This is a genomic window from Providencia sp. PROV040, assembly GCF_032706145.1.
GTDB classification, from domain to species: Bacteria; Pseudomonadota; Gammaproteobacteria; order Enterobacterales; family Enterobacteriaceae; genus Providencia; species Providencia hangzhouensis.
Window position 1 is genome coordinate 692,058 of record NZ_CP120530.1, and the last position, 230,686, is coordinate 922,743.

199 protein-coding genes, 3 tRNA genes, 1 other RNA gene, 1 pseudogene and 1 other annotated feature (2 of these 205 only partly in view) are annotated in these 230,686 nt (G+C 40.2%); of the genes and pseudogenes, 119 read left to right on the forward strand and 85 right to left on the reverse strand.

Annotated elements, in window-relative coordinates:
• Window positions 1-289, reverse strand: the beginning of a protein-coding gene (locus P3L40_RS02990) for a nucleoside hydrolase (protein ID WP_036958571.1). The gene continues 656 nt to the left of window position 1, outside the view; only the first 289 of its 945 coding nucleotides appear in the window; the start codon lies at window positions 287-289; the stop codon falls past the left edge of the window.
• A gap of 264 nt (window positions 290-553) precedes the next feature.
• On the opposite strand from P3L40_RS02990, the gene P3L40_RS02995 reads away from it, so the two are divergent.
• The 5 genes from P3L40_RS02995 to P3L40_RS03015 all read left to right on the forward strand — a co-directional run bounded on the left by P3L40_RS02995 (window position 554) and on the right by P3L40_RS03015 (window position 5,752).
• On the forward strand, window positions 554-1,297 hold the full coding sequence (locus tag P3L40_RS02995; RefSeq protein ID WP_004905785.1) for a helix-turn-helix transcriptional regulator: 744 nt from the start codon (window positions 554-556) through the stop codon (window positions 1,295-1,297).
• Window positions 1,298-1,635: 338 nt separating this feature from the next.
• Window positions 1,636-2,940, forward strand: a complete 1,305-nt coding sequence (locus tag P3L40_RS03000) for an NAD(P)/FAD-dependent oxidoreductase (RefSeq protein ID WP_004905784.1) — start codon at window positions 1,636-1,638, stop codon at window positions 2,938-2,940.
• A 50-nt stretch (window positions 2,941-2,990) separates the two neighbouring features.
• Window positions 2,991-3,359 (forward strand): cupin domain-containing protein, encoded by a 369-nt coding sequence (locus P3L40_RS03005; RefSeq protein ID WP_004905783.1) that lies wholly within the window; start codon window positions 2,991-2,993, stop codon window positions 3,357-3,359.
• A 28-nt stretch (window positions 3,360-3,387) separates the two neighbouring features.
• A complete protein-coding gene (locus P3L40_RS03010; protein WP_094962714.1) occupies window positions 3,388-4,881 on the forward strand; it encodes an aldehyde dehydrogenase family protein in 1,494 nt (497 codons plus the stop codon).
• Between the two features lie 127 nt (window positions 4,882-5,008).
• Window positions 5,009-5,752: an SDR family oxidoreductase gene (locus P3L40_RS03015; protein WP_136134487.1), complete on the forward strand. Its 744-nt coding sequence runs from the start codon at window positions 5,009-5,011 to the stop codon at window positions 5,750-5,752.
• Between the two features lie 8 nt (window positions 5,753-5,760).
• Here P3L40_RS03015 and P3L40_RS03020 read toward each other — a convergent pair whose 3' ends face one another.
• Complete coding sequence (locus P3L40_RS03020) at window positions 5,761-6,423, reverse strand: helix-turn-helix transcriptional regulator (protein ID WP_210853540.1); 663 nt, start codon at window positions 6,421-6,423, stop codon at window positions 5,761-5,763.
• Between the two features lie 397 nt (window positions 6,424-6,820).
• Between P3L40_RS03020 and P3L40_RS03025 the strand changes: the two genes are divergently transcribed.
• The 7 genes from P3L40_RS03025 (at window position 6,821) to P3L40_RS03055 (ending at window position 13,259) form a co-directional block, all read left to right on the forward strand.
• Window positions 6,821-8,311: an APC family permease gene (locus P3L40_RS03025; protein WP_094962716.1), complete on the forward strand. Its 1,491-nt coding sequence runs from the start codon at window positions 6,821-6,823 to the stop codon at window positions 8,309-8,311.
• Entirely contained in the window at window positions 8,286-8,900 is a 615-nt protein-coding gene (locus P3L40_RS03030; protein ID WP_228677488.1) for a DUF3156 family protein, read from the forward strand. The genes P3L40_RS03025 and P3L40_RS03030 overlap by 26 nt, the downstream gene beginning before the upstream one ends.
• Before the next feature lie 58 nt (window positions 8,901-8,958).
• A complete protein-coding gene (locus P3L40_RS03035) occupies window positions 8,959-10,527 on the forward strand; it encodes an alpha/beta hydrolase-fold protein (protein ID WP_272515461.1) in 1,569 nt (522 codons plus the stop codon).
• A 181-nt stretch (window positions 10,528-10,708) separates the two neighbouring features.
• The gene (gene phoA / locus P3L40_RS03040; RefSeq protein ID WP_272515460.1) at window positions 10,709-12,148 is read left to right on the forward strand and encodes an alkaline phosphatase; all 1,440 of its coding nucleotides are present in this window, start codon (window positions 10,709-10,711) and stop codon (window positions 12,146-12,148) included.
• A gap of 207 nt (window positions 12,149-12,355) precedes the next feature.
• Window positions 12,356-12,712: a GNAT family N-acetyltransferase gene (locus P3L40_RS03045; RefSeq protein WP_247605847.1), complete on the forward strand. Its 357-nt coding sequence runs from the start codon at window positions 12,356-12,358 to the stop codon at window positions 12,710-12,712.
• 9 nt (window positions 12,713-12,721) lie between these two features.
• Window positions 12,722-12,886 (forward strand): hypothetical protein, encoded by a 165-nt coding sequence (locus tag P3L40_RS03050; RefSeq protein WP_247605846.1) that lies wholly within the window; start codon window positions 12,722-12,724, stop codon window positions 12,884-12,886.
• A 118-nt stretch (window positions 12,887-13,004) separates the two neighbouring features.
• Window positions 13,005-13,259, forward strand: a complete 255-nt coding sequence (locus P3L40_RS03055; RefSeq protein ID WP_004905763.1) for a DUF1435 family protein — start codon at window positions 13,005-13,007, stop codon at window positions 13,257-13,259.
• Between the two features lie 193 nt (window positions 13,260-13,452).
• Here P3L40_RS03055 and P3L40_RS03060 read toward each other — a convergent pair.
• The 3 genes from P3L40_RS03060 to rsmC form a co-directional block, all read right to left on the reverse strand.
• Window positions 13,453-13,538, reverse strand: a tRNA-Leu gene (locus P3L40_RS03060).
• Between the two features lie 64 nt (window positions 13,539-13,602).
• Window positions 13,603-13,687 (reverse strand) — tRNA-Leu (locus P3L40_RS03065).
• 195 nt (window positions 13,688-13,882) lie between these two features.
• A complete protein-coding gene (gene rsmC / locus P3L40_RS03070) occupies window positions 13,883-14,896 on the reverse strand; it encodes a 16S rRNA (guanine(1207)-N(2))-methyltransferase RsmC (protein ID WP_196732389.1) in 1,014 nt (337 codons plus the stop codon).
• Between the two features lie 134 nt (window positions 14,897-15,030).
• Here rsmC and P3L40_RS03075 point away from each other — a divergent pair, with 134 nt between their 5' ends.
• On the forward strand, window positions 15,031-15,441 hold the full coding sequence (locus P3L40_RS03075) for a DNA polymerase III subunit psi (protein ID WP_036958569.1): 411 nt from the start codon (window positions 15,031-15,033) through the stop codon (window positions 15,439-15,441).
• Window positions 15,410-15,862, forward strand: a complete 453-nt coding sequence (gene rimI / locus P3L40_RS03080) for a ribosomal protein S18-alanine N-acetyltransferase (RefSeq protein ID WP_112307780.1) — start codon at window positions 15,410-15,412, stop codon at window positions 15,860-15,862. Before P3L40_RS03075 ends, rimI begins: the two co-directional genes overlap by 32 nt.
• Window positions 15,863-15,949: 87 nt before the next feature.
• Here rimI and P3L40_RS03085 read toward each other — a convergent pair whose 3' ends face one another.
• Window positions 15,950-17,509, reverse strand: a complete 1,560-nt coding sequence (locus tag P3L40_RS03085) for a BCCT family transporter (RefSeq protein ID WP_197739766.1) — start codon at window positions 17,507-17,509, stop codon at window positions 15,950-15,952.
• Between the two features lie 319 nt (window positions 17,510-17,828).
• Between P3L40_RS03085 and P3L40_RS03090 the strand changes: the two genes are divergently transcribed.
• From P3L40_RS03090 to P3L40_RS03100, 3 genes are read left to right on the forward strand one after another with little or no spacing between them, the layout of a single operon-like run.
• A complete protein-coding gene (locus tag P3L40_RS03090) occupies window positions 17,829-18,956 on the forward strand; it encodes an aromatic ring-hydroxylating oxygenase subunit alpha (protein WP_196732386.1) in 1,128 nt (375 codons plus the stop codon).
• Window positions 18,957-18,995: 39 nt separating this feature from the next.
• The gene (locus P3L40_RS03095; protein WP_136134492.1) at window positions 18,996-20,444 is read left to right on the forward strand and encodes an NAD-dependent succinate-semialdehyde dehydrogenase; all 1,449 of its coding nucleotides are present in this window, start codon (window positions 18,996-18,998) and stop codon (window positions 20,442-20,444) included.
• A 16-nt stretch (window positions 20,445-20,460) separates the two neighbouring features.
• Window positions 20,461-21,414, forward strand: coding sequence for a PDR/VanB family oxidoreductase (locus P3L40_RS03100; protein WP_036958568.1), 954 nt, complete (start codon window positions 20,461-20,463; stop codon window positions 21,412-21,414).
• Between the two features lie 45 nt (window positions 21,415-21,459).
• On the opposite strand, the gene P3L40_RS03105 is transcribed toward P3L40_RS03100, so the two are convergent.
• Both P3L40_RS03105 and P3L40_RS03110 read right to left on the reverse strand, forming a co-directional pair.
• Window positions 21,460-22,365, reverse strand: coding sequence for a helix-turn-helix domain-containing protein (locus tag P3L40_RS03105; protein WP_196732383.1), 906 nt, complete (start codon window positions 22,363-22,365; stop codon window positions 21,460-21,462).
• A 34-nt stretch (window positions 22,366-22,399) separates the two neighbouring features.
• The gene (locus tag P3L40_RS03110) at window positions 22,400-23,314 is read right to left on the reverse strand and encodes a LysR substrate-binding domain-containing protein (protein ID WP_210853536.1); all 915 of its coding nucleotides are present in this window, start codon (window positions 23,312-23,314) and stop codon (window positions 22,400-22,402) included.
• Between the two features lie 102 nt (window positions 23,315-23,416).
• Between P3L40_RS03110 and P3L40_RS03115 the strand changes: the two genes are divergently transcribed.
• The 10 genes from P3L40_RS03115 (at window position 23,417) to deoD (ending at window position 35,558) form a co-directional block, all read left to right on the forward strand.
• On the forward strand, window positions 23,417-24,481 hold the full coding sequence (locus tag P3L40_RS03115; protein ID WP_094962724.1) for a tartrate dehydrogenase: 1,065 nt from the start codon (window positions 23,417-23,419) through the stop codon (window positions 24,479-24,481).
• A 213-nt stretch (window positions 24,482-24,694) separates the two neighbouring features.
• The gene (gene prfC / locus P3L40_RS03120) at window positions 24,695-26,284 is read left to right on the forward strand and encodes a peptide chain release factor 3 (RefSeq protein WP_004905741.1); all 1,590 of its coding nucleotides are present in this window, start codon (window positions 24,695-24,697) and stop codon (window positions 26,282-26,284) included.
• A 191-nt stretch (window positions 26,285-26,475) separates the two neighbouring features.
• Window positions 26,476-26,886, forward strand: a complete 411-nt coding sequence (locus P3L40_RS03125) for a BON domain-containing protein (RefSeq protein ID WP_004905738.1) — start codon at window positions 26,476-26,478, stop codon at window positions 26,884-26,886.
• A 132-nt stretch (window positions 26,887-27,018) separates the two neighbouring features.
• Window positions 27,019-28,116, forward strand: coding sequence for a patatin family protein (locus P3L40_RS03130; protein WP_096864553.1), 1,098 nt, complete (start codon window positions 27,019-27,021; stop codon window positions 28,114-28,116).
• Window positions 28,109-28,894, forward strand: coding sequence for a TatD family hydrolase (locus P3L40_RS03135; RefSeq protein WP_228677485.1), 786 nt, complete (start codon window positions 28,109-28,111; stop codon window positions 28,892-28,894). The genes P3L40_RS03130 and P3L40_RS03135 overlap by 8 nt, the downstream gene beginning before the upstream one ends.
• A gap of 305 nt (window positions 28,895-29,199) precedes the next feature.
• Window positions 29,200-30,483, forward strand: coding sequence for a NupC/NupG family nucleoside CNT transporter (locus P3L40_RS03140; protein WP_172767538.1), 1,284 nt, complete (start codon window positions 29,200-29,202; stop codon window positions 30,481-30,483).
• A gap of 474 nt (window positions 30,484-30,957) precedes the next feature.
• Window positions 30,958-31,737 carry a deoxyribose-phosphate aldolase gene (gene deoC, locus P3L40_RS03145; protein ID WP_094962728.1) on the forward strand — a complete coding sequence of 260 codons (780 nt, stop codon included), beginning with the start codon at window positions 30,958-30,960 and terminating at the stop codon, window positions 31,735-31,737.
• Between the two features lie 48 nt (window positions 31,738-31,785).
• Window positions 31,786-33,108 (forward strand): thymidine phosphorylase, encoded by a 1,323-nt coding sequence (gene deoA / locus P3L40_RS03150; RefSeq protein ID WP_004905729.1) that lies wholly within the window; start codon window positions 31,786-31,788, stop codon window positions 33,106-33,108.
• Window positions 33,109-33,160: 52 nt separating this feature from the next.
• Window positions 33,161-34,384 carry a phosphopentomutase gene (gene deoB / locus P3L40_RS03155; protein WP_004905728.1) on the forward strand — a complete coding sequence of 408 codons (1,224 nt, stop codon included), beginning with the start codon at window positions 33,161-33,163 and terminating at the stop codon, window positions 34,382-34,384.
• A gap of 457 nt (window positions 34,385-34,841) precedes the next feature.
• Window positions 34,842-35,558 carry a purine-nucleoside phosphorylase gene (gene deoD, locus P3L40_RS03160; RefSeq protein ID WP_004914779.1) on the forward strand — a complete coding sequence of 239 codons (717 nt, stop codon included), beginning with the start codon at window positions 34,842-34,844 and terminating at the stop codon, window positions 35,556-35,558.
• A 59-nt stretch (window positions 35,559-35,617) separates the two neighbouring features.
• Here deoD and P3L40_RS03165 read toward each other — a convergent pair whose 3' ends face one another.
• Window positions 35,618-36,112 (reverse strand): GNAT family N-acetyltransferase, encoded by a 495-nt coding sequence (locus P3L40_RS03165; protein WP_196732378.1) that lies wholly within the window; start codon window positions 36,110-36,112, stop codon window positions 35,618-35,620.
• A 204-nt stretch (window positions 36,113-36,316) separates the two neighbouring features.
• Here P3L40_RS03165 and P3L40_RS03170 point away from each other — a divergent pair, with 204 nt between their 5' ends.
• Complete coding sequence (locus P3L40_RS03170) at window positions 36,317-37,456, forward strand: hypothetical protein (protein ID WP_196732376.1); 1,140 nt, start codon at window positions 36,317-36,319, stop codon at window positions 37,454-37,456.
• 93 nt (window positions 37,457-37,549) lie between these two features.
• On the opposite strand, the gene P3L40_RS03175 is transcribed toward P3L40_RS03170, so the two are convergent.
• The 5 genes from P3L40_RS03175 to P3L40_RS03195 form a co-directional block, all read right to left on the reverse strand.
• Window positions 37,550-40,339 carry a M16 family metallopeptidase gene (locus tag P3L40_RS03175; RefSeq protein WP_196732375.1) on the reverse strand — a complete coding sequence of 930 codons (2,790 nt, stop codon included), beginning with the start codon at window positions 40,337-40,339 and terminating at the stop codon, window positions 37,550-37,552.
• Window positions 40,329-42,035, reverse strand: a complete 1,707-nt coding sequence (locus P3L40_RS03180; RefSeq protein WP_136134500.1) for an ABC transporter ATP-binding protein/permease — start codon at window positions 42,033-42,035, stop codon at window positions 40,329-40,331. Before P3L40_RS03180 ends, P3L40_RS03175 begins: the two co-directional genes overlap by 11 nt.
• Before the next feature lie 62 nt (window positions 42,036-42,097).
• A complete protein-coding gene (locus P3L40_RS03185) occupies window positions 42,098-44,851 on the reverse strand; it encodes a secretin and TonB N-terminal domain-containing protein (protein ID WP_196725254.1) in 2,754 nt (917 codons plus the stop codon).
• 117 nt (window positions 44,852-44,968) lie between these two features.
• Complete coding sequence (locus P3L40_RS03190; protein ID WP_196732373.1) at window positions 44,969-45,955, reverse strand: FecR family protein; 987 nt, start codon at window positions 45,953-45,955, stop codon at window positions 44,969-44,971.
• Window positions 45,955-46,491 carry an RNA polymerase sigma factor gene (locus P3L40_RS03195; RefSeq protein WP_004905714.1) on the reverse strand — a complete coding sequence of 179 codons (537 nt, stop codon included), beginning with the start codon at window positions 46,489-46,491 and terminating at the stop codon, window positions 45,955-45,957. Before P3L40_RS03195 ends, P3L40_RS03190 begins: the two co-directional genes overlap by 1 nt.
• A gap of 179 nt (window positions 46,492-46,670) precedes the next feature.
• On the opposite strand from P3L40_RS03195, the gene P3L40_RS03200 reads away from it, so the two are divergent.
• The gene (locus P3L40_RS03200; protein ID WP_196732371.1) at window positions 46,671-47,453 is read left to right on the forward strand and encodes an energy transducer TonB; all 783 of its coding nucleotides are present in this window, start codon (window positions 46,671-46,673) and stop codon (window positions 47,451-47,453) included.
• A gap of 26 nt (window positions 47,454-47,479) precedes the next feature.
• Here the strand turns inward: P3L40_RS03200 and P3L40_RS03205 are convergent, their stop codons facing one another.
• Window positions 47,480-48,253: an AhpA/YtjB family protein gene (locus tag P3L40_RS03205; protein ID WP_136134503.1), complete on the reverse strand. Its 774-nt coding sequence runs from the start codon at window positions 48,251-48,253 to the stop codon at window positions 47,480-47,482.
• Between the two features lie 315 nt (window positions 48,254-48,568).
• Between P3L40_RS03205 and serB the strand changes: the two genes are divergently transcribed.
• The 3 genes from serB (at window position 48,569) to nadR (ending at window position 52,786) form a co-directional block, all read left to right on the forward strand.
• Window positions 48,569-49,546, forward strand: coding sequence for a phosphoserine phosphatase (gene serB, locus P3L40_RS03210; RefSeq protein WP_004914755.1), 978 nt, complete (start codon window positions 48,569-48,571; stop codon window positions 49,544-49,546).
• Between the two features lie 589 nt (window positions 49,547-50,135).
• A complete protein-coding gene (gene radA / locus P3L40_RS03215) occupies window positions 50,136-51,521 on the forward strand; it encodes a DNA repair protein RadA (protein WP_004905704.1) in 1,386 nt (461 codons plus the stop codon).
• 29 nt (window positions 51,522-51,550) lie between these two features.
• Entirely contained in the window at window positions 51,551-52,786 is a 1,236-nt protein-coding gene (nadR, locus tag P3L40_RS03220) for a multifunctional transcriptional regulator/nicotinamide-nucleotide adenylyltransferase/ribosylnicotinamide kinase NadR (RefSeq protein WP_094962742.1), read from the forward strand.
• A gap of 188 nt (window positions 52,787-52,974) precedes the next feature.
• Here nadR and ettA read toward each other — a convergent pair whose 3' ends face one another.
• Entirely contained in the window at window positions 52,975-54,642 is a 1,668-nt protein-coding gene (gene ettA, locus P3L40_RS03225; RefSeq protein ID WP_004914750.1) for an energy-dependent translational throttle protein EttA, read from the reverse strand.
• Window positions 54,643-54,865: 223 nt separating this feature from the next.
• On the opposite strand from ettA, the gene P3L40_RS03230 reads away from it, so the two are divergent.
• The 4 genes from P3L40_RS03230 to trpR all read left to right on the forward strand — a co-directional run bounded on the left by P3L40_RS03230 (window position 54,866) and on the right by trpR (window position 58,371).
• Window positions 54,866-55,147 (forward strand): type II toxin-antitoxin system RelE/ParE family toxin, encoded by a 282-nt coding sequence (locus P3L40_RS03230; protein ID WP_004905698.1) that lies wholly within the window; start codon window positions 54,866-54,868, stop codon window positions 55,145-55,147.
• A 14-nt stretch (window positions 55,148-55,161) separates the two neighbouring features.
• A complete protein-coding gene (locus P3L40_RS03235; protein ID WP_112308145.1) occupies window positions 55,162-55,467 on the forward strand; it encodes a HigA family addiction module antitoxin in 306 nt (101 codons plus the stop codon).
• Window positions 55,468-55,764: 297 nt separating this feature from the next.
• Window positions 55,765-57,678 (forward strand): murein transglycosylase, encoded by a 1,914-nt coding sequence (gene sltY, locus P3L40_RS03240; protein ID WP_036958563.1) that lies wholly within the window; start codon window positions 55,765-55,767, stop codon window positions 57,676-57,678.
• Window positions 57,679-58,053: 375 nt separating this feature from the next.
• Entirely contained in the window at window positions 58,054-58,371 is a 318-nt protein-coding gene (trpR, locus tag P3L40_RS03245) for a trp operon repressor (RefSeq protein ID WP_004905694.1), read from the forward strand.
• A 367-nt stretch (window positions 58,372-58,738) separates the two neighbouring features.
• Here the strand turns inward: trpR and yjjX are convergent, their stop codons facing one another.
• Entirely contained in the window at window positions 58,739-59,275 is a 537-nt protein-coding gene (gene yjjX, locus P3L40_RS03250) for an inosine/xanthosine triphosphatase (protein WP_004914743.1), read from the reverse strand.
• Between the two features lie 52 nt (window positions 59,276-59,327).
• On the opposite strand from yjjX, the gene gpmB reads away from it, so the two are divergent.
• Window positions 59,328-59,975: a 2,3-diphosphoglycerate-dependent phosphoglycerate mutase GpmB gene (gpmB, locus tag P3L40_RS03255; protein WP_004905690.1), complete on the forward strand. Its 648-nt coding sequence runs from the start codon at window positions 59,328-59,330 to the stop codon at window positions 59,973-59,975.
• 43 nt (window positions 59,976-60,018) lie between these two features.
• Here gpmB and robA read toward each other — a convergent pair whose 3' ends face one another.
• On the reverse strand, window positions 60,019-60,933 hold the full coding sequence (gene robA / locus P3L40_RS03260; protein ID WP_004905689.1) for an MDR efflux pump AcrAB transcriptional activator RobA: 915 nt from the start codon (window positions 60,931-60,933) through the stop codon (window positions 60,019-60,021).
• Between the two features lie 185 nt (window positions 60,934-61,118).
• Between robA and creA the strand changes: the two genes are divergently transcribed.
• Window positions 61,119-61,595, forward strand: a complete 477-nt coding sequence (gene creA, locus P3L40_RS03265; RefSeq protein WP_004905686.1) for a protein CreA — start codon at window positions 61,119-61,121, stop codon at window positions 61,593-61,595.
• Between the two features lie 81 nt (window positions 61,596-61,676).
• Here creA and P3L40_RS03270 read toward each other — a convergent pair whose 3' ends face one another.
• Both P3L40_RS03270 and arcA read right to left on the reverse strand, forming a co-directional pair.
• Window positions 61,677-62,633: an Abi family protein gene (locus P3L40_RS03270; protein WP_136134505.1), complete on the reverse strand. Its 957-nt coding sequence runs from the start codon at window positions 62,631-62,633 to the stop codon at window positions 61,677-61,679.
• Between the two features lie 265 nt (window positions 62,634-62,898).
• Window positions 62,899-63,615 carry a two-component system response regulator ArcA gene (arcA, locus tag P3L40_RS03275; protein WP_004905684.1) on the reverse strand — a complete coding sequence of 239 codons (717 nt, stop codon included), beginning with the start codon at window positions 63,613-63,615 and terminating at the stop codon, window positions 62,899-62,901.
• A 1,089-nt stretch (window positions 63,616-64,704) separates the two neighbouring features.
• Between arcA and thrL the strand changes: the two genes are divergently transcribed.
• The 4 genes from thrL (at window position 64,705) to thrC (ending at window position 69,549) form a co-directional block, all read left to right on the forward strand.
• A complete protein-coding gene (gene thrL, locus P3L40_RS25100) occupies window positions 64,705-64,773 on the forward strand; it encodes a thr operon leader peptide (RefSeq protein ID WP_071548816.1) in 69 nt (22 codons plus the stop codon).
• Window positions 64,712-64,833, forward strand: a sequence feature (Thr leader region). Its footprint overlaps the gene before it by 62 nt.
• A gap of 24 nt (window positions 64,834-64,857) precedes the next feature.
• Window positions 64,858-67,317, forward strand: a complete 2,460-nt coding sequence (gene thrA, locus P3L40_RS03280; protein ID WP_036958585.1) for a bifunctional aspartate kinase/homoserine dehydrogenase I — start codon at window positions 64,858-64,860, stop codon at window positions 67,315-67,317.
• A 3-nt stretch (window positions 67,318-67,320) separates the two neighbouring features.
• Window positions 67,321-68,250: a homoserine kinase gene (gene thrB / locus P3L40_RS03285; protein ID WP_004905678.1), complete on the forward strand. Its 930-nt coding sequence runs from the start codon at window positions 67,321-67,323 to the stop codon at window positions 68,248-68,250.
• Window positions 68,251-68,253: 3 nt separating this feature from the next.
• Window positions 68,254-69,549 (forward strand): threonine synthase, encoded by a 1,296-nt coding sequence (thrC, locus tag P3L40_RS03290; protein ID WP_004905677.1) that lies wholly within the window; start codon window positions 68,254-68,256, stop codon window positions 69,547-69,549.
• A gap of 126 nt (window positions 69,550-69,675) precedes the next feature.
• Here the strand turns inward: thrC and P3L40_RS03295 are convergent, their stop codons facing one another.
• The 6 genes from P3L40_RS03295 to P3L40_RS03320 form a co-directional block, all read right to left on the reverse strand.
• Window positions 69,676-70,335, reverse strand: coding sequence for a hypothetical protein (locus P3L40_RS03295; RefSeq protein WP_210853502.1), 660 nt, complete (start codon window positions 70,333-70,335; stop codon window positions 69,676-69,678).
• Between the two features lie 61 nt (window positions 70,336-70,396).
• On the reverse strand, window positions 70,397-70,627 hold the full coding sequence (locus P3L40_RS03300) for a hypothetical protein (RefSeq protein WP_036958562.1): 231 nt from the start codon (window positions 70,625-70,627) through the stop codon (window positions 70,397-70,399).
• A gap of 421 nt (window positions 70,628-71,048) precedes the next feature.
• Window positions 71,049-71,207 carry a hypothetical protein gene (locus P3L40_RS03305; protein ID WP_164564571.1) on the reverse strand — a complete coding sequence of 53 codons (159 nt, stop codon included), beginning with the start codon at window positions 71,205-71,207 and terminating at the stop codon, window positions 71,049-71,051.
• A 208-nt stretch (window positions 71,208-71,415) separates the two neighbouring features.
• A complete protein-coding gene (locus tag P3L40_RS03310) occupies window positions 71,416-71,880 on the reverse strand; it encodes a hypothetical protein (RefSeq protein ID WP_196725261.1) in 465 nt (154 codons plus the stop codon).
• 107 nt (window positions 71,881-71,987) lie between these two features.
• Entirely contained in the window at window positions 71,988-73,376 is a 1,389-nt protein-coding gene (locus P3L40_RS03315) for a Cu(+)/Ag(+) sensor histidine kinase (protein ID WP_094961923.1), read from the reverse strand.
• Complete coding sequence (locus P3L40_RS03320) at window positions 73,369-74,052, reverse strand: heavy metal response regulator transcription factor (RefSeq protein WP_004905666.1); 684 nt, start codon at window positions 74,050-74,052, stop codon at window positions 73,369-73,371. Before P3L40_RS03320 ends, P3L40_RS03315 begins: the two co-directional genes overlap by 8 nt.
• Window positions 74,053-74,206: 154 nt before the next feature.
• Here P3L40_RS03320 and P3L40_RS03325 point away from each other — a divergent pair, with 154 nt between their 5' ends.
• The 5 genes from P3L40_RS03325 to P3L40_RS03345 are packed head-to-tail and all read left to right on the forward strand — an operon-like array spanning window position 74,207 to window position 80,846.
• Window positions 74,207-75,601, forward strand: a complete 1,395-nt coding sequence (locus tag P3L40_RS03325; protein ID WP_210853499.1) for an efflux transporter outer membrane subunit — start codon at window positions 74,207-74,209, stop codon at window positions 75,599-75,601.
• Window positions 75,602-75,609: 8 nt separating this feature from the next.
• Window positions 75,610-75,951, forward strand: a complete 342-nt coding sequence (locus tag P3L40_RS03330; RefSeq protein WP_228677477.1) for a copper-binding protein — start codon at window positions 75,610-75,612, stop codon at window positions 75,949-75,951.
• Between the two features lie 17 nt (window positions 75,952-75,968).
• Window positions 75,969-77,237: an efflux RND transporter periplasmic adaptor subunit gene (locus P3L40_RS03335; RefSeq protein ID WP_210853497.1), complete on the forward strand. Its 1,269-nt coding sequence runs from the start codon at window positions 75,969-75,971 to the stop codon at window positions 77,235-77,237.
• A 3-nt stretch (window positions 77,238-77,240) separates the two neighbouring features.
• Window positions 77,241-80,378, forward strand: a complete 3,138-nt coding sequence (locus tag P3L40_RS03340; protein ID WP_210853494.1) for an efflux RND transporter permease subunit — start codon at window positions 77,241-77,243, stop codon at window positions 80,376-80,378.
• Between the two features lie 45 nt (window positions 80,379-80,423).
• Complete coding sequence (locus P3L40_RS03345) at window positions 80,424-80,846, forward strand: DUF411 domain-containing protein (protein WP_004905661.1); 423 nt, start codon at window positions 80,424-80,426, stop codon at window positions 80,844-80,846.
• Window positions 80,847-80,894: 48 nt separating this feature from the next.
• Here P3L40_RS03345 and P3L40_RS03350 read toward each other — a convergent pair whose 3' ends face one another.
• The gene (locus P3L40_RS03350; RefSeq protein WP_094961928.1) at window positions 80,895-81,887 is read right to left on the reverse strand and encodes an aldo/keto reductase; all 993 of its coding nucleotides are present in this window, start codon (window positions 81,885-81,887) and stop codon (window positions 80,895-80,897) included.
• A gap of 191 nt (window positions 81,888-82,078) precedes the next feature.
• Window positions 82,079-82,855 carry a peroxide stress protein YaaA gene (gene yaaA / locus P3L40_RS03355; protein WP_004905658.1) on the reverse strand — a complete coding sequence of 259 codons (777 nt, stop codon included), beginning with the start codon at window positions 82,853-82,855 and terminating at the stop codon, window positions 82,079-82,081.
• Between the two features lie 386 nt (window positions 82,856-83,241).
• Here yaaA and tal point away from each other — a divergent pair, with 386 nt between their 5' ends.
• Both tal and mog read left to right on the forward strand, forming a co-directional pair.
• Window positions 83,242-84,195: a transaldolase gene (tal, locus tag P3L40_RS03360; protein WP_036958561.1), complete on the forward strand. Its 954-nt coding sequence runs from the start codon at window positions 83,242-83,244 to the stop codon at window positions 84,193-84,195.
• 191 nt (window positions 84,196-84,386) lie between these two features.
• Window positions 84,387-84,968, forward strand: coding sequence for a molybdopterin adenylyltransferase (gene mog / locus P3L40_RS03365; RefSeq protein ID WP_004905653.1), 582 nt, complete (start codon window positions 84,387-84,389; stop codon window positions 84,966-84,968).
• Window positions 84,969-85,046: 78 nt separating this feature from the next.
• On the opposite strand, the gene satP is transcribed toward mog, so the two are convergent.
• On the reverse strand, window positions 85,047-85,613 hold the full coding sequence (gene satP, locus P3L40_RS03370; RefSeq protein WP_004905651.1) for an acetate uptake transporter: 567 nt from the start codon (window positions 85,611-85,613) through the stop codon (window positions 85,047-85,049).
• 335 nt (window positions 85,614-85,948) lie between these two features.
• Between satP and dnaK the strand changes: the two genes are divergently transcribed.
• Window positions 85,949-87,865 (forward strand): molecular chaperone DnaK, encoded by a 1,917-nt coding sequence (dnaK, locus tag P3L40_RS03375; RefSeq protein WP_136134514.1) that lies wholly within the window; start codon window positions 85,949-85,951, stop codon window positions 87,863-87,865.
• A gap of 111 nt (window positions 87,866-87,976) precedes the next feature.
• Entirely contained in the window at window positions 87,977-89,110 is a 1,134-nt protein-coding gene (gene dnaJ / locus P3L40_RS03380; protein WP_004905648.1) for a molecular chaperone DnaJ, read from the forward strand.
• A gap of 67 nt (window positions 89,111-89,177) precedes the next feature.
• On the opposite strand, the gene P3L40_RS03385 is transcribed toward dnaJ, so the two are convergent.
• On the reverse strand, window positions 89,178-90,578 hold the full coding sequence (locus P3L40_RS03385) for an amidohydrolase (RefSeq protein WP_196732357.1): 1,401 nt from the start codon (window positions 90,576-90,578) through the stop codon (window positions 89,178-89,180).
• A gap of 121 nt (window positions 90,579-90,699) precedes the next feature.
• Complete coding sequence (locus P3L40_RS03390) at window positions 90,700-91,548, reverse strand: EamA family transporter (protein WP_196732355.1); 849 nt, start codon at window positions 91,546-91,548, stop codon at window positions 90,700-90,702.
• A gap of 389 nt (window positions 91,549-91,937) precedes the next feature.
• Between P3L40_RS03390 and nhaA the strand changes: the two genes are divergently transcribed.
• Both nhaA and nhaR read left to right on the forward strand, forming a co-directional pair.
• Window positions 91,938-93,113, forward strand: a complete 1,176-nt coding sequence (gene nhaA, locus P3L40_RS03395; protein ID WP_004905642.1) for a Na+/H+ antiporter NhaA — start codon at window positions 91,938-91,940, stop codon at window positions 93,111-93,113.
• 189 nt (window positions 93,114-93,302) lie between these two features.
• A complete protein-coding gene (gene nhaR, locus P3L40_RS03400) occupies window positions 93,303-94,223 on the forward strand; it encodes a transcriptional activator NhaR (protein WP_004914690.1) in 921 nt (306 codons plus the stop codon).
• 55 nt (window positions 94,224-94,278) lie between these two features.
• Here nhaR and rpsT read toward each other — a convergent pair whose 3' ends face one another.
• On the reverse strand, window positions 94,279-94,539 hold the full coding sequence (gene rpsT / locus P3L40_RS03405; RefSeq protein WP_004914688.1) for a 30S ribosomal protein S20: 261 nt from the start codon (window positions 94,537-94,539) through the stop codon (window positions 94,279-94,281).
• Between the two features lie 588 nt (window positions 94,540-95,127).
• On the opposite strand from rpsT, the gene ribF reads away from it, so the two are divergent.
• The 9 genes from ribF to P3L40_RS03450 all read left to right on the forward strand — a co-directional run bounded on the left by ribF (window position 95,128) and on the right by P3L40_RS03450 (window position 108,082).
• Window positions 95,128-96,066 carry a bifunctional riboflavin kinase/FAD synthetase gene (ribF, locus tag P3L40_RS03410; RefSeq protein WP_210853492.1) on the forward strand — a complete coding sequence of 313 codons (939 nt, stop codon included), beginning with the start codon at window positions 95,128-95,130 and terminating at the stop codon, window positions 96,064-96,066.
• A gap of 28 nt (window positions 96,067-96,094) precedes the next feature.
• On the forward strand, window positions 96,095-98,905 hold the full coding sequence (gene ileS, locus P3L40_RS03415) for an isoleucine--tRNA ligase (protein WP_136134516.1): 2,811 nt from the start codon (window positions 96,095-96,097) through the stop codon (window positions 98,903-98,905).
• Window positions 98,905-99,408, forward strand: coding sequence for a signal peptidase II (lspA, locus tag P3L40_RS03420; RefSeq protein WP_210853490.1), 504 nt, complete (start codon window positions 98,905-98,907; stop codon window positions 99,406-99,408). Before ileS ends, lspA begins: the two co-directional genes overlap by 1 nt.
• Window positions 99,409-99,490: 82 nt before the next feature.
• A complete protein-coding gene (fkpB, locus tag P3L40_RS03425; RefSeq protein WP_004905629.1) occupies window positions 99,491-99,961 on the forward strand; it encodes an FKBP-type peptidyl-prolyl cis-trans isomerase in 471 nt (156 codons plus the stop codon).
• Window positions 99,942-100,895 carry a 4-hydroxy-3-methylbut-2-enyl diphosphate reductase gene (ispH, locus tag P3L40_RS03430; protein WP_004905626.1) on the forward strand — a complete coding sequence of 318 codons (954 nt, stop codon included), beginning with the start codon at window positions 99,942-99,944 and terminating at the stop codon, window positions 100,893-100,895. Before fkpB ends, ispH begins: the two co-directional genes overlap by 20 nt.
• A 290-nt stretch (window positions 100,896-101,185) precedes the next feature.
• The gene (dapB, locus tag P3L40_RS03435) at window positions 101,186-102,007 is read left to right on the forward strand and encodes a 4-hydroxy-tetrahydrodipicolinate reductase (RefSeq protein WP_094961936.1); all 822 of its coding nucleotides are present in this window, start codon (window positions 101,186-101,188) and stop codon (window positions 102,005-102,007) included.
• A 446-nt stretch (window positions 102,008-102,453) separates the two neighbouring features.
• Window positions 102,454-103,617 carry a glutamine-hydrolyzing carbamoyl-phosphate synthase small subunit gene (gene carA / locus P3L40_RS03440; RefSeq protein ID WP_153673989.1) on the forward strand — a complete coding sequence of 388 codons (1,164 nt, stop codon included), beginning with the start codon at window positions 102,454-102,456 and terminating at the stop codon, window positions 103,615-103,617.
• 14 nt (window positions 103,618-103,631) lie between these two features.
• Window positions 103,632-106,853, forward strand: a complete 3,222-nt coding sequence (carB, locus tag P3L40_RS03445; RefSeq protein WP_004905617.1) for a carbamoyl-phosphate synthase large subunit — start codon at window positions 103,632-103,634, stop codon at window positions 106,851-106,853.
• Window positions 106,854-107,056: 203 nt separating this feature from the next.
• On the forward strand, window positions 107,057-108,082 hold the full coding sequence (locus tag P3L40_RS03450; protein ID WP_004905612.1) for a MerR family transcriptional regulator: 1,026 nt from the start codon (window positions 107,057-107,059) through the stop codon (window positions 108,080-108,082).
• 39 nt (window positions 108,083-108,121) lie between these two features.
• On the opposite strand, the gene P3L40_RS03455 is transcribed toward P3L40_RS03450, so the two are convergent.
• Complete coding sequence (locus P3L40_RS03455) at window positions 108,122-108,799, reverse strand: DedA family protein (protein ID WP_004905610.1); 678 nt, start codon at window positions 108,797-108,799, stop codon at window positions 108,122-108,124.
• Between the two features lie 158 nt (window positions 108,800-108,957).
• Window positions 108,958-110,142: a cystathionine beta-lyase gene (metC, locus tag P3L40_RS03460; RefSeq protein WP_110592413.1), complete on the reverse strand. Its 1,185-nt coding sequence runs from the start codon at window positions 110,140-110,142 to the stop codon at window positions 108,958-108,960.
• Between the two features lie 413 nt (window positions 110,143-110,555).
• On the opposite strand from metC, the gene exbB reads away from it, so the two are divergent.
• The 4 genes from exbB to yedF all read left to right on the forward strand — a co-directional run bounded on the left by exbB (window position 110,556) and on the right by yedF (window position 114,915).
• Complete coding sequence (gene exbB / locus P3L40_RS03465; protein WP_136134518.1) at window positions 110,556-111,500, forward strand: tonB-system energizer ExbB; 945 nt, start codon at window positions 110,556-110,558, stop codon at window positions 111,498-111,500.
• A gap of 5 nt (window positions 111,501-111,505) precedes the next feature.
• Entirely contained in the window at window positions 111,506-111,934 is a 429-nt protein-coding gene (exbD, locus tag P3L40_RS03470; protein WP_094961939.1) for a TonB system transport protein ExbD, read from the forward strand.
• Window positions 111,935-113,464: 1,530 nt separating this feature from the next.
• A complete protein-coding gene (gene yedE / locus P3L40_RS03475) occupies window positions 113,465-114,679 on the forward strand; it encodes a selenium metabolism membrane protein YedE/FdhT (RefSeq protein WP_004905600.1) in 1,215 nt (404 codons plus the stop codon).
• Window positions 114,676-114,915, forward strand: coding sequence for a sulfurtransferase-like selenium metabolism protein YedF (yedF, locus tag P3L40_RS03480; RefSeq protein WP_004905598.1), 240 nt, complete (start codon window positions 114,676-114,678; stop codon window positions 114,913-114,915). The genes yedE and yedF overlap by 4 nt, the downstream gene beginning before the upstream one ends.
• 426 nt (window positions 114,916-115,341) lie before the next feature.
• On the opposite strand, the gene P3L40_RS03485 is transcribed toward yedF, so the two are convergent.
• Together P3L40_RS03485 and rdgC are read right to left on the reverse strand one after the other, a co-directional pair.
• The gene (locus P3L40_RS03485) at window positions 115,342-115,857 is read right to left on the reverse strand and encodes a GNAT family N-acetyltransferase (protein ID WP_004905596.1); all 516 of its coding nucleotides are present in this window, start codon (window positions 115,855-115,857) and stop codon (window positions 115,342-115,344) included.
• Between the two features lie 236 nt (window positions 115,858-116,093).
• Window positions 116,094-116,999, reverse strand: a complete 906-nt coding sequence (rdgC, locus tag P3L40_RS03490) for a recombination-associated protein RdgC (protein ID WP_004905595.1) — start codon at window positions 116,997-116,999, stop codon at window positions 116,094-116,096.
• Between the two features lie 203 nt (window positions 117,000-117,202).
• Between rdgC and mak the strand changes: the two genes are divergently transcribed.
• Together mak and P3L40_RS03500 are read left to right on the forward strand one after the other, a co-directional pair.
• Window positions 117,203-118,108, forward strand: coding sequence for a fructokinase (gene mak / locus P3L40_RS03495; RefSeq protein ID WP_196731750.1), 906 nt, complete (start codon window positions 117,203-117,205; stop codon window positions 118,106-118,108).
• 798 nt (window positions 118,109-118,906) lie between these two features.
• Window positions 118,907-120,856, forward strand: coding sequence for a bifunctional 2',3'-cyclic-nucleotide 2'-phosphodiesterase/3'-nucleotidase (locus P3L40_RS03500; protein WP_004905590.1), 1,950 nt, complete (start codon window positions 118,907-118,909; stop codon window positions 120,854-120,856).
• Window positions 120,857-121,022: 166 nt separating this feature from the next.
• On the opposite strand, the gene P3L40_RS03505 is transcribed toward P3L40_RS03500, so the two are convergent.
• Window positions 121,023-121,322, reverse strand: a complete 300-nt coding sequence (locus P3L40_RS03505) for a type 1 fimbrial protein (RefSeq protein WP_094961944.1) — start codon at window positions 121,320-121,322, stop codon at window positions 121,023-121,025.
• Between the two features lie 129 nt (window positions 121,323-121,451).
• Between P3L40_RS03505 and P3L40_RS03510 the strand changes: the two are divergent.
• Window positions 121,452-122,595: pseudogene (locus tag P3L40_RS03510) on the forward strand (IS3 family transposase).
• Window positions 122,596-122,979: 384 nt separating this feature from the next.
• On the opposite strand, the gene P3L40_RS03515 reads toward P3L40_RS03510, so the two are convergent.
• Complete coding sequence (locus tag P3L40_RS03515) at window positions 122,980-123,579, reverse strand: nitroreductase family protein (RefSeq protein WP_004905586.1); 600 nt, start codon at window positions 123,577-123,579, stop codon at window positions 122,980-122,982.
• A gap of 353 nt (window positions 123,580-123,932) precedes the next feature.
• Entirely contained in the window at window positions 123,933-124,793 is an 861-nt protein-coding gene (locus tag P3L40_RS03520; protein WP_172766810.1) for a MetQ/NlpA family ABC transporter substrate-binding protein, read from the reverse strand.
• Between the two features lie 240 nt (window positions 124,794-125,033).
• Between P3L40_RS03520 and P3L40_RS03525 the strand changes: the two genes are divergently transcribed.
• Together P3L40_RS03525 and P3L40_RS03530 are read left to right on the forward strand one after the other, a co-directional pair.
• Complete coding sequence (locus tag P3L40_RS03525) at window positions 125,034-126,068, forward strand: isopenicillin N synthase family dioxygenase (RefSeq protein WP_196731749.1); 1,035 nt, start codon at window positions 125,034-125,036, stop codon at window positions 126,066-126,068.
• A 48-nt stretch (window positions 126,069-126,116) separates the two neighbouring features.
• Window positions 126,117-127,400: a cystathionine gamma-synthase family protein gene (locus P3L40_RS03530; protein WP_196731748.1), complete on the forward strand. Its 1,284-nt coding sequence runs from the start codon at window positions 126,117-126,119 to the stop codon at window positions 127,398-127,400.
• A 45-nt stretch (window positions 127,401-127,445) separates the two neighbouring features.
• On the opposite strand, the gene P3L40_RS03535 is transcribed toward P3L40_RS03530, so the two are convergent.
• Both P3L40_RS03535 and sbcD read right to left on the reverse strand, forming a co-directional pair.
• Window positions 127,446-131,129 carry an AAA family ATPase gene (locus P3L40_RS03535; RefSeq protein ID WP_210852720.1) on the reverse strand — a complete coding sequence of 1,228 codons (3,684 nt, stop codon included), beginning with the start codon at window positions 131,127-131,129 and terminating at the stop codon, window positions 127,446-127,448.
• Window position 131,130: 1 nt separating this feature from the next.
• On the reverse strand, window positions 131,131-132,345 hold the full coding sequence (sbcD, locus tag P3L40_RS03540) for an exonuclease subunit SbcD (RefSeq protein WP_136134854.1): 1,215 nt from the start codon (window positions 132,343-132,345) through the stop codon (window positions 131,131-131,133).
• A gap of 250 nt (window positions 132,346-132,595) precedes the next feature.
• Here sbcD and phoB point away from each other — a divergent pair, with 250 nt between their 5' ends.
• From phoB to brnQ, 3 genes are all read left to right on the forward strand, one after another.
• Complete coding sequence (gene phoB / locus P3L40_RS03545) at window positions 132,596-133,285, forward strand: phosphate regulon transcriptional regulator PhoB (protein ID WP_036958559.1); 690 nt, start codon at window positions 132,596-132,598, stop codon at window positions 133,283-133,285.
• Window positions 133,286-133,308: 23 nt separating this feature from the next.
• Window positions 133,309-134,619, forward strand: coding sequence for a phosphate regulon sensor histidine kinase PhoR (gene phoR, locus P3L40_RS03550; protein ID WP_004905567.1), 1,311 nt, complete (start codon window positions 133,309-133,311; stop codon window positions 134,617-134,619).
• Between the two features lie 490 nt (window positions 134,620-135,109).
• Window positions 135,110-136,435 (forward strand): branched-chain amino acid transport system II carrier protein, encoded by a 1,326-nt coding sequence (brnQ, locus tag P3L40_RS03555; protein WP_004914636.1) that lies wholly within the window; start codon window positions 135,110-135,112, stop codon window positions 136,433-136,435.
• A 57-nt stretch (window positions 136,436-136,492) separates the two neighbouring features.
• On the opposite strand, the gene ggt is transcribed toward brnQ, so the two are convergent.
• The 3 genes from ggt to P3L40_RS03570 all read right to left on the reverse strand — a co-directional run bounded on the left by ggt (window position 136,493) and on the right by P3L40_RS03570 (window position 139,930).
• Window positions 136,493-138,259: a gamma-glutamyltransferase gene (ggt, locus tag P3L40_RS03560; RefSeq protein ID WP_004905560.1), complete on the reverse strand. Its 1,767-nt coding sequence runs from the start codon at window positions 138,257-138,259 to the stop codon at window positions 136,493-136,495.
• Window positions 138,260-138,498: 239 nt separating this feature from the next.
• The gene (locus tag P3L40_RS03565; RefSeq protein WP_004905550.1) at window positions 138,499-139,101 is read right to left on the reverse strand and encodes a peroxiredoxin C; all 603 of its coding nucleotides are present in this window, start codon (window positions 139,099-139,101) and stop codon (window positions 138,499-138,501) included.
• 217 nt (window positions 139,102-139,318) lie between these two features.
• On the reverse strand, window positions 139,319-139,930 hold the full coding sequence (locus P3L40_RS03570; protein WP_136134853.1) for an ACP phosphodiesterase: 612 nt from the start codon (window positions 139,928-139,930) through the stop codon (window positions 139,319-139,321).
• A 369-nt stretch (window positions 139,931-140,299) separates the two neighbouring features.
• Between P3L40_RS03570 and queA the strand changes: the two genes are divergently transcribed.
• The 11 genes from queA to pgpA all read left to right on the forward strand — a co-directional run bounded on the left by queA (window position 140,300) and on the right by pgpA (window position 150,484).
• Window positions 140,300-141,370, forward strand: coding sequence for a tRNA preQ1(34) S-adenosylmethionine ribosyltransferase-isomerase QueA (gene queA, locus P3L40_RS03575; RefSeq protein ID WP_004905546.1), 1,071 nt, complete (start codon window positions 140,300-140,302; stop codon window positions 141,368-141,370).
• A gap of 91 nt (window positions 141,371-141,461) precedes the next feature.
• Window positions 141,462-142,589, forward strand: a complete 1,128-nt coding sequence (gene tgt / locus P3L40_RS03580) for a tRNA guanosine(34) transglycosylase Tgt (RefSeq protein WP_004905543.1) — start codon at window positions 141,462-141,464, stop codon at window positions 142,587-142,589.
• A gap of 94 nt (window positions 142,590-142,683) precedes the next feature.
• The gene (gene yajC / locus P3L40_RS03585) at window positions 142,684-143,016 is read left to right on the forward strand and encodes a preprotein translocase subunit YajC (RefSeq protein ID WP_004905542.1); all 333 of its coding nucleotides are present in this window, start codon (window positions 142,684-142,686) and stop codon (window positions 143,014-143,016) included.
• A 26-nt stretch (window positions 143,017-143,042) separates the two neighbouring features.
• Entirely contained in the window at window positions 143,043-144,890 is a 1,848-nt protein-coding gene (gene secD, locus P3L40_RS03590) for a protein translocase subunit SecD (protein WP_071585895.1), read from the forward strand.
• A gap of 10 nt (window positions 144,891-144,900) precedes the next feature.
• Entirely contained in the window at window positions 144,901-145,869 is a 969-nt protein-coding gene (gene secF / locus P3L40_RS03595; protein WP_004905538.1) for a protein translocase subunit SecF, read from the forward strand.
• 213 nt (window positions 145,870-146,082) lie between these two features.
• On the forward strand, window positions 146,083-146,532 hold the full coding sequence (nrdR, locus tag P3L40_RS03600; RefSeq protein ID WP_004914623.1) for a transcriptional regulator NrdR: 450 nt from the start codon (window positions 146,083-146,085) through the stop codon (window positions 146,530-146,532).
• 5 nt (window positions 146,533-146,537) lie between these two features.
• The gene (gene ribD / locus P3L40_RS03605; RefSeq protein ID WP_004905533.1) at window positions 146,538-147,653 is read left to right on the forward strand and encodes a bifunctional diaminohydroxyphosphoribosylaminopyrimidine deaminase/5-amino-6-(5-phosphoribosylamino)uracil reductase RibD; all 1,116 of its coding nucleotides are present in this window, start codon (window positions 146,538-146,540) and stop codon (window positions 147,651-147,653) included.
• A gap of 90 nt (window positions 147,654-147,743) precedes the next feature.
• Complete coding sequence (ribE, locus tag P3L40_RS03610; protein ID WP_004905531.1) at window positions 147,744-148,217, forward strand: 6,7-dimethyl-8-ribityllumazine synthase; 474 nt, start codon at window positions 147,744-147,746, stop codon at window positions 148,215-148,217.
• A gap of 103 nt (window positions 148,218-148,320) precedes the next feature.
• Window positions 148,321-148,737 (forward strand): transcription antitermination factor NusB, encoded by a 417-nt coding sequence (nusB, locus tag P3L40_RS03615; protein ID WP_036958557.1) that lies wholly within the window; start codon window positions 148,321-148,323, stop codon window positions 148,735-148,737.
• Window positions 148,738-148,980: 243 nt separating this feature from the next.
• Complete coding sequence (gene thiL, locus P3L40_RS03620; protein ID WP_004905525.1) at window positions 148,981-149,964, forward strand: thiamine-phosphate kinase; 984 nt, start codon at window positions 148,981-148,983, stop codon at window positions 149,962-149,964.
• Window position 149,965: 1 nt separating this feature from the next.
• On the forward strand, window positions 149,966-150,484 hold the full coding sequence (gene pgpA, locus P3L40_RS03625; protein ID WP_004905523.1) for a phosphatidylglycerophosphatase A: 519 nt from the start codon (window positions 149,966-149,968) through the stop codon (window positions 150,482-150,484).
• Window positions 150,485-150,963: 479 nt separating this feature from the next.
• Here the strand turns inward: pgpA and P3L40_RS03630 are convergent, their stop codons facing one another.
• The 5 genes from P3L40_RS03630 to fixA form a co-directional block, all read right to left on the reverse strand.
• On the reverse strand, window positions 150,964-152,289 hold the full coding sequence (locus P3L40_RS03630; protein WP_004905520.1) for an MFS transporter: 1,326 nt from the start codon (window positions 152,287-152,289) through the stop codon (window positions 150,964-150,966).
• A gap of 77 nt (window positions 152,290-152,366) precedes the next feature.
• Entirely contained in the window at window positions 152,367-152,654 is a 288-nt protein-coding gene (gene fixX, locus P3L40_RS03635) for a ferredoxin-like protein FixX (RefSeq protein ID WP_096864512.1), read from the reverse strand.
• Complete coding sequence (gene fixC / locus P3L40_RS03640) at window positions 152,651-153,943, reverse strand: FAD-dependent oxidoreductase FixC (RefSeq protein ID WP_136134851.1); 1,293 nt, start codon at window positions 153,941-153,943, stop codon at window positions 152,651-152,653. The genes fixX and fixC overlap by 4 nt, the downstream gene beginning before the upstream one ends.
• Before the next feature lie 54 nt (window positions 153,944-153,997).
• On the reverse strand, window positions 153,998-154,939 hold the full coding sequence (locus tag P3L40_RS03645) for an FAD-binding protein (RefSeq protein ID WP_004905511.1): 942 nt from the start codon (window positions 154,937-154,939) through the stop codon (window positions 153,998-154,000).
• An 11-nt stretch (window positions 154,940-154,950) separates the two neighbouring features.
• Window positions 154,951-155,721 carry a putative electron transfer flavoprotein FixA gene (gene fixA / locus P3L40_RS03650; RefSeq protein ID WP_136134850.1) on the reverse strand — a complete coding sequence of 257 codons (771 nt, stop codon included), beginning with the start codon at window positions 155,719-155,721 and terminating at the stop codon, window positions 154,951-154,953.
• A gap of 533 nt (window positions 155,722-156,254) precedes the next feature.
• On the opposite strand from fixA, the gene caiT reads away from it, so the two are divergent.
• From caiT to caiE, 6 genes are all read left to right on the forward strand, one after another.
• Window positions 156,255-157,772 carry an L-carnitine/gamma-butyrobetaine antiporter gene (caiT, locus tag P3L40_RS03655; protein WP_136134849.1) on the forward strand — a complete coding sequence of 506 codons (1,518 nt, stop codon included), beginning with the start codon at window positions 156,255-156,257 and terminating at the stop codon, window positions 157,770-157,772.
• Between the two features lie 34 nt (window positions 157,773-157,806).
• Window positions 157,807-158,949, forward strand: coding sequence for a crotonobetainyl-CoA dehydrogenase (caiA, locus tag P3L40_RS03660; RefSeq protein WP_004905499.1), 1,143 nt, complete (start codon window positions 157,807-157,809; stop codon window positions 158,947-158,949).
• A gap of 63 nt (window positions 158,950-159,012) precedes the next feature.
• Entirely contained in the window at window positions 159,013-160,233 is a 1,221-nt protein-coding gene (caiB, locus tag P3L40_RS03665) for an L-carnitine CoA-transferase (protein ID WP_094961956.1), read from the forward strand.
• A gap of 71 nt (window positions 160,234-160,304) precedes the next feature.
• Window positions 160,305-161,864, forward strand: a complete 1,560-nt coding sequence (caiC, locus tag P3L40_RS03670; RefSeq protein WP_110592399.1) for a crotonobetaine/carnitine-CoA ligase — start codon at window positions 160,305-160,307, stop codon at window positions 161,862-161,864.
• 88 nt (window positions 161,865-161,952) lie between these two features.
• Window positions 161,953-162,738, forward strand: a complete 786-nt coding sequence (gene caiD, locus P3L40_RS03675; RefSeq protein WP_094961958.1) for a crotonobetainyl-CoA hydratase — start codon at window positions 161,953-161,955, stop codon at window positions 162,736-162,738.
• Window positions 162,739-162,760: 22 nt separating this feature from the next.
• Window positions 162,761-163,354, forward strand: a complete 594-nt coding sequence (gene caiE / locus P3L40_RS03680) for a carnitine operon protein CaiE (RefSeq protein ID WP_004905486.1) — start codon at window positions 162,761-162,763, stop codon at window positions 163,352-163,354.
• A 78-nt stretch (window positions 163,355-163,432) separates the two neighbouring features.
• On the opposite strand, the gene caiF is transcribed toward caiE, so the two are convergent.
• The 4 genes from caiF to xseB form a co-directional block, all read right to left on the reverse strand.
• On the reverse strand, window positions 163,433-163,825 hold the full coding sequence (gene caiF, locus P3L40_RS03685) for a carnitine metabolism transcriptional regulator CaiF (protein WP_004905481.1): 393 nt from the start codon (window positions 163,823-163,825) through the stop codon (window positions 163,433-163,435).
• A gap of 593 nt (window positions 163,826-164,418) precedes the next feature.
• Window positions 164,419-166,284 carry a 1-deoxy-D-xylulose-5-phosphate synthase gene (dxs, locus tag P3L40_RS03690; RefSeq protein ID WP_136134847.1) on the reverse strand — a complete coding sequence of 622 codons (1,866 nt, stop codon included), beginning with the start codon at window positions 166,282-166,284 and terminating at the stop codon, window positions 164,419-164,421.
• A 252-nt stretch (window positions 166,285-166,536) separates the two neighbouring features.
• Complete coding sequence (ispA, locus tag P3L40_RS03695; RefSeq protein ID WP_004905476.1) at window positions 166,537-167,454, reverse strand: (2E,6E)-farnesyl diphosphate synthase; 918 nt, start codon at window positions 167,452-167,454, stop codon at window positions 166,537-166,539.
• Window positions 167,455-167,457: 3 nt separating this feature from the next.
• Window positions 167,458-167,709: an exodeoxyribonuclease VII small subunit gene (gene xseB / locus P3L40_RS03700; RefSeq protein ID WP_004914571.1), complete on the reverse strand. Its 252-nt coding sequence runs from the start codon at window positions 167,707-167,709 to the stop codon at window positions 167,458-167,460.
• Window positions 167,710-167,929: 220 nt separating this feature from the next.
• Between xseB and thiI the strand changes: the two genes are divergently transcribed.
• Complete coding sequence (gene thiI / locus P3L40_RS03705; protein ID WP_136134846.1) at window positions 167,930-169,381, forward strand: tRNA uracil 4-sulfurtransferase ThiI; 1,452 nt, start codon at window positions 167,930-167,932, stop codon at window positions 169,379-169,381.
• A 70-nt stretch (window positions 169,382-169,451) separates the two neighbouring features.
• Here the strand turns inward: thiI and P3L40_RS03710 are convergent, their stop codons facing one another.
• The 4 genes from P3L40_RS03710 to panE all read right to left on the reverse strand — a co-directional run bounded on the left by P3L40_RS03710 (window position 169,452) and on the right by panE (window position 171,847).
• Window positions 169,452-169,595: a Hok/Gef family protein gene (locus tag P3L40_RS03710; protein WP_004905468.1), complete on the reverse strand. Its 144-nt coding sequence runs from the start codon at window positions 169,593-169,595 to the stop codon at window positions 169,452-169,454.
• Between the two features lie 384 nt (window positions 169,596-169,979).
• Entirely contained in the window at window positions 169,980-170,123 is a 144-nt protein-coding gene (locus P3L40_RS03715; RefSeq protein WP_004905468.1) for a Hok/Gef family protein, read from the reverse strand.
• A 256-nt stretch (window positions 170,124-170,379) separates the two neighbouring features.
• A complete protein-coding gene (gene yajL, locus P3L40_RS03720) occupies window positions 170,380-170,973 on the reverse strand; it encodes a protein deglycase YajL (protein ID WP_136134845.1) in 594 nt (197 codons plus the stop codon).
• Window positions 170,933-171,847, reverse strand: coding sequence for a 2-dehydropantoate 2-reductase (gene panE / locus P3L40_RS03725; RefSeq protein ID WP_136134844.1), 915 nt, complete (start codon window positions 171,845-171,847; stop codon window positions 170,933-170,935). Before panE ends, yajL begins: the two co-directional genes overlap by 41 nt.
• A gap of 187 nt (window positions 171,848-172,034) precedes the next feature.
• Between panE and P3L40_RS03730 the strand changes: the two genes are divergently transcribed.
• On the forward strand, window positions 172,035-172,526 hold the full coding sequence (locus P3L40_RS03730; protein ID WP_004905465.1) for a YajQ family cyclic di-GMP-binding protein: 492 nt from the start codon (window positions 172,035-172,037) through the stop codon (window positions 172,524-172,526).
• Window positions 172,527-172,572: 46 nt separating this feature from the next.
• Here P3L40_RS03730 and P3L40_RS03735 read toward each other — a convergent pair whose 3' ends face one another.
• The 9 genes from P3L40_RS03735 to P3L40_RS03775 form a co-directional block, all read right to left on the reverse strand.
• Window positions 172,573-173,934, reverse strand: coding sequence for an MFS transporter (locus tag P3L40_RS03735; RefSeq protein ID WP_136134843.1), 1,362 nt, complete (start codon window positions 173,932-173,934; stop codon window positions 172,573-172,575).
• 312 nt (window positions 173,935-174,246) lie between these two features.
• The gene (cyoE, locus tag P3L40_RS03740; protein WP_004905461.1) at window positions 174,247-175,134 is read right to left on the reverse strand and encodes a heme o synthase; all 888 of its coding nucleotides are present in this window, start codon (window positions 175,132-175,134) and stop codon (window positions 174,247-174,249) included.
• 12 nt (window positions 175,135-175,146) lie between these two features.
• Complete coding sequence (locus tag P3L40_RS03745) at window positions 175,147-175,479, reverse strand: cytochrome o ubiquinol oxidase subunit IV (protein ID WP_004905459.1); 333 nt, start codon at window positions 175,477-175,479, stop codon at window positions 175,147-175,149.
• Entirely contained in the window at window positions 175,480-176,094 is a 615-nt protein-coding gene (locus P3L40_RS03750) for a cytochrome o ubiquinol oxidase subunit III (protein WP_042846920.1), read from the reverse strand.
• Window positions 176,084-178,075 (reverse strand): cytochrome o ubiquinol oxidase subunit I, encoded by a 1,992-nt coding sequence (cyoB, locus tag P3L40_RS03755; protein ID WP_036958554.1) that lies wholly within the window; start codon window positions 178,073-178,075, stop codon window positions 176,084-176,086. Before cyoB ends, P3L40_RS03750 begins: the two co-directional genes overlap by 11 nt.
• Before the next feature lie 4 nt (window positions 178,076-178,079).
• Window positions 178,080-179,051: a cytochrome o ubiquinol oxidase subunit II gene (gene cyoA / locus P3L40_RS03760; RefSeq protein ID WP_004905454.1), complete on the reverse strand. Its 972-nt coding sequence runs from the start codon at window positions 179,049-179,051 to the stop codon at window positions 178,080-178,082.
• A gap of 428 nt (window positions 179,052-179,479) precedes the next feature.
• The gene (locus P3L40_RS03765; RefSeq protein WP_094962140.1) at window positions 179,480-180,250 is read right to left on the reverse strand and encodes an outer membrane protein OmpK; all 771 of its coding nucleotides are present in this window, start codon (window positions 180,248-180,250) and stop codon (window positions 179,480-179,482) included.
• Window positions 180,251-180,522: 272 nt separating this feature from the next.
• Complete coding sequence (gene ampG / locus P3L40_RS03770; protein WP_004905450.1) at window positions 180,523-182,025, reverse strand: muropeptide MFS transporter AmpG; 1,503 nt, start codon at window positions 182,023-182,025, stop codon at window positions 180,523-180,525.
• A 130-nt stretch (window positions 182,026-182,155) separates the two neighbouring features.
• Window positions 182,156-182,737, reverse strand: a complete 582-nt coding sequence (locus tag P3L40_RS03775; RefSeq protein WP_036958553.1) for a YajG family lipoprotein — start codon at window positions 182,735-182,737, stop codon at window positions 182,156-182,158.
• Between the two features lie 257 nt (window positions 182,738-182,994).
• On the opposite strand from P3L40_RS03775, the gene bolA reads away from it, so the two are divergent.
• The 9 genes from bolA (at window position 182,995) to P3L40_RS03820 (ending at window position 193,866) form a co-directional block, all read left to right on the forward strand.
• Window positions 182,995-183,333: a transcriptional regulator BolA gene (bolA, locus tag P3L40_RS03780; RefSeq protein WP_004905448.1), complete on the forward strand. Its 339-nt coding sequence runs from the start codon at window positions 182,995-182,997 to the stop codon at window positions 183,331-183,333.
• A gap of 352 nt (window positions 183,334-183,685) precedes the next feature.
• Window positions 183,686-184,990 carry a trigger factor gene (gene tig, locus P3L40_RS03785; RefSeq protein ID WP_004905445.1) on the forward strand — a complete coding sequence of 435 codons (1,305 nt, stop codon included), beginning with the start codon at window positions 183,686-183,688 and terminating at the stop codon, window positions 184,988-184,990.
• A 538-nt stretch (window positions 184,991-185,528) separates the two neighbouring features.
• Window positions 185,529-186,149 carry an ATP-dependent Clp endopeptidase proteolytic subunit ClpP gene (clpP, locus tag P3L40_RS03790; RefSeq protein ID WP_004905443.1) on the forward strand — a complete coding sequence of 207 codons (621 nt, stop codon included), beginning with the start codon at window positions 185,529-185,531 and terminating at the stop codon, window positions 186,147-186,149.
• A 114-nt stretch (window positions 186,150-186,263) separates the two neighbouring features.
• Window positions 186,264-187,541, forward strand: coding sequence for an ATP-dependent protease ATP-binding subunit ClpX (gene clpX / locus P3L40_RS03795; protein WP_004905441.1), 1,278 nt, complete (start codon window positions 186,264-186,266; stop codon window positions 187,539-187,541).
• 206 nt (window positions 187,542-187,747) lie between these two features.
• Window positions 187,748-190,186 carry an endopeptidase La gene (gene lon, locus P3L40_RS03800; RefSeq protein WP_004905440.1) on the forward strand — a complete coding sequence of 813 codons (2,439 nt, stop codon included), beginning with the start codon at window positions 187,748-187,750 and terminating at the stop codon, window positions 190,184-190,186.
• Between the two features lie 236 nt (window positions 190,187-190,422).
• A complete protein-coding gene (gene hupB, locus P3L40_RS03805) occupies window positions 190,423-190,698 on the forward strand; it encodes a nucleoid-associated protein HU-beta (protein WP_004914513.1) in 276 nt (91 codons plus the stop codon).
• Window positions 190,699-190,873: 175 nt separating this feature from the next.
• Window positions 190,874-192,745 (forward strand): peptidylprolyl isomerase, encoded by a 1,872-nt coding sequence (ppiD, locus tag P3L40_RS03810; RefSeq protein ID WP_136134841.1) that lies wholly within the window; start codon window positions 190,874-190,876, stop codon window positions 192,743-192,745.
• A gap of 144 nt (window positions 192,746-192,889) precedes the next feature.
• On the forward strand, window positions 192,890-193,261 hold the full coding sequence (locus P3L40_RS03815) for a ComEA family DNA-binding protein (protein WP_036958552.1): 372 nt from the start codon (window positions 192,890-192,892) through the stop codon (window positions 193,259-193,261).
• A 176-nt stretch (window positions 193,262-193,437) separates the two neighbouring features.
• Complete coding sequence (locus P3L40_RS03820) at window positions 193,438-193,866, forward strand: acyl-CoA thioesterase (protein ID WP_210852715.1); 429 nt, start codon at window positions 193,438-193,440, stop codon at window positions 193,864-193,866.
• A 60-nt stretch (window positions 193,867-193,926) separates the two neighbouring features.
• On the opposite strand, the gene queC is transcribed toward P3L40_RS03820, so the two are convergent.
• On the reverse strand, window positions 193,927-194,616 hold the full coding sequence (gene queC, locus P3L40_RS03825) for a 7-cyano-7-deazaguanine synthase QueC (protein ID WP_036958550.1): 690 nt from the start codon (window positions 194,614-194,616) through the stop codon (window positions 193,927-193,929).
• Between the two features lie 277 nt (window positions 194,617-194,893).
• On the opposite strand from queC, the gene P3L40_RS03830 reads away from it, so the two are divergent.
• From P3L40_RS03830 to amtB, 5 genes are all read left to right on the forward strand, one after another.
• Complete coding sequence (locus P3L40_RS03830; RefSeq protein WP_004905429.1) at window positions 194,894-195,355, forward strand: Lrp/AsnC family transcriptional regulator; 462 nt, start codon at window positions 194,894-194,896, stop codon at window positions 195,353-195,355.
• A 75-nt stretch (window positions 195,356-195,430) separates the two neighbouring features.
• Window positions 195,431-197,176: a SmdA family multidrug ABC transporter permease/ATP-binding protein gene (locus P3L40_RS03835; RefSeq protein ID WP_004905428.1), complete on the forward strand. Its 1,746-nt coding sequence runs from the start codon at window positions 195,431-195,433 to the stop codon at window positions 197,174-197,176.
• Window positions 197,173-198,957, forward strand: coding sequence for a SmdB family multidrug efflux ABC transporter permease/ATP-binding protein (locus tag P3L40_RS03840; protein WP_004905423.1), 1,785 nt, complete (start codon window positions 197,173-197,175; stop codon window positions 198,955-198,957). Before P3L40_RS03835 ends, P3L40_RS03840 begins: the two co-directional genes overlap by 4 nt.
• A 172-nt stretch (window positions 198,958-199,129) precedes the next feature.
• The gene (gene glnK / locus P3L40_RS03845) at window positions 199,130-199,468 is read left to right on the forward strand and encodes a P-II family nitrogen regulator (RefSeq protein ID WP_004905421.1); all 339 of its coding nucleotides are present in this window, start codon (window positions 199,130-199,132) and stop codon (window positions 199,466-199,468) included.
• A 10-nt stretch (window positions 199,469-199,478) separates the two neighbouring features.
• On the forward strand, window positions 199,479-200,765 hold the full coding sequence (gene amtB, locus P3L40_RS03850) for an ammonium transporter AmtB (RefSeq protein ID WP_196731736.1): 1,287 nt from the start codon (window positions 199,479-199,481) through the stop codon (window positions 200,763-200,765).
• Between the two features lie 138 nt (window positions 200,766-200,903).
• Here amtB and tesB read toward each other — a convergent pair whose 3' ends face one another.
• The gene (gene tesB / locus P3L40_RS03855) at window positions 200,904-201,773 is read right to left on the reverse strand and encodes an acyl-CoA thioesterase II (protein ID WP_036958583.1); all 870 of its coding nucleotides are present in this window, start codon (window positions 201,771-201,773) and stop codon (window positions 200,904-200,906) included.
• Between the two features lie 238 nt (window positions 201,774-202,011).
• Between tesB and P3L40_RS03860 the strand changes: the two genes are divergently transcribed.
• Window positions 202,012-202,470, forward strand: coding sequence for a YbaY family lipoprotein (locus P3L40_RS03860; RefSeq protein WP_004905418.1), 459 nt, complete (start codon window positions 202,012-202,014; stop codon window positions 202,468-202,470).
• Between the two features lie 141 nt (window positions 202,471-202,611).
• Window positions 202,612-202,708: signal recognition particle sRNA small type (gene ffs, locus P3L40_RS03865), an RNA gene on the forward strand.
• Between the two features lie 345 nt (window positions 202,709-203,053).
• Here the strand turns inward: ffs and P3L40_RS03870 are convergent.
• The 4 genes from P3L40_RS03870 to gloB form a co-directional block, all read right to left on the reverse strand.
• A complete protein-coding gene (locus P3L40_RS03870) occupies window positions 203,054-203,257 on the reverse strand; it encodes an HHA domain-containing protein (protein ID WP_004905417.1) in 204 nt (67 codons plus the stop codon).
• A gap of 74 nt (window positions 203,258-203,331) precedes the next feature.
• Window positions 203,332-203,700 (reverse strand): Hha toxicity modulator TomB, encoded by a 369-nt coding sequence (tomB, locus tag P3L40_RS03875; protein ID WP_004905413.1) that lies wholly within the window; start codon window positions 203,698-203,700, stop codon window positions 203,332-203,334.
• Window positions 203,701-204,223: 523 nt separating this feature from the next.
• Entirely contained in the window at window positions 204,224-205,594 is a 1,371-nt protein-coding gene (gene mltD, locus P3L40_RS03880) for a murein transglycosylase D (protein ID WP_272693284.1), read from the reverse strand.
• A gap of 81 nt (window positions 205,595-205,675) precedes the next feature.
• Window positions 205,676-206,431: a hydroxyacylglutathione hydrolase gene (gene gloB, locus P3L40_RS03885; protein WP_136135576.1), complete on the reverse strand. Its 756-nt coding sequence runs from the start codon at window positions 206,429-206,431 to the stop codon at window positions 205,676-205,678.
• Window positions 206,432-206,471: 40 nt separating this feature from the next.
• Here gloB and P3L40_RS03890 point away from each other — a divergent pair, with 40 nt between their 5' ends.
• Window positions 206,472-207,206, forward strand: a complete 735-nt coding sequence (locus tag P3L40_RS03890) for a class I SAM-dependent methyltransferase (RefSeq protein WP_136135577.1) — start codon at window positions 206,472-206,474, stop codon at window positions 207,204-207,206.
• On the opposite strand, the gene rnhA is transcribed toward P3L40_RS03890, so the two are convergent.
• Window positions 207,203-207,673, reverse strand: a complete 471-nt coding sequence (gene rnhA, locus P3L40_RS03895) for a ribonuclease HI (protein ID WP_004905405.1) — start codon at window positions 207,671-207,673, stop codon at window positions 207,203-207,205. The two genes, P3L40_RS03890 and rnhA, sit on opposite strands and share 4 nt — an antisense overlap.
• Before the next feature lie 54 nt (window positions 207,674-207,727).
• On the opposite strand from rnhA, the gene dnaQ reads away from it, so the two are divergent.
• Complete coding sequence (dnaQ, locus tag P3L40_RS03900; protein WP_094962150.1) at window positions 207,728-208,489, forward strand: DNA polymerase III subunit epsilon; 762 nt, start codon at window positions 207,728-207,730, stop codon at window positions 208,487-208,489.
• A gap of 153 nt (window positions 208,490-208,642) precedes the next feature.
• Window positions 208,643-208,719: transfer RNA gene (locus P3L40_RS03905), tRNA-Asp, on the forward strand.
• 273 nt (window positions 208,720-208,992) lie between these two features.
• Here the strand turns inward: P3L40_RS03905 and P3L40_RS03910 are convergent.
• From P3L40_RS03910 to P3L40_RS03950, 9 genes are all read right to left on the reverse strand, one after another.
• On the reverse strand, window positions 208,993-209,274 hold the full coding sequence (locus tag P3L40_RS03910) for a helix-turn-helix domain-containing protein (protein ID WP_004905402.1): 282 nt from the start codon (window positions 209,272-209,274) through the stop codon (window positions 208,993-208,995).
• A 561-nt stretch (window positions 209,275-209,835) separates the two neighbouring features.
• Window positions 209,836-210,330, reverse strand: coding sequence for a FidL-like protein (locus P3L40_RS03915; RefSeq protein ID WP_196731735.1), 495 nt, complete (start codon window positions 210,328-210,330; stop codon window positions 209,836-209,838).
• Window positions 210,323-211,048 (reverse strand): transcriptional regulator, encoded by a 726-nt coding sequence (locus P3L40_RS03920; RefSeq protein ID WP_168697698.1) that lies wholly within the window; start codon window positions 211,046-211,048, stop codon window positions 210,323-210,325. Before P3L40_RS03920 ends, P3L40_RS03915 begins: the two co-directional genes overlap by 8 nt.
• 524 nt (window positions 211,049-211,572) lie before the next feature.
• On the reverse strand, window positions 211,573-212,250 hold the full coding sequence (locus P3L40_RS03925; protein ID WP_136135582.1) for a fimbrial protein: 678 nt from the start codon (window positions 212,248-212,250) through the stop codon (window positions 211,573-211,575).
• Window positions 212,251-212,344: 94 nt separating this feature from the next.
• The gene (locus P3L40_RS03930) at window positions 212,345-213,961 is read right to left on the reverse strand and encodes a fimbrial protein (protein WP_096864796.1); all 1,617 of its coding nucleotides are present in this window, start codon (window positions 213,959-213,961) and stop codon (window positions 212,345-212,347) included.
• A gap of 25 nt (window positions 213,962-213,986) precedes the next feature.
• Window positions 213,987-216,482 (reverse strand): TcfC E-set like domain-containing protein, encoded by a 2,496-nt coding sequence (locus P3L40_RS03935; protein WP_136135581.1) that lies wholly within the window; start codon window positions 216,480-216,482, stop codon window positions 213,987-213,989.
• A 19-nt stretch (window positions 216,483-216,501) separates the two neighbouring features.
• Window positions 216,502-217,185, reverse strand: coding sequence for a hypothetical protein (locus P3L40_RS03940; RefSeq protein WP_136135580.1), 684 nt, complete (start codon window positions 217,183-217,185; stop codon window positions 216,502-216,504).
• Between the two features lie 94 nt (window positions 217,186-217,279).
• Window positions 217,280-217,888: a common pilus major fimbrillin subunit EcpA gene (locus P3L40_RS03945; RefSeq protein ID WP_004905392.1), complete on the reverse strand. Its 609-nt coding sequence runs from the start codon at window positions 217,886-217,888 to the stop codon at window positions 217,280-217,282.
• Window positions 217,889-217,985: 97 nt separating this feature from the next.
• Complete coding sequence (locus tag P3L40_RS03950; RefSeq protein ID WP_004905391.1) at window positions 217,986-218,291, reverse strand: helix-turn-helix domain-containing protein; 306 nt, start codon at window positions 218,289-218,291, stop codon at window positions 217,986-217,988.
• 1,717 nt (window positions 218,292-220,008) lie between these two features.
• Between P3L40_RS03950 and tkt the strand changes: the two genes are divergently transcribed.
• From tkt to fbaA, 4 genes are all read left to right on the forward strand, one after another.
• Window positions 220,009-222,003, forward strand: a complete 1,995-nt coding sequence (gene tkt, locus P3L40_RS03955) for a transketolase (RefSeq protein ID WP_094962156.1) — start codon at window positions 220,009-220,011, stop codon at window positions 222,001-222,003.
• A 312-nt stretch (window positions 222,004-222,315) separates the two neighbouring features.
• Entirely contained in the window at window positions 222,316-223,335 is a 1,020-nt protein-coding gene (gene epd, locus P3L40_RS03960) for an erythrose-4-phosphate dehydrogenase (protein ID WP_004905387.1), read from the forward strand.
• A 92-nt stretch (window positions 223,336-223,427) separates the two neighbouring features.
• Window positions 223,428-224,591, forward strand: a complete 1,164-nt coding sequence (pgk, locus tag P3L40_RS03965; RefSeq protein ID WP_004905385.1) for a phosphoglycerate kinase — start codon at window positions 223,428-223,430, stop codon at window positions 224,589-224,591.
• 59 nt (window positions 224,592-224,650) lie between these two features.
• Window positions 224,651-225,727: a class II fructose-bisphosphate aldolase gene (fbaA, locus tag P3L40_RS03970; protein WP_094962157.1), complete on the forward strand. Its 1,077-nt coding sequence runs from the start codon at window positions 224,651-224,653 to the stop codon at window positions 225,725-225,727.
• Window positions 225,728-225,792: 65 nt separating this feature from the next.
• On the opposite strand, the gene P3L40_RS03975 is transcribed toward fbaA, so the two are convergent.
• Entirely contained in the window at window positions 225,793-226,674 is an 882-nt protein-coding gene (locus P3L40_RS03975; RefSeq protein ID WP_210852713.1) for a LysR family transcriptional regulator, read from the reverse strand.
• Window positions 226,675-226,955: 281 nt separating this feature from the next.
• On the opposite strand from P3L40_RS03975, the gene P3L40_RS03980 reads away from it, so the two are divergent.
• Window positions 226,956-228,176: a sodium/glutamate symporter gene (locus P3L40_RS03980; RefSeq protein WP_136134789.1), complete on the forward strand. Its 1,221-nt coding sequence runs from the start codon at window positions 226,956-226,958 to the stop codon at window positions 228,174-228,176.
• Window positions 228,177-228,230: 54 nt separating this feature from the next.
• On the forward strand, window positions 228,231-229,196 hold the full coding sequence (locus P3L40_RS03985; protein ID WP_094962160.1) for an agmatinase: 966 nt from the start codon (window positions 228,231-228,233) through the stop codon (window positions 229,194-229,196).
• A 57-nt stretch (window positions 229,197-229,253) separates the two neighbouring features.
• On the opposite strand, the gene P3L40_RS03990 is transcribed toward P3L40_RS03985, so the two are convergent.
• The gene (locus P3L40_RS03990) at window positions 229,254-229,604 is read right to left on the reverse strand and encodes a DUF4440 domain-containing protein (protein ID WP_136134790.1); all 351 of its coding nucleotides are present in this window, start codon (window positions 229,602-229,604) and stop codon (window positions 229,254-229,256) included.
• A complete protein-coding gene (locus tag P3L40_RS03995) occupies window positions 229,604-230,461 on the reverse strand; it encodes a LysR substrate-binding domain-containing protein (protein ID WP_036958581.1) in 858 nt (285 codons plus the stop codon). The genes P3L40_RS03990 and P3L40_RS03995 overlap by 1 nt, the downstream gene beginning before the upstream one ends.
• 84 nt (window positions 230,462-230,545) lie before the next feature.
• Between P3L40_RS03995 and P3L40_RS04000 the strand changes: the two genes are divergently transcribed.
• On the forward strand, window positions 230,546-230,686 hold the start of the coding sequence (locus P3L40_RS04000; protein WP_004905375.1) for an ankyrin repeat domain-containing protein. 546 nt of this gene lie beyond the right edge of the window; 141 of the gene's 687 nt are visible here — the first part of the coding sequence; the start codon lies at window positions 230,546-230,548; its stop codon lies beyond the right edge, outside the window.

Genomic DNA, 230,686 nt, shown 5'->3' on the forward strand with positions numbered 1-230,686 from the left:
TGGGGTCGGGGAGATGAGTACCGTCAAGGCCTGTTGTACCATGAACTTCTGGCGCAGTCTGTATTGTTCTCACTAGTGGCCTAGAGCAACCTGCGGCGATAGGGATATCATTTGCACTAACGAATTCCATAATTGCGCGTGCGTTATGAGTAACTTTATCTAATGTTTGGTTTCCGACGACTGTAGTTACCGCAAGTAACTCTATATTTGAATTGCCTAATGCTAAGAAAATTGCCATTGCATCATCATGGCCGGGGTCACAATCGATAATAATTTTATTGTTAGACATTATTTCTCCATTTATTAGGTTATTTACGTTTAATTGACATAATATATGGATATATTTATTTTTATGTGATGTAAGTTCTATTTTTGTGAATACTAATGTAATGAAATTATTCATTAGGGTTACTAATGGAGAGTGATGTGATTAACATATTAATAACAATCGTGTTGAGTTTATAAAGATAATGTGTTCTTTATGTAGTTTTAAGCAATATAAATGAAACCGCCCAGATGGTTTTATTAACGACTTAATGATTGAGGAGGCAGAATGGAGAACTATCTAGAAAGATTACCTGATGTTATTGATTCTGTTGCAACTAATCAGTTTTATCCTAATTTATTATCATGGTTGTCTTCACTTATTGCATTCGATAATGCGATTGTTTACTCCTTTGAAAAAGGAGCTCCACCTCGATTTCTTTCCAAAGTAGAGCGCCGTAATAGCGATAGTATTAACAGAATCTATCAACGAGGTGCTTATTTAATGGACCCATTCTACCAAGAAATCCAAAAAGGCGGGGCTTCTAAAGTATTAACACTAAAAGAACTCGCACCTAAAGGATTTTATCATACGGACTATTATCTCAATTTTTATCGTAAAACAGGGTGGTGCGATGAGGCAGGGTTGCTGTTAGATATTTCAACTAATAGGCAGTTAGGTATTTTTTTTGGTAATGAAGATAGGCCTTTTTTCTCGGAAAAATATACGCAAGCGCCACTTAAAGATGCCTTCGATATCATTCGTAGCATGGTCAAACTTCATAAAGATGTTTCTCCTTCTTCGGTGTCGAATCACTACCAAAATACAGACATGCAAACACGATTTGGGTTAACACCGAGAGAGTGTGAAGTTGTCGAATTAATCTTAGCGGGCAAAGGTTCACCACAAATTGCACAGGCACTTTTCATTAGTTTAGGGACAGTGAAAAATCACCGTAAGAATATCTATCAAAAATTAAGTATTAATTCACAGGTTGAATTATTTAACTTATTAATGAATAGGTTAAGCTAAGTATAATGTGTTTTTATATTTATTTTAACCTAATGATTTAAAAGTGTTTTATGGCTATTATCTTTTTTATTGCTGCGTTATTTTTTTGTTTTTGTCTAGATGATCTTAATAAACTAAAATTCAATTAATAATCATCATTATTAATATGGTAATGGTTATATAACTAATTGTTTATAATCTTATATTTTTTGATTTTATAAATTTTATTATTATTTAAATATTCTACTTGCATCACAATTGTTAACTTTATGTTTCGAATATCCCTAAAGGGATATGTAATTGTTAATGTAAGGTTAAGATAATCAGGCTATCGAAAGATACTAAACAGGGTATCCATAATGAATAACCAAGTAGAATCATTGACTTACTATGCTGCGACTAAGAAATATGACTTACGTTTTCCTACATTAAAGGAAGATCTTGATGTTGACGTCGTGATTATTGGTGGCGGCTTTTCTGGGATCCATACCGCACTTGAGTTGTGTGAGAAAGGGATTACCAATATCGCTATTTTGGAAGGACGGCATCTTGGCTACGGTGGCTCAGGGCGTAATGGCGGCCAAGTGATGGCGGGTATTGGTCATGATATCGATGCAATTAAAAAATATGTCGGGCCAGAGGGTTTAGAAACAATTTTTAAACTCAGTAATATGGGCGCAGGGATCATGCGTGATCGCATCGCTAAATATGATATTGATGCAGACTTTTGCCGTGGTTATGCATACTTAGGAAGCAATAAGCGCCAAGAAAAGACTTTGCGTAGTTGGCTAAAAGATTTCAAGTCTGTCGATCCTGAGGAAGAAATTGAATTTTACAGTGGTTCAGAGCTAAAACAGATTATTGGTTCTGATGCTTATACCTGTGGTATCAAACACATGGGCGGTGGGCATGTACATTCATTGAACTTATTGTTAGGTGAAGCGAAAGCGGTTAGTGAAATATATGGCGCTAAAATATTTGAGAATAGCCAAGTATTAAATGTTGAGTATGGTAATACCATCAAGGTTAGAACTGCGATGGGAACGGTCAAAGCACAAAAAATGCTGTGGGCTTGTGATTCATTTTTAAATGGCCTTGAGCCGACGATTTACCCTAAGACCATTAATACTTATGCATATCAATTAATGACGGAAGAGCTGCCTGATGAATTGATCGAGCAAATTAGCCCAATCCGTGGTGCTTATAGTGATATTCGTCCAGTTATTGATTACTACCGAGTGACGAATGAAAATCGCCTCTTATTCGGCAGTTCAACGCATTTTCTTGAATACATTCCATCTGACCTTAAAGCATGGAATCGTAACCTAATGCTAAAAGTCTTTCCCTATCTCAAAGATGTCAAAATTGAATTAGCTTGGGGTGGACCAATGGCATGTAGTGCAAATTTATTTCCACAAATTGGTTCATTACCACAACATAAAAATGTGTTTTATGCGCAGGGCTATTCAGGTTTTGGTGTTACGCCTAGCCAGATTGTGTGCAAAGTTCTGGCTGAAGGGATGGTAGAAGGTTCTCATCGTTATGACTTAATGAGTTCTATCCCGCACGCCAATATTATTGGTAAAGATAGCATGCGTAATGTGATTGTTTCACTGGCAAAAATAATGCATCAAACATCCGGTTATTGGCAAGGTCGCCGTTAATTCGTTATCCGCCTAACTAGTTTATTTAAATCGATTAAAGGTAAAAAATTATGATTAGTCCATTACTGTTAAACAAACCACTGCCAGAACTATTAAATATTGGTAGCGTGACAAATTTAGGTTCTGTGGTTGTTGAAGGCGATCCTCAAGCGAGTGTTGCGATGATCCACGGTGAACCAACGGATAATCTAACCTGTGGTATTTTTGCTTGCACTAAAGGTAAGTTCAAAATGGTGTATCCATTTGATGAAATGGCGACAGTCCATGAAGGTTCGGTGAAGTTAACGGATGTGAAAACCGGTGTGACGGTTGAATACCATAAAGGTGATACATGGTTTGCTGCGAAAGGTACCGAAGTTTTATGGGAAATTGATGTACCACGCTTCGTAAAACATTACCTAGCTTGTGTAAATGCCTAATTAGTTTCTATTGAGTGGAGTGATAACAATGAGTGAGTTAACCCTATTACCAGAAGTCAGCGAGTTCTTGAAGCGTCAACACGGCCATTTTATCAACGGGTTACCGGTTTCTGGCAAGGGCGATACTTTTTTTGATGTTGTTAACCCTGCCACTGAACAGGTTATTGCTAAAGTAAAAGAAGGGACTTTAGCCGAAGTTGATGCCGCAATGGATGCGGCTCATACTGCATTTAAAGGGGTTTGGGCAAATACCACACCAATGGAAAGAGGGAATTGCTTAAACCGCCTTGCTGACCTACTTGAAAAACACCTTGAAGAATTAGCCCAGCTAGAGACGTTATGTTCAGGTAAAACCATTCAATTATCTCGTTTTCTTGAAGTGGGCTCATCTGCCCAGTTCTTGCGTTATTTTGCCGGTTGGGCGACAAAAATCAGTGGAGAGACATTGAATGTCTCATTGCCTTCTTTTAATGGTGAGAAATATTCTGCATTTACTCAGCGTGAACCCGTTGGCGTTGTCGCCGGTATCATTCCTTGGAATTTTTCGATCATGATTTCCATTTGGAAATTAGCTGCCGCTTTAACATGCGGTTGCACGATTGTGTTGAAACCAAGTGAATTTACCCCGCTAACTATGCTAAGGGTGGTGGAATTAGCAAAAGAGGCAGGGGTACCTGACGGTGTAATTAATATCGTGAATGGTGGTGGTCGTGAAGTTGGACCTGCACTGATTCATCATCCACTTTGTTCTAAAGTGACATTTACGGGTTCAGTACCAACAGGTCTGGCGGTAGGGCGCTCAGCGATGGAAGGTAAATTAACCCGAGTCACACTTGAACTTGGTGGGAAAAACGGCGCTGCATTCTTAGCTGACCTACCGGTTGAAAAAATTGTTAATGGGATTATTGAAGCGGGATATCTAAATCAAGGACAAATTTGTGCGGCTGCTGAGCGGTTCTATATTCCCTCTAAATTGATGGATGAAGTATTAGCGGAACTAAAAACACGTTTGTCTGCGATGAAAGTGGGTTCTCCATTAGATGAAACAACCGAAATGGGGCCGCTGGCAAATAAAGCGCACTATGAAAAAATCTTAGGTCTGTTTGAAAAAGCTCGCCAAGATGGCAGTGAAATTATTTATGGTGGTCAGCCCATTGCAGGTGCTGGGTATTTTGTGCCTCCAACCATTATTCGTGCTAATAGCCCAAATGATGTATTGATGAAAGAGGAAACATTTGGGCCAATAGGGACTTTCTTAAGCTACGATGATGAAGAAGAACTTATTGAGATGATGAATAGCACTCCATTTGGTTTAGCTGCGAGTTTATGGACAAATGATCTCAGTAAAGCGATGCGTATGATTTCGCGCATTGAAGCGGGAACCGTATGGGTGAATATGCATACCTTCCTTGACCCAGCAGTCCCATTTGGTGGTGTTAAATCATCGGGTATTGGCCGTGAATTTGGTAGTGCCTTTATTGAGTATTACACAGAGTTAAAATCTGTCATGGTGCGTTATTAGTGTTCGATTTATATTTAATTAATCAACATTTCCCGGCCATCGTGCCGGTTTTTTTTGTATTTTATAGCTATCGTTGCTTATTCGTGGTTATGATGAAAGCTCGTTATTATTCATTATGGGTAACAGTATGAAGAAAGTGTTGATTACAGGTGCTAGCCGAGGGATTGGTCGAGCTACAGCGATTAAATTGGGCAGCCTTGGTATGCATGTACTGATTAACTATAAAAATCACCAGCAAGCGGCTGATGAAGTTGTGCAAGAGATTCAATCTGCGGGGGGGATAGCAAATGCGCTGCAATGTGATATCAGTGATGAAAATGATGTTGTTAAATTATTTGCAACCATCAAAGAACAATATGGTGACTTAGATTACTTAGTGAATAATGCCGGAATTTTATTTCAGCAGTGTCATACAGAGATGCTGACTGCAGAGCGCATTAATCAGGTGTTAGCCACGAATGTCACCGGATTACTGATTTGTTGTCGGGAGTTTATTAAACACGCCTACCATTTTAATCAATTCAAAGATAAAGCCATTGTGAATGTTTCATCTGCAGCTGCGCGTTTAGGTGCAGCAGGGGAATATATTGATTATGCCGCTTCTAAAGGCGCAGTAGATTCAATTACAAAAGGGTTGTCACTTGAGCTCGCAGAAGTAGGAATACGTGTTAATGGCGTTCGACCCGGCTATATTTATACTCAAATGCACAAAGATGGCGGTGAGGAAGGTCGAGTTGACCGTGTTGCTTCGCAATTACCGATGAAAAGAGGGGGAGAACCACATGAGATTGCTGAAATCATCGTATGGCTGTTAAGTGGTGCATCTTCTTATGTTACAGGTTCAATTATTGATGCGGCGGGTGGCCGTTAGATTCATTGTCATTTCTCTTGGCGAATGATAAACCCTGATGATACAAGCTCGGTTCGGTTTGTCACATTCGCTTTAGTGAAGATATTGCGTAAGTGGGTCTTCACTGTTGATAGTGAAACTCCCAATAATAATGCAATTCGCTTATTACTTGCGCCTTCCCGTACTAAATGGATGATTTCTTGTTCTTTAGGGGTATAAGACACTAGCGAGTCGGGTAACACATCGAATGTCATTAGTTCAGCGACAGGCAAGATAGCATTTAATCGCATGATTTCTTGCTGGCTAAATGGGCTGTCTCGCAGCACCGAAATTCCCGCAATAATTTTATTTTTACGGCGAATAAATATTTCTGCCATATCAGCCATGTTATTTGGCTGCATAAAATCATGGAAAAAAGCCTGATTTTGCTGGCGTATTTCAGAATCCATTCTCACTAAGCGTAAGTCATCACTGCGAAAATGGTCAGGGTGAAAAGGGTCTAATTGGTGAAAATAAGTGAGATATTCTTCGTGCATTTTTGCTGAGATCCCATGAAGAACGTAGTTATCTGGCTGGCAATGATCATTCACGAGGTAATACACCAATGCGGAAACCGGAATAATATGAGCAATGGTATTTAGGCAGCAATCAATTAATGTTTGTTGATGAGGCTCGAATAATGGTGAAGTCATCATATTCCCTTGCGTATTAATCGAATTATTATCATGCCTCTTAATGCGGTTAACATAAAATAAACATATTAATAACGTGAAGTTGATAACAGTATTTAAAACTGATGAAAACCCCATAAATATTGATTTGGTGCTTTTTGGTATCTTTAGGGAGTTGTTTATTAATATATTAATGAGTAATTTATTTGCTATATATTGATATTACTTTGATTATTTTTTTTGCCCTTCAAAATATGGGTACTTTTCGCGAGTTGTATTTTATTTCCCCTCTCTCTAGGTATCGTTCTTTAGGACGATAGCAGCTTGTTTAGGCTTATTTCTATAGTGGATATGTAGTTACTTTGTTTTTACAAAAAATTCACATTTATGGCTGAGTAGAGAGTGAGAGGGATGTAAAATGAATTTATCCTCAAAATTGTCGACACATTTAGAAAAAGGGAAAGTTGGCTTTCCGACCACATTGGCGAGTTCTGCCGGCTTGATTATGGCTAGCCCCGTTATTTTAACCGTTACGAGTGGATTCGGTATTGGTGGTGATACATTCGCCCTAGCGGTGTTATTCAGCTTCATTATGATGCAAGCTCAGCTAACCACATTTTCGGAGGCTGCGGCTATTCTACCAACTTCAGGGTCGGTATATGACTATATATCGTGCGGAATGGGGCGTTTTTGGGCGATAACTGGCGCACTTTCGGCTTATTTGATTGTGCATGTGTTTGCAGGAACTGCCGAAACGATCCTTTCAGGAATTATGGCGCTCGTTAACTTTGAGCATCTTAATACTGTCCTAGAGACCAGTAATTCATCTTGGATGGTCGGCGTGGGATTAGTGGTCACGTTTGGGATTTTAAATGCATTTGGTATTGAGGCCTTTGGTAAGGTCGAGGTTGTACTGACATTTGCCATGTGGTCTACGTTAGTGATTTTTAGTGTGAGCGGTTTGATGTTGCCGTTTCATGTCGATATGGACGGTTGGTTTGGTCAGCCACTCAATACGGATCCAACTCTCATCCTTAGTTTTGTGGGGATGGCAATGTTCATGTTTGTTGGTTGTGAACTTGTTACTCCAATGGCGCCTGAAATTAAAAATTCTGCCAAGGTGATCCCTCGCGCGATGACCACGGGTTTATTCTGCGTCGCACTCTGTATGGTGTTATTCGGTGCAGCTCTAGCGAACCAAGTGGAAAATGTGGTCGTTGACCCACAAACAGGCACACGCTTACTTGAAACACCGATGGCAATCCCTGCATTCGCCGAAATTGTCATGGGTGAGTTTGGGAAGTATTGGATAGGTGTCGCATTATTATTGGCTGGTGGAGCAACCATTAATACGTTAATGGCAGCGGTTCCGCGTATTCTTTATGGAATGGCGCTTGATGGGGCATTACCACGCATTTTTGCTTATTTACACCCGCGTTTCAAAACCCCGGTATTCGGTATTTTAGTCGCTGTGATGATCCCATGTTTGCACGCTTTTGCTATTCAAGGTGACCTTGACCGTATCATTCCATTGGTACTGGCGGCAGTGTGTTCTTGGGGGACGGCTTACTTGTTGGTAACGATTTCAGTGGTGTTATTGCGCATTCGTCGACCTGACTTACATCGTGCCTATCGTTCGCCTTTTTTCCCTATACCGCAAATTATTTCGAGTGTCGGAATTATTTTAGCTATTGTGTATATCACTCCTCCTGGCATGAATAAGTCGGATGTCTATATTCCCTTTGCCATTATGTTAGGTTTAACAGCAGGATATGCATTAATTTGGACTGTTTTCGTACAGAAAGTTAACCCATTTAAACCTGTAGATGTTGAATCCGTTTTATCGAATTCCTTTGCTGATGAAGAAATGGAAGGAGGCCAACTTGAGCCATTACGTAACCTCGCCTAAACCATCTTTGTGGGAAAGAATCGGTAAGCTCACTCAGCAACGTTTGCCTGCCGGATATCAAACAGGATTGACACTTAACCGTGTTGAAAAGGACATGGCGCCTTATCCATGTGAGTGGGGAGCACCCGGAGTGCTCCTTGTACAGCCTCAGCCTGAGCTAACCATTGAGGTAACTGAGCGACCAAGAAAATTGTTTCTCGCTTTTATCGTATATAGCCGCTTTGCGGTATCTGGCCAGTGTACTAATGATATCAATGCAACAATTGAAGTAAAAACCCGTGGGAGTATAAAGAAAAAACATATCCATTTCGTATCGAAACAAATGGATGGTCATAAAGTTATCGAGTGGTTGAATGAATATCCCGTTATTCGGCAAACATTAGAAGAGCTGGAATTTAATCATTGCAAGATAGAGTTTAGCAGTGGCCGTTGGCGTTGTGAAATAGAGCCTTATACGGCATCAGAAATGGTGAGCCGCATCCCAGCGACTCGTCGTTATTTGAGATTAATACAAAAACAACGTTATTATTTATTGAGTGCGCTGCAGTTAATTAACCAACTGATGGAAAAACGTGCTGTGAGCCATTGAGTTTAAAAGAGTTTTTTGATAGTAATAATTATTATCAATTGACTTGCTGGAATTTGATGTGAAATCTTTGCCTCTTTTAGGTTGTATGTTGTTGTCATCTGCTGCAATGGCAACGCATTCTGACTGCATACGTTTATCTGAGTTTTCCTTTGCTGAAGGGGTGCATGATAGCGAAGGTCATAGTTGCTTATCTTTTGAAGTATCACAGCAAGATTTTATAAAACAACGTGGTGAAGGTCTTTCCAAGGTCCTGTTATTGGATTCCAATAAGCAGCCAGTGCGTGCATTGCAAGAGTATGGTTCAGTACAAGAGCCCCATAGCGCAGATTATGTAGTATCAGAAAATGGGGTTTATTATCTAGCGTTGAATGGTGAGCCGGGTAAACCTTGGCAATTAAAGTTTGACATCAGCCAGTATCAGCCTTTAGCCATTAAAAAAGATAATGAACCTATTAGCCCGATGCTACAAAGTTTGCTTGATGAACATTATCAAAATGGTGATACAAGCGCATTTTGGCAAGCTGTCACCGCCCAAGGAACACCACTAGTTGAGGCGTTTTCAAATCGACAAAAACGCGTGACATTTCTTTGGCGTGGCGCGAAAGCAAATGCCTATATTCTAGGGGCGCCGTCAGGTAATCACGAAAGAATGGCCCACTTGGCGGGAACGGATATTTGGTATCGTTCTTTTATCATTCCTAATGATACGTTATCACAATATAAAATTGCACCGGATATACCTTCTGTGCCTGAGGGCGGCTTTGCTCAACGTAAAGCGATTTTAGTCACAGCGCAGTCTGATCCTTATAATTCTCATGTTATTCCTTCGCAACGCGTCGATAAATATAACCGTTTTTCGTTGTTATCATTGGTACCGAACATACGCCAATGTCACTTCCCTGATGTAGAAAACAGGCAGATTAAAGGCCGTTTAGAGACATTTACGTTGACGAGCCAGGTATTAAAAAACGAAAGAAAAATAACGGTTTATCAGCCTAATATACCAATGAAAGCTCCGGCGCTATTGGTGTTATTAGATGGGCAAATTTACCTGAAAGACTATCAGATGGAGAAATTCTTTGATAAGTGGATAAATCAGGGGAATTTTCCTGCTATGAATATTGTGTTTGTGGATAGCATCAATTCAGCGCGTCGTGGTGATGAGCTTCCTCCTAATGATGCCTTTCCTAAGTTGCTGGCGGATGAACTTATGCCCCAACTCGCGGAAATGGGAATTCAAGCACCTGCAAGCCATACGATTATTGCGGGTTCCAGTTATGGAGGGCTTGGGGCGACATGGAATGCGTTACAGCATCCTGAAGTTTTCGGTAATGTCATTAGCATGTCAGGATCTTATTGGTGGGCTCCGAAGGATAAAGACCCTGAATGGTTGATTCGTGAAATCGAAATGATGCCAACACAACCGATCCGTTTTTTCCTTGAGGCTGGCCTTTTTGAACAACGTGGTAGTTGGGGGGGAATTATTCAAAACCACTACCGGTTATTCGATGTTCTAAAACATAAAGGTTATCAAGTTGATGCCATTGAACTCCCTAGCGGGCACGACTACGTTTCTTGGTGTGAAACGCTTTATGAGGGAACAAACCAACTTGCGTCACAATGGTAAATAGCCCTAATGCTCATTCACAAAAAGCAGCTTATATTTAGCTGCTTTTTCACATTTATGACTAACGTCTTCATTTCGCCATAAAAGCGTCATTCAACTGTCATCTAGCTCCTTTAGCATGCCTTTCATTATTTGAAATATACATCTTCTCTTTTCATTATTGATTGGCAAGGAAACAGTTATGACTGGTAATTTTATGAAATCCCTTTTAGCTTTCACGGTAAGTGCTTTAATTTTAGGGAGTACAGTCCCTGCCTACGCGGCTGATAAAAATGATGCGGTGTCAGAAAACCGTGCGGCTCAAGGTGATATTACCAAATTTGGTGGTGCGCGTCGTTTAGCGACAGAGCAAACTGATATCATGAAAGCCGCACTTCACAATGGCCAAGCCAAAAATGTGATTTTATTTATTGGTGATGGTATGGGTGACTCTGAGATTACTGTTGCTCGTAACTATGCAGAAGGCGCTTCAGGGTTCTTTAAAGGTATTGATGCCCTGCCAATCACTGGCCAATATACCCATTATGCGTTAGATAAAAAAACACAAAAACCCGACTATGTAACTGACTCTGCGGCGTCTGCCACCGCGTGGTCTTCCGGTGTGAAAACCTACAATGGTGCATTAGGGATTGATGTATTTGGTAATGACCATGAAACATTAATTGAGATAGCTAAACGTAATGGTAAAGCGACGGGTAACGTCACAACTTCCGAGATTCAAGATGCAACGCCTGCTGCGCAATTTTCGCATGTGAGTGCGCGTAAATGTTATGGCCCTGAGGAAACAACAGAAAAATGTGCGGCTAACGCGCTAGAAAATGGCGGTCGTGGTTCAATTTCAGAGCAACTATTGGTAACTCGTCCTGATGTCACGCTTGGTGGTGGCGCTAAGAGCTTCAAACAAGAAGCAAAGGCGGGTGACTACAAAGGTAAAACTCTGGAACAACAGGCTGTTGAGCGTGGGTACAATATCGTGCGTGATGCTAAATCATTAGACAGCATCAAAGTCGCAAATCAAGATAAACCCGTTCTGGGATTATTCCATGATGGTAACATGACCGTTGCATGGGAAGGCCCGAAAGCTGTTCACTACGGTAATATCAACAATGCGCCATTGGAATGTAAACCGAATGCGAAGTTAGACCCTAATGCACCAACATTGGCTCAAATGACGAAAAAAGCGATTGAGCTGTTAGAAGTCAATCCAAATGGTTTCTTCTTGCAGGTTGAAAGTGCCTCTATCGATAAGCAAGACCATAAAGCAAACCCATGTGGCCAAATTGGTGAAACTGTTGCTCTCGACCAAGCTGTACAAGTCGGCTTAGATTTCGCTAAAAAACATGGTGATACATTAGTTATCGTGACTGCTGACCATTCACATTCGAGCCAAATTATTCCAGAAGGAACAAAATCAACGGGCTTAACGCAAGCGTTGATTACTAAAGACGGCTCTGTGATGGTGGTAAATTACGGTAACTCTGAAGAAGATGATTCTCAAGAGCACACCGGTGCTCAGTTACGTGTGGCGGCTTATGGCCCACATGCGGCAAATGTAATGGGTCTAACTGACCAAACTGATTTGTTCTTTACCATGCGCGATGCAATGGGATTGAAGCAATAAACCAACCCTGTAGTGAAAATTCTCCGCAATAGGATGTTGCGGGGGATTTTTTTATTTTCTAGTATATTTTCTCCTTATTTTTCAACCGTTCCTCAATAAACTTACTAAATATTTGCACTTCTTTTTTTATCCGTTATCTTGAGAAATTGAATCATCTGATAACAATAAATGTGCTTCTTCATAGGCACAAATAATGAGAATGGCATAATGAGAGAAGTTCGCGAACTACAACGAGATGAAATCCCATCTGTTTGGTCTATCGACCGCACTGAATTAATTGAAAACCTTTATCTGTATCAAAATGGCGAATTGGTGCTATCCAAACAACGGTTTGATATGAAAGGTTGGCCAGAAGGTGAACCTGAAGCCTATACCCCTCATTTGTTGGAAAGTTATGACCAAGGGGCGATATTTCTTGGGGTTTTTGAGCAGGGCAAGCTAATTGCTGCCGCAAGTTTAGATAATGTGTGGCGCGGTGAGCAAAAAAATTTACTGCAATTATCTTTCCTGCATGTGAGCCACTCGTACCGTGACCAAGGTTTAGCAGGGATGTTATTCCAATAATGCGCTGAAATGGCGATGCAAAAAGGGGCAAAGGGCTTATATATTTCTGCGACGCCTTCAGAAAATACAGTGCATTTTTATCAACACCTAGGCTGCACCTTAATTGCACAGCCTGATCCTGAATTATTTGCATTAGAGCCCGAAGATATTCATTTTATTTATCTATTTTCGTAAGTTTTTATTTTGTAAAATAAGTGTTAATTTATAGGGAGTGGAATAAAAAAAGCATTGAAATTTACTAAAAACTAGATATTATTGATAATCATTATCATTTAAGAGTGTTGAGGTCACTATGCCAACTAGCATATCAAAAACCACAGGTTTAAAGCGTATAGGCGCTGGCCTTTGGGGAGTCTTTGCTGTGATATTGTTGAGCATTGCTTATGTACTCAATAATATGGGCTTAGATAATCTAAAAATCATTATGATTATCATGATGGTAGCAACTGCAGGGATGTTATTTAATCGCGGTTCTCGTCGTTTATTGATTATCCCAGCTGTGATTTCACTTGCATGTTTTATGATGGCCTTTGTACTACAACGGTAGCTCTATAATCTAATTAATAATTAAATAGAACAGAAGAAAGTGGTATCGAAAGATATTGATAATTGAATGGTATTCAATATAACGGTTTATTCAAATGATTTACTATTGTCTTATAGTAAAAGGCAAATAAGACAGCGTTAGCATTACAGAGAAGGTCAAAAGGGCAGGACGTTATAAAAAAATGACTGACCAGTGGTGCGAAAGGGGGGACTTGAACCCCCACGTCCGAAGGACACTAACACCTGAAGCTAGCGCGTCTACCAATTCCGCCACCCTCGCAATACTGTCACATCAATACTACTGTCACATCAATACTACATTAATGTGATTTATCCAAAGTTAGTGGTGCGAAAGGGGGACTTGAACCCCCACGTCCATAGGACACTAACACCTGAAGCTAGCGCGTCTACCAATTCCGCCACCCTCGCAATACCTAACTAAACTTTGATTCATCAATGCTTCTAGCCAGCAATAATGTGGTGCGGATTTTAGGCTAATTTCGACGAACGTCAATAATTTTTTTATGTAGTATTTTTGATTGATGAAAAAATGGCCGGTGAGGGTTCACCCGCCATTAAGTCGTATGAAAAATTGTGCTTTAGTTTAATTCATTCGCGAATAAACTAACGCTTAACCGCTTGGTAAACTTTGAATTTTCCCGTTTTGGCAAGCACTTCATGGCTTCCAAATGCTTTATCGAGTAAATCAGGATACGGTAAGAAAGCATTCGCGACGATCCGCAAACGGCCACCTTTTTTCAGGTATTTAGGGGCTTGGTAAATCATATTTTCAACCGCACGATAACTGGTGTTTAGGCCATCATGGAATGGAGGGTTAGAAATAATCCAATCAAATTTATCGTTAATATCTGAGTAAGCATCACTTGCGATGATTTCGCCGGCCAGTTTGTTTGCCTCAAGAGTGGATGCAGCGGAATCGAGCGCAGACGCACTCACATCACTTAAGGTGAGTTTTAGCTCTGGGTTTTGCGAACCGAGAACTGCGGCGATCACCCCATTACCACAAGCTAGATCAAGCAGATCGCCGCTCATTGGATCAGTTAGCGTTGATAACAATAGATCACTACCGATATCAAGCTCATTATGGCTAAATACCCCTGGTAGTGCGTTAATTCTAACATTATCAATCTGATAATGACGCCACCAGCGAGCAATATCAAAGGTTGTCGGTTGTTCTAATTCACCATAGTACAAGCCACAGCGGCGTGCTGAGTCAATTTTTTGTAAGCTAGCGATCCCTTCCATAATGGATTCGGCGCTTTTAACACCACTACGGTTTTCGCCAACGATAAAAATTTGGCTACCCGCAGCGAGGTGAGTACAGAGGTCATCGAGTTGGAAACAGGCTTCTTGCTTGTTTTTTTGCCAAAAATAAATGAGAGTATCGCAAGGCTGGATAAATTCCGCGGGTGTTGTGGCAGCGAATAACGCCATATCGCCCATTAACGGTTGTAAGCGTTGCCAGTGATGATACTGGTTGGTGATGACACGAACACTAGCTGCTTCTAAGGTTGCAGCGAGTTCATCCTGAATGTCACCAGCCAAAATGACATGACGATCTGTAAAATGTTCGAGATGGCGCTGAATAACTTCGCTGGCAGGTGTCAGTAATGACATATTCTGTCAATCTCCTAAAATAATAAAAAAACCGATGACCATCTTACCAAAGATAAGAGAAATAGCATTGCTCTGTTGGCGCTATTAATCCCCTTTGATAAGATGTGGTTGTAAAATTGCGACTGGAAAATCAAATGACACGACGTGACAGGCTTTTAGAACAAATGGGGATCACTCAATGGATGGTGAGAAATCCTGCCGTGTTACGTGGTGAGCGTGGTGTAAGGATCCCAGCGTCGACTAAGCTTATTATTATTACTGATGAGAACCTTGATTTAAATAGCCAATTGCTAAAAGATATTTTTCTTTCCATGAATATTGCACAGGACGATGTGGTTTGTGTCAATTCAGAGCAATTAGGTTTAATCCCAACACCAATAATAACACCATGTTGGGTATTAGGTGATGAAATCCAGCCTGAAGGTTCAAAAGTCATGTTTACTTCACCTGTTTTGTCTGAGCTAAGTACAAGCTATAGCGCTAAACGGGCACTATGGAAACAAATTTATCAATATGATGAAAATTTCAACACTAAAGCAATCTGATCTCGCAACCGCCTACTTAATTGAGAAGTTAAGCCATGATTTTCCATGGACTGAGCGAGTTTTTTATGGGAACCAAGGGGAAAAGTACCATAACATAAAAATATCCGTTAATAATCAGATTATTGGTTATGCAATAACACAGTGTGTTCTTGATGAAGCGACTTTGTTTAATATTGCCATACACCCTGATTACCAAGGGAAAGGCTATGGCCGTTTGTTGCTAGAACAGCTCATCGAAGAACTTGTAAAGAAAGGCATTCTCACGTTATGGCTAGAAGTGAGGGAATCAAATGCATCTGCTTTGCATCTATACGATAAGCTAGGTTTTCACCAAGTGACGGTACGTAAAGATTACTACCCTGCTAAAAAAGGCCGAGAAGATGCTTTAGTACTTGCTTTGACTCTATTTTCTGATGAATAAATTTAAGTAACGAATAATTTATTATTAATATAATTAAAACCCCAATATGTGTCATAACATATTGGGGTTTTGTGCTTTTATGGACGACTATTTTTCAATTTCAGGAAGAATAGGTTTATTAATTAGTTGGATATTATCTTTTAACTCTTTTTTTGCCGCAGCTTGTGCGTTAACTTCTTCATTGAGGCCTTTATAGGTGGAATAACACATAATTAGCATCATGATGGATAACGGTACAGCCATGGCGACCAGTGCAGATTGCAAACCGGATAATCCGCCGGTCATAATTAGTACGATCGCGATTGCTGCAATAATGACACCCCAAATGGTTTTAGTGACATGAGACGGATTTGGGTTCCCATTTTCACTGACCATTCCCAGTACAAATACCGCCGAGTTAGCTGATGTGATAAAGAAAATCAGTACCAAGGCAATAGCTAAGACACTAATAAATGTCGATGCAGGGAAATAATCTAAGAACTTAAACAGTGCAGATGTGACATCGGTTTTTACAGCATCTGCTAGTGCGGTTTGCCCTAAGTTTTGAATTAAATGGATGGCAGAACCGCCCATAACTGCAAACCATGCAAAAGCACTTAATACAGGAATAAATACTGCGCCAATCATAAATTCTTTGATTGTTCTTCCTTTCGAAATACGAGCCACAAAGCTGCCCACTAACGGTGCCCATGCTATCCACCAACCAAAGTAAAACAGTGTCCAGTTAGCAATCCAAGTACCGTCATTATAGGGTTCTGTGCGAAACGACATACTGACAAAATTTTGGACGTAGTCTCCAATACCTTGGAATAAAACTTTTAAGATAGTTTGGGTTGGGCCAGATAGAAAGATAAATGCCATTAATCCGAGAGCAAGTATGATATTTAAGTTTGATAGGTGTTTTATTGCCCCTTGTAATCCGGAAATCGTCGAAGCAATATAAACAACAGTAATAATAGCAATCAAACCAATTTGTACATAAATACTAATGGGCAATCCCCATAAGTAATTCATACCACTGTTAACTTGTAGTGTACCAAAGCCTAATGATGTGGCGATACCAATGACGACGGATAACATCACCAATATATTGATCCATTTCCCGACAGAGCCGTAGATCCGATCCCCAATCAATGGATAGAAAACAGAGCTGAGTGAAGATGGTAGTTTTTTTCTAAATTGGAAATAGCCTAAAGCTACACCGACAAGCGCATAACAGGCCCATGCAGAAACACCCCAATGCAGATAGACATATTGCATGGCTGCTTTAGCAGACTGTTCGGTTGAACCTTGGCCAATCGGCGGGCTGATATAATAGGAAACAGGCTCTGCTACCCCCCAGAACATCAAACTTATACCAATTGAGGCACTGAATAACATCGCAATCCAAGTGACTGTACGGTATTCCGGTTTGTCATTATCATCGCCAAGGCGTATGTGACCAAATTTGGAAAAACCAAGAAACATACAGAAGCTGAAAAAGATAAAAACGGAACCTAGAATAAACCAACCTAGATTGTTATAGATAAAACTTAAGGCGGAATTTGAAAAAGCTTCCAGCTTATCAGGAATAAATGCACCAAAACTGATTAACGCTAGGCTAAAAGCTAGCGACACGTAAAATACGGATTTTTTATGATTCATCATACCTCTTCTCCAGTTGCTCACTTATTTTTCTTTTATGAGAGTTGGCTTGCAGGGAATACTCGTTGTGTTTTAAGGATACTTTTTTGTTGGATGCTACTTTTGGTTTACAAAGAATAGCCATGCAAAGATTGTGCAGTCAACAAGAAATTAACTAATCATTAACAGGTGAGTTGTGGATGATTGTATTAACTGTTTGATATTGTTGATTTAAATATTTTTGGTTAAAAAATTATCAATATTTCATTTGATCATTAATGCGATCTGCATTAACATTCTCAAAAAAGATGTTAACTATAAGTTTACATAAGTGAGGGCAATTATGAGCAATGCAGCTAAAGTCATTTCGATTAATGATCACCTTGATATTGATAACGCATGGACAATCCCTGCGCGTTATTACACGTCTAATGATATTTTTGAGTATGAAAAAGAAAAAATATTTGCTAATTCATGGGTTTGTGTCGCTCATGTTAGTGAAGTAAAAGAAAAAAATTCCTATATCACTCGTGAGCTCATTGGCGAAAGCCTTGTGATTGTTCGTGGTCGTGATGATGTATTACGTGGTTTTTATAATGTATGTCCACACCGTGGACACCAGTTGATCAGCGGTGAAAGTGGCAAAGTCAAAAATGTGATTACTTGCCCTTACCACGCGTGGGCATTCAAGCTAGATGGCCAATTAGCACATGCGACTAATTGTGAAAATGTGAATAATTTTGAAGCCGATGCAATGTCATTAAGTAGCTTCCATGTTATTGAACATGCAGGGTTTATCTATGTAAATATGACTGTAGGTGATCCTCAGCCTATTGAAGAGCAACTTCCTGGCTTAGCCGAAAAAATGCAAGAAGCTTGTGGAGTCATTAGCGATTTAAAATTGGCAGCGCGTTTTGTTAGCCATACTCCTGCTAATTGGAAAACTATCGTTGATAACTATATTGAATGTTATCACTGCCCAACCAATCATGTGAGTTTCGCCAGTTCCGTGGATGTCAACGTATACGAACACCAATTATTGGATAATTGGACTGTTCAAATTGGCAAGGCAAAACCCTCTGAATCCTCCTATCAGTTTGATGAATCTGTTTTAGACCCACGTTTCTTTGGTTTTTGGATTTGGCCAAGCACCATGTTCAATATGCCTCCAGGCGGGGATTTCATGACGGTAATTTATGAGTTTCCAGTGAACGCAGGGGAAACCTTGCAGCACTATGATATTTATTTCCTCAATGAAGAACTGACTGAATATCAGAAAAACTTAGTGGAATGGTATCGCACCGTATTCCGCCCAGAAGATCTGCGCTTGGTAGAAAGCGTACAAAAAGGATTACGCTCACGGGGTTATCGTGGCCAAGGCCGCATTATGGCAGATAGGCAACGTAGCGGGATCAGCGAGCACGGCGTTGCCCATTTCCATAAAATCGTCGCTGGTGCGCACACTGAGTAATCACGTTATTTATTATAAAAATAAAAGGAGAAGTCACAAATGCATCATTTAACTCACCCTGCACTATTTCGTCAGTCATGTTACATCAATGGGCAATGGGTTGATTCAGATAAAAAAATCCCTGTGACTAATCCTTTTGACCAATCTGTGCTGGGAACGATCCCCAGCCTGTCTGCAACACAAGTGGATGAGGCGATTGAATATGCCCATTCTGCAATGGAAGGTTGGAGTAAGCTGACTGCTAAAGCGCGTTCTATCATTCTACGCCGCTGGTTTGAGCTGATTGAAGCCCATGTTGATGATCTTGGGCGTTTAATGACGCTCGAGCAAGGTAAGCCACTGAATGAGGCAAAAGGTGAAGTTCGCTACGCAGCTTCCTTTATTGAATGGTTTGCGGAAGAGGGGAAACGTGTTTATGGGGAAACCATCCCGCAAACAGTGGGAAGTAACCGCATTTCAACGATTAAACAACCGATCGGTGTGTGTAGTGCGATTACTCCGTGGAATTTCCCCGCAGCGATGATCACCCGTAAAGCAGCACCAGCACTGGCCGCAGGTTGTAGTATCATCATTAAGCCTGCAACAGAAACGCCTTTTACGGCGCTTGCCTTAGCACAGTTAGCAGATGAAGCGGGCATTCCTGCTGGAATATTTAACGTCATTACTGGGGACTCTCGCATTCTAGGCGAACGTCTAACTAAACATGAGCTTATCAGTAAATTTTCGTTCACCGGTTCAACGCAAGTTGGCCGAGTTCTATCTGAGCAGTGCGCATCGACGATTAAGAAAACATCACTCGAACTGGGAGGAAATGCGCCTTTTATTGTTTTTGATGATGCTGATATCGATAAAGCGGTAAAAAGTGCGGTTCAAGCCAAATTTCGCAATGGTGGGCAAACCTGTGTTTGTGTGAACCGTTTTTATATTCAAGATACTATTTTCGATGAATTTCAGACCAAGTTCATTGCAGAAGTCGTTAAATTGCAAGTCGGTAATGGCCTTAAAGCAGGAACTGATATTGGGCCTATGATAACGACACGTGCCATTGATGGTATGAATGAGTTGTTGCAGGATGCATTAGCGAGAGGTGCACGCCAATTAACCTTAGGTAATGAAGTAGCGGAGTATGGCAATTTCTTTAATCCAAAAGTCCTTGTTGATGTTGATGACTCAATGAAGATTGTTCATGAGGAAATTTTTGGTCCCATTGCAACATTGATTCGTTTTAGTGATGAAAATGAAGTGATTACTCGCGCCAATAATACGATTTATGGCTTAGCGGCTTATTTCTTTTCTCGTGATGTGAGTCGTGTATATCGTGTAGCTGAAAAACTACAAAGTGGCATGGTCGGTATCAATACAGGCTTAATTTCTAATGAAGTTGCTCCCTTTGGTGGAGTGAAACAATCAGGTTTAGGAAAAGAAGGCTCTCGATATGGTATTGAGGATTATTTAAGTACTAAGTATCTGTGTTTAGATATTGAATGATGAGAGGGGCACTGTGATGAACCAACAAAAAATTGCAGTCAATGTCAGTCGAATTGAGCAAATTAGCCCAAATATTAAAATGTTCGAGTTTGTTGCACAAGAGGGCGCGCTAATGCCTTTTAGCGCAGGCAGTCACATTACCGTTCATATGGGCGAGCAGGCTGGTTTGCAACGTGCATATTCGTTAATCAGCGACCCGCAGCAGTGTGGCAGTTATTGTATTTCTGTCTTGCGTGATGAAAACTCGAAAGGCGGTTCTGCATTTATGCATGAGCAGCTATCGCCAGGGGATAGCTTGTATTTGTCCCCAGCACAGAATTTTTTCTCGTTAGCACCGGATAACCAATGTAAGCATATTTTGATCGCCGGTGGGATTGGGATCACGCCTTTTCTCTCTTATCTCTATGAATTAGAAGAAAATGGAATGGATTTTGAACTTCATTACTGTTTTCGTGATAGTACAACGGCGGCATTTCTTGAACATTTACAACAGCGTATTGGCTCGCGTTTATTTCTTTATGACGGTAGCCAAGGGCAGCGAATGTCTGTCGAACAGTTAGTTAAAGCACAAGGAAGTAATAGCCATCTGTATGTATGTGGCCCTCAATCATTAATTAATGAGGTGATTGAAAAGGGTCATCAGCACTTGGGTGAATCACAGGTTCATTTTGAAAATTTTGGCGAAGTTGCCAGCGAAGGGGACTCATTTGAAGTCTATTTCCAACGCTCAGGCTTTAGTTTAGAAGTCGGTAAAGATGAGTCTATTTTGCAGGTAATCGAAGCAGATAAGCGCATTAACGTGGAATGTTTATGCCGTAATGGGGTTTGTGGAACTTGCGAAACGGCAATACTTGAGGGAGAAGCTGATCATCGTGACCACTACCTCGATGATGATGAAAAAGCTGAGCAGAAAACGATGATGTTGTGCGTTTCGCGAGCTAAATCTAAACGATTAGTCCTTGATTTATAATCAAAGTTGCCCCGCTTAGGCCATAAGTGGGGCAAAATACCTGTTTTAAATATCTTTTAATTCAAACATTAAAAAAGGCTGTTTTTCATCATTAAAGTATTGATAAGCCGTAATTTGTTTGTCTTGAAATACGATTTGACCACGCCCTGTACGAAATACTTCATCTAACCATGACTTATGGTTGATCACTAATTGATATAATAAACGTTGTAGCTCAAGGTAATCTATTTCAGTCGATTGATTGTGTAAGTTGCTGGCTAATATTTCGCCTGCTTTATCTGTAAATACGACTAAGTGATTGAAATGAGATAATAATACATCAAAATAGCATTTGATTTTACGTAGGCGTAGTTCGGTATTTTTACGTTCGGTGTTGTCTAAACTGATCCCAACCAGCTTTGTCACTTTGCCATTAGGGCCTCTGACTCCTGTTGCTCGGGATGTGATCCAACGGTAATCGCCTTCCCAGTTAATTTTAAAATCCATTTCATGGGCACCGCCTTCACGAATAATTTTGGAATATCCATTAACCAATTTTTCTTTGGAGTCATGGCTCATTAAAGCCCAGAAATCTTCATTACTGGTGATTTTGATACCATAAACGGCTTCAACGTTGTCCGAGTAGTTCAATTCCCCAGTTAATAAGTCCCACTCCCAGGTCACGATATCTGCGGATTCTTGAAGATGGACTTCGTTGATGTTGCGCATGACGCCTGAATTGCTAACAGTGACTTGGTTATTGGTATACTCACCGTATTTCAACCATATCTTGTCGACATCCAATAACGTGGCGAGCCTTTCAAGATTATCTTCATCAATCATGCCGCCTTTCGTCCATTTGTTAACCGCCGTTCGGGAAACACCAAGGGCTTCAGCGGCTTTTAATTGACTCATTTTTTTCTGTTTTAGCAATTTCAACAAACGTTCTTTGAATGTCTCTGTTTCTGTCATCAATTCATGTTTACCTTATAACTTATGGAGTTAACTAAAAACCATGTGATAAGTGAGTAGCAAGGTATTGCTCTAGATTTTCGATAAAGACTCTAAGATTAGCACTCGTTCGGAGACTTCTCGAATATACAGCATAAACATCTGCAGTTTGATGCCATTGCGGTAACACTCGTACTAATTGGCCTGACTGTAACTCAGGCTGCACACTCCATTGGGAGCGCAATAGGATCCCTTCACCACTTAAACACCATTGCTTGGCGACTTCACCATTATTGACGGTTAATTTGCTATTGGGAGTGACCGTCATACTTTCTTGCTGGTGTTCAAGCTTCCATACCGCGGGGGCTTGATTACGTTCTTTAATCGCAATACAAAAGTGCTTTTGTTCCAATTCTTGTGGGTATTTTGGGTAGCTGTGTGTTGCTAAGTAGGTTGGAGAAGCGCACAGAATACGTTGGTTCCGTGCAATTCGCCTAGCAATAAATTGCTCAGCTATCGTACCGCCAATACAGATATCAACGTCAATGTTTTCACTAATAATATCGACAGACTTATCGGTCAAAGTGAGATCAATGCCTAATAAAGGATGACTCCCCCGTAATGTGAGTATAAACGGGTTAATATAAGTACTGCCAAACCCTGTGCTACAACTGATACGTAGATTGCCGCGGATCTCTTCGCGACAGGCGTTGAGTTGTTGTTGCATCTGTTCCAGTTCAGCTAGCATCACTTCACTGCTACGTAAAATAATTTGCCCTTCGTGAGTCAGCTTAATTGAGCGAGCCGTTCTAAAAAATAAAGTTTGTCCTAAATTTTCTTCTAGCAACTTAATGCGTTTAGAAACATAAGCTGGGGATACCAACAGCTGTGATGCGGCTTGAGAGAAACTCATCAAACGGGCAACCGTGACAAAAACGCGGATATCCTCTAACGAAGGAAGCTTGTTCATAGTTTGTAAACCTAAGGATTACACTTCATATCTATACTTTATCACAGCAACCCCTAAACTGGAGAACAAACAGACATAATTCATTTATCAGAGGTTTTCACAATGTCACAATTTAACATAGCGGTTATTCCTGGTGATGGTATTGGTACCGAAGTGATCCCTGAAGGATTAAAAGTATTAGCTGCGGCAGCCAATAAACACAATGTAAAACTTAACTTTACCCATTTTGATTGGTCGTGTGAAACCTATCACCGTACAGGGCGTATGATGCCTGAAGATGGTTTAGAACAATTAAAGAAATTTGATGCGATTTTTCTCGGTGCGGTAGGGTTCCCTGGTGTTCCTGATCATATTTCGTTATGGGGGCTGTTATTACCTATCCGTCGTGCTTTCAACCAATATGTTAATTTGCGTCCTGTTCGTTTATTTGATGGCATTAAATGCCCATTAGCAGATAAAAAACCGGGAGATATTGATTTTTATGTCGTGCGTGAAAACGTTGAGGGGGAATATTCTGCGATTGGCGGTATTCAGTACGAAGGTACGGATGAAGAAATGGTACTGCAACAAAGCGTTTTTACCCGTAAAGGTACCGACCGTATCTTAAAATATGCTTTCGATTTAGCGCAGTCACGTGAGAAAAAACATTTAAGTTCAGCGACGAAATCCAATGGGCTATTTCATTCAATGCCTTATTGGGATAGTCGTGTAGCCGAAATGGCGAAGCAATACCCAGATATCAAAGTTGACCAATTTCATATTGATATCTTTGCTGCAAACTTAGTGAGAATGCCAGAATTCTACGATGTGATTGTAGGGTCAAATCTATTTGGCGATATTTTGTCTGATTTAGGGCCTGCTTGTACGGGAACTATTGCGATTGCACCCTCAGCCAATATTAACCCAGAAAAACAATTCCCATCGATGTTTGAGCCGGTTCACGGGTCAGCACCTGATATTGCTGGGCAAAATATTGCTAACCCGATTGGTACGATTTGGGCAGCCGCCATGATGATGCAGCATTTGGGATGCCCTGAAATGCATGATTCGATTATGTCCGCAGTAGAAACAGCGATTAAACAACGCCAACATTTGACTCGTGATATGGGCGGTGATGCCAGTACGCAGGCGTTAGGGGATGAAATAGCCCGTTTGGTTAGTGCTTAGTTGATGCATAAAGACGGTGTTTATTGAGTCAATTTAGTGAGCCATCGAGGGACTGTTTTGCCTGTTCCTCGATGCTTTGATTGTTAATACCCCCAAGATCTGCGAAAATATCCGCCAATTTTGATTAACAAGACGGATTTGCGACGCCAAGAGCCACATTGAGCCTCTTCGAATGCTTATACAAATCTGTATATAAACGAAAAGAACGGTTAAATGACAGATCAGAACTTTCTCCATGAAGTTAGCACACGCAGAACGTTTGCTATCATATCCCACCCCGATGCGGGTAAAACCACAATAACCGAAAAAGTGTTATTGTTTGGGCACGCTATTCAACGTGCTGGTACGGTAAAAGGCCGTGGCTCTAACCAACACGCTAAATCTGACTGGATGGAAATGGAAAAGCAGCGTGGTATTTCGATTACCACCTCTGTTATGCAGTTTCCTTATAATGATTGTCTTGTTAACTTATTGGATACCCCTGGTCACGAAGACTTCTCTGAAGATACTTATCGTACATTAACGGCAGTTGACTGCTGCTTGATGGTCATTGACTCGGGTAAAGGGGTTGAAGACCGGACACGTAAACTGATGGAAGTCACTCGTCTACGTGACACTCCAATCTTAACTTTCATGAATAAGTTGGATCGTGATATTCGTGACCCAATGGAATTAATGGATGAAGTGGAAAATGAGCTGAAAATTGCTTGTTGTCCAATCACATGGCCTATTGGTTGTGGTAAATTATTCAAGGGTGTTTATCATTTATTACGCGATGAAACAATCCTATACCAAACAGGCCAAGGTCACACTATTCAAGAAGTCCGTATAATTAAAGGGCTGAATAACCCAGATCTTGATACTGCCGTAGGTGATGAATTAGCGGCACAGTTACGTGATGAGCTGGAATTGGTTCAAGGGGCATCTCATGAATTTGACCATGACGCATTCTTGCAGGGTGAATTAACCCCTGTCTTTTTCGGAACAGCATTAGGTAACTTTGGTGTTGACCATATGCTAGATGGCCTAGTGGAATGGGCTCCTCAGCCACAACCGCGCCAAACAGATTTACGCCAAGTTAATGCGACAGAAGAAAAGTTCACCGGTTTCGTATTTAAAATCCAAGCAAATATGGACCCGAAACACCGTGACCGTGTTGCGTTTATGCGTATAGTTTCAGGTACTTATGAAAAAGGCATGAAACTACGCCAAGTGCGCATCAAAAAAGATGTGGTCATTTCTGATGCTTTAACCTTTATGGCGGGGGATCGCTCTCAGGTCGAAAACGCCTATGCAGGGGACATCATTGGGTTACATAACCATGGTACGATTCAAATCGGTGATACCTTCACACAAGGTGAAGAGCTCAAATTTACGGGTATTCCTAACTTTGCCCCTGAATTATTCCGCCGTATTCGCTTACGTGATCCGCTAAAACAAAAACAACTGTTAAAAGGCCTCGTTCAGTTATCTGAAGAGGGCGCAGTACAGGTGTTCCGCCCGTTAACTAACAATGATTTAATTGTTGGTGCGGTAGGTGTGCTGCAGTTTGACGTGGTGGTTTCGCGTTTGAAAAGCGAATATAACGTTGAAGCTATTTATGAAGCCGTTAACGTTTCTACTGCGCGTTGGGTTGAGTGTGATGATGCGAAGAAATTCGAAGAGTTTAAACGCAAAAATGAGCAAAACTTAGCCCTTGATGGTGGCGACAACTTGTCTTATATCGCACCGACTATGGTGAATTTGAACCTGACTAGTGAACGTTACCCTGACGTTAAATTCCGCAAAACACGCGAACACTAATTGTGTTTATGACCCACGACTAGCATAGTTAGTGGGTCATCTTATTTCGAACTTCATTTAAAGCAACTTTCCCTGTTTTTTTATGCTTATCATCAAGAATATTCTGTCTTTATCACCTTTCTCTTTATTTTTTATGTTTTTTTACTTAGGCTATATTATTCGTTGTCCATTGCAGTGAAAGGAAGGTTTTTATGAAAAAAGCAAAACTATTGAGTTTGTTAGGAGTTATTGGGTTGAGCTGGGCGCTCGCGGCTTGTAGCTCATCATCAGATAGCGCTTTGAAAAAACAAGCCTCAGAAACCTGGGACAGTGCATCTAAGACCGTTGAAATGGCAGGTAAAGATACTGGGAATGCCATTTCGAGTGGCGCTAAAAACACCGGTGACTACATTGATGACTCCGCGATTACGGCGGATGTAAAAGGAAAATTACTGGGTACGAAAGGTATTTCGAGTAACAGCGTATCAGTAAAAACAGTCAATGGTGTTGTTTACTTATCAGGCTTTGTTAAATCAGCCGATCAAATTGATAAAATTACCCAAGTGGCATCGCAAGTCAATGGGGTAAAATCAGTACAAAATGGTTTAGTCATCGCTAACTAATCAGTAAATAAATGTCTCAATAGCTCATATTGCTGAATATTTATTGTACAATGCGGATAGAATGGGCTTTCAAAGGGAAGCTCATTCTGTTTTTGAGCTATTTAAAGTGAACTTCTGTCATTCAGAGGCATTATGGGAAAACACGTTTCAGTTACACTCGGCACGATTGAGCCGCTTGCATTCTTTGATAATATCAACTCGGGAAAAACTGCCCTGATTTGTGAAGGTGGCGGTCAACGAGGAATTTTTACTGCGGGTGTACTGGATGAGTTTCTTATCTCTGATTTCAACCCTTTTGACCTGATGATAGGCACTTCAGCTGGGGCTCAAAATCTTTCTGCGTATATTTGTGGGCAAGCAGGTTATGCACGCCGTGTGATCACGCGTTATACGACTAATTCGGCATTTTTCAATCCACTGCGCTTTATCCGCGGCGGTCATCTGATTGATTTAGATTGGCTCGTCGACACCACAGCAAAAGAATTCCCATTACGTATACAAGCAGGGCTCGATTTATTAAATTCAGGCCGTGAATTCTATATGGGAGCAAGCCGCAGTGATGATTTTTCCGCTGCTTTTCTAAAGCCTGACGCAGACAACTGGCTCGATATTATTCGTGCATCCAGCGCTATTCCGGGCTTTTATCGTGAAGGTGTCGAATTTGATGGCACGCTTTACCAAGATGGTGGCATTAGTGCTGCTATCCCAGTTGAAGAGGCATACCGCCGCGGTGCAGAGACTATTGTGGTGATCCGTACCGTTCCTTCCCAAATGTATTTTACCCCTGAATGGGTGAAAAGAATGACTCGGTGGCTGGAAGGGGATAAAAATGGCCTACAACGTATGGCCGCGATGCTAAAAGTTCATCTGAAAAGCTACCGTAGAACACAAGAATTTATTGAAAACCCACCAAAAGATGTACAGGTCTTTGAGATTTATCCACCTGTTCCACTGAAAAGCAGTGCGCTGGGTAGTAAGGTATCTTCGCTTAATCAAGATTACCATACGGGGCGCCGGTGTGGTCGCTATTTTATTGCAGCGCTGGGTGATGCCTTTGACCACAACACAAATCGCTTTAGCCATACTTTGGCACAGAAAATTGAGTCTAACCCATTAGATATTCAGCTCGAGCCACAGATACCGAATGAGCTCATTCCAGAATTGGTGACAGAGCCTGCAACCTCAATGCCTTTAGCCGCAATATCCGCAAATGAAAATCGTGATGGCTAAACGTCAATTTATTGATACTCATTGTCATTTTGATTTCCCACCTTTTAGTGATTCCTTCACTGAAAGTTTGCAGCTTGCTCAACAAAGTGGGGTGAGTGATATTATCATTCCTACAGTGAGTATGGATAATTTTGCACGAGTTTGGCAACTGGCACAGCAGTACCCGCAGTTGCATGCCGCTATGGGGTTTCATCCGTTATATTTGAGTCAGTTTCAAGAGCAACATATTGATATATTGATTGATTATCTAGCTAAAAAGAATAAAAAGTGTGTGGCGATAGGGGAGATTGGGCTTGACCTCTATATGCAAAACCCGCAATTTGAGCGCCAGCAAGTGGTGTTGTCCGCACAATTAAAGTTAGCGAAACAGTTTGATTTACCAGTTATTTTACATTCACGTAAAAGCCATGACCCATTAGCTGCGATGCTACGTCGTTTTGATGTCCCAGCTCGTGGCGTTGTGCATGGTTTTGCCGGCAGTCTATCTCAAGCCCAAGCCTTTGTTAAACTTGGCTATTATATTGGTGTTGGTGGCACAATTACTTATGACAGAGCGAATAAAACTCGCCATGTGATGTCGCAACTCCCTTTGACTTCATTATTATTCGAAACGGATGCCCCTGATATGCCAGTTTCAGGTTTTCAAGGCGAACCAAATCGTCCTGAACGTATTGAGTGGGTTTTTCGTTCATTATGTGAGCTTCGCCACGAATCCCCTGCAGAAATAGCCCAACAACTTTACAACAATAGTTTGTCGTTATTTAATCTCACCAAGTAAAACTGCATACAGAATCATAAATAATATTTATATAATTTCACTAATTGGCTATTAAAATCTATTCGGTTTTTATTGTGCTTAATTGGGACTTTAGTGCCTTTCCAGATTAAACTGAATGGATTTTGTGACTTTTGTCACATTACGTGAATTTTTGTTGTTTATTGCAGTATGTATTTGTGATGAGTATTGCGGGTTATTGGTGATGACTAGGTATAATCATCAAATTAAGAGTCAAGGTGACTTACACGTTTCCTTATATATCAACCTAAAATAAAGTGAACAGGGATCCTTCCATGCAGCTCATTATGAGTATTATCGGAATGGCGGTACTTATCGCGATAGCTATTCTATTTTCCAGCAATCGCCGAGCAATTAGACTACGCACAGTTGGCGGCGCATTTTTAATTCAATTAGCCATTGGTGCATTTGTTCTTTATGTTCCAGCGGGGCGTAGTGTGCTCCAAGGGATGTCTGACGCGGTTTCTAAAGTTATTGGATATGGTCAAGATGGGATGAGCTTCATCTTTGGCGGCCTTGTTTCCGATAAAATGTTTGAACTGTTTGGTGGCGGTGGCTTTATTTTCGCTTTTCGCGTTTTACCAATTATTGTTTTCTTCTCATCGTTAATTGCTGTCCTTTATTATTTAGGGATCATGCAGTTAGTGATTAAAGTTCTTGGTGGTGGTCTGCAAAAAATATTGGGAACCTCAAGAACAGAATCGTTATCTGCAACAGCAAATATTTTTGTTGGGCAAACGGAAGCACCATTGGTTGTTCGCCCTTATATTGCAACAATGACGACATCAGAGCTGTTTGCCATTATGTGTGGTGGTTTAGCTTCTGTAGCGGGTTCAGTTTTGGCCGGCTACGCCCAAATGGGTGTACCAATGGAATACCTGATTGCTGCCTCCTTTATGGCCGCTCCAGGTGGTTTATTATTCGCCAAACTGATGGTTCCAGAAACAGAAGATGTAAAAGATAGGGTTGATGCGACAGATTTAGTCGCTGAAGATGAACGCCCTGCCAATATCATTGATGCGGCCGCTTCTGGGGCATCATCAGGGATGCAACTGGCGCTGAACGTAGGGGCAATGTTATTGGCCTTTATCGCTTTGATTGCATTGATCAATGGCATCTTAGGTGGTATTGGTGGCTGGTTTGATTATCCACAATTATCACTGGAATTATTATTAGGTTGGTTATTCGCTCCGATTGCCTTCTTAATTGGTGTGCCGTGGAGTGAAGCGACAATTGCCGGTTCTTTTATCGGCCAAAAAGTTGTTGTGAATGAGTTTGTCGCATTCATGAACTTCGGTGAATACATGAAAGCGGATGCTGAAGTGCTGGCGGCAGGCAAACAAGTGCTTTCCGACCATACTAAAGCAATTATTTCGTTTGCATTATGTGGTTTTGCTAACCTTTCATCCGTCGCTATCTTACTCGGTGGTTTAGGCGGAATGGCGCCAAATCGCCGTGGTGATGTCGCTCGTTTAGGTATGAAAGCGGTTATGGCTGGTACCCTGTCTAACTTAATGAGTGCAACCATTGCTGGCTTTTTCTTGACGTTAGGCGCAGCAGCCGTAATTTAATTTATATTTGCTATCAACTAATCCAATTAAACGGAAGGGGATTAATCCTTCCGTTTTCATTTTGATTCGTTATATTCTTTTATGACTTTTTATATCAATCGTAAATTTTCAACTATTCTTAACTTAGTCAATCAATGATAAAGAAAATATTGAAAAAGCCATTTGAGAGAAGAATTGATGGCGATAGATGGTATAATTTGATCTATATCACATTTTTTATTTTAATAATGTAACATTCAGTCGATTAATGTGATTTGTAGCACATAAAATGGCATCATTCCATGGTCAAATAGGCATTAGTAAGCTGCTATGGAACTGCTAGTTCTCAGAGTCTAGGACTCTAGGGCATGATGCGGTGAGAAGGATCTCAGCTGCTCAGTTCGGAAAGAATCCGACTAGCATCTTTAAGGAACCAAGCCCGCTCGCCAACAAAGAACGTGTCGTTCTGAAGAATTAACAACGTTGGAGAGTTATATGACTGATTTAAAAGCGGCCGCACAACGCGCGCTGTCACTTATGGATTTAACCACTTTAAATGATGACGATACTGATGCGAAAGTCATCGCACTGTGTCATCAGGCGAAAAGCCCAGCAGGCAATACCGCTGCAATCTGTATTTACCCTCGTTTTATTCCCATTGCACGTAAAACATTACGTGAGCAAGGCACTCCAGATGTGCGTATTGCAACGGTTACGAATTTCCCACACGGTAACGATGATATTGATATCGCATTAGCTGAAACCAAAGCAGCAATTGCTTACGGTGCGGATGAAGTTGATGTTGTTTTCCCTTATCGTGCGCTGATTGCGGGTAATGAACAAATTGGTTTTGATTTAGTGAAAGCCTGTAAAGACGCTTGTGCGGCTGCGAATGTGTTGCTGAAAGTAATCATTGAGACAGGTGAGTTAAAAGATGCAGCACTAATCCGTAAGGCTTCTGAAATTTCAATTAAAGCGGGCGCTGATTTTATTAAAACTTCGACAGGTAAAGTACCTGTTAATGCAACATTAGAAAGCGCGGAAATCATGATGCAAGTCATCCGTGATATGGGCGTTGAAAAAACAGTCGGCTTTAAACCTGCTGGTGGTGTACGTACCGCAGAAGAAGCAGCAGAATACTTAGCGTTAGCGGGACGAATTTTAGGTGACAATTGGGCAGATAGCCGCCACTTCCGTTTTGGTGCTTCTAGCCTATTAGCAAATTTATTAAATACGCTAGGTTTTGACGTTAAAAAATCAAGCAGCAGTTATTAATTTTCGCAATATTGTTAGCCGATAAATTCGACTTTAAAGGAGAATATTGTGTTTCTGGCACAAGAAATTATCCGTAAAAAACGTGATGGTAAGCCATTAAGCGAAGAAGAAATTCGTTTCTTTATCAATGGTGTTCGCGATAACTCAGTTTCAGAAGGTCAAATTGCTGCATTGGCAATGACTATCTATTTTAATGATATGACCATGCCTGAGCGCGTTGCATTAACGTTAGCAATGCGTGATTCAGGAACCGTTCTGAACTGGAAATCACTCAATCTCAATGGCCCATTAGTTGATAAACACTCAACTGGCGGCGTGGGGGATGTGACTTCACTGATGCTTGGCCCTATGGTCGCTGCTTGTGGCGGTTATGTACCGATGATCTCAGGCCGTGGTTTAGGCCACACTGGTGGAACACTAGACAAGCTTGAAGCGATCCCTAATTTCGATATCTTCCCGGATGACGTTCGTTTCCGCGACATTATCAAAGATGTCGGGGTGGCAATTATTGGGCAAACTAATTCATTAGCACCTGCCGATAAACGTTTCTATGCGACCCGTGATATTACAGCGACAGTGGATTCAATTCCGCTAATTACCGCTTCAATCTTAGGTAAAAAATTGGCTGAAGGCCTTGATGCTCTGGTGATGGACGTTAAAGTCGGCTCAGGCGCATTTATGCCAACTTATGAGAAGTCAGAAGAGTTGGCTGAGTCAATTGTGAAGGTCGCTAATGGGGCGGGTTGTAAAACTACGGCATTATTGACTGACATGAATGAAGTGCTAGCTTCCAGCGCAGGTAACGCAGTTGAAGTTCGTGAAGCGGTTCAATTCTTAACGGGTGAATACCGTAACCCACGTCTTTATGAAGTCACCATGGCGTTATGTGTAGAAATGCTGGTATCTGGTTCATTAGCAGCAAACCGCGAAGAAGCACGCCAAAAATTACAGGCAGTATTAGACAATGGTAAAGCGGCAGAAGTGTTTGGCCGTATGGTAGCAGCTCAAAAAGGGCCTGCTGATTTTGTTGAAAATTACAACAAATACCTGCCGACTGCGGTACTGAGCAAAGCCGTTTATGCACCAAAAGATGGCATTATCACGCAAATGGATACACGTGCGCTGGGAATGTCCGTAGTGACGTTAGGCGGTGGTCGCCGTAAAGCGACAGACCCAATTGATTATAGCGTTGGTTTGAGTGATATCGCTGCGTTAGGCGCCAAAGTGGATACCCAAACGCCACTGGCAATTATCCATGCAAATAGTGAAAAAGCGTGGGAAGAAGCGGCGAAAGAAGTGCGTGAAGCGATGGTGATTGGAGACAAATCTCCTGAAACAACACCAATGGTTTATCGCCAAATCAGCGAGTAATACAAATAGATTTTAGTGGTATATCGTTTTAAAAATACCGCAGGAGAAAAATATGAAACGCACATTTATTATGGTTTTGGATTCCTTTGGGATCGGTGCAGCACATGATGCACATAAATTTGGTGATGAAGGTTCCAATACATTGGGTCACATCGCAGATGCTTGCGCCCGTGGCGAAGCGGATATTGGTCGTAAAGGGCCTCTGCATTTACCTAATTTAACAAAATTAGGTTTAGGTAAAGCAGGAGAAGAATCAAGCGGTTCATTCCCTGCAGGTCTTGACCCTAATGCAGAAATTATTGGTGCGTATGGTTATGCGAGCGAAATTTCTTCAGGCAAAGATACGCCATCAGGCCACTGGGAAATCGCAGGTGTTCCTGTGTTATTCGATTGGGGATATTTTTCTGATGAAGAAAATAGTTTCCCTCAAGAGTTACTGGATACGTTAGTTGAGAAAGCGAATTTACCGGGTTACTTAGGTAACTGCCACTCATCAGGTACGGTTATTTTGGATCAACTGGGTGAAGAGCATATGAAAACCGGGAAACCGATTTTCTATACCTCAGCTGACTCCGTATTCCAAATCGCTTGTCACGAAGAAACTTATGGCTTAGACAAACTGTATGAGCTGTGTGAGATAGCGCGTGAAGAGTTAACCAAAGGCGGTTATAACATTGGCCGTGTTATCGCGCGTCCATTTGTTGGCGACAAAGCGGGTAACTTCACACGTACAGGTAACCGTCATGACTTAGCGGTAGAGCCACCAGCACCAACCGTATTGAAAAAATTAGTTGATGAAAAACAAGGTGAAGTTGTTTCTATCGGTAAAATTGCGGATATTTACGCTCATGTCGGTATCACCAAGAAAATTAAAGCCACTGGTATCGATGCGCTATTCGATGCAACGGTAGAAGAAATGAAACTAGCGGGCGACAACACCATCGTTTTCACTAACTTTGTGGACTTTGACTCTGCATACGGCCACCGCCGTGATGTGGCAGGTTATGCAGCAGCATTAGAGTTATTTGACCGTCGTTTACCAGAGCTGATGAAGTTGGTTAAAGAAGATGACATTCTGATCTTAACCGCTGACCACGGTTGTGACCCAACTTGGCCAGGTACAGACCATACCCGTGAGCACATCCCAGTGTTGATTTATGGTCCAAAAGTGAAACCAGGTTCATTAGGTCATCGCGAAACTTTCGCAGATATTGGCCAGACTGTCGCGAAATACTTTGATTTGTCGCCGATGGATTATGGTAAACCAATGCTCTAACACCCATTACCCGTCATACTTTGAGCTGTAGCGGTGTTGGCTGCATAAAATCCCCCTAATCACATACTGATGTATGCTCATAGGGATGATTTTCTTTGCCGCCTAGCTACAACTCAAATTATTTAGGGTAATGGCGGGGAATTAAAGGTAATGGGCAAAGCTTTGTCGTCATACTTTAAGTTGTAGAGTGGTGTTGGCTGCATAAAATCCCCCTAATCACATACTGATGTATGCTCATAGGGATGATTTTCTTTGCCGCCTAGCTACAACTCAAATTATTTAGGGTAATAGGTAAGTATGAAAGGTAGTGAGCGAGCTATTGAAGGGTAATAAGCTAGCTGTAGTTCGTTGGCTGCGATTCAAATTGCTTAGGCCAGTAAGATACAGATTATTAATAATAAGGTGGGAAGCCACCTTATTCATTTGAAAATATTTAATAGTTTAAAGGGAAATAATCATGGCAACTCCACATATTAATGCAGAAATGGGTGATTTCGCTGATGTCGTTCTGATGCCAGGCGACCCATTACGTGCAAAATACATCGCTGAAACCTTCCTTCAGGATGTTCGCCAAGTCAATAATGTGCGTGGCATGTTAGGTTTTACAGGGACTTATAAAGGTCGTAAAATTTCTGTTATGGGTCACGGTATGGGGATCCCTTCATGCTCCATTTACGCGAAAGAACTGATCACTGACTTTGGTGTAAAAGTGATTATTCGTGTGGGTTCATGTGGCGCAGTAATGGATGACGTCAAATTGCGTGATGTTGTGATTGGTATGGGCGCTTGTACTGATTCACGTGTTAACCGTCAACGTTTTAAAGAAAATGATTTTGCAGCGATTGCAGACTATGACTTAGTCCATAATGCGGTTGAAGCGGCAAAAGCAAGAAACGTGAATGTGCGTGTGGGTAACTTGTTCTCAGCAGACCTATTTTACTCACCAGATCCTGATATGTTCAAAGTGATGGAAAAATACGGCATCCTAGGTGTTGAAATGGAAGCTGCGGGTATTTATGGTGTTGCCGCTGAGTTTGGTGCACGTGCATTAACGATTTGTACCGTTTCTGACCACATCAAAACTGGCGAACAAACAACGTCAGAAGAACGTCAAACCACGTTTAATGAGATGATTGAAATTGCACTGGACTCCGTGCTGTTAGGCGACAAATAGTCGTTAGACGTTTTCATGATGCGCTAAAATGCCACCTATTGTGTGGCATTTTTTTATCGCTATTTTTTGATCCTACTCATCATCACCGCATCAACATATTGCCCATCACGAAATGCATAATCTTTCATGCGGCCTTCTAGTTCAAAACCAAACTTTTCATACAGCCCGACGCCACTGCCATTTGCGGCGAATACTTCTAGTTCTATGCGATGGACATTCAGCCAGTTGTCACAGTAATCCACCATCACTTGCATCAGTTGTGAGCCAATACCTTTGCCTTGGTGGGTTTCACTAACGGTAATCCCGAAGGTAGCCACATGGCGGCGGCGTATTTGGCTTGGTTGATGAATAACGAGTAACCCGACAACGACATCATCAATAGTGGCCACAAACTGTGTGACGAGTAGATCATTCGTGCCAATGCGCGCTTCCCATGTTTTTTCTGTTGGGTATGGCAGTTGTAAGGTGTTGGCATACGCCGAATAATCAGCGTGCATTTTAGTTATTGCAGGCACATCGTCCAATGTTGCTCTGCGGATGGTTACGTTATTCATATAGAATCTCTTTATCGTTATTTATTATATATAAGGGTATTAATTCCACTTAATTATCGTTGTGTCAATTAGATTATGCTAGATATCAATGTGTTATTTAAATATGCCACCTATGTATAGGAGTAGCGCTATCTGATATCGAATATTTATCTATTTATATATTATTTTTGAATGTAGTTATCTATTAAGAAAAGAGGAAAAATTATGGGGATTGCACTCAGAAAAAATGATACAAATATAGCCAGCGGTGACACATTGGCTATGATGATTCAAAAAAAAGGAAATAAAGATAATATTAGTAAAAAGTCAAAAAACTTAATTGTTAATGAAATAAAAAGGTTAATACAAGCTAATTCAGAAGAAAGTTTAAAGTTGCTGAATGAAGGAAGATTATCTTTAACAAGTATAGGTTCTGATAAAATTAAATGTAAACTTAGAAAATATTTTCCGAATGATATTCGTAAAGTAAATAATAATCCTATTACCATGGAGGCTAAATATATAGACGACAATATTAAAACATCACGAGTTGAAGTAGTGAAAAAATTAACACCTAGGACTATTGAAAAAAAATCAGAGGAAAAAGTTAATAACAATATTGAAGTGGTGGATAAAAAGTTAAACAATCAGGATATAGAAGAAACAGACCCAATCAATATAGATGTAGAGTTACAGTTGAAAATAGCCCTTGCAACTAATTCATCTATCAAAGAGGTGAAGCAGTATGTGAAGTTGTATTTATCAGAAAAAGAAGTAGAGGAAGATGAGACTCAAGAATGCTTAAAACACATTGATAAATTAAATAAAAATCAAGGGAGCTATATCGTTAAGGAAACGATTGAAAATGTGCTTAAAAACATCTCATCCAATGAAAAAGACCCTAAATGGATAAGTCGTGTTTTTATTGAACGACTAAAATGCGAACTTAATAGAACTGAGCACCATACTCATGATAAGGCTACATCAACGACCGATTTGAGAAATCTAGAGGTTGATAATATTCTAAATGAAATTCGCTTGAACGATGAAAGAAAATTAACAACTCCTATGGAATTAAAGAAAATCATTAATGAGGCTGTTGAGAGAAGATATTTATCTGAAATAAATTTAGTTGAAGTTAAATCTTTATTGCGAAAAATGAAAAGAGATGAAATCTCAGAAGTTTACTCATCGGCCATAGGTTATTTGAAGTATGGCATAAACTTTCCTGTTGGAAGTAATGATGAGAAAAAAATTAATAAGATCATTCATGAGATAGAAAATCCAAGTGTTAAGCACAGAATTTTAAATTTCTTTATTGATATGAAATTTAAAATTTTAAGGATATATAATAATTTATTTTAAATAGATTGGAATGAGAGAGTTATATTAAAAACGTCAATCTTAGAAAGAATGGCTAACAGCTGTTTGATAGCCATTCTTTTATTTATTAGAAAATTAAGGCGTCATCATAAACACTTTTGAATTCTGCCCTAAATATTGACGAGCTAAACGATTAATATCTTCAACTGTAAGTTGGTGAATAATATCTTTCTGTTGGTTTAAACGCTGATATTGCCCATCATCGCTGGCAATCTGCGCTAGAGCCTCAGTCCAATAGCTCGAGCTATCAGTGACTTGTGAATTTTCAGTGAGCCAAATATTTTTCGCTTCGGTTAGCTCTTTTTCACTCACACCTGTTTGACGAATTTGACCTATTGTTTTTTGGGCGATTTGCGTCATTTCTTCAGCACGTTCAGGTGAGGTGGTGAAATTCAAGCGCGCGAGGTAATACGGTTGCGGTTTCTTCGCGAGCATCTGTGAAAAGCCTAGCGCATAAATACCACTCGCTTTCTCACGTAGTTCACCACGTAAGCGTTGGCTCACAATGGTATCAATCAGTTGAATCGCTAAGCTGTCTTGCTGGTTCCAGACAGCAGGTGACGCGAACTGAATACTCACCATGCTCTTATCGCTGCTGCTGATAGGATAAGTTTTATTAAAACTCGCCATTTTTGGCATGATCCCTTGGTCGCGAGATACCAGTTTTTGGTTACTGTGTGGCAGTGAGGCAACCCATTGCTCTAACAGAGGTTTTAGATCACGGCTATTCATTGCACCTGTAATGACCAGTGTCATATCTGCTGTTGAGGTGAGTAATTGGCGGTTAGCTTGCTGCAACTGCTGAGCCGTAAATTGCTGCCAGCTGCCCTGTGGGTTAATCACTAAAAATTCACCGTGGGTATAGCTTTCCCGATTAATATTATCAAGGAAAGTGCGTTCTACGGGGGTTTTGGCTAAATTTAAAGCAAAGGATTGTTTTTGTTGTTCTAATTTTTCACCACTAAATTGCGGAGCGGTGAGTTTTAAATTGAGTAACTGTAGCGCCGTTTCGAGGTTATCGACAGGGGCTTTTCCGCGAAAACCATGTGTCAGCAATTCACTGTATGGGCGAACGCTAATTTGGTTTTGTTTTGCCAGCAGAGCCAGATCACGCGCACTGTAATTTCCATAACCGCTGCTTTCAGGAAGTTTCAACGCCCAATCCGTTAAACCTGCCGTTTGTTGTGTTTCTAACGAACGGCCACCCGGTAATTGCAAGTTAAATTGAATATCATCTTTCAGGTTTTTATCTGTTTTAACAATTACCTGAATGCCATTACTCAAAGTCCAATGTTCCGTTTTTTCAACGGGCAGCTTAGATTGATCAACAATACTGCCTTTTATGGATTGGGGTAATTGCAGTTGAATGGCTTTGGAGCGCAGCGTAAATGGCCCTGGTGTGCTTTGGCGTATTTTAAGCCATTGCTGATTAAATGCCGATTTATCAATAGTAGGGGCATCAGTATCAGGCCCAATTAATGCTAAACGCGGGGAAGCGGTTTGTAGGAATTTAGCGACATGCTGTTGTAAGTCCTGCGGCTTAACGGATTTCATTAACTGGTAGCTGTTATCTAACTGTTGGCGCTTATTCCACATTGGCATGTCGTATTCAAGCGCCGTCGTCAGTTGCCCTGCTAAATATTCATTACTATAACGTTGCTCTGAAGCGGCTTGCAGGCTGAATTTTTTCAACATCGCTTGCTTTGCAGAATCAAGTTCTTCTTGGGTAACCGGCTCAGTAGCAAGGCGTTGTAATTCTGTAAATAAAATCTCAGTTGCACCTTGGTAATCATTACCTTTCGGGTGGATGATCATCAACTGTTGTAAGCGCTGGTTATCTAACATTGCCCCTTGTTCATTGATGCTAATCGACGGCAAAATGCCGTTATCCACCATAACGGAGAAACGTTGGTTTAAAATGGCCAACCAGAGGTTATCCAGTAAATCTTCCGACTGCCCTAAACGGGTATTTAGCGGTGCGCTAACATCCTTTTGTAAGGCAAATTGCACATAACGCGCCCCTTGCTCTTTATCAAATACACCTTGCACTAACATATTGGTTGAATGGGCAAATTGTTTCCATTGCGGGTTATCTTCTGCCACTTTTTTGGGTTTAGGGAGCGCAAATAAATTATCAACCTGATTGCGTACTGATGAACTATTGAAATCACCAATAATTAATAGTGACATTCGCTGAGGCTGATACCATGTTTGATAATAGTCTTTCGCTTGCTCAATCGGAGCATTGCGTACCACATCTAATGAGCCAATTGGGTTGCGATCGACGTAACGGCTACCGTGGTAACGTAATTTTTCTAAGCTGTCATTGATGCGATAGCCCATTCCTTGGCGTAAGCGCCATTCTTCAACAATCACAGGGCGCTCTTTTTCAAAGGCTTCTTGGTCAAAGGTCATATTTGACGCCCAATCTGCCATCACTTGTAAGCCTGTGGCGACTTGTGCGGTCGTGGCTTCGGGGAGTGACAATTTATATAGTGTGGAATTTAAACTGGTGATCGCATTAACATGGCTACCGAGTTTAAGCCCTTGGTGTTCAAGCTGTTTGAACCCCGTGGTTCCCGGAAAATGTTTGGTGCCTTTAAACGCCATATGTTCAGTAAAGTGCGCGAGACCAAGTTGCTGTTCATTTTCTTGCAATGAACCGCTACTGACCAACAAACGCAGTTCAACTCCAGGTTGATTGCGTTGTAGAAGGTAAACTTGCAGTCCATTTTCGAGTTGATAGTGTTGCAGGTCACCGCGTACGGGCAACAGCGAGGTTGCATTTTGACTCACAGATGTGCTGCCTGCGCAGCCACCGAGCAGAATGCTTACCAGTGTGGCGAAGGTAATTTTACGAAGCATATTCAGGTGTTCCTGTATTTAAGGATTTTTCACTCGCAGGTTCAACGAGCAATATTTGTTGTTCCGCAAATTGATCAACGAAGCTTTGATGGCTAACCAAAACAATGGCGCTGTCATGTAACTCAGCTTTCAATAGAGCGAGGAGTTCTAATGCGCTGTTTTCATCAAGGGCGGAGGTGGTTTCATCCAATAAAAGCAGTTTTGGTCGGTTGAGCAATAAACGCGCAAACATAATGCGCTGCTGTTCTCCACCAGATAGGCGGTTGTTCCAATCGGTTTCGAGTGCTAATTGATGATGCAGTTTTTCCAAACCGACTAACATCAATGCATATTGAAAATCTTGCTGGCTAAATTGGGATGCCGCTTTGGGATAAGCTAATAAGCTATCAAGCCGACTAATTGGTAAATAGAGACGCTGTGGGATCCACATAACTTTTTCTGTTCGGCTGATAGTACCGTTGAAGAAAGGCCAATGCCCACTTAGCGTACGTAATAAGGTGGATTTTCCAATGCCAGAACGGCCACTAATCAAGGTTAATTCACCTTGTTTGGCGGTTATATTCACGGAATTAATTAAACAGCGGTTGTCTGCGGTAGAAATGGATAACTTAGCCACCAGAGGTGGCGATTTTTCGTCGATAGTAACCACCGCTTTGTTATCGTTTTCCAATAAAACCACAAAGTTGTATAAACGGGAGACCGTGGCTTGCCATGCGGCGATTTCTTTATAGGCAAAAATAAACCAACCGAGTGAAGTCGCAACACTGGTAAAGGCTTGGCGCAATTGCATTAAGCCACCTAACATGATTTCACCCGCAAGGAATTTAGGCAGTGCGAGTAATACAGGTGCTAAAGCGGTAACTTGTTGGTAACCCACTGTATAAAAAGATAAATTTCTTTCACAGCGAATAAGGCGGTTCCAGTTGCTGATAATTTCACCAAAGCGCCCCATCAGTTCTTTTCTATCTTGAGTTTCACCGCGTTGCCCTGCGATGGCATCACCGTGTTGGCGGCAATTAATTAGCGAGCTACGGTAATCCGCTTCGCGGCGCTGCTTATCCATATGCAAACGGCGTAGCGGAAAACCTATCCATTGGGTAAGTGCAATACCAATGAGGGTATAAATAATACAAGCCCAGAACATATACCCGGGGATGGTCCAGTCGCTATCGGCAAAATTAAACGACAGGCTACCGGAAAGCGTCCAAAGAATGGCGGCAAATGAAATCAGCGTTAGCATTGAGTGAAGGAATGTCACCACTAAATTTAATGTTGATTCAATCAGTAAACGGATATCTTCAGCGATACGTTGGTCTGGGTTATCGGGTTCTTGTGATGTCAGCCTTAACAGGTAATGTTTACTGTTGGGGGATAACCAACGGCCAAGTACTTGCTCAGTCATGCCTTTACGCCAACGGATAATCAGCATTTGTTTTAGGTAGTTACCCATGACGACGACAAAAATTAGCCCACTAACTAAGATCACAAAGTACTGTAACAGTCCATATAGGGCTTGGCCGTCGAGTTTTTGTAGGGCGTTATAAAAGTCGCCGTTCCACATGTTCATTTTGACGTTGAACCACACCGAGGACAAGGTGAGCCCGAGTGAGGCAAACAGCAGTATCCAGCACAAAAGGGCAGCACGCTGCCCCCAAAAAGGTTTTACTAAATAGAAAAATTGTTTCAGTGTCTTCATGACGTTTTATTCATTTGTTGTTTTAATTGTTTAACGAGTTTTATTGCTCACATTGCTGGGAATTACAGGTCGTAATTAACTTGTAACCAGAACTGACGGCCCGGGTCGTAAGAGTTAATAACTCGGTTATCGAACATAAATCGGTCAGTAATGTTTTTATTATTCAATACGTTATTTACTTCTACAGAGAAACCGAAACCGTAGGCGAAATCAGGCTTCCAGCCTAGGCGAGTATCCCACGTATATTTACTAGCAAATTTTTGTTTGCTGTATTTACGAATTTGTCCCACTTCAGGATCGGTATAATAGTCATTGTCATAACGAACGGCTTGGTCACGAGCACCCCACCATTGCAGACGGTTATACCAAGTGACATCGTAATCATCCCAAACACTGGTTAGCTCTAAATTAAGTTTAATGGGGGAGTTGAAACTAGTAGATGGTAGCTTGGATGCATCGATCACTTTGCCGTCATACCAAACTTTGTTGAGGTTAACTTTATTGGCTGGGTCGAATGAATTATAGCCTGAATCTTTTGGCGTATTACTTTCACTTTGCTGCCAAGTAAAGGAGGCATTCATCACGTGAGAGGCTTGTGCCCATTCCCACGGTTGACTATTTTTTACGGATAATGTCACTGTATCGTGAGAACTACGACCACCATTATCATACATACGAATGCTACGTTTATTGGCATCCGTTGAATTGTATTTAGTACGAGTTCTGACTTCGTCATAACCTTCACGGTGTACATATTGTAGACGCCATGTGGTTGACATTACTTCTTGTTGTAAGGCAAGCGTTAACTCATCGTTATAGGGGGTTTTAAGTGAATCAACACCCTCATAATCACGTTCATCAGTCCATTCATTGGTGTTAGGATCAATTCCACAGAACATATAACAGTTTTGCATTCCTGCATTTTGAGCACCATACAACGCATAGGTAAGCATTGAGCGGCCGTAGTAGCGGTTAGCCCCTGCAATTAGTAAGGTTTCATTATTACCAAAAACATCATAAGTCCCAGTGATACGAGGGGCGATATTGGTACGATTAACGAAATCATCACGGTCAAGGCGAATCCCTGGGCGTAGGTTTAATTTGCCATACTGTAAATTGTCATCTAAAAAAATTGCATAGCTGGTGTAATCAGCCGAGTGTGTACCAGATTGGAAGCGAGTGATATGATCGGCGGAACCAATCCATTGAATATTGTCTGCTGTGCCGATGAAACGATAGCGATAGTAATCTTTATCGCGCTTATAAGTCCCCTTGGTATAAGAAACCTCAGAACCTAATGTGGGTTGGTGTGTAATACCGAAACCATCTTCCATTGGGTTGAAACGCATTATGGCTTTAGCAGTATGAATATTTTGTTTTGTTGTTAAGTCACCTTGCCCGCCACTACGCAGTGATTGAGGATTTTTCCAATCGCTGTAGTCTAGAAGTTCAACATAATCTTGTTGGTCGTTTTTTCTATCATCTTCTAATGTTTGGGTGCTGGCAGTTAGCTCTAATTTACCGATGTCATAATCATGTTTGAATACACCCGTAAATCCAAGTCCATCATGGGTACTGTCATAGCCTGAATTTAAGACAGAGCTAGCAAATAAATAACTGTTATATTTAGCATAATTGATAGATAGATCTAATGAGCTATGCGGCGATAAATCCGCTGAATATTTTAGGAAAAAATTATCCGAATCTCTTTTTTGTTTACGAGTTCCTTCAGGCGAATAAATCTCTTCCAATTCCCCTGAACTATTCAATGTAACGCCTGTTCCTCCGGTCGCTGTCATCGGAATAGTCGAACTACGACGTGAAGCGGAGAAAACTAATCCTGAATTTTCACTCACTCCTAATTCAAACCAGCCACCAAAGTCATTTTTATCATAGCGGTTTTGGAAACGAGCAGGATTTGCCGTATCATTCTTAGTCGTATCAATCCCTTGCGATGAATCGTGAAACAAATTATTCCAACCAGAGCGGGTTAAGCGGTAATAGGCGTGAGCACTATTTTCCCCTTGCCAGCGGCGGCTGTTCACCTCAACGGTGCCCCCTGTAAATCCACCAAATTCGACAGGAATGTTATTGTCATACACTGTCATGCTGTCGATCAGACGGCTATCGATGTAGATCCCTTGGTCGCTACTGCTCAGACGGGTCGCTGTTTCACCGAGACCACTGTCTGCGGGGTCAAAATCATTATTAAAACTAACACCATCAAGGCGATAAGCATTTTGATAGCTGCTTGAACCGTGGATTGAGATGCGGGAAGGCTTGATTTCCCCTTGGTTCATCGAGTTACTGTCATTGTTAGCAAATTGGACAGCAGGGTTAGTTTTCATTAAATCGGTGATATTGCCATCACCGGTATTTTTCTGGCTAATCTCTTCAGACGTCACATATTGCGGTGCTGACATAACATCTGTTGCGGGGTGATTCTGAACAACGCCAGAGACTTGAGTTTCCGGTAATACCAATGTGCCTTGGCTTAAATTTTGCTGACGAATAACGAAAACACCATTTTCATTGACTAACTCTAAGCCGCTACCGATGAGTATTTTTTGTAATGCGGTTTGAGCGGAGTAGTTACCAGACAAGGCAGGTGCTCGTAAGCCATTTAACTGACCTTTATCATAAATCAATTGAATTTGGCCTTGGCGGCTAATTTCAGCCACTGAGGTCGCCAGTGATTGTTCTGGTAGTGAAAATGCGAGTTCTTGTGCTGATGCAGACTGACAAACAATGGCGCTACTCACCGCAATAGCAAGGGCGAGCGGCCTTAATCGGCTTTGAGTAAACTGAATAGACATGGTTATCCCTTATTCTTAAGCTGCACAAAAAGTGTGCGAAAATAGGTCAGCAAAATGATGACTAGTTAAGAAGAGGGTGAAATGAGAATTATCCTCACCTGCAAATGAAAATATTTTTTATTTATTTTTTTTATTTTGAATAATCAATACGTTATTTTTATCTCGATAGACGACTTGTACCGGAAGTAATGAAGGAAGGGCTTGAAAAAACTGTTCTGGCTGATGGGTATTGATGCGACCTGAGATTTTACTCTTCGCTAATTGAGCGGGAGAAAGCTCGATATTTATCGATGAATAGTTTTTAAGTTCATCGAGGACTTCTGAAAGTGGTTTATCGACAAAAATTAATTCACCAAAACGCCAACGAGCCACATCTAGCGGGTTGATGTGTTGGCGAGCGATTGGGCTGTTCGGCGATTGACTGACTGCACTGTCACCAGCAAGTAGGAAAACGGGTTGTTTGCTTGCGGCATCTTCAAAGCTGACAATGCCTTGGCTGACATTCACAGCAACTTGCTGAGCCACTTTGTTAACTTCAAATTCGGTTCCTACCACTTGAATACGCCGGTTATCAGCTTGAATTATAAAAGGCCGATAGGGGTTGGATTTGACTTTAAAATAAACATTTCCCTGTTCCAGATACAGGTTACGTACTGGAGTTTCATAGGCAACATGAATCCGGGTATTGCGGTTAAGAAACAGCTGGGAACCATCAGGTAAAGTAACTTCTTTAGGCGTATCCGTTGCCACTAAGGTCATATTATTGAGCAACATCGAAGGTAAGTGGCTGTATGGCAAAAACAAAATAGCCGCAATAAAAAATGCTGCTAAGGTATTGCCCAAAGGGCGCCATAAGCGAAAAAAAGGGCGTTTTCCCTTGGGAAGTATTGTGCTAGCAGGGCGCGGCATGTGATCAAAATCGCGCCATAGTCCAGCAATGGCATCATACGCTTTTGCATGTTCAGGTGATGCAGCAATCCATTGTTTGAATTGCTCTGTTTCAAGGGCGCTGATACGTTGGCTGTGCATGCGGGTAAACCACAGCGCGGCTTCTTCATCAATGCGGCTTTCATCATCTGATGTTTGCAAAGAGTCGTGTGTCATTACGAATTATTGCCCTGATTATCAAGGTGTTTTTTACAGTGAACAAGCGCCGCCGCAATATGTTTTTCCACCATACTGATTGAAATTTCCATTCGTTCAGCAATCTCACTTTGAGATAAGCCATCAAAACGATACAGCAAAAATGCTTCTCGTCGACGGGGTGGTAACGTTTCAAGCGCTTCGCTTAGCCGTTGGATGCGTTGCTGATGTTCCAAGATTTCACTGGGATCAACTTGGCTTTGTTCAAAATGCGGTTCATGAGTAACATCATCAATGGATGTTTCTGATTTAGTTTGGCGCTGGTTACGTCGCCAATGGTCAATCAAAACATGATTCGCAATTTTAAACAGATAAGCGCGGCTCTCTTTTACAGGCGTTTGTTCTTTACGGTTTAGCCATAGTGTAAACACATCCTGTGATAAATCATCAGCATCATTGCTGTTATCTAGCCGATTGCGGAAAAAGCGCACAAGTTGGCTATATGTTGACTGATACGCACCGCTAATTTTACGGGCAAGAGATTTATCAATAGTCATTTTACTGGTGTTAATGTCATAAAAGAGCACAATTGTGCTGATTAATAATCTGCTCAGATTACTTTATTATTTAAATCAATAAGTTGTTTTAATAATTATGTTTTTACTAATAATAATGAATATCATTTTTGTTTGTATTATGCCTATAATCTGCAAAAAATAAAGTCGTGAGGCAGAATATGAGCAGTATGACGGGCCAGTTAGAGCGCCCGATTTTCCGTCCACTAGGCGGTTTGGTTTTAAGTTGTCTTTTCCATGGAACACTGGCAATCATTTTTATCGGCTGGTTTACTTCTTCAATTCCGAAGACCGGAGTGCTACCACCAGCAATTTCGTTGCAGCTGGGTGTTTATCAGCTTGAACAACAGGCAGAGCCTGAAATTAATCATGCCCCTAAACAACACATGACGACGCGTGAAGAGTCATTGCCTGAAGTGGTTGAAAAGGTAGATAAATTGCCTGAAACTGCGATCGTTGATAATGGCACATTGACGAAAGTTAGTGAGAAAAAACGACCACCAAAAAAGAAAATTCCACAAGAGAAAAAAGTGATCGACGAAGCCCCTGTAACTACGCAGGAGTCGACGGTGACTTCTGCCCCTGCATCAGGGAGTGAATCCAGTAGCAGTGCGAATTTCTCCAGTAATGCATCCGCGGCAGTGAGTGGGCTCCAAGGCTGGCAAAGTGAGGTTCATCAGCGTATAGCCAAGACCAAACGCTATCCACGTGCAGCACTGCGTTACCGCTCAACTGGGGTCTCTCATATAAAAGTGGTTTTGGATAGCCGGGGTGAAGTGATTGCCGCCAGCTTATTGAATTCATCCGGTACGAAAATATTGGATAAAGAAGCGTTGGCGACAATTTCACGTGCTGCGCCTTTTCCTACCCCGCCAGAAACATTGTTGGTAGATGGCCGGGTCGAGTTTATTGCGCCAATCGTGTTCGATACAACGTCTATTTAAATTTAACTAAATAGCCCTTTTTAGGGCTATTTATCAGGTGAATTTGGTCTGTTTTTTGGGGTCGGTCGTTTAGGGCGATAAGGACGAGGTTCTTTTTTTCGTTTTAAACGCGCTGGCTTAGCGGTTGGTGTTCCTTTGCTCTCTTGCTTGCTATCTTCATTACTGTCGTCATCTCCATTATCATCTTGATTTTCCTCTGTATTAACGACGAGCGGAGGGGCTTGTTTGTGGCCTTTCTTTTTCTTTAAACGCAGTAATGTATTTGCTAAAACGAAGCCAATACATAAGGCAAGTAGAATAAAAATTCGTAATACATTGGTGCTGTTATCCGCTTGTTGAATTTCAGCGGCTAGGAGCTCCGTATCAATGGTTAAACGCAAATAGCCTTTTGGCTCTTTTGTGCCTTGGATGGGAACGACAAGCTGGTATTGAAAGTTTTGTAGTGAGGAGTTGTCATCGATGGCCAGCCGTTCTTTCACCGTTGTCGGCTCACCGACTTGAGTGACCAGTGTGCCACTGGCAGTATAGATACTGGCATCTAAAATATACCTATCTTTCACCACGTTATTTAAATTGGCATTAATTCGCTCTAAATTAAAATCTTTACTGCCGGGAACAATATAATCAGATAAGCTGAAAGCAACTTGCTCAGCAAGAACATAAGTCAATTGTTTAAATTGCTCAATTCTGCCTTGGTTTTGGCTATTTCCTAAATAAGAAATACCATGCATAAGTAAAGTTACCAACGCAACGCAGATAACGATAATGACTGTTTTGTGGAGCCTAAAGGTAAGTTTCATTGCTTTATTGGTGCTCTCGACTTATTTTGAGTATAAAGATGCCGTTATACTTTAGCTAATATGGGGTTATCTTCAGTTTTAACAGTAAATACATAAGGTCACAAAGCCTTAAAATTTAGTATAGTGGCTTCGTTCGGCTGCTCGCAACTTATCATTATAAAAAAGTTACACTCTAAATAATTCGAGTTGTATGTAGGTGACAAACGAAGATAGTCCGATGAGCATACATAAGTATGTGATTCGGCTAGCTGAGCGTAGTCAACAACCAGACAACTTGAAGTATGACGAGTATATCGATTACAGGAGCTAATTTTCATGTCAACGAGCTTGACCTATTGTTATCTACCCGACGAAATCCAAAAATGGCCAGGGTTGCCATTGTCATTAAGTGGTGAAGAAGTGATGCCATTGGATTATCGTGCTGGGGACAGTGGGTGGTTATTATATGGCCGCGGCTTAGATAAAGCGCGTATCAGTAATTTCCAACAGCGATTAGGGATCGCTATCGTAATTGTCTCTTCGTGGCGTATTGATGACTACCAAGTGGTCAGAATCGCTGGGAGTATTACACCTCGAATTAAAAAACTCGCTGACGAATGTTTATTAGATGTCGTGCCATTAGGGCAAATTCCACGTTTGCGTTCACCGGGCCTATTACTGATGGATATGGACTCGACAGCGATTCAAATTGAATGTATCGATGAAATTGCTCGCTTAGCAGGGGTAGGGGAGCAGGTTGCTGAAGTGACCGAGCGAGCCATGCTAGGGGAACTCGATTTTACGGAAAGTTTACGAGCACGCGTTAGCTTACTTGAAGGTGCCGACGCCGCTATTCTTGACCAAGTGATGGAAACATTGCCTTTAATGCCGGGCTTAACGAACCTTGTGCGTAAGTTACAAGCGATGAATTGGCACATTGCGATAGCATCCGGTGGTTTTACTTTCTTTGCTAATAACTTGCAACAGCGATTGAAACTTGTGGCGGCGGTTGCTAATCAACTTGAAGTCAAAAATGGTAAGTTAACAGGCAAAGTCAAAGGCCCAATTGTAGATGCTAAATATAAAGCGCAAACCTTGGTTAAATTGGCTGAAAAACTGGAAATTCCCATTGAGCAAACTGTTGCCATTGGTGACGGGGCAAATGACCTGAAAATGATCCGTAAAGCAGGGCTGGGTATTGCGTATCATGCGAAACCAAAGGTGTATGCAAGGGCGAAGGTTGCGATTCGTCATGCAGATCTGATGGGGGTGATGTGTGTGTTGAGTGGGGGCCTCAAACACGAAGAACGCTAAATATTCTTCATATTTCGTGCTGTGGCGGTGTTGGCTGCACTCGGCTGCTTGGGTCACATACTGGTGTATGCTCCCCAAGACATCCTCTTTTGCCGCCTAGCCACAACCCGAACTATTTTGAATATTGATATCGATATTTTATGGTTTGTGCTGTGGCGGTGTTGGCTGCACTCGGCTGCTTGGGTCACATACTGGTGTATGCTCCCCAAGACATCCTCTTTTGCCGCCTAGCCACAACCCGAACTATTTTGAATATTGATATTGATATTTTATGGTTTGTGCTGTGGCGGTGTTGGCTGCACTCGGCTGCTTGGGTCACATACTGGTGTATGCTCCCCAAGACATCCTCTTTTGCCGCCTAGCCACAACCCGAACTATTTTGAATATTGATATCGATATTTTATGGTTTGTGCTGTGGCGGTGTTGGCTGCACTCGGCTGCTTGGGTCACATACTTGTGTATGCTCCCCAAGACATCCTCCTTTGCCGCCTAGCCACAACGTGAACTATCTAGAGTATTACGGCTAAAGTGTTATGGATAATAAGAACTAAGAACTAAGAACAAAATTGAATTTTATGAGGGGTTTGCTGTGGCGAAAGGGGTTAAAAGGGCATTTGTCTGTAATGATTGCGGGGCGGATTATCCGCGTTGGCAAGGGCAGTGTAGTGCTTGTCATGCATGGAATACCATTACAGAAGTGCGTCTGGCCTCTGCAAGCTCTTCATCGCGTAATGACCGCTTAACGGGGTATGCAGGGAATGCGGCTGGGGTAAGTAAGGTTCAGAAGCTGTCTGAAATTAGCCTTGAAGAACTTCCTCGTTTTACTACAGGGTTTAAAGAGTTTGACCGCGTACTTGGCGGGGGAGTCGTACCGGGCAGTGCTATCCTAATTGGAGGTAACCCGGGAGCGGGTAAGAGTACCTTATTACTGCAAACTATGTGTTTGTTGTCCCGTGAAATGAAAACCTTATATGTGACAGGGGAAGAGTCACTTCAACAAGTTGCGATGCGAGCGCACCGTTTAGGGCTACCGACTGACTCACTCAATATGCTGTCAGAAACCAGTATTGAGCAAATTTGTTTAACAGCGGAGCAAGAACAGCCCAAACTGATGGTGATTGACTCCATCCAAGTGATGCATATGGCAGATATTCAATCCTCTCCGGGCAGTGTGGCACAAGTCAGGGAAACCGCGGCTTATCTTACCCGTTTTGCGAAAACCCGTGGCGTTGCCATTATTATGGTTGGTCACGTCACTAAAGATGGCTCATTAGCAGGACCTAAAGTCCTCGAACACTGTATTGACTGTTCTATCATGCTAGATGGTGATGCGGATAACCGCTTTCGTACCTTACGTAGCCATAAAAACCGCTTTGGGGCAGTCAATGAGTTAGGCGTATTTGCCATGACAGAACAAGGGCTTAAAGAGGTCAGTAATCCTTCTGCAATTTTCCTAAGTCGTGGTGACGAAATTACCTCGGGTAGCTCCGTGATGGTAGTATGGGAAGGGACAAGACCGCTGCTGGTGGAGATACAAGCGCTAGTAGACCATTCGATGATGTCTAACCCACGGCGTGTTGCGGTCGGGCTTGAACAAAACCGTTTGGCCATTTTATTGGCAGTATTACACCGTCATGGTGGCTTGCAAATGTCAGATCAAGACGTTTTTGTCAACGTCGTGGGTGGGGTAAAAGTAACTGAAACCAGTGCGGATTTAGCACTATTACTTTCTTTGGTTTCGAGTTTTCGCGACCGCCCATTACCTAGAGATCTGGTGGTCTTTGGTGAGGTGGGGCTTGCAGGGGAAATTCGTCCAGTTCCAAGTGGTCAGGAACGTATCTCTGAAGCAGCAAAACATGGTTTTAAGCGTGCTATTGTGCCCCATGCGAATATGCCAAAGAAATCACCGCCAGATATGAAAGTGTATGGCGTGAAAAAGTTAGCGGACGCATTAAGTATTTTGGATGAACTATAAGCTTTTAATCTAGGGTAAAAGGAAAATACATGGCTGAATTTGACTATCTTAAAAACGCAATCAAACGAGCGGGTTACACGCTCCAGCAAGTTGCGGATGCGACAGATATGACCAAAGGCTATCTCAGCCAGTTGATTAACGACAAAATTAAAAGCCCCAGCGCACAAAAAATCGCGGCATTGCATCGTTTTTTAGGCCTTGAATACCCTATTCAGCAAAAAACGATTGGCGTGGTGTTTGGCAAATTTTATCCATTACATACTGGGCATATTTATTTGATTCAACGGGCATGTAGCCAAGTCGATGAGCTCCACGTCATTCTCTGCCATGATGAACCCCGTGATAAGGACTTGTTTGTTAACAGTTCTATGTCTCAACAACCCACAGTAAGCGACCGTTTACGCTGGTTATTACAAACTTTTAAATATCAAAAGAATATTCATATTCACTCATTTGATGAAAATGGCATAGAGCCATATCCACACGGTTGGGAAGTGTGGAGTGATGGAATGAAAGGCTTTTTGAAAAAGCATAATATTAATCCAAGTTTTATCTATTCAGGGGAAGTGAATGACGTGCCGCGGTATAAAAAATACTTAGGTATCGAAACCATCTTGATTGACCCTGAGCGCACGTTTATGAATATTAGCGGTAACCAAATTCGTCAGGCGCCGTTTCGTTATTGGGAATATATTCCAACAGAAGTGAAACCCTTCTTTGTGCGTAAAGTCGCCATTCTTGGTGGTGAGTCAAGTGGTAAATCGACGTTAGTCAATAAGTTAGCCAATATTTTCAATACATCCAGTGCATGGGAATATGGCCGTGACTATGTGTTTAGCCACTTAGGTGGTGATGAGATGGCATTGCAATATTCTGACTACGACAAAATCGCCTTGGGACACGCTCAATATATTGATTTTGCAGTAAAATATGCTAATAAAGTCGCATTTATTGATACCGACTTTGTCACGACTCAAGCTTTTTGTTTGCGCTATGAAGGCAAAGAGCACCCATTTGTTCAGGCATTGATAGACGAATACCGATTCGATTTAGTCATAGTTTTAGAGAATAACACTCCTTGGGTCGCTGATGGTTTAAGAAGCTTGGGGAGTGATAAAGACCGGAAAGCGTTCCAAGGCTTACTCATTGAAATGCTTAAGAAAAACAATATTGAATTTGTGCGTGTAGAATCTTCAGATTATGACACACGCTTCTTGGAGTGCGTCACCCTTGTTCAGCAGTTACTGATGTTGGATGACTTATAAAGCCTCACAATAAAAAACGGCATCTAATGACGATGCCGTTTTGATTCTATCTATATGATATCGATCCCTTAAATAATTTGAATTATAGGTAGGCGGCAAGAGAGTGAGTCCCTAGGAGCATACACCAGTATGTGACTAGGGCTCACGAAAGCAGCCAACACCGCTATAATTCTAAATTATGACAGGGATTATTTGGTCATACGCTTATACTTCATACGATGTGGCTGCAACGCTTCCGCGCCTAACGTCCGTTTTTTGTAATCTTCATATTCAGAGAAGTTACCTTCGAAGAACGTAATATTACCTTCGTCTTGGTAATCAATAATATGGGTTGCAATACGGTCAAGGAACCAACGGTCATGGGAAATAACCATAGCACAGCCAGGGAACTCTAACAGGGCGTTTTCCAGCGCACGTAAAGTTTCAACGTCGAGGTCGTTGGTTGGTTCATCGAGTAACAGGACGTTACCGCCCACTTGCAGTAATTTGGCTAAGTGTAAACGGCCACGTTCACCACCAGATAACTCACCAACACGTTTACCTTGGTCAACGCCTTTAAAGTTAAAGCGACCCACATAAGCGCGACTTGGAATTTCAAAGTTACCAATACGCATGATGTCTTGGCCGTTAGAAATTTCTTCCCAGACAGTTTTGCTGTCGTCCATCGCATCTCGGAACTGGTCAACAGAGGCAATTTTCACGGTATCACCTAACGTGATTGAGCCAGAGTCCGGTTGCTCTTGGCCCGATATCATACGGAACAGAGTGGATTTACCCGCACCGTTAGGGCCGATAATTCCCACAATTGCCCCTTTCGGGATTGAGAAATTCAGGTTATCAATCAGAACGCGATCACCATAAGATTTACTTAGGTTTTCAACCTCGATAACTTTATCCCCTAAACGCGGCCCAGGTGGAATAAATAGCTCGCTGGTTTCATTACGTTTTTGATATTCAACGCTATTGAGCTCTTCAAAGCGAGCCAAACGCGCCTTACCTTTAGCCTGACGGCCTTTTGGATTTTGGCGGATCCACTCAAGCTCTTTCTCGATAGATTTACGACGAGCGGCTTCTGTGGAGGCTTCTTGCGCCAAACGTTCATCTTTTTGCTCAAGCCAAGAAGAGTAGTTACCTTCCCAAGGAATACCTTCACCACGGTCAAGTTCGAGGATCCAACCCGCGACGTTATCTAAGAAGTAACGGTCATGCGTGATAGCCACAACAGTACCTTCGTAGTCGTGTAAGAAACGCTCTAACCAGGCAACAGACTCGGCATCCAAGTGGTTGGTTGGCTCATCGAGCAGCAACATATCGGGTTTTTCGAGTAGTAAGCGGCAAATGGCGACACGACGACGTTCACCCCCAGAAAGGTTTTCAATTTTAGCATCCCAAGCTGGCAGGCGCAGTGCATCCGCAGCTCGCTCTAATTGGTTGTCTAAATTATGACCATCTTGTGCGGAGATAATGGCTTCTAACTCGCCTTGCTCTTTCGCGAGTTTATCGAAATCTGCCCCTTCTTCCGCGTAAGCTGCATAAACTTCGTCTAAGCGTGTTAATGCATTTTTCACTTCGCTAACCGCTTCTTCAACAGCTTCGCGTACGGTGTGCTCAAGGTTTAGCTTCGGTTCTTGCGGAAGATAGCCGATTTTCAGACCCGGTTGTGGACGTGCTTCACCTTCGATATCGGTATCAATACCCGCCATAATACGCAGTAACGTTGATTTACCGGCACCGTTAAGACCTAAAACACCGATCTTAGCCCCCGGAAAGAAGCTCAGAGAGATATTTTTTAAAATATGACGTTTCGGTGGAACAATTTTTCCAACCCGATACATACTGTAGACGTATTGAGCCAATTTATTTACCTTTTGATTTGTAAAGGGAATTTTAGTTTTTTAGTCTATTTTTGCTTTAACAAGCTTAGGCTGAAAAGCATTTAATAAACAGCTATATAATTTTCTAGAACTATACCTGAACATCAGAAGATCATCCATCCCTCTCAGTGATACAAGCTTGATGACTTTCTATTATCAATTTGTAGGTGTATAGTATGTCTATACGCTATACAAGGAGTTGGCCATGATAAAAAGTTTTAAACATAAAGGAATTGAACACTTTTTTAAAATGGGCATTACGTCTGGTATTCAATCGAAGCACATAACAAAGTTACGGGTACAACTGACTGCGCTCAATGTTGCTAAAAAACCACAAGATATGTCTGCACCAAGTTGGAATCTCCATCAATTAAAACGGGGAGATTTGCAGCATCATTGGGCAATATCAGTGAATGGAAACTGGCGACTCACATTTAAATTTGAGGGTGAAGATGCCATTCTCGTTGATTATCAAGATTATCATTAAGTAAGGTGAACATAATGAGCAAAATGCATAATCCAGTACATCCGGGTATCGTTTTACGTGAATATTTAGAGGGTATTTCAGTCACTGAAGCTGCAAAAGCATTGGAGGTAACACGTACAACTCTCTCGCGTATTCTCAACGGTAATAGCGGTATTTCGGCAGATATGGCGATACGATTAGAAATGGCACTCGGAACCAGTGCTGAAATGTGGGTTGAGATGCAAGCCCAGTATGAACTTTGGCAAGCTTCTTTGGAAAAACGCCCCGCCATTAAACCTTTATTTCCGCGGAGGGAAGGTTGTAAGTCATTCATGGACTGAATGGTACGTAAAAGACTGTAAAGTCGAAAAATTCAAGAACTCTCTGCTGTTACTAAATAAAAACTTTCGGTAGCATTAACATTATTGATATATGTTTAATATACCTATAATCCTTCAAGTCGCAGCGCTTTTCGTTGAGGTATAAGTGACTACGCTCAGCTAGCCGAGTCGCATAGTTTATCTATGCCCCTGTCTATCTTCGCTTGTCGCTTGCCTGCAACTCGAATTATTTGGGGTATATATAGGTTAAGGTCTTTCCTGTATTTTGACTTTAGTTTAGCGATGGAGCGAGTGAATATGAAAGGTTGGTTAGCGGCAGTACCTGTGACAATGTTGCTGGTTTCCAGCGCAGTATGGGCGGATTCCTTACAGGCACAACGGGAGCGTTATCAGGCAATTAAGGTTGCATGGGATGCCAATAAAATGGATGAAGTCGAGCGCTTGCTGCCGACCTTGCATGATTATCCACTTTACCCTTATCTCGCTTATCGTGAGTTAACTCAAGACTTAGATATTATCTCGCCACGACAAGTTCAGGAGTTTATTAATACCTACCCAACCTTGCCTGTCGCTAAAAATCTCAAAACACGCTTTGTCAACGAACTAGCTCGCCGCCAAGAGTGGAAATCGCTGCTTGAATTTAGCCCTGAGGCGCCAAAACCTGCCGAAGCCCAATGTAATTTTTATTTTGCTAATTGGGCTGTGGGAAATAAACAAGTTGCTTGGCAAGGGGCAGAAAAAGCTTGGTTAAATGGCCGTTCAATGCCGAGTGCTTGTGATAAATTATTTAACGAATGGGAAAAAGCGGGTTATTTAACCCCTGAGATGACCCTTGAACGTATTAATTTAGCCATAAAAGAGGGCAATACATCGATTGCTAGTTATTTAGCAAAACGCTTACCAACCAGTTATAAAACGATTGGTGATGCGCTAGTGAAATTACAAAATGACCCTGCTTCAGTCGTGACATTCGCTAAAACGATGACGCCAACGGATTTTACTCGCCAAGCCACCATCGCGGCCTTTAGCCGTTATGCGCGCCAATCTCCTGATGCGGCTCGTACAGTACTTAATAGCATAAGTTCTGCACAAAAAATGAATATGGCAGAAAAGCAGTTACTTAAAGACAGTATTGCTTGGCAATATATGGGTGATGTGACCCCTGAACAGGCCCAATGGCGTGATGAGACCATTCAAGAAAGTAATTCATCGTCATTGAAAGAGCGTCGTGTTCGTTTAGCGTTGGGAGCTGGTGATAAAACCGGTGTCGCGTCATGGTTAAAACGCTTGCCAGCGGAAGTTAAAAATAAAGAAGAGTGGCAATATTGGCAGGCTATCACGCTAATTGAAGCAGGAAAAAAAGCGGAAGGAGAGGCATTACTTCGCCAATTAACGGAAAAGCGTGGCTTCTACCCAATGGTCGCAGCACAAGTCTTAGAAATTGATTACCCTGTATATGTTAAATCGGCCGTTAAGCCAGACTCAAGCATTAATAAACTCCCAGAAGTTCAGCGGGTTAGAGAGTTAATGTATTGGGAACTAGACAACCTCGCTCGTTCTGAATGGGTGAGTTTAGTGGCATCGCTGCCAGCAAACCAGCAAGAGCAATTGGCTCGTTATGCGTTTGATAATAAATGGGCTGACCTCAGTGTTCAAGCGACTATCACAGCTAAACTTTGGGATCACCTAGAAGAACGTTTCCCATTAGCATGGGATAAAGAATTCAATTTATATACCAAGTCGAAAGATATTCAAAAAAGCTATGCAATGGCCATTGCTCGCCAAGAAAGTGCATGGAACCCACAAGCTCGCTCGCCCGTTGGTGCGACAGGTTTGATGCAGTTGATGCCAGCGACAGCAAAACATACCGCACAAAAGCAAGGTATTAATTATGTGAATGCGAGCCAGTTGACCAATCCTACGACCAATATTGAACTAGGGACGGCGTATCTGGAAGATGTTTATCAGCAATTTGGTAATAACCGTATTTTAGCCAGTGCGGCTTATAATGCAGGCCCATCCCGTGTGACTCGTTGGTTAGGTAACAGTGGTGGGCGTATTGATGCAGTCGCATTTGTTGAAAGCATCCCGTTCTCAGAAACCCGCGGTTATGTGAAAAATGTTCTATCGTATGATTTATTTTATCGACATTTTATGGGGCAGAAGAATAGTAAGGTGTTGCTTTCGAATGAATGGAATATGAAATACTAAAAATACTCTTCATATTTCGAATTGTAGGGGTGTTGGCTACGTTTGCTAACCCTAGTCACATACTTGTGTATGCTCCTAGGGCTTAGCATCACTTGCCGCCTACCTACAATCCGAACTATTTTGAGTATTCATATTTTTATATTTCGATTTATAGGGGCTTCGTATGTTAGCTTTAGTTGCATACAGGTGTATGCTCCCCGAGCTATCCTCGCTGGTCGCCTAGTCACAACTCAAACTATTTAGCGTATTAACGCAGTAACTAAATGAAATTTGGTTATTTTTTGTATTGTTGAAGCTTGAAAAGCGTTTGGTTGATGATTTCTAATAAGAGTGTGTTATTATTTGTACTAGTTAAATAGTATGGGTGGATAAACGATGACAGCAAATCAACAACATGACCCGGCGCTGACTGCCGATGAGAACGCTGACTGGCTGCGCTTTGTGAATTTATTACAATTGGCATTTGAACAAGATATTCATCTGCCAGTTCTTCAGTTATTACTCACGCCAGATGAGCGTACAGCGTTAGCGACTCGCGTTAAAATTGTACAAGAACTGATGCGCGGTGAAATGAGCCAAAGAGAACTGAAAAATGAGCTAGGAGTGGGAATAGCAACTATTACTCGGGGTTCGAATAGCTTAAAGTCAGCTCCTATTTCTGTGAAGGAGTGGTTAGAGCAGCAACTTCTCTAAAATATGCGTCATATTTTGCGCTGTGGCGTTGTTGGCTGCATTCGGTTACCCGAATCACATACTTGTGTATGCTCATCGGGATAACCTCACTTGCCGCCTAGCCACAACCCAAACTATTTAGCGTATTGGTATTTATTGTATTTCAAATTGTAGGGGTGTTGGCTTCACTCATTTGCCCTAGTCACATACTTGTGTATGCTCCCCGAGCTACCCTCGTTGGTCGCCTAGTCACAGTACGAATTATTTAGAAGACTAATACTCTTCATATTTTGAATGGATAGGCATAAAAAAAGTATGGTTTCCCATACTTTAGTGTGAAAAGAGTGGTGTTTAATCGCACATGCAATTTTAATTATTTTAAGTATAATTAATCTTCTACTTGGTTTAGCTCTTTATAAATTTCATGCTTAATGGGAACTAAAGCCAATATCAAGGCTTGTTGGTAAACACTAGTGCGAGTTAATACCCCATCAGTGAAAAAACCAATGGCACCACCTTGTTGTTTGATATTATCGATGCCTGTTAAAAAGGCCATTTCATCACCGAGTTCGCGGCCTTCACGAATACCCGCCAGAATTTTTTCTGGGATCATAATACTGGCAGAGCGAGATTCGCCGCGTATTTGCTTATGCTCAATCACTATCCAAGCAAATGTCATATCGTCTTCGATACCTGCTTCAATACCAACCCAAAAATCCGCTTCGGGGCGAACTTGCCTAGAGGCCATAACGCGCTGTCTAGCCCCAGTACGGGTTTCATTATTACCGATAGGTTGCTGTGGAACACTGCTATCGACATTAATATCTTCAATTTGATAACTGCCAGCCCCAAAAACAGCATCGAAAGCAAGATGAATCGCTTTAATTTTGGCAGGATTAGTCGTTGCAGCTATAACTTGGTACATTAATTATTTTCCTTTGAACACATACTTCGAAAAGTAATAACGGAACACATCTATGTTACAGGTTTATCTTGTTCGCCATGGCGAAACTGAATGGAATTTAGCTCGTCGCATCCAGGGACAATCCGATAGCCCTCTGACCGCCACTGGACGACTGCAAGCAAGGCAGGTGGCTGAGAGGATAAAGTCAGAAGGCATTACCCATATTATCACTAGTGATATGGGACGCACACTGGAAACTGCACAAATAATTGCAAGTGTATGCGAATGTGAAATTACCACAGAACCGCGTCTACGTGAACTAAATATGGGCGTTCTTGAACAAAGAGCAATAGAGTCGTTAACGCCAGAGGAAGAACAGTGGCGCAAAAGCTTAATTGATGGGACTCGTGGAGGACGAATTCCAGAGGGTGAATCAATGGAGGAGCTGTATACACGTATGTTTGCAGCACTAAATAGCTGTTTAGATTTGCCTGAAGGGAGCCGCCCACTGATTGTTAGCCATGGTATTGCGCTAAGTACGTTAATTAGCCGTATTATGGGGGTTCCTGCCTATTCAGAACGCCGTCTACGTTTACGTAACTGTTCGTTATCTCGTGTTGATTACCAAAATAGCCCATGGCTTGCGAATGGTTGGATAGTTGAAACAGCCGGTGAGGTTACACACTTATCGCAGCCAGCTCTCGATGAGCAACAAGGTTAACTATTTAGAAAAAGGAGTTTCAACAAACTGAAACTCCTCTGCTTTAAGGGGTTATGGTCGAACCTGTTTTGATTGGTACATAATAATCAAAGGTATCGATGTGTGTCTTGGGGTCATCATTTTCTGGGGTGATATGACGTAAATCGATGTTTTTTAATCGATAATGTTCGATATCATAACCTGGTCGACGCGTTAAATTCAGCTTAGGCAAATATACGCCATAAATTTGGTACAAAAACTCTTGTAATGCATCTCGAGTTGGCGTCCCATTGAACGAAAATTTAACATAATGGCCACTTGGTAACGTTAAACTCGTGTACTGGTCAGTGTTAAAACTCGCATCCTCAGGTTTTACCGCAGTGGTATAGAATACCGTTTGTTCATCTTCTTTTTCTGGATTATGAATGGCATGGTGCAAGCCAAAAACTTCAGACGCAATAGTCGTCGTATTATCCAAATAGTAGTGCCAAAATGTTTGGCGCATTTGGGAACAAGCGGTCGACCACTCTTCTAGTGCATAAGAGCAACTTTGTTCCAAGCCAACCAGCTCTTGTGCTGGCATTTGTAGGAATTCATGTTCAATATTGGTGTGATTATCTAAAATAATCGGTGGGCAAATACCTGCAGCGCACCATTCTTCACTCCGACGATAAAACGCTGGAGTTAGGTTAAATTGCTTTTTAAAGGCTCGAGTAAAAGTTTGTTGCGAATCAAATCGATACTGCAGAGCAATATCAAGAATTGGTCGGCTTGTTAGCCGCAATGCAACCGCTGCACGAGAAAGCCTTCTAGCTCGAATATAAGCCCCAATCGCTTGGTCTGTCACCTCTTTGAACATTCTTTGTAAATGCCACTTAGAGTAGCCCGCTTTTGCGGCAACATTATCTAGCGAGAGTGGTTTATCCAGATTGTCATCTATCCAGCGAAGCAAGTCGCGAATAATATTAGTTTGATCCATGTATATCCCCAGCCAATGCGACTTATAGAACAGATATAATCTATCAATGAATTGCTATTCTATATCAAGTTATCTTTTTCGTTTATAGTAAATGAGTTGTATTTGATAATTAGTTAAGAAAGTGAATAATAAATCTTGTGCCACTACGAGGTTTTATCGATTTTTAGTTGAATAGGAAATTCAGTATGCGTCGTTCCAGATTAAAAAATATCGTACTTGCAGCATTATTATCAGCGTTGCCGAGCATCACATTTGCTGAAGAAATCGGTTCAGTCGATACTGTTTTTAAAATTTTCGGCCCTGATCATAAAATTGTTGTTGAAGCATTTGATGACCCTGATGTTGACAATGTGACTTGTTATTTAAGTCGTTCAAAAACAGGGGGGATCAAAGGGGGTTTAGGTTTAGCAGAAGACACCTCTGATGCCGCCATTTCATGTCAGCAAGTTGGGCCAATTGAGCTAAATGACCGTGTCAAACGCAAACCGACGAAAGGGCAAGTTGTCTTTCAAAAACGAACGTCTTTAGTCTTCAAAAAATTACAAGTTGTACGCTTTTACGATCCAAAACGTAATGCATTAATTTATTTGACTTATTCAGATAAGATGATCGACGGCTCACCAAAAAATGCGTTAAGTGCAGTACCGATTATGCCTTGGTGATAGAAAATAGAATGCTAATATATTGAACATACTAGCATTCTATTTAATTGCTTATATCTAAATTTTCTGTTCTTTCGGTGGTTATGTCCAAAAGGGGTCGGTATGCCAGTTGGTAGGGAAACCCGCACTGCCTAAATAGTTTCGAACACAAAAATATTTCCCTATTAACAATGTAAGTTCATCAAATAAATTAATATCTTGTATGTCTAAAGTAACTAATATTTTATGCACCATAACTAAGGAACAATAGATTCGATTGCTATTTAATGGTGCTATGTTTAATAAGGGTATGATATTTAAAGGTGCGCGTAGATTCGCATTCCACAGTCGGCTATGGTGAGCGCAACGGTTTCTTATATCTCTCAGCGTTTTAATCCAAGAACAAAGTGTTTTAAAACTAGATGCTCCAAATTCAGCAGCCATTGAGTCCAACGGTGAACCTGGTGACTGGTTGATACTGATTACGTTAATATTATCGTATATTTTAGATATTGTTCCGATACTTAAAAATTCGCTTGCTATCCAAAACGGAGGTAAAAATTTATAGTTATCATGAGTATTATTATAATATTTTGATTTGTAATGAGTGGCATATTCTTCTTTTGTATTTGAAAATTCATTACTGATTCTATTACGGATAGAATCAATAACATAAGAATTATTGTTATTGATGCGAAACCATTGGTTGTCAAGGTACCAGAAAGGATTATTACTAAAAGATGACATGATGTGATCTAGGCGGCTTCTTAATTTTATTTCAATTCGAGCAATAGCTTTAAATAAAACAAATCTTATCTGCTCATCAAATCTATATAAATCAATGGCATCCTCAAAGTATTCACCAGCCTTGTAGTTTTTCTTTGTCGGACAGTTAGGATCTAATAAGGGATGAAGATAGATTTTAAAATGATAATAATTGATTTGTTTTAATATTTTTTCTGCGGCTGTTTCATCAATAAAACTAAGTTGCTTTAATTTTAAATCTGCAATTATATCCGTTGGTGTTTTATACGGTTTCACGTACGGGGTATAAGGCATGTTAGCGGTTCCATCGCAATTTTTATTGATAAAAAAAGCTCATTACATTCCTAGAAAAACGTATTCACGTTAGTAAAGGAGCATAATGAGCGTTGTTACCACTGATTATGCGGGTTTGTTTTTCTATGTCAAGACTAGATTTGGCTTCTAAAGGTTTCCTAATTAAAAAGTGCTTGGAGATACAGCTAATTAGCTCGTTACAATAAAAAATCCGTTGTCTTTTAGGCAACGGATTTTGATAATCAGTAAATAATTAGCTTGCTAATTATTCGTCTAAATCACCGCAAAAGCGATAGCCTTCACCGTGGATGGTTGCAATGATTTCTGGCGTATCAGGTGTTGATTCAAAATGTTTACGAATACGACGGATCGTTACGTCAACAGTTCTATCATGTGGTTTCAATTCACGGCCTGTCATTTTCTTCAGCAGGTCTGCGCGAGTCTGAATTTTTCCAGGGTTTTCACAGAAATGTAGCATCGCACGGAATTCACTACGTGGTAATTTGTAGTGTTCACCAGCAGGGCTGACTAATGAACGGCTGTTGATGTCTAATTCCCAACCATTAAACTTATAGCTTTCCACTAAACGACGTTCTTCCGTACCACCCGCTAAATTCATAGTACGAGACAGTAGGTTGCGCGCACGAATAGTCAGTTCACGTGGGTTAAATGGTTTAGTGATATAGTCATCAGCACCAATTTCAAGGCCAAGGATTTTATCGACTTCGTTATCACGTCCTGTTAAGAACATTAACGCAATGCTTTCTTGTTCACGAAGTTCGCGAGCAAGTAGTAAACCGTTTTTACCTGGTAAATTAATATCCATGATGACTAAATTGATGTCATGCTCAGAGAGAACATTATTCATCTCTTCGCCATCAGTTGCCTCATGAACCACATAGCCTTCCGCTTCAAATATGCTTTTAAGCGTATTGCGTGTGACAATTTCATCTTCAACAATCAAAATGTGTGGGGTCTGCATAGTTGCTACCTAAAGTATTAAAATAAAAATACTGAACTCACAAGCCGTTTCCAGTTAGGTGGTTATTGATATTTTTCTCTGGAAAAACACGTTTATGAGTATAAATTTGTTTTGAAATTCAATAGTGCCATTATGTTGCCATTTTGGGCAAAAGACTTTAACAACAAGCCAAAATATAAGCACTTTCCCAATATTGTACTGTTAACAGCAATATAACAGCTAATACTGCATTTACCACCTAAAAAACTAACTTTTGTTGATACATATCAAAATCAATTGTAGCACGTTAACAAAAATTGTTAGGTAGATAATTATATAAATTAATGCAGTGTTTAGGAATCAGATAGCGTCTAAAAAAGGGGAATAGTTGATACCCAAGGGGGCTTCGGCTGGGTATTAATGAATATAGTCTTCAATGGGTTAAATATACCATCATAAATAATGTTTAATTTGTGACTTACCTCCAATTTTGAAATGTTATTTTGCTACAAAAAAAGGTGAAAAATTTATCTTGTTAGAGATAACGGGATGTAAATATTTAGTCTGTAATTTTTTGTTTCATTTAATTAGGAAAAATACTTATTTTGTTTTGATGTGACTATTTTTTAACAATTTCACAATATCTGTTTGTAATTTAAACGAATGAAAAAATCATGAGGCTAAGTATTAATACGTACTTGTGTAATCTGTTGCTATTGGCGCTCATGTATTGATGAACATGGGGGTAAATGATAAGAAATATAGCTGCTGAATGCATCAATTAAGCTGGTCGTTGTTGCTCATCTTCTCATCTTGATTCTCTTCACAGGAAATTACTGAAGGTTATCTCTATTGCCTATTTAATAGTCATTTTGGTTTTTTATTGAGTAAAAAATTATTAATCTTTAAATCTTTGTTATCTTGGTTTTTAACACTGCATTTTATGTAATGAGTGTCTTTTTGTGAATGAGTTTTTCGTGCTGGCAGATAATTTATCGAATAAAAAAAGGGAGAAAAAAGGGATGTTTTGCAAATAAATTTGACAAAATATACCAATTGCTTTAACCGTATAGGGAGAAACTTAAAGAATCTAAGAGACAGACAGAATCTATGCGTAATATCAGCCTGACTATTATTATTACCACCACCACCGTAACCACAGGAAACGGGGCGGGCTGACGCATCCAAAAAATAAAAATGAAAAAGCCCGCATACTTAACCGATGCGGGCTTTTTTTTGGTGTTAATTCAGGAGAGGAATACCATGCGTGTGCTTAAATTTGGCGGTACTTCGGTTGCAAATGACGAACGAGTACTGAATGTTGCTGACATCGCTGAAAGTAAACTAGCAGATGGACAAGTGGCTTTGGTGCTATCTGCACCAGCAAAAATCACAAACCATCTGGTTGCTATGATTGAAAAAACGGTTGCAGGACAAGATGTCATCACGCATGTTAATGATGCTGAAATGATTTTTGCTAACCTTTTAAAAGGATTAAAAGAAAAACAACCTGGTTTTGAATATGATCGGTTAAAAAAACTGACAGAACAAGAATTTGCACAAATCAAACAAGTACTGCATGGTATTACTCTTCTCGGGCAATGTCCGGACAGCATTAACGCATCAATTATCTGCCGTGGTGAAAAGCTCTCTATCGCCATTATGGAATCAGTGCTAAAAGCACGCGGCCATAATGTGACGGTTATTAACCCAGTTGAGAGTTTACTTGCGAAAGGTCATTATCTTGAATCTACGGTTGATATAAATGAGTCAACTAAACGTATTGCCGATTTAAATATACCGAAAGATCATTTTGTCTTAATGGCAGGTTTCACAGCGGGTAATGAAAAAGGTGAATTAGTAGTATTAGGCCGTAATGGGTCTGATTATTCTGCTGCGGTTTTAGCGGCCTGCTTACGTGCTGATTGTTGTGAAATTTGGACTGATGTTGATGGGGTCTATACTTGTGACCCGCGTTTGGTGCCTGATGCGCGTTTGTTAAAAGGCATGTCATACCAAGAGGCCATGGAGTTATCCTACTTCGGAGCCAAAGTTCTTCACCCTCGTACCATCGCCCCAATTGCTCAATTCCAAATCCCTTGCCTGATAAAAAACACCACTAATTTAAGCGCTCCAGGTACTTTAATTGGTGATGGCCAAACCGATGAAAGCACGCCAGTGAAAGGGATCACCAATCTGAATAACATGGCGATGATCAACGTATCCGGCCCCGGAATGAAGGGGATGGTGGGGATGGCTGCTCGCATTTTCTCCGTCATGTCTCGCAAAGGGATCTCTGTCGTTCTGATCACACAGTCTTCATCGGAATACAGTATTAGTTTTTGTGTTCCGCAAAATGAGTTAGTGAGAGCTCGCGCTGCACTGGAAGAAGAATTTTACTTAGAGCTGAAAGATGGCGTACTTGATCCACTGGATGTGATGGAGCAGTTAGCGATTATTTCAGTTGTGGGGGATGGAATGCGCACTTTGAAGGGCATTTCGGCGCGTTTCTTCTCGGCTTTAACTCGCGGTAACATCAACATTGTCGCTATCGCACAGGGGTCTTCTGAACGTTCTATTTCTGCCGTTATTGCCAATGAGTCTGCCACAACAGCGGTACGCTTATGTCACCAAATGCTATTTAATGCAGAGCAAGTTATCGAAGCCTTTATCATCGGTGTGGGTGGTGTTGGTAATGCATTAATTGAACAAATTCACCGCCAGCAACAATGGTTAAAACAAAAGCATATTGATCTGCGTGTATGTGGTATTGCAAATTCACGCGCAATGTTAACGGATATGCAAGGGATTGATTTAGATAACTGGAAAGCGGAGCTAGCGGAAGCGAAAGAGCCATTTAGTTTAAGCCGTTTAATTCGCTTAGAACGTGAATACCATTTCTTGAACCCTGTCATTATTGATTGCACATCAAATCAGGAAATCGCAGAGCAGTATGTCAATTTCTTGAAAGACGGCTTTAATGTGGTTACACCGAATAAAAAAGCCAATACATTATCGATGGATTACTACCATCAATTACGTGCGGCAAGTGAAACCTCGAAACGTAAATTCCTCTATGACACTAACGTAGGTGCAGGGTTGCCAGTTATTGAAAACCTACAAAACTTACTGAATGCAGGGGATGAACTGGTTCACTTTAGCGGAATTTTATCAGGCTCTTTATCATTCATTTTTGGTAAATTAGACGAAGGTATGTCTTTATCAGAAGCCACAACACTTGCGAAAGAAAAAGGTTTCACAGAACCAGATCCTCGTGATGATTTATCAGGTATGGATGTTGCGCGTAAATTATTAATTTTAGCGCGTGAAGCGGGTTATCATTTAGAATTGCAAGATATTGAAATTGAACCTGTTTTACCTTCGGACTTTGATAGCAGTGGCCCTGTTTCTGAGTTTATGGCACGTTTGCCACAACTGGACGAGCAATTTACACAGCGTATAAAAGCCGCAGAAGCGGAAGAAAAAGTGTTACGCTATGTTGGGCTGATTGAAGAAGGGCGCTGCCAAGTGAAAATCGTCGCTGTTGATGGTAATGACCCACTCTTCAAGGTTAAAAATGGTGAAAATGCACTGGCTTTCTATACACGCTATTACCAACCAATTCCTTTAGTATTAAGAGGTTATGGCGCAGGTAATGATGTTACTGCTGCTGGTGTATTTGCGGATATGCTGCGTACCCTTTCATGGAAATTGGGAGTTTAATAAGTGATTAAAGTTTATGCACCGGCTTCAATTGGTAATGTGAGCGTCGGGTTTGATGTCCTTGGGGCAGCTGTTTCGCCTGCTGACGGTTCACTATTAGGTGATTGTGTAACAATTGAAGCTGCGGATACTTTTTCCCTGACGAATCAAGGAAAATTCGTTGCTAAGCTGCCGAAAAAAAATGAACACAATATTGTTTACCAGTGCTGGCAGTTGTTTTGTGAGCGCCTTGGTAGGCCATTAAATGTCGCGATGACGCTTGAAAAAAATATGCCAATTGGTTCAGGGCTCGGTTCTAGCGCCTGTTCTGTTGTCGCTGCACTGATGGCGCTTAACGAATTTGCAGAGAAACCATTCGATGATACTCAACTGCTTGGCATGATGGGGGAGCTCGAAGGGCGTATTTCAGGAAGTGTGCACTATGATAACGTCGCACCGTGTTTTTTAGGTGGTTTGCAGCTGATTATCGAACAAAATGGCATTATTTCTCAGCCTGTACCTGCATTTGAAAATTGGTATTGGGTTATGGCTTACCCTGGAATTAAGGTATCGACAGCAGAAGCGCGTGCGATCCTGCCTGATAGCTATCCACGCCACGATATAGTAAACCATGGCCGATACTTATCAGGGTTTATTCATGCATGCCATACAAACCAGCCGTTACTTGCCGCAACGATGATCCAAGATGTTGTCGCAGAACCTTATCGTACACAATTATTACCCGGTTTTGCGGCAGCACGTCAAAATGCAAAAGAAATCGGTGCATTGGCTTGTGGTATCTCTGGCTCAGGGCCAACATTGTTTGCTATTTGCGATGAGAAACATATCGCTGAAAAAATGGCGAGCTACTTGCAACAACATTATATTCAGAATGATGAAGGCTTTGTGCATATCTGCCGTTTGGATCTGGCCGGGGCAAGGACAATAGGGTAAATAATGAAACTGTATAATTTAAAAGATAACAATGAACAAGTAAGTTTTGCACAAGCGGTTAAGCAGGGGTTAGGTAAGCAACAAGGTTTATTTTTTCCTCAAGACTTACCTGAGTTTACAGCGGCTGAAATCGACGAATTATTAAAATTAGATTTCGTCACACGTAGCAGCCGAATTTTAAGTGCCTTTATTGGTGATGAAATTCCACAAGAAGAATTAGCTGCACGTGTTAAAACCGCGTTTGCTTTTCCTGCGCCAGTTTCTAAGGTTGAAGATGATGTAGCAACGTTGGAGTTATATCATGGGCCAACACTCGCATTTAAAGACTTCGGTGGCAGATTTATGGCTCAGGCATTGGGCCAAGTAGCTGGTGAGCAGCCGGTGACCATTTTGACTGCTACTTCTGGGGATACAGGAGCCGCGGTTGCACACGCATTCTATCGTCTTAAGAACGTGCAAGTTGTTATTCTCTATCCAGAAGGAAAAATTAGCCCGCTGCAAGAGAAACTCTTCTGCACGCTGGGTGAAAATATTCATACGGTTGCGATTAAAGATGACTTCGATGCATGCCAGGCATTAGTAAAACAATCATTTGATGATGAAGAGCTGAAAAAGGCGTTGTATTTAAACTCGGCGAACTCGATCAATATCAGTCGTTTGTTAGCTCAAATTTGTTATTACTTCGAAGCCGTCGCGCAGATCCCAGCAGAAAAACGTGATCAATTAGTGATCTCGGTTCCGAGTGGTAATTTTGGTGACCTTACGGCAGGTTTATTAGCTAAATCAATGGGCCTACCGGTTAAACGCTTTATTGCAGCAACTAACGTAAATGACACTGTGCCGCGTTACCTTGTTGATGGGCAATGGAAACCAAAGCAAACTGTGGCAACATTATCGAACGCCATGGATGTTAGCCAGCCAAACAACTGGCCTCGTATTGAAGAGTTATTCCGCCGTAAAGGTTGGTCCCTTGATGAATTAGGCCATGGAGCGGTGAGTGACGACGTGACTAAAGAGACAGTACGTGAATTAGATAAAAAAGGGTATTTATCTGAGCCACATGCTGCGGTTGCTTATCGTGTGCTTCGTGACCAGTTGCAAGAAGGTGAATACGGGCTGTTTTTAGGCACGGCACACCCAGCTAAGTTTAAAGAAAGTGTTGAAGAAATTCTTAATAAGGCAATACCTTTACCGAAAGAGTTAGCAGAGCGTGCGGAACTACCACTCCTCTCACACTTTTTACCATCTGACTTTGCACAATTACGCGCATTTTTAATGAAATTAGCACCTAAGCAATAAAAATTGCAAGTGTACGAAAAACGGAAGCGAAAGCTTCCGTTTTTATTGGTAATACCATCTTTTATAAAGATAATTATATGGTTTCATATTGCCACATCACTTATTCACTTCTAACGGATTTATTTGTCACATTGAGCTAATGCTAATACCATCGTGCCCATCTCTACCGCCATCAGGTCCACCGCGTCCTCCTTTTCCTCCTTGGCTACCATTGCCCCCATTTCCACCATTACCACTACCAGAGCCGTTGCCCCCATTACCTCCGTTACCGCCATTAGTTCCACCATGTCCCCCATTTCCCCCATTGCCATTTACAGTTCCATTCCCGCCGTTCCCACCACTACCACCACCATCTCCATCACCGCCATTTCCGCCATCACCTCCAGTTACACTGCCATTACCGCCATTTCCTCCATTGCCATTACTGCCTTTTTCTGCGTTTCCGCCATTGCTACCATTACCGTTATTTGATCCTGTTCCGCCATTCCCTCCATTTTGGCCATCACCACCGTGTCCACCATGACCACCGTTACCACCATGGCCACCTTGACTATCATTTCCAGCGTGACCCGAATTTCCGTTTTGTCCATAACTTACAAAGCTAAACATTTTAGAATAGTAATATTGGGCATGGAGTATCGAACATACTTTATTATTAATTTCATTTATATTGAGTTCATTTTTTAATAAACAATTAGATGGGGTATTAAATAAGGAGTGAGAGTATGCTGAAAATGAAATAGAACTAATTAATAAGACGCCAAGTGAAATGTAATTTTTATACATGATAAATTCCTCTGTTCCCCCCTCATCGAGTGAGGAGGGAAATATTTAGTGACGAGATATATTATCTACCGTTGCCGCCATTACCGCCGTTACCACCATGGCCGCCATTCCCTCCATTACCACCATTTCCTCCATTACCACCGTGACCGCCATTCCCTCCATTTCCTCCATGGTTTTGTTCATAAATAGTAGAATAAGTCGAAGTATTGTCAGAATGTTTTTCTTGGAAAGAAGTTGCAGATGCTAGAATTGGGAATAATAAAGATACTATGACAATAGATGCTTTATACATATAAAATCCTCGATTAAAAGTTTAAATTGAAGTGAACTGCAAGGAAATTGTAATTCATGATTTTGAATAAGTAATTAATATTTTCATCTAAGAGTGAAATTAAATTTAGTCCACTGTTAATATAAAATAACATTATTTATTTTTTTTTGCGCATATTTTAAATGATTTATTAATAATGAATTATTTGAGATAATTCATTATTAATTTGCTAGGCAATGTTTTGTTTTAAAATTAATTATCATAAGATTAGGGTTTTATGGGGTAGGATAGTAAAGTGGAATATATTAAAATACAATTCCACTTTACCATTGATTTTAACAGCATATAGGCCTGTGTTTCCTAATGTAGTATATTAAAAGGATATAAGGCTATATATTATGAAGGGAATTTACCTTAAGCTTTGTTTGATGTCTTCTGAATTTTATTTAATGTTCAGCCAAACATCATCATCATCTCCGTTATAGGCTACGTTTACGTCTATATCTAGGATAGGTGGTTCTGGTGGGAAAGGAAGAATAGGAGTAGCGAAAGAGAGAGTTGGAAATAATAAAAATGCAAATATGATTGATTTTTTAAACATATAATCACCTTTTAAAGTTAGTATTGAAATGAACTGCCTAGAAATAATAACTTATTTTTCTTGATGTTCAATAAATATTCAATCAATTTAGTAATAAAAAATGAAATTGGTCAAATAAAATCTATTTGTTGTGTCTATAACTAAATTTTATTTTTTTAATTTAAAACCATATTAATATTTATTTAATAATATGGTTTTAAAGTTCTAATTAATTATTTTTTGAATATCCTATTATTTTACTTTGTATAGAAGCAGATGAACTATTTTTATGAAAGTTTAACATGGTGACGGCTTTTTCATTTTCATTCATATCGGAAAATGGTTTTGCAACTTTTACCATCGATTTTTTATAGTTAGGTGATTGGCTTTGGTGGCTACTGATCATATTCTGCATTGCTGGGGAGGTACTATTTTGAGTAAAATTCAATGCGGTAGCAGCTTGAGTATGTCTATCTAATTGAAGAAATGATTGGGTTGAGTTGATATTATCGTTGACTGAAATACCTGCCTTACTCAAGTGGTCATTAATCGATTTTTGATTAGAATACGATGTATTGTTCTCAGTGAAATTTAATGCATTCGCTGCATTATAATGTATTTCTTTTTCTGTTTGAGCGGTTGCTACATGTGTTGTTACAGTCACAAGTGTTAAAGCAAAAATAATTTTTTTCATTACAAATCCTTATTAAGTTAGATAATTTATCTTGTAACTATAATAAGGCTTTATTTCTGTCTGAATACTGACAACAAGATGACAAAATTGCCATTTATGGTAGATATTTAATTTGGTTCCTTAGGTAAAAATACAGTAAAACGTGTTGAAAAATCATCTGATGTTACAGTGATTCTTCCCTTATGCGCTAATATGATTGATTTGACGATAGCCAACCCAATTCCGCTCCCTTCATTTTTTCTTTGTCTTGATTTATCTACTCGATAAAATCTGTCAAAGAGTTTTGCTAAATGTTCTTCTGGTATTTTCATGCCGGGATTGCTGATAATTAATTCAATACCATTTTTTACATTCGAAATATTAATACTGACAGAATCCCCCTTTGGGGTATAGCGGATAGCATTTGATATTAAGTTAGTAATTGCTCTTCTTAACATATCTTTATCGGCCATAATAGGGTCTGTATCACCAATCAGTTTAAGCTTTATTTCATTCTCTTCCGCGAGATATTCAAAATAATCAAATATGAGCTCTATTTCAGTTTTAATATTAATAACTTTTTTTTCAGGGATAAGCCTATTATCATCTGCTTGAGCAAGAAAAAGCATATCAGAGATCATTCGTGATAGACGGTTATATTCTTCTAAATTAGAATATAACACTTCAACGAGTTCTTCTTTACTGCGATTTTTACTCAAAGATATTTGGGTTTCAGTCATTAAATTAGTGATAGGTGTACGCATTTCATGAGCTATATCTGCTGAGAAATTCGTTTGTCTTACGAAAACATCTTCAATTTTGACTAACATCTGATTAAATGATTTTGTTAATTGTTTTAATTCATTAGGTACAGAATCAGGGTCTAAACGCACACTTAAGTTTTCGGAAGTGACATTTTTGATTTCATCGCTCACATCTTTAAGGGGTTTTAATCCTTTAATTACAAGGAAATAAACGACAAGAATAGTAAATAAGCACAATATAATAGCGCTGACAATTAAATTATTTATTAATGAACTCAGATAATCATGATGAAAATTTAATGATAATGCAGTAACCAACCGATATTGTTTAGACTCTGAAGGGGAATCTACCTGAATAATAATTTCAGATAGGCGATAATTTTTAAGCTCTTCTTGGTTATTTTTATGAGGATCATAATTTTTTAAGTACGTAATGAGCTTATCTGTTGCATTGGGAGATATTAATTCATTTCCTTTTTTATCAATGAGATAAATAGTAATGTCTTGGTGCTCATTAATAATGGTTTTAATACGTGCATATTGTTCACTTTGTGAGTCTGTATTGTTATTTAACAAGCTACGGATCGTTAGGTTCAACTGGTTAAGTGTGTATTCATCTTGCTGTTTAAAATGCAACATAACCGAATTGATCATGATCGAGCTAAATAGTAACAAGGCGAGAGAGAGAGTAATACTGATCAAAACAATAAGACGAATTGAAATTGAGACAGGAGATCGAAAAAATTTAATCATTTTCAGGGATCTCAAGTAAATAGCCCATTCCCCTAATGGTATGGATCAATTTAGGCTCATAGCCTTGATCTATCTTAGCTCTTAATCTTTTCACTGCTACATCAATCACATTGGTATCACTATCAAAATTCATATCCCACACTTTTGAAGCGATAAGAGAACGAGAAAGTACTTCACCTTGGTGAAGAATAAAAAATTCCAATAAAGAAAACTCTTTACTGGTGAGTATAATTTTATCATTTTCACGGGTAACGCGTCGCTTAATCAGGTCAACATGCAAGTTAGCAATGGTAAACTGTGTTTTTTGGATGCTGCTGTTGCCTCTGCGTAATAAAGTTCTTACTCGAGCGAGTAACTCCGAAAAATCAAATGGTTTAACGAGATAATCATCAGCACCTAACTCTAGTCCTTTGACTCGATGCTCAACATTACCTAATGCAGTGAGCATCAGTATTGGTGTATTTTTTCCTGAATTGCGTAAGCTCTTTGCAATTTCCCAGCCGTTAATATCAGGTAACATCACATCAAGAATAATTAAATCATAGTCTTCAGTTGTGGCCATATGCAGGCCTGTAATACCATTTTCGATTGCATCAACAATAAACCCGGACTCACTTAAGCCTTTAGACAAGTATTCTCTCGTTTTATGTTCATCTTCAACAATAAGTAATTTCATCTCAGACCTATCAGCTGGGTAAATAATGCAGCCATTCTAAGCACTACAGCAACGAAATGTAAAATGACAAATTTGTCATTTTCATGTCATCAATCTAACAGGAGGTCTTTTTTACTATAGCTCCAATTTTAATTACTAGAGGCATGGCTATACCATGTATTCCCCAAAAATATTCATAATAGCTTATGCCTTAACTTTGACGGGCTGTGTTTCGCTCGCTCCTGAATATCAACGCCCTAACCTTAATTTACCTCATCAATTCAATAGTCATTTTTCTGATGCAGCAAAGCAGGCTCAAACTGAATTATTGATCCCTAGTTGGGAACAGTTTATTCAAGACCCTCAAATGAAAAACGTGATAGAAATTGCACTAGAGAAAAACAGCGATTTATACCTTGCTGCGTTAGATGTAGAGGAAGCTCGTGTACGTTTTGGGCTCGCGGGGGCAGAAAAATATCCTCAAGTTAATTCATCGATGAGTGGTGATTATAGTCAGTCGTTAGAGAGCGGGTCATCCTTTAATAAGAAATACAGCGTAGGCATTGATATCAGCTATGAGCTGGATTTTTTTGGGCGTATCAAAAATTTATCTGATGCAGACAAAGCAAAGTTTATTGCTTCTCAAGAGATGAGCCGTGCGACACAAATCATCACGATTAAAACGGTAGCAGAAGCGTACTTAGATGTGCTGTATAACCAAAAGCTATTATTAATTGCACAAGAGACGAAACAAAGTTATCTCAATAGTCAATCGATTGTAATGCAAAAAGTGGCGGCAGGAAAAGCCGCACTATCAGACCTAGAACAAGCTAAAGGGCAAGTACAGTCTATTTCTATTAATATCAAAAAAATTGAAAGTGAAATTGCAAAAAATGAAAATTTACTGAATTTTTTGACAAATGACTATGCAACAAAAATAAACTTAGATCTAGGACGCTACGAGCCAAACTATCCTTTAATTACGACACCTCCAGATATTCCTTCTGAAATATTGCTAAAGCGGCCAGATATTATGGCTGCGGAGCAAAATATTATTTCTGAGAATGCCAATATAGGTGTAGCAAGAGCCGCTTTCTTTCCTTCTATTTCCTTTAATACAGGAATTGAAAACAGTAATGATTCTTTAACAAGGTTATTTGACTCTTCAAATGGTATTTGGAATTTTATTCCTAAAATTACGCTACCTATTTTTACTGGGGGGACGAATAGCCGAAACTTAGAGTTAGCAAATATTAGAAAAAATAAAGCGATTGCTAATTACGAAAAAAGTATTCAAGTAGCATTTCGAGAAGTGAAAGATGCCTTAGTGATCAAATCGAGTTTAGAAAAACAACTCATCTCCCAAGTGCAATATGTTAACACGCTGCAAAACGTCTTAACACAGAAACAAGCAAGTTATCGATATGGTGGTTTGAGTTATCTCGACGTTCTCGAAGCACAGCGTAGCTTATTTACAGAACAGCAAAACTTATTGATGTTGAAAATAGAACAGCAGAAGAATGAAATAAATTTATTCTCTGCATTAGGTGGCGGATTAATCAAATCATGAGGGTAAAAATGAAAAAACTAAATACGGTATTTTTTGCAATTTCAATAGCGATGTTAACAGCAACCAGCTATGCAAATGCTGCTGAACATAATCACTCTATTTATCCAGAAAAAGTGGCGGAACCAACAATTAACACTGAAGGAAAGCTAATCTCGATTGACAAAGATAATAAAAAATTAACGATAAATCATAAAGAAATAGAAAGCATTGGCTGGCCACCAATGACGATGCGTTTTACATATGAAGATGAAAATATGATCAACGGTTTACAAGAAAATGATGAATTGAAATTTTCATTTGTACAACAAGGTAATCTTTCAATGTTGAAATCCGTCGAAAAAATAAACTAAATAGGTAGAGAGATGTTATGTCATTAGTTAACCTGACCAAATTGCTATTGGTAATTATTTTATCGAGCGTTATTTCAATTTTATTTTACCGTTATTTTTTCGTTGTAGAAAATAATAGCCAATCAGTTGAAAAACAAGAACGCACCGTATTGTATTGGTATGATCCCATGTATCCCAATACCAAGTTTGATCAATCAGGGAAATCCCCTTTTATGGACATGGATCTTGTTCCTAAATATGCGGATGAAAACTTGGCTTCAGCGAATAGCAAAGGGGTAACAATTAACCCAACACAGACACAAAATTTAGGGCTTAAAACGGTGGATGTGAAGTGGGGGAAATTAAACTATGACTTAACATTTCCAGCCGAAATTGCGTTTAATGACCATCAATTTGCTATTGTACAAGCACGCGAAAATGGTTTTGTTGAAAAAGTTTATCCATTCACAGTAGGTGAGAGGATCCAAAAAGGCGTTCCTATTGCTGAGCTAACGATCCCTGCATGGGTTGAAGCACAAAGCGAATATCTTGCGCTTAAGCAAATGAATGCGAGCCAACAAGATCTTAATAGTGTCATTGAGCGTTTACGTTTAAATGGCATGCCAGAAGGCGCGCTTTCTCAGTTTATTAAAACAGGAAAAGTGCAAACACGTTTTACTATTCAAGCTCCTATTTCTGGGGTAATTACTGCACTTAATCTACGTTTAGGGATGAATGTATCCAAAGAAGTCGTTATCGCACAAATACAAGGAACAGATCCATTATGGATTAATGCATCTGTTCCTCAGTCAGTTGCTGAATTACTTAATCAACAAACACAATTTACAGTTTCTATTCCTGCCTATCCTTCGCAGTTATTTACTGTAAAAAACTGGTTGATATTACCCAGTGCAGATCAAGCAAGTCGTACAATTAATATTCGTACAGAAATTGCTGATCCTAACCATTTATTAAAACCAGGTATGACAGCATATTTAAATTTAGTTGCAGAAGGTAATGAAAGTTTATTGATCCCTTCACAAGCCATTGTGGACTCTGGGAAAGAACAGCATGTTATTGCTGTTGGTGAGAATGGTGAATTTATTCCCAAAAGAGTACGAGTGCTGAGTGAATCTCAACAAATGACAGCAATATCTGAAGGCTTACAAGTGGGTGAGCATATAGTGACTCAGGGTATTTTTTTGATTGATTCTGAAGCGAATATTGCTGGTGCATTAGCCAAGATGGAAGCGCTTCCTGAAGTATCAGCGTCATCTAATCATTCATCACATAAATCTCAGGAGTAGAGTATGTTGGAATGGATTATAAGACGCTCGGTTGCTAACCGATTTCTAGTGTTAATGGGAGTCGTGTTTTTAGTCATTGCGGGTATTTGGAGCATTCGCAGTACACCAGTTGATGCATTACCTGACTTATCTGATGTACAAGTGATCATCAAAACCACTTATCCAGGGCAAGCTCCGCAACTGGTCGAAAACCAAGTTACCTACCCGATAACGACGACGATGCTATCTGTGCCAGGAGCAAAAACGGTACGGGGGTTTTCTGCATTTGGTGACTCATATGTTTATGTTATTTTTGAAGATAATACAGATTTATACTGGGCTCGTTCACGAGTTTTAGAATATTTAAATCAAGTCCAAAACCAATTACCCAAAGGTGCAGTAGCCTCCATTGGCCCTGATGCGACAGGTGTTGGTTGGATTTTTGAATATGCTTTAGTGGATAAAACTGGAAAACATAATCTAGCAGAACTACGTTCATTACAAGATTGGTTTTTGAAATATGAATTGAAGGCTTTGCCTAATGTTTCAGAAGTGGCAACCGTTGGCGGTGTGGTTAAATCTTACCAAATCTTAGTTGACCCACTCAAGCTCAGCCAATTTTCAGTGACATTACCTGAAATAAAACAGGCCGTTGAAATGGCTAACCAAGAAGCCGGTGGTTCATCGATTGAAATTGCTGAAGCTGAATATATGGTTAGAGCAAGTGGTTATCTTCAATCTATTGATGACTTCAATAAAATCTACCTAAAAACGCCAGAAAATGGTGTACCTATTTACCTACAAGATGTTGCTCGAATACAGGAAGGCCCCGAAATGCGTCGTGGGGTTGCTGAGCTAAATGGAGAAGGTGAGGTCGTTGGGGGAATTATTCTGCTTCGCTCTGGTGAAAATGCACGTAATGTGATTCAGGATGTAAAACAGAAACTTGAAGATTTAAGTGCTAGCTTGCCGGAAGGCATCGAAATTATCACGACTTATGATAGAAGCATTCTTATTGATAACGCGATTGATAATTTAAGTTATAAGTTACTAGAAGAATTTATTGTTGTCGCATTAGTGTGTGCCGTTTTTTTATGGCATTTCCGTTCTGCTCTCGTGGCAATTATTTCTTTGCCCCTTGGATTATTTATTGCCTTTATCGTCATGCGCTACCAAGGAATAAATGCAAATATTATGTCGTTAGGGGGCATTGCAATTGCGATCGGAGCCATGGTGGATGCCGCCATTGTTATGATCGAAAATGCACATAAAAAATTAGAAAAATGGCAACATGAAAATGAAGATAAAGTCATTGATAATGCCCAGCGTTGGAAAGTTATTACGGATTCCGCTGTTGAAGTTGGGCCTGCATTATTTATCAGTTTATTAATTATCACATTGTCTTTTATTCCTATCTTTACGTTGGAAGGGCAAGAAGGCCGTTTATTTGGTCCACTTGCATTCACAAAAACCTATGCCATGGCGGGTGCTGCGGCTTTAGCGCTGATTGTTATTCCAATTCTAATGGGATATTGGATCCGCGGTAATATTCCAAATGAAAATAAAAACCCACTGAATCGTTGGTTGATCTCACTCTATAGCCCTATTTTAATTAAGGTATTAGCGTGGCCGAAAACCACCTTATTAATTGGTTTCTTATCTTTATTTACGGTGATATGGCCATTAAAACATTTAGGTGGTGAATTTCTTCCTGCAATTAATGAAGGTGACTTACTTTATATGCCTTCAACATTACCGGGTGTTTCGCCTGCACAAGCGGCATTTTTACTACAAAATACGGATAAGTTAATCAAAACTATTCCAGAGGTGGATACGGTATTTGGAAAAGTTGGTAAAGCTGAAACAGCAACGGATTCAGCCCCGATGGAAATGATTGAAACAACGATACGTTTGAAGCCGCAAGCACAGTGGCGAGAAGGAATGACACTCGAAAAAATTATTGATGAGCTCGATGAAACTGTACGTTTACCTGGGGTTGCAAACTTATGGGTTCCACCTATTCGTAACCGTATTGATATGTTATCTACGGGAGTCAAAAGCCCTATAGGTATTAAAGTATCAGGCAGGGATCTTGAAGAAATCGATGCATTAGCCCAAGAAATTGAAAAAGTCACAAAATCGGTACCGGGGGTGGTTTCAGTTTTGGCTGAGAGGTTGGTAGGCGGACGCTATATTGATGTCAAAATTGATAGAGAAAAAGCGGCTCGTTTTGGTATGAGTGTCAGCGACGTACAAGTGTATATTTCAATGGCCACTGGTGGGGAAATGATTGGGGAAACAGTTGAAGGGATTGAGCGTTACCCAATTAGCATAAGATATCCTCAAGATTACCGAAATAGTGTATCTGCGATGAAGTTATTACCAATTTTAACGCCAAACAAACAGCAAATAGTACTTAGTGATGTTGCAGATGTCTCCGTGAATATGGGCGCTCCCATGTTGAAAACAGAGAACGCCAGACCGACTAGTTGGATTTATATTGATGCACGTGATCGTGATATGGTTTCTGTTATTAAAGATATTGATACAGCAATAAAAGATAATATTCAAATGAGGCCGGGTCTTAGCTATTCCTTTACGGGGCAATTTGAATTACTCGAAAGGGCTAACCAAAAATTAATGTTAATGGTTCCCGCGACCATCATGATTATTTTTGTACTGCTTTATTTAGCCTTTAGACGATTTAGTGAAGCTTTACTGATTTTATTAAGTTTACCTTTTGCTTTAGTGGGCGCGATTTGGTTCCTTTATTGGATGAACTTTAATTTGTCAGTTGCAACAGGAACTGGATTTATTGCATTGGCAGGTGTCGCGGCTGAATTTGGCGTAGTTATGTTGATTTATTTACGCCATGCAATCGAAGATAAAGAAAAACAGCAAGGAATAAGCAAGCTATCAAACCAAGATTTAGACCGTGCATTATATGAAGGCGCAGTTTTACGTGTTCGCCCTAAAGCCATGACAGTTGCCGTAATTTTAGCCGGTTTATTGCCAATATTACTTGGAACAGGAGTCGGTTCAGAAGTGATGAGCCGTATTGCTGCACCGATGATTGGTGGAATGATAACTGCACCGTTATTATCCCTATTTATCATTCCTGCGGCTTATAAATTAATCTGTCAGTTACGCCATAAAAAATAGACACTTTTTAAGTACTAGTCATTATTATTGATAAGGTAAATAGCAATGAAGAAGATAATTTTAGGTGGAATGTTTTTACTGTCATTTTCTGCATTTTCTCAAAACCAGAGCGTGCAATTGTATAAAGATGCAAACTGTGGTTGCTGCCAATTATGGGGAGAAGGAGTTAAAAAAGCAGGGTATGACGTTGTGGTCAATGAAATCAGTTATGATGAGTTGAACAAACTGAATGATGAGCTGAATGTGCCTTATAACTTACGCAGCTGTCATATCGCTAAATACAAAGGTAAAGTGATTGTTGGCCATGTTCCTGTCAGCAGTCTTGATGCGATTGATGCCTTACCAGCGGATGTGGTAGGGATTTCTGTTCCGGGTATGCCAATTGGTAGCCTAGGGATGGAGCAGCCAGATGGCCGTACTCAGCCTTATTCTGTGGTGCAGTTTAAAGCAAATGGGGAATATCGTTAATTGAGATAAAATTTATTAAGTTGCAGGATATCCTGCAACTTGTGTGTTTTATTCGCCTTCTAATATTAATTCGATGGCTTTGAGTTCTTCTTGCGTAAAATTACGATTTTTTAGTATCCCCATTGCATCATCAATTTGGCTGATACGGCTTGCGCCAATGAGAACGGAAGTGATCCTGTCGTGTCTCAGTAGCCATGCTAATGCCATTTGGTTTAGCTTTTGTCCTCTTTTTGTTGCCAGTTCATTCAGTTGTTTAACCTTTGATAAAATGTTTGACGTGAGTCTTTCTGGGGGCAAAGAAGGATTACCTGCAGCACGTGAATCAGCAGGGATGCCATTAAGGTAGCGATCGGTTAATATCCCACCAGCCAATGGAGAGTATGCGATAGAGCCAACGCCTTCTTCTTCCAGTAAATCGAGTAAATCTTCTTCGGGAGTACGTTCTAGCATGGAATATCTAGGTTGGTGAATCAGGCAAGGGGTTCCTAATTCATTGAGAATATTAATGGCTTCTTTGGCTAAATTGGTTGGGTAATTAGAAATCCCCACATACAGGGCTTTTCCTTGGCGAACTATGAGATCCAGCGCTCCCATGGTTTCTTCTAATGGAGTATTGGGATCAGGTCGATGATGATAAAATATATCTACATAATCTAATCCCATTCGCTTTAAACTTTGGTTTAGGCTTGCAACTAAGTATTTTTTACTTCCCCAGTCGCCATAAGGGCCATCCCACATAGTGAAACCCGCTTTTGATGAAATAACCATTTCATCGCGATAAGGCAGAAAATCCCGCTGCATAATTTTGCCAAATGTACTTTCGGCAGAGCCTGGTGGTGGCCCATAATTATTAGCAAGATCAAAATGGGTGATCCCAAGGTCAAAAGCATGGCGAAGCATGGCTTGGCAATTATCAAAGGGTTTGTTATCGCCAAAGTTGTGCCATAACCCTAATGAAATCAGTGGTAAGCGTAATCCGCTACGGCCACATAAACGATATTCCATTTCAGTATAGCGCTTTGATGATGCAACATAAGGCATACTTCACCTCCAAAATAGTGGGTAAAACTCAATTTATACTGTCATAAAGCTAAAAAGTAGGCTGAGGAATCAATGCTAATTTGTTCTTGACTAGAAGGTTTATGAGTAAATTGTGATAGAGCCCGAAAAAAGAGTGAAGTATTTTGGCATTCGTGGGTATCGGCTGCGTACCAATCCCCACGTTTTGTATATTAGGCTTGCTCTGAGCGGGTAAATACCAGCTCGTTACCTTTAGATTGGCTTTCATCAAATTGATAGCCTTCTAAATTAAAATCAGCCAGTTGGTCTGTTTTCGTTAATTTATTTTGGATGATAAAGCGGCTCATTAAACCCCGCGCTTTTTTTGCATAAAAACTGATAACTTTATATTTACCATTTTTTTCATCAAGGAAAATAGGCTTGATAATTTGCCCGTCCAATTTCTTTGTATTCACCGATTTAAAATATTCATCTGAGGCAAGGTTGACTAATATTTGATCTTTTTGCTCCGCTAATGCGTGATTTAATTGCTTGGTGATGATGTCTCCCCAAAACTCATATAAATCTTTTCCACGGGTGTTTTTTAATCGAATTCCCATTTCTAAGCGGTAAGGTTGCATTAAATCTAGCGGTCTTAAGATACCGTAAAGACCTGATAATATGCGTAAATGAGATTGAGCAAACGCAAAATCGTCTTGAGAAAAGGTTTCTGCTTGCATACCAGTATACACATCCCCTTTGAAGGCAAGGATCGCTTGGCGTGCATTTTCTGGGGTAAAGTCCGCATGCCATTCTGCAAAACGGGCAGCATTGAGCCCCGCAAGCTTGTCACTAATTTTCATTAAACTGGCAATATCTGCAGGGGTTAATTTACGACAGACATTAATTAATTTTTGTGACTCAGTAAGTAATTCAGGCTGAGTAAACTGCTGTGTCGCAAGTGGGCTTTCGTAGTCTAATGTTTTTGCAGGTGAAATTGTAATAAGCATGACTTGACCCTTTATAAAGAATGATACTGCTTACTTTAGCAAAAATTCTTCCTAATTGGCTAATTGATACGATAAGCCAAACCAATATTATTCTTTAATTACAATGATAGCACAATATAACTAGCTAAAAGGATTCAGTTTCTAATTGGCTAGCGAAACCGATTGCCAATCAAATAGTTGCTTTTGACTAGATTTACTTGCTTGCAGCAATATGGATGCATGATATTATCTGTAGACGGTGCGGCGATAGCCACAATTCCTTTATAATACGCAAAGTAATTCAAGTTGCAGTTTGTTAGCCTACACCACAAGAGTCGCAAGAATTGTAGGTAGCTAACCACCGCTACAACTTGGAATATGACGGGTATAACAACGAGATTAAAGAAATGACCGATAAACTAACCTCATTACGTAGTCTGACAACTGTTGTTGCTGATACTGGCGACATCGAAGCGATGAAGCTTTACAAACCACAAGACGCGACCACAAATCCCTCGCTGATCTTAAATGCTGCACAAATTCCTGAGTACCGTAAATTAATTGATGAAGCGGTAGAATGGGCTCGTAAGCAAAGCAATAATCGCGAGCAACAAATTGTTGATGCTTGTGACAAGCTGGCTGTTAATATCGGTCTGGAAATTCTGAAATTAGTTCCAGGTCGTATTTCTACTGAAGTTGATGCGCGCCTGTCTTATGATGAAGAAGCTTGTATTGCTAAAGCGCGTCACTTAATCAAAATGTATAACGATGCAGGTATTAGCAATGACCGTATTCTGATCAAACTGGCTTCAACTTGGCAGGGTATCCGTGCTGCAGAGAAACTGGAAAAAGAAGGCATTAACTGTAACCTGACTTTATTATTCTCTTTTGCTCAAGCTCGTGCTTGTGCGGAAGCGGGTGTATACCTGATTTCTCCATTTGTGGGCCGTATTCTTGACTGGTACAAAGCGAATACAGATAAGAAAGAATTCGCACCACATGAAGACCCAGGTGTGGTTTCTGTTACTGAAATCTACAACTACTACAAAGCTCACGGTTATAAAACTGTGGTTATGGGCGCAAGCTTCCGTAACGTGGGTGAAATCATTGAACTAGCAGGTTGTGACCGTTTAACTATCTCTCCAGGCTTATTAAAAGAGCTGTCTGAATCACAAGGTGAATTAGTACGTAAACTGACTGATACAGGTAAAACTAAAGAGCCAGGCGCTAAGTTGACTGAAGCAGAGTTCTATTGGCAGCACAACCAAGACCCAATGGCGGTTGATAAACTGTCTGACGGTATCCGTAAGTTTGCAGTAGACCAAGAAAAACTGGAAAAAATGATTGCAGATTTACTGTAATTTGTTTCGTTTTTTCTTTCAAACCCAGCCAGTTGGTTGGGTTTTTTTATACCTATTTTTCATTGAGTTAGTTCTCAATTTCAAGATATAAAATCAAGGGCGCTTTATGCAATCGTTCATCATGGTATGATATTGCCCCTGTTTATTATTAAGTGAACAGTTTTTGATTGAATAATTTCTTTGAGGTTTGTATGGATGAATTGCGCATAGGTCTGGTTTCTGTTTCTGATCGTGCTTCGAGTGGTATTTATGAAGACAAAGGCATTCCCGCATTAGAAGAGTGGTTAGCGAAAACGTTGACAACCCCTTTTCGTATCGAAACTCGCCTGATCCCTGATGAGCAAATCATGATAGAGCAAACATTATGTGAGCTGGTGGATGAATTTGCTTGCCATTTAGTCCTAACCACAGGTGGCACAGGACCTGCTCGTCGTGATGTCACACCTGATGCAACCCTTGCGATTGCAGACCGTGAAATGCCAGGCTTCGGCGAACAAATGCGCCAAATTAGCCTAAAGTTCGTCCCTACTGCGATACTGTCACGCCAAGTGGGGGTCATACGCAATCAGGCTCTGATTTTAAATTTACCTGGGCAGCCTAAAGCGATCGCGGAAACTCTGGAAGGTTTAAAAGACAAAGAAGGGAATGTAGTAGTTTCTGGTATTTTTGCCAGTGTTCCTTATTGTATTCAATTGCTTGATGGCCCATATGTAGAAACAGACCCTACGGTTGTGAAGGCATTTAGGCCTAAATCCGCAATTCGTCCTGAATAGTTTGCGATGTAATCAGGTGAGACTTAGCTCACCTGATTAATAATATTTAATGCATAAAATCACATACGTTAGTTAAATTTAACCACGTTGGCCAATCGGTAATACCGTTTTGCCATATTGCTCATTTAATATTTCTGCGACCGCTAAATAAAATGCGCTAGCGCCACAGATAATTCCTTCAAAACCAGCAAATTTTAGTAATGCTGCATTTCCCGTAATATTGCCAATCGCTAATAAAGCGAATAATACAGTTAAGCTACCAAAGACAAATTGCAAAACAAAATTAGCTTTGAAGGTTCCTAAAAACATGAAAAAGGTAAAAATTCCCCAAATAGCGAGGAAAACACCTAAAAACTCAGGTGAAGTTGCTTCGGCTAATCCCATTGAAGGCAAAAATAATAACCCCACTAATGCAATCCAAAACATACCGTAAGAGGTAAATGCAGTTGCACCGAATGTATTGCCTTTTTTGTATTCAATCAGACCTGCAATAAATTGAGCAATACCACCATAAAAAATGCCCATACTTAAAATAACGGATGAAAGAGGGAAAAAACCTGCATTATGAATATTCAGCAGGATGGTTGTCATACCAAAGCCTAGTAAACCAAGTGGGCCTGGATTTGCAAGAGAGCTAGACTGCATATAACCTCTGGTAAAATATAAAAAATTCAAATAGATAAAAACAAAAAGGTTTTGCCAAAGTGACAGCGGCGGCGCATCATACGCAGTTTTAATTGTTTAAACCATGATCACAAGACAGGTTTTTTTGCAATAAATGCAAATTTTTTTGATTCTCCCCCTTGATGAATGAATTTGTGACCCCATCTTAAAAGCATCAACTGATATCAATCCAAATTATTGCGTATTGAAAAATAATTTAGGCTCAGAGTGAAAACTCCCTTGAAAATGAAATATTGAGCCTCATATAGATTGATATCGAAATCATAGTGAAAAGAATTCCTTTGGAGGCGTTTTAGATGGGTAAAATTATTGGTATCGACTTGGGTACAACTAACTCATGCGTTGCAATTATGGATGGTACTACAGCTCGTGTTCTGGAGAACAGCGAAGGTGATAGAACTACTCCTTCCATCATTGCGTACACTCAAGATGGTGAAATTTTAGTTGGTCAGCCAGCGAAACGTCAGGCAGTGACTAACCCAGAAAATACTTTATTTGCAATTAAACGTTTGATTGGTCGTCGTTTCCAAGACGAAGAAGTTCAGCGCGACGTTTCTATCATGCCATATAAAATCATTGCGGCTGATAACGGCGATGCTTGGTTAGATGTGAAAGGCCAAAAAATGGCTCCACCACAAGTTTCAGCTGAAGTTCTGAAAAAAATGAAGAAAACAGCAGAAGACTATTTAGGTGAGCCAGTAACAGAAGCAGTTATTACTGTACCTGCTTACTTTAACGATGCTCAGCGTCAAGCGACTAAAGATGCTGGCCGTATTGCTGGTTTAGAAGTAAAACGTATCATTAACGAACCAACAGCAGCTGCATTAGCATATGGCTTAGACAGAGAAGTTGGTAACCGTACTATCGCGGTTTATGACTTAGGTGGTGGTACATTCGACTTATCAATCATCGAAATCGATGAAGTTGATGGCGAAAAAACGTATGAAGTTCTGGCTACCAATGGTGACACACACTTAGGTGGTGAAGACTTTGATACACGTTTAATCAACTACTTAGTTGAAGAATTTAAGAAAGAACAAGGTGTTGACCTGCGTAACGACCCGTTAGCAATGCAACGTCTGAAAGAAGCTGCAGAAAAAGCGAAAATTGAGCTGTCTTCTGCACAACAAACAGATGTTAACCTGCCGTATATTACAGCAGATGCAACAGGTCCTAAACACATGAATATTAAAGTGACTCGTGCGAAATTAGAGTCACTGGTAGAAGATTTAGTTAAGCGTTCTATGGAGCCAGTTAAAGTTGCTCTGCAAGACGCAGGCTTAAGCGTGAGCGAAATCAACGATGTTATCTTAGTTGGTGGTCAAACACGTATGCCAATGGTTCAAAAAGTTGTTGCTGATTTCTTTGGTAAAGAACCACGTAAAGACGTTAACCCAGATGAAGCAGTTGCAATGGGTGCGGCAGTTCAAGGTGGTGTTTTAGCGGGTGATGTTAAAGACGTTCTGTTACTTGACGTAACTCCTCTGTCTTTAGGTATCGAAACCATGGGTGGCGTGATGACTTCGTTAATTGCGAAGAATACCACTATCCCAACTAAACATAGCCAAGTGTTCTCAACAGCTGAAGATAACCAAGCAGCGGTAACTATCCATGTTCTGCAAGGTGAGCGTAAACGCGCAAGTGACAATAAATCACTGGGGCAGTTTAACTTAGATGGTATTCAACCTGCACCACGTGGTATGCCACAAATCGAAGTGACTTTTGATATCGATGCGGATGGTATCTTGCATGTTTCTGCTAAAGATAAAAATAGTGGACGTGAGCAAAACATCACCATTAAGGCTTCTTCAGGTCTGAATGATGAGGAAATCGAAAAAATGGTACGTGACGCAGAAGCAAACGCTGAAGCTGACCGTAAATTTGAAGAGCTAGTTCAGGTTCGTAACCAAGCTGACCAATTAGTTCACGGTACTCGTAAACAAATCGAAGAAGCTGGTGATAAATTACCAGCTGAAGATAAAGCGAGTATCGAAAAAGCAACTTCTGAATTAGAAGCAGCAGCAAAAGGTGAAGACAAAGCGGATATTGAAGCGAAAATCCAAGCTTTAGTCACGGCATCTGCAAAACTTCTGGAAATCGCACAGCAACAAGCTCAAGCGGGCGGTGCAGCTGGCGCTGGCGCAGAAGCGAAAAAAGATGATGATGTTGTTGATGCTGAATTCGAAGAAGTTAACGACAAAGACAAAAAATAATGCCCTTAGCGGGCGCAGTAGCTATAGCAAATGATAGTTAATGGTTACTGATACCGGATACGGGCGTCGAGGCAACTCTACGCCCGTTCCGCATGTTAAGGGTAAAATTAAATGGCAAAAAGAGATTTTTATGAGGTATTAGGCCTCGAAAGAAATGCATCGGATAAAGATATTAAGCGTGCTTATAAGCGCTTAGCGATGAAGCATCACCCTGACCGTAATCAGGGTGATAAAGGTTCAGAAGATAAATTTAAAGAGATCAAAGAAGCTTACGAAGTTCTTTCTGACGAGCAAAAACGTGCGGCTTATGACCAGTATGGTCATGCTGCGTTTGAGCAAGGTGGAATGGGCGGAGGCGGTGGCTTCGGTGGTGCGGACTTTAGTGATATCTTTGGTGACGTCTTCGGTGATATTTTTGGAGGCGGCCGCAGACAGCAGCGCCCAAGCCGTGGTTCTGACCTACAGTACAACATGGAACTGACTCTCGAAGAGGCTGTCCGTGGAGTGACCAAAGAAATCCGTATTCCAACCTTGGAAACCTGTGACGTTTGTCATGGTAATGGTGCGAAACCAGGAACTAGTGCGGATACGTGCTCAACCTGTCACGGTATGGGCCAAGTCCATATGCGCCAAGGCTTTTTCTCTGTACAACAGCCTTGTCCAACGTGTCATGGTCGCGGTAAAGTTATCAAAGATCCATGCAACAAATGTCATGGCCATGGCCGTGTTGAAAGATATAAAACACTGTCAGTTAAAATTCCAGCAGGTGTAGATACAGGTGACCGTGTTCGCTTGTCAGGAGAAGGTGAGGCCGGAGAAAACGGGGCACCAGCAGGAGATTTATTCGTTCAGGTTCATGTATTGCCTCATAATATTTTTGAGCGTGATGGTAATAACCTGCACTGTGAGGTTCCAATTAACTTTGCTGATGCAGCACTGGGTGGCGAAATTGAAGTACCAACCCTTGATGGCCGTGTAAAACTGAAAATCCCAGCAGAAACCCAAACCGGTAAAATTTTCCGTATGAAAGGAAAAGGTGTGAAATCGGTACGTGGTGGTCTGCAAGGTGATTTAATGTGCCACATTGTTGTTGAAACCCCAGTTAAACTCAATGAGAAACAAAAAGAGTTGCTCAAAGAGTTTGGTGAATCACTAGGTGGAAAGAGTGGTGAGAAGAACAGCCCGCGCTCTAAAAGCTTTTTAGATGGCGTTAAGAAATTCTTTGATGATTTAACTAATAAATAATTAGTTAATTATTGGAAAAGCTAGAATGGCTGACTGAGCATATTGCCAAGTCAGCCATTTTTTTATCTTATTTTACGACTTCACCACTAGCAACCACAGTTTCGCGGACTTTACTGGCAAAATCTTGAGCTTCTTTGATAATTGTATTTTCATCAGCAGTCAGTATTTTACGGTCTTGCATTAATACTTTGCCATCAACAATAGTATGGCGAACATTGGCTCCATTTGCGCCATAGACTAATGCGGCATAGGGGCTATACATAGGAACCATATTTGGTGATTTGGTATCAATAACAATGATATCAGCTAATTTCCCTGCTTCGAGAGAGCCGAGTTTGTCTTCCATATGTAATACCCGCGCAGAGCCCATGGTCGCCATCTCAACAACGGTGACTGGTGGCATCGCTGCTCTATCTTTATTGGCTAGTTTGTGAATTTTACCGACTAAATTTAGCTCATTTAACGTCGTTAGCGTATTACTCGACATTGGTCCATCCGTTCCCAAACCAACGCGGATCCCTTTTTCCAGCATGGTTGTCACAGGGGCAACACCTTTAGCAGACTTAGTATTCGCACTGATATTATGCGCAACGCCGACATCATACTGCTTGAGTAGATCCATATCCTTTTCATCAACCATAATGGCGTGCGCTGCAATAACTTTATTATTCAGTGCGCCAATGTCAGCCATATATTGTACAGGGCTTTTCCCTCCTGTACGTTTGGCTATTTCTTCTTGTTCACGGTCAGTTTCCGCCAGATGGATCATTACTGGAACATTAAGTTCTTGAGATAATTTTGCTATTTTCTGTAAATGCTCTGTTGTATTGGTATAAGGCGCATGAGGCGCAAAAGCAGGGGTGATACGTGGGTGATCTTTGTATTGATTGATAAAGTTGACTGCATAATCGATACCTTCATCTGCATTTTTTGCATCAGCGACGGGAAATTGAATCACTGATTCCCCAAGAACCGCTCTTAGTCCAATTTTATCAACGGTTTTAGCCACTTCATCTTCAAAGTAATACATATCAACGTAAGTTGTGACGCCACCTTTAATCATTTCAATATTCGCAAGGTTGGCCCCAACTCGTACCATTTCACGGGAAACCATTTTATTTTCTAATGGGAAAATATAACGGTGTAAACGGTCTGGCACATCATCGGCTAAGGAACGAAACACGGTCATAGATGCATGTGTGTGAGTGTTAATTAGCCCTGGCATGACAATATCGCCATTAACATTCAGGACATTAGGTGCTTGATAATTTTGAGCAAGTTCAGGGCCACCAACCGCAATAATTTTATTGCCTTTGATGACAACCGTGCCATGGTCAATAACCTGTTTTTTAGCATCCATTGTTAAGATGGTTCCATCTACGATTATGGTGTCCGCGGGGATAGCTGAAAAACTAGGAAAAGAAGCACTAATAATGGAAATAGCCAGTAAAGATTTTAAAAGCGACATTTTGGCCTCATATCTGGTGAGAAAATATAACAATTATGGGTAAATAAAAAGCAATAATACGATTTTGAATAAAGCTAAATTAGTTGCTTGATAACCAAACATTCAAATAATAACAATTTTATTAATGACTTAATTTTGCTAATAAAACACCAAAAACAATAACAACACAGGCAATGACTCGCATGACGTTGAATTTTTCTTTAAGAAAAGCAATGGATAAAAACATGGCAAAGAGTACGCTAGTTTCTCTAACTGCGGCGACCATGACAATCGGTGCTTGGCTCATCGCCCATATGGCAATGCCATAGCTAATGAGTTGCATTAACCCACCTAGCAACCCTGAACGCCAGTATTGTTGAATTCCAACAAGTAAGGTACCACGATATTTGATAAGGCCAGGTACAGCTAACACAAGTCCATTTAAAAGAAACAACCAAAGTGTGTACACGACAGGGTCTTCACTTGCTCTGGCACCATAGCCATCGGATAGGGTATAGCAAGCCGTAAAGAAGGCGGTTGATAAGGCAAAAACTAGTGCTTTTCCTTTAATATTCAATGTGAATTTTTTACCCGCAAAAGCAATGAGCACTACGCCACTAATAATGCACAAAACACCAATAAGACCCATTAGTGGAATTAGCTCATTAAATAGCAAAGCACCTAGTACTGCTGTCATTAATGGCGCAGAACCACGTGATATTGGGTAAATTTGGCTTAAATCGCCATGTGTATAAGCCTGACTTAAAAAATAGGTATAGCCAATATGAAACAGTACCGATAACGCTAACCAATGGATAGCTTCTGGTGATGGTAGGCCTAACCAAAGTATTGCTGGTATCGCTAAGGCGCCAGAAAAAACAGAAATCATGACTAGGCCGAAAAAACGGTCATTACCAAATTTAACTATAGCGTTCCAGCTTGCATGGCAAAAAGCTGCAAACAGCACAGAAAGTAATACGTAAGTTGTCATCGTTAAATTGTAATCATTAGTATTTTATTAGCAATCTAAACACATTGTTTTGCGAAACGTTTGGCAAATATTTTGTAAATAGTCTTCCATATTTATCGTTTTTACAAAAGGTATCGAAGAAAGAAACAGGCAAGTTTTTCTTGTGCAAATAAAAGGGATAAATTTTGATGTACTAGAAAAGTTGAATTTATAAAGTCTGTTTATCACAAAATTTATTATTTGTTTTTATAAAAGTTGTCTATAGTAAAATTAACGTTTTTTTCTCATTTGCCGTGATCTCTAACCCAAATAAATCGGTAATTCCGAGTGTTAAGCGATAAATAAACGATTTTTTACGAATTAATAATTAGCATAGTATTAACATTCAAAAAAACATTGGGGTTAACTATATGACAGCAATTATTCGTAAATTTTTAAGGTTAGAAGCAGCAGGGGGCTTACTTCTGATTATTGCTGCCATAGTCGCTTTAATAATGGCTAACTCACCATTACAAGGGGCTTATCAGCAATTTTTAGATATTCCTGTATCCATTAAAATATCAGAGTTTGGTTTAGATAAGCCACTGATATTATGGATTAATGATTTCCTAATGGCGATTTTCTTTTTGGTGGTCGGCCTTGAAGTAAAGCGTGAATTATTAGAAGGATCCCTTGCAGGACGTGATAAAGCGATATTTCCAGCAATCGCAGCTTTAGGAGGGATGATTGCCCCAGCATTAATTTACTTATTATTTAATGGTGGAGATGCAGTTACCCAGCAAGGTTGGGCAATACCTGCCGCTACAGACATTGCTTTCGCGCTAGGTGTGATGGCCTTATTAGGTAAGCGAGTACCAACAGAACTTAAGGTGTTCTTATTAGCATTAGCTATTATTGATGACCTTGGTGTTATCGTGATTATTGCCTTTTTCTATACAAGTTCTGTTTCCTTGGTTGCATTGGGGTTGTCAGCACTGTGCATTGCCATTCTCTGTATGATGAATTGGCGTAGAGTAGAGAATACAGCGGCTTACTTAGTTATTGGGTTAATATTATGGGTGTGCATTTTGAAATCTGGAGTGCATGCCACATTAGCAGGGGTCATTGTTGGCTTCTTGATCCCTTTACATGGTACTAACCAGACCAAGCCTTCAGAAGAATTGGAACACGTTTTACATCCATGGGTTGTTTACTTAATTCTACCTATTTTTGCGTTTGCTAATTCGGGTGTGCAACTTCAAGGTGTGACTTTTGAAGGTTTGTTGAGCCCACTGCCATTAGGAGTCGCTGCGGGGCTAATTTTGGGTAAGCCAATTGGGATTTTTCTGTTTAGTTGGATTTCGGTAAAACTTGGGTTTGCAAAATTGCCAGAGTCGATTAATTTAAAACAAGTTTTTGCCGTTTCTGTACTGTGTGGGATCGGTTTTACTATGTCTATTTTTATAACCGGCCTCGCATTTGATGGGTTGGATGAGGTGTATAGTACCTATTCACGTCTAGGAATCTTGATTGGTTCTACGTTAGCTGCATTTTTAGGTTACTTTATGTTAAGAGTAGTGTTACCGAAACAAAAAGAACTAACCTAGTACAAGTTTATTGTGTAATTTTGCAAATTATTAGTAAGAATTTCCGAACTAATAATCTATGATATACCGTAGTGTGTTTTTTAATACACTACGGTATTCATTTTAAAGGCTCTGAAAAGTATGAGCTGCGGGTAAATGTGTATGGTCAATAGCGGTTACATAGCTAGTGACGGTACCGAAGGAATCGATATGCGGGTTTCACATCTTAATTTTAACCATCTTTACTACTTCTGGCATGTATGTAAAGAAGGCTCTGTCGTCGGAGCAGCAGAAGCGCTTTACCTGACTCCTCAGACAATTACAGGGCAAATAAAAGCATTGGAAGAGCGATTAGGTGGAAAGTTATTTAAAAGGCAGGGGCGAGGTTTGGTGCCATCTGAGCTTGGGCAATTAATTTTTCGCTATGCAGATAAAATGTTCATGCTTAGCCAAGAAATGCTAGATATCGTCAATTACAGCCGTGAATCTAATTTATTGTTTGATGTTGGGGTCGCAGACACGCTCTCAAAACAGCTAGTTAGTAAAATATTAGAGACTACGGTTGTTGAGCATGAACAAATTCATTTACGTTGTTTTGAATCAACGCATGAATTACTATTAGAACAGCTTAGCCAACATAAATTAGATATGATTTTGTCTGACTGCCCTGTGGACTCATCACAACAAGAAGGCTTGTTCTCGGTGAAGTTGGGTGAGTGCAATATGAGTTTCTTTTGTCGTCAGCCGATCCCTAAAAAGCCATTTCCTGAATGTTTAGAGGAACGTCGCTTATTGATTCCAGGGCGGCGATATTTGTTAGGTAGGCATATCTTAGCTTGGATACGAAATAAAAACCTGCAAGTAGAAGTGTTAGGTGAGTTTGATGATGCAGCGCTTATGAAAGCATTTGGCATGCATTATAACGCGATTTTTGTTGCTCCATCGCAGTATACACCTGACCTTTTAGGTGGCGAAGATATTGTAGAGTTAGGCCGTTTAGAAAGCGTAAAAGAAGAGTACTACGTTATTTTTGCAGAAAGAATGATCCAGCACCCAGCCGTGCAGCGAGTGTGTAATAAAGATTTCTCAGATTTATTTTCAGTTCCTCTTGATAGCTTAGATAAAAAATAGTAACAAATAAAAAACCGGCATAAGCCGGTTTTTTTAAGCTAATCAAGAAGCAAAATTACATTGCTTTGATTTGAGCAACTAAGTTAGCTTTATGACGTGCTGCTTTATTTTTGTGGATCAGGCCTTTAGTAGCATGGCGATCAACAATAGGTTGCATGTCATTGAATGCTTTCTGAGCAGCTTCTTTATCGCCTGCAGCGATAGCAAGGTAAACTTTCTTGATAAAAGTACGTACCATAGAGCGACGGCTAGCGTTATGCTGGCGACGTTTCTCTGACTGAACGGCACGTTTCTTAGCTGATTTGATATTAGCCAAGGTCCAACTCCCAAATGTATTCTATTGAGGACAATTCAAAGGTCGAGGAATATGCCCTTTCGCCCTTCATTTGTCAATGGATTTGTGCAAATAAACATCGTGTACTTCGATGCTCATGCGTTGTGAATGGTGCAAGATTCTATCAGCAAATATAAGAAGAATACAGATCTTAGCGTGAAAAAATGCATAATTGATGGCAGAAATTTAAAAAGAACTAAGGGTAAAAATATTTTTTAGTCTGTCAATCAGTGGGTAGTATGAAAATTAAACATGTTGTGGTTGTTTTTTGTTCTTTTTAATCGTTTGGTTATAACCATTGAAGTGTAAAACATAAAAATATAATATTTTTAGAGACCTTGGAACAAATTTGTTGTATTGATAATCCATTGGTTACCCCAAAGTTTTTGATATTCGAATCCAATAGCTCTGCTTGGGAGCGTAATAACCCACTAATTGCATAAAAATAGTGCGGAAAAAATCGTGTAGAGATCAAAAAAATAGGGTTTAATGAAACCTTTTGCGAACTAAGGTTAACCTTATGCGTCGTACAAGGTATAATCCTGCAATTTCCTCGGTATTGAGCCTGTTATGGAGCTAATTCGCGGTATACAGAATATCCGGGCGTGCCACCATGGTTGCGTGCTGACTATCGGTAATTTTGATGGTGTTCATCGTGGGCATCAGGTTTTACTTCAAAATTTGAAACTTAAGGGTGCGCAGTTAGGGTTGCCAACTGTCGTGATGATATTTGAGCCACAGCCCCTTGAATTTTTTATTGGTGACAAAGCGCCAGCGCGTTTGACGCGTTTGCGAGACAAAGTTAAATACCTTGCAGATAGTGGTATTGATTACCTCTTATGTGTTGAATTTAACCAGTACTTTGCGTCATTAACACCTGCTGAGTTTGTTTCTGACTTACTTGTCAGTAAGCTTGGTGTAAAGTACCTCGCTATAGGTGATGATTTCCGCTTTGGGAAAAATCGCATGGGGGACTTTGCTTTTTTACAACAAGCGGGTAGTGAATTTGGTTTTGAAGTTGCAGATACAGAAAGCTTTTGTGATTCAGGGCTCCGTATCAGCAGTACAGCGATACGAAGAGCCATTCAAGAAAATAATCTTGAATTAGCAGAAAGCCTATTAGGGCACTCTTATCGTATTAGCGGGCGAGTGGTTCATGGTAACCAACTTGGTAGAACAATAGGTTTTCCAACGGCAAACCTACCGTTAAAACGTTTAGTCACACCAGTAACTGGTGTATATGCTGTAGAAGTTTACGGTTTAGGTGATAAGCCTTTACCGGGTGTGGCAAATATTGGCACACGTCCGACTGTATCTGGAAAAGGAACACAGTTAGAAGTTCATCTGATTGATGCAAATATGGATTTATATGGGCGTCATATCGATGTAGTGTTACGTAAGAAATTACGTGATGAGCAGCGGTTTGCTTCGTTGGAAGCGCTTAAGGAGCAAATTGCTAATGATGTAATTGCAGCGAGAGAGTATCTTACTGCAATAGGAATCAGATAATTTAGCGGAAAATTGGAACTGAGAATCGATGAGTGACTATAAAAATACCCTGAATCTACCGGAAACAGGGTTCCCAATGCGTGGCGATCTCGCTAAACGCGAACCACAGATGTTAGAGCGCTGGTACAAAGAAGGTTTGTATCAGGCAATCCGTAAAGCAAAATCGGGCAAGAAAACCTTTATTCTGCACGATGGTCCTCCGTATGCTAACGGCAGTATTCATATTGGTCACTCAGTTAACAAAATTCTCAAAGATATTATTATTAAGTCCAAAGGGTTGGCGGGCTATGATTCCCCATACATCCCAGGTTGGGACTGCCATGGATTACCGATTGAACATAAAGTTGAACAAATCGTCGGTAAGCCAGGGGAAAAAGTTTCCGCTGCTGAATTTCGTGCACAATGCCGTCAATACGCTAAAGAGCAAATTGAAGGCCAAAAAGCTGATTTCATGCGTCTTGGTGTTTTAGGTGAGTGGGATAAACCTTATCTAACAATGGATTTTAAAACCGAAGCTCATATTATCCGAGCATTGGCTAAAACCATTGCAAATGGCCATTTAGTGAAGGGGGCAAAACCTGTTCACTGGTGTACTGCTTGCGGTTCTTCATTAGCGGAAGCTGAAGTTGAATATTATGATAAAACCTCGCCATCTATCTATGTTCGCTTCCCAGCCGTAGATGGCAAAGCTGTGTGCGAAAAATTTGGCATTGTTAGCGAAAAAACACCTTCGTTAGTCATCTGGACAACAACGCCTTGGACTTTGCCAGCTAACCGTGCGATTTCTTTAAACCCTGAGTTTAAATATGATTTAATCGAAGCAAATGGTGAGTTACTCATTTTAGCTGCTGACCTTGTCGAAGAGGTAATGAAAACGATAGGGGTTGAAGCGTGGGCAGTTCTAGGGGAGTGTGAGGGTTCTGCACTTGAACTTTTACGTTTCAATCATCCATTTATGGGCTTTGATGTGCCTGCAATTTTGGGTGACCATGTGACATTAGACGCGGGTACTGGTGCTGTTCATACTGCACCAGGCCACGGTCCTGAAGACTATGTGGTCGGTCAGAAATATGGCTTAGAAACAGCGAACCCTGTAGGGCCAGATGGTTGCTTCTTACCAAATACTTACCCAACATTAGATGGCGTGTTTATTTTTAAAGCTAATGACCTTATCGTTGAATTATTGAGCGAAAAAGGCGCATTACTATACAAACAAGCGATTCAACACAGCTATCCATGCTGCTGGCGCCATAAGACTCCAGTTATCTTCCGTGCTACGCCACAGTGGTTTATCGGTATGGATAAAAACGGTTTACGTGAACAATCGCTGAAAGAAATTGATATTGTTCAATGGATCCCGGGTTGGGGGCGCGCACGTATTGAATCAATGGTTGAAAACCGCCCAGACTGGTGTATTTCTCGTCAACGTACTTGGGGTACCCCAATGTCGTTGTTTGTTCATAAAGACACTGAAGAGTTACACCCTCGTACATTAGAATTAATGGAAGAAGTGGCTAAGCGTGTTGAAGTGGATGGCATCCAAGCATGGTGGGATCTTGACCCAGCAGAGCTGTTGGGTGATGAAGCCGAAACATATCGTAAAGTACCTGATACCTTAGACGTATGGTTTGACTCAGGTTCAACGCACTTTGCGGTTGTGGACGCACGTCCTGAATTCCATGGTAATTCAGCGGATATGTACCTTGAAGGGTCAGATCAACACCGCGGCTGGTTTATGTCATCATTGATGTTATCAACCGCAATGAAAGGTAAAGCACCTTATCGCCAAGTATTGACACATGGCTTCACTGTTGATGGCCAAGGCCGCAAAATGTCTAAATCTTTAGGCAACACAGTGAGCCCTCAAGATGTCATGAATAAACTGGGTGCAGATATCTTACGTTTATGGGTTGCATCAACGGATTACACTGGCGAAATCGCGGTTTCAGATGAAATTTTAAAACGCGCGGCTGACTCATACCGCCGTATTCGTAATACTGCACGTTTCTTACTGGCTAACTTAAATGGTTTTAATCCTGAAACCGACATGGTGAAACCAGAAGATATGGTGGTTTTAGACCGCTGGGCGGTGAGCCGTGCTTTAGAAGCTCAGCAAGAGATAGCCAAAGCTTATGATGAGTACGATTTCTTATCTGTTATCCAAAGATTAATGCATTTCTGCTCCATTGAAATGGGGTCATTTTATCTGGATATCATCAAAGACCGTCAATACACCGCGAAAAGTGATAGCTTAGCGCGCCGTAGCTGCCAAACTGCGTTATTCCACATTGTTGAAGCATTAGTGCGTTGGATGGCTCCGGTTCTGTCGTTTACTTCTGATGAAATTTGGAATGAGTTATCAGGAAAACGCGCTCAATTTGTTCTTACCGAAGAGTGGTATGACGGCTTATTTGGTTTAGATGAAACAAATGAAATGAACAACAGCTTCTGGGCTGAGTTGTTAGCGGTTCGTGGTGAAGTGAATAAGGTGTTAGAACAAGCGCGTACTGATAAGCTTATCGGGGGCTCATTAGAAGCCGCTGTGACTTTGTATGCGGATAAAGCTCTGGCTGAAAAACTACAAAGCCTTGGTGATGAATTACGCTTTGTTTTACTGACATCACAAGCCCATGTCGCTGATATTGCAACGGCTCCAGCAGATGCGCAAGAAAGCGAATTGAAAGGCCTAAAAATTGCTTTCAGTAAAGCGGCGGGTGAAAAATGCCCTCGTTGCTGGCATTATGCAAGTGATATCGGTTCTTCGAGCGAGCAACCAGAAATTTGTGGTCGCTGTGTCACTAACGTAGCCGGTAACGGCGAAACGCGTAAGTTTGCTTAATGAAGATGCCAGTTTGTTCTACCGGTTTGCGTTGGTTATGGTTGACCATTGTGATCATCGTTGCGGATTTAGGCATTAAGCAATTAGTGCTTAGTGATCTAAATCTGTACGAGCCACACCCGATAATGCCATTTTTCAACATAATGTACGCACAAAATTTCGGAGCGGCATTCAGTTTCTTGGCTGATGAAGGTGGTTGGCAACGTTGGTTCTTTGCAGGTATTGCAATTGGGATATCTGTAATTTTGATGGTTATGATGTATCGCCAAAGTGCACAAAAACGCCTATCAAATATTGCTTATGCATTGATTATTGGCGGTGCTATCGGTAATTTAAGTGACCGTTTAGTCCATGGCTTCGTTATCGATTACCTTGATTTTTACGTTGGTAATTGGCATTGGCCGACATTTAACCTAGCGGATATGGCGATATGTATTGGTGCGGCACTTGTCATTTTTGAGGGTTTTTTACCTGATAAATCAAAGCAAGAAAAAGCCAAATAAGATGGCAGCGTACTAGGTTAGAATGTAATAACTCACAGCCCAGATTTTCTGGGCTGAATTTTATGATAAATAGGTTTGGTTTATGTCTACTCAAATACAGGCACAGAGCTCTGTTTTACTGCATTTCACATTGAAATTGGAAGATGGCTCTACGGCTGACTCCTCGCACGCACAAGGAAAGCCTGCGTTATTTGTTTTAGGGAATGACTCCTTATCGCCAGAACTTGAAGCCCAATTGATTGGACTTAATGAAGGTGAAAAGAAAAGTTTTTCACTGCCCGGAGATACTGTTTTCGGGAAACATAACCCTGACTTAGTTCAATATTTTTCATTGCGTGATTTTATAGAAACAGGCATTCCTGAAATTGGTACGATAATGCTATTTACGGCGATGAATGGCAGTGAAATGCCAGGTGTAGTAAAATCAATTGAAGGTGAGTCGATTACTATTGATTTTAATCACCCTCTCGCAGAGCAGCAGATTAGTTTTGATATCGAAGTGCTTGAAGTAGACCCGCAATTGGAGAATCACAATGCAAATATTAATGGCTAACCCTCGTGGGTTTTGTGCAGGCGTAGACCGCGCAATTAGCATCGTAGAAAGGGCGTTAGAAATATATGGTGCTCCGATTTACGTTCGTCACGAAGTGGTTCATAACCGTTATGTTGTTGATGATTTACGTCAACGTGGTGCTATCTTTATTGAGGAAATCTCAGAAGTACCAGATGGGTCTATTTTGATTTTTTCTGCGCATGGCGTTTCCCAAGCTATTCGTCAAGAAGCTCGCTCTCGCGATCTCACCATGTTATTTGATGCGACTTGTCCTTTGGTTACGAAAGTTCATATGGAAGTTGCACGCGCTAGCCGTAAAGGCAAAGAGGCTATTTTAATTGGCCACGCTGGGCATCCAGAGGTCGAAGGTACGATGGGGCAATATAGCAACCCTGAAGGTGGGATGTATCTTGTTGAAAGCCCAGAAGATGTTTGGAAACTGAAAGTGAAAGATGAAAATAATCTCTCTTTCATGACACAAACAACGCTTTCTGTTGATGATACTTCTGATGTCATTGATGCGCTGACATCTCGCTTTCCAAGTATCGTTGGGCCCCGTAAAGACGATATTTGTTATGCAACGACTAACCGCCAAGAAGCAGCGAGAGAGCTTGCAGAACGCGCTGACGTTGTTTTAGTCGTCGGTTCTAAAAACTCATCAAACTCAAATCGTCTTGCGGAGTTAGCTTCGCGTATGCAAAAACCTGCCTATTTAATTGATGGTGCGGAAGATATTAAAACGGAATGGTTAGCGGATAAAAATATTATCGGCTTAACAGCAGGGGCATCTGCTCCAGATATTCTAGTTAGGCAAGTTATTGATAGACTTAAAGAATTAGGGGCTGATTCTGTTGTTGAATTGCAAGGGCGTGAAGAAAATATCGTCTTTGAGGTCCCTAAGGAATTAAGGGTTGAGGTTAAAGAGATTAATTAATCATTTGATTTCAATTATAGGAACAGCCGCTTTATGATTTATTCCTTAGCGGCTGTTGTAACCTATCAGTTCATATAGTCCCTTTCATCGTTTCTTTCCATTAAAACTTTTACTGATAATCCTCGTGTTCTCTACGCTTTTGTTAATAACGATGCATTTTTGCTAGCAGAATGGGGGCAGGATAGTTAATCTGTATCACAATCATTTCTTAACTATGGGTAAAAATAGTTTTTTTATCCTAAACAACAGTTCAAATTTATCGATTTGCATTAATTAAAAAAGGATAAGCCATGGCAAATTCAATGGTACGAGTCGCAATAGTTGGTGCCGGTGGGCGTATGGGGCGCCAGCTAATTCAAGCCGCGCAACAACAAGATGGAATTCAATTAGGTGCCGCGATTGAGCGCGAGGGCTCATCACTTATCGGGACTGATGCAGGGGAGCTCGCAGGTATCGGTAAGCTAGGTATTGCCATTGTTGATTCACTTAATCAGGTTGTTAATGATTTTGATGTTGTCATTGATTTCACGCGCCCAGAAGGGACTTTACACTATCTTGCATTTTGTAAAGCAAACCAAAAAGCCATGGTAATTGGAACGACAGGGTTTGATGAGCAAGGTAAGCAAGCCATTGCCGAAGCTGCGAAATCTATTCCTATTGTCTTTGCGGCAAATTTCAGTGTTGGTGTCAATGTGGTGCTGAAATTACTGGAAAAAGCAGCAAAAGTGATGGGAAATTACACTGATATTGAAATTGTTGAAGCACATCACCGCCATAAAGTGGATGCGCCATCAGGTACGGCTTTGGCTATGGGAGAGTCTATTGCTAGTGCACTTGGGAAAGACTTAAAAGAGTGTGCGGTATATACCCGTGAAGGTTACACCGGGGAACGAGAACCTGGAACTATTGGCTTTGCAACTATCCGTGCTGGGGATATTGTGGGTGAACATACCGCAATGTTTGCAGATATTGGGGAGCGAGTTGAAATTAGCCATAAAGCCTCTAGCCGTATGACCTTTGCAAATGGTGCAATAAAAGCTTCAGGGTGGGTTTGTGCTAAAAATAATGGGTTATATGATATGAAAGATGTGCTAAATCTGGATGATTTGTAGTTTTTATCTTTTATTTTTTTCTTTAAAATTATACGATTAAAATTAGTTTCTTATTATTATAATATCGATCTGAATTATTTTTATTCAGATTGATATTAATTGATATCTTAATGGTTTTTATCTTCTGTTTTGCTCGTTAATTATCCTTTCTTCCTTCTTTTAGCTGGGTTATTATCAATAAACTAGTTATCTTGCTTTGCAACCGTTTACTTATTCATATTTACTGCTATTTATACTACTCATCCAACTAAAAGTGAGGTAGTTAAGTAAAAAAGTAAGATAAAAGTGAAAAAAATGCATTTTTTTCTAGACAAGACCCTATCTCATCATTAGAATGCGCGCAATTTGCCAAAAATTTGCTTAAAAACTCATTTTGGCATTGATTTAGATCGCAAAATCTGAATTAATATGCAAAAAACGTGATTTATTATTCTCCGGAGGGTGTTTTGATTAAGTCAGCTATATTGGTTCTGGAAGACGGAACCCAATTCCACGGGCGTGCTATCGGTGCAGAAGGCGCTGCAGTTGGAGAAGTCGTTTTCAACACGTCGATGACCGGATATCAAGAAATAATTACAGACCCTTCCTATTCCCGCCAAATTGTTACTCTCACTTATCCCCATATTGGTAATGTCGGCACTAATGCTGATGACGAAGAATCCCCAAATGTTCATGCACAAGGCTTAATCATTCGTGACTTACCATTGGTTTACAGTAACTTCCGCGGGCAAGAAGGGTTATCCGAATATCTAAAACGCCATAATGTCGTGGCGATTGCGGATATCGATACACGTAAATTAACACGTTTACTGAGAGAAAAAGGCGCTCAAAACGGTTGTATCATTGCGGGTGATAACCCTGATGTTGCACTCGCATTGGAAAAAGCGCGTAGTTTTTCAGGTTTGAATGGGTTGGACTTGGCAAAAGAAGTCTGCACTAAAGAGATTTATAACTGGTCCCAAGGTTCATGGACGCTGGAAAATGGCCAGCAAGGCGCGAAAACGGCGGAAGAACTCCCTCTACATGTTGTTGCTTATGACTTCGGTGCAAAGCGTAATATCTTACGTATGTTAGTTGACCGTGGTTGCCGTTTAACGGTGGTGCCAGCAACTACACCAGCAGAAACCGTATTGGCGATGAACCCCGATGGTATTTTCTTATCGAATGGCCCTGGTGACCCGGCTCCTTGTGATTATGCAATCAAGGCAATTGAAACATTCTTAACCACAGAAATCCCAGTATTTGGTATTTGTTTAGGGCACCAATTACTCGCTTTGGCCAGCGGTGCTAATACCATGAAAATGAAGTTTGGCCATCATGGTGCTAACCATCCAGTTAAAGATTTAGACAAAGATGTGGTGATGATCACGGCGCAAAACCATGGTTTTGCGGTTGATGAATCGACACTTCCCGACACACTGCGCGTGACTCACAAGTCACTGTTTGATGGAACATTGCAAGGTATTCACCGTACGGATAAACCAGCATTTAGTTTTCAAGGCCACCCAGAAGCAAGCTCAGGGCCACATGATGCGGCAAATTTATTCGACCATTTCATTGAATTAATTAATGAATACCGTCAAAACACACCTCGTCAAAACGCACAATAATCGGGAGCAAAAAAATGGCAAAACGTACTGATATAAAAAGCATTCTGATTTTAGGTGCCGGCCCAATTGTGATTGGCCAAGCATGTGAATTTGACTATTCAGGTGCCCAAGCGTGTAAAGCACTGCGTGAAGAAGGTTACCGCGTAATCTTAGTTAACTCGAACCCAGCGACTATTATGACAGACCCAGAAATGGCGGATGCAACTTACATCGAGCCGATTCACTGGGAAGTTGTGCGTAAAATTATTGAAAAAGAGCGCCCAGATGCAGTATTACCGACCATGGGGGGGCAAACCGCATTGAACTGTGCGCTTGAATTAGAGCGTAAAGGCGTTTTAGCCGAGTTCGGTGTCACCATGATTGGGGCGACTGCTGATGCAATAGATAAAGCAGAAGATCGCCAACGTTTTGATAAAGCAATGAAAAAAATCGGCTTGGGCACTGCACGCTCAGGTATCGCACATAATATGGAAGAAGCATTTGCTGTTGCCGATGCGGTAGGCTTTCCCTGTATTATTCGCCCATCATTTACGATGGGAGGTACCGGTGGCGGTATCGCCTATAATCGCGAAGAGTTTGAAGAAATTTGTACTCGCGGTTTAGATTTATCCCCGACTAACGAATTATTGATAGATGAATCGCTGATTGGTTGGAAAGAATACGAAATGGAAGTTGTCCGCGATAAAAAAGACAACTGTATTATCGTTTGTTCCATTGAAAACTTCGATGCCATGGGGATCCACACAGGTGACTCTATCACCGTAGCACCCGCTCAAACACTGACTGATAAAGAATACCAAATCATGCGTGACGCATCGATGGCAGTATTGCGTGAAATCGGCGTTGAAACAGGTGGCTCTAACGTTCAATTTGCGGTAAACCCTAAAGATGGGCGCTTAATTGTTATTGAAATGAACCCGCGGGTTTCGCGTTCATCAGCGCTTGCCTCTAAAGCAACCGGCTTCCCAATTGCAAAGATTGCGGCAAAATTAGCCGTGGGCTATACCCTTGATGAGTTAATGAATGATATCACTGGTGGCCGTACTCCTGCATCATTTGAACCTTCCATTGACTATGTTGTGACAAAAATTCCGCGCTTTAACTTTGAAAAATTTGCGGGCACGAATGACCGACTCACAACGCAAATGAAATCGGTTGGCGAAGTGATGGCTATCGGTCGCACATTCCAAGAATCAATGCAAAAAGCGTTACGTGGGTTAGAAGTGGGCGCAACAGGCTTTGACCCGAAAGTAGCCCAAGAGGACCCTGAAGCTCTGACTCGTATCCGTCGTGAATTAAAAGATGCTGGTGGAGAGCGTATTTGGTTTATTGCGGATGCATTCCGTGCGGGGCTTTCTGTTGATGGTGTTTTCAATTTAACCAATATTGACCGCTGGTTCTTAGTGCAAATCGAAGAACTGGTACGTTTAGAAGAAGAAGTGGCTGAATTAGGTATCAATGGCCTGACCAAAGACTTCTTACGTGTACTCAAACGAAAAGGTTTTGCAGATGCCCGTTTAGCTAGTCTAGTCGGGGTTTCTGAAGCAGAACTGCGTAAATTACGTCAAGGCTATGATTTACATCCTGTATATAAACGTGTTGATACCTGTGCGGCAGAATTTGCAACAGATACGGCTTATATGTATTCCACTTATGAAGATGAGTGCGAGTCAAACCCAAATAATGCTAAACCGAAGGTGATGGTATTAGGCGGTGGGCCAAACCGGATTGGGCAAGGGATTGAATTTGACTATTGCTGCGTGCATGCATCTTTAGCGTTACGCGAAGACGGCTATGAAACCATTATGGTCAACTGTAATCCTGAAACCGTTTCAACTGACTATGACACGTCAGATCGTCTCTATTTCGAACCTGTCACCCTTGAAGACGTACTTGAAATTGTACGTATCGAGCAGCCAAAAGGCGTGATTGTGCAATATGGTGGTCAAACACCATTGAAATTAGCGAGAGCGTTGGAGGCTGCCGGTGTTCCTGTTATTGGTACGAGCCCAGATGCCATCGACCGCGCAGAAGATCGTGAACGTTTCCAGCAGGCCGTTAATCGCTTGAACTTGAAGCAACCACAGAACGCAACTGTCACAGCGATTGAGCAAGCCGTTGAAAAAGCAGCTGTTATTGGCTACCCACTGGTTGTTCGTCCATCCTATGTGCTAGGTGGCCGAGCAATGGAAATTGTATATGACGAAATCGATTTACGTCGCTATTTCCAAACCGCGGTAAGTGTCTCTAACGATGCGCCAGTGCTACTTGACCGTTTCCTAGACGATGCGGTTGAAGTTGACGTAGATGCGATTTGTGACGGTGAGATGGTACTGATCGGCGGTATCATGGAACACATTGAGCAAGCAGGTGTGCACTCTGGTGACTCCGCATGTTCTCTACCTGCTTATACGCTTAGCCAAGAAATCCAAGATGTAATGCGTGAACAAGTTCGTAACCTTGCCTTTGAGTTACGTGTGCGTGGCTTGATGAACGTGCAGTTTGCAGTCAAAAATAATGAAGTTTACTTAATTGAAGTCAATCCACGTGCGGCAAGGACTGTGCCTTTTGTCTCTAAAGCAACGGGTGTGCCATTAGCGAAAGTTGCAGCGCGTGTGATGGTAGGGCAAACCTTGGCACAGCAAGGGGTGACGGAAGAGGTTATTCCACCATATTACTCTGTGAAAGAGGTGGTATTGCCATTCAATAAATTCCCTGGTGTTGACCCAATTCTTGGGCCTGAAATGCGTTCAACAGGCGAAGTAATGGGCGTCGGCCGGACATTTGCTGAAGCTTTTGCTAAAGCGATGTTAGGCAGTAGCTCGACGATGAAAAAATCAGGCCGTGCACTGTTATCTGTTCGTGAGGGAGATAAAACTCGCGTGGTTGATTTAGCTGCTAAGCTGTTAAAACACGGCTTTGAGCTGGATGCTACTCACGGCACTGCGATTGTGTTAGGAGAGGCTGGTATTAACCCACGCCTCGTCAATAAAGTTCATGAAGGTCGTCCACACATTCAAGATAGAATTAAGAATGGTGAATATGATTACATTGTGAATACCACCGCAGGGCGTCAAGCCATTGAAGACTCAAAATTAATTCGTCGCAGTGCATTGCGTTATAAAGTCCACTATGACACGACGTTGAATGGTGGGTTTGCCACTACGATGTCGCTCAGTGCAGACCCAACCGATACGGTAATCTCTGTACAAGAAATGCATGCATTAATTAAGTAATAATTTAACGTTATCTATATAAGCCTCAGTATTCAATCTACTGGGGCTTTTTTATTGCTATTCTATAAAGCCATCTCCTGACGAGAGAGAAATTGTCTGCTGATATAATGGATAAGATGGAATTTTAATAAAAAGTACAAAGTGGTGATTGACTCTCACGTAACGTGAGGCACTAACCTTAGTCGCAATTACAGGAGGAACATATGCTATTTCAAGTTGGAGAGATCGCGGAAAAAACAGGATTAACCATCCGTACACTTCATCATTATGAAGAAATTGGCTTATTGGTACCAACTGCAAGAACCGATGCAGGTTATCGGCTTTACAACATGCAATGCATAGAGCGTTTAACGCAAATTCAATTGTTACGGCAAGTTGGAGTCAAACTGAAAAACATCGGTGAATTACTGGATGGCCAGAGTGGAGATATGACGAGTTTGCTGCAAGAGCGAATTGCATTATTAACGGAACAAATGGAGCAAATGGCGACATTACGTAATCGATTAGAGCAATTACACAGGCAAATGCAAACGGGGAATACTTTAACTCAGGCTGATTGGTTTTCTGTATTGGAGATGATGTCGATGTTTGATAAATATTTTACCCCTCAAGAATTGGAACAATTGCCATTATATACGGCTCATACGCTGAAAAACCAAGAGTGGCAACAGCGAGTAGCAACGGTAAGCAAGCTGATGGAACAAGGTGCAACACCTCAATCTACAGAGGTGCAACAAATTGCACATGAATGGATGACAGCGTTAGAAAGAGATACCGGAGGAAACCCTGATTTCTTTGCGCGACTGAATCAAATTCATTTATCGGATAACACGTTAGCTTATTCATCAGGCATTTCTGTCGCAATGATCCAATTTGTTGCAGAGGGTTTTAGTGAATACCAATTATCACTGTTTAAACCCCATTTAACCGCGGAGCAATTTGCTTTTGTTCAGCAACATTATTTTGCTTCAGGGCAGGTGTGGCCTGAGTTAATTGCGGGTTTATATAATGCATTAAAAGCCCAAAAATCCCCAGATTCACCTGAAGTACAACAATTAGCACAAACATGGTTAACGATGTTCAACCAGTTTACGGGGGGAGATCCTGAGCTACAAGAGAGAATTCGGGCTATTTATCGTGAAGATCCCAAAATTTCTCAAGGGACATGGATGACTGCAGAAATTGGTCAGTACTTATTTTCTGCTATTAGTAGTTTGATGACTGAATAAACTAAATGGCCGCTGACTAGCGGCCATTTCTCGGTCATATTATGATTTCTCTTTGCTACTCGAGAGTGCTTTGCGGTGTTTCCAGTACATTACAATTGAGCCAATTAGGCCACTAATCAGTAGGATAACTGGGATAATCATCAGCGCACTAATCACAATTTGCTCGTGTTCTTTCACAAAAGGAATTTGGTTTAGGGCATACCCTAAGGTGACAATCAAGCCAACCCATAACAAACCACTTAACCAGTTAAAAAACTGGAAACGGCGGTGGCTTAACTCAGATAACCCAGCAAGCAAAGGTAATATCGTTCTGACAAATGCAAGAAAGCGCCCTATAAGTAGCGCGTATAAACCTTGCTTATTAAACATATTGTTTGCTTTGGTGTGATATTCCTCAGGGATTTGTGCTAACCAGCGCTTCACAACCTTAGTTTCACTTAACCATCGGCCTTGCAGAAAGCCCAGCCAGCAACCTAAACTGGCTGCGGTTGTTAGCAATAATATCGTGGGTATAAAGTGCAAAACCCCTTTGGCAATTAATGCACCAGAAAGGATCAACAAGGTATCACCGGGTAAGAAAGCGGCGGGAAGGACGCCATTTTCTAAAACAATGACAACAAAAAGTACGGTATAAATAACCCAAAGCACTTCAGGGTTGGAGAGTTTAAGGAAATCGTGGTGCCAAAGTGCCAGTACGATTTCGCGTAGGACTTCCATAATCATTCCTGTATCTGCGTAAAAGCGAATTTCTTTATTATCTATATTACAGGAAAAAAAGGGTTCAAGTTTGATTTGTTTGAAGAATTAATCATTTAGTGAAAAAATTGCAGGAAACATTTAACGCAGCTCCTGCAATTAATATATTGATTTTTAATTTAAATTCTTTCGAAAGCTAATTGTAAGTCGTGAATTAAATCATCGGTGTGCTCTAGGCCTATATGCACTCGGAAGAAGGTTCCTTCTTTTGGTGAAAAATCATACTGCCGCATATTGAGTAAATCTTCTTTTTGGTATCCCAAAATTAGCGACTCAAAACCACCCCATGAATAACCCATTTTAAAATGATTAAAATTATCAAGAAAAGCGGTAAATTGCTCAGTGGTTAAGCGTGATTTTAGTTGGAAAGAGAAAAGGCCATTAGCACCTGTAAAATCACGGATAAAGAATTCATGGCCAGGTGAATTCTCTAGTGCAGGGTGAAATACCTGTTCAACTTCAGGGCGTTGTTGTAACCAGTTAGCGACTTGTAAGCTATTAATTTGATGCTGCTTTAAGCGAGTCGGCAATGTATGTAGTCCTCGATTAGCCATATAAACGGTGTCTGGATCAGCCGTTTGGCCTAAGAGATATGAATTTTCGCGCAATGTTTCAATACAGCGTTGGTTTGCCACAGCAAGGCCGAGCATACCGTCGGAATGGCCATTGATATATTTAGTTGCTGATTGGATTGATACGTCAACATCAAATAATAAAGGTTTAAGTAAAACACCAGCAGCCCAAGTGTTATCAATCATAATCACAATTTCAGGGGATTTCGCACGTATTGTCTTTACGATTGTCGGTAAATCATGAACTTCCATGGTGATAGAACCGGGGGACTCTAAGAATACAATACGCGTATTAGGCTGAATTAAATCAGCGATACCCGTTCCGATGAGTGGATCAAAATACGTGGTTTGGATATTTAACTTAGTGAGAATATTGTCGCAAAAATTTTGAGTTGGGTCATAAGCTGAGCCTGTAACAAGGATATGTTCGCCAGCAGAAATAAACGACAAAATGGCATTTGTGATAGCTGCTGCGCCTGATGGGTAAAGGACGCATCCAGCACCTGATTCTAATTCTGTCATGGCCTCTTGAAAAGCGAAATGAGTTTGCGTACCACGACGCCCATAAAATAATACGCTATTTGCACGATGGCGAGTTGCATGACGTTTCTCTTCGAGCGTATCAAAAATAATAGATGATGCTCTCTGAATTACGGGATTTACCCCTTTTTGTGTGTACTTAGGGTTCCGACCAATATGGACTAATTGTGTTTCAGGTTTTATTTCTGCCATGATTTTTCCCTACACAGAGTGTGAACTGGCTAAATTCAAAGGTGATTTATACTAAGACGTTAAATGATCCTGATAGAAATGTAACTTGAGTATTCTTCAACTTTCAAATCGTAGGTGAGTTTTATTTTGTAAAGTTAAGTACGAACACTTAATTGAGCTGTGAATTATTAAGAAAAATAACCGCATAATAGAAAAGGGCATGTTTGTCTAAACGCAAAAAAATATAAAAAAATCGCGAATACTAATGATAATTACTATCAATTCGCGCTGTGTTTGATATCATCAGCACCGTCTTTTTGAAAAGAGACGGACAGCGCGAGTCAAATTTCGCTTTTAAAGGTTAGTCGATGAATGGCACAATCATCGATATGAATTTTATTATACAACACTAAAAAGAGAGTAAAGGCCAACTGATGCGTAAACTAACAGCTTCTATTCTATTGGCGTTCGGCTTGATGGGTACTGCAGTCGCTGAAACCACACCTGCAACAACACCAGCTGCGTCTCAAAACACACCATCAACACAACCGGCAGTAAATTCAGCCGAACCAACAACAACGACACCAAGTGCTGAAGTTGCATCAGTACCTGCTGAGCCTGCGCAAGGCGAAGCCGTGAACACAACAGTTGTTAATGAAAATATTGAAATTGCAACAGAAGCACCGACAGGGGGTTTTGATCAAGACTTATCTGTTTGGGGAATGTACCAAAATGCAGATAACGTGGTTAAAACCGTTATGATTGGCTTGGTGATTGCTTCTGTCATTACATGGGCTCTATTTTTCTCAAAAGGTTTGGAAATATTAGTCGCTCGTCGCCGCTTAAAAGCAGAAGCAAAAGCGATTGCTGAGGTGAAGTCACTTGATGAGGCGGTCAGTATCGCAGAAGGCTTCAAAGCAAATAGCATTACACGTATGTTATTAAATGAAGCTGTTACTGAGCGGGCTTTATCAGCCAATAGCTCTGATTTATCAGGCACAAAAGAGCGCACATCATTCCGTTTAGAAAGAGCTGTTGCTGCGATTAGCCGTTATATGGGGCGTGGTAATGGCTATTTGGCGACTATTGGTGCGATTTCTCCATTTGTCGGTCTATTTGGGACGGTCTGGGGGATCATGAACAGTTTTATCGGGATTGCCCACTCGCAAACGACTAACCTCGCTGTTGTTGCCCCTGGTATTGCAGAAGCATTATTAGCGACAGCAATTGGTCTTATTGCCGCTATCCCTGCGGTTGTGATTTATAATATTTTTGCCCGTATGATCAACAACTATCGTGGTCAAGTAGGGGATGTCGCTGCTCAGTCCGCATTGTTACTGGGGCGTGATCTTGATCTGGCAAATAGCAAAGCAAGGTAATTATTATGGCAATGCGTTTAGGTGACGAACAAGACGATAGCGGTGAAATGCATGAAATTAACGTAACACCTTTTATCGATGTTATGTTGGTTTTATTGATTATCTTTATGGTTGCGGCACCATTGGCAACAGTTGATATTAAAGTCGACTTACCCGCCTCGACAGCGAAGCCGCAGCCGCGTCCTGAAAAACCTGTATTTCTAACGGTTAAATCGGATAGCCAGCTTTTTATTGGTGACCAAGCTGTGACAAAGGAACAGCTTGCTTCTACACTTGACCAAGCAACGAGTTCCAATAAGGAAACAACAATCTTTTTCCAAGCGGACAAGAGTGTTGATTATGAAACTATGATGGATGTAATGAATGCATTGCGTCAATCAGGGTACTTGAAGATTGGTTTAGTGGGAATGGAAGCGACATCATCCTCAAAATAAGCTGATTAAGCCATATAAACGCGTTTTATCATTAAGGGTAAAACGCGTTTTTTTATGATCTAACCATACCCCTAAGATAAGTTCGTGTCTTACTAACCTCCCTTAGGTGCTATTTGTGAAAATCCAAGCGCATTTATTTATCTAATTAATTTTTTTTTAAAGAATTTTATTCTTATTTGACGCTTTTTATTCGCAATTTGATAAGGTAGCTTGACCATTGTTCCCATTTTTTTACTCTATTTTGGATGTTTTCGCTTGTATTCCCGATAAGTAATAAATATTTTCATTAATTTTTATAATGAATTATTATGTGTTTTTCCTTTCTTATCATAGTAATTTCTATTGATATTACCTTTTTTTCTACCTACTCATTAGTCATATTGATTCATTTTCTTAGTTTTTTAATTTATAAATACGAGTTAAATGACCTATTAATTCTGGTTATTTTATCAATGACAATGCAATAATGATGTAAAACTTTATTAAAAATAAACCATGTTACCAATAAGGATTTATATAAGTATTATTTTTAATCTATTTTTGTATATTCCCTTATTAATAGGGAGGTTATTTAATAAAAGAGAGATTGGTCAAAAAATGATTGTTTATCATAGGTCTGGTTGTTTTTATTTTTAATTTTTAGGTTGATGAATCTTAATTACGTAAATACTACTAATAAATTATAATGAAAAATATGTTAATTTTTTTAATGTTCAAAAATCTTTATTATTCCAGGGAATATATTTTTAAAGCTAATTTATATATTTAATTAATATTAAATTTATTTTTAAATTTGAAATGAATTCTTTTTTATAAAAAATGTAAATTGTTTGTAATATCTTAACTATAGGTTAAATATTTTGCCTCATTCTTATGTTTTTGCTGTATCCTTTTGATTTGAATTGATTTTGTGTTTTCTTCTGTATCTTATCATGAAAATGAAAAAACACTTGCGCAACAAAAGTGTTGCGCTATAATGCAATCAATAACATTTAGAAACACTTTTAAATACTTTATTATACTGAGTTATCTATTTTTATAATTTACTTATGCTAGGGAATTAATAAGGCCAACACTAATTTGGGAATCATACAAAGTTAGTGAATATTTAGGTCTTAACATTAAAAATAGATATAATTACTTAACAGTTAGCTCAGCTAAGTAAATGTATTTAGACCGTGATATAAGTGTTATTACTGGAGTCAAATGGGCTGACTACAGACTACGCATAGCAAGCGTCGCCGTAATACGGCAATTTCATATTATACTCTTCTATAGATAAAATAAGACTACACTTCCAGCGTTATCATTGAGATAGCGCTTTTTTTTTATTCCTAACTATCTCTTTAAATCTGGCTGTGCTCGAGATCAATTTGCCTCTCGTTTTATGATGAAATAACTTCACGAAAAAATTTATCGGAGTATGATGTTGCCACTTCGCTGTGGGGATCGATATAAATACTTATAACGATAATTATACAACGGCGAGTTTCTCTGCCAAGGTCTGGCGTGAATGAATTGGAAGTAACAATGACTTGGTCTGATTTTAAATCTCGCTATCTCATCGGTTTTTGGAAACCATTACCTGCAGTTATTGCCGCAGGTATCTTATCAACCTATTATTTTGGCTTGACTGGCACGTTTTGGGCAGTTACGGGTGAGTTTACGCGTTGGGGCGGGCACATCATGCAATTATTTGGCGCTGAACCAGAGACATGGGGCTATTTCAAAGTTATTGGTTTTGAAGGTACACCATTGGATCGCATTGATGGTGTGATGATTATTGGTATGTTTGCTGGGTGTTTTGCCGCTGCGTTATGGGCAAATAATATTAAATTACGAATGCCTCAGCACCGTATCCGTATTTTTCAAGCTATTTTGGGTGGTATTATCGCTGGATTTGGTGCTCGTTTGGCAATGGGGTGTAATTTAGCCGCATTCTTTACTGGGATCCCTCAATTCTCATTACACGCGTGGTACTTTGCTGTTGCTACTGCGGCAGGGTCATATTTTGGTGCGAAATTTACACTAATGCCAATGTTTCGCATCCCTGTGAAACTGAAAAAAGTCAGCACCGCATCGCCGTTAACACAAAATCATAATGTGGCGAAAAGACGCTTTAAACTAGGAATGGTGATTTTCACATTAGCACTAGCTTGGGGTTTTTATACTTTATTAGACTCCCCTGTGATGGGTTTTGCTATCTTATGTGGTATTGGCTTCGGGCTACTGATTGAAAGAGCGCAAATTTGTTTTACCTCCGCATTCCGTGATCTGTGGATCACCGGACGCACACATATGGCCAAAGCTATCATTATTGGTATGGCAGTCAGTGCAATTGGTATCTTCAGCTATGTACAGTTAGGCGCAACGCCAAAAATTTTATGGGCTGGGCCGAATGCAGTGATTGGTGGATTACTGTTTGGCTTCGGTATTGTGCTTGCTGGTGGTTGTGAAACGGGCTGGATGTACCGCGCGGTCGAGGGCCAAGTCCATTATTGGTGGGTAGGTTTTGGTAATATCATTGGTGCTACGGTGCTGGCTTATTACTGGGATGATTTAGGTCCTTGGTTGGCGACTGATTTTGACAAAGTTAATTTACTTGAAACCTTTGGACCAGAAGGTGGATTGCTAGTCACTTATGGATTATTAGCGGTAGCATTTGTGTTGATGTTGGTCTGGGAAAAACATTTTTTCCGTAAACGTTCTCAAAAAGCATCTAATGTATCCGTGGAGGTAATATGAGTAATAAAGACATTATCCCTGATTATCGTTTAGATATGGTCGGAGAACCTTGCCCATATCCAGCAGTAGCAACACTAGAAGCAATGCCATCGTTGAAAAAAGGCGAAATATTAGAAGTGGTAAGTGACTGCCCGCAGTCGATTAATAATATTCCTCTAGATGCGAAAAACTACGGTTATACGGTGTTGGATATTCAGCAAGATGGGCCGACTATTCGTTATCTTATCCAAAAATAACGAATACGCGTCATATTTTGCACTGTCGCGGTGTTGGCTTCATGCGTTAGCCCTAGTCACATACTTGTGTATGCTCCTAGGTTCTAACGCATTTGCCGCCTTGCGACAGCACAAACTATTTAGCGTATTGGTATTGGTCATACTTCGCACTGTCGCGGTGTTGGCTTCATGCGTTAGCCCTAGTCACATACTTGTGTATGCTCCTAGGTTCTAACGCATTTGCCGCCTTGCGACAGCACAAACTATTTAGCGTATTGGTATTGGTCATACTTCGCACTGTCGCGGTGTTGGCTTCATGCGTTAGCCCTAGTCACATACTTGTGTATGCCCCTAGGGTCTAACGCATTTGCCGTCTTGCGACACCACAAACTATTTAGCGTATTGGTCATACTTCGTGCTGTAGCGTTGTTGACTGCACTTATAGGCTTACTCTTCTTGTTCTTGCCAATTAGTAATATCTAGGACCAGCTCGCATTCATCATCCATATAAGCGCCTGTTGGTACAAAACCAAGTTTTTTGTAGAACTCAAATGGGCTTTCTTCCCCTTCACCACAGCTATTATAAAGGCGTGGGTATCCTTTTCTTTTTAAATAATGGATGACTTGAACTAGGGCTTCACGGCCGAATCCCAGCTTTTGGTAGGGTTCAGCAATCATAAAACGCCAAAGCATAATACCGTTATATTCTAATTCATCATCATCTAACCCAGAATGCAGCATGATGAAACCGACAGGGACATCATCGGCGTAAATGCCTCGATACCATGCGCAATCAGAAAACTGGGCTTCCACCATGGAATAGGCATTGTCAGCCACCATATTACGTTGTGCTTCACTAAGTGTATGACTTAGCAAGCAAATTTCAGAAAAATTATCGGCGGTGACTTTTTGTAGGGTAACCAGTGAATTTTCATCTAATTCAGGTTCGATGAGCTCTTTCATAACATTTCCTTCGACAGAATATTGACCATAATCATCAGTGATGGGCTATTTTTATTATTGTTGTTGAACATAATTAAATATTATAAATTTGCGATATGGATATAAATCAATCAACCAGAGATTTCACTACCAGTCAATGACTTAATTGTGGCTATGTAAGCGGGATCTAAAAAGTGATGGCAACTTACTTAAGTGTGAGTTGCCATTGTGAGGGCGATAGAGGGGATAGAAACAAATTAGTGCTCGGCTTCGCCACCTAATACATCAATCAAGCGAGCGATTAATGCACTAAGTTCACCTGTCATTAATACGTAATCAGCATCAAATTTTTGCGCGTAGTCTTCTTTAGCGATGTCGTCATTTTGGTCTTTTAATGTATCGCTAAATTTGAGGCGCTTCAGGGAACCATCATCAGATAACATGAACTGGATACGCTCTTCCCAATCCAAGGCCAGTTTGGTAACGAGTTTACCGGCTTCAATGTGGGTGGCGATTTCATCAGAAATGAGTTCTTGCTTCTTACAGCGGATAATACCACCTTCTTCTAAGATAGCTTTTAGCTCCGCTTCATCCATGACGGCAAAACCTTGTGGTAATGAGCCCGAACGGATCCATTCAGTGAGTGTTAGCTCTATTGGGTCTTTAAAAGTCAGAGGGACGACAGGTAAGGAACCTAAGCTTTTGCGGAGTAAGGCTAAATTGTCTTCAGCGCGTTTTGCACTTGCGGCATCAACAATAATTAATTGATTTACTGTATCAATCCAAATGTAGGTTTTACTGAATTTACTGAATGCACGAGGAAGGAGTGAGTGAACAACTTCATCTTTTAGTGAATCTTTTTCTGTTTTCTTCAGCTTACGGCCTTGGTCAGCTTCCAATTTTTCGATTTTATCCTGCAATTCTTGCTTAATTACAGGAGATGGCAGCATTTTTTCTTCTTTTTTAGCACAGATAAGAATTTGGTTACCCGCTGCATGTGTCAATGCATCACCACCATTCATAGGGGAAACCCAGCCAGTTTGCATCATATCTTGGCTACCACAAGGGTGATAGGCGAGGGCGGCAAGCTGTTTCTCTAAATCATCTGCGGAGAGTGCCAAATCCCGATTCAGGCGATAGACCAATATATTCTTGAACCACATGAAAAACCTACCTTTGTTAATAAATAGCCAGTTAGAGCAGGGGGCTATGATAGCGAATTGTCTGTTATTAAGCGAAAAAAAATGCGCTGTCGTTGAGGGCTGCTATCATTTCATTAGTTAGCTATTGATAATCCCCTTCAAAGCAAGCCATGATAGCTATAGAAGCCCTGACATAAAAACTTTAAATAGTAGAGAACATCATAATGAGAATAGGTATTGACCTTGGTGGAACCAAAATTGAAGTTATTGCATTAGATGACAGTGGCAATACTTTGTTTCGTAAACGTATTCCAACACCTCGTGGTGATTATGATGCGACACTTAAAGCGATAGCAAGTTTGGTGGCAGATGCAGAAACGGCGACTGGGTTGTCAGGTAGTGTTGGTGTAGGGATCCCTGGAACTTTGTCTCCTGTGACTGGTAAAGTTAAAAATGCCAATTCCACATGGCTTAATGGTAAACCGTTTGATGCCGATTTAAGTCATCTATTAAACCGTGAAGTAAAAATGGCGAATGACGCTAATTGCCTAGCTGTTTCAGAATCGGTTGATGGTGCAGGAGCGGGTGAGAAGGTCGTGTTTGCTGTTATTATCGGAACCGGTTGTGGTGCAGGAATTGCGATAAATGGGCAAGTGCATTCGGGGGGAAATGGCGTTGCAGGGGAATGGGGGCATAACCCTTTACCATGGCAAGATGAGCAAGATAGGCAGTTTCTAGTATCGGAAAGCTGTTATTGCGGGCTGACGGGCTGCACCGAATTGTTTGTTTCAGGTACAGGGTTTATGGCGGACTACACGAAACTGTCAGGTTGCAAAAAAACGGGAATGGAAATCGTTGAATTAGCACAAATAGGGGATGAACATGCTGTCATCGCACTCGAAAACTACCTTAATCGCCTCGCAAAAGCTCTCGGGCAAGCCATTAATATGTTAGACCCAGATGTGATAGTGCTAGGGGGCGGAATGAGTAATGTTGATTACTTATATGAGGCGCTGCCTGAAAGGATCCGTCAATGGGTGTTTGGTGGGGAGTGTGATACACCAATTCGTAAAGCGGTGCATGGCGATTCGAGTGGGGTTCGCGGAGCTGCTTGGTTGTTTTCGTCCTAATTTACGCTGTCGCGGTGTTGGCTTCATTCGGTTACTCGGGTCACATACTTGTGTATGCTCCCCGAGATACCCTCTTTTGCCGCCTAGCGACAACGTAAATTAGTTAGAAAATAGAGCCTGTGAGATGGTCGCGGTGTTGGCTTCATTCGGCTACTCGGGTCACATACTTGTGTATGCTTCCCTAGATACCCTCTTTTGCCGCCTTGCCACAACTCGAATTATTTAGAAAAAATACTTAATTTCTAATCAAATGAAAGTTCTTTAGGAAAAATACTTAATTTCTAATCAAATGAAAAATATGTATAAAACTAATGATTAAATAATCATCTTTTATTTCTTAAATTAAATTTAGATTAATTTAAAAAAAATTTGATGGATATATTTATAGAATAAAAAGGATAAGTAAAAATAAATATGCTTTCTTGGCTAAATAAAGCACAGAAATTTAAGATAAATAAGTTTCTTTAATACTCAGTGATATAAATCACAGTTCTTTTTTTCCTACGAAAAATATTCACAACTCCTCAATGGAATAAGTTGAGTTAATTAAGGTGAATTTGTCATCATTAATTCATTTTTGTGAGCTATATAAAAATCAAGCCCAATAAAAAGATGAAAATCGTGATTTAGTCACAAAAAATGGTTACTGTTTGCAGTGTATTATCATTAAAAATTGACGTCATGCACATAGTGTAAAATTTTAACGCTAACTTTGTTGTTTATTTGTTCAATTTTACAGGGTAGGTACTCAGATTTGAGAGGCAATTTTCTCTCAATAATGGCAACTAAGGGGATTACATGAATAAAGTATTAAAACTTTCAACACTTGCTATGTTAGTCGCATTTAATGCGAACGCAGCAACAGTTGATTTACGCGTAATGGAAACATCGGATGTTCACAGCAACCTCATTGATTTTGACTATTATAGAGACAAGCCGACAGAGCAATTTGGTTACGTTCGTACCGCGACATTAATTAAAGCCGCTAAACAAGAAGCGACAAACTCAGTATTAGTGGACAACGGAGATTTAATCCAAGGTAGCCCATTAGCAGACTATATAGTAGGTGAAGGTTTAAAAGACGGTGAATCTCACCCTGCACATAAACTTTTAAATACTATGGGTTACACCGTAGGTAACTTCGGTAACCATGAGTTTAACTTTGGATTAGAATTCTTACATAAAGCTATTGATGGCGCAAAATTCCCATACATTAACGCTAATATTATTGATGCGAAAACGGGTAAAAACTACTTTAACCCATACATTATTGTAGATACACCGGTTAAAGATAGAGACGGTAAAACGCACACTATCAAGATTGGTTACATTGGTTTTGTTCCCCCACAAATTCTTATTTGGGATAAACCAAATTTAGAAGGCAAAGTTTTAGTTAATGACATTACTGAAACTGCGAAAAAATTTGTACCACAAATGAAAAAAGAAGGTGCGGATTTAGTTGTTGCTATTCCTCACTCTGGTTTTTCTCAAGAGCCATATAAAGCAATGGCTGAAAACTCAGTTTATTACCTCAGTGAAGTCCCAGGTATCGACGCTATCATGTTTGGCCACTCACACGGCGTGTTCCCTAGCAAAGATTTCAGCGATATCAAAGGTGTTGATATTGCAAAAGGAACAGTTAATGGTGTACCTGCGGTTATGCCAGGACAGTGGGGTGATCATTTAGGTGTGGTTGATTTAGTGGTCAATAATGATGATGGCGCGTGGAAAGTGGTTGATGCAACCGCTCATGCACGTCCTGTCTATGACAAACCAAATAAGAAAGCCTTGGTTGAGCGCGATGGCGACCTAGCAAAAATTATTGAACAAGAACACCAAGATACTCGTAAGTTTGTCGGAAAACATATCGGTAAAGCATCCGAAAATATGTACAGCTACTTAGCATTGGTTCAAAGCGACCCAACTGTACAAATCGTGAATGATGCTCAAATCGATTACACCAAAAACTTTATTCAAGGTGATCCTGACCTCGCAGATTTACCAGTTCTTGCAGCCGCAGCGCCATTTAAAGCGGGTGGACGTAAAAATTCACCGACTGAATTTATTGAAGTCGAAAAAGGTGATTTAACTTTCCGTAATGCTGCTGACTTATATTTATATCCAAATACATTAGTTGTAGTTAAAGCCACAGGTGCGGATGTCGTCGAGTGGTTAGAATGTTCAGCCGGGATGTTCAATCAAATCAACCCACAATCAACAGCACCACAAAGCTTATTGAATTGGAATGGTTTCAGAACTTATAATTTCGATACAATTAGTGGTGTAAATTACCAAATCGACCTGACTCAGCCAGCGAAATACGATGTTGATTGCCAAACAGTCAACAAAGATGCTAACCGAATCAAAAACGTAACCTACCAAGGTAAACCGATTGATCCAAAAGCAACTTTCTTAGTGGCAACGAATAACTACCGTGGCTACGGCGGTAAATTTGCTGGAACAGGTGATAATAATGTTGCATTTGCATCACCGGATGAAAACCGTTCTATTTTAGCGGCTTATATTGCTAAAGAGTCTAAAGATAAAGGACAAATTGCGACTAAAGCGGCTAATAATTGGTCATTCACTCCAATTAAAACAGACAAAAAACTGGATATTCGCTTTGAAACTGCACCAAGTGAAAAAGCAGCAAAATTCATCAAAGAGAATGCGCAGTATCCGATGAAACAAGTCGGTACTGATGATATTGGTTTCGCTATTTATCAAATAGATTTAACCGAGAAGTAATCTGAACACATTGATATCATTCAAGCCTACCTACGGGTGGGCTTTTTAGTGGCTAAATAATGTGTTTAAGAGGTACTTTTTAGAGGGGAAAATAGTGCTCGGAATATTAAGACAATTTTTACATTAAATATTCCGAGCAGTTATGATTAAGGTAACCATTATGGAGCTACTCATAAAAGACATTTAACATAGGTAACTTAGTGTGTTTATCATACTCAACTTTCACATATTCAGATTCTACCTTTTGGCCATTTTTTAAAGAACCAGTTATTGAAACATCTTTACCTTTTCGGTAACACGTAATATTCACTCGCTCTTTATGTTCAACCTTAACTGAACATTGTGGCTCATAGATATAACCTGTAAATGTAATTGTACCTCCTGATGAATTATTACTTGCATAGGTGAAAGAACAACTTGAAATGATTATAGCAACAACAGATGTTAGTAAAGATAAACCTTTCATAGTCCACCCCCTTAATAACACTTACACGATGGAACGTGTTTTTGTGCTCTCACTTTTAGTGTAGTTTGAATCGCCACGGGTTTAACAGACACCTCAGAGTCATTTAAGATGGCTTAAAGAGAGGTGCCCATGAGCGGTAAGCGTTATCCCGAAGAGTTTAAAATTGAAGCAGTCAAACAGGTTGTTGATCGCGGTTATTCTGTTGCCAGCGTTGCAACACGTCTCGATATCACCACCCACAGCCTTTACGCCTGGATAAAGAAGTACGGTCCGGATTCTTCCACTAATAAAGAACAGTCAGATGCTCAGGCCGAGATCCGCCGTCTCCAGAAAGAGCTGAAGCGGGTTACCGACGAACGGGACATATTAAAAAAAGCCGCGGCGTACTTCGCAAAGCTGTCCGACTGAGGTACGCCTTTATCCGTGACAACACCTGTTGCTGGCCTGTTCGCCTGCTCTGTCGGGTGCTGGATGTTCATCCCTGTTTTTTTACGCCTGGCTTCAGCAGCCGCATTCACAACGCCATCAGGCAGACCTAAGACTTACAGGACAGATTAAACAGTTCTGGCTGGAATCGGGATGCATCTATGGTTATCGCAAAATCCATCTGGATCTGCGGGACAGCGGGCAACAGTGCGGAGTGAACAGAGTCTGGCGACTGATGAAACGTGTCGGGATAAAGGCTCAGGTTGGATACCGGAGCCCGAGACGTAAAGGCGAAGCCAGTATCGTGTCGCCCAACAGGCTCCAGCGACAGTTCAATCCGGATGCTCCGGATGAGCGTTGGGTAACGGACATAACCTACATCAGGACCCACGAAGGCTGGCTGTATCTTGCCGTGGTTGTTGATCTGTTCTCACGCAAAATTATCGGCTGGTCCATGCAATCCCGGATGACAAAGGACATTGTCCTGAACGCACTGCTGATGGCTGTATGGCGGCGTAATCCCCAAAAACAGGTGCTGGTTCATTCGGATCAGGGCAGTCAATACACAAGCCATGAGTGGCAGTCGTTCCTGAAATCACACGGCCTGGAGGGCAGCATGAGCCGTCGCGGTAACTGCCATGATAATGCGGTTGCAGAAAGCTTTTTCCAGTTGTTGAAACGCGAACGGATAAAGAAAAAGCTCTACGGAACGCGGGAAGAAGCCCGCAGCGATATTTTTGATTACATCGAAATGTTTTATAACAGTAAGCGTCGGCATGGTTCTAGCGATCAGATGTCACCGACAGAATATGAAAACCAGTATTATCAACGGCTCGGAAGTGTCTAGATTATCCGTGGCGATTCAGTTCAAATATCTATAATGCAAAACTAAAAATGAAAATATACTTAGAGTTTAGTAGGGTGATTGGCTAATGAATTGATAAATATCAACTTATGTAGTTGTCAAATTTCGCATGTTCAATTAATAGTCAGACGGTAACACGAGTGTAATAATAATAGTATAATTGTAAATATTTCTTTTTATTTCGATAAACTATTTTGAATAAATATGTTTTATTGAGGGTGCGGATTAATTTAGAATAAGTTATAAGTTAAAACTATGATCATCATTGGTGATGACATTGAATTATTCACCTTGATTATATCAAATAAATAAAATCCTCTCGTAAATATATTACGAGAGGATTATTTAAATTCTTAGTATTCTAGTTTATTTGAAAACTTTGAAACGAACATCGTCGTCCATAAAGTCTTTATCACCAGCGGGTGCATTAATCGAACCAAATACCATTTGAGCGCGTAATATCCAGTTAGCTGGTACATTCCATGTTGTTTGAACGTCATTATCAATCAGTGGATTGTAATGTTGCAAAGATGCACCGATATTTTCTTGTGATAATGCTGTCCAGACTGCAAATTGTGCGATACCACTGGCTTGTTCAGACCAAATTGGGAAATTATCCGCATATAAAGGGAATTGTTCTTGTAAACCTTTTACGATGTTTTCGTCTTCAAAAAACAGAATAGAACCAGCCCCTGCAGCAAAGCTATCAATTTTTTGTTCTGTTGAAGCGAAGGCTTGCTCAGGAACAATTTTACGCAGTGCTTCTTTAGTCATATTCCACAATTTTTTGTGTTCAGCACCAAATAAAATTACCACACGAGACGTTTGCGAGTTAAATGATGATGGTGAATGTTTAACTGCTTCTTTAATTAGTTTCGTGACGTGTTCTTCTGATACTGGTAAAGCATCGCCGAGGTTATAAATAGTACGACGATTTTTAATCATTTCGATAAATGCGTTAGACATTTTAGTCTCCTAGCTTTTCATTAGCGCACGGCATTTTATTGAATAAATCTTAGAAGCCGTAGTGTGTTTCAATGGTTATCACTATAACTTGGCGAATGAAAAATCATAGAAAAAAAATTTAACGATAAGGTTCAAATTTTTGCACTAAGTTAAGCTTTGCTTTTAATTTGTTTAAAATCAATGCATTAAATATGTTTCTGGTGAGGTTTTATGATGGGAGATGACATTAATAGGCACAAATGAATAATATACATATAAAATAATTGAGCATAGAAAAAGAGAGAATAGATGGGTCATCAAAGAGCCTAGCAAGAGGCGTAATCCTGCTAGGCAAGAATGATAACTAGTTTTACTTAATTGAGTTCACTAACATTTTTGGTTATTTCGATTTTAGTTCCACCAAAATTATCAATGATGTACTTTCTTACCGCTTCAGTGTGGTACAGTTCTGCTAATTTGGCAAATTTAGGGTTATCCTTGTTATCTGTTTTAACAACTAATAAATTGATATTATTAATAATAGTCTCATCATTCTCTTCCCTAAATAACGAGTCAGTTAAAACGTTTAACCCGCCTTCTTGTGCAGCGGTATTACCTATGACTGCAATATCAACATCAGGCAATGCTCTTGGGCCATGAGCATATTTTATTTGCCTAAAAACTAAGTCCTTAGGGTTCGAGACAATATCATTAGTAGACCCTGTGGCTTGGTTAAAATTAGGTTTTAATGCAATTAACCCCGACTTTTCAAGTAATTTAAGTGCACGTATATGGTTGGCGGCATCATTGGGAATGGCAACGATAGATTGCTTAGGTAAATCAGCTAATTTTTTATGTTTTACCGAATATATGCCCATTGGCTCAAAGTAGGTGGTTGAGATCGCCGTTAATTGGTTATTATGATTTTTATTAAAATCTTTTAAAAACCCCCAAGATTGAAATGCATTAACATCAACATCTCCGTCAATGGTAGCGACGTTGAGTGTTATTCCATCGTCAATAATTTTGACATCAATATCGAGGTTGGCTTGTTTAGCTTCCGGTGATTGGGCAATAAATTTCCATATATCCGCATCACTACCGTGGCTGCCAATAATAATTTTTTGTGAAGTTGCTTTTTGTGGTGCTGTAATTTCATTGGTGTCTTCTTCTTGGGAGCAAGCCACTAAGGCTGATAACGACAAGGACAATAACACTGCAGGTAGTTTTTTCATTTGATGATCTCTAATTGGTTTTGTTCTCGGTATCTAACCAAATAAAAATAACGCTTTATAAATAATATTTTTTTCGTATTTCTTATTTTCAGTTATATAAGATGTGAACTGTTACAAAAAGTTATATCGATATAGTTTAAAATTATTTTTAGTAATATCAGATGTGGTATTTAATCGAGTGATAAATATATCTTGAATTTTATTCATTATTTAAATAAATATTTTAGAAGGTCGATTAATATGTCTATAACACAATTACCTATTATTGATTTACAAGAACTCGAAAACCCTGAAACACGAGAGAATTTCTACAAAAAATTACGGTTTATTGCTAGAGAAATTGGTTTTTTTTATCTCGTTGGGCACAATATTCCTGTTGGTACACGTGAGGAACTATTAGCCACAACTAAACAATTTTTTGCCTTACCTCAAAGCGAAAAAGAAAGCATTTCGATGGAGCACTCAAAGCATTTTCGTGGGTATACAGCATCCACGGAAGAGAGCACTCGTAGCCAGCCAGATTACCGTGAACAGATTGATATTGGTGAAGAATTACCTGCATTGCAACTTAATCAAGATGACCCTATCTGGTTTAATTTACACGGGCCAAACCAATGGCCGCAATCTTTACCTGAACTTAAATCTCAGGCACTTGCGTGGCAAAGTGAAATGCGAACCATTGCAGTAAAATTAATTAAAGCGTTTTTAGTTGCACTAGAATTACCTGAAAATAGTTTTGATAAAATTATTGCCGAGCCGGCACAACATTTATTAAAACTTATTCATTACCCGGCAAGAGAAAATAATAATGAAGGAGAGCAAGGCGTTGGCGCACATAAAGATGCGGGGATTTTAACCTTATTATGGCAGGACAATAGTGGAGGCCTACAAGTTGAAACAGATGCAGGCTGGATAGATGTTGAACCTTTGGAAAATGCATTTGTGGTAAATATTGGAGAAGTATTTGAATTAGCCACTAATGGCTATTTACGTGCGAATGTTCATCAAGTTGTTAGGCGTAAAAATAGTCATTCTCGTTATTCCATTGCTTATTTTATTACGCCAAATATTTTTGCAGAAGAAGTCCCATTATTAAATTTACCCCATTATTTAGCGCAACAAGCGTTAGGGCCTGATAGCGATCCATTGAACCCATTATTTACCAGCCTCGGAAAAAATGTCATTAAAGGGCGCTTGCGCTCCCATTTAACGGTCACACGTCGCTTTTATCCTAAGGAATATGAGCAAATAATAAGTAATAATAATATTATCTGAGCAGTCGAGTCGTTAGAGATATGATGATAAACCATATTGGAGCTAAAAATGTCAGAACAGAGTTATAAAAAGGACTTACAAGGTAAAGAATTATCTCCAGAAACCTTAATGATGAGTTATGGCTATGAACCTAAGCTTTCAGAAGGGTCAATTAAGCCACCTGTTTTTCTGACATCCACATTTGTATTTAAAACCGCTCAGGAAGGGAAAGATTTTTTTAACTTAGTTAGTGGGCGCACACAAACGAGCGAAAACCATAAACAAGGATTGGTGTATTCACGTTTTAACCACCCAAATAGTGAGATTGTCGAAGACAGACTCGCCCTGTATGAGGGGGCAGAAAGCGCAGCGCTATTTTCTTCTGGTATGTCGGCAATTACAACGTGCTTAATGGCAGTATTGCAACCGGGTGATGTGTTACTCCATTCTCAGCCACTTTATGGTGGAACTGAAACCTTATTTTTAAACACGTTAGCCCGTTTTGGAATAACTTCGGTTCCTTTTCAAAATGGTTATGAGCAAGAATCTATTTTAGACGTTGCTAAACGTATCGAAAAAGGTAAAAAAGTCGCGGCTATCTATATTGAAACGCCGTCTAATCCATTGAATACACTTGTTGATATTGAATTAATTAGCCAAGTGGCAAAGCAGATATCGACGAACCAAAATGGACAAATTCCATTAGTCATTTGCGATAATACGTTGCTAGGGCCTGTATTTCAAAAGCCGTTGTCATTAGGCGCAGACTTAAGTGTGTACTCACTAACTAAATATGTGGGAGGGCATTCAGACCTAGTTGCGGGTGCTGTGGTTGGAAGTCAGGAGTTAGTCAAGAAAGTGAAGGCGCAACGTAATGCCATCGGTACACAGCTTGACCCCCATTCTAGCTGGATGTTAGGGCGGTCATTAGAAACATTACAGTTACGTATGGAAAGGGCAAATGAGAGTGCAAAAATATTGGTTGAATATCTCCATCAGCACCCTAAAGTCAGCAAAGTGCATTTTCCTGCTTTTTTTCCGGAAGGGAGTGTGGAACATCAAGTTTATCAAAAACAATGCACTGGTGCAGGCTCAACCTTCTCTATCAATGTGGGGAGTAATGAAGCGGATGCATTTCGTTTTCTAGACAACTTAGCTATCTTTAAATTAGCAGTTAGCCTAGGAGGGACTGAGTCGCTCGCCAGCCATCCGGCGTCCACAACCCATTCAGGTGTTGCTCAAAAGGTCCGGGAACATATTGGTATTAGTGATAATTTAGTGCGCTTATCAATTGGTATTGAAAATGTGAATGACCTTAAATATGCATTGGAACTAGCATTAGAGGCGATTTAATCATCAGGGTGGGGCTTTCCCACCCTGAATAATCACAAAATTGCGTTAACTGATGCGGTATTGTGCGGGAAGTTCGCTAAAACCAAGTCCATTGCCTTTTTTCACTGCAATTTGTACGGGGATGCGCTCTTTCATTGCTTCCACATGGCTAATCACGCCAATAGTTTTGCCGGATGCATTCAAACTTTCTAATGCATCTAGGGCAATATCTAACGTTTCTGCATCTAAAGTCCCAAAACCTTCGTCTAAAAAGAGCGATTCCAATTGTGTACGGTGGCTCACCATATCGGATAGCGCTAGGGCCAATGCTAAACTCACTAAAAAGCTTTCCCCGCCAGAAAGCGTTTTAATATCTCTAATGCTATCTGCTTGCCAGCCATCAATAACTTGTAACTCAAGGTTTGCTTGGTGGCTACGCTGTAATAAATAACGACCATGAAGTTTTTCAAGTTGTTGATTGGCTAAAGAAACTAAACAATCCAAAGTTAGGCCTTGTGCATAACGTCGGAATTTATCCCCTTCAGCGGAGCCGATAAGTAAACTGAGATAGCTCCAATCGTCATAACTTAATTGGCTTTTCTCTATTTCTTGCAGTAAATCTTGTTGCTGATGGCGCAGTTGCTTATCTGCACTGAGTTGGTTAATTATCTGGCCTTGCTTTTGGTTTATTTGCTTAATTTCTTCATCAAGTTGAGTGACTACTGTTTGTAATTGTGTTTCAGTAAGCGCCGAAAAATCAGCAATGCGTTGTTGATTCAGTGCTTCAATCGCCTGTAGCCCCTCTTTATAACGTGTTTCACACTGAATACGAGCTTGGTTTATGCGCTGTTTTAGCTCTTCTAATTGTTGCTTTTCTTCGTGGCTTATTAACGCATCAAGAAAGGCTTGTTGATGGCTAAATGGGCTATCTGTAAGTGATTGAGTGAACAGAATATTAGCTTGTTTTTGTGCCAGTTTTGTTTTTTCACTGGCGTCAATGAGCTCTTGATAGCTTCCATTCATTGAGGCGATAGCTTTATCAATCTCATTGAGTTGTTTACTTAATTGTTCCTGAGTTTGGAAAAGCATGGTTTGTTTATCATTCAATTTCTGAATGAATTGGCTGATAGCTAAACCAGAAAGCAGTGCTTTCCGTTGCGCTATTTTTTGCTCTAAATCTAACTCAATTTGTTTAAGACGATTTCTTTCTTGTTCAATTTGTTGAGTGAGAATACGGAGTTGTGCTGACTCAACTTTTAATGTGGCAGTATTGACTTCAATTTGTTGGCTAAGTGTTTGCGCCGCCATTTTTTGGTTATTAAAGCGCTCACTTCGCTGAGTAACTTCGCGAAACCATTCATCAAACTTATCTTTATCTGGCGCGCTTAAGTTAAATGGATTTAGGGTGGATTGCCATTGCTCTATTTGTATCTGTTTACGCTGTTGGAGCTGATTATGTTCTTTTTGGAGCTCATCAAGTTGTTGCGTTTGGTTTTTTAAACGCTCTTCGACTAATAACAGTTCTGATTGCAGCTGTGTAAAGCTAGCTTGTTGTTCATGTAAATGATGTTTGGCTTGCTGATATTCACGTTCTAGAGCCGCCATATCCGCCACTATTCTCTGTTGCGTAGCTAATTGATCCGTTAATTGATTAACTAAGAGGGTGACGGCTTGCTCATTTTGGGCTAACTCAGGAGTGAGTGCTTGCTCACATGTCTTTTGCCACTGTTGGTTAAAAGCATCGAATTGTTCATTGGTTTGCTGTTGTTGCTGTAAGTTTTCGTTCTGACGTTGTTTTTGTGTGTGAAGTTGTGATTCTAACTGAGCTTGTTGCTGTTTTAATTGGTCGAGTTTATCTGTTAGTTCAATGAGTTGTTGCTGCGTTTCACTGAGATGGATTGATTGATAATCGTTAACTGCAGGGTGCTCTGTTGCACCACATAATGGGCAGGGGTTACCTGCTATGAGTTGCTGGCGCTCATGCTCTAGGCTGACAATTTTTTGTTCTAATTGTAATTTATCATTGGTTAGTTTGACGCGTGGGGCTAACTCATTAATACGTGTCAGGGCAATGCTCAACTCTTTTTGCGTTGCAGTGATACTTTGTGCTAATTCAGCATCTTTTTGAATTTCTTTCTGTTTTTGTGTTTGAGTATTAAGGCATTGAGATAATATTAGGGGTAATAACTTGGCATGCTGTAATCGAGCTTGTAGCTGTTCAATGTGTTGATTGATGGTGTTAACATTATGTTTTTCTTGATTTTGTTTGTGGGTTTCTTCTTGTTTTTTGAATGCGACGGTGCTGCGCTCTAACTCGAGACGTTTTTGGGCTAATTTTTCAGTTTGCAGCTGTTGTTGCCGTTGTAACTGTGCGACGCCATTTGAAAGTATTTGTTGTTTATTGTGTAAACTTGCCAGTTTGTCGGCTAATTCGAAAATAAAATGACCTTGTTGTTGCCAACTACCTATTTGGGAACTCAGTTCAGCGTCTTTTGGGTGCGCTTCTAGGAATAGGTTGTGTTTCTTTAACTCAATGTGAGCATTTTGGATCTGACTCTGTGTCTCATTAACTAAGTGTTGTTTTTGCTGAAGAGTTGTGTGTTGTTGTTCAATTTGCTGCGTAATTTCAGACTGTTGCTGTTTCAATTGTGCAATTTGGTTATCCAGAGGCCTGACAGTTTCATCAATCAATTGATGTTGTTGTTTGGCAAAATCAAGGTGTTGTTGATACTCGGATTGTGATTTCAACAACTTCTCTTGCAGTGGGTCTCGTTCAGCTTGCTGAGTTTGCAAGCTAAGTTGCAAACGTTGTTGTTTATTCGTGTATTCAGTGAGTTGTAGTTGCAGGCGTTCAACTTCCTGCCACAACGGACGAAGGGATTCTGCCGGAGCGCTGTCCGCTAACCGTTTCAACTGAGGCTGAGCGGCTTGGAACTCAAGCTCGTTTTTTTTAAGCTCATCATCAAGTGATTGCATGCGCTGGGTGAGTTGGTGATATTGTTGCCACCAATTAACCCCTTGTTGGTGGCGAGCCCGCTGTTGCTTGGTTTGAGTCTCTTGTTCAAGTAAATGGTTTTGTTGTGCCAATAACTCTTGATGTTCTGCTTCAGTGAGTAAATTAATGCTTTGCGCTTTCGCTTTTAGCAAATCTAAGTCAATTTTAGCTTGCTTGTGTTGATTAAAAACATAAATTGAAATTTGGCTATAAATTTCTGTGCCTGTAATTTCTTCAAGTAAATCAGCGCGCTCTTTCTCTGAAGCATTTAAAAAAGCAGCGAAATCACCTTGAGAGAGTAAAATTGATTTGGTAAAACGCTCATAATCAAGCCCAGTTATTTGCGCTACTAATTCCTTTATCTCTGTAATTTTTACGGTCAATATTTTCCCATCAGTAACCGTTGCAAGTTCCGCCTTAGGCTGTTGTAAATTGCCGTCAGGTTTTCCTCCTGCTCGTCTTTGGCTCCAAAAGGCACGATAAGCTTTGCCTTTGACCTCAAACTCCACCTCCGCAAGGCATTCCCCAGTGTGGCGAGTCATCAGTTCATTTTGTGCGTTAGAAATGGTTTTTAAACGCGGTGTTCGGTGATAAAGCGCGAGGCAAATTGCATCCAATAAAGTGGTTTTCCCTGCACCTGTGGCACCTGTAATGGCAAATAGCCCATTGCTAGCAAATGGCTCTTCAGTGAAATCAATTTTCCATTCACCTCTAAGGGAGTTAATATTTTTTAAACGTAAACTTAAAATCTTCATATTAACTTTCCTTGCTCATTTGTAATGCGTCATAAGATTGTTGAAATAACTGCACTAGGCGCTGTTCACGCTCAGGATCTTCTAATGACTCTTGGGCAAGGCGACGTAAAAAAACGTCTTCTACGGTGAGTTCACTCAATGTTTCATTGGCCAAGGTTTGGTTTTGTCCCTGTATTTGCTTGCGTGTGCGGCGTAGTATCACGATTTCGACAGGGAGGTCTTGTGTCAACGCTTCAATACGTTGTTGGATATCAGCGAGGTAATCTTGTGAAGCGACTTCAATATCAAGCCAAACCGGTTTATCACCTTGGTAATCTTTCCATATCTCTAATTGCTGTTCTATTTGGCTTAAGGATCCTTTAATGCTTTGTAATGGCTGAATAATGGGGATTTCCAAGGGGGTAATTTGAGTTAATTCACTTCCAGTGAATTCAATAAGGCAGACACTTTTTTGTTGCGCTGTTTCGTCAAAACTTAATGCAATAGGTGAACCGCAGTAGCGAATATTTTCTTGTCCTCCAATCACTTGGGGGCGATGAATATGGCCAAGGGCAATATAGTCAGCAGGGGGAAAGGCCCCAGAAGGAAATGCATCTAACGTACCAATATAAATGTCTCTCACAGAGTCAGTTAAGGCTGCGCCGACAACGGTTAAATGGCCAGTTGCAATAATTGGGATATCCAACCCTAAAGCGGCTCGTTGTTCTAGTGCGAGTTGGTAGCTGGCTTGGTAATGATCATGAATAGCGCTTTGTAGTGAGCGTTGTTTCTCTTCAATATCTTGCCCTGCGATACTCAGTTGAATATCCCGAGGACGTAAAAAAGGAATGGCACAAACTAAGCCGATAGGTTGCGCTTGTTTATTCACTAATGTAATAACATGCGGCTCACTTCCAGATGTAATGACTTGTGTATTCAAGTAACGAAGTAGAGCACTTGACTCATTGAGTACAGAAACAGAGTCGTGATTACCGCTTAAAATAACCAGTTGGCAACCTGTTTTTTGTAAGTCGACAATAAATTTGTTGTACAGCTCACGTGCATAGCTCGGTGGTGAACCTGTATCAAATATATCACCTGCAACGATGACGGCATCAACATGGTGTAGTTCTACTTGCTCAACTAGCCAATTTAAGAAATGTTGGTGCTCAGGCGCACGGCTTTTGGTAAAAAAATACTGACCAAGGTGCCAGTCTGAGGTATGAATAATGCGCATGAGTTATCAATTCCTATCATCAATAATGAGCATGAACGTTCGATAATGAGAGTATACCTGATCCATATAATGGGTGAGGGGTGTTTGTGACTTTATTACCATGTTGCGGAAATATTTCACTTAAATGACATTTAACCGTTAAAATAAAGATTAATATGCGTTTTACCCATTGATATTCATAATTCTGTCATAAAAGTGACGCATAATGCTTTCACATTTTAAATGTCTTCTTAATTTTACAGGAACAATCATGGCAAGACGCATTCTAGTTGTTGAAGATGAAGCGCCCATCCGAGAAATGGTTTGTTTTGTATTAGAACAGAATGGTTTTCAGCCTATTGAAGCTGATGATTATGACAGTGCGATTGCACAACTCGTTGACCCGCTACCCGACCTCGTCCTACTGGACTGGATGATCCCAGGGGGCTCCGGTATTCAAGTAATTAAGCATATGAAGCGTGATAGCGCAACACGTGACGTTCCTGTCATGATGTTAACTGCACGAGGAGAAGAAGAAGACCGCGTAAAAGGTTTGGAAGTTGGCGCGGATGACTATCTTATCAAGCCATTTTCACCGAAGGAATTAATTGCTCGGGTAAAGGCAATTTTACGTCGTATTTCACCAATGGCGACGGAAGATATTATTGAAATGAATGGGTTAACATTAGACCCTACCTCTCATCGTGTGACCAGCAATGACATCCCTATTGATATGGGGCCAACTGAATATAAATTACTACATTTTTTCATGACTCACCCTGAACGCGTATATAGTAGAGAACAGCTACTAAATTATGTCTGGGGAGCCAATGTGTATGTTGAGGATAGAACCGTTGACGTGCATATTCGGCGGTTAAGAAAGGCACTAGAGACGGAAGGTCATGATAAAATGGTACAAACTGTACGTGGTACAGGTTATCGTTTTTCTATCCGTTATTAAAACCCACAAAGGGAGAGGCATGCGTGCTTGAACGTTTATCGATTAAGCAGCTGATTTGGGGGCTGTTTTTATTTATCTTACCCGCCCTTATTTTATCGGTTTTTATTGGCCACCTAGCGTGGCTATTAGTGATATCGCTACTTGCTGCACTGATATGGCATGGGTATAACCTGCTCAAGCTTTCTTACTGGTTATGGCTAGATAAAAGTATGTTGCCCCCTGAAGGGCGAGGTGGGTGGGAACCCATTTTTTATGGTATCTACCAGATGCAGCAACGTAATCGAAAACGCCGCCGTGAATTAGGCCAGTTAATTAAACGGTTTCGTAGTGGTGCAGAATCACTACCTGATGCAGTGGTAATGATGACAACCGAAGGGAATATCTTCTGGTGTAATCGCCATGCGCAGGCTTTACTCGGCTTTCGTTGGCCTGAAGATAATGGTCAACATATTTTTAATTTATTACGTTATCCTGATTTTAGCCGTTATTTCACCATCAAACGTTATGACCAAGCGCTGACTATCGAGCTCAATAGTGGTGAAATCGTTGAGTTTCGTATCTTGCCATATACCGAAGGGCAGTTATTGATGGTTGCGCGAGATGTGACAGAAAAACGTCGTTTGGAAAAGGCGCGTAGGGACTTTTTTGCGAATGTGAGCCATGAATTACGGACTCCCCTCACTGTCATTCAAGGTTACCTAGAGGTTATGGATGACCAAGAAAACGTGACTGCGGTCAATAAAAAAGCACTGCATGTTATGCAAGAGCAAACGCACCGCATGGATAACTTAGTTAAGCAGCTTTTGCAGCTATCACGCATCGAAATTGCCCCTCAAATTAACCTTGATGAGCAAGTGAATATCCCTGTCATTCTCAAAATGATTGAGCAAGAAGCGCTTAGTTTAAGCCAAGGGCGTCATCAATTTGAATTTCATGTCGATGAAAAATTGCGTGTTCATGGTAATGAAGAGCAATTACGTAGTGCAGTGGCGAACTTAGTCTATAACGCGATCAGCCATACGCCTGAAGGCACCAAAATTTGGGTTGATTGGCAGAGAAGCGGGCAAGGGGCGCGTTTTAGTGTGAGAGATAACGGGCAAGGGATACCCGCAGAGCATATCCCTCGTTTAACCGAACGTTTTTATCGAGTAGATAAAGCACGTTCCCGCCAAGGCGGTGGAGGTACTGGCCTTGGGTTAGCTATTGTTAAACATGCATTACAACATCATAGTAGTCAGTTGGTGGTGACGAGCCAGTTAGGTAAAGGGAGTGAGTTTTCATTTACGTTACCAACAGTACTAATTGTTGATGATAAAAAACTTAAAAATGGGTAAATAATTCCACTTTATTAATATGTTCAAAATATTAATAAAGTGGATTATTTCTATTCACCAGTCCATATAGGTATTCAATTCAATATTCATATATTTAATGCTGATAATTGTCGTCACGTTAATTATATATTCTGTTAAATAATCAATTATAATCACTAGAAAAAGATGAGCTGTTCATTTTTCGAACAAATCATATAACGAGTATTGGGATTTTACTGAAAGTAATCACTAGTTCTGAAAATTAGTTTAGTTATTTATTCTTGTTTTTAGGTTTGCTATTGCCTTTTTGCCCTATAAAAGTTCTACTTGTTGTCAGTTATTGGCGAATTTTTCTGTTTTTTGACTTTTCATTTCGTGTGATACAAGCAAATATACTTTTTTATATTGTTAACAGTATGTTTATCAGAATTCTATCTCGCTATATATATTTCAAAGGGTTGCTAAGTGTAAACCCATAATTTTCTATTTTGTCACTTAAAAATAACATAATATGGCTCATCGTTTATCATCAAGAGATATCATCGCATTAGGCTTTATGACTTTTGCGTTATTCGTCGGGGCAGGAAACATTATCTTTCCCCCTATGGTTGGTTTGCAGGCAGGGGAACAAGTTTGGACTGCGGCACTAGGGTTTTTGGTTACTGGTGTGGGTTTACCTGTTTTGACGGTTATTGCGCTGGCTAAAGTGGGTGGGGGTATTGAAGCGCTCAGTACGCCTGTCGGCAAAACTGCAGGGCTACTATTGGCGGTTGTTGCTTATTTGTCGGTAGGGCCTCTATTCGCAACGCCAAGAACGGCAACTGTATCTTATAAAGTCGGTATCGCACCATTATTCGGTGGTGAGTCCGATATGCTATTACTGATCTACAGCGTGGTTTACTTCGTTCTAGTTATTGGTATTTCATTATACCCAGGAAAACTGCTCGATAGCGTTGGGCACATTTTAGCGCCTGTAAAAATGCTAGCTTTGGCTATTTTGGGTATTGCGGCTGTCATGTGGCCTGCGGGTGACCCGATTCCGTCAACAATAGAATATCGTGAGATGGCTTTCTCGAACGGCTTTATCAATGGTTATCTGACAATGGATACCCTCGGTGCGATGGTATTTGGTATCGTTATTGTTAATGCGGCGCGTTCAAGGGGTATCGAAAACTCTTCATTATTAACTCGTTATACTATGTGGGCAGGGTTAATTGCAGGGGTATTATTGACGCTGGTCTATTTGTCATTGTTTAAGCTTGGTGAGAATAGTGGTTCGTTAATTCCAAACCCTGCTGATGGCGCTGACATTTTACATACCTATGTCCAATATACTTTTGGTAATTACGGTAGCTTCTTCCTCGCGGTATTAATATTTGTTGCTTGTATGGTAACTGCCGTCGGCTTAACTTGTGCTTGTGCAGAGTTCTTCAGCCGGTATGTACCGATTTCTTACCGTAAACTGGTATTGATCCTAGGTGTGTTCTCCATGGTGATCTCAAACTTAGGTTTGAGTAAGTTAATCGCCTTCTCATTACCCGTGCTAGTTTCAATTTATCCACCTTGTATTGTCTTAATTTTATTAAGCTTTACATTGAAGTGGTGGAAAAACCCAACGATAGTGATTGCGCCGACAATGTTAGTCAGCTTTGTGGTCGGTCTAATTGGCGCCGTAAAAGCGTCAGATCATCTGAAAGGTTATATTCCTGAATGGATGACTGCAATGCCACTGTATAAGCAAGATTTAGTCTGGGTATTACCAACTGTTGTTGTGATGGTCGTGGCAATTTTATGCGATAAGTTTGTGTCACCTGCTGCACAGCATAAACAAGTGTAATTAATTGAAATTACAAAAAAGGAGCTAAATAGCTCCTTTTTCTATTTTATTGGGCCATTAATCAACACCGACAGCACTGCCTGCCGGGCGCCTTACGTCATTCGAGCCATAGATAAAGCCTTCGCGTACTTTTCCTGAAACAGCGGAATCATTACCCGAAGATTTGGCACTAACACCAGCGCCTTCAGGGATCGCGACCATAATCAACTCGGCAGCTCCCCATGGCGTTTGTTCAACCATCTGGTAACCCATTTTATCGAGGAGCGCTAAGGTGTCTTTAGAAACCCCTCTTTGCTCATAATAAACCTCATCAGGGAGCCACTGGTGGTGAATACGCGGTGCATTAACGGCTTCTTGTGGCGGCATACCATGGTCGATAATATTTAAAGCGGTTTGCAGCGTAATTGAAATAATCCGTGAGCCTCCCGGTGAACCGAGAACTAAAAATACCTTGCCATTTTTCGTCACGATAGTCGGGCTCATGGATGATAATGGGCGTTTACCCGGTGCAATAGCGTTGCGTTCTCCTTGTACTAAGCCATATAAATTCTTCTCGCCGACTTTCGTGGTGAAATCATCCATTTCATCGTTTAAGAAGAACCCTGTCCCCGGAGGGATAACAACAGAACCGAATCGGCCATTAATCGTATAAGTCGTTGAAACCGCATTTCCTTTTTCATCTACTACAGAGTAATGTGTTGTCTCTGGTTTTTCGTGTGGCCCTATTCCCGGTTGAACTTGGGTTGATGGCGTTGCTTGGTTGGGTTTGATTTCTTTGCGTAACTCTTCTGCATAAGCTTTACTGAGTAATTTTTCGGTTGGATTATCGACAAATTCAGGGTCACCAAGGAAGGTGTTTCTATCCATGTAGGCATGGCGCATTGCTTCTGTAAGAGTATGAATATAGTCCGCAGAGTTAAAGCCCATTTCCTTGAGGTCATACCCTTCTAAGATATTAAGCGTTTGGCAGATAGTTACCCCGCCTGAACTAGGTGGTGGAGCAGAGATAAATTGATACCCTCTATAGGTACAACTGACAGGCGCTGTATCTGTAATTGTAAAATCCGCAAAATCTTTTGCTGTTAAGATACCACCATTTTTTTTCGATGCTTCTTCAACAATTTTGGGGATTTCACCTTCATAAAAAGCGGATGGGCCATTCTGGGCAATTTTTTCTAAGGTATTGGCTAAATCTGTTTGGACTAGTAAGTCTCCCGGTTGGAAGGCACTACCATCAGGCTTTAAGAAGATACGAGCCACTTCAGGGTCTTGTTTAAAACGTTCTGTCGTGGTGTCGAGAACATCGGTATCTGCACGGGTTAGAGTAAAGCCTTCTCTGGCTAATTTTATGGCAGGAGCCATCACCTGTTGGCGGCTCATTGTCCCGTATTTTTCTAAGGCATAGTCTAGGCCTTTAACGGTACCGGGTACACCTGACGCAAGATAGCCATAGAGGCTGGCATCTTTAATCAATTTACCGTCTTTATCTAAATACATATCTGCGCTAGCGGCAGCAGGGGCAGTTTCTCGAAAGTTAATGAATAAGTCTTTCCCATCGGCTAGGTGAATAGTCATAAAGCCGCCGCCGCCAATATTACCGCAGCAAGGGTTAACCACGGCTTGTGCATACCCTACCGCAACAGCTGCATCAATGGCATTACCGCCTGATTTTAGAATATCAGCCCCAATTTGTGATGCTAAATGTTGGGAAGAAACGACCATGCCTTTTTTCGCTTCAACCGCAGGTTCGGAGGCGGCATATAGTTGACTGGAAACAAGTAAGGAAAGAAGTAGAACCGCAGGGCGTAATGATGTTTTTATCATTCGTATCTCCCAGTTAAGGTTAGGTGAGGTGTCCTATAGCACAAATATTCAATATGAATAATTTGTTAATTATTTGTGTTTTTAATGTATAGCACACAATAATACAAAACATTGAGTATTTGAGTTAAGAATTGTTAACTGAGTGGAATAATTGCTAGTAGGAAGCGAAAAGATAGACTTGGTTCACAAAAAGTAAAAAGCGGGCTTGATGCCCGCTTTTCTAAAACTCGCGTAACGAATTACAGTTTTGCAGAGTTTTTAGTCAGGTAGTCAGCAACGCCTTTTGGAGAAGCATTCATACCTTCTTGGCCTTTTTCCCACTGAGCTGGGCAAACATCACCGTGCTCTTCGTGGAATTGCAGTGCGTCAACCATACGCAACATTTCGTCAATGTTACGGCCTAATGGCAGGTCATTAACGACTTGGTGACGGACAACGCCGTTTTTGTCAACGAGGAAAGAACCACGCAGTGCAACGCCTGCATCTGGGTGTTCAATACCGTAAGCTTTGATGATTTCGCGTTTGATATCAGCAACCATTGGGTATTTAACTTCACCAATACCGCCGTTATCTACTGGTGTTTTACGCCATGCGTTATGAACAAACTCAGAGTCAAAAGAAACACCTACAACTTCTACGCCACGTTTTTTGAATTCTTCGTAGCGGTGGTCGAATGCGATCAGCTCTGAAGGACAAACGAAAGTAAAGTCCATTGGCCAGAAAAAGATCACAGCTGGACGGCCGTTCAGGTGGGTTTTCAGGTTGAAGTTATCAACGATTTCACCATTACCTAAAACAGCTGCAGCAGTAAAGTCAGGGGCTTGACGTGTTACCAGAACCATAATTTACTCCTATGAGTTTGAATTAAAGTTTTTTGTCCTGTCTATTTAATCACTGATAAATAGTGTGGACATAGACTGCCAAAAGAATAGAAAAATATCTTTTGATAATAAAGACATTTAAACCGATTATTGTGATAGGTTTTGGCTATCAATCATACTGGTTTATTAAATTAATATCAATAAGATAGTTTTATTCCATTAAAGTGCAAGCTTTAATTTATTCCTTTGTGTTAATTGTGACATTTTGTACAAAAAAATGTTGCAGCGCATTAGCCATCATTTCTGGATAAAATTGAAAGAAAATATTTTCTAACGCATCATACTGAAATAAAAAGTCGTTAAATGAACCACTTAGCGCTCCAAGCTTGGGGCGCCTTCTCGCCATACCATTCAGTGATTTACCAATATAATTTTTATCCGCATAGCGTATCAGCCACTGCTGAGGCCAAAGGAATTCATTTAACTCCTGAAATTTTTCAGGAGTATGACAAAGTTGTGGCTCAATTATTGTTCGGCAGTCGCGTACAAAGCCCGCTAGCGATATTGATGGCTCAATAGTCGACCAGTGCAGCGACAAAAAATGATCCCAGACTAAATCCAAGGTTATGGGCGCAACACGGCGATATTCATCACGAAACAACAACTTAGCTTCTTTGACTAAAGGGTGGGTATCCGTGGTTCTGTCCACAGCTCTGTGCATAAAAATACCCGCAACAATCTCGGGGGAGTAAAGACCCGTAGGATTGCCACGCACGTAGTCAGCCATGATGTTGCCGAGCAAGGAGCTGTCAGCGAGGTGGGCCAGGTGGAGGTGCGCTAGGTAATTCATCCTCCTATGATATACCCGATGCCTTTCAAATTATAGCTGTGTTAGCTGCACAAATCGACCCTAGTCACATACTGATGTATGCTCCTAGGGATCAATTTGCTTGCTGCCTTGCTCTAATTCGAAATTCATGGGGTATATTTATTTAGTAGAAAAAGAAAAAGAAAAAAGACGGAAGTTAATGTGTCATAAAAGTTGAGTAAAATTGAAATAATTCATTCTTTGAATGGATAAATAGCGTACAGAATTTTTTACTAACAAAATATTTGTTAAATAATGGTGTTTTTCTGTACTATTTTACGCTTATTTCTTGCGCCAAAGTCAGCGCGGCACTAGACTAGTCGCCTGTTTTTTTAGATTGATGTCAATACAATGCGTGTTTCTGATTTTACTTTTGAATTACCTGAAGAACTGATTGCCCACTATCCGCAGGCTGAACGTAGCGCTTGCCGCTTATTAAGCCTCGATGGCGGTTCAGGGCAGCTCACGCATGGTGTTTTTACCGATATTCTAGAAAAATTGGAGCACGGTGACTTGCTAGTGTTCAATAACACTCGCGTGATCCCTGCACGGTTATTTGGGCGCAAAGTTAGCGGTGGTAAAATTGAAGTTCTGATTGAGCGTATGCTGGATGAACACCGCGTATTAGCCCATGTTAGGGCATCAAAAGCGCCAAAAGAAGGGGCTGAATTACTGTTAGGTGAAGATGAAAGCGTGAAGGCGACCATGGTCGCGCGTCATGGTGCATTGTTTGAACTGCGCTTTGATGATGAACGTGATGTATTAAGCATTCTAAACCAAATTGGTCATATGCCTCTGCCGCCTTATATTGATCGCCCTGATGAAGAGTCAGATAAAGAACTTTATCAAACCGTGTATAGTGAAAAACCGGGGGCTGTCGCAGCACCAACGGCAGGTTTACACTTTGATGAGCCGTTACTTGAAGCATTGCGCCAAAAAGGCGTAGAAATGGCGTTTGTGACATTGCATGTGGGAGCCGGTACCTTTCAACCAGTACGTGTTGATACTATCGAAGATCACATTATGCATTCTGAATATGCGGAAGTGCCACAAGAGGTCGTGGATGCCGTTTTAGCCTGTAAAGCTCGAGGTAATCGCGTTATCGCCGTTGGAACGACGTCTGTTCGGTCACTAGAAAGTGCCGCAAAAGCAAGCCAAGACGCTTTAATTGCTCCATTTTTTGATGATACCCAAATCTTTATTTACCCTGGGTATGAATATCAGGTGATAGATGCACTAATCACCAACTTCCACTTACCTGAATCTACATTAATTATGTTGGTTTCTGCGTTTGCTGGATATAAAAACACCATGAATGCATACGAAGAAGCCGTTAAACAAAAATACCGTTTCTTTAGTTATGGTGATGCTATGTTTATTACCCCCAATACAAACGCTCGATTTGAGAAAATTGGTGAGTAATCAGTTTTATAAGCGGTGGCATCGGCTGCTTGCTTAGCAAATTAATATTATCGATAGCAACAGACTGTTTTTCTGCTGCTAGGAGGCAAATGTGAAATATGAATTACAAACGACTGACGGCAATGCACGCCGTGGTCGCTTAGTCTTTGAGCGCGGCGTGGTGGAAACCCCTGCATTTATGCCAGTAGGAACCTACGGTACAGTTAAGGGGATGACCCCTGAAGAAGTCAAAGAAACTGGCGCTCAAATCTTATTAGGGAATACTTTCCACCTGTGGTTACGCCCGGGTCAAGAAATCATGAAGTTACATGGTGATCTCCATGACTTTATGCAATGGCAAGGGCCAATTTTAACCGATTCAGGTGGCTTTCAGGTCTTTAGTCTTGGTGCGATGCGCAAAATTAAAGAAGAAGGTGTGCATTTTCGCAACCCTATCAACGGTGAAAAAGTTTTCCTAAGTCCTGAAAAGTCGATGGAAATTCAGTATGACCTCGGCTCAGACATTGTCATGATTTTTGACGAGTGTACGCCGTATCCAGCAGATTGGGACTATGCAAAGACATCAATGGAAATGTCGTTGCGTTGGGCTGCACGTAGCCGCCAACGCTTTGACGAACTAAACAATAAAAATGCTTTGTTCGGTATTATTCAAGGTAGTGTTTACGAAGATTTACGTGATATTTCAGTTAAGGGACTGGTGGAAATCGGCTTTGATGGGTACGCTGTAGGCGGCTTAGCCGTAGGCGAACCGAAAGAAGATATGCACCGAATTTTAGAACATGTCTGCCCGCAAATTCCAGCTGACAAACCTCGTTATTTAATGGGAGTTGGCAAACCTGAAGATTTAGTTGAAGGGGTTCGCCGTGGTATCGATATGTTCGATTGTGTGATGCCAACACGAAATGCACGAAATGGGCATTTATTTGTGACAAATGGCGTGGTAAAAATTCGTAATGCTAAGTATAAATCAGACACATCAACACTGGATGCTGATTGTGACTGCTATACTTGTCGTCATTATAGCCGTGCTTATCTGCATCACCTTGATAGATGTAATGAAATCCTTGGTGCAAGGCTCAATACCATCCATAATTTACGTTATTACCAGCGTTTGATGGCAGGTATTCGCCAAGCCATTGAAAATGGGAATTTTGAAGAGTTTGCTAAAGATTTTTACCAAAAGATTGGTAAACCCGAACCTTCATTAAATATCGAGTGAATTTAAGTGCGAAATGCCACTAATCTGTGTAGCATATCAAACTTAGCTTTTTTGTATGTAAAATTGCTTTCAATAAAACAATGAGGAAAGTTGAATGAGTTTTTTTATTTCTGAAGCAGCGGCGTCAGCAGGTGCACCAGCGCAAGGTAGTCCATACACCATGGTTATCATGCTTGTTGTTTTCGCGCTGATCTTCTATTTCATGATTTTGCGTCCACAGCAAAAACGTGCGAAAGAACACCGTAAATTGATGGAATCTATCACTAAAGGTGATGAAGTTTTAACAACTGGCGGTTTAATCGGGCGTGTAACTAAAGTGTCTGAAACCGGTTATGTGGTTCTTGAGTTGAGTGAGAACACAGAAGTAACCATCAAACGTGATTTCGTTGCTGCTGTTTTACCTAAAGGCACAATGAAAGCAATTTAATTCTGATTCTCCCGAAGGGAACTGCCGTGCTAAACCGTTATCCTTTGTGGAAGTATCTGATGTTGATCTTTGCGATCCTCATCGGTTTGCTTTATGCACTTCCAAACCTATATGGTGAGGATCCGGCTGTTCAGATCACTGGCGTGCGGGGAACCGCCGCCAATGAACAAACGCTGATCCAAGTCCAAAAATCGTTAAAAGACGATAAAATTGAGAGTAAATCTATCTCTCTAGAAAATGGGGCAATTTTAGCCCGATTCAACAACTCTGATGTTCAGTTACGTGCGCGTGAAGTGATCATGAATGCACTGGGTGACCAGTATGTTGTTGCATTAAACCTTGCACCTGCAACGCCTAAGTGGCTCGAAGCGATCGGTGGTGAACCGATGAAGCTTGGTCTTGATCTGCGTGGTGGGGTTCACTTCCTAATGGAAGTTGATATGGACACTGCATTAGGTAAATTGCAGGAACAAAACATGGATGGTTTGCGTAATGACCTGCGTCAAGAAGGCATTGCGTACTCTTCTATTCGTAAAGGCAATGATTACAGCGTGGAAGTTCGCTTCCGTAACGCGGACGATCGTAGCCAAGCTGAAAAAGCATTGTCTCGTAAATACCCAGACTTAGTCTTTAGTGATGGCAGCGATAACACCATGATTGCTGTTATGACCGACGAGCGTTTACGTGAAGCACGTAACTATGCAGTTTCTCAGAACATTACTATTATTCGCAACCGTGTAAACCAATTAGGTGTTGCGGAGCCACTCGTTCAACGCCAAGGTGCTGACCGAATTGTGGTTGAATTACCCGGTATCCAAGATACTGCTCGCGCAAAAGAAATTTTAGGTGCGACTGCGACATTAGAATTCCGTTTGGTGAATACTTCAGTCGATTCTTCCGCAGCAGAAAGTGGCCGTGTACCAGGTGATTCAGAAGTTAAATATGACCGTGAAGGCATGCCTTACGTTTTATATAAGCGTGTGATCTTAACGGGTGACCATATTACGGATTCAACCTCTGAAGCGGATGAAAATGGCCAACCACAAGTGAGTATCAGTCTTGATAGTGCTGGTGGTTCTATCATGTCTGACTTTACACGTGATAACCAAGACAAGCTGATGGCAACGCTGTTTGTTGAATACAAAGACAGTGGCAAAAAAGATGCAACTGGCCGTTCAATTTTGGTGAAAGATGAAAAGGTCATCAATGCGGCACGTATTTCTGCGCGTTTTGGTAGCAAATTCCGTATTACGGGTATTACTAACGGCACTGAAGCTCGCCAGCTTTCATTACTGTTACGTGCTGGTGCGTTGATTGCGCCAATCCAGATTGTTGAAGAACGTACCATTGGTCCAACACTGGGTATGCAAAATATCGAGCAAGGGCTAAAAGCCTGTATCGCAGGTCTGTTAGCTTCTATCCTGTTTATGATTATTTATTATCGTAAATTTGGTCTGATTGCGAGTAGTGCGCTGTTAGCAAACTTGGTGTTAATTGTTGGTGTGATGTCCTTATTACCGGGAGCAACACTGACCATGCCAGGTATTGCAGGGATTGTATTAACCCTTGCAGTTGCAGTCGATGCTAACGTTCTTATTAACGAACGGATTAAAGAAGAGCTCAAGAACGGTCGATCTGTTCAGCAAGCGATTCATGAAGGGTATAAAGGCGCCTTCTCAAGTATTACAGACGCAAACTTAACGACACTTATCACCGCGATTATTCTATATGCAGTGGGTACTGGGTCTATTAAAGGCTTTGCGATTACGACAGCGATTGGTGTCGCAACCTCTATGTTTACAGCTATCGTCGGTACACGTGCTATCGTGAACCTGCTTTACGGCGGTAAACGTATTAACAAGCTGTCAATTTAAGGAGCACGTTGTGGCACAGGATTATACTGTTGAACAATTGAACTATGGTCGTAAAGTTTATGACTTTATGCGCTGGGACAACGTTGCCTTTAGCATTTCTATCGTATTACTGATTGCTTCTTTTGTGATTATCGGCGTCAAGGGTTTTAACTGGGGCTTAGATTTCACAGGTGGTACGGTAATTGAAATCAACTTAAGTCAGCCAGCTGATTTGGATAAAATTCGTGATAGCTTGTCTAACTCGAACCATAAAGATCCACTAATCCAAAACTTTGGTAGCAGCCGCGACATCATGATCCGTATCCCGCCAATTGAAGGCACTGCGGGCCAAGAAGTCGGCAAAGAAATTATCACGATTATCAACCAAAGTGTGGATGATAAAGCAACCGTAAAACGCATTGAATTCGTGGGGCCAAGTGTTGGGGCTGAATTGGCGCAAACAGGGGCTTTGGCTCTGTTAACTGCGTTGATTTGTATCCTAATCTATGTTGGGTTCCGTTTTGAATGGCGCTTGGCTGCGGGTGCCGTGCTATCTCTTGCGCATGACGTGGTGATTACTTTAGGTATTCTGTCTTTGTTCCATATTGAGATAGATATGACTATCGTGGCGTCATTGATGTCGGTTATCGGTTACTCGCTGAATGACAGTATCGTTGTATCAGACCGTATCCGTGAAAACTTCCGTAAAATTCGTCGTGGGACACCGTACGAAATCATGAACGTCTCTTTGACGCAAACACTGAGCCGTACCATTATGACATCAGCCACCACATTATTAGTGGTTCTGATGCTATACCTGTTCGGTGGCGCAATGTTGGAAGGCTTCTCATTGGTTATGTTAATCGGTGTAACTATCGGTACTATCTCATCTATTTACGTGGCTTCTGCATTAGCACTGAAGATGGGTATGAAGCGTGAACACTTGATGCAAGCGAAAGTCGAAAAAGAAGGCGCAGACCAAGAGTCGTTACTGCCTTAGTTCTTAAAATAGTTCGTGTGTGAGTAGGCAGCAAGTGAACGACATCCCTAGGAACCATAGTAAACTATGTGACTAGGGTATCGGAGTGCAGCTAATACTCTCACAACGCGAGATATGAACAGCAACGAGAACACCCTAGGAGGCATCTTCTAGGGTGTTTTTTCTCGCATAGTAGGGTAAACTATCTCCCCCTAAATAGATTCAGGAAACGCTATGCACTGCCCATTCTGCTCAGCTGTAGATACGAAAGTTATTGACTCGCGTCTGGTCGGTGAAGGGTCCCAAGTCCGTAGACGCCGCCAATGCTTACTGTGCCATGAACGCTTCACAACCTTTGAAGTGGCTGAACTTGTCATGCCTAGAGTCATTAAAAGCGACGATATTCGTGAACCTTTTGATGAAGAAAAGCTTAATCGTGGTATGCAAAAGGCGTTAGAAAAACGGCCTGTAAGTTCTGATGATATTGAACAAGCTATTATTTCTATTAAATCCCAGCTTAGGGCTACCGGGGAACGTGAAGTCCCGTCGAAATTAATTGGCAGTTTGGTTATGGATGAGCTGAAAAAGCTCGATAAAGTTGCCTATATCCGTTTTGCTTCTGTTTACCGCAGCTTTGAAGATGTGCGTGAATTTGGCGAAGAAATCGCTAAATTACAGGATTAACGCCAATGATTGAACAAGACAACATGTATATGGCTCGTGCTTTTGAGTTGGCACGAAAAGGGCGTTTTACCACATCACCTAATCCAAATGTCGGGTGTGTGATTGTGCGTGATGGTACTATTGTCGGTGAAGGGTATCATCAAAAAGCGGGGGAACCCCACGCAGAAGTCCATGCACTAAGGATGGCAGGAGATAAAGCGCAAGGGGCAACGGCTTATGTCACCCTTGAGCCTTGCAGTCATCACGGTCGTACCCCACCTTGTGCAGAGGCGCTGATCAAAGCGGGTGTAAGCCGCGTTGTTGCTGCCATGCAAGACCCAAACCCTCAAGTTGCGGGCCGTGGCCTGTATATGTTGTCGCAAGCAGGGATTGAAACGCGCAGTAATGTTTTATTAAACGATGCTGAAGCGGCAAACCGCGGCTTTTTAAAACGTATGCGTACCGGGTTTCCTTATATCCAGTTGAAACTTGCCGCTTCACTCGATGGCAAAACCGCCCTTGAATCAGGGGAAAGTAAATGGATTACCAGCTCGGCAGCTCGCAAAGATGTACAAGCTCTTCGAGCCGAGGCTAGCGCTATCTTAAGTACGAGCAGCACGGTTGTTGCTGATGACCCTTCTTTAACGGTACGTTGGAACGAGCTCCCATCAGACATCCAACAAGTTTATCCAGAAAACCAAGTGCGCCAGCCCATTCGTATTGTGTTGGATAACCACAATCGTGTGACTTCTGGTCATAAAGTCACTCAATTAGATGGTGAATGCTGGTTAGTGCGTTCAAACCCAGATGAAAATGCAGTATGGCAAGGGCAAGTTGAGCAACTCGCTGTTCCTGCTGATGAAAACGGCACCGATCTCGTTATTTTGATGATGCAATTGGCTAAACGTAATGTGAATAGCATTTGGGTTGAAGCAGGGGCAAAACTTGCAGGCTCATTGCTTAAGTTAGGTTTAGTGGATGAGCTGATTGTCTATATTGCGCCTAAATTATTAGGAAATAGCGCTCGAGGTCTGGTGGACTTCCCACCGCTTAATGCCCTTATTGATGCGCCAAAATTTGAATTTACAGAAGTGAAGCAAGTCGGGCCAGACCTACGCGTCAGGCTTCGTCCCGTATGGTAAGTGGTTTTTTTGAAAATCATACGTACGATACACGAAAGAATGTGATAAAATCCGCGCCCCGCGGGTTATAATTAATATTAGAGGAAGGCTATGAACGTAATTAAAGGTGTTGTTGCTGCTCCACAAGCGCGTGTTGCTATCGCTATCGCTCGTTTTAACAACTTTATTAATGATAGTCTGCTGGAAGGTGCTGTTGATGCGTTAGAGCGCATTGGTCAGGTTTCAAATGACAACATCACAATTGTGTGGGTTCCAGGCGCTTATGAGCTACCGTTGACCACAAAAGCATTAGTTGAAACTAATAAATATGATGCAGTAATTGCATTAGGTACCGTTATTCGTGGTGGTACAGCTCACTTTGAATATGTTGCAGGTGAATGTAGTTCCGGCCTATCTCATGTCGCGATGAACAGTGAAGTGCCAGTGACTTTTGGTGTGTTAACCACTGAAAATATCGAACAAGCCATTGAACGTGCGGGTACTAAAGCAGGTAATAAAGGTGCTGAAGCTGCACTGACAGCACTTGAAATGATTAATGTAATTAAGGCCATCAAAGGCAAATAATACACAATTAGCTCTTTGTTGCCGTTTTTTCGCCACAATGGTGTAGATAACGCAATGCAACAAGTGTTTTTTGTGTACAGTTTTTAAATTTAAGGGGAATCTTGTGAAACCTGCTGCTCGTCGCCGCGCTCGTGAGTGTGCTGTACAGGCCATTTATTCATGGCAATTATCTGGCAATCCAATTGCTGAAGTGGAATATGAGTTTATTGCTGAACAGGACATGTCAGACGTTGACGTAAACTATTTTCGTGAACTGTTATCAGGTGTTGCGACCAACGCGACAAAACTTGATCAACTGATGGCGCCTTATTTATCTCGTCAGCTAGAAGAGTTAGGGCAGGTAGAAAAAGCGATTTTACGTGTCTCTATGTTTGAATTAAGTTTCCGTGAAGACGTACCTTATAAAGTTGCAATCAACGAAGGTATTGAATTAGCGAAAGTTTTTGGCGCAGAAGATAGCCATAAATTTGTTAACGGTGTATTAGACAAAGCGGCACCTGCAGTTCGTCGTAAAAAATAATAATATCAGGGTTCCCTCCTGTAGCACTACGGTAATAAATAGGTAGGCTGGGTTCCAGTCTACCTTTGTGTTTATATGCTCGCGATATTTCAATGACAGGTGAGCGAAGAATAATTGTAGCCAATTAGATACGCTGTTTAGGTTAGCAATTGTGTGCTATTTACCTATTATTGAATTATTAGGGTGTAAATTATTTGCTTCGTCTCAAACGAAAATAGATATAGCGAAAACGGAAAATCTACCATGTCATATGGCGAATTTGACCTCATCGCGCGTTATTTTAACCGTCAAACCACTAACCGACGTGATGTTAATATCGGTATTGGCGATGATTGTGCGTTGATGACCATTCCAGAAAAACAGCAACTTGCAGTAAGTACTGACACTCTCGTTTCTGGTATCCATTTCCTACCTACCATTTCACCGGCTGATCTTGCTTATAAATCATTAGCATCTAATTTAAGTGACCTTGCAGCGATGGGCGCAGACCCTGCATGGGTTTCCTTAGCCATTACATTGCCTTGTGTTGATTGCGATTGGTTGCAATCTTTCAGTGATAGCTTGTTTGAACAGCTTAATTATTATGGAATGCAATTGATTGGTGGTGACACAACTCGTGGGCCAATGAGTTTAACGTATACGGTTCATGGTTTAGTACCAAATGGTAAGGCGATGTCTCGCGCAGGAGCGCGTAATGGCGATTGGATTTATGTCACTGGTACTCTCGGTGATAGCGCGGCAGGCTTAGCTATTTTGCAAGACAAACTGAATGTTGAAAATGTAGAGCATCAAGAATGGCTAATTGCGCGCCATTTACGTCCGCAGCCACGGATTTTACAAGGCCAAGCGTTGAGAAACCTGGCTTCTTCTGCAATTGATATTTCGGATGGTTTAGTTTCCGATCTTAACCATATCTTGAAAGCGAGTGGTTGTGGTGCACGGATTAATTTAGATGCATTGCCTCAATCAGAAGCGTTGAAACAAAGTTGTAGTATTGAGCAAGGGCGTTTATGGTCTTTGAGTGGTGGTGAAGATTACGAACTCTGTTTTACTGTTCCTGAAATTAATCGTGGAGCGTTAGAGATGGCATTAGCGCATACGGGGTCAGGCTTTACGTGTATCGGGCAAATTAAGCCGCAGTCTGAAGGAATTAGCTACTTTTGCAATAACCAAGAAGTTGATGTAAACCTAAAAGGTTTCGATCATTTTGTTTCGGAAGGTGCATAGAATGGCAAGTCGCCAAGAAAAAGCAGAAGCAAAAAAACGGCTGAATATGCGTAACCCTTGGCACTTATTGGCCACAGGATTTGGGAGTGGCCTTTCGCCTATTGTGCCTGGCACAATGGGCTCTCTTGCTGCGATACCTTTCTGGTTATTAATGGCAAACATGCCAATTTGGAGTGTGTGGGTACTCATTATCGTGGGTTTTTGGATTGGTTGCCTAATTTGCCAACGCACTTCCGACGACATGAAAATTCATGACCATGGCAGTATTGTTTGGGATGAATTTATTGGGATGTGGATTACGCTAATGGCGATCCCAGTTGTTGATTATGAGTGGGTCATTACCGCCTTCTTTATTTTCCGTATTTACGACATGTGGAAGCCATGGCCAATACGGTTTTTTGACCGAAAAGTCAGCGGCGGTTTTGGTATTATGATTGACGATATCATTGCGGCGATTTTTTCTTATGTCACTATTTGGTTGTTGGTTTGGTATGACATTATGCCATTCTCAACCAACTAAATACGCGTCATATTTTGCGCTGTGGCGTTGTTGGCTGCGTTCGGTTACCCGAATCACATACTTGTGTATGCTCATCGGGATAACCTCGATTGCCGCCTAGCCACAACCCAAACTATTTAGCGTATTGGTATTTATCGTATTTCAAACTAAATACGCGTCATATTTCAAATTGTAGGGGTGTTGGCTTCACTTATCCGCTCTAGTCACATACTTGTTTATGCTCCTAGGGTCTTATTCGCTTGCCGCCTACCTACAATCTGAACTATTTAGCGTATAAATACGTGTCATATTTCAAATTATAGGGGGGCTTCGCTTATTCGCTCTAGTCACATACTTGTTTATGCTCCTAGGGTCTTATTCGCTTGCCGCCTACCTACAATCTGAACCATTTAGCGTATAAATACGTGTATATTTGATGTGATTGCATATCGTGGTGACTTCTTTTACTTCTTTTACTTCTTTTACTTCTTTTACTTCTTTTACTTCTTTTTGCGCCGAATACCCATCACTGAGGTTTGTGCTAAGGTTAAACCTTTGGTTTCTGGTGCAAATAGAATCGAAACAATTAGCCCGAGCAAAGAAACACCTGCCCCCATTAACACCACCGAACTGACCCCATATTTAGTGATAAACAGCGGTAATGCCCACGTTGAAAAAATGGTTCCAATACGGCTGATGGACATTATTACCCCAACGGCAGAGGCACGAATATCTGTTGGAAACAGTTCATTAGGGTAGAGCCATTGTAAAATACCCGGCCCGCCGGAGAAGAAAGCGTAAATGCCAAACATAATAATCACAAGGCAAATACCGAGGTTTGAGAATAGCCCAAGTATGGCAAGTGCAAGGGTCATAATCGCAAAGCTACCAATCAATAGTGGTCGTCGGCCCATTTTATTTAACCAATACATCGCGGGTAAGCAGCCTAACATAAAGAATAAGCTGATAACCACGTTACCCAGTGCAGCATTTTTTCCTTGATCCCACCCGAGCTGACCAACAATTTGTGGGCCAAAGGTGTAAATTGCAAACATCGGGATCACTTGGCAGGTCCAAATAATGGCAGTGAATAGAACAAAAGAAAAATGGCGCTTAGTGAATAATTGGATGAAATGTGTTTTTTGTTGTTCTTCGGCTTCGAATACCACAGGCTGACCAAATAGCTTTTCCATCATTTTTTCGCATTCTTTAACGCGCCCTTTGCGGATCAGCCAAAGAGGTGATTCAGGTAAATCAAAACGACCAATCAAAATGATAATACAAGGGATCACTGAGCTACCAAGCATCCAGCGCCAGCCATCTTCCACGTCATACAACATATAACCGACGAGATTGGCACAGGTTGCACCCACATACCACATTGCCGCAATAAACCCGACAGCAAATGCGCGCTGTTTAGTATTGGAAAACTCAGTGATCATTGACGTTGCAATTGGGTAGTCCGCACCTATTACTATCCCGATTAAGAACCGCATGATAAGCAGCTCCATCGGTGTTGAGACAAACATGGTCGCCACTGAAATAGCACCAATGGCAACAATATCAATTAAAAACATTTTACGACGACCGACTTGGTCGCAAATATAGCCGAATAGAGAAGTACCGATGAATAGGCCCGCTAATGTTGCAGCGCCTAATAAGCCAATCCATTCACTACTTAAGCTTAATACGGGTGTGAGTTGTTCTAAGGCAACGCCGATCAGGACTAATACATAACCATCCAGAAAAGGCCCTCCACTGCCCCAAAGCATAATCCGCCGATGAACGGAGGAAAATTGGATATCATCAAAACTTTTTGGTTTCATTATGCATCCCAGTGTCAGCGTAAATAAACGCTTGAAAACTCTCGAAGTTATTAGCTCCGAGAGTTATGCTAAATAAATCAGCCGTAACGAAATTCAATACCGAAAGTGCCGCGTGGGTATTCCCATTTTTCTAATGCACTATCTAAGCCAAGAATGCGGCAGGTTCCACATTCAAGACAACCGGCATAATCGAAACGTACTGAGCCGTCCTCTTGTTTTTTATATAATCCCGCTGGGCAAGCTTTAGTTAATGTTTCGAGCACATTCATATCTGGATGCTCTTTTATCACAATATGCGGGTTTTCTTCATCGACATTAAATTTATTAATGCCGAGTTTGACATCAACGTTGACTGGATTACTCATATTGCTCTGACTCCTTTAATTCCATCTTTGAGCAAATTCATAAAGCCCACTTTCTTCGCGTGTTGTAACATGGTCTTACGTAAAGGCACAGGCGCTTCATCTGAGATAGTGAAGAGTTTTTTGGCAATACCAACTGCCATTTCTGGATAAGCAGAAAACATGCGAGGGTTATCCAAAAACTCAGGCATTTTTTGGTACATTTTCATGTCCCGCAGTGGGCCTTCGTTGAGCAGTGTGAGGTATTGATTTAAATTTTGTTTGCTGAAATCGTCGGTTTTCATTGCGCTAAGTACGGCTTTTGCTGCCGCTTCACCGGAGGCAACAGCTAAGTCCATACCACGAATAGTAAAACCTAAATTCATACACATACCAGCCGCATCACCAGCAATTAATACCCCATCACGTACTAATTCTGACTGCATTTTTAAACCTGCTTCAGGAACAACGTGAGCGGCATATTCGACCATTTTTCCGCCTTCAATCAACGGCGCAACGGCGGGGTGCTGTTTAAAGTCTTCAAGCATTTGCGGAACAGATTTCTTAGCGTCTTTGATGTGGTGTAAGCCACAGACTAAACCTAAAGAAATAGTATCTTCATTGGTATAAAGGAAGCCTCCGCCCATCAAGCCATCGGTCGGTGAGCCTGCAAATAGCCAAGCAACGCCCTCGTTCTCATTTAAATTAAAGCGGTTGCACAACACATCTTTTGGTAGTTCAATTAATTCTTTAACCCCAACGGCAACATGTTCTGCATTGACGCGTTTTGTCATACCAAGTTGTTCTGCCAATAGTGAATTGACACCATCTGCTAAAATGACCACTTTAGCTTCAAGTACATCACCATCAGCTTCCACACCGACGACCTTGCCATCGCTTTCAACTAACTTATCAACTCGAATCCCTGTAATACACTGCGCACCTGCATTTTCGGCTTGTTCAACCAGCCATGGGTCCAGTTTTCCCCTAAGTACAGACCAAGAGGTTTCATCTGGGTTTTGTGCTGCAGCTGCAGCATTTTGAAAATCAACAGTGACAGCACCGGTTTCGGTCATAAATGACAATTTTTCGCGTGTGATCATGCGCTCAATAGGCGCTTCTTGGGTAAAGCCAGGAATAATTCGTTCTAAGCTATGGGCATACATTCGCCCACCTGTTACGTTTTTACCGCCCGCGTAGTTTCCTCTTTCGATTAGGAGAACTTGCGCACCTTCACGGGCAAGCACCAATGCAGCCACAGAGCCGGCTAGGCCTGCACCTACAATGATTGCATCAAAAATATCATCGGACATAGTTTCTCCAAAGGTCACTAAAACAGTGAGGAAAATGCCTCACTGTTATTGAGTTTATTTCGCCAGTTGTTGCGTTAAAGCAGGTAAGATTTTGAACAGATCGCCTACTATCCCGTAGTCAGCAAATTGGAAAATAGGGGCATTTTTATCTTTGTTGATAGCGACGATAGTTTGTGCGCCATTCGCACCGACCATATGTTGAATTTGCCCTGAAATGCCGACAGCGAGGTAAAGCTCTGGTTTGAGCATTAAGTTGGAAATACCCACATAGCGCTCATGTTCCATCCATTTTTCATTTTCTGCGACTGGGCGGGAACAAGCGATTTCAGCACCTATTGTGTCGGCAAGCGTTTTAGCAATAGCGATGTTTTCTTGACTACCAATACCCCGTCCTACACTGACAACTAAGCGTGCTTTATCTAGTTCAACTGAGCTACCTGCTTTTTTCTGAATCGAGGTACGTACAATAGATTGTTTTGGTTCGACCCATTGTGTAGCTTGAGCCGTGCCGTTACGTGATGCATCACTTGGGGCTGCTTCAAATGTACCAGAGGTAAGTGTTGCAATTGAAAATGCGCTATCTAGAGTCTCTTGACCGAAGGCGAGACCACCGTAAACCATATGTTTAATTGCAGGTTTTCCAGATTCGATTGTAACTGCTGTTGCATCGTTAGAGACGACTGCTTGTAGTCTAGCCCCTAAGCGTGCTGCTAGTAATTTACCTCTACGGGTATTCGGTAACAGTAATAAACCTTTATCACCATGCTGTTTGATGGTTGAAACGATAGTGTCTGCATAATCTTCAATAATACGGTCGTCGGGTTTACCTGCTAATTGAAAAACTTGGGTCGCACCAAGTTGAAAAGCTTGTGAGCTTTGCGCTTCATCTAGGGCGAAAACATTGACTTGCTCACCCAGGGTGAGAGCACCGCCGATAAGTTCAGGCAAACGGGAAGTCATGTCACTAAATACCCAAACGGTTGATAATTTGCTCATAACTCCTCCGATTAAATGATTTTTCTTAAATGTTCTGCAAATTGCGCAATTTGATCATCTCCATCACCTTCAATAATGATCCGCTGGCGAACTTTCTGTTTTGGTGCGGCGATAGATTGAGACGATAATGCGGCAACGTTATCTAAGCCAATATCTGCCATCGTCCAAGCTTGGACGGGTTTTTTAGCGGCACCTAAGATGGCTTTCATGGATGGAATAACGGGAACGTTAATATCGGAGGTAACAGCGATAATGGCTGGTAATGAAAGGGATAACGTTTCAATTTCGTCTTCCAGTTCACGCTCTACAATCACCTTATCGGCTGTGATAGAAACAATGTTTTTCACACCATTGATAGCAGGAACTTGCAGGGTTTCACCTAATAAAATACTCACTTGTTGTGCATTGAGATCTGCGGAACCATCACCGCAAATAATTAAATCAAAGCCCACTTTCTGTGCCGCGGCACCAAGGGTAATCGCAGTTTGATGGGGCAGTGCATGCTCAAGTTGGTCATCAATAACAACAACCAGCTCATCTGGGCCACGTGATAGCACATCTTTACGTGCTTTCATATTAGTTAGTGCTTTACCACCAATACTTAACGCAATTACTTTGCTGTCTGCTTGCTGCGCTTTTATTTGGTTGGCAGTTTCAATTGCATTTAAATCATATTGACTGATTTTGGTATCGGCACGTGAAAAATCTAAAGAACCATCTGAGCTATTTACAATAATATCTTGTTCATCAGGAACAGATTTATAGCATGTAATAATATTCATTACATCTCCTAAAATAATATTAATAAATATGATCCGTTTCGGTTTCGGATTATATAATTATCATGATCTGGATATTTAAAAATAAAACCTAAGTCACCAATATTGAAAACGTTAAATTAAAGAGGATTTAAATGCTCATACTGATACCCTACTCACCAATATTATAAAAATCACCTAGTTATCAATGAAATGTTCAATATTGCTACCTGAATCACCAATACTGAAGGTATTTAATAACATTAACGTTACACAATATTTTATCTCTATGTATTTATTGATGTTTAAAGTTATTTTAAATGAAAAAAACAATAACAATTATTTATCACGAATAATATTGTGACCTTAATAACAGAATTGTTAATGGGGACTAGACATGATTTGGATAGGATTTGAATTAATACTTAATTAGGTTTATTGGGATTTAATAATAAATATAAGTTTTAAATAAATGTAAGTATGAGGTTATGTATTAGGTATTGAGAATAATATCTATTTTAAAACTTATGTATTAAATAATAAATTGGGATCGAACTATGAGCAAAGAAAATAAAAAAGGTGGGATAGAACCGAAGGTTTTTTTTCCACCGTTGATCATTGTTGGACTATTGTGTTGGTTAACTGTCCGTGACCTTGATGCTTCAAATGAAGTTATCAACCAAGTTTTCAGCTATGTCACCAATGTGTGGGGCTGGGCATTTGAGTGGTATATGGTCGTGATGTTTGGTGGCTGGTTTTGGTTGATTTTAGGACCATATGCTAAGAAACGCCTAGGAGAAGAGAAGCCTGAGTTTAGCCGAGCAAGCTGGATTTTTATGATGTTCGCATCTTGTACTTCGGCCGCCGTGCTGTTTTGGGGTTCGATTGAAATCTATTATTACGTTTCTGCACCGCCTTTTGGCTTTGAACCTTATTCAAATGAGGCCAAAAATATTGGGCTCGCATACAGCCTGTTTCACTGGGGACCACTTCCATGGGCGACCTATAGCTTCTTATCTGTCGCATTCGGTTATTTCTTCTTTGTTCGCAAAATGGATGTTATTCGTCCAAGTAGTACGCTAGTTCCTCTGGTAGGGGAAAAACGGGTAAACGGGTGGTTTGGTACGCTTGTTGATAACTTCTATCTCGTTGCGTTGATATTAGCAATGGGAACTAGTCTAGGATTAGCAACACCGTTAGTTACTGAATGTATTCAATATTTATTTGGTATTCCTCATACCTTACAACTTGATGCCATCATCATTTTCTGTTGGATCATCCTAAATGCAATTTGTGTGGCTTTCGGTCTGCAAAAAGGGGTGAAAGTTGCCAGTGACGTCCGTAGCTACCTGAGTTTCTTAATGTTGGGATGGGTATTTATTGTTGGTGGCGCTAGCTTCATTGTGAACTATTTCACCGATTCTATCGGTGTCCTAATGATGTATATGCCTCGCATGCTGTTTTATACCGATGCGGTAGGTAAAAGTGGCTTCCCACAAGGCTGGACAGTGTTTTACTGGGCATGGTGGGTTATCTATGCCATTCAAATGTGTATCTTCCTCGCGCGTATTTCTAAAGGCCGTACCGTCCGTGAGTTGTGTATCGGGATGGTGGCAGGCTTAACGGCGGGAACAACGTTAATTTGGACTATTTTAGGGAGTAACACACTCCAACTTGTTGACCAAAATATTATTAATGTTCCCAAACTAATTGAAGAATTCGGCGTTGCGCGCGCCATCATTGAAACATGGGCTGCCTTACCTTTGAGCACTGTAACAATTTGGGGCTTCTTCATCCTCTGCTTTATCGCCACTGTGACACTCATTAATGCCTGTTCCTACACCCTCGCTATGTCGACTTGTCGCGCAGTGAAAGATGGTGATGAACCGCCATTGTTAGTGCGCATCGGTTGGTCTGTCTTAGTCGGTGTTATCGGCATTGTTTTGCTGGCGTTAGGCGGATTAAAACCCATTCAAACAGCGATAATTGCCGGAGGATGCCCACTTTTTTTCGTCAACATCATGGTAACGCTCTCCTTTATTAAAGATGCCAAAGTGCATTGGAAAAATGACTAATTTACTCAGAAACAACATTTAAGAGGTTATTGATATGGATTTTAGATTGAATGATGAGCAGGAGCTGTTTGTCGCAGGGATCCGTGAACTGATGGCCAGTGAAAACTGGGAAAGCTATTTCGCTGAATGTGACCGCGACAGTAAGTATCCTGAACGCTTTGTAAAAGCGTTAGCGGATATGGAAATCGATAACCTGCTGATCCCAGAAGAACATGGCGGCTTAGATGCAGGGTTTATCACCGTTGCTGCGGTATGGATGGAGCTGGGTCGCCTGGGAGCACCAACCTATGTGCTGTACCAACTACCGGGCGGTTTTAATACAGTGCTAAGAGAAGGAACTCAAGAGCAGATTGATAAAATCATGGCGTTCCGCGGTACGGGTAAACAAATGTGGAACTCGGCGATCACTGAACCGGGGGCTGGCTCTGACGTAGGTAGCCTACAAACCACTTACCAACGCCGTAATGGCAAAGTGTATTTGAACGGTAGTAAATGTTTTATCACCAGTAGTGCTTACACCCCATACATTGTGGTGATGAGCCGTGATGCGGATTCACCAGACAAACCTGTTTTCACCGAATGGTTCTTAGATATGAGCAAACCAGGTATCAAGGTGAACAAACTTGAAAAACTGGGTTTACGCATGGATAGCTGTTGTGAAATCACTTTTGATAATGTCGAACTTGATGAAAAGGACATGTTTGGCCGCGAAGGTAATGGTTTTAACCGTGTAAAAGAAGAGTTCGACCATGAACGTTTCTTAGTGGCCTTAACTAACTATGGCACTGCGATGTGCGCGTTCGAAGATGCGGCTCGTTATGCTAACCAGCGTGTTCAATTTGGTGAAGCCATTGGCCGTTTTCAGTTAATTCAAGAAAAATTTGCACATATGGCGATCAAGCTCAATTCAATGCGCAACATGTTATATGAAACTGCATGGAAGAGTGACAATGGATTGATCACCTCTGGAGATGCAGCAATGTGTAAATACTTCTGTGCAAATGCGGCATTTGAAGTCGTGGACTCTGCGATGCAAGTACTCGGTGGTGTAGGAATTGCAGGTGAGCACCGGATCGCCCGTTTCTGGCGTGATCTGCGTGTGGATCGCGTATCAGGCGGTTCAGATGAAATGCAAATACTGACATTAGGCCGTAGCGTACTAAAACAATACCGCTAATAACTGAACGTAATGGGATGGCTTTCACGAGAGGGCCAACCCTGCTTCACAGGAGATAACAACATGGCAGAGCATCTACCTATGCCAGAATTTGGCCCTCTAGCTGGGGTTAGAGTGGTATTTTCAGGAATTGAAATTGCTGGCCCATTCGCGGGGCAAATGTTTGCAGAATGGGGTGCTGAAGTGATCTGGATAGAAAATGTCGCTTGGGCAGACACTATTCGCGTTCAACCCAACTACCCTCAGCTGTCACGACGTAATTTACGTGCATTATCATTGAATATTTTCAAGGATGAAGGGCGTGACGCATTTTTAAAACTGATGGAAACCACGGATATATTCATTGAAGCGAGTAAAGGCCCCGCATTTGCTCGCCGTGGTATCACGGATGAAGTACTTTGGGAACATAACCCTAAACTGGTCATTGCACACTTATCCGGTTTCGGGCAGTACGGTGACCCGCAATATACCAACCTCGCAGCTTATAACACTATTGCTCAAGCTTTCAGTGGCTATCTGATTCAAAACGGTGATAAAGACCAGCCAATGCCTGCTTTCCCGTATACCGCAGATTATTTTTCTGGCATGACTGCCACAACGGCGGCACTGGCGGCACTGTATAAAGCACGTGAAACCGGAAAAGGTGAAAGCATTGACGTTGCCATGTATGAAGTGATGTTGCGTATGGGGCAATACTTCATGATGGACTACTTTAATGGCGGCGAAATCTGTCCACGTATGACAAAAGGAAAAGACCCCTATTACGCAGGTTGTGGTCTCTATAGCTGTAAAGATGGTTATATCGTGATGGAAATTGTCGGCATCACGCAAATTCAGGAAATTTTCAAAGATATTGGGTTAGCGCATCTGTTAGGTACACCAGAAATACCGGAAGGCACACAGCTAATTCACCGTGTGGAATGCCCTTATGGGCCTTTAGTGGAAGAAAAACTCGATGAATGGCTAGGTTCACGTTCGATTGATGAAGTGCTAGCAAGACTCGCGGAATTGAATATTGCTAGCGCCAAAGTCCTTACGATTCCTGAGCTAGAAACCAATCCTCAATACATTGCGCGCGAATCTATTACCAGTTGGCAAACAATGGAAGGAAAAACCTGCCGTGGTCCTAATGTCATGCCTAAATTCAAAAATAACCCCGGACAAATCTGGCGAGGCATGCCATCACACGGTATGGACACGACAGATATCTTAAAAAATATTGGATACAGCGAAACTGATATTCGGGGGTTAGTCGATAAAGGGCTAGCCAAAATAGTTGATTAATTGAATGGGTACTCAGGGCAATGATGACTATTGAACTGAGTATTCATCAGGGAAATGATGGGTAACAATTAATGGATGTAATCGGTAAACAAAATTTGCGTCAAATGTGGGATGACTTAGCAGTCACCCACGGTAACAGTCAGGCGCTTATCTTTGAATCCTGCGATGGAAAGGTTAGCGAGTTCAGTTACTTAGAAATGAACCAGCAAATTAATCGCACCGCCAATCTCTTTTTAGCTTATGGCATTCAAAAAGGCGATAAAGTGGCTTTACATTTAGATAATTGCCCTGAATTTTTCTTTTGCTGGTTTGGCTTGGCTAAAATTGGGGCGATTATGGTCCCAATTAATGCGCGTTATAAATACAGTGAAAGTGCCTGGATCATGCAGAACTGCCAACCCAAAATGGTGGTAACTTGCTCCTCTTTCTTAGATATTTATCAACAAGTATTCGCTGATGAAGCGACCAGCTTAGAACATATTTTTTTGATTACAGAAACGCAAATTGAACCCGTAGAGCATATTTCTGACTTTTGGCTTGAGCAGTCACAACAACATACTCAGTTGACTCAGGTGGTTGAATTGCATGTCGAGGATACGGCCGAAATTTTATTTACTTCTGGGACCACCTCGAAACCTAAAGGGGTGATTATTACTCACTATAACCTCCGCTTTGCGGGTTATTACTCTTCTTGGCAAAACAGCTTACGCTCCGATGATATTTATTTAACGGTCATGCCTGCTTTTCATATTGATTGCCAATGTACGGCTTCTATGGCTGCATTTTCTGCCGGTGCTACGTTTGTTTTATTAGAGAAATACAGCGCACGCCGTTTTTGGCAACAAGTGGTGAAATACAAAGCGACTGTCGTCGAACTTATCCCAATGATGATCCGCACATTATTAAGCCAGCCGCTGGCGGATAACGAAAAAGATCATTGTTTACGAGAAGCCATGTTTTACCTCAATTTAAGTGAAGAAGAACGCGACCAGTTTATGGCCCGTTTTGGGGTGAAGCGGTTTTTAACTTCGTATGGTATGACGGAGACGATAGTTGGTTTGATTGGTGATAGGCCTGGCGATATGCGTCGTTGGCCATCTATTGGTCGCCCTGGTTTTTGTTATCAAGCTCAAATTCGGGATAGAAATAACCAACCTGTCGGAACAGGGGTTATTGGTGAGCTTTGTGTAAAAGGTGAACGTGGTAAAACCCTCTTTAAAGAGTATTACAACAGCCCTGAAGCGACAGCAAAAACCTTTGACGAAGCGGGATGGATGCATACGGGTGACTTTGCTTACCAAGACAAAGACGGCTTTTTCTATTTTGTCGATAGAAGCAGCAATATGATCAAACGCGGTGGAGAAAATGTCTCTTGCAGTGAAATCGAAAATATTATCGCCTCACATCCTGCCATTGTCGATGTTGCGGTGATTGGTATTGTGGATGATATCCGAGATGAAGCGATTAAAGCTTTTATTGTGCTTGAAGAAGGGGAAACCTTAACTCAGGAAGAATTTTTTGCTTTTTGTGAAAAACAAATGGCGAAATTTAAGGTGCCAACGTGTGTTGAGGTACGTAAAGATTTACCGCGTAACTGTTCTGGAAAAGTATTGAAAAAATATCTGCAATAATCGACAAACTTGATTAATTTTGCATACATTTTCGGGCTGCACATGTGCAACCTGAAGCGTCACTGCACGACGAAGAAAGGATTATATTATGAGCGAATCATTAAAAATCACTCGAAATGGCGCTATTTTAGAAATCATACTCGATAGACCTAAAGCAAATGCAATAGATGCAAAAACTAGTTTCAAAATGGGAGAAGTTTTCCTTAATTTTCGCGATGACCCTTCGCTGCGTGTCGCCATTATTACCGGGGCAGGAGAGAGATTTTTCTCTGCGGGTTGGGATTTAAAATCTGCGGCGGAAGGTGAAGCACCTGATGCTGATTTTGGTCCAGGAGGCTTTGCCGGTTTGACTGAAATTTTTAATTTAAACAAACCTGTTATTGCTGCGGTGAATGGATATGCGTTTGGCGGTGGTTTTGAACTAGCTTTAGCGGCAGATATGATTATTTGTTCTGAAAATGCCAGTTTCGCATTACCTGAAGCCCAACTCGGGATTGTTCCGGATAGCGGTGGTGTTTTACGTTTACCTAAAATTTTACCTGCGCCAATCGTGAATGAAATGGTGATGACCGGCAGACGAATGGATGCGCAGGAAGCATTACGTTGGGGAATTGCTAACGATGTGGTTCCTATTGAGAGCCTGATGGATAAAGCCCGTGAACTTGCAGAACAAATCACCCAAAGTGCGCCACTTGCTGTCGCTGCACTGAAAGAAATTTTCCGCGCTACAGGTGAACTTACAGTTGAAGAGGGGTATAAACTTATGCGTAGCGGCGTGCTGAAAAACTACCCTGCGGTTTTACACTCAGAAGATGCAACAGAAGGCCCGCTGGCGTTTTCCGAAAAACGTTCACCGAGTTGGAAAGGGCGCTAGTACGCTAGCAGTGAGGTGAATCTTGAGTTTTTACGCTTTTGAAGGGGTGATCCCAGTTGTTCATCCCACCGCATATGTACATCCATCAGCGGTAGTGATTGGTGATGTGATTATCGGTGAAGGAGTGTTTGTCGGGCCTAACGCCTCTTTGCGTGGGGACTATGGTCGTTTGATCATAGAAAAAGGTGCGAATATTCAGGACTGTTGCATTATGCATGGCTATAGTGATGTTGAAACGATTGTCCATGAGTGCGGACACATAGGTCACGGTGCTATTTTGCACGGATGTATTATTGGTCGTGATGCTTTAGTCGGTATGAATAGTGTGATCATGGACGGTGCTGTCATTGGCGAACAAAGCATTGTTGCTGCGATGAGTTTTGTTAAAGCTGGGTTTCAAGGAGAATACCGTCAGATGTTAGTCGGAAGTCCAGCCCGTTTTTTACGCTTAGTGACTGATGAAGAACTGCATTGGAAGCAGTTAAATACTAAGGAATATCAAGACCTAGCGTGCCGGTATCAGCAACACTTACAGGAAACCCAGCCACTAATAGAGCTTGAAGCTAATCGACCCCAATTATTTGGTACAACGGATGTAAAACCTAAGGGGCAATGATTCACAAAAAGGCCGTAAAATAAAAAACGCAGATAGTGAAGTCTGCGTTTTTTATTGATGTGAAGCTAAGAAATAGGTTTAACGACGTTGTGCTTTTGATAGCATCCATTGCCATTTTTGCTCTCGATTTAATTCACTTGGTGGCATAGAGGCTGCTTTTATAGGAGAATCGATAGTGACTTTTTCAGCTTGATGACTTCTTAAACGTGCATAAAGCTGGTTATCAATTTTCTTAACTTTAATAAGCCGCTGGCATTGGCAGCCTCGTCCCGATAATTTATTTGGGATCATTTTTACTTCACACTGAATTTCAGCAACATCAGATAAAATATAAGAAACAATATTGACTGCATTAGGATGCGGGATATCAAAGTTGTTAGATATCTCTCTAGCTGTAGTCCAGCGCCCTTGTTTCATTACCCAGTTTGCAATAGATAAATACAAGGGTTCATTAATATATTGTCCACACATAAGCGCTCCCAAATCTATTTATTAAAATCGACTAAATAAAAATAAACTATATGAAAATTGTAGTTGGAATAGCGTTTATTTGTTTCCTGGTTTGTTAATTAAGAAAACAAAATAATTACTTATTAATTTCTGGTTAAAATTGTTAAAATAATATATTCGTTATAAAAATAAATTATCATTTCTTACATATAAAAAATAATATTTCATAATAATATGTGACGAATATAATTCAGAGACTAAATTACACTGTCATACAGTGACAAAGTTCATATTAATAGATTTTAAAATAATTTGCATGCCTTTATTGTGAAAATTTACATTCAAGATAAAAGCTTTGTTTGTATTCTTATTTCAGGTAAATAGCTGAATATCTTTGTAGATAAACTGATTATATTTGGTTTTATATTTTATTTTAATGATCTTGAAATATAATAAAAATGTGACATAGGTGATTTTTTTAAATGAACATTAGTGAGTCAGTAATAATAGGGAGCTAAACACTTTTTTAGCGTATTAAGAAAAGGAATAAGAGTGATTGGCTTTGTGATTGAATAGGGCATTGTATTGTTAATGCAATGCCCTGAAGATAAAAACTATTTGGCTAAATAGTTATTAATAGAATTAACAATACCTGTGGAATCTAAGCCCAATTCAGCAATAAGTTCCTCTTGGGTACCCTGAGAAATAAAATAGTCAGGTAAACCAAGGTTTAAGATTGGAATGATTTTTTTCTCATGCATTAGGAACTCATTCACACCGCTACCAGCACCACCCATGATGGCATTTTCTTCGAGAGTGACCAGTACATCATGGGTATTGGCCATTTCAAGTAGCAGAGCTTCGTCTAAAGGCTTCACAAAACGCATATCTACAACAGTTGCATTGAGTTGTTCAGCAGCAACTAATGCGTGGCTTAATAATGTGCCAAAACATAAGATAGCGACTTTTTCACCTTGGCGACGAATAATACCTTTACCAATAGGCAGTGGCGATAACGGCTGTAATTCAGCGCCTGTTCCTGTACCTCGAGGGTAACGAACCGCACATGGGCCATCTTGGTAATGGTAGCCAGTATGCAGCATTTGGCGGCACTCATTTTCATCACTTGGAGCCATAATAACCATGGTTGGTATACAGCGCAGGAATGAAATATCAAAAGAACCTTGGTGAGTTTGTCCATCAGCCCCAACAATGCCTGCCCGGTCAATTGCAAACATGACAGGTACCTTTTGGATAGCCACATCATGAATGACTTGGTCATAACCGCGTTGCAAGAAAGTGGAATAGATAGCAACGATAGGCTTATAGCCACCAATGGCGAGGCCTGCCGCAAAGGTGACAGCATGTTGCTCCGCGATCGCGACATCGAAGTATTGCTCTGGGAATTCTTTAGAAAACCGAACCATACCAGACCCTTCACGCATCGCAGGGGTGATAGCCATCAGCTTGCTATCGTCTTTGGCCTCTTCACACAGCCAATCCCCAAAGATTTTAGAGAATGTTGGCCCCGTCTCTTTGCTTTTAGGTAAAGTGAAGGTACTTGGGTCAAATTTAGGAACAGCATGCCAGCTAATAGGGTCTTTTTCTGCTGGCTCATAACCCCGGCCTTTCTTGGTCATGATATGTAAAAATTGCGGGCCTTTTAAATCACGCATATTTTTTAACGTTTGAACTAAGGCAACAACATCATGGCCGTCAACAGGGCCAATATAGTTAAAACCTAATTCTTCAAACATGGTCCCCGGTACGACCATGCCTTTAATGTGTTCTTCTGTCTTTTTCAGTAGCTCTTTAATAGGCGGCATGTTAGAAAAAACTTTTTTTCCACCTTCACGCAATGTTGTGTAGAGCTTTCCAGAAAGCAAGTGAGCTAAGTGGTTGTTTAGTGCGCCAACATTTTCTGAAATAGACATTTCGTTATCATTTAAGATAACCAACATGTCAGGTGCAGCATCGCCAGCATGATTCATCGCCTCAAATGCCATTCCTGCGGTAATGGCGCCATCACCAATCACACAAACCGTTTTACGGTTTTGTTTTTCTTTTTCTGCGGCAATGGCCATGCCTAAACCGGCACTAATGGATGTTGAGGAATGGCCAACGCTTAAAATGTCATATTCACTTTCTTCACGCCATGGAAAGGGATGTAAACCATTTTTTTGACGAATGGTATCAATACGGTCACGGCGCCCCGTTAATATTTTATGTGGGTAGGCTTGGTGGCCGACATCCCACACAAGGTTATCAAACGGCGTTTTATAGACATAATGTAGTGCGACGGTGAGCTCAACAGCGCCAAGACCAGAAGCAAAGTGACCGCTAGAGCGACCTACGCTACTCAGTAAAAATTGTCTGAGTTCATCACAAAGCTTGGGCAAACTCTCTTTAGGCAACAGACGAAGCTCATCTGGTGTCTCTGCCAAGGCTAGCGTTGGATATTTAGCGATATCAATACTCATTAGTTGCTCACTTATAATTAATAAAAAACCCAACTTACTTAGCCATAACAAAATGACTATTTTCAGTATTTAGCTGCATAAAGCCTCTATGTGCTGTTGGGTTGCCTTCGTTTATCGTCTGCCTATAACTCTCGAGTGATTAAGAAGTCATCCATCTATTTTGTTGTGTTATAGGAATGATTCGAAGATACATTAGGGTAATAAATTGCCGTAATTATCGATCTTCTTGTAGCCAAAAGGCAAAGCATATTGTCAGCTTTTACGTTCAATAATGAAATTAGCTAAAGCGCTTAACATTTCTATATTATATCCATGGGACTGGAGTGTCTCTAAAGCATCTATTGCATCATGATATAGCTCACGTGCTTTTTTCTGCGCCGCTTCAAGCCCTAATAGCGATGGATAGGTACTTTTTTCATGTTCGGCATCAGTTCCTTGGCGTTTACCCGTGACTTCACTATCACCGATAACATCTAGGATATCGTCCTGTACTTGAAAGGCAAGACCGATGGATTGTGCATATTTATCTAAAACAGGTAACAATTGTTGACCTTTTTCACCTGCCGCAAAAGCACCAAGACGGATTGCAGCACGAATCAATGCCCCTGTTTTATGTTGATGAATGCGCTCGAGAGATTCAAGGTCAACTTGCTTCCCTTCTGCATCTAAATCAAGTGCTTGTCCGCCACACATACCTGCTAAGCCACTTGCGTATGATAACTCTGCAATCATCGCTATGCGGTCTTTGTCTGTTACATCTGGCATTGGTGCAGATGACAGCAATTGGAAAGCCAATGTTTGCAATGCATCTCCAGCAAGCACCGCATTGCCTTCACCGTATTTAATATGGCAAGTCGGTTGGCCACGACGTAAATCATCATCATCCATTGCAGGTAAATCATCATGGATTAATGAATAAGCATGAATACATTCGACTGCAGCAGCAGGGGCATCAAGGTTTTCTTGGCTAACACCAAACATCGAGCCGATGGCATAAGTTAAAAATGGACGTAAGCGTTTTCCACCTAATAATGTGCCATAGCGCATAGCTTGCGCTAGAGGGAGGTTTGCAAACGGCAGCGCATTTAATGCATCTAATAGGTATTGATTGACTCTGTCGTAAGCTTGCTTTTGTTGCTGCGTAAAGCTATCTAAATGTTGTTCAGACATAATTTATTCTGTATCAGGTGAAAAATCGGCTAGAGGTTTATTTTCGTCATCGCTTAGCAAAATTTGTACACGTTGCTCTGCTTGCTGTAATACTTTTTGACCTTGTTTAGCAATTTGAACACCACGTTCAAACTCATTAAGGGCATCTTCTAAGGGAAGTTCACCGGATTCTAGGCGAGCGACGATCTGTTCTAGCTCTTGAAGTGAGTTTTCAAAACTAACAGTCGGAACTTGCTGAGTTTTTTCTTTAGCCATAGTCTTTAGCCACTAATGTGAAATCAGTTAATTCGAGGGATTTTAAATATTCAGCAGACTAACGCAGTCTTGCTACGGTTACAATTTATTATTGGGGTTTTTAGATTCAACCCGCAAGATAGTGTTATAATACGCCTCTTTATTGACAATTGGTAACGTGTCATGTGTCTCTGTTAAGGCACATTCGTTTGCCACCAACCACCATGAACATGCAGCTATTATGAAGTTTATCATTAAGTTATTCCCAGAAATTACCATTAAAAGCCAAACTGTTAGGCTACGTTTTATTAAAATTTTGACCAGTAATATCCGTAACGTGCTTAAACCACTTGGCGAAGAGATTTCGGTTGTCCGTAATTGGGATAACATTGAAGTGCGTGTGAAGGGGGAAACAAAACACGATGAAATTTGTGACATGCTAGGGCGTATCCCAGGTATTCACCATATTCTCGAAGTGGAAGAAAAACCGTTTACTAGTCTGCATCATATTTACGAAATGACACACGAAGCCTATGGCGAGTCATTAGAAAATAAAACATTCTGTGTGCGGGTGAAGCGTCGTGGTAAACATGAGTTTTCATCCATCGATGCTGAACGCTATATCGGTGGTGGGTTAAACCAGCACATTGCATCTGCAAAAGTTAAGCTTAAAGACCCTGACACCACGATTCACTTAGAAATCGAAGATGATAAACTTATCTTAGTTAAAGCACGTATTGAAGGCATTGGTGGTTTCCCTATAGGGACCCAAGAGGATGTGTTGTCACTCATTTCCGGTGGTTTTGATTCAGGTGTCTCGAGCTATATGCTGATGCGTCGTGGCTGTCGTGTTCACTATTGCTTCTTTAATTTAGGCGGAGCTGCACATGAAATTGGTGTGAAGCAAATCGCACATTATTTGTGGAACCGTTTTGGTAGTTCCCATAAAGTCCGTTTTATTGCTGTAAATTTTGAGCCAGTTGTGGCTGAAATTTTAGAAAAAGTGGATGATGGCCAAATGGGCGTTGTGCTCAAACGTATGATGGTAAGAGCGGCATCTAAAGTTGCTGAGCGTTATGGCGTGCAGGCGATTGTCACAGGTGAAGCGTTAGGGCAGGTATCAAGCCAGACTTTAACAAACTTGCGTTTAATTGATAATGCTTCTGATACTCTCGTATTAAGGCCGCTAATTTCCCATGATAAAGAACATATTATTAAGTTAGCTCGCCAAATTGGTACTGAAGATTTCGCAAAAACCATGCCTGAATATTGTGGTGTAATCTCAAAAAGCCCAACAGTTAAAGCGGTGAAAGCGCGGATTGAAGCGGAAGAGGCCAATTTTGATTTTAGTATTTTAGAGTCTGTTGTTGAGCAAGCTCAAAATATAGATATTCGACAAATTGCACAAGAAAGTCTTGAAAAAGTTCCTGAAATTGAAATGGTGAGTGAGCTTTCAATTGAAAATGAAGTGATTTTAGATATTCGTTCAATTGATGAATTCGAAGACAAACCACTGAATGTAGATGGAATGGAAATTAAGCACATTCCATTCTATAAGTTGAGTACGCTATTTGGTGACTTACCAAAAGATAAAACCTATTTATTATATTGTGACCGTGGGGTAATGAGCCGCTTGCAAGCGCTATACCTAAAAGAACAAGGTTATGAAAATATAAAGGTTTATCGCCCATAACTTAAAACAGGGTGCTTGTATCACCAACTCACAATCAGAGAGAAATGTGGGGGAAATTTCCCCCACAAGACTAGTTATCGCAGGATAACGTAGCTTGAACCAGCGTGTTTCCGCTGCTGATACTGAAAGAGCATAGCCTTTCTTGCATCAATAATGAAAAACACAATACCGTCAGACACACGGTAACTAGCCCCAGAAGGGCAATTTTGGCCATTCCTCTTGACTCCTTTTCTAAAAGGAGACAGAATCCAATTGTGTGAGTTGGAGACTGCCTCGGATTAAGATTAACATCTAAATTCGGGGCTTTCGTCTTTTTGGCTCTCACAAATGCTTGAACCAAATGATCCAAGCACCCGCGGCAATCATAGCAAAAAATCACTCTAAACAAATGTTTTTATCGTTCATTATTGAAAATAAAATATTTAAATTCAGTTGGTTATAATAGTTTCGATATCATTGATATTAATATGATTACTGATGTAACTGAAATAGAAATGACAAAGTGAGCTGAATAAAAATAAGTAGAGAATAAAAACGGGGTGCTTGTATCATCAACTCACAATCAGAGAGAAATGTGGGGGAAATTTCCCCCACAAGACTAGTTATCGCAGGATAACGTAGCTTGAACCAGCGTGTTTCCGCTGCTGATACTGAAAGAGCACAGTCTTTCTTGCATCAATAATGAAAAACACAATACCGTCAGACACACGGTAACTAGCCCCAGAAGGGCAATTTTGGCCATTCCTCTTGACTCCTTTTCTAAAAGGAGACAGAATCCAATTGTTGAGAGTTGGAGACTGCCTCGGATTAAGATTAACATCTAAATTCGGGGCTTTCGTCTTTTTGGCTCTCACAAATGCTTGAACCAAATGATCCAAGCACCCGCGGCAATCATAGCAAAAAATCACTCTAAACACAGATTTTTTTTGCTATTTAATTTTTATTATTCAATAAGTTAAGTTATATTTCTAATTCGTTTTTTATAATGAGTTTTATATTTAATCTTCTAAATAATCGTTAATCCCATTTGGTAAAACGAGTTGAGTGGCAACTTGGGCTGCAGTCTTTCGGCCTACCAATAATTCAATTAACTTTAATGCAAAGTCAAAAGAAGTGGCGGGTCCTTGGCTAGTTAATAGATTGACACGTTCATCAAAGTAAACTCGGCGATCGACCCATTTATGAGCTGGAATTTTATCTTTCATTGATGGAAAACAGGTCATATTACCTAGTGGAAACAATTGGTGATATTCAAGTACAAGCGCTGGTGCTGCACAAATAGCTGCTACAATTTTACCATCAAGATGCATACGGCGAACTTTTTCAACAACCAGTGGGCTATCGCGGAACGTTTCTGCGCCCGCTATACCACCGGGTAGCACAATGGCATCAAAAGGCTCATCAGCGACTTTAATCAATGGGGTATCGGCAATAATTTTTAGGCCTCGTGAAGCGGTAATGGTTAAAGAACCGTCTTCCGTCACACTCGCTAAAGACACATTAATGCCTGCTCTAACTAATAAATCAGCAGTAATGGTAAACTCAATTTCTTCACTCCCATGAGCGATGCAAACTAGAGCGGAAGTCGTCATATTGTTGTTCTCTATTTTTGACTAAATGATAAAGGCGATCGTTTTCAGGTGTACTGATCCCATGAGCTCGTGCTTGTTTGATTAAAAAGCCAGTGATGTAATCAATCTCTGTACGGCGATTATTTCGCATATCTTGTAACATAGAGGAATAGTTATCAGCGGTATTATTGATAATGCCGTAAATATACTCAGTCAGTTCTGCTTTATCCGTATGCAGCCCTTCTGCCGCCATAACATGACATATTTCATCAATGATCCGAGATATCTGTGTGGAATGTTGGATTAATTCACCATTTTTACAGTTATGTTCGACGGTAAGGGGGTTAATGACACAGTTTACAATCAATTTACGCCAGCAAGTGGTTAAAATATTATTATGCCAAGCCACATCAGGTAAGGCTTCATGCAAGATATCTGCTATTGGGTAGTAAGCTTGTGCTTGGGAATTGATAGCGCCGATATGTGTGATGCCATTTGCGACATGAAATACTTGGTTATTTTCTTGCCAAGCTGCATGGGTTGTGACGCCCGCTAAGATAGGATGACGTAAAGGCGCCAGCTCTTCAATCGTTCCCATGCCATTATGCAGTAATAGAATAGGCGTATTTTCTGGGATAGTATTAATCAAAGGTAATAAAGCGTCAGAAACTTGCCATGCTTTTAAACAAACAATGATCAACTCACTGGTTTGCAAGTGGTTAATATTATTACAAGGAATCAGCTCTCGGAAACTACGCCCATCAGGTTCATTAACATCGACGAATAAATCAGACTGTGCAACACGTAGCCAACCTTGTATGTCATGCCCTTGTATTGCAAGTGAAGCAAGCCACAGTTTACCTATCGCACCACAACCAATTAGAGTTATTTTCATTGTTTCCCCTTTGAAAATGGGACTTTAACGTCTTATAAGGTAAGGCGGAAGTGATCTCTTATCATTATAACCTTTTACGATACGAAGTTGTAGTTAACGAAGTATCACAGACCCTGATAACTTGAAGTGATGTGAATAAAAACGTTATCATGCGCACAGTCTAAAAATTATCAGTGAGGTTCTAGCTATGCCATCATTTGACATTGTATCTGAAGTGGAAATGAATGAAGTACGTAATGCGGTGGAAAATGCGCAGCGTGAGTTAACCAGCCGTTGGGATTTTAAAAATGTCGAAGCTAGTTTTGAGCTAAATGACAAAAATGAATCAGTTAAAATCACTAGTGAGTCTGATTTCCAAGTACTCCAGTTAGTTGATATCTTAAGAGAAAAAATGGCAAAACGCGGTATTGATGGTGCTGTATTGAATGTGCCAGAAGATATTGTTCATAGTGGAAAAACCTATAGCGTTGAGGTTACGTTTAAGCAAGGTATTGATGCTGCAACTGCTAAAAAAATCGTTAAATTAATTAAAGACAGTAAACTGAAAGTCCAAGCACAAGTTCAAGGTGACCAAGTACGTGTGACGGGCAAAGCCCGTGATGATTTACAATCGGTTATGGCATTAGTACGTGGCGGGAACTTAGGCCAACCTTTTCAATTTAATAACTTCCGCGATTAGTTATTTTTCAAGCATTCATTTAAAGCCCGCGATAGCGGGCTAATTTTTACTGATTTATTAATGCTTCAAGTTGTTCTCGATTGATGATTTTTCTATCAACTTTAACATAAGCACTAAATTCCTCGTCAACGACAAGCGCTTCCATCACCCCTTCTTGAGCTTGTAATTTTTTCTCAAGGGCTCTTGTATCTCCAATATGGTTGGGTAATTCAATACGAATACTGCTGACATAAGGAGGCTGCTGCATTGTCAGGCTAATGATAAACCAGATAATGGTCAAAATTAAACCACCAATAAAAACGGTACTAGCTCCTTCAAAACTGTATAACCACCCACCAACAATACCCCCGATGGCAACGCCTAAAAACTGGCTAGTGGAGTAAACGCCCATGGCAGTTCCTTTATAGCCCGCAGGTGCCTCTTTGCTTATGAGTGACGGTAAAATGGCTTCCATGATATTGAAAGCGATAAAAAACAGTTGAATACCTAAGAAAATCACCCATAAGTGATTGCCAGAAAACCATAAGGTAATTTCGGCCAATGCTAAAACGGCAATACAGAATAAGAAGACTTGTTTCATTTTGCGGTATTTTTCCGCATAAATAATGAAGGGAAGTACGGTGACAAAAGCGATTAACATTGTGACTAAATAGGCTTTCCAATGGTCTTTTGCTAAAAAGCCGGAGTCAGTCATGATAAGAGGCAGAGCAACAAAACTGGACATCAGTAGGGTGTGTAAGCTGAGGATCCCTATATTTAATTTGAGTAATTGAGGGTGCATTAAAACCACTTTTAAATTACCTTGTACAAATGCAGACTCACGATTTAAGACATGAGTATTAGTATTAGGAACAACAAAAACAGTCACTGCAATAGCACCAACTGCAAGTAGCGCTATCCCCCAAAATAAGCCACTTAAACCAACCCAATTAGCGATAATTGGGCCAAGTACGAGGGCGATAGCAAAAGTTAAACCGAAACTAATACCTAAAAATGCCATGGCTTTAGTGCGATTTTGCTCTCGAGTTAGGTCAGAAAGTAATGCCATGACGGCAGCAGAAATTGCTCCGGCGCCTTGTAAAGCCCGACCAATAATAATTCCCCAAATAGAATCGCTTAGTGCTGCAACGATACTTCCGATAATAAAAATAACTAACCCAATAATAATTAAAGGTTTCCTACCAATCTTATCTGACATTAAACCAAAAGGGATTTGAAAAACGGCTTGGCTAAGGCCATAGATACCAATAGCGACACCCACTAAGAACTCGCTAGCACCTTGTAAATGCATCCCATAGCTGGTCAAAATAGGTAATACCATAAACATTCCAAGCATTCGCAAGGAGAAAACGGAGCCTAATCCCCAAGTGGATCTAAGCTCTGTGGATGTCATTTTGTTATCATTCATTTTTATTCTTCATATTTCGTGCTGTAGCGGTGTTGACTTCTCTCAGCTAGTTAGGTCACACATTAATAAATACAACAAGTTGAATAAATACGTATATGTTGTGGCAATATGTTTTTAATCTCAACCTATTAGCATTTTTAATAGTGCATTTGATATCTAGCTTATCAATAGCAAGCGGCTATTTAACCATAAAATAGATTCATAAGGATAGGCAGAATAAGTAAAAGTGAGTTGTAAAAGCAGTTAGAGACAAATAAAAACGGCGGGGAAGGCCCGCCGTTTAGACATCGTTATCATCAGTAAACAGATAAGTTATCTGACGAGAGCTATAACAGTATCGCTTGAAACGATAGGGTCAACTGACATCATTACGCTCAATGAAGTAATCGCTACGATTGAGAAAATGAACAGTTTTCTTGCCCAGACCCGGTCGTCATTTTCGGTTTTGAAGCCCGAAATTGCCATACCTAGCCACCATAAGCTGACTGCTGCACCTACGATAAGGTACTTATAGCCCGCGTATCCACTGATAGCTAACATTAATGTTGCGACCATAAACGCTAGGATATACAGGAAGATGTGCGTTTTCGCGACGGAAATTCCTTTAATAACCGGTAACACAGGAATGTTTGCGGCTTTGTAATCCTTAAAGCGGAAGATAGCAATGGCATAAGAATGAGGCATTTGCCACAAACTGAATATCAATAATAGGATAAGTGCACCCATATCGAATTCATTTGTAACAGCGCAGTAACCGATAACTGGTGGTGCCGCGCCTGAAAGACTGCCAATCAGTGTGCCATAAACGGATTTACGTTTCATATATAGGCTATAAATACCTACATAAACAATGAAACCGATAACTGCAAGCAGCATTGCCAGAGCATTGGCTGCTACAAGTAGCAGCACCATACCAGCAATACCTAATGCAGCAGCGTAAATCAGGCTAACTTTCGGATCAATTAACCCTTTAACTAAAGGGCGATTCTTCGTTCTTTCCATGATACGGTCGATATCACGGTCGATGTAGTTGTTAAAAACACAACCAGAAGCCACGACCAGTGATACACCCAGCAAAGTCGCAACGAACAGTGGGTAATCAATTGACCCTTTTGAAGCCAATAAAAAACCACCGATCACAGAAATCAAGTTTCCGAATATAATTCCTGGTTTGGTCACTTGCAGGTATTGCTTAAACATATCGGCAACTCTTTAGTCGAGCATCATATTGATGTTCAGGTTGTACATAATCCACAGTGAGCCAATGACCACAATGCCAACAATAAGCATGGTGAACAGGAAGGCAACTAAATTCCAACGCTCATCTGATGATGTATTCATATGTAAGAAACAAACCAAATGAACCAGAATTTGCACAACCGCCATGCCTACAACAGTCCAAAGGATTGCTGAAGTTGACGCTGTACCTTCCATCACCATCCAGAAAGGGATCACTGTCAGGATAACTGATAGGATAAAGCCAATCAGGTATGTTTTAACGCTACCGTGGCTTGCTCCAGTGTGAGCATCTTTTGCATGACTCATTTAAATAGCCCCCAGAAGATAAACAACGGTAAATACACAAATCCACACAACGTCTAAGAAGTGCCAGAACAAACTTAGGCAGTTTAAACGTGTTTTGTTGACATCAGTCAGGCCACGGCGAGTGACTTGGATCATCATGATAATAATCCAGATCAGGCCCGCAGTTACGTGTAGACCGTGAGTCGCAACGAGTGCGAAGAAGCCAGATAAGAAACCGCTACGGTCAGGACCAAAGCCCTCTGCAATCAGTTCATGGAACTCATAGACTTCCATGATAACGAAGCCTAGGCCTAACAGGAATGTCGCAAATAGCCATAAGTTAACAGCAGCAATCTTACCTTTATGCATCGCAATCATCGCGAAGCCGTAAGTAATACTACTCACTAACAGTAAGAAGGTTTCGCCTAATACGAACTTCAGACTGAAGATATCTTTACCAGCAGGTCCGCCAGCAGTTCCATCGGCCAAAACAACATAGGTAGCAAACAAACAAGCAAACAGAATCAAGTCGCTCATGATATAGAGCCAGAAACCGAATACTTTTGTTCCACCTGCATCGTGGTGCCCATGCTCAGCATGGGCGATATTTTGGTTAGTCATTGTATTAGTTGACATCGTTCACACCTGCCTTACGCAATTCTTCAAAGTGCTTATTCTCGATTTCTTCGATTTCAGCCACAGGTACGTAGTAATCAACATCTTCGTCGAAGCTTTTTGCAATCCAAGTTACGATCATTCCACCGAAACCAATGATTGCGAGCCACCAGATGTGCCAGATCATTGCGAAACCTAAAACTAAGCTAAATGCAGCGATAATAACGCCTGCGCCTGTGTTTTTCGGCATATGAATTTCTTCATATGAAGTTGGTTTCTTATGAGCAAGGCCTTTCTCTTTCAGATCCCACCATGCATCGCGGGTTTGAACGTGTGGTTCAATCGCAAAGTTATAGAAAGGTGGTGGAGAAGATGTCGCCCACTCAAGTGTACGTCCACCCCATGGGTCACCGGTTAAATCACGGTTTTCATGACGGTCACGGATACTCACAATGATTTGGATAACTTGGCATGCAATACCGATTGCGATTAACGCAGCACCGCCTGCAGCAACAACTAACATTGTGTGGTAAGTCGGGTCAATATTCTGACTTAAACGACGGGTCATACCCATAAAGCCAAGAATGTACAGTGGCATAAAGGCTAAGAAGAAACCGATGATCCAGAACCAGAAGGCACGAACACCCCATTTCTCATTTAGCGTGAAGCCATACGCTTTCGGGAACCAGTAAGTCATACCCGCGAAGCACCCGAATACAACACCACCAATGATAACGTTATGGAAGTGAGCAATCAGGAATAGACTGTTATGCAGAACGAAGTTTGCACCTGGAACAGCAAGCAGAACACCAGTCATACCACCAACAGAGAAGGTGATGATGAAACCGATAGTCCACAGCATAGGTGATTTAAACTCGATACGGCCTTGGTACATGGTAAACAACCAGTTGAAGATCTTAACCCCTGTAGGGATTGCGATAATCATTGTGGCGATACCGAAGAAGGCGTTAACGTTCGCTCCTGAACCCATCGTAAAGAAGTGGTGCAACCAAACGATGAAGGACATAACGGTAATAACGATTGTCGCCCAAACTAATGAGGTATAACCGAATAAACGTTTTTTCGAGAAGGTTGCTGCAACTTCAGAGAATACACCGAACACTGGCAGAACAAGGATATACACCTCAGGGTGACCCCATGCCCAAATCAGGTTGATGTACATCATCATGTTGCCGCCCATATCATTAGTGAAGAAATGGGTACCTAAATAACGGTCTAACGTCAGAAGCGTTAATGTAACAGTTAAGATAGGGAAAGCAGCAACAATCAATACGTTAGTACATAACGCAGCCCAGCTGAATACAGGCATTTTCATCATCGACATACCCGGCGTACGCATACGGATAATAGTCGCGATAAAGTTAACCCCTGTTAATAGTGTACCAATACCGGATATCTGGAGACTCCAGAGCCAGTAATCGACCCCGACCCCAGGGTTGTACTCCAAGCCGGATAATGGCGGATAAGCCAACCAACCAGTTTGTGCGAATTCACCTACCCCTAGAGAGATGTTGATTAACACAACACCAACAACAAAGAACCAGAAGCTCAATGAGTTAAGGAATGGGAACGCAACATCACGTGCACCAATTTGCAGAGGCACAACTAAGTTCATCAGACCAACAACGAATGGAGTTGCCATGAAGAAAATCATGATAACGCCGTGTGCGGTGAAGATTTGGTCATAGTGATGAGGATTCAAGAAACCCTCTTGGCCAGCAGAAGCAAGAACTTGCTGCCCACGCATCATGATAGCATCCGCGAAACCACGGAATAACATAACCATTGCGACAATGATGTACATGACACCAATTTTCTTATGGTCAACAGAGGTTAACCATTCTTTCCACAACCACTTCCATTTACCAAAGTAAGAAATCACACCTACTAAGCCAAGTCCACCTAGGACAATAGCAATCAGGGTGACAACGATAATCGGCTCATGGAGCGGAATTGCATCTAGTGTTAATTTTCCGAACATGCCCTTATTCCTCAGCGCCAGCAGCATGAGCACTATGGCTCATTTGCATTGAATTGCCTGTAGCATCGTTATGGTCAGTCATTGAATGACTTTGATTTTCTACAGGAGCGTGACCTTTATGGTGCTCATGACCAAACTTCAGAACGATATCTTCATAAAGTTTAGGCTTCACGCTAGAGAAGTAGGTAACAGGAACGTTCATGCTTGGCTTAGCGACTTCGTCGAATGCCTGCATGGTATCCATTGTTTTAGGAGAAGCTTTTACCTTTTGTACCCACTCATCAAAACCTTGACGGTCTGGAGTTGCAATAGCATTGAACTTCATGTCAGAGAAACCGTGGCCACTGTAGCTTGCTGAGAAGCCTTTGTAGGTACCTGGTTCATTAGCGATTAAATGAAGTTTAGTTTGCATACCTGCCATCGCGTAGATTTGGCCACCTAAAGATGGAATGAAGAATGAGTTCATCACCGAATCTGACGTGATTTTGAAGTTAACTGGCACACCTGTAGGGAATGCGATTTCATTAACTGTTGCAATGCCTTGCTCTGGATAAATAAATATCCATTTCCAGTCAGCAGAAATAACTTCAATAGTGACAGGTTCCTGATCACTCACTAATGGCTGATACGGGTCCAGCTCATGTGTCGTCTTCCAAGTGATAGCACCTAGAATAATGATAATGATGATAGGAACGGTCCAGCAGACTAACTCAATTTTATTTGAGTGAGCCCAATTAGGACGGTAGGTTGCTGACGTGTTGGATTCACGGTATTTTCTTGCGAAGATAATCGTCATGAAAATAACAGGAATAACAACAAGTAGCATTAAGCCAATTGCAATAAGAATTAGCTCTTTTTGTTTAACGCCAACGGCGCCTTTTGGATCCATCAACACCATATCGCAACCACCTAGTAGTAAGGCAGCTACAACGAGTGAGATTGCTCCGATGCTTTTTTTGTAGTTCATAAGTCTCATCCACGACCCCAAATGACAAAGATTCTAATTGTCGTTTCATCAGTGCGGGCATTTTACGGTAAGGTTATGCGAGTGTAAATGATTGTAAGGCAAAGAAACTGAATTGTTAGCTCTTTATGTTAATATGATCACATGTAAAGAACTTATAAACAAAAAGTTAAAATTGATACGGATTATAAGTATGTATTGATAAAACTCTATTAATACTAAATTATCTTGGTAATTTTTCAAAGAAAAATATATACAAAAGAAATGAAAAAATAGTGAAACTGATATAAATGATTAGCAATTTGCTAAGGGAAATTACAGTTTTTATTGCCGATAAAGCTATTTTGGTTGCTTTATCGGCTAAATCATAAAGAAAAATTCTTATTTTACTGATAAAAATAAGAAAATAGTTAACTTCTGATGCAATGTTCTATAGTGCGCTAAAAGGTATACTTTAATGTATAAATGATTGCATCTTGATAGAAAGTATCTCCTAATTTATTATCAGCATAGCGGTATTGTACCCCTGCAGAAACATGGTTTGTTGCATTCCACCAAAAAGCGAGGGCGCCATTTATGCCATTACGCTTATCCCCGTTATAGCGTTTATTCCTCGCGAATTCCATTTCATGCCAGTTTGTTATCATGAAATTTTCTTCGAATACGCTGAAATTATAGCCAGCCACCCAACCTGCTACATATCCATTATTACCTGAATAGAATGTCTGGTCGGTGTAATTAAGAGCAATAAAAGGTTTAAACCATAAATCACCGAATGCAGTGTTATAACCAATACCATATAAAGTATTCACATCGTGGAAATTACCACCATACTTGGCTCCAGGTAATGACCAAGTGCCATAAACGTGCCCGTATAGGTTGAAACCAGTATCACCTAAATAAAAGCGGCCTGTTGTTTTAATGGTATAGCGTTTATTTCGTCCTGAATCGGTGTGTTGGCTATGGAATGGGTTTTCGAGATCAAAAAAGCCATATAACTCACCCCAATTAAAATTGGCACCGCCTTCAAGCTCAATATAGGCAAAATCTTTCTTACGTGTCGTGTTTTCTGTTTTGGTTTCAGTACGATGTGACCAATCTAAATAGTTTACATTGACATCAGCAAAGCCATTTTTATAGCCAATAATATTGTCAGAATATGCCGTACCTGCTAGAGAAATTAAGGCGGTCATGTAAATGATTTTTTTCATATATAGATTATTTTCACTTATTGATTAATGGAATTTAGTAGTGCGTTAGTTATTAACACTTTAGCTAACCAATTTGTAACTTGTGATATATTAGACTTGAAAATTGTAATTAAGAAATATTTTACACGTATGAAGTGATCGCAATCACGATATTTAGATGTTATTGCTTTGTTTTGCTATTTAGATTTAATTTATACAAAAGATCAAATTCCCTAAACAAATAAGCTTTGCTTAGGGAATTATGAAAAGAATGAGAAAGAGTATTGGGAGGGTTATTGCTGTACTGTTTTGCGAACGGCGAGGAAATCTAAACTACCACCAATAACTAAGCTGATAGCACCAATGCTAATACCAGTATTAAAAATAAGGTTTTGGTAGTGGGGTAAACTCAGCCAAAATTCAATGTGTGTCGTAAACAGATAAACTTTCATATCACTAAATGAAAATATAAGTAATGAAAGTAGCCAAATAGCAAGGAAGCTAACGGCAGTAATAAGAGCATAAACGGCAATGCGATACCCTTTCGCATACAGCTGACGCCGTTGAAACAACCCTGTTGTTTGTGTGTAGATTAAGGATGTCCGACAAGCTAATAAAAGCAAAACACCAGGGACTGCAACTGCGATCGAAATAAGGTAGAACAGTGGCCAGCCATAATTACTGACAAAAATACTTGCGACTGGGCCAATATAAACACGACCAACGGCGGAAAGAGCAGAAAGAAGTGCAAACTGCGTTGCGGATAGCGACTTATTACATAGTGTCATTAATAGGGCGACAAAAGCGGCGGTTCCCATACCAGAGAAGATATTTTCTAGAAAGATAATCGACCCCATGGTTAAGATATGGGGCGGTGTTATCGCTAAGAACCAATAGCCTATATTAGAGCCGCCTTGTAGAAGCCCAAAAATAAATAGAGCTTTAAATAAGCTCATATTTTTCATGAGGTAACCACCAAGTAACGCTCCAACAATAGTTGCAGCCATACCAACAGTTTTATTGACGGTACCCACTTCGCTTAAACTAAAACCAAGAGCATTTAATAGAAAGTTGGTATTAAGCGCCATGACAAAGGCATCACCGAGCTTGTAAAAAACTAACAGTAGTAAGATTAGCCAAGCATTGTTTCGGCTAAAGAATTCAGCGAGTGGTTCGTATATTGCTTTTTTTAGTGATGTTGGTGCAGCGCAGCTTTCTTCGGGTTCTTTCGCGAGTAATGTTGCGATAACGCCGATAATCATCAGCCCTGCCATGACTAAATATAGTTGTTTCCACGTTAAAAACTTATCCGCTAACCAAAGAGCAAGGCCGCCTGAAACTAACATGCTGATCCGGTAACCCATAACTGAGGTTGCAGCACCAATCCCGCGTTCTTCCGCACTCAGTAAATCAGTTTTATAGGCATCAAAAACAATGTCTTGTGAGGCTGAACAAAATGCAACAGTAACCGCTAGCGCAGCAAGGTACCACAAATGCTCTGAGGGGTTCATAAAGCCCATAGCGGCAATGCTGATAATCAACAGAATTTGCGTGGTTAATAGCCATCCTCTTCGACGACCAAGAAAGGGCGGAGTATAGCGGTCCATCATTGGGGACCAAAGAAATTTCAACACATAAGCCTGTCCGACTAATGAAAAGAAACCAATAGTTTTAATATCGACATTTTCAACAGTTAGCCAAGCTTGTAATGTACCTGCAGTTAAAGCTAAAGGTAGACCAGAAACAAAGCCTAAAAGGATTAAAGTGATGTTATTTGGTAGAGTAAAACGAGGCATTATTTCCCTCTAAGCCAGTGTGATATTGCTGCAATACATTGCGCTGCAGAGGTATTGGCTGCGCTATGCTACCCAAGCTCAATCAGTGAGAGCTTAGGTAGCTTAATACTTAATGATAATGATTGCTCAGTTAATAGCGTGAATTTTGTCTGATAAAATCGGTGATTTCCTGGTCTGTTGCCATATCTGCAATTAAATCAGTGAGTGCGCTATTGATAGCTGTTGCTATCTTGTCATTATTGGCTGCTAATAACTCTTGTGTATTAAAATTGCGGGTAAATGAACGTGTTTTTGTCGAACCATTTGGGGCTGTTGCAATAATACTCACACTGGAGTTTACGGTAATATTATGGCGCAAGCTGCCTTCACTGACTTTGGTATCGAGTTTATTCAATTGAACGACTAGATTCACATTTGCCGGTGATGTCACCATAAAGCCACGTGCAGCCATTTGTTTTTCGACGGCTTCTTGCATCAGATAACGAGGATCGCGTGAAGGGTTCAGTACGACTAAACTGCCATTGCGGTTGACTTCCGCTAAGGATTTATTCGTACGATTGTCTACACTGCTAACACTGATTGAAGTTGCATTCAGTGTGGGGTTTTTTGCAGGTAAAGCTATCTTAGGCTCAAGTGATAATGTATTGCTGCTGGTTGCACAGCCCGCAAGAAGAAATAACCCTAAAAGTGGAAAACACAGTTTTCTTAACATAATTTTTTCCAGTTCATCTTTCCTAATTGAAAATGTTTCGTTATGGTGCGGGTAGCCGTCGTTCAATATAAAGCTTAGCGGCTTATTTATCCTGAACTATTAGACAACAATTTTTGAAAAAATTCGCATCAATGTGCCGCTATCATAACATTGGCAAGTTATTATCGGATATTTCTATAATAAGAAGATAGCAATAATCAACACGTACAATAAAAGATAATTGCCTCTGAGCATAATTTTTAATTAAGGAGCATTTTATGGTCGCTAATGCAGCTCAAAGTATGCAATCTCTTGTGAGCCAAAAATTACAAGCTGCTTTCGAACCTACACATTTGGAGGTAATTAATGAAAGCCACCAACACAATGTGTTACCGGGCTCTGAAAGCCATTTCAAAGTTATTTTAGTGAGTGATAAATTTGAAAATAAACGAATGCTTGCCCGCCACCGCGAAATTTATGCTATTTTAGCCAGCGAATTATCGGGAGGGATCCATGCCCTTGCTTTGCATACATATACGCAACAAGAGTGGAATGAGCTTGCTGACACTGCGTTAAAATCACCTGCTTGTCGTGGTGTCGGCGGTGTTAATCGGTAATTTTTCGTTTCAGTTAATACACTGAGACTATGCTGTACTTAATCAGCCATGCTCGATGATGAGCTTGGTGAATGTTTTTTCTTCAAATTAGGTGAAAAAACAAAAAATTTAGTCAGAAAAGTCACAAATAATGAGGAAAAAACGCTTCTTTTCTCAGCTTTTCTCGACTCAGGGCGCATGCATCGGTATAATGCTGCGTCTAATTTTCAGTAAGGTTTCGGGACGCTTCTGATATCAGGGATTGACCGTTACGAAAGTAACGCCCCCGGTTCTGGAAGGGAGACAGCCGTTATGATTTAATGGCATAACTCTGGAGTAGACCGATCACTAAGATTTATTTTGAGGTAAGAAGATGCAAGTTTCTGTTGAAACGACTCAAGGCCTTGGGCGTCGTGTAACAATCACCGTTCCTGCCACTGATATTGAAAAAGCAGTTAATAGCGAATTAGTTAGTGTTGCTAAAAAAGTACGTGTTGATGGTTTCCGTAAAGGGAAAGTACCAATGAACATCGTTAAACAGCGTTACGGCGCGTCTGTTATGCAAGACGTTCTGGGCGATGTAATGCAACGTAACTTCATCAACGCAATTATTGAACAAAAAATCAATCCAGCGGGTGCGCCTAGCTACAAACCTGAGCAACTCGAAGACGGTAAAGATTTTGTTTATTCAGTTGAATTCGAAGTTTACCCAGAAATCGAATTAACAGGTTTAGAAACGATTGAAGTTGAAAAACCAGCTGTATCTGTAAAAGATGAAGATCTGGAAAACATGTTAGAAACTCTGCGTAAGCAACAAGCGCAGTGGAAAGAAGTTGAAGCGGCAGCAGAAGCTGACTCTCGCATCACTATCAACTTTACCGGTTCTATCGATGGTGAAGAATTCGAAGGCGGAAAAGCAGAAGATTTCGCGCTCGTTATGGGCGAAGGTCGTATGATCCCAGGCTTCGAAGAAGGTGTTGTTGGTCATAAAGCGGGTGAAGAATTCGATATCGAAGTTAACTTCCCAGAAGACTACCATGCTGAAAACCTGAAAGGTAAAGCGGCGAAATTTGCTATTGTTCTGAAGAAAGTAGAACAACGTGAACTGCCTGAATTCACTGAAGAATTCATCAAGCGTTTTGGTATCGCTGATGGTTCTTTAGATGGCCTGCGTGCAGAAGTACGTAAAAACATGGAGCGTGAGCTGAAAAATGCCGTGCGTAACCGTGTTAAAGCACAAGTTCTTGATGGCTTAATCAAAGCTAACGACATCGAAGTTCCAGCAGCAGTTGTTGATGGTGAAATTGATGTTCTGCGTCGTCAAGCGGCACAGCGTTTTGGTGGCGACGAAAAACAAGCGATGGAATTACCTCGTGAACTGTTTGAAGAACAAGCAAAACGTCGCGTAGTGATCGGTCTGCTGTTAGGCGAAGTGATCAACAAAAACGAACTGAAAGCTGACGAAGATCGCGTTAAAGCGCTGATCGAGGAAATGGCTTCTGCGTATGAAGATCCAGCTGAAGTTATCGAATACTACAGCAAAAACGAAGAGCTGATGAATAGCGTTCGTAACTTAGCTTTAGAAGAACAAGCTGTTGAAACTGTATTGGCTGTTGCTAAAGTGACAGAAAAAGAAACTAACTTCACTGAACTGATGAACCAAGTTCAAGCAGGTTAATTCTTTCTTGCTGTACAAAATAATGAAACCCGTGGTGTAATACTACGGGTTTTTTGTCAATTAAAGCCTTTAAATTATCACTTTAGCGAATTTAATTAGGATACCCTTGAAAAACACATTTAAACCCTAATTATATTATCTATACTTCAAGTAGTCTAAGTGGGGCTTTAATTGCAATTTGAACTATTTTGAATAGCTTAATATTGTAGAAATAGTGATATTAACCAATCGAGTTATTTCGTCATTTTTGAAAATCAAGTATGGTTTTCTAATGGTATAATTCCGTGTAACCCAATAGACTTGTGTTAAACTCTTTTACAGAGCGTCTTGTTTACTGCAGCATACTTAGCTGCATTTTCTTCTTATTTCGCCAGTTGCTTGGTTAAATATTAGCTAAACTAGAAAATAAGAGAATTGAAAGAGCCTGCAGACACAGGAATTTTTTAAAACCGTTGTTTGTGGCATGATCTCTGCTCAAAATAGCAGGCAGACAGCAAATTAGGCGCAAGCACCGGAACGTTTTTAATAGGAGATTTCGATGTCACATTTTGGCAGTCAGGAACAATTAGCATCTCAAATGGCCCTTGTGCCTATGGTCATAGAGCAAACTTCTCGTGGTGAGCGCTCGTATGATATTTACTCACGTCTATTAAAAGAACGTATTATCTTCCTGACTGGTCAAGTGGAAGACCATATGGCGAATTTAATCGTCGCTCAGATGTTATTCCTTGAAGCAGAAAACCCTGAAAAAGATATTCATTTGTATATTAATTCACCGGGTGGCGTTATTACCGCAGGAATGTCAATTTATGATACGATGCAGTTTATCAAGCCTGATGTAAGTACTATTTGTATGGGACAAGCTTGTTCCATGGGGGCTTTTTTATTGACGGCGGGTACCAAAGGTAAACGTTTCTGCTTACCAAATTCACGCGTGATGATCCACCAACCATTAGGGGGTTATCAAGGTCAAGCGTCAGATATCGAAATTCATGCTCAAGAAATTCTTAAAGTGAAATCTCGAATGAACGAGCTAATGGCTCTACATACTGGTAAATCCATTGAAGAAATTACTCGAGACACAGAGCGTGACCGCTTCTTATCTGCAAATGAAGCAAAAGAGTATGGTTTAGTCGACCAAATTTATAGTAGCCGTTAATGGGTTAACTTTTGGTATAATTAGTTCATACCATAAACTATTTTAAAGAAAATCGTTGTTTTGTTTTTTAATTGAATGAAAACAAAACAATATGGATAAAAGTGAGGTCAACTGATGACAGATAAACGCAAAGAGGGGACAGGAAAACTGCTTTACTGCTCTTTCTGCGGAAAAAGTCAGCATGAAGTTCGTAAGCTGATTGCCGGTCCGTCAGTCTATATTTGTGATGAATGCGTAGATTTATGTCTCGATATCATCCGTGAAGAAATAAAAGAACTTACGCCGCATCGCGAGCGTAGTGAGCTGCCTACGCCACATGAAATCCGACAGCATCTTGACGACTATGTCATCGGCCAAGAAAAAGCGAAGAAAGTCTTAGCGGTTGCGGTATATAACCATTACAAGCGCTTGCGTAATGGTGATAAAACCAGTGATGGTGTTGAATTAGGCAAAAGTAATATTTTGCTAATTGGCCCAACCGGTAGTGGTAAAACGCTTTTAGCTGAAACTTTAGCACGTTATTTGGATGTACCATTTACAATGGCTGATGCAACGACATTAACTGAAGCTGGTTATGTCGGTGAAGACGTTGAAAATATTATTCAAAAATTACTACAAAAGTGCGATTACGATGTTGAAAAAGCTCAGCGTGGTATCGTATATATTGATGAAATTGATAAAATTTCACGTAAATCAGATAACCCATCAATTACCCGTGACGTTTCTGGTGAAGGTGTGCAACAAGCCCTTCTGAAACTAATCGAGGGAACGATTGCAGCAGTACCGCCACAAGGGGGACGTAAACACCCTCAGCAAGAGTTCTTGCAGGTTGATACCTCAAAGATTCTCTTTATCTGTGGTGGGGCATTTGCAGGGCTCGACAAAGTAATTGGCCAGCGTTTAAATACCCGTTCAGGTATCGGTTTTGCTGCCGAAGTGAAAGGTGAATCAGATAAAGCAACGGAAGGTGAGTTATTAACTCAGGCAGAGCCAGAAGATTTAATTAAATTTGGTTTAATTCCTGAATTTATTGGCCGTTTGCCTGTTGTTGCAACATTAACTGAATTAAGTGAAGAAGCATTAATTCAGATTCTGCAAGAGCCTAAAAACGCTTTAACTAAACAATATCAAGCCTTATTTAGCCTTGAAAATACTGAACTCGAATTCCGTGAAGAAGCACTAAAAGCAATAGCTAAGAAAGCTATGGCACGTAAAACCGGAGCTCGTGGTTTACGCTCTATTGTTGAAGCTGCATTGTTAAATACGATGTATGACCTTCCTTCAATGAGTGATGTTGAAAAAGTTGTCGTTGATGAAAACGTCATTAACGAACAATCAGAACCGCTATTGATATATAGCAAACCTGATGCTCAAGCTTCTGGCGATAACTAATCCCATATAAAACGTTCAATAGTTAATCAAACGAAATGAGGGGTTTCCCTCATTTTGTTTTTTATGTTCAACTAGCCATTGAATGCTAAAATCTTGTCCCCATATAGTTTATATTCTGAGGTGTGGTTTCCTTGTTCTAGAAAGTAATTTTAAAACAAGAGATAGAAACCCTTAAACTAGCGTGAGCTAAACGAAGAGAGAGCTTTATGAATCCTGAGCGTTCCGAACGCATTGAAATACCAGTATTGCCTCTGCGTGATGTAGTGGTATACCCACATATGGTGATCCCACTGTTTGTTGGACGTGAAAAATCCATTCACAGTCTGGAAGCAGCGATGGATCATGACAAGCAGGTAATGCTGGTTGCGCAAAAAGAAGCCTCGACTGATGAGCCAGGGGTGAATGATTTATTTGCTGTCGGTACAGTCGCATCCGTTATTCAGATGCTAAAACTGCCTGATGGCACCGTTAAAGTCCTCGTTGAAGGTCTACGACGCGCACGTATTACCAGTTTGACAGATAATGGCGAATATTTCTTAGCGCAAGCAGAATATTTAGCTGCAGAGCAAAATAATGAATCTGAACACGCAGCGTATGATGAAGCGACAGCGGGTTCTCAATCATCAGACGCACTTGATGAAAAAGAAAACGAAGTGTTGTACCGCACTATCGTTAGTCAGTTCGAAAGTTATATAAAACTGAATAAAAAGATTCCACCTGAAGTATTAACCGCGTTACATGCGATTGAACAAGATCAGCTAGACAAACTGGCTGATACCATTGCCTCTCACATGCCACTAAAATTAGCGGATAAACAACGCGTTTTAGAAATGGCAAATATCGCAGAGCGTGTAGAGTTTTTGATGGCCATGATGGAGTCAGAAACTGAGCTGCTGCAAGTGGAAAAACGTATCCGCAATCGTGTTAAAAAACAGATGGAAAAAAGCCAGCGTGAGTATTATCTGAATGAGCAAATGAAAGCCATTCAGAAAGAGCTGGGTGAAATGGACGATGCGCCAGACGAATATGAATCGCTAAAACGTAAAATCGAAGAAGCGAAAATGCCAAAAGAGGCACAAGAGAAAGCAGAAGCAGAATTGCAGAAGCTGAAAATGATGTCGCCAATGTCAGCAGAAGCTACTGTTGTCCGTAGCTATATTGATTGGATGGTGCAGGTACCATGGCATAAACGTAGTAAAGTCAAAAAAGACTTAGTTAAAGCTCAAGAAGTGTTAGATACCGATCACTACGGTTTAGAGCGTGTGAAAGACCGTATTTTAGAGTATCTGGCAGTGCAAAGCCGCGTCAGTAAAATTAAAGGGCCAATCCTTTGTCTGGTTGGGCCTCCGGGCGTGGGTAAAACCTCTTTGGGGCAATCTATTGCCAAGGCTACTGGTCGTCAATACACTCGTATGGCATTAGGTGGGGTGCGTGATGAAGCTGAAATTCGCGGTCACCGTCGTACCTATATCGGTTCAATGCCAGGTAAGCTGATTCAAAAGATGGCAAAAGTAGGGGTCAAAAACCCACTATTTTTATTGGATGAAATTGACAAAATGTCATCTGATATGCGTGGTGACCCAGCCTCTGCATTATTAGAGGTGCTTGATCCAGAACAAAATATTGCCTTTAACGATCACTACTTGGAAGTGGATTACGATTTGTCTGATGTGATGTTTGTTGCAACATCCAACTCGATGAATATTCCAGCACCATTGTTAGATCGTATGGAAGTCATCCGTCTTTCTGGCTATACAGAAGATGAAAAACTGAATATTGCGAAAAAACATTTGCTGTCTAAGCAGATTGAACGTAACGCATTGAAAAAGAATGAGTTAACTATCGATGATAGTGCTTTAATGAGCATTATTCGTTATTACACTCGTGAAGCTGGAGTTCGTGGTTTAGAGCGTGAAATCTCTAAATTGTGTCGTAAAGCGGTTAAAGCGCTGCTCATGGACAAAAAGCTTAAGCACATTGAAATCAACGCTGATAACCTGAAAGATTATCTGGGTGTTCGCCGTTTTGATTATGGCCAAGCAGACACAGAAAACCGTGTTGGGCAAGTTACAGGCCTTGCTTGGACTGAAGTTGGTGGTGACTTACTGACTATTGAAACTGCATGTGTGCCAGGCAAAGGCAAACTAACTTATACCGGTTCTTTAGGTGAAGTCATGCAGGAGTCTATCCAAACGGCATTAACGGTTGTTAGAGCTCGAGCAGAAAAACTGGGTATAAATAGTGATTTCTATGAAAAACGTGATATTCATGTTCACGTACCAGAAGGCGCTACACCAAAAGATGGTCCGAGTGCGGGTATTGCGATGTCAACCGCTTTAGTCTCTTGCTTAACGGGTAACCCAGTTAGAGCTGACGTAGCAATGACAGGTGAAATTACTTTAAGAGGTTTAGTTTTCCCGATAGGCGGCCTGAAAGAAAAATTATTGGCTGCACACCGCGGAGGGATTAAAACCGTATTAATCCCTAAAGAAAACGAACGTGATTTAGAGGAAATTCCTCAAAATGTGATCGCGGATCTCGAAATTCATCCGGTGAAAACAATTGAAGAAGTTCTTTCTTTAGCTTTAGTTAACCCTCCTTTTGGGGCAGAAGTAGTTAAAAAGAAAGCTAAAAGAGTGAGCTGAATCAAGAAGTTTGTATAAAATTAAGACTGACAGCTAATTTAGGGCTTGTCAGTCTTTTTTTTCATCGCTAATTTAACGATGATTCTGATAATTGTTTGTATGCAATCTGTTCTCTTGCCATTGGTAATCAGGATTGATATAACGGCTGCATCATTAATTAACTATACTAATAACTGCTATAGTTAATTATAGTTAATTAAGAGATTTATAGTCCAACTAATATGGGGATGATAAGAGTGAATAAAGCTCAACTGATTGATCAAATCGCTTCTGATGCGAATATTTCTAAAGCTGCAGCAGGTCGTGTTGTTGACGCGTTCGTTGCTACTGTAACAGGTTCTCTGAGTAAAGGGGATGATGTTGCTCTAGTTGGCTTTGGGACTTTCTCTGTTCGTGAGCGTGCAGCACGTACAGGCCGTAACCCTCAAACGGGTAAAGAAATTAAAATCGCTGCGGCGAAAGTTCCTGCTTTCCGTCCAGGCAAGGGTCTTAAAGACGCTGTAAATAGCTAATTAGGTATTTAAGTTTGTCTTTCTCGTAATTTTGCGAAAACTCAAACTGACGGAATGTCTTTAATCAGCTAATATATAAGCGCACCATTGAAATGGTGCGCTTTTTTTTCTTTCTGAGTTAAGATTAGCGTATTATCAGGAAATTGAATTCAACAAAGCGGAGTTAAGCCTTTTTATGATGGAAAATTTACGCACAAAGGCGAATAGTCCTTTGCTCAAAATAATACTGGCGCTGATTATCCTTTCATTCGTGTTGGGTGGCGTTATGATGGGGGGCCTCGGTGGCAACAGTGCAAATAATGCAGCTGAAGTTAACGGGCAATCAATAAGCCGCGAACAGCTACAGCAGGCTTTTCAACAAGAACGACAATCATTACAAGAGTACCTAGGGGATAAATTCTCAGAAGTCGCTAGTAATGAAGAAAGTATGAATTTACTGCGTCGTCAAGCTCTTGATAACTTGATTAACAATGAACTGATTAATCAGTATGCTAATGAATTACAGCTCTCAGCAAGTGACCAGCAAATTGAGCAATATATTTTCTCAATGCCTGTTTTCCAGACAGATGGCCGGTTTGATAGCGAAAAATATCGTGAGATCTTAAGTCGTAACAACATTAATGCGGATAGCCTTGCGGCTCAAATTCGCCAAGACCTTACACGAGCTCAGTTAGGAAAAACCTTTACTGGAACGGATTTCGCTTTACCATCAGAAGTTAAAGCATATGCTGAATTATTTATGCAAGAACGTGAAATTCGTACTGCAATCTTAGATTTAGCAGAGGTTCAAGCAAAACAAACAGCTTCTGAAGAAGAATTAAAAGCCTACTATGATGCCAACCAAAATAGCTTTATCTCACCTGAGAAAGTACAAGTAAGCTATGTTGAAATGGATGCAGCATCAATGCCGCCAGCGACAGTGTCAGCTGAGGAAGTAAAAGCGTATTATGATCAAAACCTGAAAAATTATACTCAGGCAGAGCAAAAACAGTACAGCATGATTCAGGTAGCTTCAGAAAAAGAAGCAAATGATATTCTGAATGAATTAAAACAAGGTGCGGACTTTGCAACACTGGCAACTGAAAAATCAACGGATAAATTCAGTGCAGGGCAAAAAGGCTTGATTGGTTGGATGGAAGCGGCATCAACGCCAAGCGAAATTGTGGACGCAAAATTAACAGAAAAAGGGCAACTTTCGGCACCTGTTAAATCACAAAATAGTTATGTTATCTTTCGCTTAGATGATATTAAACCTGAATCTATTAAACCGTTTGAGCAAGTTGAAGAAAGTATTAAAACTAGCTTACTTCAAGATAAAAACATTAAACAATTCTATGACTTACAGCAGAAGGTTAGTGAGGCTGCCACGAGTGATATGGAATCATTAGTTTCGGTTGAATCTGTATCTGGTTTGAAAGCTGTGACAACGGATTGGTTTGATAGAACAAATCCACCTGCCGCACTTAATTTCCCTAAAGTGGTCAGTGAAGTATTTAGCGACCGTTTAGTGGATAAAAATGGTTCTAAAGGGATCAACTCAGATGTTATTAACGTTGAAGGGGACCGTGCATTTGTTGTGCGTGTAACAGAGTACAAACCTGAAAGCGTTGAACCTTTTGATAAGGTTAAGTCCGAAATTGAAACTCTGGTTAAGCGCCAAAAAGCGGATGCAGAGTTGAAAGCTACGAGTGATAAACTTCTTGCTGAGTTAAATGCGGGTAAAGGAACAGAAGCTCTAAATGCGGCGGGGGTTAAATTTTCCGATACTCAAACTGTTTCTCGTTTAATGCCACAAACAGCGGTTATTAATGCAACGATGGAAATGCCGCAACCTGCTGATGGTAAACCAAGTTATGCACTTGCGCGTGATGAGTCCGATAACTATGTGCTTATTCAACTAGATAAAGTTACGCTAGGCCAACCGACGGATGATGAGTTAAAGCAACTGACTCGTGAATACCAAGGTGCTATGAGTTCTGCGGTCAATGAAGCTCTGATGCTTAATTTGCGTGAGAATGCAAAAATTGAAGTGCTGAATATTGAGTAATTGCGAGCAGCTTCGCAAGTAAAATTGTAACTTCATGAATAGAAGGCCACCTTTGGGTGGCCTTTCGTATTTTCAGTATTATTGAAAAGTGTTCCGTATTTTTCTATGGCATCGTTGTGTCTCAACATACACAGGAGAACAAATATGTTATGGAATTCAGTCAATAAATGCAGATTAGGTATTGTTCTGCTCCTTTCTTTATTATGCTCATTCTCTTCTTTTTCTTTGGCTAAGAAAATTGAGCGAGAAAAAGCCACAGAGGCTGTCATTCAAGAAAAACAAGTAAGTAATAACTCACCATCAACGAGCCATGGCCAGTCTGACAAAGTGAATATCAACTTAGCGGGTGAAGAAGAACTTGCAGAAAAACTTACTGGTATAGGTAGGCAAAAAGCGAAAGCAATCGTTGAATATAGGCAAAAGTATGGTGCTTTTAATTCCATTGAAAATATTTTAGAAGTACAGGGGATAGGCCCTGCATTTTTAGAAAAGAATAAAGATAAGTTAACTTTGTAACTAGAATCCCCCATACAGAGTATGGGGGTAATATATTAAAGGTTAATAATTAAGCAGAAAACTAAACTTTTTATAAATAATTTGCGAGCTAAGTCTTATTATTGATAATCATTCAGCACATTTTCCGTACATTTGTTATTTTTATGTTATTAAAAAATAAACTGGTCGGAGTAGTTATGACAACACACATTAAAGTTCATGGTTATCATATAGATGTTTTTCAGCATGTTAATAATGCACGCTACTTAGAATTCTACGAAGCGGACCGCTGGGAATGGATGAATAAGCGTAATTTCATTAGTTGGGCGATAAAAAATAATTTAACAATGGCTGCGGTGAATATTAATGTAAATTATATCCAAGGCGTCTTGCTTGGTGATGAGCTGACGGTAGTGACTCGTATGGATAAAATCGGCACTAAAAGCGCAGTCTGTTATCAACAAATAATTCGTAATAAAGCAGGGGTTCAAGAGGTAGTTTCTGATGCTTATGTGACATTTGTTTTTATCGATAACATAGAGAATAAAGCGATTGTTATTGATGAACAATTGCGTGAGAAACTAGAGTCATTCAAAGTAGGTTCTGAAGACTTTATTCAAAATTAGCCTACCTAGCTTGAATCGTTATGAATAAGCTAATGGCAGGCTATGTGTTTGACTAATTAATTATAACTTTTGCTTTAGTGAGAGCATGATAGCTTCTTTATCACTTAAATATTCATTTAAGCCCTTGCTCCTTAAATGGCAGGCAGCACATTCACCGCAACCATCACCTTGAATACCATTATAACAAGTCAGTGTTTGCTGCCTGATCGTTTCAAGGTGACCATAGCTGTCGGCAAGTGCCCAGGTTTGGGCTTTATTCAGCCACATTAACGGGGTTTCAAAGCGAATATTTTTGGCAAGACCGAGGTCTACAGCATGGTTGAGAGCTTTGACAAACTCATCTCGGCAGTCCGGGTAACCTGAAAAGTCGGTTTCACAAACCCCCGTTATCACTGCTTCTGCCTGTACTTGGTAAGCATAAATTGCAGCTAATGTGAGGAATAAAATGTTACGCCCTGGAACAAAAGTACTAGGTAACGCACTTGACTCACTTTCAGCGAAATCAGGGACTGGTATGTTGTCTCGGGTTAAGCTACTGATTGCCAATTCATTGAGTAATGTGACATCTAACACTTTATGTGCTGCAGCACCTAAAGATACGCTTAATTTCTGTGCGACTTCGATTTCAAAACGGTGGCGCTGGCCGTAATCAAAAGTAACACAGTGAACTTCATCATAGTTTTGCAAAGCTTGAATAAGACAGGTTGTTGAGTCTTGGCCCCCGCTAAAAACCACAACTGCGCGTTTCATAGGTACTCCTTGGTGATATATCATTTTCAATATGTAATAAGAAGAGAGCGAAACATGTTAGCGATACTAGGATGCAATTAATAGTTCTATTTTTATCAAGCGAGTTTGATTGAGGTACTATTTATATGTCAATTTGGTTATTTGTGTAAAAATATTCTATAATCGTGGTGTTTGGTAACATTTTTATTGTTTTTTAATTATTTAATTTTGCATAATATGTTTATGCAGCTAATAAAATAACGACAAAAGTACTTACACCTAGATCAAGAGAGCATTCATGTTAGATAAAATAGACAAAAAACTGCTTTGTTTATTGCAAAATGACAGTAGCCTATCCTTAAATACCCTTGCTGAAGCTGTTAATTTAACATCTACTCCGTGCTGGAAAAGATTAAAAAGGCTTGAAGATGAAGGCTATATTCGAGGGCGAGTGACCTTACTCGATGGTGAGAAGCTAGGTTTAGGTTTAACGGTAATTGTGACAATTAAAACACAGCATCATAATAGTGAGTGGTATGAGCAATTTGTTTCTTTTGTTAGTCAACTTCCTGAGGTGCTGATGTTTTATCGCATGGCTGGTGAGTATGATTATCTTATGCAAGTCGAAGTGCATGATATGAAATCATATGACTTATTTTATAAAAAGCTAGTCAATGGCGTTCATGGTCTAATAGATGTAACTTCAAGCTTTGCAATGGAAAAAATCAAATATACGACAGTATTGCCTATCCCTGACTAACCTCGTAATAACTTAGATAATTACGGTCTCTCATTCTTAGGCATCAATAAATCAATATATTCAAGGCAGTATTACGTGCGATTATTTTCACAACTAGGTTGGTATTTTTTGAGTGAATGGCGGCGCTATCTCGGCGCTGTTTGCTTTTTAATTATCATTGCTATTTTACAATTAGTTCCTCCACGCATTGTTGGTGTTGTCGTTGATGGAATAAGTAAAGGAGCAATGCCGACAAAGCAATTAATCACTTATGTTTTAATCATGCTGTTGATTGCATTGGTTGTGTATGGGTTGCGGTATATTTGGCGTTTATGGTTATTTGGTGCTTCTTATAAGTTAGCTGTACAGCTACGACAAAAGTTTTATCGGCAATTAAGTCTGCAGAATCAAGCGTTTTACCATAAGTATCGAACGGGAGACCTAATTGCACGTACAACGAATGATGTTGACCGAGTCGTATTCGCAGCTGGTGAAGGTGTTTTAACATTAGTTGACTCATTGGTGATGGGGTGTGCGGTGCTCATCATGATGAGTGTTGAAATTAGTTGGCAGCTTACTTTACTAGCACTTATTCCAATGCCAATTATGGCATTAATCATTAAACGGTATGGAGACCAGCTTCATCAGCGCTTCAAGCATGCTCAAGGGGCATTTTCGTCTTTAAATAATCATGCGCAAGAAAGTTTAACAAGTATTCGTATGATTAAAGCTTTTGGCCTTGAAGATCATCAATCAAATCAATTTGAACAGGTTGCTACTGAGGCAGGGCGTCGCAATATGCATGTTGCTAAAGTTGATGCGCGTTTTGACCCCACCATTTTTATGGCGATTGGTATGGCAAATTTACTCGCTATTGCAGGTGGAAGCTGGATGGTATTAAACGATACATTGACGTTAGGTGAATTAACGAGCTTTGTAATGTATCTAGGGTTAATGATTTGGCCGATGTTAGCGCTTGCTTGGATGTTTAATATCGTTGAACGAGGTAGTGCGGCTTATAGCCGTATTCTAAGTTTACTCAATGAACCGCTAGTCATTCAGGATGGTTCGCATTCATTACAGCCTGAAAAGGGAAACTTGAATGTGAATATTATCAACTTTAGTTATCCAGAAACTAAGCGAATAGCATTACATGATATTAAGTTTGATTTAAAACCTGGACAATTTTTGGGGCTTTGTGGGCCGACGGGGTCTGGAAAATCAACGTTGTTGACGTTATTACAGCGTCAATTTGATGTGACGGAAGGGGCGATTTGCTATCAAGGCTTATCACTACCCGAAATCCGTTTAGATGAATGGCGTGCTCGGTTATCTATCGTAAATCAGTCCCCATTTTTATTTTCAGATACAGTTGCTGGCAATATCGCGCTTGGGCGGCCTAATGCCACTCAAGATGAAATTGAACAGGCTGCGCGTATAGCTTGTGTACATGATGATATTTTACGTTTACCTGAAGGCTATTCTACTCAGGTTGGTGAGCGCGGTGTCATGTTATCTGGCGGGCAGAAACAACGAATTTCTATTGCAAGGGCTATCTTGCAAAATGCAGAAATCTTGGTGTTAGATGATGCACTTTCTGCTGTTGATGGGCAGACCGAGTTTACAATTTTACAAAATTTAAGCCATTGGCGGCAGGGTAGGACTATGATAATTAGCGCCCATCGTCTATCTGCATTGGTAGAGGCAGACAATATTATTGTGTTATCTCAAGGTGCTATTGTTAGTCGAGGTAAACATGAAGCGCTTATTGAGCAATCGGGTTGGTATAAAGATATGTATCAGTATCAACAGATTGAAGCTGCTCTGGATGGTGAGCTATGAGCCAAAAGAAACCGCTATGGCCAGCACTCAAGCGTTTGCTTGGTTATGGAAAAGCATACCGAGGAACCATGGGTATTGCCATTGCAATGCTATGGTTAGCCGCTATTGCAGAAGTTAGTGGGCCTCTGCTAATCAGTTATTTTATTGATAACATGATAGCGAAAAAACAAATCATCATGCCACTTGCTTTATATATGGCAGTTGGTTTTATATTGCTCCAAGTTATTGCAGCGTTATTACATTACTATCAAATTATTTTATTTAATAAAGCCTCTGTGGGGGTAGTGCAAACATTACGTACAGATGTGATGAATGCAGCCCTTCGACAGCCCCTAAGTGCATTCGATAAGCAACCTGTTGGCCAATTAATTTCACGAGTTACAAATGATACTGAAGTTATTAAAGATCTATTTGTGATGGTTGTGCCGACAGTATTTCGTAGTTTAGCCCTGATTTGTGCCATGTTAGTTGCTATGTTTTCATTGGAATGGCGTATGGCATCAATTGCAGTGATGATTTTTCCTGCAGTATTTGTGGTAATGCTTGTTTATCAGCGTTTAAGTACGCCCATTGTGCGCCGTGTGAGATCTTATCTTGCAGATATTAATAACGGTTTTAACGAAGTCATTAATGGAATGACAGTTATTCAGCAATTTATCCAACAGGCTAGGTTTGGCGAAAAAATGCAAAGTATTAGCCAAGACCATTATTTTGCAAGAATGAAAGCATTAAAACTTGATGGCTTACTATTAAGGCCATTATTAAGTTTACTTTCAGCTTCAGTATTGTGTGGCTTGCTATTGCTATTTGGGTTCGAAGGAACGACTACCATTGGTGTTGGTGTCTTATATGCATTTATTAACTATTTAGGTCGCTTGAATGAGCCGCTTATTGAGTTAACTTCTCAGCAATCAATGCTTCAGCAAGCTGTTGTTTCTGGTGAGCGTGTATTTGAATTAATGGATAGTCCGCAGCAAGGTTATGGTGAAAGTATTGAGCCATTACAAGGAGGTTCAATCTCAATTAACCATTTATCTTTTGCTTACCGTGATAACAAAATGGTACTTAAAGATATTAATTTACAAGTGCCTGATAATAACTTCGTTGCATTAGTCGGTCATACAGGCAGCGGTAAAAGTACCATAGCAAATTTAATTATGGGGTATTACCCGTGGCAGGAGGGAGATATTTTATTAGATGGACGTAATTTGAGTTCACTATCCCACCAAGTATTACGTAATGGTATTGCAATGGTACAACAAGACCCTGTTGTCCTCGCTGCTTCTTTTTTTGACAACGTCGCATTAGGACGTGAGATTAGCCAAGACAAAGTTTGGGAAGTTCTTGAAACTGTTCAGCTTGCTGGGTTGGTTCGTGGTTTACCTGATGGGCTAGATACCGTGCTTGGTGAACAGGGAAATACCTTGTCTGTAGGGCAAAGACAGTTATTAGCGATGGCCCGAGTCCTTGTGGTGACACCCAAAATTTTAATTTTGGATGAAGCAACTGCGAATATTGACTCAGGGACAGAGCAAGCGATACAAAAAGCGTTACGAGTGATTCGCCAACATACTACGTTAGTTGTGATCGCCCACCGTTTATCGACAATTGTCGACGCTGACCAAGTCGTTGTGTTACATCGTGGTGCAATTGTTGAGCAAGGTAAACATTTACAGCTTTTGCAACAAAAAGGACGTTATTATCAAATGTACCAGTTGCAGCAAGTTGGAGAATCATTAAATGCCCATAGTGATGCTGAAATTGAGGCTATACCTAGTTAATTATTCTGCACTCTTATAATGCATACCTTAAAGCCACTCATTCGAGTGGTTTTTTATTTTGTTCTTTCCTATTGAATTTTATGGATAAATATATTTTGGCACACGGTTTGCTATAAAGTCAGTGCTGTCCGAAGTATTAAGCAGCTTATTCATATGACTTATAGGAGTGAACATGAAATATATCATCGCGATCATTAAGCCATTTAAATTAGATGAAGTTCGAGAGGCACTATCAGATATTGGGGTTCAAGGGCTTACGATTACTGAAGTTCGAGGGTTTGGGCGGCAAAAAGGACATGCCGAATTATATAGAGGAGCTGAATATACCGTCGATTTTTTACCTAAAGTACGTATGGAAATAGCGGTTTCTGATGAGTTGGTAGAGCAGGTGATTGAAACAATTGAAAAAAAAGCTTATACGGGCCAAGTCGGGGATGGAAAAATATTTATTTTGTCATTAGAGCAAGCAGTACGTATTCGTACAGGTGAAAAACAAGACGAAGCACTGTAGGAGAGCAAATATGAGCAAAGGGTTCCAATACTTATTTTTATTGATATCAATGGGTGGTTTTCCAATAACCGTGTTTGCAGCAGAGGAAACTCTAGATAAAGCTGATAACGCATTTATGATGATAGCGACTGCTTTAGTTATTTTTATGATACTGCCAGGTATCGCATTATTTTATGGTGGGTTACTGAGAAGTAAAAATGTTCTTTCTTTAATGGCTCAAACTGCGGTTATTTTCGCTTTAGTGTCTGTTATTTGGATTGTTTATGGATACAGTTTAGCTTTTAGTGAGGGGAATGATTTTATAGGTGGTTTTAGTCAGATTATGTTGAAAAACATCACTGTAGATAGCTTATCTGGGCCGATCCCTCAATTTATTCACGTTGTATTCCAAGGTGCATTTGCATGCTTAACAGTTGCATTAGTGATAGGTGCACTAGGGGAGCGCATTAAATTTTCTGCAATTTTAATATTTACCGTTATCTGGACTACATTTGCTTATTTACCAATGGCACACATGGTATGGGGCGGCGGTATTTTATCCCAAGATGGTGCACTAGATTTTGCAGGGGGGACGGTTGTTCATATTAATGCGGCTGTTGCAGGTTTAGTTGGTGCTTACTTACTTGGACATCGTACCGGATTAGGGAAAGAAGCCATTAAACCTCATAACTTACCTATGGTATTTATGGGAACCTCTATATTATTTATTGGCTGGTTTGGTTTCAATGCAGGTTCGGCAGGAAGTGCAAATAGTATTGCAGCCTTAGCGTTTGTGAACACTATTGCAGCGGCGGCTGGCGCTATTTTATCATGGACTTTAGCTGAGTGGATTTTCAGGGAAAAACCTTCATTATTAGGCGCTTGTTCTGGGTGCTTGGCCGGGTTAGTCGGTGTTACGCCAGCGGCGGGCACTGTGGGTGTCGGCGGAGCATTAGTCATCGGGCTGCTTTCTGGGCTAGCGGGTTTATGGGGGGTTGTGATTTTAAAACGCCGGTTAAAAGTTGATGATGTGTGCGATGTTTTTGGGGTTCATGGTGTCTGCGGAATTTTAGGTTGTTTACTAACGGGGGTGTTCACCTCAACTGCATTAGGTGGAAGTGGCTATGCAGAAGGTATTACGATGATGAAACAAGTGGGAATTCAAGCTATTAGTATTCTAGTTTGTGTTGTTTGGACTGCAATTGTTGCTTATATTGCATTTAAAATCGCAGAGAAAACGTCTGGCTTACGCATTAATGTTGAAAAAGAAAGGGAAGGTTTAGATATTACTTCTCATGGTGAAAGTGCCTACAATTAACCTTAATGTAATGATAATGACAGGATAATACTGTGTTTTATGTAAATTGATAATGGCAGCTTATTGCTGGCTGCCATTACCTTTTTAAACTGACAATTTTATTTTTCTAAGTAAGTAATCACTTACTTGAAGTCCCTTCTATTTTTGAGGTTGCCTATGGCGGATTACGCCCTCTTGGACAGCCGTTGCAACAAGATCACCTTGTAAATTATAGATTTGTCCTTTCACAAAACCCCTCCCTCCTGATGCTGAAGGGCTTTCTACGGCATACAGTAACCAATCATCAATTTTAAATGGACGATGGAACCACATTGAATGGTCAATCGTTGCAACCTGTAAGTCGCGTTCCATAAAGCCTCTACCATGCGGTTGTAATGCGGCTGGAAGGAAATTGTAATCAGAAGCATAACCTAATAAATAGTGATGAAGTGAAGGTAGGTCAGGTAGCTGCCCTTTTGCTTTGAACCAAATATAGCGAAATGGTTCTTGAGGGGCGGAATCGAATGGGCTGTAAAACTCAACAGGGCGAAACTCAAAGGGAGTTGGCCTAAGAGCGTATTTTTTAACTGCTTCTGGTAATTTATCAGCCAAACTTTGAACAATATCATCTTGAGAAATTAATTTTGTCGGTGGTGGCACATCCGGCATTAAGTTTTGATGGCTATAACCTTCTTCTTGAGATTGAAATGATGCGGTCATAAAGAAGATAGGCTTGCCATTTTGAATGGCACTTACTCGGCGTGCACTAAAGCTTCCACCATCGCGCAAAATTTCAACGTCATAAACAATAGGACGAGAGCTGTCACCGGGGCGCAAAAAATAACTATGAAAAGAATTAATCGCTCTTTCTTCAGGTATGGTTTGTTTCGCAGCATACATGGCTTGCCCAACAACCTGCCCGCCAAAAACTTGAGGCAATCCAAGGTCTTCACTTTGTCCTCGAAAAATCCCTTCTTCAATTTTTTCGAGTTCAATTAGGCTAATTAAATTCTGTAATTCTGGGCTCATAGTCATCTTAGTTCTGTTATATGTAAATGAGATACAGGTATTTTCCCATTATTTACCCTGAATAGGTAGATTAATTGCTATCGAATAAATTGGGGTTACGTATTGTTACATTTAGAAATATAAATGTATTATTCTACCAATATTAGTTATACTTTTTATCATTCATTGTCAGAAAATGATTTGTCTATTCCGATTATTTAAAAATGTTTTAGTAAACATTGTATTATAGGTAATAACTATGAAGTTTTTTCGCTACATTGTTAGCTTATTAGTGCTTTTAACGTTGGTTGGCTGTGAAGGGAATAGCACAAAGCCCAGTGAAAAAACACTTAATGCTAAAAATAGCAATAATAACCAGACGGTAGATTCAGGGAAAATTGAGGGCCGTGTGGTAATCTTACAGGATACTGTTTTACCCGAAGGTGCGGTTGTTACAATCACTTTGGCAGATACAACAGTTGCGGACTTACCTGCTCTAATATTATCTCAAAAATATTATAATTCGGTGAACAATCGGCCGACAATTCCTTTTGAACTAACTTACCAAAAAAGTGAAGTTAGGCAAGAAGGCACGCTAGTTGTGAATGCAACTATAAGCGCAAACGGAAAACTATTGTATATCAGTGATAGTGTTGTAGAGGTTATCAACAACGGTATTACAAAAAATGTTGAATTATTGATGGTCTCTGCGAATTAGCCAATGTACCGGCTCTTAGTTGAGTCTCTATTTTTATAGGTGTTTGTGTGATAAATCGCCACTTAGCCATGGGTTTCTTGCTATTTCAATGACTATCAAGCATAATGCCCCTGCTTTGAAAGAAGCAATCAATGGGGGCTCTGTTGGTTCTCCCGCAACACTAACTTGTTAACTTGGTCAGGTCCGGAAGGAAGCAGCCATAGCAGGGGTCGTGTGTGCCGGGATGTCGCTGGCAGGGCTCCCACCCAATTCTAAGACCTTTCCTTGTATATCAGTCTCCCTATTCCAATTTATTATAAATATAATTTTTAATTGTTTTTTCTGTTTATTCTTTTTTATTTTTATAAATGTAAATTAAACTTTAAGGTTTAAATGAATTCAAAAGTTAAAAAGAAAAGTTAAGAATACAACATTAATTGTTGAGTATTGTGATAAGAAAAAGTTGGCAGGCTAAAATTTAAAGTAAGAAAATGCTATTAGCATAATAATTATGCCAATAATAAAATGATAAATACATTGCGTTCAGCCGATAAGTGGATTTACCGGCTATAACCATTCACTATCTGTGCGTGTTAATAAGATATTATCTAACAAACTTCCAAACAGACGCTGGGATTTTATCATAAAGCTTATTCATTGTGAGTTCAGCTAAGCGGTGATCTGCTGCTGAATAGAATAGCTCTAGCTCATCATCAGATAATTCATACTTATTTTTTTCAATGACACGCTCAAGTGTTTCAATTGTGGTGCATTTTCTTAAACGCATCAGATAATCAGATTTGGTCATAATACCCTTTCTTTTATGCAAAATTACTTATTAATATACGGTTTTATAGTCTGAACTAAAGGTAAATAATACCTTTAAGTTTTGCTGGTTAGGCACTTTAGGTCATCATCCAGCACAGCGACAAGGCTGTGATTCATTGCTTCCCAGTCTATAATTTCACTAAGTGTGATAACTGGGCTGCCGAATAAATCATAGGTCTCATCGAGGTATTCTTCGATAAGTGATATAACAAGATTTTCTTTTGGGTATTTGATTTTAAACCGCCATACAAATGCAGCGATATGTTCAATGAGTTCATTCAAGGCTGCGCTTTGCGGGGAGCTTAAATCATTAATCCAGTGTGTATTTGTTTTTTGTAAGCTTAAAATAGCGTCTCTATTGAGACTATTACATAAGTATTTTAGTTCTGCTATATCATGTCTTTTGGGTGAGTATTCATCCATAATCACCTCCGCAGGCGAATCTGACTTTTGCTGTGTGTATTTTTTATCAATAATGTCATGTTAACTAATTAAAGCACCTATGTTCAATATAAAAGTTTGCACGTTAGTATATTGAAAAATATAAGATTATTGCTAGTTCGTTAAACTTTCGAAAATTATTAATATAATACATAAGCGATGTTCGAATACGGACTGGCTGCTCGGACTAAACTAGCCGCGATATAATAATAGCATTATTACCACATATGTCACCACCAATAAACGACTTTTTTCTAATTTATTAGTGAGTAGTTGAGGTTTGAGTTACGTATGTTCTGTTTAAACTCAATTTTATGAAGTATTTAAACTATAGTTTAACCATCGGTTATTCTAGTACAGCGAATATGAAACGTTTATACAAAAGATGTTATAAAAATTATTATCCTATTTAATTCATTCAAATAATTAATTTTTACTAATAAGAGAATTCAAAATAAAAAAGCTTTTATCTGAAATAGATAAAAGCTTTTTTGCTGAGATTAACTTAAAGGTAGAGGTTTAAGGTCACCCCTGGTTTCAGGTCGGCCATTTTGACACCTGAATTCCAAGTCATTAAATCATTGAGCTTTATGCCGTGACGCTTAGCAATGCTATAGTAGGAATCGCCTTTTCTTACCTTATAGGTTTTTGCCTTACGGCTACTTGCTGTAGACGCTGGGCTAGCAACTTTTAATACTTGCCCAGGTTTGATAACGCTTGCGGTTTTTAATCCATTTAGCTTTTGAATATCTTTCGCAGTAGTATTGAATTTTTTTGCAATACTTGCGACGGATTCGCCTTTGCGTACTTTATATGTTGCTATTTTAGCTCGATTTTGACGTGCGCTAGAAATTGCAGTAGGTTGCGCTGTTTTAATCTGCTGATTTTGTTGTGCAGCTAAGCGAATCGTGTTTAAAACGTCTTGGTCGGAAAGAGATGTTTTGAATTGTTCGGCTTTAGCAGTAGGTAGCATAATATAATGAGGGCCACTTGGTGATGTTATACCGCGAGTGTAACCAGAATTATATGTTTTTACCGATTCAACTGTTAACCCAGCCAACTCAGCAGCTTGAGATAACGTGATTTGTTGGCCAACATCAATTTGAGTGAGTGCTCTATTTTTATTACTTGTTGGCAAATTAACTTGATACCTTTCAGGGTTTTTTAATACTTGGCTAAGCGCTAAGATTTTTGGTACATATTGTTTGGTTTCTTTCGGTAAAGAGAGTGACCAGAAATCAGTTGGTAACCCGGCAGCCTCATTTTTCTTGATAGCATTTTGTACACAGCCTTCACCACAGTTATAGGCAGCTAGAGTGAGCTCCCAGTCATGGCCGAACATAACATTTAAGTTTTCGAGAAGATCGAAGGCCGCTTTAGTTGAAGAAACGACATCTCTGCGTTCATCAACCCATTGTGTTTGTTTTAGGCCATATGAGCGAGCCGTGATAGGGACGATTTGCCATAGGCCTGCAGCTTGTGCCGGAGAAGTTGCTTTAGGATTAAACGAGCTTTCAATTATAGGAATTAAAGCTAACTCCATTGGTAAATTGCGCTCATTAATTTCGTCTACGATGAGGTACATGTATGGCTCAGCTCTTAATGCCACATCGTAGACAAAACGTTGTTTATTTAAATAACTATTTGCTAACTCCCTAATTTGAGGTTTATCAGGGATATCCATTTTTAGTTTATCACTAATATAACCCCATAGGTCATAATCAGATTTAGGTAATTGTCTACTGGCGGCTTGGTTATGTGATGCAACAGTTTCAATTGTATGATTACTAGGAGTTTTGTTCTGCTTAATTTTTTTCGGGGCAGTTTGGCATCCGGCCAACAGAACAATGGCGATAAGCGTCGCGATTATCTTCATTCTTTTCTATTGTTCTTCATTTTAATGTTTAAAAGTCGAACAATAATACTTATCCCACCCCGATATGACAATCATTAAACTTTAATATTGGTCTTTTAATTGACGCAGTAGGGTAAAAATTGCTCTTAAAGGTGGGTTTTGTAGATTAATATTGAGTTTTTTCTGTAGTTGAGGGTTGTCACATTGCAGAAAAACATTTATTTTTTTCTCTATTTTCAATGGGGTAGGTACTGTTGGTTGATGTTTGTCACGTATTTGCGTTATTTTTTGTAAATATTGTGTAATCGCTTCATTTTCAGGCCATATATGGTGTGCAAATTTGAGATTAGATAAAGTATATTCATGAGCACAACAAATTAAGGTTTCATCAGGGAGTGCTGCAATTTTTTGGATAGATTCAAACATTTGCTCAGGCGTTCCTTCAAATATCCGCCCACAACCCGCAGAGAATAGGGTGTCACCACAGAATAAATAAGGTGCTTGGTAAAAGCCAATATGCTCAGATGTATGGCCTGATAATGAAATAACCTGTAGGTTGAACTCGTCAATTATGACTTTATCACCATTTTCGACTATTTCTGTTGCTCCTTTAGATTGAGTTTCTTTTGGGCCAAAAACGGGAAGAGTTGTAAATTTGCTTAAAATCCCTTTTACGCCACCCGTATGGTCATTATGGTGGTGAGTTAATAGGATTGCGACTGGGGTCAATCGCTTGGCTGTAATTATTTCAAGCACAGGCTCTGCCTCTGCAGGGTCAACGATGATACACTGTTGGTGGCTATCAGCTAAAACCCAAATGTAGTTATCGTTTAAAGCTGGTACTCGAATTAACTCCATAATGACCTCGATACTTGTTAATAGTTAATAGGGGAATTTCATGAAGCCTGCGCGTATTGATAAAAAAATTCAAATGCCTGTTAGTTGGTCTGACATTCCTTTTGGAGAACAATACCGTCAAGCCATAGAAAATCAACTTAGCCCTTGGTGGCCAAAGATATTTGGCTTTCATCTGCTTAAGTTAGGTCATTTAAGTACTGAAATCCAGACCGAAGGCTGTCTTATCTCTCACCAATTTAATGTTGGTACCGGCGATCCGCGTTTTAACCTTATTGCCAAACCCGAAGCTTTACCATTAACCCAAAAATCCATAGATGCCTGCCTAATGACTCACTGTTTGGCTTATAGCCATGATCCTCATTGGCTCTTACGGGAGGTTGACCGGGTATTAATCGACGATGGCTGGTTAATTATTTCAGGTTTTAACCCTTTCAGTCTTCTTGGAATGGCGAAACTCGTGCCTGTTTTACGTAAACGGCAGCCTTATTGTAGCCGTTTTTTTCCATCCGTTAGGGTATTTGATTGGCTCAGCTTATTAAATTATGAAGTTTTGTATCATCGCAATTGCCAAATAATCCCTTGGCTGGGGGCGAATAGACGAGTGAATAAAAGCTGTGGGGGGGGTGGTGTTTTAAGTGTGATTGTGGCGCGGAAACGGACTTACCCACTAACTCCGACACCACTAAAATTTAAGCAACCAAAAGTTAAGATTGGAACAGCACTCGGTACAGCAAAGGAGATCAGTAAATCAATGAAGATAAACGACCCTTCTTAGTTTTGTGCGGGTTGGTAACCCGTGTCTTCTTTAGTTGGTGCTGAAGCCGCAGCTCGAGCTAATTCATCACATTTCTCGTTTTCGGGGTGGCCAGCATGGCCTTTAACCCAACGCCAATCAATAGTATGTCGTTGGATGGCATCATCGAGGCGTTTCCATAAATCGACATTAACGACAGGGGATTTATCTGCTTTTCGCCATTGTTTACGCTTCCAGCCGTGGATCCATTGTGTTATTCCTTGTCGTACGTACTGGCTATCAGTGGTTAAAATAATATCACAAGGTCTTGTTAGCGATTCTAATGCTTTGATGGCTGCAAGTAGTTCCATTCGGTTATTTGTGGTTAAAAAATAACCTTCACTCAACGTTTTTTCATGCTGTTGGTAGCGTAAAACAACGCCATATCCACCAGGGCCAGGATTGCCCAAACAGGAACCATCCGTGAAAATTTCTACCTGCTTTGTCATTTCTGTTACACTCTATATTATTCGTTCCCCTCTAGTTTGACACAAAAAAACATTATGAGCACGGTGATAACCAGACAAATTGTCCTTGATACTGAAACAACCGGTATGAATAAACTCGGTGTTCATTATGAAGGGCACAACATTATAGAGATTGGTGCGGTTGAAGTGATTAACCGCCGACTAACAGGGCGTAATTTTCATGTGTACATTAAACCTGACCGTTTAGTGGATCCTGAAGCATTCGAAGTGCATGGGATAAGTGATGAATTTTTACAAGATAAACCTGTTTTTGCAGAAATTGCGGATGAGTTCCTTGAATTTATTCGAGGTGCAGAGCTTGTTATTCATAATGCTCCCTTTGATATCGGTTTTATGGATTATGAATTCCGTAAACTCAATAAAGGAATTCCACCCACGCAAGATTTTTGTACCATCACTGATAGCTTAGTATTGGCTCGCAAACTTTTCCCGGGTAAACGGAATAACTTGGATGCGCTATGTGACCGCTATTTAATTGATAACTCTAAGCGAACACTGCACGGGGCTTTACTCGATGCTGAGATTCTGTCAGATGTCTATTTGGCAATGACAGGCGGGCAAACTTCATTATCATTTTCGATGGATTCGGAATCGGCTAATAATGAGCAAGAGTATGAAATTCAAAGAATTGAACGTCCCCAAACTGGCCTTAGGGTGATTTTTGCTTCCGATGAAGAGCTTATTGCTCATGAAGCCCGGCTGGATATTGTTGATAAGAAGGGTGGCAAACCCTGCCTTTGGCGGCAATCTTCCGATGAGGCTGAAAATTTACACTAATGATTGGTGTTATCATTAATGGTTGCTTAGGAAAATGCATAGAAAAGCCTCTCAAGGCTAAAAACTGTTCAACTGCGCGATTTAACAAGAAAAAGTGTTGACGGGGTCCTTAAGTATTCGTAATATGCATGGCGTTCCCAGTAGGGAACATCAGGAGCGGTAGTTCAGTTGGTTAGAATACCTGCCTGTCACGCAGGGGGTCGCGGGTTCGAGTCCCGTCCGTTCCGCCAAATTATAACGCCACGCTAATATATTAGCGTGGCGTTTTTTTTATCATGACTGTATTTAACTGCATTAAGAGTTCCTTTCTTTTTGTATCACTTTTTTGTTGAATGATACATATTTTGCTTCTAATGACTTCTTTGAGTTAATTTTTGATATAATGAGATCTATAAATAATAGATTTATGAGAATAATTCATATTCTTTTTAATCATATTAACTATTCTTAGGTTTTGTCGCGATTTTATCGAAATGTATAAGTTTGAGTTTTTTATGACTGTATTAATAATAATTCGCATGAACTCTAACTAAGATAACAGATCTGAAATAATCTAACCAATCTTTACCTAATGCTTTAAGGTATATATGAAGGCTATCAATAGAAATAGCAGATTGGCCATTCTCATACCTTGATATTTGTTGTTGGCTCAAATTTAATAATTTTCCTAATTCTGTTCCTGTTAATGATTTTTCAATACGTGCGGATTTCAAGTATTTTGCGGTAGCCATAACAATATCTAGGTCATTACTTTTATTCAATTCTTTAGTATTGATATATTTCATTTCATATTCTCTCTATTAGGAATTTATTATTTTAAAGTTAGCTATTGAAGATGGCATTACTTTAAATTTTTTGATTTTCTCTATGAGGAATAGATTATATTTTTTAGTTACCAATGTGAAATTGTTTTAATGAATCAAAAATAGTTTATTTGATAGATTTTGTCTATTGATGTAAGTATAAATAATGAATATAGGCTATTGAATCAAAATATAGGTTTTTATAATTCAATAAAAACAATGTGTTATGTTAATATTAGGGATTGGCTTAAAAGTGAGAATATAATAAACAATAAATGAAAAAAAATGCATTTATAGTCATATAAAAGTAAGTATTTATATTTTTACATAAAATTACAAAAAAGTATTTATAGATTAAGTTGAAATAGTGATTTATTTAGAGTTGATTTGGTACTTATCGATAGGTAGTATATAAGTTTAATTATAGGTAAAAGTATAATCAAGCCTACTTAGTTGGAGAAAAAATGAAAAGATTAATAGGAATCAGAGATGTAATATTAGCGATTACCTGAGCGAACTACTTTATAAGTAGAACGCTATGTGTTAAATTGTATTTAATTTATCTTGCCTGCTACAGACAAAATAAGGGCCAAACGAACTGGAAAAAAGGTACCAATCAGAAGTTATCTCATCAATTTCTACATATGCAATTGAGTTTAGATTGAATGCTTTGAAATATTTTTCGAATATATCATCAGGAACATTGTCATTTGAAGATTTTCTATCATAACTTATGGTTAACTTTAAATCTTTTATATACTTTCTTGATGATTGATTGAAATGAACAACTCGATTAACAATATATGTCTTATCAGTTGTAATTGTTCCTAATAATTTAATATATCCACTGTTATCATTGTTTTTTACTAATTTCATATTTAGTGTGTATGATGATTTATTATTAGCTAATATGAAATTAGAGGAAACAGTTGCTTCACAATATTGTGTTTTACTTTTTTCTAAATTCAAGTTAAATAACAAGAAAACGATAATTAATGAAAATAATAGTATCAATGAATATAGTGTTTTATTAGTCATTTTTATCCTGCCAATTTACTCTTGTTGAAATGCATTCTTTATTTTTTTTGCATTTTACTAATAAGCTATGTTTGTTTTTCCCTAAGTTTTGTATATTGTTATAATAATAAAAAACATCAGAATCTTCACAGGTTAAGTTAAAATCAATTGCTTGTTTGCTTATTGTGTCACTCATGTTTTTTTCATGGTTATCTTTAAACCCATAAACAGGGCAATCTCCAATTGTGCTAATTTTGTATGACTGTATTGATGCATATGGAAATTTTATTGCATGAATTTGATTTATAAGGTAAATAATCACCAAAAGTAAAAAAACACTAATTATCAATAATGTTTTTTTAATAATATGATTTTTATCACTAAGTAATAGTGATTTGTTAGATTTATTGCTTGAAGTGGGAGGGGGGGCTAGGCTTTTCTCTATTTTATTATTGAATTTGGCAATCGATTCTTCAATTTGAATTTCAGAAGAGATAACAAGGCCTTTTTTTGATATGCTTAGAATTGCATTTTCAACTAAAAGCTGTTGATGTAATACTTTTCTTAATGTACTAATGTATTGGTTAAGGGTGTTTATCGAAACTTTTAGGTCATATTTATTTAGTATTTTTTTTAATATCTCTTCACGAGTGATAGTCGTTTTATTATTCTGAATTAGTATTATAAAAATATAATTCAACACGGGTGTTAATTTCATTACACTGAGTTCTGTGTCCACCCTAAATATTTCACCTAAGTCAGAGTTATATTTTATTATGTTGTTCAGTATATATATCATACATGACTCTTATTTAGTTATTAAAATATGTGCTTAGTTTGATCACTTTAGCTAACATGATAGTCATTGATTTTAAAGTAATTATATCAGTGTAATATACTACCCTTTTTTTGAGAAGAAAATATGAAAATAAATTTTTGTTTATAACGATTGGTTATATATGTAATGACAAAAATTTCAGTGTATTGTATTAATGAAACTGATATTTTTTGTTTTGATGTTTTATATACAGATAAAAAGCAGTATTAACCACTATTTCAAGTCATGGAAACCTAAATTAATTTGCTTTTTTAATAGACTGAAATGATTTTTTAGAACTGAATTTTATGAATTTGTAATCCTTTAAGGTAATTATAGATACAGAGTACCTGTCGAATTATGATTAGGTAATTAAATATTTATTTTAATAGTAGTATAGCCAAATTTGTCATTTTATTTTTTTAATTAATTGATATCATTGAATTTTAGGTGCAGTTGCCAATTGGGTAATATTTATCAAATATTACAATATATTTACGGCTTTTCTTTTTAAGACGCTCATCTTTAGATTCTTGGCCGGGTAATAAGTAAAATAGATAAGGCTCGGAATCATCATTAGCATCACAGTTTTCATGTAAGAGTACTCTAAAATAGGTATTACCCGTATTTTTTAGAATACTAGTGATTGGATTAAGCTCATATTTAAAATCTGGTTTTTTAGGTCTCACAACAAAATAGGTTTCTAGGCTAACCGTTGGATAAAATAAAGGTCGCTTTTTTTGTTCATCATCATTACGCATATCAAGAGGGGTTTCGCTAATGATAATCTTATAATAGCGCTCGGTCTCATCGGCTTCTCCTCGATAAAAAATCTTAAAAAATTCTTGTTCCCCAGGTAATAAAATTTTCTTCAATGGAGTAAAAATAATCTCGCCATTATGGAGAGGTGCCCCATGTTCTTGGTTACCTGGTTTATCAATTTTGTAGGCACTAAAATTATATAAATTAGTTTTATCTGTGTCGTTGATGTATGGCTTAGAAAAAAACTCTTGCCCTGACTCCATCGAAGAAATATCTGCATTGATATATAAAGCAATAGCATTATTGCAAGACACTGATAGCAAAACCAATAATAGGATTTTAAGTAAATAAAATGGTTTCATATTAAAAAATCCAACTAAAATTTAAGAGTATATGGGGTTCAATAAAAGGGCCACTTGAACTTTTACAAGTAGCCCTAAAAGTAGTCATTAGATATTATTGAATATCGGGCCCGGTCCAAATTGCTTTGACAGTTATTGTGCCACTTGCAGAAACGGTTCCTAACCAATCAATACCATCCAATGTAAAAAATGATTCAGAGTCATTCATTGGGAATGATAAATCTAAGTTAGTTCGATAAAAAGATCCTAAATCCTCATTAGGTCTATCCCATGGTGTTTCAGACCATAATGCATTTTTTAATGAAATTTCATTATTATCACAACTTGCTCGGTGTGATTCTTTAGTACCATTTTCATTTTTAAATGAAAGATAAGCGGAAAAAGGGACATTAAGTTTATTATCGCTCGAGGTAAATAAGCAGTATGACTGTCCTTTTAATGTTGTGTTTGGTCCTTCAACTTTTGCTGTAATAGAGTCCGCTTGCCTTGGCCCGCTAGTCGTGACGATATAATTAAATTCTATCGGTGGTTCATCATTGCCGACTTTTCCTGTTTTGGATTGGTTTGGATTAAAATCTGCTGGAATAATGCTAATTCCATAATCTCTCGGCTTAATTATTAAGAAATTTGAAGGTGTAAATTCGTAAAATCCAGATTGAGGAAGTGGTGATTGAAAACCAAAAGTATATACACTATCAGCAAGTGTGACTGTTGAATTAGGTGAAGCGTCAACAATTGATTTTAAATATTCATTTGAGAGAAAAACTTCAATATTTTGTGAACCATTATTAAAGATCTCTGACATGTTTGTTGTTGATGACCAATTTGTCCAGCGCGTGCTGTTACTTCCTTTATATTGAATAAGTGCAGCACGGGGGTCCCTAGCTAAACCTAACTTTGCACTATCAATATACATACGAACTGTAAATGTTCCGCCGATAGATTGTCCTTGGGTTTCTAATTCAACCAACTTACAAATAATTCCAGAAGTATTTCCAACAATCCCTGTCGAGCAAAAATTAGAACCGAGTCCAATAGTTGGATTGCCATTGCTATCCACAAAGACTTCTTGTAAGGCGCCCGTTCCTTTTAGAATAATATTGCCTTTTTTGTTGGTTGGAATGTAGTGTTGTTGTGTTGTCGTTCTTCCTCCACTCGTCATACAGGTCGTATTACTTAAATCATAATCGTCGCGGCTTGTGCAGGTTCTTAAATCAAAAGTATATTCTGTTCCTGGTGGTATTTCGGCTAACCAGCGATAAAAAGATTCAGAAAATATCGGTCTTGAATATCCAGACTCACCCGGTGTTCCTGTTTGTTGGATTTTATATGCACCATTATCTCGTAACTGCTGAGCTGACCAATAAGACGTTGCCGGGCAATTTCGGTTATTTGTCATGCAACGATTCCCGATAAAAGGTTGGCTTACGGGAGAATTTTCTAACCAGATATCACCTGTATTATAAGTTGAGCTAAAAGGTGTTCCTGTATATCCCATATAGCCTAAACTATATTGGCTATTGCGCTGGTATTTTGTGAATACATTTGAGCCCGAGAAGCGTGGGTCAACTCTATTAGCAACAATAAAGAATTCGTTATCAACTTGGTTTTCAACAATGACATACTCTTGTAATGGCGCTGTTGCAGAAAACGAATTCGGTATTAGAACCGAAAATGAAATAAAAAGTGCTGTTATCGATAATAATCGCATATTAAATTAGCCTTTAAAGTGATAATTAACGTTTAGCAAATGCTTCTTGAGGTTCACATGTCACCTCACCGACCCACAATGCACCACGTGCACCTTGAAGGTTTAAATCTGCTTCGCAAATTGTTTGCTGATCATCTTGTAATAACGATATCACTGGATATCGGACGTCAACATCCATGGAAAACTCACCATTTTGGTCCGTTTTTGTTCGACCAATATGATTTCGAATTGAGGCATATTTTATATATTCACCATTTGGTAATTTCAGACGACCAAATACCGTGACTAGTTGCCTTACCTCAGGTTGATAAAGAGCAATGTTTCCTGGGTATAATGTGACGGATTTATTTCGCCCTGAAACAATATCAAAACTGTCTTTTGATTTTCCGTCATTCATTAGTTGAATGTCATAATCCGAATAAGGGGATAATGGAATAAAGGTATTTTTTCCACTAATTGGGTAATTCTGCCCATTTACTTTTGCGACCATACTGCCGCTACCTTTTATATCGGAATTAATAATGACGCCTGATTTACCTTGCTGCCCACTTGGCATGATCATGCCGTTGCTATATGCCACAGAGCCACGAGAGGTTAAATTGCCATTAAGTCTGTTATTATCGGGGCGATTAATCGTTACGGTACCTGAATTATATTTAGTATCATAAGAAGCATAGCCTAATGTTGAAAAATTGGATTCACCATTATCTTTATCTCGGACTAATTTGGAGACAGAAACCCCTACATTGGTAATCACCGAATTTTCAAAATTTTTATTCGCATAAATATTTGCTTTCACATTACCATTTGTTGAGGAAACACCCGTACTCAACCATGTTGATAAAGGTAAGGAAAAATCGAGGTTAATATATTTTTCGTTGGTACTATTTTGGTTATCATAATGATAGCGCTGTACACCCGCTCTTAGCCCCACCGTTCCATAACGGCCAGAGAATAATGTATTCGCATATTCATAGTTAATTGAATCACTGCCAATACGGCGATCTTTAGTATTACTAATAGTCAGTGACCCAGTTCTATCAATTATTTTGTCAAAATTAATGGTTCCGCCATAAGAATAACTGTCAGCATCATAAAGTGGTAAATCACCAGTCACTACAGTTTTTTCTTTAGATGCCCATAAAGAACCATAACCTTCCGGTATATTGACAGAAAGAGTCGCAATATTACGATAACTGCCATGGTTTTCTAGCATGCCTTGCCAGTTAACTGAGATATAGTTATTTAAAGCTGCATTGATACTCGTTTCTTGTACAACAAATTTATCAAACCCATAATTTGACATTTGAAAACGCACGCCAGACAATACAGGGAAGTTATAAGCAAAAGAGGCTCCGATTAAATGGCTTTTACCAGGAGTTTGGCTCGTTGAGCCTTCATTTCTTACATAATTGCGCTTATCAAAGTCAATATAACCACCATAAATTTCCCAATTGAGTTTATCAAAACCGCCCGTTATCGCACCGAAGGATTTATTAATTGTTTGGTGCTGTGTTGTGACAATTTTGCCATCGATAACTGTCTCAATAGTGACGTCGTAAATACCATAGGGTAGTACACTGGTATCAACTTCAAAATTACCCATTGGAAAATTTTGAATATTTAATAATTTACCTTGCCGATAAATGCGTACTTCGCCTGGGCTATTTAAAAAAGCATAAATCGGCGTAAGTGATTGCTGCTTATTTGTCACCATACTTGAGGAATTGTTTCCTATTGATGCCGCATAAATTTTACTGCTGCTAAGGGTAGTTAAGCTGGCAATAGACTGTAAATTCCACGTACTCATGAGCCCAAGTGCAAAACGAAATCCGTTGAAATCACGCTCATACATTGCACGATACAGCTCAACATTAGAATTAGATTTTCCAATGCTATATGCTGATGCATTTACATTAAAGTGATGTTCCGCAGCTGCGAATAATGTATCTAAATTGAAATAGCTGCTGGATGTATCTTTTGAATCTTTAACACGGCTCTGGAATACCCCTAAATCATAGTTAGCTACCGCTGAAAATGAATTAACTGAAGAATTTCCTAGTACAGATTGCCGCGCATGTTCTTTTGGCGAAAAAGCAGCTTTATCAACATCTAATGATAAATTAAAAGAAGAAATGTTTAATTGAAGGGTTGCATTATTATCAATAATAATACCATTACTTTCATCAAAAATGGCATCCTTTTTTTCTTCAAGTTTATCAACTAGTAAATTATTTAATTTCGCACCTTGCTCATTTTCAATGAGATGAATACTTGATAATTTAATATTACCATGATCGATTACAATAACTGCATCTGCAATTTTACTTTCGCTCTGATTGGTTGCTGCATCATCATTTAGTCGTAAAAAAACAGGTACAGACATTCCTTCTTCCAATGCACTAACAAATGCAGGAGGAATAATATATCCACCGATCTTAACGCTTTTCATTTCATTGGCATTAATTGTATTCGAAAAAATAATACTTAATATTGATAAAGCAATAGCACTCTTACGCATAATTTAAGTCCATTCTTAATTATTTGACAACAATGAACTCTCCTTTGTGCCAAATACCTACGCTTGATTTTTTATTTGTGACATCGACAAATTGTAATTTGACGGCTAAGTTTGGCATGAGGTAATAACGCTCGCGACAAATACCATCCACTCCGTATTTTTGTTTTTCTGCTAAACAAGGGCCTGAAGCCACTACACGGAAGGTGCTATTTCCAGTATTTGAAACTTGGGAATTAGTATATTTATAATTAAAGTTTTCAATTCTTGGTGCGACAACGAGAATTGTGCTAATTGTTGCTGATGTTGTTGCTGATGCCGATTTCGCACTTTGTGTAACACCACTCTCGCCAATAGGATCATCTTTCCAATTTAATCGATAGTAACGTTCTTTATTATCTTTTGGGCCTTGATAAATTATCTTAAATATATCTTTTGCATGCCCTGGAAGAATTAAGTTAGCGGGTGTTGATAATATTTCATTAGGATCAGTAACTGTAATTACTTTTCCAGTATCAAGTGGTGAATCTATTTTTTCTATCGTTAAATTTACCAATCTTGCTGTATCTACTGTATTTTCAATTTCTTTAGATAAGGTATCTTCATTCGATGATATTATTTCAGTAATATTTCCCACGTTGACAGCAAAACTGCTTTTTAATGGTAACCATGATAATAAAATTAATGCTAATGTTATCTTTTTCATAATCGTAAATTTCAAAAATGAATGACGATAAAGATATTATTTCCCTATAGTATCTTTATCGTAATATTTAGTTATCTAATAAGGGGATATTGAATTAAGGAGCTGGCGTGAAATCACCGTCCCAAGTTGCAGTAAATTGAACTTTCACATCACCATCCCATGTACCATCAGTCAGTGCTTTAAAGTCAGTCGCTGCACCATCAGCTTCAGCGCCAGCAATAACAAAGGTGAATTCACCGCGATCTGCTGCACGCTCAGAGCCATTATAGATGCCATCAGCCGCTAAATTGTCTAAACCAGAAGTTAAACCGGTTGATGTATCAATTAATACTAAATCATTATTTTTAGTCAAATCTTCGCCATTCCATTTAACCCCAACAGTTAATTTAGAATCGTCAGTTGTTCTTGCTAATGTATTAGCAATAATTTTTGACGCTAATTTAAAATCTGTTGCACCAGCTTGGCCTTGAATAGCGATATCAAATGCTCCATTCTGTTGGTTAAAGCTTTTTTGGCCTTCGGCATAATTAAAAGTTAAACTTCTTAATGGAGTTACAACTAACATACTTGTCGTGTCTTTAATTGCAGTCGCTTGCCATGTTGCTGTTGCTTGAGCGGTACGTGTATCTGCATTTGCAGCTGTAGCAAAAGAAGCTGCGATAATTGTTGATAACAATACAGAAGCCATTTTTTTATTTAACATACTAATCTCTCTTTTTATATTGATAGAAAACAATAGTAAAATTAGTTATTTAATTTTTACATATTGATATGGTTTTATTGAATTTAAAATAGAATATTTAAATATCTTTCATGCTGTTTAGTAATATTTCGATTGTTTTTTTACTTAAATTTATATTGTTTCTTTTATTTTCTTCAGAGAAACAATCAATATAGTAAATCATTTCAATCCATCTTTTGTCTAAAACGGTTAATATTTCATTTAATTGATCTAGCGATAATGAACTGCTACCAGTTTCATAGCGAGATACCTGTTGTTGGCTAATGTTAATTAATTCTGCCAACTGTTTTCCTGTCATGTTTTTTTCTTTGCGTGATTTTCGTAAATAATTTCCTACATGACTACTAATTATATTAGCTTTCATTTTTTCAGCCTCTAATATTAATAGATCTATTTATATGATATTCGTTAGCTCACTCGCTTGCTTAATTGAGTGTTATAATAAATACATTAAAAAAAGAGTAAATGGCAGGATTTCTATTAAAAATTTACTTTTAATAGGTTTTTTCTATTAACTCTGTTTTTTTTAGCATTATCTAATTAAAAAATATCTTCTCACCAGTTTAATTGGTTAAAAATACACTTAATAGTGTTGAAATCAGGGGGATCAATAAAAAAATACACTAAATAAGCGTAAAATTATTATAATTGTTAACAAATGTATATTTAATTAAGAAGTATAAAGAATCTACATTGAAAGTTACAATTTATTACAATTAAAGGGTGGGAAGAATTTAGAATAAAGGTAGGAAACCAGTTATATTGGTAAAATTATAATTTGTAATGTGTTTTTAGCCCTCTTATTTATTAATAACTCAACTAACTAGTTTAATGTGTATGATGTTAAAATTACACTTTGCTAACTAGATATATGATATGACATCAGTGTCTAGTAGGTTGATACTATAGTATCAACTTTTTAATATCATGACCCTATTGTGGCACATGGGGTTTAGACCTGAAATTTTGTCTTACAGGCCAATTTATTTTCTATAGTCTCATCAGGTATTTTACCAGTGAAAATAGAATCAGCGATAGGTTACTACGTTCTCTAGTGCCCCTTATTTTAATTTCAGCAATATCAATTATGATGTCTTTATCTGTGGATGTCGTGTGCTATAGAAATAATAATGGGAAAGCTTCCTCTTTGTAATTAGGTCACTAAATGAATATAGGTTTTGCAGTGCCTAATACTATACACGTTTGTTCTAAAAGCAATTCTTCACTTAGAGATTCGCTAATTATTACTTAATAAGTTAGATATACCGATTTACCTAACCGCTAATTAAGATTGCACTGCGGGCTTTTGAAAGCCACTTTTATTCAAAACTATACATATAAGAACTGTGATCTGTATAGGAATTTCTGTTGTAAAAACGTTGGTTGTTAGAAGTGCACGCACTATCTATATATGATGAGCAATCTAGATAAGCTTTGCAGAATAGCTTATCTAGATTATTTTGAACGATTCTTATTTTCTCCTTGTTAGGTGTGGAGATAGACCATTCTATAGGCTATAGGCAACTGCGATTAGCCAGTAATATTTATTGCTACTGTTTTTTCAATTCATGTTACTTCTATTTATTTCTAATCATTGGAAGGGTTGGGTATTTGACTTAATCTAAACAAAAATATTCGGGCATATTGAGGCTTTTTTTTGTCTAAAACTTTGCCAATTATCACTAATGTGGCAGCTAAATGCGCTAGATGCATAAATCACCTTGATCCCAGACACTGAACTCAGGTTTAATAAGGTTAGTCACTTGCGCAAAAATGTAAGCATTAAGGGATATTTTGCGCAATGGAATGGATTCAGCTTTGCGGCAGTTCAATTTATTAGCGATCTGCTGCCATGAACATAGCAAATATTGCGGTATGGGTAGAATTGGGTTACTTTCAATCGCTCTATTCGTGAAATGCTCAGTTTGTTGTCGATGTGCTATGGCTCCTTAAAGTAGGAAACATATGGGATACATCGCTAAATTGATGTTTTCATGTTACAGCGAAATTAAAGTAGCACTATCCGTATTGCGTTGTAAAAATTGGTTTAAGTACGTTTTTATCCTACCTGGAGTATACTGATGACGACTCGTAAAACCCTTGCTAATGCTATCCGCTTTCTAAGTATGGATGCGGTTCAAAAAGCAAAATCAGGGCATCCTGGCGCGCCAATGGGCATGGCTGATATTGCTGAAGTACTGTGGCGTGACCATATGAATCATAACCCAGCTGACCCACACTGGGCAGATCGTGACCGTTTTGTACTGTCAAACGGCCATGGCTCAATGTTGATTTATAGCTTACTGCACCTCACTGGTTATGACTTATCTATTGAAGAGTTAAAAAATTTCCGCCAATTACACTCTAAAACACCGGGCCACCCAGAATATGGCTATACTCCAGGTGTTGAAACAACAACCGGTCCTTTAGGTCAAGGCATTGCAAATGCAGTGGGTTTTGCGATTGCAGAACGTACATTAGCAGCGCAATTTAACCGCCCTAACCATGACGTTGTTGACCACCACACTTATGTGTTCATGGGTGATGGTTGTATGATGGAAGGTATCTCGCACGAAGCGTGTTCTTTAGCGGGTACACTGAAATTAAATAAACTGATCGCATTCTATGATGACAACGGTATCTCTATTGATGGTGAAGTTGAAGGTTGGTTTACTGACGATACCGCTGCACGTTTCGAATCTTACGGTTGGCATGTTATCCGTGATATCGACGGCCATGATGCATCACAGATCAACGCGGCAGTGAATGAAGCGAAAAGCCAAACTGATAAACCAACACTGATTATGTGTAAAACTATTATTGGTTTTGGTTCACCAAACAAAGCGGGTTCTGAGTCTGTTCACGGTGCGCCTTTAGGTGATGCTGAAATTGCAGCAACTCGTGAAGCTCTGGGTTGGAGCTACGGCCCATTCGAAATTCCTAAAGATATCTATGAAGCTTGGGATGCTCGTACTGCAGGTAAAGAAAAACAAAGCGCATGGGATAAAAAATTCGCCGCGTATGCAGCGCAATTCCCTGAACTAGCTGCGGAATTCACTCGTCGTATGAATGGTGAATTACCTGCTAACTTTGACGCGGATGCGAAACAATTTGTTGAAAATCTGCAACAAAACCCAGCAAATATCGCGAGCCGTAAAGCATCACAAAATGCATTAGAAGCATTTGGTAAAGTATTACCTGAATTTATGGGCGGTTCTGCGGACTTAGCGCCAAGTAACTTAACCATGTGGTCAGGCTCTAAAGCACTGAACGTTGACCCAGCGGGCAACTACATTCACTATGGTGTTCGTGAATTTGGTATGTCAGCTATCATGAACGGTATCGCGTTACATGGTGGTTTCATTCCTTACGGTGCGACATTCCTGATGTTCGTTGAATACGCACGTAATGCGGTTCGTATGGCAGCACTGATGAAAGTGCGTAGCATCTTTGTTTATACTCACGACTCTATTGGTCTGGGTGAAGATGGCCCAACTCACCAACCGGTTGAGCAACTGGCAAGTCTGCGTGTGACACCAAATGTCAGCACATGGCGCCCTTGTGACCAAGTTGAATCTGCTGTGGCGTGGAAATATGCTATCGAACGTAAAGATGGCCCAAGCGCATTAATCTTCTCTCGTCAAAATTTAGAGCAACAACCTCGTACTGCTGAGCAATTAGCCAATATTGAGAAAGGGGCTTACATTCTGAAAGATTGCGCAGGCACGCCTGAGTTAATCTTTATTGCGACAGGTTCTGAAGTGGAACTGGCCGTTAAAGCGGCTGAGCAATTAACATCAGAAGGCCGTAAGGTCCGTGTTGTTTCTATGCCATCAACCGATGCATTTGATAAACAAGATGCGGCATACCGCGAAGCTGTTTTACCTGCCAATGTGACAGCACGTGTTGCTATCGAAGCGGGTATTGCAGATTACTGGTTCAAGTACACTGGTTTAAACGGTGCCATCATCGGTATGCATACCTTTGGTGAATCTGCTCCAGCCGAAGTTCTGTTTAAAGAATTCGGTATTACAGTAGAGAAAGCGGTTGAAGCTGCAAAATCTTTACTGAAATAAAATAAGAAGGAATGAGTCCCGAATTTTGGTTCTCATTTCTAATTATCTTGCTGAACAACGCCTAGTGATAAGCTAGGCGTTGTTTTTTTGTGCACCAATATAGGATTTTCTATTGCGTTCTGTAAATATATCCCTTAATCTAACCTTAGATAAGCTGAATCGTTTCAGTTGCGTGTTGCTGAATGAAAATATTTTTTAAAAATGTCGGTTGAAGCACACTTTTGATGTTTGACAGCTAAAATGAGCAGTAGAGTTGGTGTGAGTCAGTTATCCTTAGCAACCGTGTGATTTTGCTCAGATACAAGGTGTAGAATGGCAATCAGGGTAGCAATAAACGGCTTTGGCCGCATTGGTCGAAGTGTTCTAAGAGCGTTGTATGAATCTGGCCGTCGGGCAGAGATTATCGTGGTGGCGGTTAACGAACTTGCTGAACCTGAAGGTATTGCGCATTTGCTGAAGTATGATTCCAGCCATGGGCGTTTTGCTTGGGATGTACGGCTTAACGGAACACTTTTACAAGTTGGTGATGATAATATTCGTTTATTTCATCAACGTGAGTTGCATGAGTTGCCTTGGAAAGAGCTGGGTATTGATGTCGTTTTAGATTGCAGTGGGGCTTATGGCTCACGGGATGATGGGTTACTGCATTTAGCGGCAGGGGCGAAAAAAGTATTATTTTCTCACCCGGGTACTGACGACCTTGATGCCACTATCGTTTATGGTGTTAACCATGAAAGCCTAACCGCTCAAGACAAGATTGTTTCCAATGCTTCTTGTACCACCAATTGTATTATTCCAATTATTAAATTACTCGATGAGGCATTTTCGATTGAATCGGGGACAGTGACGACGATTCACGCGTCAATGAATGACCAACCCGTTATCGATGCCTATCATAAAGATTTACGCAGAACTCGCGCAGCGAGTCAGTCAATTATTCCTGTTGATACCAAGTTAGCCGCAGGAATTACACGAATTTTTCCGAAATTTAAAGACCACTTTGAAGCCATTTCTGTTCGTGTACCGACGACGAATGTGACAGCGATTGATTTGAGTGTTACCGTACATGACGATGTTTGTGTTGAAAAAGTCAACCAACTACTGCGAAGCGCTGCACAAGGGCATTTTCGTGGTATAGTGGACTACACAGAATTACCGCTAGTCTCGATGGATTTCAATCATGATCCACACAGTGCTATTATTGATGGTACACAAACACGAGTCAGTGGTAAGCATTTAATTAAAACCCTGGTTTGGTGTGATAACGAATGGGGGTTTGCTAACCGGATGCTAGATACAACATTAGCAATGGCAGCGACAGGTTTAAACTAATTGGCGACTGACAGACAGCAGGGCATGATAACTTTATTGTTTTGCACAGTCGCTGATGGAAACTTTATAGAGAATCAACGAGAGGATTCACCATGTCTGTAATTAAGATGACCGATTTAGACTTAGCGGGTAAACGCGTATTCATCCGTTCTGACTTAAACGTTCCTGTAAAAGATGGCAAAGTTACTTCTGATGCGCGTATTCGTGCTTCATTACCAACAATTGAAGCTGCTCTGAAACAAGGCGCTAAAGTCATGGTCACTTCTCACCTTGGTCGCCCGACCGAAGGCGAGTACAACGAAGAGTTTTCACTGCAACCTGTTGTTGACTATCTGGCCGATAAAATGGATTACCCAGTCCGTTTAGTTAAAGACTACCTTAACGGTGTTGACATCGAAGCTGGCGAGTTAGTTGTGCTGGAAAACGTTCGCTTTAATAAAGGCGAGAAAAAAGACGACGAAACGCTGTCAAAACAATATGCGGCATTGTGTGATGTTTATGTGATGGATGCGTTTGGTACGGCTCACCGTGCACAAGCGTCAACACATGGTGTTGCTAAATTCTCTCCAGTGGCTTGTGCTGGTCCACTACTGAGTGGTGAGTTAGAAGCATTAGGTAAAGCATTAGATAACCCAGCTCGCCCAATGGTTGCGATTGTTGGTGGTTCTAAAGTGTCAACTAAACTGACTGTATTAGATTCTCTATCTAAAATTGCAGACCAGTTAATTGTTGGTGGTGGTATTGCGAATACCTTTATCGCAGCGGAAGGCAACAATGTTGGTCGCTCATTATATGAAGCAGACTTAATCCCTGAAGCGAAAAAATTACTGGCAAACTGCCAAATTCCAGTACCGACTGATGTTCGCGTTGCAACTGAGTTCTCCGAAACTGCACCTGCAACTCTGAAAGCAAGTACTGAAATTAAAGACGACGAACAAATTCTGGATTTAGGTGACGAATCTGCACAGCGTTTGGCTGAGATCCTGAAAAATGCCAAAACCATTCTTTGGAATGGTCCAGTAGGCGTGTTTGAGTTCCCTAACTTCCGTAAAGGTACTGAGATCGTTGCAAAAGCGATTGCTGATAGCGACGCATTCTCTATCGCTGGTGGTGGTGACACCCTAGCGGCTATCGATTTATTCGATATTGCTGACAAAATTTCATATATCTCTACTGGTGGCGGTGCTTTCCTTGAGTTCGTTGAAGGCAAAAAGCTCCCTGCCGTTGTGATGCTAGAAGAACGTGCTAAAGCGTAATTAATTGTTCATACACAACAGGCAGCGTAGGCTGCCTGTTTACCACAGGACCTTTTCACATGTCTAAAATTTTTGATTTTGTTAAACCGGGTGTTCTTACTGGTGATGATGTACAGAAAGTTTTCGCAGTTGCTAAAGAAAATAACTTTGCATTGCCAGCGGTGAACTGTGTTGGTACGGATTCAATTAACGCCGTACTTGAAGCGGCCGCTAAAGTTCGTGCTCCAGTTATTGTTCAGTTTTCTAATGGCGGTGCTGCATTTATCGCAGGTAAAGGCCTGAAAGCTGAAGGTCAACAAGCTGCAATTTTAGGTGCGATCTCTGGTGCTTATCATGTACACCAAATGGCTGAGCACTATGGTGTTCCTGTTATTCTGCATACTGACCACTGTGCGAAGAAATTACTGCCATGGATCGATGGCCTGTTAGATGCAGGTGAAAAACACTACGCAAAAACCGGTAAACCACTGTTCTCTTCTCACATGATTGACCTGTCAGAAGAAACACTGGAAGAAAACATCGAAATCTGTGCTAAATATTTAGCGCGTATGGCTAAAATCGATATGACTCTGGAAATCGAACTAGGCTGTACTGGTGGTGAAGAAGACGGTGTTGATAACACAGGTATGGACAGTTCTGAGCTGTATACTCAACCAGAAGATGTTGCATATGCATACGAAAAACTGAATGCAGTAAGCCCGCGTTTCACTATCGCGGCTTCTTTCGGTAACGTTCACGGTGTTTATAAACCAGGTAACGTTCAGTTAACGCCAAAAATCCTGCGTAATTCACAAGACTACGTTTCAGAAAAATATAACCTGCCACACAACAGCTTAGACTTCGTATTCCACGGTGGTTCTGGCTCAAGTGCTGCTGAAATCAAAGAAGCAGTTAGCTACGGTGTTATCAAAATGAACATCGATACTGATACTCAGTGGGCAACTTGGGATGGTATTTTACAGTACTACAAAAAGAACGAAGGCTATCTGCAAGGTCAGTTAGGTAACCCAGAAGGTGCGGATAAACCTAACAAAAAATACTATGACCCACGTGTGTGGCTGCGTAAAGCACAAGATTCAATGGTTGTCCGTTTAGAACAAGCATTCAAAGAACTGAACTGTGTTGATGTACTGTAATTAACGCGCATTAAGTTTTTTGTGATTAATCCCCTAGTAAGGTAACTTGCTGGGGGATTTTTTGATCATGTAGATACTGGTGCTTTACTTAATTGTGAAAGTAGTTTTAAAAACAGCGCTTCACTTTGTGTTAGCGGTTTACTCGCCTCGGTGATTGCACATATGCGGTTATGAAAGACAGGGGAGTCGCTCATTTCTATGAGTGAATGGCGGAAATTAATATGTGAGGCATAGTTTTCCGGTAAAATACCCACATAGTGGCCTGAAGCGATAAAGGTAGCTACAGCCTCAAGGCCAGCGGCTTCAGGGCCTCGGCTAAATTCACCCGATGCTAAAATACTTTCAGTGAATGGGTGTGGCCGATAAACTAATGCTAGATTATGTTTGTTGTTGGCGGTATTGGCAGAAACATAAAGCTTATGGTTTTCTATAAATAAGAACTGGTAATTAAAGCGGCTATTTTCGTGATATTGCCGGCGAATACCGATTTGAATTGTTCTGTCACTAAGCGCTTTATTTAATTGATTATGGTTGAGGATACTTAGCTCTAATTTAACATTAGGCGCCTCTTGGGTAAATTGAGCAATAGTGGCTGATAGATGACAGAGTGGATCCGTTAATATATGTTCAATAACACCAATAACTAATGTTCCAGATAAAACCCCATGGCGTTCATCGACTTCAGTTTTGATATTATCTAATGCTTTCAAAGCAGTATTGGCTTTTTCGATAACAAATAAACCTGACTCAGTTAGCTTAAAGCCAGAAGGGCCTCTTTCACACAATTGGACACCGAGTTTTTCTTCAATTTCACGGATATGGCGGCTTATTGATGCTTTTGACATATTTAGTTTTTTTTCTGCAATGGTAAAGCCACCAGCTTCTGCAACGGAAGTAAAAACACGTAATGATTTTAAGTCTTTTTCAGTTAATTTTTTATTATGCATATTTATACCTATTACGTGAAATCAATCACTAAATGCTAATCTATCTTATTTTTTATTGGGATACAAATAGCATAATTAATACTATTTTATTTTAATTATTAAAATTGTTTTTATTTATATAAAAGGTTTCATTTTATGAAACCATAGGATCAAAAATATCACTTTTATTCCTAGCGGATACGTATATCTTAAAGTTGTAGTTGTTAATAGATTATTACCAAAGTGGCGCCACAAAATAATAATTAATCCAAATATATATAAATACAAAAGGATTCTAATTTATGGTCACAGATGAATTGTTAACAATAAAATTAGATATGATTACATTTACAGCATTAGGGGCCTTATTATTAATTGCTAGTAATGTAATCATAAAGAAATTTCCATTTTTTATGAAATATTCAATTCCTAGTCCGGTGATCGGCGGGTTTATGTTTTCTATTGTAATGTGGTTAGCTTATCAATTTAATATTGTTGAGCTTAATTTTGATAACACATTATATGACTTATCGATGTATATATTTTTCGTCACAATAGGTTTAATGACAGGTGTTAAATTATTAGTGAGTGGTGGAAAAATATTGCTAATTTATATGGTGATTTGCTGGGGTCTGGCATTTATGCAAAATGGCGTCAGCATTGGTTTATCATATGTTTTAGATATTGAGCCACTAGTTGCTATGATGGCAGGCCAAGCCTCGATGCAAGGTGGTCATGGTATGGCGGCATCTTTAGCACCGCTGATTGAGTCCTTTGGCCACGACCAAGCCCTGAATGTTGGGTTAGCGGCTTCGACTTTTGGTTTGATTGCAGGGTCAATTCTAGGAGGGCCTGTTGGGAACTGGTTGATCCAAAGAAATAAATTAAAAATTGAAACTGACCATGTTGATTTGGAAAATTTAGCGGAAAGTAACGATACCGAAGATAAAATTACGGCTCAACAATGTATTATTACAGGAGCAGTTATTTTAAGCATACTCGCTATCGGAATGCCGACAGCAAAATGGATAAGTACAGTAACAGGGTTTACTATTCCTGGACATATTTTTAGTTTGTTTGTTGGTGTTATATTTCATTCAATCAATGAAAGAAAATCAATAATTAAAATATCTCGCAATACAGTAGTATTAATTTCTACTTTATCACTAGAAATGTTTTTAGTGATGGCTATGATGAAGTTAAAACTTTGGGAATTATATGAGTTAGCGTTACCTCTAACTATCATATTAATATCACAAGTTATTACAACAATATTAGTGGCTATATTTGTTGTTTACCGTGCATTAGGTAAAAATTATGATGCGGCTGTTATGTCAGCTGGTTTTATTGGACATGGTTTAGGTGCAACGCCAAATGGCTTAGTGGTCATGGATGCTATTTGTAATAAATACGGTTTATTCTCACGAAAGGCATTCATTATTATACCAATCGCTGGAACGGTATTAACAGATATTGTTGGTGTCCCTCTATTTGTATTCTTAGCTAACACATTTGGTGGCTAAGAAATAAAAAAACAACAAAAGAAAGAAAACTAAATCTAAGAAGGAATAGTTTGTATGAAAAAATTAACGACACCCCCACATGTTGGCCATAAAACATTTTTATATTCAGAATTAGTGACTGAATTGACCAACATTGAAGCGGATATTGCCATACTAGGGATGCCATTTAGTTCAGCTTATAGTGCTCATGCATTTACCAACGACCAATCTCGTGCTCCACAATATTTACGTGATATGAGTGACCGAATTGTTAGGCATCCAGATCATTATGATTTTGATATTGATGGGCCACTACTCCAAGGCCGTAAAGATATTAAATTTGTTGACTGTGGTGATGTTATTCCTGATTTATCAAAGCCTTTGGGGGAGCACCATCAGCGTGCAGCTGAGGCAATTCGACAGTTATTAAGAGCTAAAGCACTTCCCATTGTTTTAGGGGGCGATCATGGGATCACAACGCCTATTTTGCAGGGATTTGATGAAGTAGGACCGATTACACTTGTGCATATTGATGCACATTTAGATTGGCGTGAAGAGGTTAATGGGGTGGATACCGGCCTTTCAAGCCCGATCCGCCGCGCTTCTGAAATGAAGCATATAGGTGAAATTTTTCAAATTGGTTTACGTGCACAAGGTAGCGGACGCCCTGCGGATTACCAAGCGGCTAAAGACCATGGTGCGCATGTTATTCCGGCCTATGAACTGCATGAGGTTGGCATGCAAGCCATTTTAGACCGCATTCCAGATAATTCGAACTACTATATTAGTATTGATGCCGATGGTATTGACCCGAGTATCATGCCTGGAGTTGATGGCCCGGCTCCTGGTGGGGTGACTTATTTGCAAGCTCGTAGCCTAATTCACGGTTTAGTGAAAAAAGGTCGCGTTGTTGGTATGGATATCGTTGAAATTACACCCGCAAAAGATATTCCCTCTAAGCTAACTGGGGTGACTGCTGGGCGTTTTGTTGTGAATTTAATTGGAGCATCCATTCGCGCAGGGTATTTTAATAAGAAATAACGCAGCCAATTAATGTTGTGCTAACAATAAAGTGGGAGATACATTTCCACTTTATTGTTAATTTGCAGGTGTCCCTTGATGAAACCTTAATTGCCATTGGTTTGCTGAATTTTTTAGCCAAATAGATGAGCGGTTAGTTAGCTTGGTTTTACCCCCATCTTGTTGTTCAAAACTGATATAAGTCATTAACACCGTATTATCACTCAATTGCGAGCAGTGGAAGTTTTCGGCGTAAATCGTTTTAGCTGTTTCATTAGCTAATGACGCTAAGGTATCGAGTTTATCGGTTGAAAAGCCAGAACGACCAAATTCAAAAAAATCCTCATGTAATATCTCGCGAAGAAAATTGCTATTCTGTCGGTTAGTACTGTTATGTAATTTTTTTTCTAATTCAATCAGTTTATTCATCACTCGCGTTCCCCCAATTGTTGTGCCAGTTTCTCGGCGAGTTGCGTAATGATATCCGAGGTATTAGCATGGAAATGCATGGCAATTTCCATTTCTTGAGCAGCTGGGAAACCTTCTTCTTCTGTTAAAATTCGATGTTGAGGAAGTTTTGCTCGTAAAGGTAATAAACTAACACCTAACCCATCTGCGATAGCACTTTGAATACCTGCAAGGCTAGAACAAGTATAAGTTATGTGCCAAGGGCGCTGTTCACTATCTAATAATTTGAACATATCATTACGGTAGAGACCGTTTTCAGGAAAAACCACCAAAGGTACTGAATCATTACTTAAACGTTTATATTGGTTGCTTGTTAGCCAACACAAAGGCTCCGGCCAATGGTAATCACTTTTAAATTCCCCTTTTTTCTGTTTCACAATAATTAAATCTAATTCGCCATGTTGGTAGCGCTGATGAAGTTGTCGGCTTAGGCCACTCGTGACTTCTAACCGCACATTGGGGTTAGCTTGCATAAATGCGGCCAGTGTCGGCGTGACTTGGCCAGAAGCGAGGTCTTCAGGAAAACCGAGCCGAATAGTTTGAATGACGGCATTGCCAGTGATTTTCATAAAGAAGGTATCATTGAGCGCCAATATATTTTTTGCATAACTCAACAAAACTTCACCAGTTTCGGTTAAGGTTAGTATGCGGTGCCCTCGGACAAATAAAGGCTGACTGACTAAAGCTTCTAGCCGTTGAATTTGCTGGCTTAATGTTGATTGTGTTGAATTTAAATGCTGTGAAGCCACGGTGAAATTCCCTGTTTCAGCAACAGTGACAAAGGTTTTTAACAAAACAAGGTTGAGCAATGGATTCATTTTATAAATACCAATCATTTAGTTATTTAATTTTTAAATAGCATACTTTTTCAGTAGATTAAAGGGTCATAGGGGAGATTAATCATGAAAACATTCTTTTTACGTGCAAAATGGTTGGTTCACTTAGCTAGCATTCTTATGATTTCATTGATATTTATGGGGAAAGGTATGGCAAACCCACAAGCTAACTCTTTGGTATCATTGGCTGAGCAAGGTAACTTACAA

Coding starts and splice junctions, on each gene's coding strand:
- caiD (WP_094961958.1), top strand. CDS start 161,953: ATGAGCGAATCATTAAAAATCACTCGAAATGGCGCTATTTTAGAAATC.
- P3L40_RS03195 (WP_004905714.1), bottom strand. CDS start 46,491: ATGACTATTGATAAATCTCTTGCCCGTAAAATTAGCGGTGCGTATCAG.
- P3L40_RS03525 (WP_196731749.1), top strand. CDS start 125,034: ATGTCTATAACACAATTACCTATTATTGATTTACAAGAACTCGAAAAC.
- pgpA (WP_004905523.1), top strand. CDS start 149,966: ATGGCAAGTCGCCAAGAAAAAGCAGAAGCAAAAAAACGGCTGAATATG.
- nhaR (WP_004914690.1), top strand. CDS start 93,303: ATGCGGGTTTCACATCTTAATTTTAACCATCTTTACTACTTCTGGCAT.
- ileS (WP_136134516.1), top strand. CDS start 96,095: ATGAGTGACTATAAAAATACCCTGAATCTACCGGAAACAGGGTTCCCA.
- cyoB (WP_036958554.1), bottom strand. CDS start 178,075: ATGTTCGGAAAATTAACACTAGATGCAATTCCGCTCCATGAGCCGATT.
- bolA (WP_004905448.1), top strand. CDS start 182,995: ATGGTCGCTAATGCAGCTCAAAGTATGCAATCTCTTGTGAGCCAAAAA.
- P3L40_RS03385 (WP_196732357.1), bottom strand. CDS start 90,578: ATGTCGCTTTTAAAATCTTTACTGGCTATTTCCATTATTAGTGCTTCT.
- P3L40_RS03010 (WP_094962714.1), top strand. CDS start 3,388: ATGAGTGAGTTAACCCTATTACCAGAAGTCAGCGAGTTCTTGAAGCGT.
- P3L40_RS03175 (WP_196732375.1), bottom strand. CDS start 40,339: ATGCTTCGTAAAATTACCTTCGCCACACTGGTAAGCATTCTGCTCGGT.
- ribD (WP_004905533.1), top strand. CDS start 146,538: ATGATTGAACAAGACAACATGTATATGGCTCGTGCTTTTGAGTTGGCA.
- P3L40_RS03450 (WP_004905612.1), top strand. CDS start 107,057: ATGCTATTTCAAGTTGGAGAGATCGCGGAAAAAACAGGATTAACCATC.
- phoB (WP_036958559.1), top strand. CDS start 132,596: ATGGCAAGACGCATTCTAGTTGTTGAAGATGAAGCGCCCATCCGAGAA.
- P3L40_RS03570 (WP_136134853.1), bottom strand. CDS start 139,930: ATGAATTACCTAGCGCACCTCCACCTGGCCCACCTCGCTGACAGCTCC.
- P3L40_RS03115 (WP_094962724.1), top strand. CDS start 23,417: ATGTCACAATTTAACATAGCGGTTATTCCTGGTGATGGTATTGGTACC.
- P3L40_RS03005 (WP_004905783.1), top strand. CDS start 2,991: ATGATTAGTCCATTACTGTTAAACAAACCACTGCCAGAACTATTAAAT.
- P3L40_RS03815 (WP_036958552.1), top strand. CDS start 192,890: ATGTTATGGAATTCAGTCAATAAATGCAGATTAGGTATTGTTCTGCTC.
- deoD (WP_004914779.1), top strand. CDS start 34,842: ATGGCAACTCCACATATTAATGCAGAAATGGGTGATTTCGCTGATGTC.
- prfC (WP_004905741.1), top strand. CDS start 24,695: ATGACAGATCAGAACTTTCTCCATGAAGTTAGCACACGCAGAACGTTT.
- P3L40_RS03930 (WP_096864796.1), bottom strand. CDS start 213,961: ATGCGATTATTATCGATAACAGCACTTTTTATTTCATTTTCGGTTCTA.
- fkpB (WP_004905629.1), top strand. CDS start 99,491: ATGTCTACTCAAATACAGGCACAGAGCTCTGTTTTACTGCATTTCACA.
- P3L40_RS03000 (WP_004905784.1), top strand. CDS start 1,636: ATGAATAACCAAGTAGAATCATTGACTTACTATGCTGCGACTAAGAAA.
- P3L40_RS03235 (WP_112308145.1), top strand. CDS start 55,162: ATGAGCAAAATGCATAATCCAGTACATCCGGGTATCGTTTTACGTGAA.
- P3L40_RS03935 (WP_136135581.1), bottom strand. CDS start 216,482: ATGCGTAAGAGTGCTATTGCTTTATCAATATTAAGTATTATTTTTTCG.
- P3L40_RS03020 (WP_210853540.1), bottom strand. CDS start 6,423: ATGACTTCACCATTATTCGAGCCTCATCAACAAACATTAATTGATTGC.
- P3L40_RS03750 (WP_042846920.1), bottom strand. CDS start 176,094: ATGTCAACTAATACAATGACTAACCAAAATATCGCCCATGCTGAGCAT.
- P3L40_RS03975 (WP_210852713.1), bottom strand. CDS start 226,674: ATGCATAATAAAAAATTAACTGAAAAAGACTTAAAATCATTACGTGTT.
- yaaA (WP_004905658.1), bottom strand. CDS start 82,855: ATGCTTATTACAATTTCACCTGCAAAAACATTAGACTACGAAAGCCCA.
- P3L40_RS03205 (WP_136134503.1), bottom strand. CDS start 48,253: ATGAAACTTACCTTTAGGCTCCACAAAACAGTCATTATCGTTATCTGC.
- deoB (WP_004905728.1), top strand. CDS start 33,161: ATGAAACGCACATTTATTATGGTTTTGGATTCCTTTGGGATCGGTGCA.
- lspA (WP_210853490.1), top strand. CDS start 98,905: ATGAAGATGCCAGTTTGTTCTACCGGTTTGCGTTGGTTATGGTTGACC.
- nhaA (WP_004905642.1), top strand. CDS start 91,938: ATGACAGCAATTATTCGTAAATTTTTAAGGTTAGAAGCAGCAGGGGGC.
- tkt (WP_094962156.1), top strand. CDS start 220,009: ATGACGACTCGTAAAACCCTTGCTAATGCTATCCGCTTTCTAAGTATG.
- P3L40_RS03170 (WP_196732376.1), top strand. CDS start 36,317: ATGGGGATTGCACTCAGAAAAAATGATACAAATATAGCCAGCGGTGAC.
- yajL (WP_136134845.1), bottom strand. CDS start 170,973: ATGACGACTTCCGCTCTAGTTTGCATCGCTCATGGGAGTGAAGAAATT.
- P3L40_RS03125 (WP_004905738.1), top strand. CDS start 26,476: ATGAAAAAAGCAAAACTATTGAGTTTGTTAGGAGTTATTGGGTTGAGC.
- P3L40_RS03320 (WP_004905666.1), bottom strand. CDS start 74,052: ATGAAATTACTTATTGTTGAAGATGAACATAAAACGAGAGAATACTTG.
- yedE (WP_004905600.1), top strand. CDS start 113,465: ATGACTTGGTCTGATTTTAAATCTCGCTATCTCATCGGTTTTTGGAAA.
- ppiD (WP_136134841.1), top strand. CDS start 190,874: ATGATGGAAAATTTACGCACAAAGGCGAATAGTCCTTTGCTCAAAATA.
- rnhA (WP_004905405.1), bottom strand. CDS start 207,673: ATGACAAAGCAGGTAGAAATTTTCACGGATGGTTCCTGTTTGGGCAAT.
- ribF (WP_210853492.1), top strand. CDS start 95,128: ATGGAGCTAATTCGCGGTATACAGAATATCCGGGCGTGCCACCATGGT.
- queC (WP_036958550.1), bottom strand. CDS start 194,616: ATGAAACGCGCAGTTGTGGTTTTTAGCGGGGGCCAAGACTCAACAACC.
- P3L40_RS03830 (WP_004905429.1), top strand. CDS start 194,894: ATGTTAGATAAAATAGACAAAAAACTGCTTTGTTTATTGCAAAATGAC.
- P3L40_RS03910 (WP_004905402.1), bottom strand. CDS start 209,274: ATGAAATATATCAATACTAAAGAATTGAATAAAAGTAATGACCTAGAT.
- P3L40_RS03950 (WP_004905391.1), bottom strand. CDS start 218,291: ATGAAAGCTAATATAATTAGTAGTCATGTAGGAAATTATTTACGAAAA.
- clpP (WP_004905443.1), top strand. CDS start 185,529: ATGTCACATTTTGGCAGTCAGGAACAATTAGCATCTCAAATGGCCCTT.
- tig (WP_004905445.1), top strand. CDS start 183,686: ATGCAAGTTTCTGTTGAAACGACTCAAGGCCTTGGGCGTCGTGTAACA.
- dnaK (WP_136134514.1), top strand. CDS start 85,949: ATGGGTAAAATTATTGGTATCGACTTGGGTACAACTAACTCATGCGTT.
- xseB (WP_004914571.1), bottom strand. CDS start 167,709: ATGGCTAAAGAAAAAACTCAGCAAGTTCCGACTGTTAGTTTTGAAAAC.
- P3L40_RS03165 (WP_196732378.1), bottom strand. CDS start 36,112: ATGAATAACGTAACCATCCGCAGAGCAACATTGGACGATGTGCCTGCA.
- P3L40_RS03735 (WP_136134843.1), bottom strand. CDS start 173,934: ATGAATGATAACAAAATGACATCCACAGAGCTTAGATCCACTTGGGGA.
- nadR (WP_094962742.1), top strand. CDS start 51,551: ATGGCTGAATTTGACTATCTTAAAAACGCAATCAAACGAGCGGGTTAC.
- mltD (WP_272693284.1), bottom strand. CDS start 205,594: ATGAAGATAATCGCGACGCTTATCGCCATTGTTCTGTTGGCCGGATGC.
- P3L40_RS03505 (WP_094961944.1), bottom strand. CDS start 121,322: ATGAAAGGTTTATCTTTACTAACATCTGTTGTTGCTATAATCATTTCA.
- P3L40_RS03305 (WP_164564571.1), bottom strand. CDS start 71,207: ATGTTTAAAAAATCAATCATATTTGCATTTTTATTATTTCCAACTCTC.
- dnaJ (WP_004905648.1), top strand. CDS start 87,977: ATGGCAAAAAGAGATTTTTATGAGGTATTAGGCCTCGAAAGAAATGCA.
- P3L40_RS03295 (WP_210853502.1), bottom strand. CDS start 70,335: ATGTATAAAAATTACATTTCACTTGGCGTCTTATTAATTAGTTCTATT.
- clpX (WP_004905441.1), top strand. CDS start 186,264: ATGACAGATAAACGCAAAGAGGGGACAGGAAAACTGCTTTACTGCTCT.
- robA (WP_004905689.1), bottom strand. CDS start 60,933: ATGGATCAAACTAATATTATTCGCGACTTGCTTCGCTGGATAGATGAC.
- ispH (WP_004905626.1), top strand. CDS start 99,942: ATGCAAATATTAATGGCTAACCCTCGTGGGTTTTGTGCAGGCGTAGAC.
- brnQ (WP_004914636.1), top strand. CDS start 135,110: ATGGCTCATCGTTTATCATCAAGAGATATCATCGCATTAGGCTTTATG.
- dxs (WP_136134847.1), bottom strand. CDS start 166,284: ATGAGTATTGATATCGCTAAATATCCAACGCTAGCCTTGGCAGAGACA.
- P3L40_RS03890 (WP_136135577.1), top strand. CDS start 206,472: ATGAAGCCTGCGCGTATTGATAAAAAAATTCAAATGCCTGTTAGTTGG.
- P3L40_RS03915 (WP_196731735.1), bottom strand. CDS start 210,330: ATGACTAATAAAACACTATATTCATTGATACTATTATTTTCATTAATT.
- P3L40_RS03190 (WP_196732373.1), bottom strand. CDS start 45,955: ATGACACACGACTCTTTGCAAACATCAGATGATGAAAGCCGCATTGAT.
- P3L40_RS03985 (WP_094962160.1), top strand. CDS start 228,231: ATGAAAAAATTAACGACACCCCCACATGTTGGCCATAAAACATTTTTA.
- P3L40_RS03335 (WP_210853497.1), top strand. CDS start 75,969: ATGTCATTAGTTAACCTGACCAAATTGCTATTGGTAATTATTTTATCG.
- mak (WP_196731750.1), top strand. CDS start 117,203: ATGAGAATAGGTATTGACCTTGGTGGAACCAAAATTGAAGTTATTGCA.
- P3L40_RS03025 (WP_094962716.1), top strand. CDS start 6,821: ATGAATTTATCCTCAAAATTGTCGACACATTTAGAAAAAGGGAAAGTT.
- P3L40_RS03520 (WP_172766810.1), bottom strand. CDS start 124,793: ATGAAAAAACTACCTGCAGTGTTATTGTCCTTGTCGTTATCAGCCTTA.
- P3L40_RS03745 (WP_004905459.1), bottom strand. CDS start 175,479: ATGAGTCATGCAAAAGATGCTCACACTGGAGCAAGCCACGGTAGCGTT.
- P3L40_RS03940 (WP_136135580.1), bottom strand. CDS start 217,185: ATGAAAAAGATAACATTAGCATTAATTTTATTATCATGGTTACCATTA.
- P3L40_RS03300 (WP_036958562.1), bottom strand. CDS start 70,627: ATGTATAAAGCATCTATTGTCATAGTATCTTTATTATTCCCAATTCTA.
- mog (WP_004905653.1), top strand. CDS start 84,387: ATGGATGAATTGCGCATAGGTCTGGTTTCTGTTTCTGATCGTGCTTCG.
- thiI (WP_136134846.1), top strand. CDS start 167,930: ATGAAGTTTATCATTAAGTTATTCCCAGAAATTACCATTAAAAGCCAA.
- fixA (WP_136134850.1), bottom strand. CDS start 155,721: ATGAATATTATTACATGCTATAAATCTGTTCCTGATGAACAAGATATT.
- P3L40_RS03110 (WP_210853536.1), bottom strand. CDS start 23,314: ATGAACAAGCTTCCTTCGTTAGAGGATATCCGCGTTTTTGTCACGGTT.
- sbcD (WP_136134854.1), bottom strand. CDS start 132,345: ATGCGCATTATTCATACCTCAGACTGGCACCTTGGTCAGTATTTTTTT.
- P3L40_RS03180 (WP_136134500.1), bottom strand. CDS start 42,035: ATGAAGACACTGAAACAATTTTTCTATTTAGTAAAACCTTTTTGGGGG.
- exbB (WP_136134518.1), top strand. CDS start 110,556: ATGCGTAAACTAACAGCTTCTATTCTATTGGCGTTCGGCTTGATGGGT.
- rimI (WP_112307780.1), top strand. CDS start 15,410: ATGATGAAAATTTCAACACTAAAGCAATCTGATCTCGCAACCGCCTAC.
- epd (WP_004905387.1), top strand. CDS start 222,316: ATGGCAATCAGGGTAGCAATAAACGGCTTTGGCCGCATTGGTCGAAGT.
- ampG (WP_004905450.1), bottom strand. CDS start 182,025: ATGCCTCGTTTTACTCTACCAAATAACATCACTTTAATCCTTTTAGGC.
- P3L40_RS03775 (WP_036958553.1), bottom strand. CDS start 182,737: ATGTTAAGAAAACTGTGTTTTCCACTTTTAGGGTTATTTCTTCTTGCG.
- metC (WP_110592413.1), bottom strand. CDS start 110,142: ATGGCAGAAATAAAACCTGAAACACAATTAGTCCATATTGGTCGGAAC.
- P3L40_RS03105 (WP_196732383.1), bottom strand. CDS start 22,365: ATGACAGAAACAGAGACATTCAAAGAACGTTTGTTGAAATTGCTAAAA.
- trpR (WP_004905694.1), top strand. CDS start 58,054: ATGACAGCAAATCAACAACATGACCCGGCGCTGACTGCCGATGAGAAC.
- dnaQ (WP_094962150.1), top strand. CDS start 207,728: ATGAGCACGGTGATAACCAGACAAATTGTCCTTGATACTGAAACAACC.
- P3L40_RS03045 (WP_247605847.1), top strand. CDS start 12,356: ATGAGAGAAGTTCGCGAACTACAACGAGATGAAATCCCATCTGTTTGG.
- P3L40_RS03390 (WP_196732355.1), bottom strand. CDS start 91,548: ATGACAACTTACGTATTACTTTCTGTGCTGTTTGCAGCTTTTTGCCAT.
- thiL (WP_004905525.1), top strand. CDS start 148,981: ATGTCATATGGCGAATTTGACCTCATCGCGCGTTATTTTAACCGTCAA.
- carB (WP_004905617.1), top strand. CDS start 103,632: ATGGCAAAACGTACTGATATAAAAAGCATTCTGATTTTAGGTGCCGGC.
- fixC (WP_136134851.1), bottom strand. CDS start 153,943: ATGTCCGATGATATTTTTGATGCAATCATTGTAGGTGCAGGCCTAGCC.
- P3L40_RS03710 (WP_004905468.1), bottom strand. CDS start 169,595: ATGGCCAAAATTGCCCTTCTGGGGCTAGTTACCGTGTGTCTGACGGTA.
- creA (WP_004905686.1), top strand. CDS start 61,119: ATGCGTCGTTCCAGATTAAAAAATATCGTACTTGCAGCATTATTATCA.
- rsmC (WP_196732389.1), bottom strand. CDS start 14,896: ATGTCATTACTGACACCTGCCAGCGAAGTTATTCAGCGCCATCTCGAA.
- P3L40_RS03200 (WP_196732371.1), top strand. CDS start 46,671: ATGAGCAGTATGACGGGCCAGTTAGAGCGCCCGATTTTCCGTCCACTA.
- P3L40_RS03730 (WP_004905465.1), top strand. CDS start 172,035: ATGCCATCATTTGACATTGTATCTGAAGTGGAAATGAATGAAGTACGT.
- tomB (WP_004905413.1), bottom strand. CDS start 203,700: ATGGATGAATACTCACCCAAAAGACATGATATAGCAGAACTAAAATAC.
- caiF (WP_004905481.1), bottom strand. CDS start 163,825: ATGTGTGGACAATATATTAATGAACCCTTGTATTTATCTATTGCAAAC.
- P3L40_RS03055 (WP_004905763.1), top strand. CDS start 13,005: ATGCCAACTAGCATATCAAAAACCACAGGTTTAAAGCGTATAGGCGCT.
- fixX (WP_096864512.1), bottom strand. CDS start 152,654: ATGAGTAATCCAGTCAACGTTGATGTCAAACTCGGCATTAATAAATTT.
- pgk (WP_004905385.1), top strand. CDS start 223,428: ATGTCTGTAATTAAGATGACCGATTTAGACTTAGCGGGTAAACGCGTA.
- P3L40_RS03185 (WP_196725254.1), bottom strand. CDS start 44,851: ATGTCTATTCAGTTTACTCAAAGCCGATTAAGGCCGCTCGCCCTTGCT.
- yedF (WP_004905598.1), top strand. CDS start 114,676: ATGAGTAATAAAGACATTATCCCTGATTATCGTTTAGATATGGTCGGA.
- P3L40_RS03870 (WP_004905417.1), bottom strand. CDS start 203,257: ATGACCAAATCTGATTATCTGATGCGTTTAAGAAAATGCACCACAATT.
- serB (WP_004914755.1), top strand. CDS start 48,569: ATGTCAACGAGCTTGACCTATTGTTATCTACCCGACGAAATCCAAAAA.
- P3L40_RS03090 (WP_196732386.1), top strand. CDS start 17,829: ATGAGCAATGCAGCTAAAGTCATTTCGATTAATGATCACCTTGATATT.
- ggt (WP_004905560.1), bottom strand. CDS start 138,259: ATGATAAAAACATCATTACGCCCTGCGGTTCTACTTCTTTCCTTACTT.
- cyoE (WP_004905461.1), bottom strand. CDS start 175,134: ATGTTTAAGCAATACCTGCAAGTGACCAAACCAGGAATTATATTCGGA.
- sltY (WP_036958563.1), top strand. CDS start 55,765: ATGAAAGGTTGGTTAGCGGCAGTACCTGTGACAATGTTGCTGGTTTCC.
- P3L40_RS03860 (WP_004905418.1), top strand. CDS start 202,012: ATGAAGTTTTTTCGCTACATTGTTAGCTTATTAGTGCTTTTAACGTTG.
- P3L40_RS03350 (WP_094961928.1), bottom strand. CDS start 81,887: ATGCCTTATGTTGCATCATCAAAGCGCTATACTGAAATGGAATATCGT.
- P3L40_RS03645 (WP_004905511.1), bottom strand. CDS start 154,939: ATGAGCAAATTATCAACCGTTTGGGTATTTAGTGACATGACTTCCCGT.
- P3L40_RS03100 (WP_036958568.1), top strand. CDS start 20,461: ATGAACCAACAAAAAATTGCAGTCAATGTCAGTCGAATTGAGCAAATT.
- P3L40_RS03945 (WP_004905392.1), bottom strand. CDS start 217,888: ATGTTAAATAAAAAAATGGCTTCTGTATTGTTATCAACAATTATCGCA.
- P3L40_RS03345 (WP_004905661.1), top strand. CDS start 80,424: ATGAAGAAGATAATTTTAGGTGGAATGTTTTTACTGTCATTTTCTGCA.
- P3L40_RS03130 (WP_096864553.1), top strand. CDS start 27,019: ATGGGAAAACACGTTTCAGTTACACTCGGCACGATTGAGCCGCTTGCA.
- rdgC (WP_004905595.1), bottom strand. CDS start 116,999: ATGTGGTTCAAGAATATATTGGTCTATCGCCTGAATCGGGATTTGGCA.
- yjjX (WP_004914743.1), bottom strand. CDS start 59,275: ATGTACCAAGTTATAGCTGCAACGACTAATCCTGCCAAAATTAAAGCG.
- caiB (WP_094961956.1), top strand. CDS start 159,013: ATGGCAGAGCATCTACCTATGCCAGAATTTGGCCCTCTAGCTGGGGTT.
- P3L40_RS03530 (WP_196731748.1), top strand. CDS start 126,117: ATGTCAGAACAGAGTTATAAAAAGGACTTACAAGGTAAAGAATTATCT.
- P3L40_RS03270 (WP_136134505.1), bottom strand. CDS start 62,633: ATGCCTTATACCCCGTACGTGAAACCGTATAAAACACCAACGGATATA.
- P3L40_RS03630 (WP_004905520.1), bottom strand. CDS start 152,289: ATGAAACCAAAAAGTTTTGATGATATCCAATTTTCCTCCGTTCATCGG.
- glnK (WP_004905421.1), top strand. CDS start 199,130: ATGAAATATATCATCGCGATCATTAAGCCATTTAAATTAGATGAAGTT.
- amtB (WP_196731736.1), top strand. CDS start 199,479: ATGAGCAAAGGGTTCCAATACTTATTTTTATTGATATCAATGGGTGGT.
- thrC (WP_004905677.1), top strand. CDS start 68,254: ATGAAACTGTATAATTTAAAAGATAACAATGAACAAGTAAGTTTTGCA.
- P3L40_RS02995 (WP_004905785.1), top strand. CDS start 554: ATGGAGAACTATCTAGAAAGATTACCTGATGTTATTGATTCTGTTGCA.
- ribE (WP_004905531.1), top strand. CDS start 147,744: ATGAACGTAATTAAAGGTGTTGTTGCTGCTCCACAAGCGCGTGTTGCT.
- P3L40_RS03085 (WP_197739766.1), bottom strand. CDS start 17,509: ATGATGAATCATAAAAAATCCGTATTTTACGTGTCGCTAGCTTTTAGC.
- caiC (WP_110592399.1), top strand. CDS start 160,305: ATGGATGTAATCGGTAAACAAAATTTGCGTCAAATGTGGGATGACTTA.
- panE (WP_136134844.1), bottom strand. CDS start 171,847: ATGAAAATAACTCTAATTGGTTGTGGTGCGATAGGTAAACTGTGGCTT.
- P3L40_RS03075 (WP_036958569.1), top strand. CDS start 15,031: ATGACACGACGTGACAGGCTTTTAGAACAAATGGGGATCACTCAATGG.
- P3L40_RS03455 (WP_004905610.1), bottom strand. CDS start 108,799: ATGGAAGTCCTACGCGAAATCGTACTGGCACTTTGGCACCACGATTTC.
- fbaA (WP_094962157.1), top strand. CDS start 224,651: ATGTCTAAAATTTTTGATTTTGTTAAACCGGGTGTTCTTACTGGTGAT.
- P3L40_RS03515 (WP_004905586.1), bottom strand. CDS start 123,579: ATGTCTAACGCATTTATCGAAATGATTAAAAATCGTCGTACTATTTAT.
- P3L40_RS03820 (WP_210852715.1), top strand. CDS start 193,438: ATGACAACACACATTAAAGTTCATGGTTATCATATAGATGTTTTTCAG.
- P3L40_RS03995 (WP_036958581.1), bottom strand. CDS start 230,461: ATGAATCCATTGCTCAACCTTGTTTTGTTAAAAACCTTTGTCACTGTT.
- P3L40_RS03315 (WP_094961923.1), bottom strand. CDS start 73,376: ATGATTAAATTTTTTCGATCTCCTGTCTCAATTTCAATTCGTCTTATT.
- P3L40_RS03330 (WP_228677477.1), top strand. CDS start 75,610: ATGAAAAAACTAAATACGGTATTTTTTGCAATTTCAATAGCGATGTTA.
- ispA (WP_004905476.1), bottom strand. CDS start 167,454: ATGTCTGAACAACATTTAGATAGCTTTACGCAGCAACAAAAGCAAGCT.
- satP (WP_004905651.1), bottom strand. CDS start 85,613: ATGCAGTCTAGCTCTCTTGCAAATCCAGGCCCACTTGGTTTACTAGGC.
- yajC (WP_004905542.1), top strand. CDS start 142,684: ATGAGTTTTTTTATTTCTGAAGCAGCGGCGTCAGCAGGTGCACCAGCG.
- phoA (WP_272515460.1), top strand. CDS start 10,709: ATGACTGGTAATTTTATGAAATCCCTTTTAGCTTTCACGGTAAGTGCT.
- P3L40_RS03325 (WP_210853499.1), top strand. CDS start 74,207: ATGTATTCCCCAAAAATATTCATAATAGCTTATGCCTTAACTTTGACG.
- P3L40_RS03765 (WP_094962140.1), bottom strand. CDS start 180,250: ATGAAAAAAATCATTTACATGACCGCCTTAATTTCTCTAGCAGGTACG.
- deoC (WP_094962728.1), top strand. CDS start 30,958: ATGACTGATTTAAAAGCGGCCGCACAACGCGCGCTGTCACTTATGGAT.
- P3L40_RS03230 (WP_004905698.1), top strand. CDS start 54,866: ATGATAAAAAGTTTTAAACATAAAGGAATTGAACACTTTTTTAAAATG.
- P3L40_RS03840 (WP_004905423.1), top strand. CDS start 197,173: ATGAGCCAAAAGAAACCGCTATGGCCAGCACTCAAGCGTTTGCTTGGT.
- P3L40_RS03310 (WP_196725261.1), bottom strand. CDS start 71,880: ATGAAAAAAATTATTTTTGCTTTAACACTTGTGACTGTAACAACACAT.
- gpmB (WP_004905690.1), top strand. CDS start 59,328: ATGTTACAGGTTTATCTTGTTCGCCATGGCGAAACTGAATGGAATTTA.
- P3L40_RS03135 (WP_228677485.1), top strand. CDS start 28,109: ATGGCTAAACGTCAATTTATTGATACTCATTGTCATTTTGATTTCCCA.
- P3L40_RS03485 (WP_004905596.1), bottom strand. CDS start 115,857: ATGAAAGAGCTCATCGAACCTGAATTAGATGAAAATTCACTGGTTACC.
- P3L40_RS03715 (WP_004905468.1), bottom strand. CDS start 170,123: ATGGCCAAAATTGCCCTTCTGGGGCTAGTTACCGTGTGTCTGACGGTA.
- queA (WP_004905546.1), top strand. CDS start 140,300: ATGCGTGTTTCTGATTTTACTTTTGAATTACCTGAAGAACTGATTGCC.
- lon (WP_004905440.1), top strand. CDS start 187,748: ATGAATCCTGAGCGTTCCGAACGCATTGAAATACCAGTATTGCCTCTG.
- P3L40_RS03925 (WP_136135582.1), bottom strand. CDS start 212,250: ATGAAACCATTTTATTTACTTAAAATCCTATTATTGGTTTTGCTATCA.
- caiT (WP_136134849.1), top strand. CDS start 156,255: ATGAGCAAAGAAAATAAAAAAGGTGGGATAGAACCGAAGGTTTTTTTT.
- exbD (WP_094961939.1), top strand. CDS start 111,506: ATGGCAATGCGTTTAGGTGACGAACAAGACGATAGCGGTGAAATGCAT.
- tal (WP_036958561.1), top strand. CDS start 83,242: ATGACCGATAAACTAACCTCATTACGTAGTCTGACAACTGTTGTTGCT.
- P3L40_RS03990 (WP_136134790.1), bottom strand. CDS start 229,604: ATGAATAAACTGATTGAATTAGAAAAAAAATTACATAACAGTACTAAC.
- gloB (WP_136135576.1), bottom strand. CDS start 206,431: ATGGAGTTAATTCGAGTACCAGCTTTAAACGATAACTACATTTGGGTT.
- nrdR (WP_004914623.1), top strand. CDS start 146,083: ATGCACTGCCCATTCTGCTCAGCTGTAGATACGAAAGTTATTGACTCG.
- caiA (WP_004905499.1), top strand. CDS start 157,807: ATGGATTTTAGATTGAATGATGAGCAGGAGCTGTTTGTCGCAGGGATC.
- thrA (WP_036958585.1), top strand. CDS start 64,858: ATGCGTGTGCTTAAATTTGGCGGTACTTCGGTTGCAAATGACGAACGA.
- P3L40_RS03095 (WP_136134492.1), top strand. CDS start 18,996: ATGCATCATTTAACTCACCCTGCACTATTTCGTCAGTCATGTTACATC.
- cyoA (WP_004905454.1), bottom strand. CDS start 179,051: ATGAGACTTATGAACTACAAAAAAAGCATCGGAGCAATCTCACTCGTT.
- P3L40_RS03015 (WP_136134487.1), top strand. CDS start 5,009: ATGAAGAAAGTGTTGATTACAGGTGCTAGCCGAGGGATTGGTCGAGCT.
- P3L40_RS03535 (WP_210852720.1), bottom strand. CDS start 131,129: ATGAAGATTTTAAGTTTACGTTTAAAAAATATTAACTCCCTTAGAGGT.
- P3L40_RS03500 (WP_004905590.1), top strand. CDS start 118,907: ATGAATAAAGTATTAAAACTTTCAACACTTGCTATGTTAGTCGCATTT.
- P3L40_RS03140 (WP_172767538.1), top strand. CDS start 29,200: ATGAGTATTATCGGAATGGCGGTACTTATCGCGATAGCTATTCTATTT.
- P3L40_RS03980 (WP_136134789.1), top strand. CDS start 226,956: ATGGTCACAGATGAATTGTTAACAATAAAATTAGATATGATTACATTT.
- P3L40_RS03340 (WP_210853494.1), top strand. CDS start 77,241: ATGTTGGAATGGATTATAAGACGCTCGGTTGCTAACCGATTTCTAGTG.
- P3L40_RS03050 (WP_247605846.1), top strand. CDS start 12,722: ATGGCGATGCAAAAAGGGGCAAAGGGCTTATATATTTCTGCGACGCCT.
- tesB (WP_036958583.1), bottom strand. CDS start 201,773: ATGAGCCCAGAATTACAGAATTTAATTAGCCTAATTGAACTCGAAAAA.
- P3L40_RS03565 (WP_004905550.1), bottom strand. CDS start 139,101: ATGGTTCTGGTAACACGTCAAGCCCCTGACTTTACTGCTGCAGCTGTT.
- dapB (WP_094961936.1), top strand. CDS start 101,186: ATGGCAAATTCAATGGTACGAGTCGCAATAGTTGGTGCCGGTGGGCGT.
- arcA (WP_004905684.1), bottom strand. CDS start 63,615: ATGCAGACCCCACACATTTTGATTGTTGAAGATGAAATTGTCACACGC.